Source organism: Arcticibacterium sp. SM2516, assembly GCF_057914865.1.
In genome coordinates this window covers 2,883,575-3,114,260 of record NZ_CP195290.1, presented here as the reverse complement: position 1 = coordinate 3,114,260, position 230,686 = coordinate 2,883,575, and the positions used below count along the sequence as shown (strand labels likewise).

Annotated in this window: 189 protein-coding genes, 1 tRNA gene and 2 pseudogenes (2 of these 192 cut by a window edge); 94 read left to right on the top strand and 98 right to left on the bottom strand. The window is 37.4% G+C overall.

Annotated elements, in window-relative coordinates:
• Positions 1–1,102 carry the 3' portion of a hypothetical protein gene (locus tag ACSBFT_RS12885; RefSeq protein WP_489600941.1) on the top strand. The gene continues 836 nt to the left of window position 1, outside the view, so only the last 1,102 of its 1,938 coding nucleotides appear in the window; its start codon lies off the left edge, out of view; it ends in the stop codon at positions 1,100–1,102.
• 185 nt (positions 1,103–1,287) lie between these two features.
• A complete protein-coding gene (locus tag ACSBFT_RS12880; protein WP_463047254.1) occupies positions 1,288–1,932 on the top strand; it encodes a response regulator in 645 nt (214 codons plus the stop codon).
• Here ACSBFT_RS12880 and ACSBFT_RS12875 read toward each other — a convergent pair.
• Positions 1,921–3,732, bottom strand: a complete 1,812-nt coding sequence (locus tag ACSBFT_RS12875; protein ID WP_489600940.1) for an ATP-binding protein — start codon at positions 3,730–3,732, stop codon at positions 1,921–1,923. The two genes, ACSBFT_RS12880 and ACSBFT_RS12875, sit on opposite strands and share 12 nt — an antisense overlap.
• Before the next feature lie 266 nt (positions 3,733–3,998).
• Here ACSBFT_RS12875 and ACSBFT_RS12870 point away from each other — a divergent pair, with 266 nt between their 5' ends.
• The 7 genes and pseudogenes from ACSBFT_RS12870 to ACSBFT_RS12840 all read left to right on the top strand — a co-directional run bounded on the left by ACSBFT_RS12870 (position 3,999) and on the right by ACSBFT_RS12840 (position 10,045).
• Positions 3,999–4,208 (top strand): 3-coathanger stack domain-containing protein, encoded by a 210-nt coding sequence (locus ACSBFT_RS12870; protein WP_489604839.1) that lies wholly within the window; start codon positions 3,999–4,001, stop codon positions 4,206–4,208.
• Positions 4,209–4,300: 92 nt separating this feature from the next.
• On the top strand, positions 4,301–5,704 hold the full coding sequence (locus ACSBFT_RS12865) for a hypothetical protein (RefSeq protein WP_489600939.1): 1,404 nt from the start codon (positions 4,301–4,303) through the stop codon (positions 5,702–5,704).
• Positions 5,705–5,790: 86 nt separating this feature from the next.
• Positions 5,791–6,141: a LytR/AlgR family response regulator transcription factor gene (locus ACSBFT_RS12860; protein WP_489600938.1), complete on the top strand. Its 351-nt coding sequence runs from the start codon at positions 5,791–5,793 to the stop codon at positions 6,139–6,141.
• Between the two features lie 13 nt (positions 6,142–6,154).
• Complete coding sequence (locus ACSBFT_RS12855) at positions 6,155–7,924, top strand: M43 family zinc metalloprotease (protein WP_489600937.1); 1,770 nt, start codon at positions 6,155–6,157, stop codon at positions 7,922–7,924.
• Positions 7,925–8,005: 81 nt separating this feature from the next.
• Complete coding sequence (locus ACSBFT_RS12850) at positions 8,006–8,983, top strand: hypothetical protein (RefSeq protein ID WP_489600936.1); 978 nt, start codon at positions 8,006–8,008, stop codon at positions 8,981–8,983.
• Between the two features lie 93 nt (positions 8,984–9,076).
• Positions 9,077–9,661 (top strand): annotated as a pseudogene (locus ACSBFT_RS12845) (serine hydrolase domain-containing protein); the annotation flags it as partial.
• Between the two features lie 207 nt (positions 9,662–9,868).
• The gene (locus ACSBFT_RS12840) at positions 9,869–10,045 is read left to right on the top strand and encodes a hypothetical protein (RefSeq protein WP_489600935.1); all 177 of its coding nucleotides are present in this window, start codon (positions 9,869–9,871) and stop codon (positions 10,043–10,045) included.
• Here the strand turns inward: ACSBFT_RS12840 and ACSBFT_RS12835 are convergent.
• Positions 10,023–10,439 carry a hypothetical protein gene (locus tag ACSBFT_RS12835; RefSeq protein ID WP_489600934.1) on the bottom strand — a complete coding sequence of 139 codons (417 nt, stop codon included), beginning with the start codon at positions 10,437–10,439 and terminating at the stop codon, positions 10,023–10,025. The genes ACSBFT_RS12840 and ACSBFT_RS12835 overlap by 23 nt on opposite strands.
• A 311-nt stretch (positions 10,440–10,750) precedes the next feature.
• Between ACSBFT_RS12835 and ACSBFT_RS12830 the strand changes: the two genes are divergently transcribed.
• Positions 10,751–11,497: an acyl-CoA desaturase gene (locus ACSBFT_RS12830; RefSeq protein ID WP_489600933.1), complete on the top strand. Its 747-nt coding sequence runs from the start codon at positions 10,751–10,753 to the stop codon at positions 11,495–11,497.
• Positions 11,498–11,599: 102 nt separating this feature from the next.
• Here the strand turns inward: ACSBFT_RS12830 and ACSBFT_RS12825 are convergent, their stop codons facing one another.
• The 3 genes from ACSBFT_RS12825 to ACSBFT_RS12815 all read right to left on the bottom strand — a co-directional run bounded on the left by ACSBFT_RS12825 (position 11,600) and on the right by ACSBFT_RS12815 (position 14,821).
• Complete coding sequence (locus ACSBFT_RS12825; RefSeq protein ID WP_489600932.1) at positions 11,600–12,232, bottom strand: hypothetical protein; 633 nt, start codon at positions 12,230–12,232, stop codon at positions 11,600–11,602.
• A 10-nt stretch (positions 12,233–12,242) separates the two neighbouring features.
• On the bottom strand, positions 12,243–13,130 hold the full coding sequence (locus ACSBFT_RS12820; RefSeq protein ID WP_489600931.1) for a DUF6588 family protein: 888 nt from the start codon (positions 13,128–13,130) through the stop codon (positions 12,243–12,245).
• Between the two features lie 167 nt (positions 13,131–13,297).
• Positions 13,298–14,821 carry a PQQ-dependent sugar dehydrogenase gene (locus tag ACSBFT_RS12815; RefSeq protein WP_489600930.1) on the bottom strand — a complete coding sequence of 508 codons (1,524 nt, stop codon included), beginning with the start codon at positions 14,819–14,821 and terminating at the stop codon, positions 13,298–13,300.
• 153 nt (positions 14,822–14,974) lie between these two features.
• On the opposite strand from ACSBFT_RS12815, the gene ACSBFT_RS12810 reads away from it, so the two are divergent.
• The 5 genes from ACSBFT_RS12810 to ACSBFT_RS12790 all read left to right on the top strand — a co-directional run bounded on the left by ACSBFT_RS12810 (position 14,975) and on the right by ACSBFT_RS12790 (position 30,937).
• A complete protein-coding gene (locus tag ACSBFT_RS12810) occupies positions 14,975–19,366 on the top strand; it encodes a 3-coathanger stack domain-containing protein (RefSeq protein WP_489600929.1) in 4,392 nt (1,463 codons plus the stop codon).
• Between the two features lie 239 nt (positions 19,367–19,605).
• Complete coding sequence (locus ACSBFT_RS12805) at positions 19,606–23,988, top strand: 3-coathanger stack domain-containing protein (RefSeq protein ID WP_489600928.1); 4,383 nt, start codon at positions 19,606–19,608, stop codon at positions 23,986–23,988.
• 130 nt (positions 23,989–24,118) lie between these two features.
• Positions 24,119–27,673, top strand: coding sequence for a hypothetical protein (locus ACSBFT_RS12800; protein ID WP_489600927.1), 3,555 nt, complete (start codon positions 24,119–24,121; stop codon positions 27,671–27,673).
• A 489-nt stretch (positions 27,674–28,162) separates the two neighbouring features.
• Entirely contained in the window at positions 28,163–30,487 is a 2,325-nt protein-coding gene (locus ACSBFT_RS12795; protein WP_489600926.1) for a hypothetical protein, read from the top strand.
• Between the two features lie 90 nt (positions 30,488–30,577).
• On the top strand, positions 30,578–30,937 hold the full coding sequence (locus ACSBFT_RS12790; protein WP_463047269.1) for a LytTR family transcriptional regulator DNA-binding domain-containing protein: 360 nt from the start codon (positions 30,578–30,580) through the stop codon (positions 30,935–30,937).
• Between the two features lie 760 nt (positions 30,938–31,697).
• Here the strand turns inward: ACSBFT_RS12790 and ACSBFT_RS12785 are convergent.
• Positions 31,698–34,970, bottom strand: a complete 3,273-nt coding sequence (locus ACSBFT_RS12785; protein WP_489600925.1) for a T9SS type A sorting domain-containing protein — start codon at positions 34,968–34,970, stop codon at positions 31,698–31,700.
• A 512-nt stretch (positions 34,971–35,482) separates the two neighbouring features.
• Between ACSBFT_RS12785 and avs4 the strand changes: the two genes are divergently transcribed.
• The gene (avs4, locus tag ACSBFT_RS12780; protein ID WP_489600924.1) at positions 35,483–40,177 is read left to right on the top strand and encodes an AVAST type 4 anti-phage nuclease Avs4; all 4,695 of its coding nucleotides are present in this window, start codon (positions 35,483–35,485) and stop codon (positions 40,175–40,177) included.
• 184 nt (positions 40,178–40,361) lie between these two features.
• Here avs4 and ACSBFT_RS12775 read toward each other — a convergent pair whose 3' ends face one another.
• The 7 genes from ACSBFT_RS12775 to ACSBFT_RS12745 all read right to left on the bottom strand — a co-directional run bounded on the left by ACSBFT_RS12775 (position 40,362) and on the right by ACSBFT_RS12745 (position 51,344).
• Positions 40,362–42,530, bottom strand: a complete 2,169-nt coding sequence (locus ACSBFT_RS12775; RefSeq protein WP_489600923.1) for a B12-binding domain-containing radical SAM protein — start codon at positions 42,528–42,530, stop codon at positions 40,362–40,364.
• A gap of 152 nt (positions 42,531–42,682) precedes the next feature.
• Positions 42,683–44,530 (bottom strand): tetratricopeptide repeat-containing sensor histidine kinase, encoded by a 1,848-nt coding sequence (locus ACSBFT_RS12770; protein ID WP_489600922.1) that lies wholly within the window; start codon positions 44,528–44,530, stop codon positions 42,683–42,685.
• Positions 44,527–45,156 (bottom strand): response regulator, encoded by a 630-nt coding sequence (locus ACSBFT_RS12765; protein ID WP_489600921.1) that lies wholly within the window; start codon positions 45,154–45,156, stop codon positions 44,527–44,529. Before ACSBFT_RS12765 ends, ACSBFT_RS12770 begins: the two co-directional genes overlap by 4 nt.
• A 138-nt stretch (positions 45,157–45,294) precedes the next feature.
• A complete protein-coding gene (locus ACSBFT_RS12760; protein WP_489600920.1) occupies positions 45,295–46,035 on the bottom strand; it encodes a GLPGLI family protein in 741 nt (246 codons plus the stop codon).
• Positions 46,036–46,048: 13 nt separating this feature from the next.
• The gene (locus tag ACSBFT_RS12755; protein WP_489600919.1) at positions 46,049–48,874 is read right to left on the bottom strand and encodes an outer membrane beta-barrel protein; all 2,826 of its coding nucleotides are present in this window, start codon (positions 48,872–48,874) and stop codon (positions 46,049–46,051) included.
• Between the two features lie 191 nt (positions 48,875–49,065).
• A complete protein-coding gene (locus tag ACSBFT_RS12750; RefSeq protein ID WP_489600918.1) occupies positions 49,066–49,707 on the bottom strand; it encodes an NUDIX hydrolase in 642 nt (213 codons plus the stop codon).
• A gap of 47 nt (positions 49,708–49,754) precedes the next feature.
• A complete protein-coding gene (locus ACSBFT_RS12745; protein WP_489600917.1) occupies positions 49,755–51,344 on the bottom strand; it encodes an NAD(P)/FAD-dependent oxidoreductase in 1,590 nt (529 codons plus the stop codon).
• A gap of 185 nt (positions 51,345–51,529) precedes the next feature.
• On the opposite strand from ACSBFT_RS12745, the gene ACSBFT_RS12740 reads away from it, so the two are divergent.
• The 6 genes from ACSBFT_RS12740 to ACSBFT_RS12715 all read left to right on the top strand — a co-directional run bounded on the left by ACSBFT_RS12740 (position 51,530) and on the right by ACSBFT_RS12715 (position 54,498).
• The gene (locus tag ACSBFT_RS12740) at positions 51,530–52,912 is read left to right on the top strand and encodes a 4Fe-4S dicluster domain-containing protein (RefSeq protein ID WP_489600916.1); all 1,383 of its coding nucleotides are present in this window, start codon (positions 51,530–51,532) and stop codon (positions 52,910–52,912) included.
• Positions 52,913–53,449 (top strand): NADH-quinone oxidoreductase subunit J family protein, encoded by a 537-nt coding sequence (locus tag ACSBFT_RS12735; protein ID WP_463047280.1) that lies wholly within the window; start codon positions 52,913–52,915, stop codon positions 53,447–53,449.
• A complete protein-coding gene (gene nuoK, locus ACSBFT_RS12730; RefSeq protein ID WP_463047281.1) occupies positions 53,446–53,751 on the top strand; it encodes an NADH-quinone oxidoreductase subunit NuoK in 306 nt (101 codons plus the stop codon). Before ACSBFT_RS12735 ends, nuoK begins: the two co-directional genes overlap by 4 nt.
• 141 nt (positions 53,752–53,892) lie before the next feature.
• Positions 53,893–54,138: a GIY-YIG nuclease family protein gene (locus ACSBFT_RS12725; protein ID WP_489600915.1), complete on the top strand. Its 246-nt coding sequence runs from the start codon at positions 53,893–53,895 to the stop codon at positions 54,136–54,138.
• A gap of 50 nt (positions 54,139–54,188) precedes the next feature.
• Entirely contained in the window at positions 54,189–54,434 is a 246-nt protein-coding gene (locus tag ACSBFT_RS12720; protein ID WP_489600914.1) for a GIY-YIG nuclease family protein, read from the top strand.
• Positions 54,425–54,498 (top strand) — tRNA-Arg (locus ACSBFT_RS12715). Before ACSBFT_RS12720 ends, ACSBFT_RS12715 begins: the two co-directional genes overlap by 10 nt.
• A 173-nt stretch (positions 54,499–54,671) precedes the next feature.
• Here ACSBFT_RS12715 and ACSBFT_RS12710 read toward each other — a convergent pair.
• Together ACSBFT_RS12710 and ACSBFT_RS12705 are read right to left on the bottom strand one after the other, a co-directional pair.
• Positions 54,672–54,866 carry a transposase gene (locus tag ACSBFT_RS12710; protein WP_489600913.1) on the bottom strand — a complete coding sequence of 65 codons (195 nt, stop codon included), beginning with the start codon at positions 54,864–54,866 and terminating at the stop codon, positions 54,672–54,674.
• A gap of 591 nt (positions 54,867–55,457) precedes the next feature.
• Complete coding sequence (locus tag ACSBFT_RS12705) at positions 55,458–55,637, bottom strand: hypothetical protein (RefSeq protein ID WP_489600912.1); 180 nt, start codon at positions 55,635–55,637, stop codon at positions 55,458–55,460.
• Between ACSBFT_RS12705 and ACSBFT_RS12700 the strand changes: the two genes are divergently transcribed.
• The 4 genes from ACSBFT_RS12700 (at position 55,552) to ACSBFT_RS12685 (ending at position 57,733) form a co-directional block, all read left to right on the top strand.
• Entirely contained in the window at positions 55,552–56,061 is a 510-nt protein-coding gene (locus ACSBFT_RS12700) for a hypothetical protein (protein WP_489604838.1), read from the top strand. The two genes, ACSBFT_RS12705 and ACSBFT_RS12700, sit on opposite strands and share 86 nt — an antisense overlap.
• The gene (locus tag ACSBFT_RS12695) at positions 56,030–56,554 is read left to right on the top strand and encodes a hypothetical protein (RefSeq protein WP_489600911.1); all 525 of its coding nucleotides are present in this window, start codon (positions 56,030–56,032) and stop codon (positions 56,552–56,554) included. Before ACSBFT_RS12700 ends, ACSBFT_RS12695 begins: the two co-directional genes overlap by 32 nt.
• A gap of 530 nt (positions 56,555–57,084) precedes the next feature.
• Positions 57,085–57,264, top strand: a complete 180-nt coding sequence (locus ACSBFT_RS12690; RefSeq protein ID WP_489600910.1) for a hypothetical protein — start codon at positions 57,085–57,087, stop codon at positions 57,262–57,264.
• The gene (locus ACSBFT_RS12685) at positions 57,233–57,733 is read left to right on the top strand and encodes a hypothetical protein (RefSeq protein ID WP_489600909.1); all 501 of its coding nucleotides are present in this window, start codon (positions 57,233–57,235) and stop codon (positions 57,731–57,733) included. Before ACSBFT_RS12690 ends, ACSBFT_RS12685 begins: the two co-directional genes overlap by 32 nt.
• Here the strand turns inward: ACSBFT_RS12685 and ACSBFT_RS12680 are convergent.
• On the bottom strand, positions 57,728–58,027 hold the full coding sequence (locus tag ACSBFT_RS12680; RefSeq protein ID WP_489600908.1) for a hypothetical protein: 300 nt from the start codon (positions 58,025–58,027) through the stop codon (positions 57,728–57,730). The genes ACSBFT_RS12685 and ACSBFT_RS12680 overlap by 6 nt on opposite strands.
• Here ACSBFT_RS12680 and ACSBFT_RS12675 point away from each other — a divergent pair.
• The 4 genes from ACSBFT_RS12675 (at position 57,933) to ACSBFT_RS12660 (ending at position 60,164) form a co-directional block, all read left to right on the top strand.
• Positions 57,933–58,487: a hypothetical protein gene (locus ACSBFT_RS12675; RefSeq protein ID WP_489604837.1), complete on the top strand. Its 555-nt coding sequence runs from the start codon at positions 57,933–57,935 to the stop codon at positions 58,485–58,487. The two genes, ACSBFT_RS12680 and ACSBFT_RS12675, sit on opposite strands and share 95 nt — an antisense overlap.
• A complete protein-coding gene (locus tag ACSBFT_RS12670) occupies positions 58,456–58,938 on the top strand; it encodes a hypothetical protein (protein WP_489600907.1) in 483 nt (160 codons plus the stop codon). The genes ACSBFT_RS12675 and ACSBFT_RS12670 overlap by 32 nt, the downstream gene beginning before the upstream one ends.
• Positions 58,939–59,116: 178 nt before the next feature.
• A complete protein-coding gene (locus tag ACSBFT_RS12665; RefSeq protein ID WP_489600906.1) occupies positions 59,117–59,905 on the top strand; it encodes a hypothetical protein in 789 nt (262 codons plus the stop codon).
• The gene (locus tag ACSBFT_RS12660; protein ID WP_489600905.1) at positions 59,895–60,164 is read left to right on the top strand and encodes a hypothetical protein; all 270 of its coding nucleotides are present in this window, start codon (positions 59,895–59,897) and stop codon (positions 60,162–60,164) included. Before ACSBFT_RS12665 ends, ACSBFT_RS12660 begins: the two co-directional genes overlap by 11 nt.
• 181 nt (positions 60,165–60,345) lie before the next feature.
• Here ACSBFT_RS12660 and ACSBFT_RS12655 read toward each other — a convergent pair whose 3' ends face one another.
• Complete coding sequence (locus tag ACSBFT_RS12655) at positions 60,346–60,459, bottom strand: hypothetical protein (protein WP_489604836.1); 114 nt, start codon at positions 60,457–60,459, stop codon at positions 60,346–60,348.
• Positions 60,460–61,026: 567 nt separating this feature from the next.
• On the opposite strand from ACSBFT_RS12655, the gene ACSBFT_RS12650 reads away from it, so the two are divergent.
• From ACSBFT_RS12650 to ACSBFT_RS12640, 3 genes are read left to right on the top strand one after another with little or no spacing between them, the layout of a single operon-like run.
• On the top strand, positions 61,027–62,127 hold the full coding sequence (locus ACSBFT_RS12650; protein ID WP_489600904.1) for an endo-1,4-beta-xylanase: 1,101 nt from the start codon (positions 61,027–61,029) through the stop codon (positions 62,125–62,127).
• 23 nt (positions 62,128–62,150) lie between these two features.
• Positions 62,151–63,575, top strand: coding sequence for an MFS transporter (locus tag ACSBFT_RS12645; RefSeq protein WP_489600903.1), 1,425 nt, complete (start codon positions 62,151–62,153; stop codon positions 63,573–63,575).
• Positions 63,576–63,592: 17 nt separating this feature from the next.
• Positions 63,593–64,627 (top strand): glycoside hydrolase family 43 protein, encoded by a 1,035-nt coding sequence (locus ACSBFT_RS12640; RefSeq protein ID WP_489600902.1) that lies wholly within the window; start codon positions 63,593–63,595, stop codon positions 64,625–64,627.
• A gap of 1,479 nt (positions 64,628–66,106) precedes the next feature.
• Here ACSBFT_RS12640 and ACSBFT_RS12635 read toward each other — a convergent pair.
• The 30 genes and pseudogenes from ACSBFT_RS12635 to ACSBFT_RS12490 all read right to left on the bottom strand — a co-directional run bounded on the left by ACSBFT_RS12635 (position 66,107) and on the right by ACSBFT_RS12490 (position 99,518).
• Positions 66,107–66,496: a DUF302 domain-containing protein gene (locus ACSBFT_RS12635; protein ID WP_463045325.1), complete on the bottom strand. Its 390-nt coding sequence runs from the start codon at positions 66,494–66,496 to the stop codon at positions 66,107–66,109.
• A gap of 332 nt (positions 66,497–66,828) precedes the next feature.
• Positions 66,829–67,263, bottom strand: coding sequence for a hypothetical protein (locus ACSBFT_RS12630; protein ID WP_463045326.1), 435 nt, complete (start codon positions 67,261–67,263; stop codon positions 66,829–66,831).
• 11 nt (positions 67,264–67,274) lie between these two features.
• Positions 67,275–67,631, bottom strand: a complete 357-nt coding sequence (locus ACSBFT_RS12625; protein ID WP_489600901.1) for a heavy-metal-associated domain-containing protein — start codon at positions 67,629–67,631, stop codon at positions 67,275–67,277.
• Positions 67,632–67,965: 334 nt separating this feature from the next.
• The gene (locus tag ACSBFT_RS12620) at positions 67,966–69,348 is read right to left on the bottom strand and encodes an NAD-dependent succinate-semialdehyde dehydrogenase (RefSeq protein WP_489600900.1); all 1,383 of its coding nucleotides are present in this window, start codon (positions 69,346–69,348) and stop codon (positions 67,966–67,968) included.
• A gap of 616 nt (positions 69,349–69,964) precedes the next feature.
• On the bottom strand, positions 69,965–70,327 hold the full coding sequence (locus ACSBFT_RS12615; protein WP_489600899.1) for a DUF427 domain-containing protein: 363 nt from the start codon (positions 70,325–70,327) through the stop codon (positions 69,965–69,967).
• Positions 70,328–70,502: 175 nt separating this feature from the next.
• Complete coding sequence (locus tag ACSBFT_RS12610; protein WP_489600898.1) at positions 70,503–71,711, bottom strand: Pycsar system effector family protein; 1,209 nt, start codon at positions 71,709–71,711, stop codon at positions 70,503–70,505.
• Positions 71,712–72,226: 515 nt separating this feature from the next.
• Positions 72,227–75,943: a BamA/TamA family outer membrane protein gene (locus ACSBFT_RS12605; protein WP_489600897.1), complete on the bottom strand. Its 3,717-nt coding sequence runs from the start codon at positions 75,941–75,943 to the stop codon at positions 72,227–72,229.
• Between the two features lie 343 nt (positions 75,944–76,286).
• Positions 76,287–76,544, bottom strand: coding sequence for a hypothetical protein (locus tag ACSBFT_RS12600; protein ID WP_489600896.1), 258 nt, complete (start codon positions 76,542–76,544; stop codon positions 76,287–76,289).
• A 24-nt stretch (positions 76,545–76,568) separates the two neighbouring features.
• On the bottom strand, positions 76,569–76,784 hold the full coding sequence (locus ACSBFT_RS12595; RefSeq protein WP_489600895.1) for a hypothetical protein: 216 nt from the start codon (positions 76,782–76,784) through the stop codon (positions 76,569–76,571).
• 86 nt (positions 76,785–76,870) lie between these two features.
• Entirely contained in the window at positions 76,871–77,329 is a 459-nt protein-coding gene (locus ACSBFT_RS12590; RefSeq protein WP_489600894.1) for a universal stress protein, read from the bottom strand.
• Positions 77,330–77,595: 266 nt separating this feature from the next.
• Complete coding sequence (locus ACSBFT_RS12585) at positions 77,596–78,147, bottom strand: ferritin (protein ID WP_489600893.1); 552 nt, start codon at positions 78,145–78,147, stop codon at positions 77,596–77,598.
• A gap of 11 nt (positions 78,148–78,158) precedes the next feature.
• On the bottom strand, positions 78,159–78,833 hold the full coding sequence (locus tag ACSBFT_RS12580; protein WP_489600892.1) for a ferredoxin reductase domain-containing protein: 675 nt from the start codon (positions 78,831–78,833) through the stop codon (positions 78,159–78,161).
• Positions 78,834–79,350: 517 nt separating this feature from the next.
• Positions 79,351–79,953, bottom strand: a complete 603-nt coding sequence (locus ACSBFT_RS12575) for a DUF6134 family protein (protein ID WP_489600891.1) — start codon at positions 79,951–79,953, stop codon at positions 79,351–79,353.
• 364 nt (positions 79,954–80,317) lie between these two features.
• Positions 80,318–83,056, bottom strand: coding sequence for a TrlF family AAA-like ATPase (locus ACSBFT_RS12570; RefSeq protein ID WP_489600890.1), 2,739 nt, complete (start codon positions 83,054–83,056; stop codon positions 80,318–80,320).
• Positions 83,057–83,267: 211 nt separating this feature from the next.
• On the bottom strand, positions 83,268–84,272 hold the full coding sequence (locus ACSBFT_RS12565) for a type II TA system antitoxin MqsA family protein (RefSeq protein WP_489600889.1): 1,005 nt from the start codon (positions 84,270–84,272) through the stop codon (positions 83,268–83,270).
• A gap of 71 nt (positions 84,273–84,343) precedes the next feature.
• A complete protein-coding gene (locus ACSBFT_RS12560) occupies positions 84,344–84,574 on the bottom strand; it encodes a hypothetical protein (RefSeq protein WP_489600888.1) in 231 nt (76 codons plus the stop codon).
• Between the two features lie 264 nt (positions 84,575–84,838).
• Complete coding sequence (locus ACSBFT_RS12555; protein ID WP_489600887.1) at positions 84,839–86,497, bottom strand: FAD-dependent oxidoreductase; 1,659 nt, start codon at positions 86,495–86,497, stop codon at positions 84,839–84,841.
• Positions 86,498–86,667: 170 nt separating this feature from the next.
• Positions 86,668–87,996 carry a Na+/H+ antiporter NhaA gene (gene nhaA / locus ACSBFT_RS12550; RefSeq protein WP_489600886.1) on the bottom strand — a complete coding sequence of 443 codons (1,329 nt, stop codon included), beginning with the start codon at positions 87,994–87,996 and terminating at the stop codon, positions 86,668–86,670.
• A gap of 67 nt (positions 87,997–88,063) precedes the next feature.
• Positions 88,064–89,365: an APC family permease gene (locus ACSBFT_RS12545; RefSeq protein ID WP_489600885.1), complete on the bottom strand. Its 1,302-nt coding sequence runs from the start codon at positions 89,363–89,365 to the stop codon at positions 88,064–88,066.
• 252 nt (positions 89,366–89,617) lie between these two features.
• Entirely contained in the window at positions 89,618–91,090 is a 1,473-nt protein-coding gene (locus ACSBFT_RS12540; protein ID WP_489600884.1) for an FMN-binding glutamate synthase family protein, read from the bottom strand.
• Between the two features lie 269 nt (positions 91,091–91,359).
• Positions 91,360–91,554: pseudogene (locus ACSBFT_RS12535) on the bottom strand (hypothetical protein); the annotation flags it as partial.
• 72 nt (positions 91,555–91,626) lie between these two features.
• Complete coding sequence (locus ACSBFT_RS12530) at positions 91,627–91,953, bottom strand: hypothetical protein (RefSeq protein ID WP_489604835.1); 327 nt, start codon at positions 91,951–91,953, stop codon at positions 91,627–91,629.
• 277 nt (positions 91,954–92,230) lie between these two features.
• Complete coding sequence (locus tag ACSBFT_RS12525) at positions 92,231–93,229, bottom strand: NADP-dependent oxidoreductase (protein WP_489600883.1); 999 nt, start codon at positions 93,227–93,229, stop codon at positions 92,231–92,233.
• Between the two features lie 56 nt (positions 93,230–93,285).
• Positions 93,286–93,600 carry an HPF/RaiA family ribosome-associated protein gene (locus ACSBFT_RS12520; protein ID WP_463045341.1) on the bottom strand — a complete coding sequence of 105 codons (315 nt, stop codon included), beginning with the start codon at positions 93,598–93,600 and terminating at the stop codon, positions 93,286–93,288.
• 51 nt (positions 93,601–93,651) lie between these two features.
• The gene (locus ACSBFT_RS12515) at positions 93,652–94,800 is read right to left on the bottom strand and encodes a baeRF3 domain-containing protein (protein WP_489600882.1); all 1,149 of its coding nucleotides are present in this window, start codon (positions 94,798–94,800) and stop codon (positions 93,652–93,654) included.
• A gap of 22 nt (positions 94,801–94,822) precedes the next feature.
• Positions 94,823–96,328 (bottom strand): trypsin-like peptidase domain-containing protein, encoded by a 1,506-nt coding sequence (locus ACSBFT_RS12510; protein ID WP_489600881.1) that lies wholly within the window; start codon positions 96,326–96,328, stop codon positions 94,823–94,825.
• 64 nt (positions 96,329–96,392) lie between these two features.
• Positions 96,393–97,163: a PRC-barrel domain-containing protein gene (locus tag ACSBFT_RS12505; RefSeq protein WP_489600880.1), complete on the bottom strand. Its 771-nt coding sequence runs from the start codon at positions 97,161–97,163 to the stop codon at positions 96,393–96,395.
• 89 nt (positions 97,164–97,252) lie between these two features.
• Complete coding sequence (locus ACSBFT_RS12500) at positions 97,253–97,765, bottom strand: PRC-barrel domain-containing protein (RefSeq protein WP_489600879.1); 513 nt, start codon at positions 97,763–97,765, stop codon at positions 97,253–97,255.
• Between the two features lie 23 nt (positions 97,766–97,788).
• On the bottom strand, positions 97,789–98,388 hold the full coding sequence (locus ACSBFT_RS12495; protein WP_489600878.1) for a hypothetical protein: 600 nt from the start codon (positions 98,386–98,388) through the stop codon (positions 97,789–97,791).
• A gap of 815 nt (positions 98,389–99,203) precedes the next feature.
• Positions 99,204–99,518 (bottom strand): YbjQ family protein, encoded by a 315-nt coding sequence (locus ACSBFT_RS12490; RefSeq protein ID WP_463046251.1) that lies wholly within the window; start codon positions 99,516–99,518, stop codon positions 99,204–99,206.
• Between the two features lie 237 nt (positions 99,519–99,755).
• Between ACSBFT_RS12490 and ACSBFT_RS12485 the strand changes: the two genes are divergently transcribed.
• Positions 99,756–102,215 (top strand): TonB-dependent receptor, encoded by a 2,460-nt coding sequence (locus tag ACSBFT_RS12485; RefSeq protein ID WP_489600877.1) that lies wholly within the window; start codon positions 99,756–99,758, stop codon positions 102,213–102,215.
• A 22-nt stretch (positions 102,216–102,237) separates the two neighbouring features.
• Here the strand turns inward: ACSBFT_RS12485 and ACSBFT_RS12480 are convergent, their stop codons facing one another.
• Positions 102,238–102,621 carry a hypothetical protein gene (locus ACSBFT_RS12480; protein WP_489600876.1) on the bottom strand — a complete coding sequence of 128 codons (384 nt, stop codon included), beginning with the start codon at positions 102,619–102,621 and terminating at the stop codon, positions 102,238–102,240.
• 91 nt (positions 102,622–102,712) lie between these two features.
• On the opposite strand from ACSBFT_RS12480, the gene ACSBFT_RS12475 reads away from it, so the two are divergent.
• The 31 genes from ACSBFT_RS12475 (at position 102,713) to ACSBFT_RS12325 (ending at position 130,925) form a co-directional block, all read left to right on the top strand.
• Positions 102,713–103,579 carry an AraC family transcriptional regulator gene (locus ACSBFT_RS12475; protein ID WP_489600875.1) on the top strand — a complete coding sequence of 289 codons (867 nt, stop codon included), beginning with the start codon at positions 102,713–102,715 and terminating at the stop codon, positions 103,577–103,579.
• Between the two features lie 275 nt (positions 103,580–103,854).
• Positions 103,855–105,915, top strand: coding sequence for a c-type cytochrome (locus ACSBFT_RS12470; RefSeq protein WP_489600874.1), 2,061 nt, complete (start codon positions 103,855–103,857; stop codon positions 105,913–105,915).
• A 407-nt stretch (positions 105,916–106,322) separates the two neighbouring features.
• On the top strand, positions 106,323–106,541 hold the full coding sequence (locus tag ACSBFT_RS12465) for a hypothetical protein (protein WP_489600873.1): 219 nt from the start codon (positions 106,323–106,325) through the stop codon (positions 106,539–106,541).
• A 64-nt stretch (positions 106,542–106,605) separates the two neighbouring features.
• Entirely contained in the window at positions 106,606–107,070 is a 465-nt protein-coding gene (locus ACSBFT_RS12460; protein WP_463046245.1) for a hypothetical protein, read from the top strand.
• Positions 107,071–107,176: 106 nt separating this feature from the next.
• Positions 107,177–108,466, top strand: coding sequence for a GAF domain-containing sensor histidine kinase (locus ACSBFT_RS12455; protein WP_489600872.1), 1,290 nt, complete (start codon positions 107,177–107,179; stop codon positions 108,464–108,466).
• 503 nt (positions 108,467–108,969) lie between these two features.
• Positions 108,970–109,446 carry a Dps family protein gene (locus tag ACSBFT_RS12450; RefSeq protein ID WP_463048107.1) on the top strand — a complete coding sequence of 159 codons (477 nt, stop codon included), beginning with the start codon at positions 108,970–108,972 and terminating at the stop codon, positions 109,444–109,446.
• Between the two features lie 52 nt (positions 109,447–109,498).
• Positions 109,499–110,116 (top strand): class I SAM-dependent methyltransferase, encoded by a 618-nt coding sequence (locus ACSBFT_RS12445; RefSeq protein ID WP_489600871.1) that lies wholly within the window; start codon positions 109,499–109,501, stop codon positions 110,114–110,116.
• Between the two features lie 48 nt (positions 110,117–110,164).
• Positions 110,165–111,070 carry a mechanosensitive ion channel family protein gene (locus ACSBFT_RS12440; protein WP_489600870.1) on the top strand — a complete coding sequence of 302 codons (906 nt, stop codon included), beginning with the start codon at positions 110,165–110,167 and terminating at the stop codon, positions 111,068–111,070.
• 124 nt (positions 111,071–111,194) lie between these two features.
• The gene (locus ACSBFT_RS12435; protein WP_463048104.1) at positions 111,195–111,794 is read left to right on the top strand and encodes a Crp/Fnr family transcriptional regulator; all 600 of its coding nucleotides are present in this window, start codon (positions 111,195–111,197) and stop codon (positions 111,792–111,794) included.
• A gap of 53 nt (positions 111,795–111,847) precedes the next feature.
• The gene (locus ACSBFT_RS12430) at positions 111,848–112,297 is read left to right on the top strand and encodes a DMT family transporter (protein ID WP_489600869.1); all 450 of its coding nucleotides are present in this window, start codon (positions 111,848–111,850) and stop codon (positions 112,295–112,297) included.
• A complete protein-coding gene (locus tag ACSBFT_RS12425; protein ID WP_489600868.1) occupies positions 112,294–113,031 on the top strand; it encodes a GNAT family N-acetyltransferase in 738 nt (245 codons plus the stop codon). The genes ACSBFT_RS12430 and ACSBFT_RS12425 overlap by 4 nt, the downstream gene beginning before the upstream one ends.
• Positions 113,032–113,320: 289 nt before the next feature.
• The gene (locus tag ACSBFT_RS12420; protein WP_489600867.1) at positions 113,321–114,169 is read left to right on the top strand and encodes a phytanoyl-CoA dioxygenase family protein; all 849 of its coding nucleotides are present in this window, start codon (positions 113,321–113,323) and stop codon (positions 114,167–114,169) included.
• Positions 114,170–114,697: 528 nt separating this feature from the next.
• Positions 114,698–114,961 carry an IS3 family transposase gene (locus ACSBFT_RS12415; RefSeq protein ID WP_489600866.1) on the top strand — a complete coding sequence of 88 codons (264 nt, stop codon included), beginning with the start codon at positions 114,698–114,700 and terminating at the stop codon, positions 114,959–114,961.
• Positions 114,954–115,205: a DDE-type integrase/transposase/recombinase gene (locus tag ACSBFT_RS12410; RefSeq protein WP_489600865.1), complete on the top strand. Its 252-nt coding sequence runs from the start codon at positions 114,954–114,956 to the stop codon at positions 115,203–115,205. The genes ACSBFT_RS12415 and ACSBFT_RS12410 overlap by 8 nt, the downstream gene beginning before the upstream one ends.
• On the top strand, positions 115,168–115,482 hold the full coding sequence (locus ACSBFT_RS12405; protein ID WP_489600864.1) for an integrase core domain-containing protein: 315 nt from the start codon (positions 115,168–115,170) through the stop codon (positions 115,480–115,482). The genes ACSBFT_RS12410 and ACSBFT_RS12405 overlap by 38 nt, the downstream gene beginning before the upstream one ends.
• A gap of 262 nt (positions 115,483–115,744) precedes the next feature.
• Complete coding sequence (locus ACSBFT_RS12400; protein ID WP_489600863.1) at positions 115,745–116,755, top strand: hypothetical protein; 1,011 nt, start codon at positions 115,745–115,747, stop codon at positions 116,753–116,755.
• A 39-nt stretch (positions 116,756–116,794) separates the two neighbouring features.
• Positions 116,795–117,397, top strand: a complete 603-nt coding sequence (locus ACSBFT_RS12395) for a YbhB/YbcL family Raf kinase inhibitor-like protein (RefSeq protein WP_489600862.1) — start codon at positions 116,795–116,797, stop codon at positions 117,395–117,397.
• The gene (locus ACSBFT_RS12390) at positions 117,397–118,701 is read left to right on the top strand and encodes a YHYH protein (protein ID WP_489600861.1); all 1,305 of its coding nucleotides are present in this window, start codon (positions 117,397–117,399) and stop codon (positions 118,699–118,701) included. The genes ACSBFT_RS12395 and ACSBFT_RS12390 overlap by 1 nt, the downstream gene beginning before the upstream one ends.
• A 257-nt stretch (positions 118,702–118,958) precedes the next feature.
• Positions 118,959–119,642, top strand: coding sequence for a molybdopterin-dependent oxidoreductase (locus tag ACSBFT_RS12385; RefSeq protein WP_489600860.1), 684 nt, complete (start codon positions 118,959–118,961; stop codon positions 119,640–119,642).
• 80 nt (positions 119,643–119,722) lie between these two features.
• Positions 119,723–121,303, top strand: coding sequence for a serine hydrolase domain-containing protein (locus tag ACSBFT_RS12380; RefSeq protein WP_489600859.1), 1,581 nt, complete (start codon positions 119,723–119,725; stop codon positions 121,301–121,303).
• A gap of 224 nt (positions 121,304–121,527) precedes the next feature.
• Positions 121,528–121,971 (top strand): hypothetical protein, encoded by a 444-nt coding sequence (locus tag ACSBFT_RS12375; protein WP_489600858.1) that lies wholly within the window; start codon positions 121,528–121,530, stop codon positions 121,969–121,971.
• 196 nt (positions 121,972–122,167) lie between these two features.
• Positions 122,168–122,869 carry a class I SAM-dependent methyltransferase gene (locus tag ACSBFT_RS12370; RefSeq protein WP_489600857.1) on the top strand — a complete coding sequence of 234 codons (702 nt, stop codon included), beginning with the start codon at positions 122,168–122,170 and terminating at the stop codon, positions 122,867–122,869.
• Positions 122,870–123,052: 183 nt separating this feature from the next.
• Complete coding sequence (locus ACSBFT_RS12365) at positions 123,053–123,637, top strand: Crp/Fnr family transcriptional regulator (RefSeq protein ID WP_489600856.1); 585 nt, start codon at positions 123,053–123,055, stop codon at positions 123,635–123,637.
• A gap of 100 nt (positions 123,638–123,737) precedes the next feature.
• Positions 123,738–124,469, top strand: a complete 732-nt coding sequence (locus tag ACSBFT_RS12360; protein ID WP_489600855.1) for a hypothetical protein — start codon at positions 123,738–123,740, stop codon at positions 124,467–124,469.
• A gap of 280 nt (positions 124,470–124,749) precedes the next feature.
• A complete protein-coding gene (locus tag ACSBFT_RS12355; RefSeq protein ID WP_489600854.1) occupies positions 124,750–124,968 on the top strand; it encodes a hypothetical protein in 219 nt (72 codons plus the stop codon).
• 634 nt (positions 124,969–125,602) lie between these two features.
• Complete coding sequence (locus ACSBFT_RS12350; RefSeq protein ID WP_489600853.1) at positions 125,603–126,457, top strand: DUF547 domain-containing protein; 855 nt, start codon at positions 125,603–125,605, stop codon at positions 126,455–126,457.
• Between the two features lie 174 nt (positions 126,458–126,631).
• A complete protein-coding gene (locus ACSBFT_RS12345) occupies positions 126,632–127,423 on the top strand; it encodes an MlaE family ABC transporter permease (protein ID WP_489600852.1) in 792 nt (263 codons plus the stop codon).
• The gene (locus tag ACSBFT_RS12340; RefSeq protein WP_463048086.1) at positions 127,420–128,184 is read left to right on the top strand and encodes an ABC transporter ATP-binding protein; all 765 of its coding nucleotides are present in this window, start codon (positions 127,420–127,422) and stop codon (positions 128,182–128,184) included. Before ACSBFT_RS12345 ends, ACSBFT_RS12340 begins: the two co-directional genes overlap by 4 nt.
• Positions 128,185–128,195: 11 nt before the next feature.
• Positions 128,196–129,227 carry an MlaD family protein gene (locus tag ACSBFT_RS12335; protein ID WP_463048085.1) on the top strand — a complete coding sequence of 344 codons (1,032 nt, stop codon included), beginning with the start codon at positions 128,196–128,198 and terminating at the stop codon, positions 129,225–129,227.
• Between the two features lie 26 nt (positions 129,228–129,253).
• On the top strand, positions 129,254–130,042 hold the full coding sequence (locus ACSBFT_RS12330; RefSeq protein WP_489600851.1) for a glucose 1-dehydrogenase: 789 nt from the start codon (positions 129,254–129,256) through the stop codon (positions 130,040–130,042).
• Between the two features lie 301 nt (positions 130,043–130,343).
• Positions 130,344–130,925 carry a hypothetical protein gene (locus ACSBFT_RS12325; protein WP_489600850.1) on the top strand — a complete coding sequence of 194 codons (582 nt, stop codon included), beginning with the start codon at positions 130,344–130,346 and terminating at the stop codon, positions 130,923–130,925.
• A 72-nt stretch (positions 130,926–130,997) separates the two neighbouring features.
• Here the strand turns inward: ACSBFT_RS12325 and ACSBFT_RS12320 are convergent, their stop codons facing one another.
• The 5 genes from ACSBFT_RS12320 to ACSBFT_RS12300 form a co-directional block, all read right to left on the bottom strand.
• The gene (locus tag ACSBFT_RS12320) at positions 130,998–132,113 is read right to left on the bottom strand and encodes an endo-1,4-beta-xylanase (protein ID WP_489600849.1); all 1,116 of its coding nucleotides are present in this window, start codon (positions 132,111–132,113) and stop codon (positions 130,998–131,000) included.
• A gap of 247 nt (positions 132,114–132,360) precedes the next feature.
• The gene (locus ACSBFT_RS12315; RefSeq protein WP_489600848.1) at positions 132,361–135,945 is read right to left on the bottom strand and encodes a hypothetical protein; all 3,585 of its coding nucleotides are present in this window, start codon (positions 135,943–135,945) and stop codon (positions 132,361–132,363) included.
• A 208-nt stretch (positions 135,946–136,153) separates the two neighbouring features.
• A complete protein-coding gene (locus ACSBFT_RS12310) occupies positions 136,154–136,444 on the bottom strand; it encodes a LytR/AlgR family response regulator transcription factor (RefSeq protein WP_489600847.1) in 291 nt (96 codons plus the stop codon).
• 6 nt (positions 136,445–136,450) lie between these two features.
• Entirely contained in the window at positions 136,451–137,446 is a 996-nt protein-coding gene (locus ACSBFT_RS12305; protein WP_489600846.1) for a hypothetical protein, read from the bottom strand.
• A 10-nt stretch (positions 137,447–137,456) separates the two neighbouring features.
• Positions 137,457–138,479 carry a right-handed parallel beta-helix repeat-containing protein gene (locus ACSBFT_RS12300; protein WP_489600845.1) on the bottom strand — a complete coding sequence of 341 codons (1,023 nt, stop codon included), beginning with the start codon at positions 138,477–138,479 and terminating at the stop codon, positions 137,457–137,459.
• 219 nt (positions 138,480–138,698) lie between these two features.
• Here ACSBFT_RS12300 and ACSBFT_RS12295 point away from each other — a divergent pair, with 219 nt between their 5' ends.
• Together ACSBFT_RS12295 and ACSBFT_RS12290 are read left to right on the top strand one after the other, a co-directional pair.
• Positions 138,699–140,351, top strand: coding sequence for a sensor histidine kinase (locus tag ACSBFT_RS12295; RefSeq protein ID WP_489600844.1), 1,653 nt, complete (start codon positions 138,699–138,701; stop codon positions 140,349–140,351).
• Positions 140,351–141,085: a response regulator transcription factor gene (locus ACSBFT_RS12290; protein ID WP_489600843.1), complete on the top strand. Its 735-nt coding sequence runs from the start codon at positions 140,351–140,353 to the stop codon at positions 141,083–141,085. The genes ACSBFT_RS12295 and ACSBFT_RS12290 overlap by 1 nt, the downstream gene beginning before the upstream one ends.
• 56 nt (positions 141,086–141,141) lie before the next feature.
• On the opposite strand, the gene ACSBFT_RS12285 is transcribed toward ACSBFT_RS12290, so the two are convergent.
• The 6 genes from ACSBFT_RS12285 to ACSBFT_RS12260 all read right to left on the bottom strand — a co-directional run bounded on the left by ACSBFT_RS12285 (position 141,142) and on the right by ACSBFT_RS12260 (position 144,853).
• Positions 141,142–141,507 (bottom strand): YMGG-like glycine zipper-containing protein, encoded by a 366-nt coding sequence (locus ACSBFT_RS12285; RefSeq protein WP_489600842.1) that lies wholly within the window; start codon positions 141,505–141,507, stop codon positions 141,142–141,144.
• A 135-nt stretch (positions 141,508–141,642) separates the two neighbouring features.
• The gene (locus tag ACSBFT_RS12280) at positions 141,643–142,587 is read right to left on the bottom strand and encodes a prolyl oligopeptidase family serine peptidase (RefSeq protein WP_489600841.1); all 945 of its coding nucleotides are present in this window, start codon (positions 142,585–142,587) and stop codon (positions 141,643–141,645) included.
• Between the two features lie 171 nt (positions 142,588–142,758).
• Positions 142,759–142,941, bottom strand: coding sequence for a DUF1328 domain-containing protein (locus ACSBFT_RS12275; protein ID WP_489600840.1), 183 nt, complete (start codon positions 142,939–142,941; stop codon positions 142,759–142,761).
• Between the two features lie 46 nt (positions 142,942–142,987).
• A complete protein-coding gene (locus ACSBFT_RS12270; protein ID WP_489600839.1) occupies positions 142,988–143,464 on the bottom strand; it encodes a Dps family protein in 477 nt (158 codons plus the stop codon).
• Positions 143,465–143,504: 40 nt separating this feature from the next.
• Entirely contained in the window at positions 143,505–144,125 is a 621-nt protein-coding gene (locus ACSBFT_RS12265; RefSeq protein ID WP_489600838.1) for a porin family protein, read from the bottom strand.
• Between the two features lie 29 nt (positions 144,126–144,154).
• On the bottom strand, positions 144,155–144,853 hold the full coding sequence (locus ACSBFT_RS12260; protein WP_489600837.1) for a YiaD family glycine zipper/OmpA-like lipoprotein: 699 nt from the start codon (positions 144,851–144,853) through the stop codon (positions 144,155–144,157).
• A 316-nt stretch (positions 144,854–145,169) separates the two neighbouring features.
• Here ACSBFT_RS12260 and ACSBFT_RS12255 point away from each other — a divergent pair, with 316 nt between their 5' ends.
• The 4 genes from ACSBFT_RS12255 to ACSBFT_RS12240 all read left to right on the top strand — a co-directional run bounded on the left by ACSBFT_RS12255 (position 145,170) and on the right by ACSBFT_RS12240 (position 146,752).
• A complete protein-coding gene (locus ACSBFT_RS12255; protein WP_489600836.1) occupies positions 145,170–145,355 on the top strand; it encodes a hypothetical protein in 186 nt (61 codons plus the stop codon).
• A 158-nt stretch (positions 145,356–145,513) separates the two neighbouring features.
• On the top strand, positions 145,514–145,810 hold the full coding sequence (locus ACSBFT_RS12250) for a YtxH domain-containing protein (protein WP_489600835.1): 297 nt from the start codon (positions 145,514–145,516) through the stop codon (positions 145,808–145,810).
• Positions 145,811–145,898: 88 nt separating this feature from the next.
• On the top strand, positions 145,899–146,249 hold the full coding sequence (locus ACSBFT_RS12245; protein WP_489600834.1) for a hypothetical protein: 351 nt from the start codon (positions 145,899–145,901) through the stop codon (positions 146,247–146,249).
• Complete coding sequence (locus ACSBFT_RS12240) at positions 146,246–146,752, top strand: hypothetical protein (RefSeq protein ID WP_489600833.1); 507 nt, start codon at positions 146,246–146,248, stop codon at positions 146,750–146,752. The genes ACSBFT_RS12245 and ACSBFT_RS12240 overlap by 4 nt, the downstream gene beginning before the upstream one ends.
• Here the strand turns inward: ACSBFT_RS12240 and ACSBFT_RS12235 are convergent.
• Positions 146,749–148,164, bottom strand: a complete 1,416-nt coding sequence (locus tag ACSBFT_RS12235; protein ID WP_489600832.1) for a CHASE3 domain-containing protein — start codon at positions 148,162–148,164, stop codon at positions 146,749–146,751. The two genes, ACSBFT_RS12240 and ACSBFT_RS12235, sit on opposite strands and share 4 nt — an antisense overlap.
• Before the next feature lie 183 nt (positions 148,165–148,347).
• Here ACSBFT_RS12235 and rpoN point away from each other — a divergent pair, with 183 nt between their 5' ends.
• The 6 genes from rpoN (at position 148,348) to ACSBFT_RS12205 (ending at position 156,640) form a co-directional block, all read left to right on the top strand.
• Positions 148,348–149,802 (top strand): RNA polymerase factor sigma-54, encoded by a 1,455-nt coding sequence (gene rpoN, locus ACSBFT_RS12230; protein ID WP_489600831.1) that lies wholly within the window; start codon positions 148,348–148,350, stop codon positions 149,800–149,802.
• A gap of 66 nt (positions 149,803–149,868) precedes the next feature.
• A complete protein-coding gene (locus tag ACSBFT_RS12225) occupies positions 149,869–151,356 on the top strand; it encodes a sigma-54-dependent transcriptional regulator (RefSeq protein ID WP_489600830.1) in 1,488 nt (495 codons plus the stop codon).
• Positions 151,353–152,834, top strand: a complete 1,482-nt coding sequence (locus tag ACSBFT_RS12220) for a PAS domain-containing sensor histidine kinase (protein WP_489600829.1) — start codon at positions 151,353–151,355, stop codon at positions 152,832–152,834. Before ACSBFT_RS12225 ends, ACSBFT_RS12220 begins: the two co-directional genes overlap by 4 nt.
• Before the next feature lie 7 nt (positions 152,835–152,841).
• Complete coding sequence (locus ACSBFT_RS12215; protein WP_489600828.1) at positions 152,842–154,257, top strand: ATP-binding response regulator; 1,416 nt, start codon at positions 152,842–152,844, stop codon at positions 154,255–154,257.
• Between the two features lie 117 nt (positions 154,258–154,374).
• Positions 154,375–155,322, top strand: coding sequence for a YihY/virulence factor BrkB family protein (locus ACSBFT_RS12210; protein ID WP_489600827.1), 948 nt, complete (start codon positions 154,375–154,377; stop codon positions 155,320–155,322).
• Positions 155,323–155,635: 313 nt separating this feature from the next.
• Positions 155,636–156,640, top strand: a complete 1,005-nt coding sequence (locus tag ACSBFT_RS12205) for a helix-turn-helix domain-containing protein (protein ID WP_489600826.1) — start codon at positions 155,636–155,638, stop codon at positions 156,638–156,640.
• Between the two features lie 199 nt (positions 156,641–156,839).
• On the opposite strand, the gene ACSBFT_RS12200 is transcribed toward ACSBFT_RS12205, so the two are convergent.
• Positions 156,840–157,307, bottom strand: coding sequence for a hypothetical protein (locus ACSBFT_RS12200; RefSeq protein ID WP_489600825.1), 468 nt, complete (start codon positions 157,305–157,307; stop codon positions 156,840–156,842).
• Between the two features lie 252 nt (positions 157,308–157,559).
• Positions 157,560–157,931 carry a response regulator gene (locus tag ACSBFT_RS12195; RefSeq protein WP_489600824.1) on the bottom strand — a complete coding sequence of 124 codons (372 nt, stop codon included), beginning with the start codon at positions 157,929–157,931 and terminating at the stop codon, positions 157,560–157,562.
• 382 nt (positions 157,932–158,313) lie between these two features.
• On the opposite strand from ACSBFT_RS12195, the gene ACSBFT_RS12190 reads away from it, so the two are divergent.
• Both ACSBFT_RS12190 and ACSBFT_RS12185 read left to right on the top strand, forming a co-directional pair.
• On the top strand, positions 158,314–158,502 hold the full coding sequence (locus tag ACSBFT_RS12190) for a hypothetical protein (RefSeq protein ID WP_489600823.1): 189 nt from the start codon (positions 158,314–158,316) through the stop codon (positions 158,500–158,502).
• 79 nt (positions 158,503–158,581) lie between these two features.
• On the top strand, positions 158,582–159,457 hold the full coding sequence (locus ACSBFT_RS12185) for a hypothetical protein (protein WP_489600822.1): 876 nt from the start codon (positions 158,582–158,584) through the stop codon (positions 159,455–159,457).
• An 18-nt stretch (positions 159,458–159,475) separates the two neighbouring features.
• Here the strand turns inward: ACSBFT_RS12185 and ACSBFT_RS12180 are convergent, their stop codons facing one another.
• Genes ACSBFT_RS12180 through ACSBFT_RS12170 form a run of 3 tightly spaced genes read right to left on the bottom strand, consistent with a single transcriptional unit; the run spans position 159,476 to position 161,867 of the window.
• A complete protein-coding gene (locus ACSBFT_RS12180) occupies positions 159,476–160,351 on the bottom strand; it encodes a mechanosensitive ion channel family protein (RefSeq protein WP_489600821.1) in 876 nt (291 codons plus the stop codon).
• Positions 160,352–160,394: 43 nt separating this feature from the next.
• Entirely contained in the window at positions 160,395–161,486 is a 1,092-nt protein-coding gene (locus ACSBFT_RS12175; protein WP_489600820.1) for an AI-2E family transporter, read from the bottom strand.
• A 36-nt stretch (positions 161,487–161,522) separates the two neighbouring features.
• Positions 161,523–161,867, bottom strand: coding sequence for a response regulator (locus ACSBFT_RS12170; RefSeq protein ID WP_489600819.1), 345 nt, complete (start codon positions 161,865–161,867; stop codon positions 161,523–161,525).
• A 391-nt stretch (positions 161,868–162,258) separates the two neighbouring features.
• Between ACSBFT_RS12170 and ACSBFT_RS12165 the strand changes: the two genes are divergently transcribed.
• The 9 genes from ACSBFT_RS12165 (at position 162,259) to ACSBFT_RS12125 (ending at position 172,089) form a co-directional block, all read left to right on the top strand.
• Complete coding sequence (locus ACSBFT_RS12165; protein WP_489600818.1) at positions 162,259–162,807, top strand: RNA polymerase sigma factor; 549 nt, start codon at positions 162,259–162,261, stop codon at positions 162,805–162,807.
• Positions 162,808–163,285: 478 nt separating this feature from the next.
• The gene (locus tag ACSBFT_RS12160) at positions 163,286–163,753 is read left to right on the top strand and encodes a PA2169 family four-helix-bundle protein (RefSeq protein WP_489600817.1); all 468 of its coding nucleotides are present in this window, start codon (positions 163,286–163,288) and stop codon (positions 163,751–163,753) included.
• 4 nt (positions 163,754–163,757) lie between these two features.
• Positions 163,758–164,159: a hypothetical protein gene (locus ACSBFT_RS12155; protein WP_489600816.1), complete on the top strand. Its 402-nt coding sequence runs from the start codon at positions 163,758–163,760 to the stop codon at positions 164,157–164,159.
• Between the two features lie 125 nt (positions 164,160–164,284).
• Positions 164,285–164,623, top strand: a complete 339-nt coding sequence (locus ACSBFT_RS12150; RefSeq protein WP_489600815.1) for a response regulator — start codon at positions 164,285–164,287, stop codon at positions 164,621–164,623.
• A gap of 298 nt (positions 164,624–164,921) precedes the next feature.
• On the top strand, positions 164,922–165,836 hold the full coding sequence (locus tag ACSBFT_RS12145; RefSeq protein WP_489600814.1) for a helix-turn-helix domain-containing protein: 915 nt from the start codon (positions 164,922–164,924) through the stop codon (positions 165,834–165,836).
• 165 nt (positions 165,837–166,001) lie between these two features.
• A complete protein-coding gene (locus tag ACSBFT_RS12140; RefSeq protein WP_489600813.1) occupies positions 166,002–167,153 on the top strand; it encodes an efflux RND transporter periplasmic adaptor subunit in 1,152 nt (383 codons plus the stop codon).
• 44 nt (positions 167,154–167,197) lie between these two features.
• On the top strand, positions 167,198–170,311 hold the full coding sequence (locus ACSBFT_RS12135; RefSeq protein ID WP_489600812.1) for an efflux RND transporter permease subunit: 3,114 nt from the start codon (positions 167,198–167,200) through the stop codon (positions 170,309–170,311).
• Between the two features lie 12 nt (positions 170,312–170,323).
• Complete coding sequence (locus ACSBFT_RS12130) at positions 170,324–171,721, top strand: efflux transporter outer membrane subunit (protein ID WP_489600811.1); 1,398 nt, start codon at positions 170,324–170,326, stop codon at positions 171,719–171,721.
• 176 nt (positions 171,722–171,897) lie between these two features.
• Positions 171,898–172,089 carry a CsbD family protein gene (locus tag ACSBFT_RS12125; RefSeq protein WP_463047164.1) on the top strand — a complete coding sequence of 64 codons (192 nt, stop codon included), beginning with the start codon at positions 171,898–171,900 and terminating at the stop codon, positions 172,087–172,089.
• A gap of 49 nt (positions 172,090–172,138) precedes the next feature.
• Here the strand turns inward: ACSBFT_RS12125 and selD are convergent, their stop codons facing one another.
• Entirely contained in the window at positions 172,139–173,182 is a 1,044-nt protein-coding gene (gene selD, locus ACSBFT_RS12120; protein WP_463047163.1) for a selenide, water dikinase SelD, read from the bottom strand.
• Complete coding sequence (mnmH, locus tag ACSBFT_RS12115; RefSeq protein WP_463047162.1) at positions 173,167–174,189, bottom strand: tRNA 2-selenouridine(34) synthase MnmH; 1,023 nt, start codon at positions 174,187–174,189, stop codon at positions 173,167–173,169. The genes selD and mnmH overlap by 16 nt, the downstream gene beginning before the upstream one ends.
• A 114-nt stretch (positions 174,190–174,303) precedes the next feature.
• Here mnmH and ACSBFT_RS12110 point away from each other — a divergent pair, with 114 nt between their 5' ends.
• Positions 174,304–174,603: a DUF3817 domain-containing protein gene (locus ACSBFT_RS12110; RefSeq protein WP_463047161.1), complete on the top strand. Its 300-nt coding sequence runs from the start codon at positions 174,304–174,306 to the stop codon at positions 174,601–174,603.
• A 76-nt stretch (positions 174,604–174,679) separates the two neighbouring features.
• Here ACSBFT_RS12110 and ACSBFT_RS12105 read toward each other — a convergent pair whose 3' ends face one another.
• Together ACSBFT_RS12105 and ACSBFT_RS12100 are read right to left on the bottom strand one after the other, a co-directional pair.
• A complete protein-coding gene (locus ACSBFT_RS12105) occupies positions 174,680–176,122 on the bottom strand; it encodes a S41 family peptidase (RefSeq protein ID WP_463047160.1) in 1,443 nt (480 codons plus the stop codon).
• A gap of 237 nt (positions 176,123–176,359) precedes the next feature.
• Positions 176,360–177,559, bottom strand: coding sequence for an alkaline phosphatase family protein (locus tag ACSBFT_RS12100; RefSeq protein ID WP_489604825.1), 1,200 nt, complete (start codon positions 177,557–177,559; stop codon positions 176,360–176,362).
• 201 nt (positions 177,560–177,760) lie between these two features.
• On the opposite strand from ACSBFT_RS12100, the gene ACSBFT_RS12095 reads away from it, so the two are divergent.
• Positions 177,761–178,264 (top strand): gluconate 2-dehydrogenase subunit 3 family protein, encoded by a 504-nt coding sequence (locus ACSBFT_RS12095; RefSeq protein WP_489604824.1) that lies wholly within the window; start codon positions 177,761–177,763, stop codon positions 178,262–178,264.
• A gap of 53 nt (positions 178,265–178,317) precedes the next feature.
• Positions 178,318–180,036 carry a GMC oxidoreductase gene (locus ACSBFT_RS12090; RefSeq protein WP_489604823.1) on the top strand — a complete coding sequence of 573 codons (1,719 nt, stop codon included), beginning with the start codon at positions 178,318–178,320 and terminating at the stop codon, positions 180,034–180,036.
• 69 nt (positions 180,037–180,105) lie between these two features.
• Here the strand turns inward: ACSBFT_RS12090 and ACSBFT_RS12085 are convergent, their stop codons facing one another.
• The 5 genes from ACSBFT_RS12085 to ACSBFT_RS12065 all read right to left on the bottom strand — a co-directional run bounded on the left by ACSBFT_RS12085 (position 180,106) and on the right by ACSBFT_RS12065 (position 184,095).
• Positions 180,106–180,513, bottom strand: a complete 408-nt coding sequence (locus ACSBFT_RS12085; protein ID WP_489604822.1) for a hypothetical protein — start codon at positions 180,511–180,513, stop codon at positions 180,106–180,108.
• 176 nt (positions 180,514–180,689) lie between these two features.
• Positions 180,690–181,322 carry a nitroreductase family protein gene (locus ACSBFT_RS12080; RefSeq protein ID WP_463047199.1) on the bottom strand — a complete coding sequence of 211 codons (633 nt, stop codon included), beginning with the start codon at positions 181,320–181,322 and terminating at the stop codon, positions 180,690–180,692.
• A 42-nt stretch (positions 181,323–181,364) separates the two neighbouring features.
• Entirely contained in the window at positions 181,365–181,934 is a 570-nt protein-coding gene (locus ACSBFT_RS12075) for a TetR/AcrR family transcriptional regulator (protein WP_463047198.1), read from the bottom strand.
• 230 nt (positions 181,935–182,164) lie between these two features.
• Entirely contained in the window at positions 182,165–183,505 is a 1,341-nt protein-coding gene (locus ACSBFT_RS12070) for a Gfo/Idh/MocA family protein (RefSeq protein ID WP_489604821.1), read from the bottom strand.
• A gap of 59 nt (positions 183,506–183,564) precedes the next feature.
• Positions 183,565–184,095: a hypothetical protein gene (locus ACSBFT_RS12065; RefSeq protein ID WP_489604820.1), complete on the bottom strand. Its 531-nt coding sequence runs from the start codon at positions 184,093–184,095 to the stop codon at positions 183,565–183,567.
• 320 nt (positions 184,096–184,415) lie between these two features.
• Between ACSBFT_RS12065 and ACSBFT_RS12060 the strand changes: the two genes are divergently transcribed.
• Together ACSBFT_RS12060 and ACSBFT_RS12055 are read left to right on the top strand one after the other, a co-directional pair.
• Positions 184,416–185,168, top strand: coding sequence for an HAD family hydrolase (locus ACSBFT_RS12060; RefSeq protein ID WP_463047195.1), 753 nt, complete (start codon positions 184,416–184,418; stop codon positions 185,166–185,168).
• Between the two features lie 11 nt (positions 185,169–185,179).
• Positions 185,180–186,325 carry a TIGR03364 family FAD-dependent oxidoreductase gene (locus tag ACSBFT_RS12055; protein ID WP_489604819.1) on the top strand — a complete coding sequence of 382 codons (1,146 nt, stop codon included), beginning with the start codon at positions 185,180–185,182 and terminating at the stop codon, positions 186,323–186,325.
• On the opposite strand, the gene ACSBFT_RS12050 is transcribed toward ACSBFT_RS12055, so the two are convergent.
• On the bottom strand, positions 186,299–187,594 hold the full coding sequence (locus ACSBFT_RS12050) for a DUF5690 family protein (protein ID WP_489604818.1): 1,296 nt from the start codon (positions 187,592–187,594) through the stop codon (positions 186,299–186,301). The genes ACSBFT_RS12055 and ACSBFT_RS12050 overlap by 27 nt on opposite strands.
• A 95-nt stretch (positions 187,595–187,689) precedes the next feature.
• On the bottom strand, positions 187,690–188,067 hold the full coding sequence (locus ACSBFT_RS12045; protein ID WP_463047192.1) for a PH domain-containing protein: 378 nt from the start codon (positions 188,065–188,067) through the stop codon (positions 187,690–187,692).
• Positions 188,068–188,395: 328 nt separating this feature from the next.
• Here ACSBFT_RS12045 and ACSBFT_RS12040 point away from each other — a divergent pair, with 328 nt between their 5' ends.
• Positions 188,396–189,220, top strand: coding sequence for a metallophosphoesterase family protein (locus tag ACSBFT_RS12040; RefSeq protein ID WP_489604817.1), 825 nt, complete (start codon positions 188,396–188,398; stop codon positions 189,218–189,220).
• Between the two features lie 364 nt (positions 189,221–189,584).
• Here ACSBFT_RS12040 and ACSBFT_RS12035 read toward each other — a convergent pair whose 3' ends face one another.
• The 22 genes from ACSBFT_RS12035 to ACSBFT_RS11930 all read right to left on the bottom strand — a co-directional run.
• Positions 189,585–190,169: an HD domain-containing protein gene (locus ACSBFT_RS12035; protein ID WP_463047190.1), complete on the bottom strand. Its 585-nt coding sequence runs from the start codon at positions 190,167–190,169 to the stop codon at positions 189,585–189,587.
• A gap of 170 nt (positions 190,170–190,339) precedes the next feature.
• Complete coding sequence (locus ACSBFT_RS12030; protein ID WP_489604816.1) at positions 190,340–190,726, bottom strand: DUF4136 domain-containing protein; 387 nt, start codon at positions 190,724–190,726, stop codon at positions 190,340–190,342.
• A gap of 186 nt (positions 190,727–190,912) precedes the next feature.
• The gene (locus ACSBFT_RS12025; protein ID WP_489604815.1) at positions 190,913–191,215 is read right to left on the bottom strand and encodes an EthD family reductase; all 303 of its coding nucleotides are present in this window, start codon (positions 191,213–191,215) and stop codon (positions 190,913–190,915) included.
• A gap of 497 nt (positions 191,216–191,712) precedes the next feature.
• Positions 191,713–191,904, bottom strand: a complete 192-nt coding sequence (locus tag ACSBFT_RS12020; protein ID WP_489604814.1) for a hypothetical protein — start codon at positions 191,902–191,904, stop codon at positions 191,713–191,715.
• Positions 191,905–192,082: 178 nt separating this feature from the next.
• On the bottom strand, positions 192,083–193,021 hold the full coding sequence (locus tag ACSBFT_RS12015; RefSeq protein ID WP_489604812.1) for a nuclear transport factor 2-like protein: 939 nt from the start codon (positions 193,019–193,021) through the stop codon (positions 192,083–192,085).
• Positions 193,022–193,121: 100 nt separating this feature from the next.
• On the bottom strand, positions 193,122–193,634 hold the full coding sequence (locus ACSBFT_RS12010) for a YybH family protein (protein ID WP_463047184.1): 513 nt from the start codon (positions 193,632–193,634) through the stop codon (positions 193,122–193,124).
• An 85-nt stretch (positions 193,635–193,719) separates the two neighbouring features.
• On the bottom strand, positions 193,720–194,613 hold the full coding sequence (locus ACSBFT_RS12005; RefSeq protein ID WP_463047183.1) for a dioxygenase family protein: 894 nt from the start codon (positions 194,611–194,613) through the stop codon (positions 193,720–193,722).
• Between the two features lie 123 nt (positions 194,614–194,736).
• A complete protein-coding gene (locus ACSBFT_RS12000) occupies positions 194,737–195,216 on the bottom strand; it encodes a YybH family protein (protein ID WP_489604811.1) in 480 nt (159 codons plus the stop codon).
• An 89-nt stretch (positions 195,217–195,305) separates the two neighbouring features.
• Complete coding sequence (locus ACSBFT_RS11995; protein WP_489604810.1) at positions 195,306–196,235, bottom strand: 3-keto-disaccharide hydrolase; 930 nt, start codon at positions 196,233–196,235, stop codon at positions 195,306–195,308.
• Between the two features lie 3 nt (positions 196,236–196,238).
• Positions 196,239–198,215, bottom strand: coding sequence for a M1 family metallopeptidase (locus ACSBFT_RS11990; RefSeq protein ID WP_489604809.1), 1,977 nt, complete (start codon positions 198,213–198,215; stop codon positions 196,239–196,241).
• A 72-nt stretch (positions 198,216–198,287) separates the two neighbouring features.
• Complete coding sequence (locus ACSBFT_RS11985; RefSeq protein ID WP_489604808.1) at positions 198,288–198,686, bottom strand: nuclear transport factor 2 family protein; 399 nt, start codon at positions 198,684–198,686, stop codon at positions 198,288–198,290.
• 22 nt (positions 198,687–198,708) lie between these two features.
• On the bottom strand, positions 198,709–199,647 hold the full coding sequence (locus ACSBFT_RS11980; RefSeq protein ID WP_489604807.1) for an NAD-dependent epimerase/dehydratase family protein: 939 nt from the start codon (positions 199,645–199,647) through the stop codon (positions 198,709–198,711).
• A gap of 66 nt (positions 199,648–199,713) precedes the next feature.
• The gene (locus ACSBFT_RS11975) at positions 199,714–200,655 is read right to left on the bottom strand and encodes a nuclear transport factor 2-like protein (protein ID WP_489604806.1); all 942 of its coding nucleotides are present in this window, start codon (positions 200,653–200,655) and stop codon (positions 199,714–199,716) included.
• Positions 200,656–200,881: 226 nt separating this feature from the next.
• Positions 200,882–201,607, bottom strand: a complete 726-nt coding sequence (locus tag ACSBFT_RS11970) for a hypothetical protein (RefSeq protein WP_489604805.1) — start codon at positions 201,605–201,607, stop codon at positions 200,882–200,884.
• A gap of 121 nt (positions 201,608–201,728) precedes the next feature.
• A complete protein-coding gene (locus ACSBFT_RS11965) occupies positions 201,729–202,256 on the bottom strand; it encodes an ester cyclase (protein WP_489604804.1) in 528 nt (175 codons plus the stop codon).
• Positions 202,257–202,378: 122 nt separating this feature from the next.
• Entirely contained in the window at positions 202,379–202,708 is a 330-nt protein-coding gene (locus tag ACSBFT_RS11960) for a LytTR family DNA-binding domain-containing protein (protein WP_463047174.1), read from the bottom strand.
• A gap of 153 nt (positions 202,709–202,861) precedes the next feature.
• The gene (locus tag ACSBFT_RS11955; protein ID WP_489604803.1) at positions 202,862–203,626 is read right to left on the bottom strand and encodes a LytTR family transcriptional regulator DNA-binding domain-containing protein; all 765 of its coding nucleotides are present in this window, start codon (positions 203,624–203,626) and stop codon (positions 202,862–202,864) included.
• Complete coding sequence (locus ACSBFT_RS11950) at positions 203,623–205,572, bottom strand: sensor histidine kinase (protein ID WP_489604802.1); 1,950 nt, start codon at positions 205,570–205,572, stop codon at positions 203,623–203,625. The genes ACSBFT_RS11955 and ACSBFT_RS11950 overlap by 4 nt, the downstream gene beginning before the upstream one ends.
• 331 nt (positions 205,573–205,903) lie before the next feature.
• A complete protein-coding gene (locus ACSBFT_RS11945; RefSeq protein ID WP_489604801.1) occupies positions 205,904–207,940 on the bottom strand; it encodes a tetratricopeptide repeat-containing sensor histidine kinase in 2,037 nt (678 codons plus the stop codon).
• A 264-nt stretch (positions 207,941–208,204) separates the two neighbouring features.
• Positions 208,205–209,791, bottom strand: a complete 1,587-nt coding sequence (locus ACSBFT_RS11940; protein WP_489604800.1) for a SusD/RagB family nutrient-binding outer membrane lipoprotein — start codon at positions 209,789–209,791, stop codon at positions 208,205–208,207.
• Between the two features lie 27 nt (positions 209,792–209,818).
• Positions 209,819–213,040 (bottom strand): SusC/RagA family TonB-linked outer membrane protein, encoded by a 3,222-nt coding sequence (locus ACSBFT_RS11935; RefSeq protein WP_489604799.1) that lies wholly within the window; start codon positions 213,038–213,040, stop codon positions 209,819–209,821.
• A gap of 444 nt (positions 213,041–213,484) precedes the next feature.
• Positions 213,485–230,686 carry the 3' portion of an Ig-like domain-containing protein gene (locus ACSBFT_RS11930; RefSeq protein WP_489604798.1) on the bottom strand. The gene runs 3,036 nt beyond the window's last position, so only the last 17,202 of its 20,238 coding nucleotides appear in the window; its start codon lies off the right edge, out of view — the gene reads right to left on this strand; the stop codon is at positions 213,485–213,487.

The following is a 230,686-nucleotide window of genomic DNA, read 5'->3' as shown; positions in this document are numbered from 1 at the left end:
ACTAAGTGGTAATGCCGAACTTATAAATCATGAAAATGGGGTCATACAGAATGTAGATTCTACAGCCACGGCTCTTGAAGGAGTCTACGCCATTTCTCTTTTAGCTGCCGCAACGAGCCTAAGCAATGATGGTCTGATAAACCTAGACTTGAATAATGCCAGAGAAGGTATTAAATTGGTGGATGGAGGGAACTTGTCAAATGCAGGAACAATAAACATTCAGAACTACTATAAAACGGGGCTTTCTTCCATGGCTATCAGTTCAAATACGACCACAATAGAGAACATAAAATCTGCCAAATTAAATATTGGAACGGGTAGCACAGTCGCTTCAAAGGCCTTGATACTAGGGGATAAAAACACCTTGTTTAATGATGAATGTTCGGATTTTGTGATGTTAGATTCTTTGGAGTTAAGTGGAGCATCTGGTACTTTAATTCATAATATAGGATATATGCAGATAGAGGGTATTGATAAACAAGCTGCCACAGATTTTTATAATACAGGGGCTCTTTATCTTTCTTCTCCCTTACTCGAGAATGGTTTGCCTTCTGGTTATTTAAACCAATTTGACAATGAAGGTTTAATCTTCAGCAAGAACCCCAATGAAATAGTAGATGGGCAAGCGGTAAGTCCTTTATTCGTAGGGTTTGACCCTAGTGCTGCTCCTTATCTCTTAAATATTGAGGTTAAAGAAAATGGGGTTTTGGTGTCAGGGGGAGATTTAGATACCGATAATAACTTTTGGAAACCTAATGCTGCTGCTGTTAGGGAAGACACCGTATTTGTCACTTACCAACTGGGAGAGTGTTCAGCCAGACTACTCACTTTACCATTTTATAAAAACCCGATTTGGAACTGTGCTTCGGCACCTTCGGCAACCGTTAGCTTTATGGGCTCCATAAATTCAGACTGGCATACCCCAGAAAACTGGTCAAATAACGAAGTGCCAAGAGCCTGTGATAAAGTCATAATCCCGAATGGCGAAAGATGTGAAATAGCTCCAACAACTACAGCAGAAGCCAAAAGTATTTTGGTAGAAACTGGTGCATACTTTTTAGCTCCACCAGGGGTGGTAGGTTTGTTTTCCCCTACCAATTAAGACCAAATTGTATTATTTGAACAGGGAGAGTCGAGACTTTTTTAAATAACGAAAGAGACTTGAATACACGATTATTCATTTGAAAGTAAGATACTTAATGAGTGTTATTTAAAAGAATCATACATTGGTTACTGAAAAGTCTGTCAAAAAATCTTTATTTTCAACTTCAGTAACTTGCTGTATCCATGACAATTGCCCTTCTTGATGATCATCAACTAATTCTTGAAAGTCTTTCACTTCTTTTAAGAGGATTGGAAGGGGTGACGAGTGTTTCTTGTTTTGATAATCCAGAGAAGGCACTAGACGCTTGTACTGTTGAAGATTTTGACCTCATTATTACGGATTATAATATGCCCGAAATGACGGGTAGCTCCTTTACCTTAAAACTAAGAAAGGCAAAACCTAAGTCCAAAATCTTGATGCTTACGGTAGCGGAAGATTATGATACCATCAAAGAAGGTTTTCAGGCTGGTATTTTGGGATATGTTATGAAAAAGGCTTCTAAATCAGAACTCAAAGAGGCTATTTCAACTGTGGCATCAGGTAAAAGGTATGTCAGCGAATCTGTACTGACGGAGTTACTAAATCCTTCTGGTGTTGGTCAGCAAAACTTTCTGGACGAACATCATGAAACAAAAGCCCTAACCAGTCGTGAAATAGATGTAGTGGAGCTTATAGGAAAGGAAATGTCTACCAAGGAAATAGCAGAAGCGTTATTTGTGAGTGTAGCAACGGTAGAAAAGCACCGTCATAATGTGTTGAAAAAACTAGGCGTAAAAAACTCAATTGGCATATTGAAGTATGCTATGCAGCATAAATTAATTGGCTAAAGGAAGGGTTATAATGACCTGGAATCCTTCCTCTTTCTTAATCGATACCTGCCCTCCGTATTTGTGTACTTTGGATTCCATGCTTTTGAGCCCGATTCCAGCTTTAGACGTTTCCGAGTACTTACCATTACCGTTATCTTTAAAGTTAAGATGAACACCTTTATCCACAGATAAATCTAAATTTACTTCAGAGGCATTGGAATGTTTTTTTGTATTAATACAAAGCTCTAAGACTATTTGGAAAATGTGATATTGGAGGGGCTTATCTATCTGATTGATTTCATCTGCAACCCAACATTTGAAACTCATTTTAGACTGTTTGTTGAGGTTTTCAAATAGGTTTTCAATAGCTTTTTTCAAACCCAAGTCAAGAAACTCCAAAGGTCTGAGGTTATGGGCAATGAACCTTACTTCTTCATAAAGTTTTTCAAGGTCTTTAACTACAGACTGATATACTTGGGCATTAATGTCCTGCTCATTGGCTTCAACTTTCCATTTTAGAGCTGTTATTTTAGTAGCCACACCGTCATGAAGTTCTCTTGACATTCTTTTTTGTTCCAGTATCTTTCCAGTGTCTAGAGCCTCTTCTATATCTTTATTTCTCTTTGAAAGTAAATGATTAAGCGAGCGGAGTCTTCTTGAATTACGAAGAAGATATAAACCAATTAAACCACCAATAATAAGAGCTGCTCCCAAAGTCCAGAGTAAGTATTGAAGTTGTTTGTTCTCTAACTCTTGAATCCTGTTCTGTTGTTTTTCAAATGCATATTGAGCCTCTAGTTCCGCATACTTTTCGTTTACTTCTTGCCGCATGAGGCTGTCTTCAAGGATATTATAATATTCTAAAGTTTCTAAAGCCTTTGAGTCGTTTCCTGCGGCTTTATAAACGCCATATAAGTTGTGATATCCTCTATTTATAAACTCAAGATATCCTAAGTCCTCTGCCGCAGCTATACTTTTTAATTGATATTGAATAGCTTGGTTAAATGCCTTCTTTTTTAATGCATTTTCTGCGTAGTCGGTATAGATATTAAACTGTACAAAGTAGTTCGGGATTCGCTTTGCTTGAAATAATGCTTTCGCCAGATATTCTTCAGATTTTTTCTCATTGCCTAACAAATGATAAACCTTGGCTTGACCCTGTAAATTATTGGGTATTTGATTTTCAATTAAGCTTTTTGGCAATAAAGCTTCCGCTCTTTTGTAGTATTCAAGTGCAGCGAGATATCCCTTTTCTTCTTTGGCGTTAAACAGGGTATTGTCTGCGTAAAAGTCTAATATCCAAATGGCATGGCTGCTATTTTTAAGTTTGAGTGCTGCGGGTTCTGCTTCTTTAAAAAGCTTGATACATTCGTTTTTATTACCGCTATTGAGCATTACAAAACCAAGCAGAATTTTGGTGTAAACGATGTGCTCTTGACTGGAGTTATTTTTCTCCATGATTTGCAAAGCATCTAGGTAGTATCCTATGGCTTTTTGATAGTCACCAAGCTTATCTTGTTTTTTGCCAAGGGCTCTTAAATACAATGCTTTAGCAATAGGCCATTTGCTTTTGCTTTGAGCCACTCTAAATTGTTGCAAACGGACATCTGCTAAGGAATCACCACTAAAAATACTTTTTTCACAAAGGTCGTTATAGTAAAACATCAACAAGGTATCTCTGTTAATAGAAGCAGGCTGCTTTTCTAGGTAACTGATGGCTGTAACGAGAGAATCTCTGCTCAGACCAGTTTCCGATTTGGCCGAGATAGGGGCTAATAAAATAATGAGCCCTAGTAGTATTTTATGTTGAAGAGGCATTTCTAAATGGAAGATGGAAATTCTCTTTTCAAAATCAAAGTCATGCCTCGAGCAATATGCTTATAGAGCATTAAAATTCATGGTTTTATGTAGTTCAATTCAATGTTTCCATGTATTTCTTCATTGGGGATTTTCAGAGAAATTTGAATAATCTAGCACACGAAGCATATGACAATGAAGAAATCATTTTTAGTATTTCTATTATTTTCGTCTACAAAAGTTTATGCCCAGAATATAAGATATGTAATAACCACAGGAAGTAGCCTATTGATGGAACTTCATGGAGCAATGCCAGTAATGATCTTCAGGCTATAAGCCAGCTGGCCAATATTTCCATTGAAACTTCGGGTGTCCATACCATAGAATCGTTCGCCAATGTAAGTTATCAAGCCGGTAATTACATTCAGCTAAATCCAGGTTTTATCACTGGATTGAATGCTGTTTTTAGGGCCAAACTCTTGGGCGGCTGTCAGTAGTCTACCAGTTTTTAGGTAGACTATTTCAATGTTTTTGACTATTTGATTAAGAAGATAAGGAATTGACTTTTGTGTATACAAAAATACCCGCAATGAAAAATTTCAACTTTATAGTCATATTCCTAATTGTTTATGGAGCAGAAGCTCAATCTGTGCTCATGAATTCAGATTCTTTGAGTATCATCAATTCAAAAAACATGGGCATAGCAGGAAAATTCACCAATCTTAATCCTGCCAATAATTCGCCAGCCCTAAAAGGAATTAGTTATGGATCTGGAGCAGCCGTAGATGGTCTCCAATATGGAACCACCGGGAAAGCTGCCGGCTTTTGGATACATAATGCGATTAATAATTCAGAGTCGTTAACTGCAGGCACCAGAGGTGCTGGAATGGCTGCTAAATTTGGTATATATAATACAGGTAATACAGCCTCAGCTTTAGAATCTGAGACGGATGGAAGTGGACATTCATTTCAATCTTATAATAAAGGAATAGGGCCTGGAGGGAATTTTACGATAACCAAAGCTTCAAATAATAGCATCGCCCTATATGGGTACACCAACGGAACAGGAAATGCGGTGGCTGCTTATGTCAACAACGCTTCCAGTGCGGCACCAGCCTCTTGGAATGGTACCATGGGTTCTGGTCCTGCGGTTTTTGGAACGAGCAGCGGGACGGGAAGAGCAGCCTATTTTCAGATTACAAATGCTTCAAATACTGAACCAGCTGTTTTGGCAACTACAGTGGGAGCTGGGGCTGCCATTACCGGAGTAACTAGTGTTACGGGTCAGGGTATTTTTGGTTTTGGAGATGCCAGTAGCACTGGAATAGGGGTGCAGGGTTATCATACAGGTCTTGGAATTGCAGGGTATTTTCAAATAAATAGAAACTCGGCCTTAAGTCCACAAAATATACAGCCCGCCTTGGTGGTAGAAAGTAATGGTTATGGTGCAAATACTATGGTAGTGAACTATTCAGGAGCTGGCACTTCCGTTAATTTAGCCCTTTGGCAAAAATCAGGGGTTAATAAAATTCGGTTTAGTGATACAGGGAATGGCTATTTCGCGGGAACCGTAAACCCAGGAGGTGCCGATCTGGCGGAATTCTTTGAGTTTGAAGGTATAAGTAAGCAATATGAAGAGGGCGATGTTTTAATGATTTCCGAAAAGTTTGATAGAAAGGTTACTAAATCAAATTCACCTTACTCCTCCTTAGTCGCAGGAGTTTATGCCACTAAGCCTGGTATTTTATTATCAGAACATTTGATTGACGATAGTTCTGGACTTCCCATGGGAGTAATAGGTGTTATCCCGACGAAAGTTTGTAATGAAAATGGCCAGATAAAAAGAGGCGATATGTTGGTTAGTTCCTCAAAATTAGGCTATGCCATGAAGGCAACTCCGAAGAAAGTAAAGGCAGGGCAAGTCATCGGGAAGGCTCTTCAAAATATGTATTCTGAAACAGGGCTCATAGAGGTTCTGGTAAGCATTAGATAGTGTAACCTATATTGTTCCTAAGCAGGTAATTTTTGTTTTTAATCGGCGACTTAAATCTGATTTATTGAAACCATTTACAAAAGAAAATGACGAATAAAACAATACACGTGGGAGGACGTCTTAATCTAGTCCCAAATGAAATAGTAATGTTTGAAGGGGACACTAATTATACCCATATCCACACTAAATCTGATGGCGTTTATATAGTTGCCACCACTTTGAAAATTCTAGAGAAAAGGGTGAATAGTTCTTTCTATCGCTCCCATAAGAAGTTTATCGTAAACCTAAGAGAGATAGAGGCTATGAGTGAAAGTAAACTTTGCCTTAGTAACCAAAAGGAGGTTTTGCTGGCCAGAAGAAGGAAGTCAGGTCTTTTAGAAAAGTTGAAAAAGGCAGATTATAAAAGAATTCGCGAGCGTAAATCTAATGGTCTATAAATGGTTAGGAATAATGAAAAATTTACAAATTCTTATTTTACTCTTTATCTCTCATTTTTCTTTTGCTCAGACAGACTTCTGTGGCACCACTCCACTTTCTAAAGAAGAAGTGAAGAAGATAGAACAATTAGCTAACACGTTTCAGGACATATCAAGTTCTGGTAATACTTATGTGCCTGTAAAGCTTCACTTGACCAAAAGAAATGGTGTTTCAAACTATTACGACTTCCCCCAGTTTATTTATGAGTTTGCAAGGTTAAATGAGAAATTCTATTCACTTGTATTTCCATTTTATTTGGCAGATTATATTATCTATATAGACAATTATATACTCGATGAATTAGACGGAGGCTATAATTATAATGATTCATTGGCTCTTTTGGCCTATAATAAAAACGATGCTATTAACCTTTACTATGTCAATTATTCCAACGTAGGAGGCAGGTCAAATTTTCCATCAGGCGATAAATTTTATAACTGGTTGTCAGTTAGAAATGGAAACTTTCAATTGGGAGAAACCCTTATTTATGAAATGGGGCATTACTTTAATCTTTATCACACATTTGAAACATTTTCTGGAGTTGAGCTGGTAATCGGGAGCAATTGTTCTACAGCAGGAGATTACGTTTGCGACACTCCGGCAGATACTTATCCAAACGTTTATGACAAGATTTCTTGTACTTACATATGGACAGCTAAAGATGCAAATGGTCATTCATACAGTCCTAATAGGATAAACTATATGTCCTATTATTCGGGTGGCTGTAGTACGGAATTTACGGTTGGCCAAAGTACACGGGCAGTACATGCCGTCAGATTAAATTTAATAGTATCTGCAGGTCATCAGTATAGTTTTACCTATCCTAGCAACGACTCCCTCACTATTTCGAATGTAAGAGCATTTGAGCTTAACTCGCAGCTCAAAGTACGTTGGTTTGCAAGCTCCAGTGCTATCGGTTTTTTAATGGAAAGAAGCACTTCGCCGTCCTCTGGTTTTGTAAGCATTGGTGGAGTAGGGGGTTATACTAGAGCGTTTTCTGATCCTAATTACATGGCTGGCCAAACGCCCTATTACAGAATTAAAGCAGCCAACTCTAAAACAAATTATAGTATTGTAGCAACCTCTATTCCTGCCAAAAACGGCTATTCCATCGGGTCTGCTTATTCAGGCGGTTCTTTTAAACTTAGGAGAATGAAAATGCATGATGCTATCAATGTTACCAGATTGTATATCACAACAAATACATATACAGACGAAATTAAAGACTATGCCAACAACCTTAGAGCTATGGATGCAGAACAGAAATATAGATTTAAATGGGAAGCTTGGGGTAATTGTACAGACTCTTTTAAAGTTTGGATTTTTTTAAATAAAAACAAAGTGTTTGAAAATACTGAAATGGTGGCTTTGGGACATGGTAGTTATGCGTCAGATAGTTTGTTTTTAGCTTCAAGTATTAAAACTAGAGCGAATTGGAAGCGTTTTAGATCCAACTGGTCTAATTATTCGTTTGGAGCATATGATAGACAGTTATATAGCAATACGTACGATTGCCTACTTTTTATAAGAGGGGCATGTGAAGGAGCTTTAGAAATGACGGATTATTTATATGGTAATGTGGTCAGCGGAGAGTCCATGAGCACTGTGGATTATACATTGACATTTCAAGATCCTTTTGAGGTGCCGCCCTCCACTCAGTCAGCTCCTAATGTTACACTAAATCCAGGTTTTATAGCGGATGGATTTAACACATTTATAGCCGATACTAATGGCTGTGCTTAGAAATAGAACACCTTATTTATAAGTGATTAATAAAAGGGATAAGATTTTAAACAGTTTGAATCAACCTTAAATAATTTTGAAATGAAAGTTAACAGTATTCTACTAGCGGCCTTGATTATAGGTAGCGTAATAATGAGCCAAGCTCAAGACATGGAAGTATCTGGCACCATGAAAGTGAAGCAAATGCCAGTGGATAATTCAGAAGAAAACTTGGTAGTAAAAAAAGCGGATGGCACACTGGCTTCAAGGACCCTCGCCTCACTTGTAGGCAATAGCTCATCCTCAGACTCTACCAGAAGCCTACAAACAGATTTGGAGATTGTTAAGTTGGCGTGTAGTTGCAGCGGTTCTCTTCCGCCGTTTGCTATTCAACGCTTATTGAGTGCAGGATACTCAAAAAGTGATTTAGTGAAATCGGGGATTTCAGCTATTGATATTGAAATGCTTGAACCTGTATTAGATGGCGATGGGAATGAATATGATTGGGCTAGAATAGCCCAATATGTGGTCTTAATAAAAAATCTAAAAAGTACGAAATATATGGATGGAACACCAATTCCTTATGCAGCTACAGCTGGGGAATGGGCTGCTGCCGCTGCTAATCATACTCCTGCGTATTGTTGGCCTGATGGCAATATGGCCAATGGTGAGGAATATGGTGCTCTATACAATTATTATGCATTGAACTATAATTTTAATGGGGGAAAAAGTGTATGCCCATATGGTTATAATATGGAAGGAGGGTTCCCTGTAGCTTCTTATGGTAAATCTTTAGGTATCGAATTTTGGAATTCTCCAAATTATATCAATGATGGAGCGATAAATAACATTCTTCAAATTACAGGTTCGGGAACAAGAGATGAGGCGGGTGTATTCAGTGGCTTCAGAGATATTGGAGCTTATCACCACTCCGTTACTCCAATTTCTATATCCGAATATCCTAATGTTTATTTATTTACAAGTTCGACCGCATCTGGCGTCTTAAAAAATGCTTATTCAGAAACACCACCATCGAGAGGTGAAGGATATAGTCTAAGATGTAGGAGAAAAGCAGAATAGTTTTATAGCATTATGAAACAGACTTAAGGGGTAGTTTATATCAACTTTAATGTGGCTATTTTTTAAAGTTAACCTTGCAATTTCAAAAATGAGAAAATTGTAAATCTGAAAGGCTATGGCGTGGCTGACAAAGCAAAGGGTACACCTGTTACGGCAGATCATATTTTTAGAATAGCCTCCTGTAGTAAACCTTACACAGGAATGGCTATCATGAAATTGGTAGAAGGAGGGAAGCTTAAACTGATAGATAAGGTGTTTTGCTCGGGTGCTTTGCTGTATAAGAAATATTTTACTAAGGAATATTCTTGGAGCTTGAAGGAAATAACATTTGCTCAATTATTACTGAATACATTGGGTTCTTTTGTAGATGCCCAAAAGAGAGATTTGGTCAATACCCGGGAAGAATTGAGTCATAAAACGCATTTATCATGAATGCTTGATAATGCTATTCAGGAGTTCACTCCAGGTTCTGCATATCATTATGTGAACGTCAATTACTTTGTGGCTGCTATGATTGTGGAGGAGGTTTTGGGCAAGCCATTTTATGATTTTCTAAAAGAAAACGTTCTCTCACCCTTGGGGGATGGGGTTACAAAATTGGGAACAAGTCAGACAGATCTTAGAAATGAGGTCAAGTACATGGACAGGGAAATCTTGTCAATAATATTTATAATTTAACTCTCGAGCGTTAAAAAAGCTAAGAAAATGTAGTCACCAATGCCAAATCTCGTTTGAAATTGGCCACGGCTTTGGACGGCCAAACAACACGTAAAGATTTAATTAATTCCTGTCTAATGGCACCGTATACCACAGTATCGCCTCATAGCCCTAACTGGGGACACGGTTTAGGGTCAGCGACTTTATATGTATAGTAGCCATCCTTGTATGCAATCTGGTTGGATGATCGATAAACAAACAGGGCTGGCGGCAGCCATCATCTCAGATTCTAACGCAGATTACACCAAGGCAAGCCTAGAACAAGAAATGGCCTTGGCTCAACAGGAAGTGCTTATAAACTTCGTCATTACTCAAAAAAGCTTTATGGCAATTGATCCGTTTTGATTTTTGATGAAGTAAACCAAACAGAGCCAAAAATATAAAGCATGAGCACTGGTAATAACATCATTCCCCATACGAAAGATTTGCCCGTACGGGCGTAGGTTCCACCACTGAACTTAAAAACTACTTGGGCCAGAATAAATAGAGCGAGTGCAGTAAAACCTATTAAGACCATTTTTGCCCATTGCTGATGCCTGTTTTTTTCTAAGAAAAAGGCAATTCCATAACAAAGTCCTAAGGTGATAAAAACCGTCAATAGGGCATTCGGGAAATTTTTAATCATGCCATATTTGAAAACGAAGACACCAAGTTTTCCTAACAAATTTGGGTGACTTATAAGGAAGGCATCTGTGATTCCCAGAATAATAAGAGCAAGTATACTTTTAAGATGAGACATTCTAAATTTAATTGATTTTGGTGCCAGAAATGGTAAAACGACAAGTCTAAACGCTGCTGTGATTTTATTATTAGCACTTACGATAAAATAATTTTCAGGATTACGCTACCGATACTTTTTATCTATAATACCTGTTTCAACTTGAGCAGTGAAATGTTTTCATGTATGACATTAAATAGTTGACTATAAATGAGTTGTGTCTATTTTGTACTTTCGGAAGAATTTTACTTAAGCTATCCTGACCAAAGTCATTTTTTCAGAGTATCGGGGCACCTAAATTTGTGATTCAATCATTTCACTTAATTATTCTAATGATAATTATCGCTTTCTTTTTAGCCCACTGGTATCTGTCGCTTTTTGCACAGACCTTCTTTTTGCACAGATACGCGGCTCACAAAATGTTTACGATGAGTCCTTTTATGGAGAAGTTCTTTTATGTTTTGACATTCATTTTTCAAGGCTCATCTTTTTTAAGTCCATACGCTTATGGCGTCATGCACAGGTTGCATCATGCCCATGCTGATACGGCTCAGGATCCACATTCTCCGTCATTTTCAAAGAACCTTTTGGATATGATGTGGAAGACCAAAGATTATTATAACACCATATTACACAAAGAGGACAGCATAGAGCCTAAGTTTAAAAAGAATGTACCTAATTGGCCATTTATGGAGAAACTTGGAGATTCATGGCTTGTTCGTTTAGCTTGGGGTGTATTTTATGTTTGGTTTTATATTCAATTTGCAGATCATTGGGCTTATTTTCTTTTACTCCCTATTCATTTTTTGATGGGACCTGTGCATGGTGTCATTATTAACTGGTATGCACATAAATATGGATACAGAAATTTTGATGTGAATGACACCGCCAGAAATCTTCTTCCTGTTGATATTTTAATGATGGGAGAAAGCTACCATAATAACCATCACAAGTTTGGTGGACGTGCAAATTTTGGAATAAAATGGCACGAGTTTGACCCCACCTATCCTATTATAAAAATTTTAAACGCAGTAAATCTCATCAAGCTAAAACCGAATAATGACTTGAATTATATGTAAGTTAATTAGTAAACTTCAGTTAAGTGAACGCCTATTGCTTTTAGCGATAGGTGTTTTTTATAAACTATTTCATGAATTTTGGGGAATATCCAATCTAAATCGTCAATCTACGCAAGACGCACCAGCCACTCCTATCATGACCTCTTCACATGTTACATATTCAATGTCAATCACCAGATTTACTAGAAGTACAGCTTTAAACCGCTCGCCATTTGGTATTGTTCCTTCAGCTTTCATAACGATTCCCTCAGTGCTAGAAGGCAGTTGTAAAGCCTTTTCAACTATTTCCCTTACAGCATCAACACCCACAGCATTGAGGTATCTGCTAATCTTTATTTGTGAAGCAATTTGAGATTCCCAATTTTCGCCAGGAAGATCTACTCCAGTTTCAAATAAATTTGCAAAAACAACCTCTTTAAGCCCTTCTCTATCGGTTAATACTAGATGAAAATTGTCAAGCTTTGTAGCCGTGTTACCATTAGAATAGATAAAGTCTAACTCCGCATCCCGAATATTCACTTTTGTGACTCTATAATCTTCGACAGAGCTTAAATTAAGATCCAAAATGTTTTTTGCAATTTCGTCTGAGCTTTTTTCTTCAATACTAGAAAATGAACCAGTGGTATCTAGGTCAAACCTTATGGTTTCATTTAGTGTACCCACAAAAGTGAGTTTACTAAAATCGCAAGAAGAGAAAAGGAATGGGATTATGAACAGAGCTAAATATTTTTTCATGACTATTATTTTAAATTGAAAGGCCAATAGAAAGACTTAAAACGGTTGGTTGTAAAAAGGTGAATTCTGTGTTTATTGACAGTACACTAAGTTTGACTCCAGCTCCTAAACCTCCAACGAGCTTATTGTTGTTTGGAAGCGTTAATGCAAAGTTTTCCATGTCTCCATCGCTGTTTTCAAAATCGAAATCAACCTTTAAATTACCTGACTGATAGCCAAGAAATGAATTGACGTAAACCTTATCCCATTGCTTACCATAGTTCACGGTGACTCTTTGCGTGTTTAAATCGAAGTAATTTGAAATATTTATATTTTGATATGCTAGATGGGCAACTAAGAAGGCGTTTTCATCTTTCATAAAATACCTGCCAATGTTATGATTTAAACCAACTCCGAACCAACCAAATTTTTCACCTTCTGATTTTAGATTATAGGGCAAATAACGGAAGCTTATACTCGTGCCAAAAAAGTTACCAATGTTTAACTGGGGTGCTAGTAAGGGAATGTATCTGCTACCAGTTCCAGGGAGATAAGTAGTTGCCGTTCCGTTTTCATTTTCCACTATTACTGCATTGTTGTCTCCAATTACTGTCGGTACCGAAAACGAAAGTGCTTCACCGTTCTCATTTACAGGCGTAAAAGTCTTTAGTTTATTTCCAGGGAAAATGGAGGCACTACCCACCACCTTTAATCCAATGTGAAACTTATCTTCAATTGGCATTCTATCCGTAAAACCATTGTTCAATTGAGAAGTTAAAACATCTGAAATAGGTTGAAAATAATTTATTTTATTTTGACCATGGTAATAGTTTAAAAAGTACTCGGTGCTTTGGGCATTTACATTATTCGAAAAACTGAAAACTATTCCGAGAAGAACAATTTTGGAGATTAATTTCATGGCTATTGATGTATTAACTATTGAAAAATACTTAATTAATTAAGCATAAGTTAGTTAAAATTACATTTACCAGCAAAAAAGCAATCTTGTTAAATTAATCATTAACTGCTTTCAGTTAAGTCTTCTTGTGTTCAAAGTGTAACATAGAAGTATTAGTCAATTCGTGACTAGTTGGGAGAAATTTCGATGATGGCTCCAGAGTTGCTGTCAATGCAAATAAAAACTCTGCCGTCTGGCGAGTTACAAATGTCTCTTAATCTTCCAAACTGACTCACATAATAATCTCTCATTTCGGTGATATAGCTTCCCGTTGGGTCAAGTTTCATTTGCTTTAGATGCTGGTTTTTTAGTACGGCTAGTAGTAATGAATTTTGCCACTGTGGAATAGCGGAGCTATTATAATAATCAAGCCCACCCGTGGCAATGGTGGGAGTCCAAGCGGCTATTGGTTCGGTGATTTGGTTGTTCTCACAGTAAGTTTGCTCACCACCGAGTGTATTGTCTAAGCAGTAGCCATGAACATAAGGCCAACCATAGTTTTTAGATTTTTCAATGATGTTAATTTCGTCATTTGTGCTTGGGCCATGTTCTGAAGAGTATAGTTTTCCATAAGCAAAAACCAAACCTTGGGCATTTCTGTGCCCTTTACTCCAAAGGAAATTGCCAGAAATAGGGTTATCAGGAGGAACAGTTCCATCCGGGTTTATTCTAAGCACTTTTCCATTCAAAATATTGTCATCTTGGGCAGATGGTTGCACTTGTGCATCGCCGGTGGTCATGTATAGTTTTCCGTCAGGGCCAAAAGCTAGTCGAGAGCCGTTATGGGTGTTCCAGCCTTTAATGTCTTGAATTATTATAAATGGACTTGTCAATGTGTTATTGACGCCATCATAAGTATATCGCACTAATTTTTCTCGGTAGTTTGGGTTGGTTTGTGCTTGACCTTCTAAAAAGTAACAATACACCACGTATAAATAATTATTGCTACTAAAGGCAGGGTCTAGTGCCATGCCTAAAAGGCCACCTTCGCTAAACTGACTACAATCTGCAATGGTGAAATCTAAGGACCTTACGCCAGTGACAGGATTTACTCTACCTACTTTTCCTATTCTCTCGGTAAACCAAATGTGGTCATCTTCGCCCCAAAGTATTTCCCAAGGTCTATTTAATCCTGTAATTACGGTTGCGGTATTTAGCTCTTTGCAGCCAGTAAGTTCAGTTTGAAAAACTGCACCTTCTTTTGTTTCAAAACCTTCTTGAAGATTTATCCTTTGAGTAGCATCAAATAGCACGTTTGTGGAATCTTCTATGGAAGAGCTGCCATTGATTTCTACGGATGCTTGAGTTTTCTGAAATGTTTTGTCAAGTAATGAGTTTACATTTTCTGTTTCATTACAGTCGGAATAGCTATAATTAATCCCAATTCCAGCAATTTCGGAGTTTGGGCTAGTGCAGCCCCCATTTGTGCAAGTGGCGTAAACACTTGTAGGCTTATTAACAGCGGAGCTTATCGTGCTACCAGTCATGCCATTCGACCAATTTATTATTCCACCAGTACAGCCAATAGTGTTTAAGGTAACGTCCTCTCCATAGTTTACCAAAGTGGCTCTAGGGCTTATTTGCGGAATGTCACATTGGCCTATGACCTGACCAATTACCAAAACGAAGAAGGTAAAAGTGACGAATTTCATATTTGGAGAATTGGGTTATGGTTTACGTACGTTTGGAACTATCTAAAAGATGATTTTCTATTTTAAGGTTAGTAAATCCCCATTTACACGATGGCGTGCCGTCTCACAAATGATGAACTTTGAAGATAGTTTCTAAATCAAATTTCGAAGGATATGAATAAGGTTCTATTAGTAATTTCTCTATTTGTTAGTACAAGCCTTTCAGCTCAAATTTATCCTGAATGGTCCAAGTCTATAGGAAGCCTTGAGGGTTATGAATTCATAAACTCATCTACGAAGGATGAAAACGGAAATACGTATATATTTGGAAGTTATCGAAATACTGTTTTCAACGGGGAAAAATTATACTCAGAAAATGGTTCAGTTGACGTTTATATTGCCAAATATGACAAAGATTTAGCACTGGTTTGGATTTATCCAATCAAAGGAAGTGGGGGAGAAGATGCCAAAAATATAGCCTATTATGATGGCCATATTTACATAGCATTTACAGGTTCTAATTCTATTACCTTTAATTCGGCTTCTGGACCATCTACAGAAGATTTAGGGGCTCCTTATGTGTACGTTATTGCCAAATACAGCGTAAATGGCGAGTTCGTTTTTGCTGAAAAGCTTAGCGAAAGAACTTATATATCTTTAAATGACCTGGAAGTCAATGCTAACGGAATTTATGCGGCGGGCTCGTTTTCTAATACTGCCACTTTCGGAAATAAATCTGGTAGTCCTGTTACGTATACCAGTGCGGGTAATATTGATGGTTTTATCGCAAATTATGAATTGGACGGTTCCCTCAAATGGGTAACTAGATTTGCAAATCCTGCAAAGCATTATGTAAATGCCATTAGCCTAAATCAAAATGATGTGTTTTTCAATTTTGGATTTGAGTATTATTTTGATGTAAATACACAATCAACTTCAAATTTTGACCAACTATTCAATGGAACGGTTGGATTTGAGATAGGAATTGGAAAACTAGACAGCAATGGCGAACTGAAATGGGTAAAAAGAATAGGGGCTAATGTAGATTTACCTAAGTCTGTAAAAATGGACAATGACGGCTCAGAGTTATTCATAATAGGAGTATTTAACGGAACGGTTAACTTTAATTCGCCAAGTGCGGCAGGTTCTAATGAAATTTCAAGTGCCGGTCTTCAGGATATTTTTATTGCTAGATATGATACCAGTGGCGTTTTTTCTTGGGTAAGTAGATTAGGAGGCACCTCTGCAGAGCAGATAGGCTCTATTAAAATTCTGGAGGATCAGCTTTTAGTAGGATTAGTAAGCAGTAGTACTAAAATGAATTTTAGTAACCCTTATGTAGCGGGAGCTAAGGAAATTAATTCAGGTGGTATGACTGACATATTCTTAGCGTTGTACTCAAAAAGCGGGCGATTCATCAAGGGTCATAGAATGGGAGGCATTGGGATTGATTTCTTAACAGATATGAGCTATTCAAATAATGAACTTACTGCTGTAGGTTATTATGCAGATTCCATAAATTTCAATACTCCTTCTTCTTTCATTTCAAATTCGTTTAAGCCTTTTGGTGGTACACAACACGTTTTTTTGGGGAATTATAAGTACGATTTATTGCCTAGTTTTCAAAAGGGCGGTGGAGCATTTAATGGCGGTGGTGGGCATGAGTCGCATGCTATAGTGGCTGATGCAGAAGGCAATATGTACGTTACGGGCTATTTTACGGGTAGTGCTGTATTTGGTGATGTTACTTTACAAGGTCAGGGTGGAAAAGATGTTTTTGTTATAAAATATGATGCGGATGGGGAAAAAGTCTGGGCCAAACGAGCTGGTGGAACTGGCGACGACGAAGGAAATGCATTGGTATTGGCGGACGGATACCTATATGTGACCGGTAGTTTTGAAAGTACGGCAAACTTTAATACACCCTATGTTCCTCTGGGCTTAGAAATGACTTCAGCCGGGAATAAAGATATATTTTTAGCAAAGTATGCTATTTCGGATGGTAGTGCTCTTCTGATTAGAAGAGCGGGGGGAGCTGGAGAAGATGAAGGCAAAGGGATATGTTCTGATGCTACAGATTTATACCTAACCGGAAAGTTTAATGGCACCGCTAATTTTAATACACCATCTTCTTCAGGTAGTAACGAGCTCGTTTCTGCGGGTCTAGGAGATGCTTTTGTTGGAAAATACAGTACGCTAGGAAATGTAATCTGGTTGAAACGTGGTGGAGGTACTGGTGAAGATATTGGAAGAAGTATTGACGTTTCTTTATTTTCACTTTATGTAGGCGGCAGCTACGAAGGCATTAGCAATTTCAATTCACCAAGTAATCAACTGGTTTCAGCTGGCGAAAAAGACGGATTTCTGTGGAAATTGTCAAAACAAGGAATCATACTCTGGGCAAAAAGAATGGGTGGCCCAAAAACAGATGAGCTTTATGGTTTAGATGTGGTTGGGAATGACTGTTATGTAACTGGTTTTTTTACAGATTCTACTAATTTTCAAAACTCTGGAAGCCCTTTAAATCTTCTTCACAGTGCTGGTCAGCGAGATGTTTTTCTTGCCAAATTTGACCAAGCAGGCACTTTAATATGGAATAAGCGGGCAGGTGGAACACTTAATGATATAGGGACTGCAATAAAGGTGAGTAATGATATTATTTATACGTGTGGGGTGTTCCGTAACTCCATAGATTTCAATACTCCGTCTGCTACTTCTGCTAATGATTTAATATCAGATGGGCTCAGAGATTTTTATACAGCCCAGTATACCACAGACGGTGATTTTATTAAAGTAAAACGAGGCGGAGGTACAGACGACGACCTCTGTTTTGGTATTGATGTTGAAGACGGAATTGTATATTCTGCAGGTACTTTCAGCGGCACTATAAATTTTAATACACCTTCTAATAATTCCTCTAATGTCTTGAATTCGGTTACAGTACCTTTTCTCTTTTTTGCAAGGTCTCAGCCAGACCTAGTTTTCGATATTGCCAAAACGGAGGGTACAAGAAGCGGGGGGGTAAGTGCTCCAAAGGTTATTGGTAAAGATGCAGATGGTAATTTATATCTGGCAGGAACCCTAGAATATTGGACAGATTTTAAAGTAGATACGCTTGAAAATGGTCTTTTTAATACCGGGTATATTCTAAAGATGAATAAGAACGGGACCAATAAATGGGTGAAACCTATAAGCACTGAGGATGACATTCGATTCGAAGATATTTGCGTTCTAAACAACAAAGTTATGGTAGTGGGTTCTTTTTTTGAGAATATGAGTTATTCAGCTGATTTTTCAGAAAATGTGGTGTATTCCTCAGGCGACTATGACGGGTTCGTGCTTTCAATAGATACCTCTGGAGTCTTTCTAGGGCTAAATAGGTTTGGGGGCTCGGGATATGATGAGGCTGTTTCTGTTAAAAATAATGGCTCTTCCTTTTTTGTTGGAGGAAGCATTTCTGATTCCGCTAGCTTTACCTCTCATACAAGTGTAACCGTAGACTCCATTTATGGATATGGTTCTAAAGATGTCATTATAGCAAAATATGAAACTAATGGCAGTTTAAGTTGGGTGAAAAATGCTGGAAGTTCAGGAGATGATAATACAGGCGAAATTGATATTTACAACAACCAGATCTTTGCAATTGGGGCTTTTGGAGGTCAAATGCATTTTCATAACTCATCACAATTTATAGAAAAATCCAGCACCACTTATATTGATATGTTTATAGCTTGTTTTGATATCAATGGCAACTATGTGTGGGCAAAAAGAGCGGGGTCTGATGATACTTTTTATACTAAAGGTGTCAAGTTGGCGGTGAATAGTAATGGAGTTTTTTTGACAGGTGTTACGCTATCAGATACTCTAAATTTTGCCCCAGTGGGCACTTCTACTTTAAATAGGGTCATCTATCCTGATATACTAGATTTTAAGGGGTTTGTTGCAAAGTTTTTATTAGATGGAAGTTTTTCTTGGGCCAATGGAATAAGTAGCTATACGGAAGTTTTAAATATATATCCTTCAGATTTTCTTTTCCATGAAGGGAAATTACTTTTAGCCTTATATTTTGAAGGTGATATTAACTTTAATAACCTCAATCCACCAGCTTCAGGTCAGTTGTTTAGCAGTAATGTGATTGGTGCTTCAGTTTATGCCGTATACGACTATGCTGGGAATTTTAAATATGCTCAGCTACACAGCAGTGAAGTTCAAACCATTACTTATCAATTCTTGAGTGCTAATAACGCGATTTATGCTGTAGGAAGTTTTCCCGTTGGGAGTAGTTTTGCTTATGGTCAAAGTCATAAATTACTACCTTATCAGCAGCCAGGGATTGTCAAATTTGTATCCTGTGCTAATTCTAGAGTACTAACTAAGCCAGTAGACAATTACTCTGAAGGTTTGGTAAGCATTTTTGCAAATGAGCTTAGTGGCAGTATCACAGCCAGTAATTTGATTTTTCCTGATGCCAAAGCAGAATATCAGGGGAAAAGTGTATTACTTAATCCTGGTTTTGAGGCTCGAGCCGGAACCGTTTTTATGGCAAACACGGGAGGTTGTAATTAATGGAGATTTAAAGTATAGGTTTTGAAAACCAGTTTGGAATGAGCCTGAATTAAATTTTACGGTCAAAATATCCCTATTTACACGATGGTATAAGTGGACTGATTTAGTGAACTTTGATGGTAGCTTAGCCTGAATTGTAAGCTTATCAAAGAGTCATGAGGTGTTTATTCACTATGTAGTTTTTCAGAGCTTTAATACTTAATTTAGAACGGACTTCAAATCACCCTTAAGGGATAGATATGATACATACAAGAGTAAAACCCCTTTCTTACATCCTATCTTTATTCACTCTACTGTTTATTTCTGATCTGAATGCTCAATTACTACCTGAATGGGGTATTAGTCTAAAAGACAAAGCAGAAAATCTTATAATAAAAGACGTGGTAGACGACGGAGCCGGAAATTACTATGCAATAGGTTCATATAGTAATACAGAACTGGATGGCTTAACTTTTGAAAGTCAAGGCTCGAGTAACGATGCTGTTCTATTTAGATTGGATGCTAATGGAGATACGCTATGGAAAAAACGTATTGGCGGAGATAACGCCGACTTTGGACAGGCTATTAGTTTTTATGATGGTAAAGTATATATAACTGCCTTAGTTAGGAATGGTTTTAACTTCAATACGCCTTATAAAAGAGGCATTAGCGATCAGTTTTTACCTGAAGGTGTTTTTACTACGCTTTTAGCATCATATAATTCAGAAGGAGAACTATTGTGGTCAAAATTACTGGATGCTACAGCCGAAGTCTATCCTAAATCATTAAAGGCTAATGACAAGGGCTTGTTCCTTACTGGTTTTTTTATTGGGAGTACAGACTTTCAGCCTACAAGTGTGTCTGGTGGTACCACATTTAGTACAATTAGCTATTTTGACAAAGGTTTCATAGTTAGGTATGATCTTAATGGTAATCTGATTTGGGCTAATGTTTTAAACAGTGCTGATGAGGTATTTGTGCAGCAACTAGCCATTTATGAAGATGGACTTTATGTAACTGGTTTTTACACCGGACAGCTTAATACAGAAGGTGAAGCAGGCAGTATAGCCAACATATCAAACTCTGGAATTGCCGTAGATAATTTCCTAATTAAATATGATATCAACGGAACATTTAAATGGGTAAGGAGATTTGGAAATAAGGACTACTTTGATGGCATGAGTGTCTTGGCTTTAGAGAATCAAATTTTTGTTTCTGCTACGTACGATGGCCACATTAACTTTAATACCCCTTCTTTATTTAATGGAGCTAATGAGTTGATTAGTGATAATTTAGAAGCTTTTATTGTTAAATATGACAGTCTGGGTACCTTAGGTTGGATCAGACGCTTTGGCTCAATTGATATAGGTGAAAAGGTTCAATTGAAAAGTTATAATAGCCGTTTATTTATTCATGGTACCTCTAAAGACACACTTAACTTTTCTACGCCTTATGATCCTATAAAGTTTTCTTATCCTTTGAGTGCTGGAGCTAGAAATGGATTTATAGCGGAGTATATGTTGAATGGTACTTTCCTATCTTGCCGTACTTTTAATTCGTCAAAACGTAGTACTTCACATGCCTTTCATCCTACCTCACAAGGCCTTGTTTACTTTGGTACCATTGAAAATGATTTGGTAATCAAAGATATAAATAAAAAAAAGGATGATTCTCTTTACAGTAAATCTTCTCGCGTTTTGCAAACCCATTTTGTGCCTGACTTACTTCCTAATTGGCAAAAAAGCTATGGAGATCCTCAAACCACAGGCGGTTACGAATCCATTGCGGTGGCCACAGATGGTTTAGGTAATACCTATACCGCTGGGTACTTTCATGTCGGAGTCAAATTTGGAACACTTCCCATAATGTATTCCAATGGCGGTAAAGATATTTTTATTGTAAAAAAAGATGGAGAGGGCAAGCCAATTTGGTCAAAAAGAGCAGGTGGTTCAGGTGATGACGAACCCATGGATATTACTTTCAGTGATGGCTATGTTTATATGACAGGCTCTTTTATGGATACGGCTAATTTTAACAGTCCGTCTTCTGGTTCCAATGAGATTATCTCTGCAGGAGGCAAAGATATTTTTGTGTGGAAAGGTAGGCAACTAGATGGCGTGCAGTTCATACTAAAAAGAGCCGGTGGTGTATTAGACGACGAAGGCGAAGGAATATCGGTTCTCAATTCAGAAATCTATGTGGCTGGAAAATTTGGGTTAACGGCAAATTTTAATACCCCATCAGCCACAGGTTCTAATCAAATAAGCTCTGCAGGAGGAACCGATGCTTTTTTGGTAAAGTACACTGCCACTGGAAACATAGACTGGATAAAACGTGCAGGTGGAACTGGTGACGACGCAGGCAATAGTGTTGGCTTAAGCAATACCGTAGTTTATATGGGGGGCTATTATGAAGGCACTGCCAATTTTAATACCCCTTCAGCTCTTGGTACAAACGAGCTGGTTTCTGACGGTGAAAAAGATGTTTTTTTAGCCAAGTATAGTAGTTCAGGCTCCTTAAATTTTATTAGAACAGCGGGAGGTAGTTTTGATGACCAGCTATTCGATCTGGCTACTTATGGAACCGATGTTTATATCACTGGCTTTTTTACTGATCAGGCGTATTTTCCTGGCCCTGTCGTTCAGGGCTCACCTTTGGTAGGTCATGGTCAAAGAGAGGCATTTCTGGTGAAGTATTCCTCCACGGGTGTGCCGCAATGGCGGCGACGTATGGGTGGAACAATGAATGACGCCGGTACCACAATGGCTATTGAGAATGGAATAATAAATCTGGGAGGCTATTTTAGAAATACCGTAAATTTTGACAATAACAGTGTTGTGTGGTCTGAGAGCTATGTTTCGGATGGGCTAAGAGATGGTTTTTTAGCCAGATTTGAAACCAACGGTATATTACTTACGACCAAAAGAATAGGTGGAGTAGGAGATGATTTACTTAGAGGATTGGCTTTTGATGGGCACAATACTTTTATCTGCGGTTCTGCGGACGAGCAAATGAATTTTAACACACCTTCTAATAATTCGACAAATAGTTTATATCCACTGGGCGATCCGTTCGCTTTTATGGCCGCTTTTTTATGGACTGATAAATACGATTTCAGCAAAATTCAAGGGAGAGAAACAAATGCACCCATTTATACAGATGACATGGTGGTAGACGAACTAGGTAATCAGTATGTGGTAGGGCGTTATACAGATAATATCGACATAGGAGATATGGAATTGCAAAATTCTGAGGGAGATAAAGAATCTTTTTTTCTGTTAAAACTAGACGCTAGTGCTAAGCCTTTATGGATAAAAGAAGTAGCTAAAGCTATTTCCGCAGATGATGCGAAACTGGCATATTATGAAGGTCAACTTTTTATGCATGTCGATGTCGATCAAGACTCGCTTTTTATAAATTCTGGTGTCAGCAGCTTAAGTTTAGTAGGAAATCATTTGCTGTGGTTTGATACTACGGGTACCTATCAGTTTAGTAGGAGAGTTTATGCAGAGATAAATGATATGGCCGGAGCAGCTGGTAATATCTATTTATACGGCGACTTTTCGAAGAAATTGTATTTTGAAAATTCAGCAGTGAAAGACAGTATAGAGATTTCAGGTAATGCCACTGATGCTTTTCTTCTTAATTATAACCGGAATGGTTCGCTTAATTGGGCAAAGAGGTTTGGGGGAGAATTGTATGATTACTCCACTAAAGTAGAGGCATTTTCAAATAGGATTTATATCTCAGGTTTATTTAAGGATTCTATAAACTTTAAGACCCCTTCTTTATATGATGCGAATACGCTTTATGAACCGGCCTATGAAGGGTGTTTCTTAGCTGCATTAGATTTTTCAGGGAATGTAGTTTGGGCTAGAAGACAGGAAGAATCCTTTAACTCGAATTTATATAAAAGCAGTTTGGTTCCTCATGCCAACGGATTATATGCTATCAACCAAGCAGACAATGCTATCGTAAACCTAAGTAGCCCTTATCAGGCTGGTGTCAATGAGTATGACGCATTAGCCGAAGGTAGAATCATGGTGCAATCTTATGACCCAACAGGGCTGATTAACTGGGTTAAAATAATAGGTGATACCTCTGAGTATTCGAATTATGATGAGCTTTATGGAGCATTTCTTGGAGGTGCGTTGGTATTTGGCGGTAAGAATGAAAAAAAAATAAATTTCAGTGAGCCTTATGCTCATGGTACAATGGATCTTGTGGGCGGAAATTCCTATTTATGTTCCTTTAATACTTCTGGTGATTTGCTATGGTATCAAGCTCAAGGTGGAATAGGAACTGATAAAATAAACAAATTGGTTGCTCAAGGCTCTTCACTCTACGCAATAACAGACATCTCCGAATTTCTTGAATCTTCAAACAATACTTTTAAACCAGATAATAACGAAAACCTATCCGTCATTAAGTTTTCGCCATGCGGCACCATAAGCAATTTACAGAGTACGGCAGGAGATATTAATTTAGGCTATCATTTTGTTTTAGGAAACACCTTAACTGCCAGTAACGATATTACGGCAAAAGCGGAGGTTGAATACAAAGCGGACGCCATCATTTTGGAGCCAGGTTTTTCAGCCCTATCTGGAACAGTTTTTATGGCACATACCGGCGGTTGTAATTGATTGAGATGGACATTATAGTTTTTGAAAAGTATTTGTTCCATAGTCTAGAATTGGCCTGAATCCCATTTTAAGGTCTATAAATCCCTATTTACACGATACCATGAGCAAGTCATATTTGGTAACTTTAAATATGAGAAAGCCCATACTTTTTTGCCTAATTTGTTTCCCTTTTTTACTCCATGCCCAAACCTTTGAATGGAATGGAGGTGGAGATGGCACCTCTTGGGAAGATAGCCTTAACTGGGTGGGAGGAACGCCTCCAGGAGGTAATATTTTTCATGATGTTATTATTGAAGGGGCCTTTAATGTTCAAGTTTCTTCTACTTTCCCAATCGGAAGAATCAGAATTAAGAATAGCCGTTTGACTATCAGTAACGGATATAAAATGACCGTTAGCCAATCTAATACCGCTCCTGGAGATACCCTCAAAGCGGTTGAAATGATAGATTCAGAAGTTGATATTAAAGGGCAATTTTTTATTGGAAGTACCGATAGGGATTTTGCACTAAGTCTTAGAAATACCAAGTTTATAATTTATGATGGTGCAGAAACTAAAATCTTAAACAGCGTATATGGGCTTGAGGTTTTAAAGAATAGCACTTTAACCTTAAAGTTGGGTGGTCTTTTGGATATACAGGCGGATTCTTTGGGTGTTAAAAACAATCAAAAAATAATAGGTCAAGGCAGAATAGAACTTGATGTGGATATCAATGGTATTCTTAATAATGGGGTTTTCAGCACCAGTGATACCCTGATGATAGAGGGTTATGGAATCACTATTTTAACGGCTATTGAGAATAATGGCAGTTTTGTAAATGATGGCTATTTAGATATTAATCATGTTAACCTTTGTGGGCTAAGAAATACGGGCTCTTTCACTAATACCCTCGGAGCTTATATGAAGGTTTATGACATTACGCTTTCAGGTTTGGTTGGTAGTTCGGCAGTTTATTCTAGCGGGTCATTTGTAAATGATGGTGAAATATACGCTTTAGTTAGAGCTGAGTTTGGCTTTTATAATGAGCAAAATACGGCGGGTTTTGTGAACAATGGCATCGCTTTATTTACAGGGGCAGACTCACTCACTTTTGTCAACTTAGGTTCTGTTTCAGACAGCAGTTTGTTAGTTAATAATGGAACTTTGAATTTGAGTGTGGGGGCTGATGTGCTCTTAAATAACCCTTATGGAAAAGTGCTGTGGTCTGGTACAGGTATTTTAGAAGGAAAAGATGGGCTACTTAACTCCGGGAGGTTTGAACTTAATAGCGATTCACTAACTTTTGATGTGGCTGAAACCGCCATTATAAACGATGGATACATGCATAGCATGGGTCATATTCATGTGGAGGCTAGTAAAAATGGTATTGATAATTTAGGGGAATTTTATAACCAAAGCGAGGGAGAATTATTACTAACTTCTGCTTCAGGGAGTACCGCTAGTTTTGGGATTAGAAACAAACTTACACTTGAAAATCAGGGTATTATTAATCTGAACAATGCCATTTTTGGCGTAAAAAATGAGGCCTCGTTTGTAAACGATGGCGAAATAACAATTAATCAAAGTACAACAGCTTTCATAGAAAATTATAGTCTAGATGCCGATAGTAGCTATTTTCAGAATAACGGCAGCCTATTTTTGATGCAAAGCATTTCACCATCAGGATATAATAATGTGGGTATCTGGAATCATAGTAAAGGAAGCTTTAAGTCTGAAGGTCCTATTTCAATGAATACCATGTGGCAAAACACTGAAAATGTAAGAAATGAGAGTTATTTATACTTTAATGATTCCTTAAATATCAAAGAAACTAGAGAGGTAAATATTATTAATTCTGGGACTTTAGAAAGTGGCGTTGATGCATTATTAAACTTAGATTTTTCGGAGAACTTTGGTGATTATGTCATAGATAATGACGGAACTGTTATCCTGAATGGTCACACTTCATTGGTATACTATGATACCTACCAAAGGAATATTCCGCTTCTTAATAATGAATCTGTATTTATTAATAAAGGTCATTTATGGGTTGAAGGTTCTGACGAAGTAGAAGGGATTAAAAACACTGGAACCTTTACAAACGAAGACACATTAGTTTTAAAAAGAGTTAGAAATATAGCAGTAGATAATTCAGGTACTTTTGTTAATCAATTGGGGGCATTGTTTCAAATTGATAGTTTGGTTAATTCCATTAAAACGGGTCTATTGTTTCAGAATGATGGAAAAATGCCTTTAAACGCTGAGACTAATATTGAAGTTGCAGATAATAATGTATTCTCCAACAGTGGTTTAATTAGCATGAAGAATGGGATTTCGGAGGCCATAAGGCTTTTTGGAACCAATCCAACCTTTACGAATTTAGCCGGTGGAGAAATCGCAATAGACAGTACGGAAATAGCTTCTATTTTGGATGAAGATGGCATAAAAATAGAGGCGGGCCAATTGATAAATTTTGGTTTGATAAATTTGATTGGAACCTCTGATGCAGGAATTAGAATTTTGGGAGGCACCTTAACCAATCATGACTCCATTCTTGTGGAAAGCACCAAAGGCATGCATAATTTTTGGGTAGAAAATGGCAGTTTGATAAACAATGGTTTTTTGAGTTTAAACGGAGCTGGCGAAAGTAGCGTATCGCTAATGAATGTGCTTGGCAGCGGTAGTTTAGAAAACAATGGCGAAATTTTAGTTCAAGATGCCTATAATAGAGGCATTTATAACCTTGGGTTGTTTTCTTCTACCATGGGCTCTAATATTCACTTTGAAAACAATACAAGAAATACCTCTTCCTTATTATACCATTCCAATGCCAGTAACCCCACCACGTATAATGGGAATATGACAAGTGTCAATTCTAAATCATGCGTGTCTTTCAGTGGAGCAGCCATTAATAATGGTCTAATAGATTTGAGAGGCTGTGGCGACCATGCCTTATACATCATATCTGGAACCAATAGTACTACTGGTCAGATGCTATTTGACTACGGCTCCTATGTAGGAACCAATGAAGGTATTTTAGAATACTTTTCTGATTCCGTATCATCTATTTTAGGTGTAAATCTTATGACCAATTTAGGCGTAATAGTGGACCACGGGAATCATTTTAGAAACACTAAATTTAATGACGGAGATGCCCTTGGTTTTCCTATTTGGAACAAAGGGCTTTTTATAAGTCCGTTTTATGGGACGCTCTCTGATGGCATAAAAGAGACTGTAAACCTAAATTATACCGAAGCGGATACCTTACCTATTAACACAGACTGGTACACCGATAGAGCTAAAACCACTGTGGCAGGCACTTGGCATCAAACAGAGCATTATTTTACCCCAAATGCTCTTGCAAATACTGCTGATAGCCTCTTTTTGGAAGTAGACTTTACCGGAAGTAATCCTGTAGTTCTTAGTATTCCGCATTTGCAAATATCGGTTTGCCCGCAGCCTATAAATACTAAAATTCTCAGAACAAAACCTGACCATAACTGGAACGACCACACCAGTTGGAGAGGTAACCGTGCTCCAGATTACTGTGATAAAGTTAGTCTAACGGGGCATGAGTACATTTATGTTCCTGCCTCATTTAAGGCCAAAGTTAATACGCTTGAGTTTACTCCTCAGATAGGGCCAAGTCGCTATATAGATTTTGAGTACGGTTCCGTAATGGAGGTGAATGTGCTACCTTATGAATGAGTTTCTATTTTACGGTTCTTAAATCCCTATTTACACGATGTTTTTCTTAGAGGCTTTTTAGGAACTTTGGAGAATGAATATCAAGTGTTTAAAAATTCTAATTACCACGTTTATTATTTTCGTAAATTCTATCTCTTATCTAGCAGATGTAATTTAGACCAGAAGAAGAGATGGATATAGCGGGCATCATGCCGCCAACTGGGATTCGGAAGTATTTCATCAAGAAACCTCAACATGCAAACTTTTGCCTTTTTGAACATGACAACAAAGGTAAAACAAGAAGAAAAGGAGATATTGTTTTTCGTGACATTTAGTTGTTCTAAGTGGTGCATCTTTTTTAGATAAAAACGGCTTTGAAAATATCCTAACTATAATTTTAAATGCGTCTGCCGTGGTATTTTCATAGAGTTTAAGGTGTAAATGTTCCATCAACTAAAAATAGAGCTTTTAAAAATAGATGTGTTATCTTAATCATTATTTAAATAAATTATGTCAAAACTCCTGTTGTTGGTAAGTCTCTTTATTTCAATATCCTCAATGGGTCAAACTATCAGCTGGACGGGCAATGGCGATGGTCTTAATTGGGATGATCCTTTAAACTGGGACAGTGGGAATGTGCCTATAAGTACAGATGATGTTGAAATCAGTTCAAAAGACATTACAAAGGACAGTGTGATTTGTTCAACGCATATAGAAATAAAAAGTCTGGTTATTGGAGGTAATAATACTTTAAGGATATTAAACAATGTGACCTTTAAAATAGATTCTGCTTCAGGCTCAGGATGTGAAGTAAACGGAACAATAAGAAACCGGGGGATATTGACGATTGAAGACAACGCAGAAATAGCATTGCATATATCAAGTATTGGAAGGTATATGGGTTTTGGTAGTAGTCAATTGATAATTAATAGATCAGATACAACTGGAATACTAAATGAAGGTCAGATATTATTGGATTCAAATACTTTAGCGGACCTAAATACATGTAAGTCATTCTTTGTATATAATACTGGATATATAGAAAGTAGAGGGGAAATAGAGACTTCTTTTCAATTAGAATCCACCGCGTTTGTGAATTATGGAGACTGGGTAAACACAGGAAGCTTTAGTCATGTAGGTAGCATTCCGGCCATTATAGTAAAAGATACAGGTTTTGTACAAAATTTGGGTGAAATAACAATTAACTCCGGTATCGCAACTTCTATTGAGGTTAATGGCTCATCCGCTGAATTCCTGAACGATAGTACAGGTATTATAAATTCGGGTCAAATTAAAGTTAAAAGTCACAGCCAATTTGTGAATAAGAACTTTATGGATCTAACTTCCTTTAATAATTTGCTTATAAGTGGCCCATTTTCAAGTTTTATTAATGAAGACACACTACTGTGCACAAGCACTACGGCTAGTGCCGTGGTTTTAGAATTAGGAGCCACCTTGGAAAACAAGGGCTATACTTTTGTTGATAACCGAGACCTGGTTCAAAGCCACCTGGTAATCGTGGATAGTAGTTTATTTAGTAATACCGGGTATTTTGAGCTGGATGCAGATCACAAAAATAAGGCTGTTTCAATAGAGCGAAGCGGAAGTATCGTAAATTCAGATTCAATGTTCTACAAAAATGTTTCAACTGGTGATTTTGCTGGTATAATTTATAAATATAGTTTCCATATAGTATCTGGCAGTCTTATCAATGAACCCTCTGGAGTTTTTCAAATAGATAGCTCTTCAAGTGCAGATCAATATTATTTTGTAATCAGAAACGAAGACAGCCTTATCAATAGAGGAAATATGAGCTTAAAAAAATTGGGATACGTGATTTCGAATGAAGGTTATGTTGAGAATAGTGGTCTGTTAAAATTTAAAAGTTTGCATGAACGTGCTTATGTTGATCAAGCTGGAGGTGTATTCAAAAATTTGGCTGATGCTGAAGTACGCTATGAAGACAGTCATGTAGCTTTTTTGCATTTCAACGATATTAAAGCCAAGTATTCGAATTTCGGTACTATTTCTTTTGCAGATTGTTCATCAGACAGTCGGCTTTTTTGGGGACATGGAGATTTTACTAACGATGGACTTTTTATTGCAGATAGTACAAATTCTGGCTCTATATCTTTTACCGACGGTCAGTTTGTGAATGACTCATGCGGTGTTATGAGTGTCAGTGTACCATTATTTATTTCTGCCAGCACGGCTAAGAACTACGGTAAATTGGAATATTTATACTCTTCTATTGGCTATAATCATGAATATCCTGAAAACTTCGGTTTGATATTAAATGCAAAGGGTAAACAAATTTTTACTCTTACCAATCACGGGTATATTACCAGAGAACTAAGTGGTTACTTTTCTGATGGAATAGCAGAGAAGCCTATATTTTTTCAAGGCGACTCACCCTATCCTCTAGTTTCATTGGTATTCTTAGACGAGACCAGTACCAGCTCCATTGGTACATTTACAGATAATGCACTGCTAGCAGAAAAAGATACTTCTGGTAATTTTATCTTGTATTTTGAATTAGCTCATAAGCCATCATGTCCTTTAAATAAATTTCAGGTGGCTTTTGAAGAACCCGATTGCCAAACAACTGAAACCAATACTTTCATTGCTGGAAGCACTATGTCAGACTGGTTTGACGATGATAACTGGAGTTTGGGATATGTACCTGACCATTGCTCAAATACATTCATTCCTGCTGGGAAAAAAGTTTCAATTGATGCTCCTTACAGAGCAAAGTCCAACAAGTTGGAAATAGAAACATCCGCTGTTTTCGATTTAGAATCAGGTGCTGTCATAGATGTTTGGAACGGTTTCTAGAATTCCATTTTACGGTTTATTTACCCCTATTTACACGATGTTTTTGCATCGAATAATTCTTGATCTTTGGTTATCAAATGTTTAAGACTTGTGAAAACAATACCAAAAATCAGAATCGGCGGACACCTTTTTGCAGATCCGCAGGAGTTGTTAAAACTAGAAGCCAGAGAAAACTATACACAGATTTTCTTCAGAAGTGGTAAAGTAGTTTTAGTGGCCACCACCATTGGTTTGTTGGAAGAACGGCTTTCTTCTCATGGTTTTTATAGAACGGATAGAGGAGCGGTGGTAAACCTAGATTGTGTTAAATCGCTATATAGAAACGGGCGTAGAATGCGAGCAAAACTGAGCAATAACGAAGTCATGAAAGTCTCTAAAAGAAGAATTAACGACATGGTTAATCTGTCGCTTACACGAGACATAAAACTGATAGAGGTTTCTTTGAAATGAGGTCAAAGAGCTAATAACCCATTGTCATGAGCAACGTCTAGCTTGTTGACTCTGCATCATTCCATTCTCGAAATAATTATTTTTCTTAAATAGCCACGAATAAACCTCCAATGCTTATTTTATCCCGGATTATGCGTTGGAGAATCGTTATGAGTTTTAAAGTGCAATAAATCAGATAATTAAAGGAAATTAGCATAGCGTTTACCCTGAGCTAATAGCGAAGGGCTCTGGTGATTGAGTTTGAATGGGTGTAGCCTGTGCTGAGCTTGACGAAGTAAACTGATTAGAAGCAATTTAGATACGGTCCCGATAAAATCGGGAGATTGCCTAATGCATAAAGCGGGTTTATGAAGCTAAATCCACATTTTGAAAAAAGAACCAACCCTTAACTCTTTGGGAGAAAAAGTTCAACAAGATAATTGGCAAAACCAGATTCAACACTTTTGGTGAAGTTTACAGATGATTTTCTGGAGGAATAGCAAGATGTCGAGGCATTGAAAAAATGGATACCCAGAATTTTATGGAAGCTCTGTGTTATAATTTATATCGAAGTTCAAGGATAATTATGTCCAATTGTAACAATTAAGAGAAAATAAGCATCAAGAGGGTCTCATTTGGCTAAAGACAAAACTGAAAGCAAAATGTTTTCTACTGCTCTTATTACCATACACTAAAGCAAGAGCACCAGCACTGTTGAAACGTTCAGCCTGATTCTCCCATCAGCACTACTAAAACCCTATTCAAATATTGAATCCGAGACCTAATTATTAAGCAGAACATTTACAGTTATTCTCTTAGTGTTTAGATTAAAAAGAACTTTGTATAAGCCATTTTGCTGGCCTGATAAATCGATGCTTGACTGCTCATAGTTCATTGGGGCATAAACCCTTTCTCCTAGCGTATTATAAACTTCTATTGACAAGACTTGCTCCTTTTCTCGATTGAACATGAAGTGGAATATACCATTACTATTGGATGGGTTTGGGTAAACAACCAAGGCTGAATTTCCATTTTTAAAATCCGAAACGGCAACAATATTAGAGTATTCAAACTTTCCGTCAAGATCAATTTGTTTTAAGCGATAATAAGAAGCTCCATTAATTGGTTCTGTGTCCATAAAAACGTAGTTGAGTAGGATAGATGAATTCATTGCTCCATCAACCGTCCCTATATTTCTCCAGTTTAGGGCGTCATCGCTACGCTCAACGACAAAATAATCGTTATTTACTTCTGATGCAGTTTCCCAAAACAAACAAACGGAATTTTCACATATATTAGCTTTAAATGAGATCAACTTTATGGGCATGGGATTATTACTGGAAACTGAACCGAGTGTAAAGGGACTAAAGTTGGAGACAGGTGATGGAACCGTACATGCAGTTCCTGAGACCAAAGTTCCTGATGCTGAGGTACCACTGGCTCCTCCATTTCCTTCTGACGTCCATTGAACCCCATCCCACCGTGAAACCTGCAAGTCACACAGGTTATCAACACCACACGAATTTGAAGCCCATGATAAGGTAACCGCTACGTTTGAACTGCCACCGGTTCGGTTTAGTATCCAATATTCACAAGCACTAACATGATCTAAATTAGCATTGAGTGAAGTTCCACTATATAATGGGTCTGGGTCATTTTCAATGTAATTGGCCGTAAAGTGATCCGTAACAACACCTGGAGCAGATATAGCTATGGTTCTCAAAATAGAATTATCGCCAGTAGGGAAAACAAATGCCTGATTGCCCGTTTTTCGTACAGGACCCGAAACAAAACTATTGTTGCTTGCTCCAGTAGCAGTAGCAGCATTATTTATCAGCAAAAGATAAGAAGTGGAAGATAAAATATTTCCGGTAACAAAATTCAGATTTTTCGAAATGGATACTGGAGCATTCAATATCAAATCCCCTCCGGCCTTATTGACTTCTAAATTGTAGAAAGTTTCGATATCCGAAGATGGTACTGTGGTAATCGTTTGTGTGTTCCCACCATCATAAACAACTTTCCCACTTCGCTCATTGAAAGAGGTGGCCGTCGTAGAATTGTTATTGACCCAGTTTCCAGCTATATTAATTTGATAATTATTAGCGGCATTAACATCCAGCTGATTACCTGTTCCGCTTCTAATAGTAAAATCCCCATTAATATCCATCTTTCCACCCAGTGTGATAAGGCCTGAAATGAAAACATTATTAAAGGCCATCGTGCTCGATGTTCCTTGTCCATCTACCGTAGCGGATTTGTAAAAATCAATTGTTGAAGCTTTAGTGCTAGCATCTATGGTTCCTGCTAAATAAGTCCAATCATTATCCATAGAAATAATATTGTTTGAAAGCGTTAAGATGCCTCCCGTTTTATTGATTTTCACCTGCGGTAATCGTCCAGCATTAGCAATTCCTGAACCTGTAAGCAACTGATTAGAGGTGCCATCAAACAGTAAGATGGCATTGCCTCCACCGTTCAATGAGCTATTTGTATTGGTTACCAATACATCCCCTTTGGCATTTAGTGTACCTGTATTGAGCTTGAACCAACTTGCTCCACCGGCAATGGTTATCAAATGTGTAGAAGTCCAAGTAAGGCCAGAACTAATGGTTGTGGTGGAATTATTTCCAGAGACAACAATATCATAAAGACTTAAATTTTGACCAGAAAGTGTAGTGGTTTTTAAAAGATTAACTACGGAAGTCCCTGCGTTTACCAATAATGCACCAGCAATTGTATTCCATGAGCTTCCGCTAAAATTTATAATCCCAATGAGGTTCAAAGCCCCTGCAGATTTATTGATTTCTACACGTGGTAATGCACACACATTGCTTAGGCTTGAAACAGATGAATTAATATTTTGGATCCCGGTCCCACTGAACAGAAACGTTCCTGATCCTCCATTAACTGTTGTTGAACTAGTATTGACAAGTGTAAGATCACCCAAAATTTGCAAAATGCCTGTCTCCACCCGATAATGATTATTCCCATTAATGGTTACATTATGAGTAGAAGTCAGGATATAAGAGGCTGGACTTAAAGTGATTATTTGGGAATTTGCATTTATATGAATATTATATAATGATAAGTCTTGTCCTGAAAATGTAACCTCATTATTAATATTAACCGTTGAAGTACCTGCATTCACCAGAGAAGCCCCAGCAGTTGTTTTCCATGATGATCCGTCGAGATTGATTAGCCCGATTAAATTAAGACTTCCTGAAGTTTTATTAATTTCAACACTAGGCAACGCAGACGCTCTCTCGTTGACACCCACATTAATTGTAGAAATAGCTGCGGTAATATTTTGAACGCCGCTCCCATTAAATAAAAAGGTGGCCGTTCCTCCATTTGCTGAATTGTTTTGAGTGGCATCGAGCGTGAGATTTCCTTTTATTTCTACTATTCCAGTATTTATAGTATAAGCATGGCTACCACTAATAGTTACGTTGTTTGTTGAGCTTAAAGTGGTACCGCTTGCAATAGTATAAATGCCACCATTAGCAATAAATATAATGTTATACAGGGAAGTGTTTCCAGAAATTGTTTGAGTCAGTGAAAATGTAACTGTTCCATTGTTATGGTTAAATGTTCCTCCAGAATATGTATAACCGCCAGTAATTTGAAGAATTCCAGTTGTAGCGTTAAATACCCCGCCTGTCAAAAGGAAGGTGCCGTCAATAGAAATATTTGCATTGCTGCCCGTAAATGTACCTGCAGCTTGGGAAAAACCAGAAGCTCCTATAGTAGTAGTTATTCCAGGATTTACGTTTATTGTTCCATTATATGTTCCTGTCATTTTGAATCCGTTCACATTCAAATTGGCATTTATCACGCAATTGTTAGTACCACCACCATCAAAGATGGCCACATCACTTGACCCAGGAATTGAAAATCCAGATGTACCACCAGAAACATCTGACCAGTTTGCAGTATTATTCCATATTCCACTACCAGTACCTACCCAAAAACGATTTGCTGAGAAAGACTGGTTGTAGACGAAAATTAGAACAAATACAATTAGTGGACGAATGGAATAATTAGTGTTCATAATTATAAAATTACAAGCCCCCATCCATCCAATTATTACACAATAATTAAGATATGTTACACATTTCACACATCCCTTATTTCCTGCAATCCCAACCTTTCAAACTATTGGACTATAGAAAATTAGGAAAAATTTCAACACTTACCTCTCACTAAACTGTTCCACGACAGGTAGTCGGAGACTCGTAATTGTAAACCTTGAAATCCTTCTAAATTTCTCTTAGAAGAGTCTAGCTTGCTGACTCTGCTGCATTCTAAAATCTATAATTTATAAACTTTTCCACAGCATTAGCTCTCTTCGCTAAAAGCTCTTAATTTTAAAGTTAAAACCACACAATAGCTTCATTTTACTTTTATCCCTTTGTTTGGCTTGGTGTTGTTTAATGTGAAATCCTCAAAGAGGCAAACGAATTAGGAAACTCCGTTTCCAAAACGGGATTCACTTTTGATTGTTTAGTTTAGAAATAGTAACAGACGCCTAGAAGGGGAAATTGAATTAAAGCAAGCTTCTATATGAATTGGAAGATTTTTGATCTAAAATATGACAAACGAGAGACGTGGGCATTTGAACAAATATCTTATTTGCTTTTTTGTGCAGAGTTCAACAATCGCATTGGACTATTTCGCTACAAAAACCAAACAGGAATTGAGACAGAGCCAACTGAAAAAGACGGAAAATATTACGGTTTTCAATCCAAATACTACACGACTTCAATCGCAGACAACAAAAACGATATTATTGATTCAATCAATAAAGCTAAATCTAAAAACAAACAATTAGACGAATTATTTCTCTATATCAACCAAGAACTTTCAGAAAGCACAACTAAAAGTAAAAAGAAACCGCAATATCAGTTAGACATTGAGAAAGCCGCAAAGACAGCAGGAATAATTATTCAATGGCGAGTTCCAAGTAATTTTGAATTACAATTGTCTTTGCCTGACAACAAATACATCAATGACATTTTTTTTAGCCTTGACCCGAACGAAGGAGATTTACTTGATGAGATTTCTAAACACAACGAGAATATTTTACAAGCAATTCAGACAGAAATAACATTCGGAGACAAAGAAATTAAAATTGACCGAAGTTCTGTTGTTGAATCAATTGCTATTGCTTCTCAAAATAAAAACAACATAATCATTTCGGGCGAAGGTGGATGCGGTAAAACCGCGATTTTCAAAGAGTTTTATAACTCATACTTTATGAAAATACCCATTTGTGTTTTTAAAGCAAATGAACTTAATGTAAAGCACATTAACGACATATTCCACATAGACCATAAATTTACATTTGCACAGTTTCTCAATACCTATAAGGACGAACCACTTAAAATTTTTGTAATTGATTCCGCAGAAAAACTTGCAGAAATTTCTAACAACGATATTCTTACCACTTTAATACAAAAGCTGAAAGATAATGATTGGAATATCATTTTTACAACACGCTACGCTTATCTTAACGATTTAACTTTTCACATTAAGGAGAATTATCAGTTGCCTTTTGAGGTGAATGACGTTTCTTTGATTGGTGCTGATGAATTAAAGTCACTAGCAGATGAATTCAAATTCTCACTTCCAGACAATCAAAAATTCTTAGAACGACTTAGAAACTTGTTTTATCTAAGAGAGTATGTTCAACAATATTCAAACATTGACAAACAAGGAAATTACAAGGGATTTATTGACTTGCTTTGGAAAAAGCGAATACAAAATAATGCTGTTCAAAAGGACAACCTGCATCTTGAACGAGAAAAATGTATCATCAGTATTTCTAAAAAAAGATGTGAAACAGGACGATTTTATATTAGTTCAGACGATTTGCCACAATCAGCACTGTTTCAATTAAAGCATGACGAAATACTTGGCTATAATGATACTCATAGCGGATATTTTATTACTCATGACATCTATGAAGAATGGGCCTTGGATAAAATTGTTTCCAGAAGTTTTTCAAATACTTCAACTCTAAAAGAGTTTTTGGATGATTTAGGGAATTCATTACCCATACGCAGAGCATTTAGGCTTTGGTTATCTGACCATTTATCTGAAAATAGTAAAGAAATAGAAACATTTATTCAAAGTGCTTTTACAAGCACTGATGTTAATCAATTTTGGAAAGACGAAATTTTAATTTCCGTTTTGCTTTCAGATTATTCAGAAATATTCTTTCAGTTTTTTGAGCAAGAAATCATTGCAGATGATTTTGAAATATTAAAGCGAATTTTGTTCCTATTAAGAATAGCTTGTACAGACGTTTCATCAGTTCAAAGTATAGAAATTATAAAGCCAAAAGGGAGAGGTTGGGAAGAAGTTATTACTCTTATTTACAAACACAAATCTGACTTTTTCGACAATAACCTAAAACCTGTTTTACCTGTTTTAACTGATTGGTGCGAATTCAACAAAGAAGGTAATACTACACGGTATTCAGGTTTGTTGGCTTTAAGTATAATCCAAAAGACTGAAACTGTAGAAAACTTCTTTATTCAAGATGGAGCTGAAGAAAACATTTTAAAAGTAATTTTTAATGCAGCCAACGAACTAAGAGAAGAACTAAAAGAAATTTTTGAAAAAGTCATTGCTAATAAATGGGCTGGTCACAGAGACCCGTACGAAGGACTTTGCTCAAAAATTCTAGAGAAGCCATATATAGCAATTGAATTAATAAAAACGCTTCCATCAAACGTAATTCAATTGTGTGATTTGTTTTGGCAAAAGCAACCGGAAAAAGATGACCTATTTGGATATGATAGGGATTCAATGGAAAGCCGATATGGTTTGACAGACAAACACAAACTCAATTATTTCCCTGCCAGTGCCAATCAGACACCAATAAAATGGCTACTACAAATAGCTTTCCATGAAACACTTGATTTTATCATTGATTTCACAAATAGGGCTGTTGAAACTTATAGCCATTCTGATTATGGAAAGGAAGATATTGTAAAAATTAAATTACACATAAATAACAAGGAAGTAACTCAGTATTTGAGTGGTGCAATTTGGTGTATATATCGAGGTTCTGGAAGCCCTGTGGTTCCAGGACTATTACAATCAATACATATGGCATTTGAGAAAATTCTTTTGAAATTTTCTCAAATGCTAAAGGCTGATATACTTCAGAGTATACTTCTAAGAATTCTTACTCAATCAAAATCTGCTTCTCTTACTTCTGTTGTTTGTAGCGTTGTGCTTTCAAATCCTGATAAGTTCAATGGTGTTGCAATTATTTTATTCGAAACAATAGAATTTTTTCATCTGGATACTTTCAGATGTACAAATGAATTCCAAGCAAAATCCCTGTATTCAATAGGATATGGCACGGATAAATTTAAGGACATTTTATACACAGATGAAAGACTAAAGTCATGTGAAGACAAACATAGAAGTTCAAATTTAGAATCATTGTTTTTGAATTATCAGTTTCGCGGTGTAAAAGGATTTACAGAAGAACAAAATTCTGAATTCATCGAGAAATTGTATAAAATAATTGACCAACACAAATCTAATGCTTCAATAAGTAAATCTTACGGAATTTTGTTGGCAAGAATGGACAGTCGAAATCTGATACCAAAAGTATCACAGCATGACGATAATAATTTACTGATAGAATTTAGTCCCAAAGAACTTTCTGATGAGCTAAGAATGGAAAGTGAACAAGTACATCGCGAATACCTAGATATTTATAAATATACTTCTTTAGGATTATGGGCAAATTTTCTTCGGGTTGAAAGTGGTCAAAGCAAATCTGCAAAACATGAAGAATATGATAAGAATCCCCTTTTAGCCTTATTAGAAACGAAAGAACTTGTTGAAGAATTACAATCTGGACGAAATGCAATGATCACTATGGATTATCGGATACCAGGTTTTTCTTGTTCGAAATTACTGATTGAATGCAAAGGTAAACTATCAAAAGAAGATAAAGAGTATTGTAAGCAAATGGTTCTTTCTTATTTATCAAACCTTCTTTCCGATGATTATAACTATGAAATAAGTGATGGAGTTGAAGCCTCCGTTCATGCGATTCCAGCATTAATAAATGAATATCCTGAAGAAGCTGAAGAATATGCTTCAAAATTGGTTTTGGTTCTCTTGGATAAAACACCCCTTGGTGCGTATAAAAGGATTTGTGATTATGCTATTGAATCAATCCACAAATCAAAATTGTGGGGACAAAATCCAAAAATTGTTCAATCAATTTTATTTGGCTACATAAAAATAAAGCCTATCTATAAAAGTATTATTGCCAAAAAAAGGAAAGAAATAGGTTGGGGTCGAATTTCTAAAAGTTGGATTTTGGAAGAATTGGAGAGGCAAAATCCAGATTTCACTTTTAAAAATATATCATTTGATATAAGTGATATTACTTCGCTGGACATACATGATTTAGAAATTGTTCTTCAAATAATACCGTCTGACACAAAAAATGAAATTCACTTAGATATTTACAGAAAATATTTACCACCATTAGCTTCGCAATTATTTGAGTATGGGAGAAGTTACAACGAAACATCAGGAAACGGTTCTGATATTAATCTGTTACGCCGACAAATTTTCAAAAGAATTGCTTATTTTATTCTACAAAGAGAAGAAAGGGAAATTGGTGTGTTCCTGAAGCCACTTATTGATTCGTTTTCTTTATCAAAAGAAACTGCTTCATTTATTGAAGAATTAATAAGTGCGGAAGATTATTTAAACGAACATGCAAAGTTTTGGCATGTTTGGGACATCTTATATCCGAAAATAAAAGAACTATGTGCGTACCCTGGTGACTTTCATTTAAAAGAAATTATAACAAATTATTTATTAGCCTGGCGTTGGTGGCGTGAAGATATAGAGGCTTGGCGTAGCTTAAAAAGTAAAAATCTGTCTCTTTATACTAGAGCCTCTAAGGAATTAGGAAGTATTCCTGCTGTACTGTACTCTATAGTCAAAGTTTTAAATTCTATTGGAAGTAACTTTAATGATGAAGGCATTGACTGGATTCATGCAATTGTATCAAACAACACCTCTTTAAATGTTAAAGGTCTAGAGTTAAATACCTTATATTACTTAGAAAAGTTTTTAAGGAAATTTACTTTTATTAATAGACAAAAAATCAAGGAAGAAATAAAGTTAAAAAACAAAATTATTCCAATTCTTGATTTTATGATTGAACGAGGTTCAATACACGGATATTTATTAAGAGAAAGTATTTTATAAAAGAATAATGAACAACTGCTGTCATGAATTATTAAATCTGTAGTGTAATTATGTATTCAAAATGAATGAACTGTTAGAATCCTCTCTAACACACACACACCTTGCAAAGATTATTTTACGAAGCTAAATCAGTTTTCACACAATTAAGATGCTCATCGCTCTTTTTTAAGCTATAATCCTGTTATCACAAAGCCAACAACCCATTCTCCCTCATCACCTGAATAGGTTTAGAATACCAGAAAAGTTCAAAGTTTTCGTATTCCCGTTCGTAGTCCTCTTTAAGGTTTTGTAGGGTTAGGAGTTTTCCGTTTTCGGGTTTTAGGTCATTCAGTTTGTCTAATAACCAATTACCGTTTTCTGTCCCTAAATCTATTTCAAAAGCATCAGACTTAGTATGAAAAAGAACCCTTAGTTTCTTGGCGTTTTTCTTAAAAACCGAAGGTTCGGAACCCAGCCAAACTATTTTGGCATTCGGTTTTAAAAGGAAGGCATCTTGCTCATCTAGGGCATCCATTATCAGGTTTTTGGGAACGGAGGTTTTAGGTATTTTGAAGTCAAACCACTCTTGAAGCGGGTATTCAAAACAGATGCCATGCATATAATTAAAGAGCGATTTTTTCAGCCCAAAACTAAATTTATCATGATCTATGCCCGTGCTGTCGGTAAACTGGATGTCGTTATTGGCAAAGCTTATATCTTGATAGTCGGCCACTATACCAAAGGCCTCAGGCTTAAGCCCAATAGGGCTATGTGCGGTCAAGGCAAACTGATGCCAAAAGCCAGATTGGAGCACGCCTAATTCAAACATTTGACGCACCATTTCCAGGCTATCTACCGTTTCTTGAATGGTTTGGGTAGGATAACCATACATCAGGTAGGAGTGAACCATAATGCCAGATTCTGTGAGGTTTCTAGTCACTTGAGCCACTTGTTTTACCGTAACACCTTTGTCTATTAAAGCTAAAAGTCGGTCAGATGCCACTTCTAAACCACCCGAAATAGCAATGCAGCCAGAAGCTTTTAGAAGTTTGCAGAGGTCTGCCGTAAAGTTCTTTTCAAATCTTATGTTAGTCCACCAAGTTACTACCAGTTTACGTTTCAGTATTTCCAAAGCCAATGAACGCATCAATGCTGGCGGAGCAGCTTCATCCACAAAGTGAAATCCTTTTTCGCCAGTTTGTGCTATCAGCTCTTCCATTCTGTCTACCAGAATTTTGGCGGCTATAGGTTCATATAGTTTTATATAGTCTAGTGAAATGTCGCAGAAAGTGCATTTTCCCCAGTAGCAGCCATGAGCCATGGTGAGCTTATTCCAGCGGCCATCACTCCACAGGCTGTGCATGGGGTTGGCTATTTCTATCACCGAGATGTAGCTGTCAAGCCATAAGTCACTATAATCTGGCGTTCCTACTTGTGCTTGTTTGTAATCTGCTTTCGGACTATTGTTGGTATAAGTTACTTCATTCTCTACTAAATGAAACGTCCTTTTCAGTTCTAGTTTTTCCTGTTGTCCTAAAACATGTTGACTTAAAAGCTCTAGTGGCAATTCGCCATCATCTAAACTGATGAAATCAAAAAAATCAAAGACCCTTTTATCTTTTACACTTCTTAATTCTGTGTTTGGGAAGCCACCACCCATGGCGGTCTTAATATGCGGATAGTTTTCTTTGATGTACTGAGCACATCTAAAGGCACTATATAAATTGCCAGGAAATGGCACCGAAAAGCAAATAAGTTTAGGTGCTATTTCCTGAATTCTTTGTTCCAAAATTTCCAAAGAAACTTCGTCTATCAGCGTTAGTTCGCCTTGCAGGTAATCGTAAAGCTCGTCAAAGGCATTCGCACTCCGTCCTAGTCTTTCGGCATATCTGCTAAAACCGAAATTCTCATCCACACATTCTTTAATAAAATCAGAAAGGTCTTCTAAGTATAAGGTGGCTAAGTATTTGGCTTTATCTTGGTCGCCCATACTACCAAAAGCCCATTCTAAATCATTGATTTGCTCAAAACGACTCGCTTGCGGAAGAAAGTTTTCGGTACAAATTTGTTTGGCAAATGTTTGGCTATGCCCTTGCAAAAAATGAATAACCTCTTCTATGGTTTTTAGATATTCCTCTCTGAGGCAATAAATACGCTCCGCGTTTTCCGTAGAAATGGTGTCGTTTTCATAAGCCATTTCAAAGATGCTAGCCAAGTTTTCCTTAGAAAAGAGGGCTAAAATAACCTCAATGCCCAAATCCATTTGAAAGGCAGAAATGCCCTTTGTTTTTAAAAAACCTTTAATGTAAGGCGTGGCAGGGTAGGGTGTATTTAACTGTGTAAAAGGGGGCGTTATGAGTAAAAGTTCTTTCAAATCTTGATGTAAGTAAATTGCGGAGCAAAGTACGGGGTTTTATTTCTGTTATTATTAGAAACCTGAGACGAACTAATAAATGGCGTAATAGCTCCAGAGGAGCGAAATGTGAATAGCAAAAGCTCAAATAAAAAACGTTTCACCTTTGGAGATTAGCATTTTAAAGAAAAAACAAACTCCGAACCTTTACCTAGTTTCGATTCAAAGGAAATTGTTCCGCCTAACTCTTCGGCTATTCTTTTTACAATGCTTAAGCCGAGCCCAGAAGTGGTTTCGCCAGAAGTAGGAGATGCAGAGGTTTGACCATATTTAGTAAAAAGTTGGCTTTGTTCTGCTATAGGAATACCAACACCGTAGTCTTTGATTTTGAAAAGAACATTTTCATTTTCCTTTGCTAAAAGTACATCCACTTTAGATTTAGGATGAGAGAATTTTAAGGCATTTGAAATAAGGTTTTCCAAAGCTCTTCTAAGTAAGGAAGCGTCGGTTACTATTCTTTGGCTCTCCTCTAATTCAGATAGAAAGTTAATTTTAATGCCTTTTCCAGATGCCGCAGGGGCAAAATCTTCTATCAATTCAGTAGTGAGCATAGTGGGGTCAGTTTCTGATAATCTCAGCTGATGCGTATTGATTTCTATTTTTTCAATATCCAGAATGTTATTAATCATCTGCTGCCCATAGTGGGCTGTTTTGGCTATCATTTCTGTGGCTTCTGCCACTTTTAAAGGAGATGTTCCGATGCTTTCTTGTAATATTTTATTCCATAAGGCTATGGTGTTAAATGGGCTGCGGAGGTCATGGGAAACTATGCTTATGAGGGTATTTTTTTCCTCATTAAGTTCGGTGAGTTTATCCTTTTGTTGGTTTATTAAACTGTTTTGATGGGCCAACTTACGATTTTTGATTCTGTTTTTACGCAGCGAAAACGCAATAACACCAGTGAGTAAAGCGGCCATTATTAGACCTAGTATGAGCAGATTTTGCTGGGTCTTTTTAGCGGTTAATTCAGCGTTGAGGAGTTTGTTTTCACGCTCTCTTTCTTCTACGTTGAAAGTTTCCTGGAGTTCGCTAATCTTATCATTGGTCTGTTGGTTTAAGATTTTCTCAGAGACCGCCTTGGTTGCTTGCTCCATGGCTAGGGCTTTTTTGAATAGTCCTTGTTCTTCATAATTCAAGGCTAAGGCTTGATAGCTATCTTTTCTGAAAGGGTCGCTGTCGAGGGTCTCGGCCAGTTCCAGAGCATTAAGCAAGTGCTTTTCGGCCTCTTTAAACCGCCTTTGCTTGTTTCTTAGCGACCCATAGTTGATGTAATTATGCCATAGGTCTCCTTTTTTGTCAATTTTCTTACACAGATCAATGTTTTCCAGAATCATTTTTTCTGCCTCTGAGAACTTACCTTCGGCTATTAAAAATGTAGATAGGTTGGTCTTTAAATTCACCATGCCTAGACTGTCACCCGTTTCTTCTTTGAGTTTTAAGGACTGTGTAAACATCAATAAGGCCGAGTCTTTTTTGCCTATCTGATTGTACGTAGAACCCAAGTTATTATAAAAGGTTGATAGGCGTCTTGGCTGTTCTTCTCTGAATATTTTGTCTTGAATAGCTCGGAGATAGATTTTTTTAGCCTCATCATGCCTACCCATAAAAGAATAAAGCCCTCCCAGATCACCGTAAGCCATTATTATTTCATCCTTGAAGCCTTCTTTTTGGGCAACGGATAAAAACTTAAGCATAAATTCAATGGCTTTATCATAATCGCCTTTATAGTCATAAGCCCAACCCTTAAATCTATAGCCATAGATGGCTCCTAGTTTGTAGTCTATGCTAAAACCTTTTTTCTCAATTTCGTCTGACATCAAGATCAGGGAATCGGACTTTGACTCGTCCATGCCTAAATACTGCGTATAATAGATGAGACTATCTACATAGGCGATGTCAATTTTCTGAGCCGACGAAAATAGTGGAGTAACTAATGCAAAAAGGAATAGGAGTTTTCTCATATCAATCCATTATTGACCGCAATTTTAATTAAACCCACAATGTTGTCAACCCCGAGTTTCAACATGATGTTTTTCCTGTGACTGTCTATGGTGCTTACACTTACAAATAGACGTTGAGCAATTTCAGCACTTGACAGCTCTTGTGTAACTAATTTGAGTACATCAATCTCTCTTAAGCTTAATAGGTTTAAAATTTGACCATCAGGAATAGTTGTCGTATTGATGCTTGTATCTTTGCCATATCTTTTTCCGAAATATTCTCCACCATGGGCTACTTTTCCAATGGCTTCATGAAGTATTTCTAACGGGCTATCTTTAAGTATATATCCTTGAAAACCTATTTTACTTAGTTTGTTAAAGTACTTGTTTCCTCTAATTAAAGTGAGATAGATAATCTTAAGTTCTGGTTGTATCTGTCTAATCTTAGCAAGTAAAACTTCTGGTTTCTGATCAGGTAGCTGGAGGTCTAAAAGGAGCACATCAGTATCGTTTAAAGGCAGATTTTCCAAAAGAGCACAACCGGAAGAAAAGGTGTTTGAAATAGAAAAGTCTTTATGAGCAGCCAGAAGCCCTTGAAGGCCCTTTAAGAAGATTTCGTGATCGTCTACTAATGATAGGCGGGTCATTTATAATTGGTCTGTTTTACAATTGAAGATAGACAAAAAAAGAAGATGAAATCAAATTGGGTAACTGATTTCATCTTCTCGAACGATAAAATGGAAATTTTATCTTAATGGTATGTGGTGTGGAGTGCCTATTTTGCTCTAATACCTCAAATTTCCCCAATATGGATTACGGCGAGAGGCAATACTGTTTTTTAAATGTTCAACTATGAGCGTATTAAAAGAGCTGAGGGTAATTTCTTTGCCCTTCATTTTTTTAGGAAGAGTGATTGTTACCGGTTCATCTTTCAATTCCAGTTTTTCCGCTTCTATGAGTACTAAGCCATTATTGATTTCCATTCCTAGGATTAAACCAGGTAAGCCATAATAAGTCTCAGGCCCCGCTGAAACGGGAATATCGGCAGCAAACCATGCAACCACCTCATAGTTTTTTATGGTATCCTGGGTTACGGCTTTCATACATAAATGACCTTGGATTTCTTTTAATTCATTCATGACCCGCCATTTGGTAGTTTGAAGTTCATCTTTGATGAGGTAGGTTTTACCCAATGTTCCATAATATTCTAATAGTGTTTTCTCTTTGAAATTTCTATAAACCAAAAAGTCATTTATACGAGCATACTGGCCTGCCACATCTTCAGAATTATCATACTCATAAAGGCTTTCGTCACCATTAAAAGCTAGTTTCATTTTATTAGAGTATCCTTCCAGGTTTCCCCATGTTAGTGTTTCTCTGTCCTTTTCTTCTTGACTCAAATAAGGCAGGTTGGCATATATCTCTGCCCAAAATGCGGTGTATTTATATTGTACATTTCCTGAGCGTTTCTGGGCTAAAGAGGGCAGAGAGATTAAGAAAACTAGAGCAATTAATATTTTCTTCATGGTATAATTGATTTTAGTAACGTTGAGTGATTTTATCAGATACGCCTCTCATGTTATAAGTAAAACTCAGCATAAAGTATCTTGAAAGGGTTTGTGTTTGTCTTGTAGAAACAAAGTTTTGGCTCGCAAATTGGCTTATTCCTAAGTTCTTTTTGAAAATATCATAGGCAGAAATTCTAACCTCAGCTTTTTTCTTTTCTCCAATCAATTTATAAGCAGAAAGATTCAAAATTGGGATTTTCTGGTCGAAACCGAAATTCTCATTTTTATAAATGCGATAGTTTAAGTTAGAGGAAAAAAAGAAACTCTTTGGCATTTTAATATTCATCTCCGTATTATAGTTACTGCTAGTGATGGTTTGGTTTTGTTGGGAGTTTATAGAATATGCTGTTTTACCAATACTCCAATAAGCATTTGCATAAAACGTAAACCAATCTATCGGAGTTAAACTTAATCTTGAACCAAAATTGTAATTGTCAGAATTGGTCTCATTTAAAACATCATTTATTTTGCTGAGATATTTACTATATCTAATATTGGCGTTAAGGTTCATCGTAGCCTTTGTTTTCTTTAAAGGAAAGCCAAAGTAAACACCAGAAGAGAAGTTTTCTCCACCAGATATATTTACGGGTTTAGTGGTAGTTATGAATAATTCAGGGTCAATATTCTGGTTATAAATAATCTGGTTTACATTATAAGAATAATCAGCGTTAAGGAAAAGATTAATGAATTTTACAGGGTTATAGATATTAAACCTACCTCCAATTCTGTGGGTTACTGCAGGTAATAAATCTGGATTTCCTTCTCTTATATATAGTGGGTTACTATTGTCTACAATAGGCTGTAGGTCATTTGTAGAAGGGGCATCTACCCCCATATTATAATCAAAATAGAAAGACTTATTGTTTTTCATTCTAATGGAAGCGGCGGCATATGGCGTCCATGTGTCATAGCTTTTACTAAAACTAATATCCCGAAATCCTGTCCATGATCCTTGTAAGTTTCCGTCAATTTGATAGAAAACCTTAGCAAGTCCAGAAGTGATATTAAGGCCTTTATTACTGTATCTTATACTAGAGCCTATTCTGTTATATAAGATATCATTGGTGTAAAATCTGGTTAAAGATAGATTGGTTTCATCAGGTTTGTTTTCAAAACGGTCCGTTACATTTCGGTCTACTTCGGAATTTGCTATGCTGAAATTATAGAAGGTTTCCCATGAGAATTTCTTAGCAAAGGGCTCAATGAAAAGTATGCTAGATTTTAATTCATTGGATTTGCTATCAGAATTATTTAATTGATTTATACTTTTGATAAAGTCATTGTTTTCAGTGCTAGCATAGAATTCGTTGACAGATTCTTGATAGTTTTCGGAGTCATTATTGCTCAAATTGTAGGCACCGCTCCAAGAAAAATTTCTACCTTTTTTCTTGAATTTATGTCTATATAGCAATGTAGAAGAAACCGCGTATGAAAGTACCTCAGAGCTATTGTCAATATTGGTGATGTTAGATTTAAAACCATCGGTCTTGTATATTTCTTGGAAACTTTGGTATGCTAAATCTCTATTTCCCAATCTTCCGTTTCCGATAAAAGTGATGGTATTGAGTGAGTCTAGTTCTTTATTTGCCCTCACACTTGCTCTATGATTACCACTAAAATTAATTTGACTGCTTTGGTCGGTAGCTCTGTTACTGAGTGTGTTGGAGAAAAAGTTCTCTCTGTTTTGGAATGCATCCAACGTTTGGTTTCTCTGATTATAAAAGTAATTGGCACTTACTTCATCTTTTTTGTGCGTGTAATTATAATTTATTCCGCCTGCCGCATTGGTAGAAAAGCCATCTCCGTTTGAGCCTCCTACAGGTATAGAGAAGCTGTCGTCGTCATTATTAAAGTAGAAATATCTGTTATTGCTACCATTAAATCCAAAATCGCCGTCGTCTCCCCATTGGAAGGAATTAGAACCTTTGAAATCTTGATAATCGTCCCACGACATACCCGTTTGGTTGGTGTTGTTCCCAAATCCTATCAAAGAAAATTGATTTTTGGTATCAAATTTATTGTAGTTTCCACTGGCAGAAGCTCTGGAATCGGTACCAACACCTGCGGTTACTTTTCCAAATCCACCTTTTTTGGCATCATCCTTTAATTCTAGATTGACGGTTTTTTCTGTTTTTCCATCGTCTATCCCCGTTAGTTTTGATTGTTCAGATTTATCATCGAAAATTTGTACTTTTTTTATGATATCTGCCCCTAAATTTTTGGTGGCCATTTTGGTATCGCCACCAAAGAACCTCTTGCCATCTACAGTCACTTTCTGAACGTCTTGTCCTTGGGCTCTTACACTTCCATCTTGTAGAACTTCAACGCCTGGCAGCTTACGAAGCAAATCTTCTACTGTAGAGCCTGGTGGTACTTTAAACTTACTGGCGTCATATTCTATGGTATCACCTTTGATACTGATGGGAGCACGTGCTGTTTTTACCACCACTTCGTAAAGTTCCTTAGAGATAATTTTAAGTTGGATTTGCCCTAAATGTATGGCATCTGATTCGTCTGGTGAAATAAGCTGCTGATGGGGTAGGTAACTAACGTAAGTCGCCTTTATTAGATAGTTTTTTTTTGGAATGTTTTTGAACGAAAAATGACCTTCGTCGTCGGTTAGTGTGTAAGTAACGAGTGCGGAATCTGCGGGTAAAAGAAGTAGTACTGATGCAAAACCCAAGGGGGCTTTTGAGGTGTCTACTACGGAGCCGTCGATGTCAAATTTGTTGGACTGGCTAAAGCTAAATTTGGAAATAAGCAAAAGGGCTCCTAGAAGGAGTAAAGTTTTATTCATGGTTACGGGCTGGAAAAGTGGATAAAAATTAATACTAAAGGAGGAGTTTGGGTCTTTAAGTTGGAGGTTTATGTTAATTAATACTTTTTCTACAAACGTAACTAAAATGTTAGTTATTGAGTAGTATTTTCAATAATTTTTTAATGCTATTGTTACGTATATTGTTAGTATTGAAGTAATTGATGGTTTACTTACTTATTCAAAACCTTCATGAGCTCTGCAATCATTAGGGCTGTGGCACCCCAAATCCATTGGCCTTGAATTTCAAAACCTGAAGTATACATGGGCTGGCCACGGACAATGATATTTCTTCTTTGAAGTGTTTCTGGTAGAGAAAATTCGGACCAAGGAATTTCATGAATGGCGGCTACTTCTCTTTTGTCTGGAAAGAATGTGGGACGGTAATCTAGTGTGCCTATAATGGGTTTTACCCAATAGTTAGAAGGGGCAATATAAACTTCTGTTAGGCCACCAATAATGTTTACATCTAAAGCTTTTAGTCCTACTTCTTCTTCGGCTTCTCTGAGTGCTGTTCTTTCGTATGATTCATCTATTTCTTCCATTCTACCACCTGGAAATGCCATTTGACCACCATGGGTGCCGTCATAAGGAGGTCTTAAAATTAATGGAAGAAAGATGTCGTCTTGATGGGGGTAAAAAGCGATAAGGACGGCACTTTTTTTAATTCTTTTAAAATTAGGCTTTGGTCTTTTGTTTAAATCATATCCATTTCTTACTAAGAACTCTTCGTGCCCAGGAAGGGGTTCTTTCAGTTGATTTTCTAAAAAGCTTATAAAGGAGTTATAATTCAATTTTTGGGCTTTACCATTCATCTAATACTAACAAAAATCGTTAATTATCTGAGCAGTAGAAAGTCCAATTACTTATAAATTTTCACTAAGGCCTCTGCACAGCGTTCTCCATCCATGGCAGCACTTATAATTCCGCCGGCATATCCTGCTCCTTCTCCGCAAGGAAAAAGCCTTTTGGTGCTGATATGTTCTAGGGTTTCTTTATCACGTGGAATTCTTACTGGAGAGGAGGTTCTACTCTCTACACCTATCAATTGTCCCGCTATACTGTTATATCCTTGCATCTTTTTGCCAAAGGCAATTATCCCTTCTTTTAAAGGCTCAGCTATGTTTGGGGGCAAAACGGCATTCATATCTACCGCAATCAAGCCGGGCTGATATGAGGTTTCATTTAGAGATTTGGAAACTCTTCCGCTTAGGAAATCGGGAATGAGCTGAGCGGGTGCCAGCTGCGAGTCGATTTTCTTAAAGTCAGCATTATGGTCTTTTATGGTGCTTTCCCAAGCTTTTCTTTCTACACTTTTCTGAAATTCTAAAGCGGCCAGTGGGCCAAATTCACTAAAATCTTTCCAGTCAGGCTCGTTTACAGCAACTACAACGCCAGAATTGGCAAATACAGAATCTCTTCTGGAAGGGGACATGCCATTCACCACTATTTCACCCGGTGCGGTGCTGGCAGGTACAATAAAACCACCTGGACACATACAAAAGCTAAAGACACCTCTTTTAACACCCTTATAATTTGTTTGCGATACCAAAGAATAAGAAGCCGCAGGCAAAATTCCTCTTTCATTTTGGTGGTACTGACAGCTATCTACAAAGCTTTGTGGATGTTCTATCCTTACACCCATGGCGTAAGATTTGTTTTCAAGAACTATTTTTCTGTCGTGAAGCAAATGATAAATGTCTCTGGCAGAGTGTCCTGTGGCCAAGATGACACCAATGCCTTCAAAAGTTTTACCCGATGCGGTAACCACGCCCTTCATTTCGTCTTTCTCTAAAATGAAGTCGGTAACCTTGGTCTCGAAAAGTATTTCACCGCCAGCCTTTAGGATACTCTCTCTTAATTCGGAAACGACCTTAGGAAGTTTATTGGTACCGATATGTGGGTGAGCGTCGACCAGAATCTGTTCTGTGGCACCATGAGCCACTAAAATTTCTAAACTTCTATTGATATCACCTCTTTTTTTGGAACGGGTATAAAGCTTCCCATCAGAGTAGGTACCCGCTCCCCCTTCACCAAAACAATAGTTGGAATCGGGGTTTACAATGTGTTCTTTATTAATGGCTGCCAAGTCTCTTCTTCTGGCTTGAACATCTTTCCCTCTTTCTAAAACGATTGGCTTTACGCCCAATTCAATAAGCCTTAAAGCGGCAAAAAGTCCTGCCGGACCGGCACCTATCACTATGGCTTGTTCAGCGGAACTTACATCTTTATAGTTTTTTTGAAACTCAATATTTAGAGGAAGGGGAGAAGAAGAAACTTCTACCTGAAGATTTATTTTAACTTGTTTTTTTCTCGCATCCACAGACTGCCTTCTAACGCGATGATAAAAATCTGAATGACTTAGTTTAAGCTCTTTTTGTAAAAAAACTTTTAAATTCTGCTCGTCTAAAGCTACTTCTGGGTCTAAAACAAGTGTTAATTCTTTATACATATAGAAAGGTGTTTATCCTTTAATTTTTCACAAAGGTAGATTTTACCGCCGGATCAACGAATGGAATTGTTTGATTTTTAGTTGATAAGTCAACTTTGAAGTTTTATAAGTTTTGGAATCTCATTCGAACGCCAATAGTTGTTGAAAAATAATCAAGGAACTTAGTCTATCAATTTGGTAGATTAATGAAATTTAAATTATCTTTGTCCTATCTTTGTGATATGTCCTATTTCGGAAACATTAAGAAAGGTTTAAAGACGACTGCCAAAGGCATGAGTCTTACCTTAAAACATTTGGTAGACGCACGTTTTTCTCGAGCAGAAAAACAAATAACCGATGTGGATTTCTTTGAGTTGGATAAAGGCCATGTCACGATTCAGTATCCTCATCAAAAAATAGATATTCCAGATCATGGTAGGAATCAGTTGGATTGTGAAATCGATGATTGCATCGTTTGTGACAAATGTGCGAAGATTTGTCCCGTAGATTGTATTGAAATAGAGGCTATCAAGTCTCCAGAATTCATCAGAAATACTTCTGATGGTTCACCGGTGCGTCTCCATGCTGCCAAGTTTGATATTGACATGGCTAAGTGCTGTTTTTGTGGTTTGTGCACAACGGTGTGCCCTACAGAATGCCTTACGATGAACTCAGAGTATGATTATTCTGTGGTAGACGTTACTGATCTGAATTTTGCTTTTGCCAATCTTTCAGAAGAAGACGCCCAGGGAAAAAGAGACCTTTACAACCAGTTTGTAGCAGAAAAAGAGGCTCTGAAAGCAGAAAAACAACAAATTATAGCTAAAACGGACGCTGCTGATAAACCAGTGGGAAGACCAGTCTTTAGTCCGACTCAGAAAGCAAGCCCTCTATTTAAGCCCACTCCTAAGCCATCTGGAGATGCCGAGCCTAAAAGACCAGTGCTTAAACCGTCTGCAAAACCTGCAGCTTTAGGAAATTCTGAAGCTCAAGATAAGCCCAGACCCGTTTTTAAGCCAACGAAGAAGCCAGATACGGAAGAGCATAGTTCTGAAGCTATAAAACCAGCAGGCTTTGTGCCAAAAGCCAAGCCCGCTTTCAAGCCTTCTATAAAACCTAAGACGGAATCTACGGATGCTGAAACTAAAGCACCAGCGGCTAAGTTTGCTCCAAATAAACCATCTTTCAAGCCAACGCTAAAGCCAAAGGCGGATGCAGAAGCCGCTACACCTGAGGAAGTACCGGCAGCTAAGTTTGTACCCAAGAAGCCTGGTTTTAAGCCAACGTTAAAGCCTGAGGCGGATGAAGAAGCCGAAGTGTCAGATGCTAATTCAGAGGAGACAACGGCAGTTAAGTTTGTACCTAAGAAGCCTGGTTTTAAGCCAACGCTAAAGCCCAAGGTGGATGAAGAAGCCGAAGTGTCAGATGCTAATTCAGAGAAGACACCTGCAGTTAAGTTTGTACCTAAGAAGCCTGGCTTTAAACCAACGTTAAAACCTAAGTCGGAAAACCCTACAGATGCCGAGGCAAAACCGACACCCTCGGCTAAGCCGGCTTTTAAACCCAGTATGAAACCTAAAAAAGATTAAATGGAGGCATTAAACGCTTTATTGGAAGCGGAATGGTTGGCGAAAATACTTTTTGGTATATTTTCGATCATAAGTATTGGAGGAGCTGCTTATCTATTTTTCTCTAAAAATATTTTATATGGTGCTTATGGACTTTTGACTTCTCTTTTAGGAGTGGCCGGTTTATTTTTAATGGCTGGAGCCGAATTTATAGGTGTTTCTCAAGTGATGATTTATGTTGGAGGTGTGTTAGTCCTTATTATTTTTGGGATTATGCTTTCTGCCAACGGCAAGAATAAGGGCGAAGCCTTAGCCGTAGATAATGTCAATAATCTTCTTTCTCTTTTAATTGCTGCAGCTGTTGCCACAGGTTTGGTATTGATGGTTTCAAGACTTAAAATAGCACAAAGTGCATTGAGTTATGGGGAAGTAAATCATATCAATAAACTGGGTATGCATCTAATGACCTCGCATGTTTCATTATTAGAGATGATTGGCGTATTACTCTTGGTGGTACTCATTGGTGCATCTTACATTGCTAAAAAAGAGAAAATATGATAGAGAGTTCTTATTTCATATATGTGTCGGCTGTGATTTTTGCTTTGGGTTTTGCGACGCTTATTACCAAAAAGAATTTAATTATGATGCTTATGGGTGTGGAGCTCATGCTGAACGCTGTGAATATTAATTTTGTTGCATTTGCAAGAAATTCTGAAGACCCATTTGAAGGTCAAATTTTCAGTTTATTCATCATGATTATAGCAGCGGCAGAGGTAGCAGTAGCTCTCGCTATTATCCTGAAACTTAGGCAACATTATAAAACGATTAATCCAGATTTACTGGACGAGCTAAAAAATTAAGATTTTTTTTGCTTAAAAATAGAAATTCTGCTACTTTTGCAGTCCGAAATAAAGGAAATAATTTTTATTTATTTCAGGAATGGCTTCGTAGCTCAACTGAATACCTGCCTGTCGGCAGACAGGGAGTACTTGATTTAAGGAATGAAATATTATGTTTACATTCTAGTTTCATTAAAATCAGGAATTCGTTATGTGGGGATGACAGAGGATGTTGAAAGGAGATTGAAGCAACATAATAATGGAAAAAGTAGGTTTACAAAAGGTCATATTCCTTGGGAATTGAAATACTTTGAAGAACTTGCAACCCGAATAGAAGCTAGAGAAAGAGAGAAATTTCTTAAATCTGGCATTGGAAGAGAATTTTTAGATAGGATTTTGGCTTCGTAGCTCAACTGAATACCTGCCTGTCGGCAGACAGGGAGTACTTGATTTAAGGAATGAAATATTATGTTTGCATTCTAGTTTCGCTAAAATCAGGAATTCGTTATGTGGGGATGACAGAGGATGTTGAAAGGAGATTGAAGCAACATAATAATGGAAAAAGTAGGTTTACAAAAGGTCATTTTCCTTGGGAATTGAAATACTTTGAAGAACTTGCAACCCGAATAGAAGCTAGAGAAAGAGAGAAATTTCTTAAATCTGGCATTGGAAGAGAATTTTTAGATAGGATTTTGGCTTCGTAGCTCAACTGAATAGAGTACTTGATTACGGCTCAAGAGGTTCCAGGTTTGAATCCTGGCGAGGTCACATAGTTGTTTTATAATAACCTGCTAATAAATATTTTAGCAGGTTATTTTTTTGAGTGTAACTGGGGTCAAATGCAAAATTTGGGGGATGAGTTCTTTAAGCATAAATTTGACATAGTCTAAAAAGGAAGAATTCAATACTTCTAACACCACTAAGTCTGCTTCTAAAAGCTTTTATCTTGGCACGGTGCGACGTCTCGCATTGAAAGATTCTGCTGAAGCATTGGTACTTCTGTTATCAAAATAATTAAGAATAGTTCTGTAATGATGCTCAAATGTTCGAGCGATAGAATTAAAGGATTTAAAGCCTGCCTGCCTTACCTCTTCATGCCAATTGGCTAGTCGTGCTAAACCATATACTTGATCCACTTTATGAACGAATTTTTTAAAACAACTTAAAGGAAAATTTACCATCATAAGTACATGTAGCCATAACCTCACCAGCAGATCCTGACCTTTTTAACCGGAATCAGAAGAATTATTCCACCCCAGGAAATCAAAAGAACCTAAACTATTGGGAAATATCAGCATGTAGCTTTACACAAGCTTACACAGATCCAAGTCTTTCAACGGCGGAAAAAGAGGAGCTGACTGCCTCTTTAACGGATCTAATTGAAATGAACATGACATAGCTAATGAGATGTTTCAAACGTTTAACAATCTTAAACAGTTAGTGAGCCCATGCTCACAAGGTGAAGAAGACCGCAATTGCGATGCAGGAGGAAATTGAGCTTTAACGGTACTAGACGCACTAATAGGTGAAGGACTAGACCCAAATGAAGAACTGATGACTTTAAACAATCAAATTTATATGGCAGAAAGCCCTCGCTGTGCAAGGTCTTCCGACCTTGTACGTGTGGCAGGCGGTCTTCCAGACCGATATTAAGGAATTTCTTATATTACAATCATGATTCAAAGTCAAACGAAAGGAGGATATCAAATTAAGGTGGTATTCATTTTCTAACATTTACTGTTGTAGATTGGGGTAGACGATTTTAGTGCACCATTTGGATATTGACCAGTGGTAGAATTTATCATATAGGTCATAAGACCTATCAACACCAATACGAGGTCAGGAAGACCTCGCACAGCGGATAAACTAGCTTCTGTAAATCCTGCTTTTACTATTGGTGAAAACATATATATCAATAGAAACGGCGGAATTAATGAAAGTCTTTCTCAAAAATTTAATTTGTTAAGTACCTTGTTATATGAGAACCAGCACAGACAAAATAATATTGATAAGGTTCCGAAAAGCTTTTTGACGCACGCATTAGTTTATATGAAGGAGGTTGAAAACCCCAATTTTGTTAATTGCACTGATGCAAAACAGATGTCAACGATTGTTGGTGTCGGTCAACGATTACTTCATCATTACAACGAACAAGGGAGAACCAACACCGCCGAGGCTGTTCTTATTTATAATATGGGCTTAGTCAGCACCAAAACGAGTGACAGAATCAGGTTAACTTACACATATCCAGCGGGTAGCAGGGAAACCATTAAAGATTATGGATTAGAAATTAGATTTAATGGAACATGGATTTCAAACGAAGATTATTGAAAATATGACACGAGTATCAAAAATTACGGGGATTAGTATAATCCTAAGTATCGTTATTATTATGGTAAGTCCTAACCTTAATGCTATTCAGGCATATTTTCAGCTACAAAGTGGTTACTGGCAAGTATTTAGTTATGACTTTACCAAGGGTGAATATACTAAACCATTCAAGGCTAATAAAATGACTTTAAATGGTGAAGTTACTAGTTTCCATTTTAGAAATGATACGCTTTTTTCTCCTAATGATGATTATTTGAGAATTTCATGGGGCAATAGGTTAAAAACTCCTTGGGGTAGTTTCAAGATAATTGATGTAAAAAAGGATACTATTGTCTATGCAATTTTCAGCAGGCCATATATAATTAAAGATACGATTGACAGAGAGATAAAAACCGACGTTCCAAATGCATGGGAAGTTCTTTATATGACGAAAATGAAAAACCCTATCTTGCATGAATTACCATCTGAAATTGAAACTTATATTGGTTATTAGGAGAATTTAGGTTGATTATATTCCCCTCAGCAGTGTCTCCTAAAAGGGACACTGCGGTATTTATTATTACAGAATATAATGATTAAGTGACCTTGTAATTATCAAAACTCACGCTTCAAAAATCGTAAGTCGTTCTCAATAAAATATTCAAATAGTTTTAATTTCACAAAACTCGCTGTGCAAGGTCTTCCGACCTTGTACGTGTGACAGGCGGTCTTCAGACCGATATTAAGGAATTCCTTATATTACAATCATGATTCAAAGTCAAACGAAAGGAGGATATCAAATTAAGGTGATATTCATTTTCTAACATTTACTGTTGTAGATTGGGGTAGACGTTTTTAGTGTACCATTTGGATATTGACCAGTGGTAGAATTCATCATATAGGTCATAAGACCTATCAACACCAATACGAGGTCAGGAAGACCTCGCACAGCGGAATTCCAATTTTCAGAATTGTCAGGACGATTATAAGTTAAGTACCGTAACTGGTTTTGCGAAAAGGTTAATCCGAGAATACAATACTGGAATGCTTGATTTTGAGGATGGTTTGAAGGCAGAGATCTTAAAGGTCAACCAATTGAATATAGGTTTTGTTTTGACATTTGTGCCTAATTATTATTTAGATCATGCAACGATTAGAATAGACTTTAATAATAAGCATTATGAGATAAAAAATGATAAAAATATTTCAAGATATGGAGACTAGGAAGTTCATTGTTTTTCTTTTTTTAATATTGATTCTATTGTTTGGATCATTCCGAGTTTTAGTTTGGTATCACCTAAGTAATTTATCGTCTAAACTTTGGGAAGTTAAAAGTTATAATTCTAAACAGCGAAATTATGAAACAATTGGTTTTTTAAAATTCGATGGCGATTTGACTTATGAACATCCCCGTTATAAAGAGGATACATTTTTCGTAAGTAAAAAATTACCTTACAATGTTTTTGGTTGGCAAAATTTAGAAATGCAAGAAAGTATCAAAATGGTTTATCATTCTAAAGATTCGGTAGTTTTCATAACTGATTTGTGGAAGGATGATTGTCAATGTGATAAATCAAAAGCTCCAATAAAAACAAAGAGTTTTCGTAAACAGCTTATTTTTTTAAAACCTGTATTGGATCCTCTTATTATTTATGAAAAGATTGAAGTCTCTCCTCAGGATTTTTCTTTATAACAGGGGACTTTCTTCCTGCTTCCGTGTCTCCTGAAAATGGCATGGTGGCATTTCCCCCTCCGCAGTAAGCCTAAACGGCACACTGTGGTATTTTCTTTGCACAAATTCCATTACCCGAAACAGCCTAACATTAGATTTGCATAAATTGCAGCTGAGCCATTTTGGATATTGACCAGTGGTAGAATTCATCATATAGGTCATAAGACCTATCAACACCAATACGAGGTCAGGAAGACCTCGCACAGCGGATAAACTAGCTTCTGTAAATCCTGCTTTTACTATTGGTGAAAACATATATATCAATAGAAACGGCGGAATTAATGAAAGTCTTTCTCAAAAATTTAATTTGTTAAGTACCTTGTTATATGAGAACCAGCACAGACAAAATAATATTGATAAGGTTCCGAAAAGCTTTTTGACGCACGCATTAGTTTATATGAAGGAGGTTGAAAACCCCAATTTTGTTAATTGCACTGATGCAAAACAGATGTCAACGATTGTTGGTGTCGGTCAACGATTACTTCATCATTACAACGAACAAGGGAGAACCAACACCGCCGAGGCTGTTCTTATTCATAATATGGGCTTAGTCAGCACCAAAACGAGTGACAGAATCAGGTTAACTTACACATATCCAGCGGGTAGCAGGGAAACCATTAAAGATTATGGATTAGAAATTAGATTTAATGAAACATGGATTTCAAACGAAGATTATTTAAAGTATGACACGAGTATCAAAAATTACGGGGATTAGTTTCATTTTTCTATTGATATTGATTCTTCCAAACTCCAATAGCCTATTAGCATACTTAAAATTGCAAAATGGGTATTGGAAAGTTTATAGCTATGACTATTCCAAAGGTGATTTTACCAAGGCACATGCGGCATATGAATTAACTCTTTACGGCAGGTTAGCAAGTTTTCATTTTCGAAATGACACTTTGTATTCGCCATTCAACGACTATTTAAGAGTTGGTTGGGGTAATAAGTTAATAACGTCTTGGGGAAGTTATAAAATTATTGAGGTAAAAAAAGATACGATAGTGTATACAATTTTCAGTAGACCTTATATTGTAAAAGATACAATAAATAAAGAAGTAAAGATAGATGTACCTAGCACTTGGGGGGTTGTATATTTAAGTAAAATGAAAAACCCAATCCTTTCTGAATTACCATCGGAAATTGAAACATATATTGGTTATTAGGAGAATTTAGGTTGATTATATTCCCCTCAGCAGTGTCTGCTAAAAGGGACACTGCGGTATTTATTATTACAGAATATATAATGATTAAGTGACCTTGTAATTGTCAAAACTCATGCTGCAAAAATCGTAAGTCGTTCTTAATAAAATATTCAAATAGCTTTAAATTTACAAAACCTCCATGCAACTTAAATTCTTGGCTATTCTAGCCTTAGCTGCCATATCTTGTTCTAAAAATGAAGAGGTAGCACCTGCTAAGAATTACTTAGAAAAGTGTGTTATTCAGCAGGAGACAAAATTGAATTATGGCTCTATAAATACCGATGAAATTTATGAGTTTGATGAGTTTTTAAATAAAACCAATTACACTTATATAAATTCTGCTGGTACAGCATATATCTACACTTATCAGAATACTTATGAGGGTATTCAAATAAAGGAATCTATTATCTCTTATCAAGGCACAGAAAGTGGCAAAATAGTGTATGAATATCACAGAACAGGAGAGCTTTTCAGAACTACGGAGACCAAATTTAATGACCCTGATTTTCTACTAATTCAAGAATTTGATGTAGAAAACAGATTAACAAAAGAAGTAGAACAGGATGCGGCTAGCCATTCGGAGCAAATTCATACCTATGAAGGAGAAAATGAAATACTTTACCATTTTTTATATAATGGGGAGTCCGCTTTTAAATATGAGACATTCTTTAGACCAGATGGTCAAATAAGTCATGTTATTTATACTTCTGATAATTTAGGAGAAAGCCAAACCATGTACATTTATGATGATTCTGGCCTTTTGGCAGAAATAAAAAGAGGTGGAGAATCTGACGTCTTTATTTATGACAGTAATAATATTTTGCAGAAAAAAGTAAATGTGCTAAGGCTCTATACCACCACTTTTAACACCTATACCAAATACGAGTATAACCCTAAAGGTGAAGTAATAAAAGAGTATGAAAGATGAGAGCTCATACCGCCTAAAAGAAGGCTATGAATACCATGAAAGCGGTACGGTCAGCAGGCATGACTATTACAGTCAAACGGGAGACTTGTATTTAATGAAGAGTTCTTTTTGGAATGAAAACAATAAATATATGGGCGTCAAGTACTGGGATGAAGATGGCACTTTACGCTATGAAAGGGCAATGAAATATCTTTGTGCAGGTCTACTCCCAATAAGCATATTCTTCTTCTCTTTTTGCGGTCCATTGACCACCTACTAGCTCAGAAATAGTTCGGAGGGTTGGTTTGTTCTCTTCATCAGATTCAACATCTATTTTAGAAACTTTGTTTTGGAAATTAGACTTCACGGCCACTAAATTATTCTTAGAAAGAAACAAAACATCAAAAGTGAAAAGGGGGAACTCTGTTTCTATAAATTGATTAAAGTAATTGTCTTTTTCGTCATACTGAAATTCGAACTCCTCGTATTTCGCGATTTCTTGTTACGCTCATTCCTGTTTCCAAATCCTTCCATTTACGACGTTTTAAGTGAAGGAACACTTTGTAATTACGAATAGGAAAGTCTTGGATGGTTATTTCATCATAGAAGCCTTTTGAATGAAGTTTGGTTCTGATAATTCCTCTGAGGTCTCCAACTTCTCGCCTTAATAAATTCGCAGAATTTCAGTCCTTGTCGACCTTTATCGGATTGGAATTATCCACTAACAATTCAGGTCATAATAGCTTTGCTAATTCTGCCAAATCTTGACTTTTTAAGTTTTCTCAAAATTCAGAATTTCATAGCTACCCCCAACTTTTGTTCTTGATCCGTTAATTGCTACAAGATAGACACCATCTCTTAAAGCTGTTGAAATTCAATGAAACGCTAGGTGTAGATAATAGCTATCAGTATTCTAAAACTATCATTAAATATTGGCATAGTAGTATGAATTTAACAATAAGTGTTATATTGACACTTAAAATAGAAGAGAACTTTCACATTAAATTTTAATTTTGAAATTTTCTTTTCTAACAACATGAAAGGCAGTTGTTTATCAAATATTCAATAAGTAAAACATTGTAATTCATCTAATAAAACCAATCTAAATTATATTTCTAAATAAGCAGTAACTATTCAAACTTATGAAAAACCTTCATTTAAGCACATTATCATGCCTTTGCTTGGTGGCAATGTTCTCATGCTCTCAAGTATTACCCAAAAATTTAAAGGACTCCTACAAAGATGACTTTTTGATGGGTACAGCATTAGGAACTCCGCACATTCTCCAAAAAGACGCCAAAGCTGATGTAATAATCAAAGGACAGTTTAACGCTATCACACCAGAAAATATCATGAAAGCAGAGGTGATTCACCCTGCGATAGACAAATACAATTTTGAACTTTCAGATAAATACGTGAACTATGGTAAGGACAATAAGATGTTTGTGGTAGGTCATACATTGATATGGCATTCGCAGCTTCCTAGTTTTGTAAGTGAAATGACTAACGCAGAGCAGGTAAAAGGTTTTATGGAAGAGCACATCGCTACAGTGGTAGGAAGATATGCAGGTAAAATTGATAGTTGGGATGTAGTAAACGAAGCCCTTAATGAAGACGGTACGCTACGTGAATCGGTCTTTTCGAAAACGCTGGGAGAAGACTTTATTAAAGATGCATTCGTACTGGCTGCAAAAGCCGACCCTAAAGCTGAATTATACTATAATGATTACAATATTGAGCAGGCTGCTAAACGCAAAGGGGCGATAAAATTGATTAAAAAACTCCAAAGTGAGGGTGTCAAAATTGACGGTGTAGGTATACAGGGACACTGGAGCATCAATACTTTAGATTTGGCAGAAATAGAAGATGCCATAAAAGATTATGCAGCCCTAGGTATCAAAATTGCATTTACTGAACTAGATTTGACCGTACTCCCTAACCCTTGGGATTTGCAAGGTGCAGATGTGAACCAAAATTTTGAAGGAAGCGAAAAGATGAATCCTTATACTTCAGGATTGCCAGCGGAAATAGACCAAAAACTAGCAAATAAATACGAAGATTTATTCAAACTGTTTTTGAAATACAAAGATAACATCAGTCGTGTAACCTTTTGGGGCATAAATGACGGGCACTCTTGGTTAAATGGTTTTCCTATCAAAGGTAGAACTAACTATCCATTGCTTTTTGATAGAAATTACGAGCCTAAAAAGGCATATTTTTCAGTTATGAATCTTAAAAATTAGAACCCTTTAACCGTTGAGCTTTTATGAGTAATCAATCTCAAAAACTTTCTGTTTTAGAAAAAGTAGGCTATAGTCTGGGAGATTTGGCTGCTAATCTGGTGTTTCAAACACTAGTGACCTACCTGGCTTATTTCTATACAGATATTTATGGTCTAAAACCTGAAGATGCCACCTTGGTGACTCTTTTTGTGGGTCTTTTTGCCGCTTTTGTGTTTAACCCAGTGATGGGGGCCGTAGCAGACCGCACCAGTACTCGCTGGGGTAAATTTAGGCCTTGGATTTTGTGGACAGCCCTACCGCTCGGTTTAGCAGCATTATTAGCCTTTAGTACTCCTGATTTTTCTTATAAAGGGAAAGTCATTTATGCGGTTATCACCTATAGTTTATTATTGCTTCTTTATGCTGCCAATAACCTTCCTTACTCCGCTTTAAGTGGGGTTATCACTGGTGATATGGCGGAGCGTAATAGCATTTCAGCCTATCGTTTTGTGGCAGTGATGTTCTCGCAGTTTTTTGTGCAAGTGTTTATGTATAACCTCATCCTAAAAGCGGGTGATGGAGATAAAGCCGTGGGAATCGAAAAAGTGATGACCATATTGGCCATTGTTGGTACTGTAATGCTTCTGATTACCTTTTTTACCACCAAAGAAAGAGTTGTGCCTAAACCCGAGCAGAAATCCACTTTGAAAGAAGATTTGGGAGATTTATTTAAAAACATCCCATGGATCATCATGCTGGTAGTTACTACTTTGGTATTCATCACACTGGCACTTAAAGGTGGATCTTATGTGTATTATTTTGAAAACTATGTTAGTCAAGACGCCTTAACTGGCTTTTTGGCTCCATTAAAACCGTATTTGCCGGCCTTTGAAAATGACATTTCTATGGGTCTTGGTGTTTTTAACGGTGGTGGTATTTTAATCGGCCTTATAGGTATCATGCTATCCAAAACATTGGCAGATAAGTATGGAAAAAGAAATGTATTTGGAGCATCGCTCCTTGTCTCTACGCTATTCATTATAGTATTTTACTTCTTTCCGCCGCAGTCAGTAGGTCTCATATTTGGTTCTCAGATTTTACATATGTTTTTCTATGGCATCAGCACCCCTATCCTATGGACCATGATAGCTGACGTAGCGGATTATTCAGAATGGCTAAATAATCGCAGAGCCACGGCCATTATTTTCTCTGCCATGATGGTAGGTCTGAAAGGTGGCTTAAGCATTGGTAGCTCCTTGCTAACGCTAATTTTAGGAATCTTTAACTACGTACCTCAGTCGAGTAGCGAGCAATCTGCCGAAACCATAAACGGCATCAAAATGCTGGTGAGTATTTTTCCAGCGGTTCCATTTTTGATGGCTGTAGGGCTTTTATTTTTCTATAAAATAAACAAAGCCATGGAGTTGAAACTAGAATCAGAATTAAAAATCAGAAGACAAGAAAATTAAAATTACCTATTATCGAAATGCCAGAAAATAGCATAGAACATATTGATTTTAAAGAGTTAAATGAAAAAGCGATTTCCCAGCCATTAATCAAAAACATTTATACGGCAGACCCCTCTGCACATGTATTTAATGGCAAAATCTACATTTACCCATCACATGATGTCGATGCTGGAGAGGCCTTTGATGATTTGGGAAGTCACTTTGCTATGGAAGACTACCATGTTATTTCCATGGATAAGGTGGACGGTGAAGCTTTAGACAATGGTGTGGCCTTGCATGTAAATGAGGTACCTTGGGCAGATAAGCAGATGTGGGCACCAGATGCCAATGAAAAAGACGGCAAATACTATTTGTTTTTTCCGGCCAAAGGTTATGATGGAATCTTTAAAATAGGTGTAGCGGTAAGCGATTCGCCAATTGGGCCTTTTACACCACAGCCTGAAGCTATCAAAGATAGTTTTTCCATTGATCCTGCCGTTTTTAAAGATGACGATGGCGAATACTACATGTATTTCGGTGGAATCTGGGGAGGGCAATTGCAGCGTTGGAGAGAAGGCAAATTCAATGCATCGCAAGCTGAAAGCCCTTTTGCTCACCTACCGGCAGACAATGAACCAGCTCTTTGCCCTAAAGTAGCGAAAATGACTGACGACCTTCTAGAATTTGCACATGAGGCTAAAGACCTAGTAATTTTAGATGAAAAAGGCGTTCCATTACTTCAGGGAGATATCGATAGAAGGTTTTTTGAAGCCGCATGGATGCATAAATACAATGGGAAATACTATTTCTCATATTCCACAGGTGATAGTCATTTTATCTGCTATGCTGTAGGTGATAATCCCTATGGTCCATTTATCTACGCTGGTAAAGTATTGGAGCCTGTGGTGGGCTGGACCTCGCATCATTCTATCTGTGAGGTAGAAGGCAAATGGTATTTATTCTACCATGATTCTAGCTTATCTGAGGGTGTTACGCACCTAAGAAGTGTAAAAGTGGCTCAAATACATTATAACGAGGACGGCACTATTCAAACCTTAGTGCCTTATAGCTAACCCAAAAAAGGAAATCTTGACGGTTTCCTTTTAGATATCCTTACGCTTCGACAACGATAGGTCTAATTCTTTCATTTTTTTATTGCATTTGCTCAGGAGAAAGTACCGTCGGTCATTTCTGATCACATGGTATTGCAGCAAGACGAGACAGAGATTTTTTTTGGCTTGGCTTTTCCTAAAAAGAAAATTTCCATATCCTTGAAAGGGCAAAAACCACGGCCGATACCAAGGGGAACTGGGAATTTAAGACCCTTTCCCAAAAACAAGACAACTGAATATCAATAGTAGAGAATCCAAGCTTATTTATTTTTCAGAAAGTATTGGCTCCATTTGTCCGGAGATTTATTAACGAATTCACTGCCTTTATCAACTTTAATCGCGATTCATCGTTTCAAACACAAATTGTTCGTTTTAAATCAAAACTAGTTTGCTTTATTTTTAATCTATCCGATTTATTTGGAAGACCTTAATAATGTCTAAAAAATATCTCACGCCTGCTTTATAAACCAATGCGATACTACTCTCTATATTACTTATACCTTTCGAGATTATTCAATCTGTTTTTAAATAATTGCACTATTTTGGCCGGTACACGAAATAGGTTGAGCCTATTACGACTTCGTTTTACGGTAAAATTATCTCTCTTTGTGAGATAGTAATTTTGAAGTCCAAGTTTATTGTCAGGTCTTTCTTCATTACCTAGATTATTGAAATGGAGTAATGAATAAATGAAAAATATAATTAGTCCTATACTTCCGATAATTAATTCCATTACATATAAATTTAAGGTTTAAGCTTGTGTCTAAATGTGAAACCCAAAAGCAAAACGAGGTCTAACAAAACCGGTAGGAAACCATCCAGGTTATTGATACGACTAGCACCTTTGTTAGTCGTAATTTTAAATGCTATAATGGGAGTAAAACCAATCATGCCATTTTTTGTTTTTGGGAAATATGAATTCTTTCTGAATGTTATCACAAAAAATCATTCCTTATGTAAAGGCGATAATTTTTGAAATGCCGAGTTTCAAATGGATTTCAATATCAACCCTGTAATTCCCCCTTTGCGGACAGCAACTTTTGAAAATCTCCTACTTATAAGAACTTTATGGTTCGTTCATGACGATATCTGCAAAAAATGAATGTACTATTTCTGCTACTTTTTCAAATGCATGGAGGTATTTTAAACCCGCTTTATTCATTAGAAAATCTCCCGATTTTATCGGGGTCGTAGCTAAATTGCTTCAAATCAGTATACTTCGTCTAGCTCAGCACAGGCTACACCCATTTAAACTCAATCACCAGATCCCTTCGACATTGGCTCAGGGTAAACGCTATGCTAACATTCTTTAATTGTCTGATTTATTCCACGTTAAAACTCATTACGTTTCTCCAATGCATAAACCGGGTAAATGTGGGTGAGGAATCGATCATGATTCTATTTATTAAAAGTTTCTATTCAATGTAAGTGAATTAAATTCTACAACTCCTCAATGACCTTTTGCAACCGTGCTCTTATTTCCGTGGCTATGTCAACTAGTTCTTCATTTTCTACTGCCTGCATTGAGGCTGCAGGGTCAACGGCAGAAACCTCTATCTGTCCTGCTAATTTTTCCTGAACTATAACATTACAGGGCAGCATGGTTCCAATTTTATCTTCTGCGAGTAAGGCTTTGTAGGCAAATGGTGGATTGCAAGCCCCAAGGATTTTATAATTATAAAAATCCACATCAAGCTTTTTCTTTAGTGTGGCTTTGATATCAATTTCTGTAAGAATGCCAAAGCCTTCTGTTTTCAGAGCCTCTGTAATTTTTTCTATGGCTTCATCGAAGGTTATATCTACAAGTAATTTTGAATGATAGTAATTCATACTGGATGGTTTTTATTATGGTGTTTTTTGTTATAACAATTAAAATAGTAATGCTGAATTATAGCAAAATTCCTTAGATGACTCCTTCTAGTTATGAAATTGAAGAATAAAACAACTTTTTTAATGGTATAACGAACTGCTATATTAAGTTGGGTTTGCTATTGTTCAGTAGCTATAAATCTATTTATGGTGATAATGGCTCACTACGGATTCAGATGGACTTCCCCATCTATAACAGCAGGCACCTGCATCAATGCCCTTTTTGTATTCCTCGCACAGCTACCACAACTCATTCCAAGTAACTCATATTCCATTTTCATATTATTAGTTTTTTAATTAGACAATCCCTTTATCGGAATAGGAAATATAAAATCTGCCAGTATATTATGATGGGCCCGCAACACGTGTTCTTTAAATGAGTTCATACTGCTATGAATTGCAGACACATACTCCTCTTCCAGTTTCAATACTAAGTTTTCGAGAATAAATAATTCTTTGTTTATAGCGGCTTCTCTTGCTAATTTTTCTGAAGGCAAGTCCTTATCTAAGTGCATTATATTATTTTCAAAATATATATCGGCTTCTTTGTAAAAACTAAAAAGTAAAGGATTGCAGGAATAAGTTTTGATGTGCGAAAACTTGATAATTGCTTGCATTTCTTTGGCATCCAATTTATTGTCATTATTAGCCGCTAGAAGCGATATAAAACAAGGAAGTTTTAGTAATTCTTTATTTTGAGATTCTGTGAGTTCTTTAAATGGTTTCATTTTCTGATTGATTAATCTGACGTATAATCTGTAACAGGGCCTGAATTCAAGAAACCATCGTCGCCGCCATCTACATCTCCAGAGGCATTGTGTTTTTGTTTTGCACTATCTACAGCACTGCGATATGGCGAAGCCGTCTTAGTATATGGCTTAAATTCTGAAATGTAATAGTCTGTATCAACAGTTGCTTTCTGCAAAGTTTCAACATCTAAAACCTCTTTTGATGTGATTTGAAGCTGCTTTTTTTCTGAGTCAATTTTTACTGAAATTACACCTTCAATATCAGTAAGTATGTTTTGTAAAATTGTGGCACAGTCTCCTGTTTTCATGCCAATAACGGTGTAAGTAGTTGAAATTAAATTTTCCATAGTTTTTTTTATGTCAATATGAATAATAATTATTTTTTTTCGAGAAGCTTTCTTGTCTCATGATATTCCTCATTTGACCAATAGCTATTCTCTTTTGTAAAATGTGGAGCGGTGAATCTTTTTCTTTCGCTGGCCAGGTAAACCGCAGGGCATAGCGAAAATCCAAAAGATAACAGTAACCCAAACGATCCATCAAATACGCTGCATTCCTCTAATGTGATATCCTTTGTGCATCATATTTTATATATTATAAACGAGTTCTTTTAATAAATTTTAGCAGCGTGTTTACCGCTAATTACTTTATTTGTTACTTTCTTTATATACTATAATTCTTTTAAAATGGATCATTCAGTTCGCTTACTCGAATGAGTTTTTTGTTAACAAACTCCTGAATTCCTAACGCTGATAGTTCACGACCAAAGCCTGAACGCTTCGTTCCACCAAAAGGAAGATCGGCTTGTGTCCATGTAGGATGATTGATGAAAACCATTCCGGTATCGATTTGGTCAGCTACTCTTTTTCCACGTTTGATATCTTGTGTAAAAACAGAAGCACCCAGACCAAAGACAGAATCATTGGCTAGAACAATGGCAGCCTTTTCGTCTTTTACGACATAGAAGGAGGCCACCGGACCAAATAATTCTTCATGGTAAGCAGCAATGCCAGGCTTCAAATCGGTGAGTATGGTAGGTTCCATAAAGGCACCTTCACGGTCTGCCCGTTTACCACCCAGTAAAACTTTTGCTCCTTCATCAACGGAACGTTTCACCTGATCAGCTAAATGAACAGCCGCTGCTTCACTACTTAAAGGGCCTAACTCTGTAACGGGATCCATCGGATCACCCACTTTCATTTTTGATAACTTGTCCTTGAACTTTTGAATGAACTCTTCTGCTATAGCTTCCACAGCGATAAACCGCTTTGAGGCCACACAGCACTGACCGTTGTTATTCATTCTGCCAACCACGGCCCATTCCACTGTTTTTTCCATATCGGCATCTTCCAGTATAATGAACACATCGTTACCACCGAGTTCGAGCACCACTTTTTTCAAATGTTTTCCGGCTTCCATGGCAATACTTGCACCTGCTTCTTCACTTCCCGTTAAGGAAACCCCTTTTATTCTTTTATCTGAAACCAATGCGGATGCACGTTTGCCAGTGATGAATAAATTGGTATACAGTCCTTCAGGAGCTTCAGCTTCTTTGAAAAGCTCTTCAATGGCAGCTGCACATTGTGGAACGATGGAGGCATGCTTAAGCAAAATGGTATTGCCCACCATAATATTAGGAGCTGCAAACCGAGCTACCTGATAGAAAGGAAAATTCCACGGCATCACACCTAACAATACCCCAATGGGACTACTTCGAATAATAGCGGTTCCATATTCTGGGTTAAGTACTTTATCGGCAAGAAAGGCTTCCCCATGTTCTGCATAATAATCAATGATATCGGCACTCAAGTCAATTTCTGCCTCAGCCTGAGCCAAGAGTTTACCCATCTCTAAAGTGATGGTTTTGGCAAGTACTGCTTTCTTAGCACGCATGAGCTTAGCTACTTTATGTAATAAAACAGCTCGTTGTTGGTAGCTGGTTTCTTTCCAATCCGTGAAAGTGGCCTGTGCTTTGGTAACCTTTCCGTCAACGGCCTTTTCCGTCATTTCTTCAAAGGACTTTCCTTTCTTATTTGTATTGGGATTAACTGTTTGAATTGACATCTTCTAATCGTTTTTTAATTGTAATCTCATAGCGGATATTCCACTTTTAGTTTAGCCAAAGCCAAAGAATAACCTTCCAATTCTTCGGAATGTCTTGACCAAATTTGTAGAATGCTTTTAACTAGACTTTCTAAAGGTGAGGTCTTCTTTAGTAAATTGTTTTACACAAATAATGACGATGCTTATATAATTCACACATTAGAAAATGTGTGACAAATAGATACAGTATGGGCTGACTTTTTCATTTTCCAAATCAATTGATCACATGCAGCAATACAATTTCTGCGTGCATCGCTTTAGCTATATTAAAACCAGTTTCAGCAACTTTTTAGGAGGTAGGAGCATAGTCTAGCGTTATAAGTACTTTTTTCATAATTTGTGTTTTCTATTAAAGTTTCAAGTTAATCACCTGTAACCCGATATATGTTATACGATTTTTTGGAATATTTACATGATTCACACATTACTGAGGATTCAATAAGCTTATCGTGAGACTATTGAGTTATGTTTGCTGATTGTAAAAACAGCAAAACACATCTTTCTCTATAAAGCTTTAAATAACTTTGCTACTCAATGGTTTTCCTATTGCTTACTATTCTAGTGGAGATTAAGTCTTTTAAATTGGTTCAGATATAAGTGTAATATATTCCATATTGAAAGCGACATGTCCTTGAATCTTTTTAGTGCGAGGCAATGCTTCTTCATAACTCCAAGCAAAATAGTTGTCAGTAAACTTCCCTTCAATATTCCAATAGGTAGCATCACCTTTAATTGGACAATGGCTTTGGCGATTTGGCTCTAGGACTAGTTTAATTCGAATATCTTCCTTAGGAATGTACAATACAGGATCGTAGACACTTTTCCCAACTTCTTTTAAAATTAAGGCACTCGTACTTTCTACGATTATCTCATCCAAATATTTTAAAGTCAATTTTCTATCAAAATTGTCTATTACTGCGTAATGCCTTTTTTCTTCCATGTCTTTAGATTAATTGTTATTTTTTTTTAAAATGGATCATTCAGTTCGCTTACTCGAATGAGTTTTTTATTAACAAACTCTTGAATCCCTAGGACTGATAGTTCACGACCATAATCTGAACGCTTTGACCACCAAAATGAAGATCAGCTTGTGTCCAAGTGAACATTCGTAATAATTACCACATAGCCTGTAAGAAAATGAAAATGAATATTACAACACTAAGAATTATCCCGAACATGAAACAGTTATAAGACCATTTCAATAAATCAAATTTCTTCTTTAGAATTTTTCCCAAAAAATACATATCAATCGACATGCTATCATATAAATCTTGCTCGCTTACTTTTAACTGAGAAAGGTGGTTTACATAATCTTCGAGAGGTATTTGAATGAAATTACCAAAGAATAGTAGGCTTGATTTGCCTTTATCAGCTTTCTCAATATTGACTTTTTCCTCCGTCACCTTTGGTCTTGCAGAAAGAATAGCGAAAATGGCTGAAATCAAGGCCGCTATAAGCAGAATCGCAATAGGAATGGTGAAGCGTAAATATTCGGTAACAAAAACATCATTTAAAGTAAATCTAGCTCCTGTCAACGTCACTATAACCGACAAGATTATTGTATTGATACTTATCATCATATTCGCTTTTCCATCGGCAATAGCACTTAACTTAATATGATTGCTGTAACTGGTACGATATAGTGTATCCACCCCTCTACCGAATTCCTTTCCCGTCTTTTTTCTCGTAGTTGTTTTTCGAGCTTTGCTGATTTCAGTTCTTTGCTCACTAATGTTTTTAATTTTTCTTTTCTGATACTTAACTTTCGCAGCATCTGTAAAAAATGTGCATTTAATGAGCAGGGCATATACAATTTTTGACCAAGCATGATCTGTATATACTTTATTAAATAAATTTTCACGTTCTATTCGTAGCAATTCCTGTTTCCTGAAAAATCTTTTCTTCCCTTTATAAGAGATCAGTGCATCATGAAATATTTGAGAGTTTAAAGAGTTCGTACTTGAAAAGGGTTTCTCTAGCAAGTCAAGTACTTCTGAAATCTTTTTTTCCGGATATTTCTTTTCTGTCAAAAAAGTTTTACAAATATTTACGCTTTCTTGCTCAAATTTCTTCGGGTTGATTTTGAATCCGGCCATATAAAACCAAATCGCTAGCAGTAAAATTTCAGTTTCTGTTTCACTTTGCTTATACTCCTTTGCCAAATCAATAGCTACCTCTGCCGATTCCTTGATATATTGTAAACTATGGAACATCGGAAATTTCTCCTTTTCGCTAAATAAAACTTGAACATATTCAACGGACTCATTCAATATTGATGAATCAACGGAATATTTAATTGGTAATCTTGCTTTATTCATTTCCATTATATAAAATTTTAACTAAGCCTAACGTGGATAAACTTGAGCAAGGCTACAAAAACAAGACCTCCGATGTCGTTTCTTTGAAAGACATTAGCGTTTCTTGTGTTAGAATTAACTGTTTGTATGGACGTTATTATTTAGTTTTTAATTAGATAATTGGATGAAATATCCTTTGAGCAAAGTAGGACATAGATCGAATAGTTGTGTTGCACAATTAATAATAATGCTTGCATAATTCTCACATATGAAAAATGTTCGGGGAGGTAAAAACTTAAAATAACGGAAGGTTACCTGTGAAAATAGTTTACGGTTTTTTCGATTAAAGCAGTCTTTTTGTTATTGTGGCGTTGAGGTGATGTGCCCTACACTTAGGACTCAGTACAGGCGTTAACCCATTTAAACTCAATACCAGAACCCTTCGACACTATCTCAGGGAAAACCGCTATGCTAATCTCGTTTAAATGTCTGATTTATTCCACTTTAAAACTCATTACGATTCTCCAATGCATAAACCGGGTTTAAAAATCAAAACCAAATTTCAAACTAAACCTTCGACCTTCATCTGAGAAAAATACACCGGAAGAAATAACAAAGTACCCTAAAGGGCTAATCCACGCTTGCCCTCCATAGCTGGTATGCCATTGATCGGAGTCGTCATTTTCGATCCACACCCTGCCATAGTCAAAGCCACCTGTTACTCCTATCGTGACGGGTAACTTTCCGATAAAAGTATTGAATAAACTCATTCGCAAATCTGTACTGTGGTAAAAAGAAGTTTGGCCGGTAAAGCGTTGATTTGGAAACCCCCTGAGGTTATTTTCACCGCCAATTCGATTAGCATAATAAAAATTAAAATCACCGATTAGATGATCAAAACCTAATTTACTTGCCAGGATGACATTGGTCTTCCTACCAATTGGTTGATAAAAACCTGTTTCAGTACTTAATCTAACATATTGCTTTGCATCTTGTTTGAGATGGCTATTAAATTTTGTGCTTGCATCTAAAAACAAACCTCTGCGAGGGAAAGTGATTCGATCAATATTCGCATAATTGAAATTTAGCTTTAAGCCTCCGTAATTCTGTTTCTCAAATACTTCGGGTTCTACTTCGGATAAATTCTCCGCTAAAAACTTATCATCAATTTGCTGAATTTTTATCTGTTCATAAGTAGGAGCCAGCGATACAAAACTTTTTTTATATTTAGTAAAGTACCTTCTAATCCCTGGGGAGAAATAAATACTCTCTTCTGCCACTCTAAAGTATTGTGAAGATTTGAAATAATTTAGCGTTGAATTTCCCAGGCCATAAAAATTAAAAACAAATTTTGGCCGGCGTACATGTGCATCGATCGTCATCGCTGTCTGGCCCAAAGTATTATGATAAACGCCTTGATATCCAATTTCAAAACCTTGATTTCCAAAAGCAAAGGAAGCATTTAAGGAGTGATCTTGCTGCTTTCGAAAGGTATAGGTTTTTGCAATATATGAGCCTTTCAATTTAAAACCTTCATCACTGTTGAATCCGAACAAAGGCACAAAAAAACCGTAATTATATTGATGCTTCTTATAACGGTAATTATTTAATCTATAGCGACCGCTAAGGTGTTTTGCGGTTTCTCCCGATTTATTAATCTTCGACCCTTTATTTTTTTGGTCATAAATGATCGTTTTTTTAGAAAAGTCATTGACTTTACTATTATCCTGGTAGCTATCATTTCCATTACCCCCGATCAATCGGATTTTAATGCCCTTTGATACTTCGCCGTCCACTATAAAAACATCATCACCGTCCAAGCCAAAACAATGAATATCTTCGGTAGTCTCATGGCTGATCATACGCTCGTAAATCAAATCTTTTTCTGCTTTATCGTTTTTATATTCATAGACCGATACTTTAGTATTTTGATTATCAAGCCGTTCTATGTGGAATAGATTGTCTTTGTGTGTGCCGGGAATTTCTATCTTTTTATTTAAAAAAGAAAAATAAATCTTTGCGGTATTCATCAAATCATCTCGCCTCAGTTTTAATTTCCTGGCTATTTCATTATCCAGCGGCGAAGCTTTGACTTCTTTAGGAAACCTACTAACCGCAGCATAAATAATACTGTCAGTCAATTGTGCTTGCATAAAACTCACCTGTGCTTGCCAGGTATTCCAATCTAATTGATTTAAATATAAGCGGTCAAAATTTCGGGATTGCTGATTGATCCATTTTACATTTTTATCTTTTATCTCTGCTTCGAATTTTTGAAGGGAATGCAAAAACGGCAAGGTTGTCCTTAGATAATTAGGAATCAGTCCTCCATACATCGCATAGACCTGATCCCGGTCTCTAGGCACAGGATCATACTTCATCACTCCATCTTCTTCGAAAGTTGCCCAACGCCATTGGTCATCATGCCGGTCCCAATCGCCAATAAGCATATCAAATAGGCGGCACCTCAAAACCATCTCCTGATTTACTTCTGATTTATCATTATCCAATAAATCTTCCCGCATATTAAAATGGCTGATGATGTTTTTTGAGTTGCCATAACTATCTAGCGTACTCCAGTCTTCATCGGGTCTTTCTTCCAGAAGATAGACTTCATTGCCCATGTCATTGTATTCCTTAAGTCCAGGTTGTTTGGGGACAAACACCAATTGAGGATTGCTATGATAAATATTAATGGCATCTTCCATTGGTGACAAAGTGATGGCTCCAAATGGGTTCCCTGCGGTCATTTGTTTTGCGGCAAGATCAGTTGCAAATGTTTTATTAAAAGGAAAAGGAAGGAGTTTCTGTGGATTCTTTTTTAGCGATCGGATCTGGTAGAGTCGACCATCTTTATCCATTAGCCTGACGGAGTTGGTTTGATTGCTTCCTCCTCTTCTAAATGGATTAAGCCCACCTCTTGCAGTATCCAGATTTAGTACAGGTAGTTTGACTGGTAAGTAATATAAATCGGTATTCAATTTCCCCCAAAGGCTTTCTGAATATTTTCGGACCTTTGGGTTTTTGCTAATGGTCACGACTACAGAATCTTTGAGTTGCTCGTAAAGTGGATAACTATCGGGGGTAAGTTCATCGAGTGTTGGCAGAGCTTCCTTGATCATGCTTCGAAAGATGACTTCTGGGGCATTGTTTTCTCCAGGCTTTATAAACTCCAGTTCCACCGAACCATCTTCAAAAATATTTAATCGGGAAACACCCAGACCTCCGTAAGTAAAGCGGGCATTATCTGCCAAGGATACTGCTGCTGAATTGCTAAGTGCTCCGCTGATTACATAATGTTGCTCTTTGACTTTGTGGTATTGAAGGTTGAATTCATGCCCAGACACAATAATTAATCCAGGAAAATTTCTTGTGTAACTTTTGATTGCGGTGGTCATTTCTTTATAAACAGGATGCTCAATATCCAGGCGAGCAGGTATTTTTTTGCCTATAAAAGTAGCTATAGAGCCGATGATAGGTAGGGGTAGAGGGAAATGCCTATCCATATTAGAAAACGGAAAAAAATGATCCTTAACGCTGGAAAACCCACCTCGTCTTCCGGTACTGATAACCGGATGATGCATGGCGAGGATGACATTATGGGTGAGGTAGTATTTTTTAATTTCGTTGGTCAATGCGAGCAAGAGATCGCTTCGGTATCTTATATCGCAGGATTCGTTGTGCCGTTCGTTATTATTCCAGTCCTCAATAAACCACCGGGAGTCAAAAGCTATGATGACCAGTTGTTCATTTATTTCTTTCACATCAGGGCCGGGGCAACCATCGTCAGGAATAAAATTATCCTTTTTGAGCAATTTATCCTGCACCCAACTTTCAACAATATTGACACCTTCCTGGTCATTTTTCAACCATTCTGTATCCCCAGGCAAAAAATAGGTTTTGCCTTTGAATGGTTTAATCATCTTCATCAAAGCAAGGTTAGCTTTGGTGTTCAATTTTTTTGGGTACTCTTTTCCTTCAATTGATTTGATATTGTCACCGAGCATTAGAAGGGTCGCATTAGCACCGGCCTCGTCAAATAGCTTTTGCATCATAACGGATAGCTTTGGCGACAATCCTTTTTTATCGTGTGCAGCATCACCCCCAAGGATAACCTGATGCACCAACGCCTTTTTTGATTCAGGAGAAAATCGTTCAATATTCCCAGATATTTGCACACCCTTTTTTGCACAACCCAAAGTCATGGTAAGGATAAGAAATAGACCCAAAATACATTTTGAGCTTTGTCCGTTTTTCATTTTCTAAGTTTAATATTTGGATCCGCTTTATTCATTAGAAAACCTCCCGATAGCTATCGGGACCGTAACTAAATTGCTTCAAATCAGTTCGTAAACTCATTTAAACTCAATCACCAGAACCCTTCGGCTTTAGCTCAGGGTAAACCGCTATGCTAATCTCATTTGAATGCCTGATTTATTCCACTTTAAAACTCATTACGATTCTCCAATGCATAAACTGGGTTGAAGGAGCTTGGCTAGATTAAGATTTCAAGTGGAGAATCTTTTTTTGACCTGGTATATTATGCGGAATCGCGAAAATCTAAAAGCGGATATGAATGAATCTATCACAGCATAAAGATATTTACAGCAAATGCAGAAATGCCAAAAATGATCTCTTTGAGAACGTCACATTATTTTTAGCTGAATTGGCAAGTTCAATTTTTATCTTTTCAAGTAGTGCCTGTATAGTAACGACCTCTACCGCTTCATTTAAGCCAACAGATAAATCCATTCCCAAATCCTTTAAATTGAGATTTGTTGTCATCCCAAGCATGCATGCGTAGGTTCCAGAATTACCGAGGAGATGTAAGTTCCTCAGGTACAGTAAGTTGTTTTCCATCGGGAACTACCCTCATATAGCGACTTAAACCCTAGCTGGGGGTGTCAATGCAATGCCTCGAACACGATTCTCATCTATTTGAGTTAAAACCTCAAGAGCAATTTCATTATTTTTTCCCGTGCGTAGTAAAGAATAAATGGCTGGCAGATTATTTAACCATACATCTACAACACGCCCTCTTATAGAAATGATTTTACCAAAACTTATAAGATTATTTTTGCTTTGAGTCTTTATAGCCATGTTTAAGCGGCTTGTTATTCTATGTTGATTAGCATAATAAGTTTGCTTCAGCTTCTTTTGAAGAAAGCTGATTGCAAAAGGTCATTTTACTTTTTGCCTATAGTTTCCTTTACCGTTTTTTTAGTAGGGACAATAAATAGCGGTATGGTAGCGTCTTTTAAAACTTTTTCAGCAACACTTCCCATGAGTATATTTTCCAACCATTTACGACTATGGGTACCCAAAACAACAATGTCTGCTTTCGTGTTTTTTGCTGATTCCAATATTTTCTCAGCAGTATCACCTTCTGCAATAAGCGTTTGAATAGCTTCTTGCCCAAGATTTAGTTTTGTTTTATCAAGGAAATTTTGAGCTGCTATTTTTAAATCATCCAAAAGCTCTAATTGTTGATACATTCCAGAATATTGAGAATAGTAGAATACCGGATTTGAGATGACATGTAATAATATAATTTCGGCATTCATGGCATTAGCTAAATTAACACCAGTTTTAGCAACTTTCTGGGAGGTATCATCATAGTCTAGCGTTATAAGTACTTTTTTCATAATAGGTGTTTTTTGTTAAATTTTCAATGATCGTATGTTAATCACCAGTACCCCTATATATATTATGCGATTTTTTGAAATGCTTGTATGATTCACACATTTGGAAGAGTTTAATTGATTGACAATAAGACTATTGATTTGTAATAGTTGATTGAAAAAACAGCAGGCACATCGTTCTCCGTTAAGATTTAAAGCATATTTACTACTACAACAATGGTTTTCTTATTGGTTATTGCCTTAATGATAGAACCAGTTTTTTAATAAATTCAGGGGCTCACAGTGGTTACATCTTGTGCCGGTCTAACTTCATCAGGTGTTTTTTCCATATCTCTGTCGAATGTGTATAAAGCATTACTGCTCATTTTCTCACCTCCTGCTATTTTCATTTTATCTAATAGATTCATAGCAAGCGTTTCCTCTTCTACTTGTTCATTAACAAACCATTGCATAAAGTTCCAGGTTGCCCAGTCCTCTTCTTTATGGCTTATTTTCGCTACTACATAAACGGCTTTTGTGTTATCTACTTCGTGCTGGAATATTTTTTCAAAACAGTTGAATAAACTCACGGGGTTTTCTGGGGGAGCAGGAATTGCGGACACCTCTACTTCAGCACCTCTTTTTAGAATATATTCCAATATTTTCATCATGTGATTTCGTTCTTCATGTGCATGCCTGAAAAGGAAATTGGCAACACCTCCGAAGCCTTCTTTAGCAGCCCATGCCGCATACGCCAAATATATTTGTGAAGCATGTGCTTCTTTTGTCATTTGCACATTCAACACTGTCACAATAGTTTTTGAAAGTCTGTTCGTATTCATATGTTTTTTATTTAAAATGCTTCTTTGATGATTGATTTTTTGTCAACCTTTAAATCGGCTAATTGCTTTTCTATGGCTTCCATCATGGGCGGTGGTCCGCAGAGGTAAAACAGTTTATTTATTCCGCCACTGTTTGCTTTTATAAAATCTTCGCTTATCATTCCGTTTGCATATCCCTCCACTTTTTCATCCGATAAAATGTTGATGAAATTGTCACCTAATAATTTTTTAAATTCATTTTCAAGTATAATATCCTCCCTTTTTTTGTTGGCAAAGATTAGTTTGTTATTCCCTATTTCCTTTTTCGACTGAAGAGCTCTGAAAATGGAGATAAAAGGGGTAATCCCTGCACCCCCAGCTATAAACGTACCTTCTCCTTCATAGTCGATAGCACCAAATACCTCATTTAAAATCAGTTCGTCATGTGCTTTTAGAGTCAGCAATTCGTTTGTCACACCATTGTGCTTCGGATAAGTTTTAATAGTAAATTCTAGGTACTTATCCTCAGGCAAACTAGTAAAAGTGAAAGGTTTTTTCTTATCCTCCCAACCGTTTTTGTCTATGGAAATATCTGTGGCTTGTCCCGGCTTGAAGGTGTAATTCTTTGGTTTTTCAGTAACGATTTTCAACACATCATGGGTGACTTTGTTAATTGACTGAATCTTTACTATATGTTGATTTTCCATGTTTTTTCGTTAATTCACAATACCCAAAATGAGTCAACAAATAATGCAGATGCCCAAGATTGGGCTGGGCCATGAAATACGCTTTCTTTGATTCTAAGCTGCTCATTTTTAAGATATTCAAAGTTGACTTAGTTAGGGCAGTATAGTGTTATACAACTTTAGATATTAGTTGTATTATTCACACATTGCTAGAATAGCAAGCGGTTTATAATCAAGAGACAATCCTGATGGATGGCTGAGGAGAGGATGTCTGTTAAATTTGGAAATAGAATGCTGCTCGTACTGGATTTACCAAAAACAGAACTTTAACCCACTTTATGCATTTGGAAATCTCCCGGTTTTATCGGGACCGTAGCTAAATTGCTTTTAATCAGTTCGTAAACCCATTTAAACTTAATCACCAGAACCCTTTGATATTCGCTCAGGGTAAACCACTATGCTAATCTCGTTTAAATGTCTAGTTTATTGCACTTTAAAACTCATTACGATTCTCCAACACATAAAGCGGGTTTCACTTTCAGATGCGTTTGGATACTATTTTACCAACAAGGGTATTGGCTTCTATGCTAACTAATTTCCCATTAGCGTAAGTATAAGTAGAATGATTATTGTCTGGTGTAATCAATTGATATTTTCCTGTATCTATTCGCTTCAATTGTAGCATTTCTACGTACATGTTTGAAAAAACCTGAGTAACCTTTAAAGGTTCTTTAAAGTAAAGATCGACTACACAAAACCGAATGGGTTTACTTTTCATTTTATCCTTCACGCCATTTCGTTCTCGTTCATAAAGGCGGAATCCAATCTTTCTAATGGTGGCATTCACATCACTAGATTTACGACTTGCGTTTCGGTAAGCAGTTCCTTCTATGAGAATGCCTTTTTTTTGAGTTGTTCTTATTTCTGATTCCATGTAGATAGGAATTAAGAGAAAAGTGCTCTTCGTGTCGACGGTCAATTCTTTGTATGATTTCGAATCTGACTTAGTCTCCTGTGCATGCAGCGTACCAATTTTCTTACCCTTAAAGATGACCTCAAAAACAGTTTCTTGTTTTTGAGCAAATGCCAAGGTGCATGTGAACAGGAAACAAATAAATAGTCTGAAATTTAGTTTTGTCATGATTTTAATGTTTCCAAAGTAATAATGTTTGCCGTATTTATGGAGACCACTAAAGATAGTGATTGGTTTGCTATCATTTGCTGATTAAGGTCATCATACTTCCGAGTATGTGTCTCTTAGTTGTTTTGTGAATTTGATTTTCATAAAGGCCGACTTTAAAAACTAGGAGGAGCTAGGAATAGAATTAAGCGAGGGGAAATATTATATAGGTTCTGGTTCTGTGATACTGGTTTTGGGGAGGAGGACTACTTAGAATGCAACTGAAAGATTTACTTATAAGTGATTAAATGAGAACGCATTTCATCCTACCAACTAACTGAGTTCGCTTTGGCGAGACTCCGAAGTGGGAAAAAGATTCCTGTTATCATTGTTTCAGTGCCTTTGAAATACGATAATATCTTTTATTAAGTGCATCTCTGCCACCTTCCATAACTTCACAAACTGCATTACGAATTTGTTTGTCTTGTAAAGCATTGTTTCCAGAAACGACTAATTGTCCAGAATGAAATTCCATGTGGACTACATTGTCTGAGTTTGCATTAACAGCAATATTTGGATTGTGTGTTACAATGAGCAATTGTTTTTTCTTTTTAAGCTTTTTAAACCCGTCAACTACAAAACTTGAAATGAGTTTTGTATCCAAATCATCTTCTGGTTGGTCAATTACTAAAGGAATATCATTAAGTGCCAGAAGCAAGCCTAACATTCCAGCTGTTCTTTCCCCAGCTGAACCTGTTTGAATATCTTCTACCACACCTTGCTTTCTGAACTTCAAAACAAGTTTGTCCTCCGGCACCCAAACTATTAAGCGGTCAATATCTTCGGGAGTGTTTTGTTTGAGATAGTCAAGATGCCTTGCTAATCTTAAATCAAGCGTTTTTTTATCTGCCTCTGTTGCTGAAAGAAATGTCTCAACTTCACTAAGTCGTTTAGCCCAACGGGTTGCTTCGGCTTCATTGATAATTCTTCCAATTAGTCCCGAACTGTTTCCATCATCTTCATTGTAATTATAAATATCGCTTGCAAATTCCCCTCCTGATTTTCTAATAAGTTCTCTGAAAGTAGCATTGGCGTTTTCCGAATCTGCCATTGGCTGCAATTCAATTATGAGAAACGGATTGTTTGTATCATCAATTGCTCTCCATCTTCCAACAATTTCATTTCGTTTTATTCTTAATTCCTTTTCCTTGCCAATGATAGAAGAGTATAGGATTTCAAGATTTGCATTTAAGGTTGCAAGTTCTATTTTTTGATTTTCAATTAAAGCAAGTTTATCATTCAGCGTTGCCCTTCTTTGTATTAGTGCTTCATACGATTCAGTTCCTAAATCCTGAATGCTTCCTGCAATTGCATCATACGCTTGTTTGGCTGCTTCAAATTGTGCAAACCAAGGAAGTGTGTTGAATTGTTCGGGAAGATTTTCTATGTATGGTGTAATAAGTGCAATAGCTTCTGTAAGTTTTGCTTTTGCTGCTGTCAATGCAGCGTTCATTGTTTGAATGAACTGCAACGAATCATCAACTAATACAACATTTATTGTTTCGGGAATTTCAATGTTGGGAACTGCTTGTTCCAATTCCTCTAATTGAGAAATAAACTGCGAAACATTTTCACTGGTATCAGTGAAAAATTTATTTGTCGCTGTGAGTTTGTTGAAGTTGTTTAATGTGTCTCTGTAATCCGAACTTTCAAACAATCCAATTTTATTGTTCGCTGAACCAAGTTGTGCTCTGATGTTTGATTCTTCTGAAATAGCAAAATCAAGTTGCCTTCCTGCTGCTCTGTCAGCAAGCCACTTGTTTACTAACCTGTCTTTTGCCTCTGTCCATGTGGGTTTGTCAAATTGCGAATCAATCAACTCAATAAGTTTTGAAGGATTGCCCGTTAAAGCGTAAAGTTCCTTCTGACTGAAAACTTGAATCGGAAAAAGGTCTTTGATATTTGAAACGGTTGTTGCAGCATTCCAAACTCCTGTTGTTCCATTCCAATCCTGTAATGTATGAGTAGAATTATTCCATGTTATCAAATGAAGTTTCCCGTCCTTGAAAATTTCAACTTCAATTGATGTTGCGTTTCGCAACATCCCTGTTCCGTCTTTCCTTCCTATTGCATTGAACTTATTAAACTCTGTTTGAACTTCATCAGGCATTTCATCAATTCTTGCCAAAGCAATCCGCAAATAATTTACGATGGTTGATTTGCCCGAACCTCTGCCACCGATAACAGAAGTCAGCCAAGGGCTGAATTCTGTTTTTAATGGTGTTCCGTTTCCTGCTTTGAAACCGTTTGTAACGGTAAGTGATTTTATGAAGTAACGATTTGAAATACTGTTTGGGTTAACAGTTATTTCTTCTTTTCTAATTATTCCATCTTCTCCATCATGCAATGCAAGTTTCAAAGCATCAAAAGATGGTTCACCCATTTTTACCCAAGTGTAATTTGTTCCTACTTGTGCTGCAATGTGGCTGTCTGTGCCAATTACTTCTGCTAATTGTAGTTTAGATTGTTTGTATAGTTCGGGCTTGTCTGCGGCTTTGTCTATTATTTCAATAGCAAGAAGTCCTTCGGTTTTGATTGCTTGTGTGAGTGTAAAACCAGTGAGTAAAAAAAGTCCGCTTGGCGTGTCCACATGTGCAGGGATTGCAACTGCACCTGCTACATGAATTGCATTGATTACATCTTCAACGCTGTCGGGTGAAACAGCATCGGTTGTTCCGATGTGTGCTGCTGGAAATCTTACAGCACCTAAAAGTGTTTGAACTTCTGCTGTTCCTGCACTTGGGTCAAACAATGCTAAAATATGAATGTTGCCTGATGCAGAAATTTCTACTCCGGGAAACAGAAATAGTTTTCTGTAACCAGTCGGCTTCGGGTCTGAAATTTCCATTGCCGCCAATGCCGCTTTTAAAGTGTCAATCCATTCTCCTGAATTGTGGTCGGTTATTGCAACACAGTCAATACCTGCTGTCATATACATAAGCAACCACGCCTCGGGTGTGATTGCCATGTGGATGGCATCACCCTTTCCAAAGTCGTTTGACTTTGGTGTGTGATTGTGGAAATCAAATTTCCACCATTTTGCTCCATGTATTAAATTTTTCATTTCTAATTTCTCAGTATTACGTGATGTAATCTTTTAATCTTGCGGGTAACAAAGTTATATAGTATCCCCTCTTTTGTCAGAATTGTACTATTTCATTTTTACACGCTGTAATTTAAGAAATCAAAGAATTCCTCTTTCAAAAAGCCCTAGAGAAAAGCATTTTATTTATTATTCGGTATACGTTGGTTATTAGATAAGTAGCCGGTATTTATTAAATCTGATTTAATTCAAATGCGTAGGTATAACTAATGATGCTTTTGTCTTTTGCGTTTTCTTTCCAAGCTTCTCCCAAATGCGTTTGTTCTATCATGTCTTTTGTGTTAGTGGATTTAAAAGCCATGGATACTTTCTCTAAAACTTCTAATTCTGATTCAGAAAATAAATCGGAATTAAATGCTCTGTCGGGTCTTGCTTTAAATTGTTCGCCTGTATATCCTTGAAGGAATTCTTTGGTGTCAATTTCTATTATTTTATTATTGGCTAAATATTCAAAAATACTTTGAAAATTGGTGGGAACGGGGGCCATTTCTATGGCTTTGTACCTTACGCCACTAATTGAAAAACAGCTTTGTTTGAACATTAAAAAATCCGCATAAAATAAGAGCTTGTTCATTTTGGTTTTATAAGGCTGCACTTTATCTGCAAAATAAACCACCATTTCGGCTAATTTATCAAAGTTTGGATTTCTATAGCCAGAGTAAATATCGGCTAGATGGTGGCCCAATAAATATTCTTTAAAATTGAGATTGAAAATATTTCGTTTTCTTTCTTCTACCAATAATTGTGCTTTCTGAATATACTTTTCTTTTAGTTTTTCTTCCAATGTACCCGACAGTTCCACCATGTCGATAAACCTTTTAGGGTCTTCAGCCATCTGAATCAATTTGGCATTGGCGGTGCTTGGTATTTCACCAGCTTCGTATTGCCTATAAGTGTTTACGCCAAACCCTAAAATTTCGGACATCTTGGCGGCGGCTAATCCGTACTTTTCTCTTATGCTTACTATTTCGTTAGGAAAAGGAATGTTGAATTTGGCTCGGTATTGGTTATATAACTGAATTATATTCACTTCATCTGTGGACGTATTGGTAAATTGTTCACCACTTTCTTCACATTTGAAATAATGAAAAACAATTTCAAATGTTTCCTTTCTAAATTCCATTGACCGTTGTTCTTTGGTCAGTGTCATTTCCTTTCCCGTAATTGGACTTTTCATATCGTATTATTTTAGAGGATATTTCATTTTATGCTCTGCCAGATGAAAAGAGATGCAGATAACAGCACTGCTTACGATACCATAGTGATTTTGATATACACTTCTTTTTTCTTGACAGCTTTACCAAACACCCACATATCAGCACTTCCGTAAAGTTTTTCTTCAAGCGGCCCTTCGATATAATCTTTGGCCTTTAGTGATTCTAAAACTTTCTTTCGGTCAATAGGTCGGATTTCTAAGTCTGCCAAAGCTTGTGCATTTTTACCTCTATCGTCGCGAAAGAGTACATCCCTAAACTTCAACTTTTCTTTGAAGTCCTTTAAGAATTAATCAACCACTTCTTCTTTGCTCATAATTAGGTTTGATACTGCAAAGGTGCATATTTGTTTTTGAAATCAACTATAAAGTTGTAAAAGATGGTATTTGGACGAAAATATAAACCTTATAGTGATATTAATAAACTTGAAATATTTTGGAAATATTTACAATTAACCTCTAATTAAAGTCCCCATTGAAATTAGAAAACTTATTATTCGGTAAATGGCTAATTAGAAATTGGAAGATTTTTATTTCAACACCTGTTTTTTATCTAAGAGCCTACTTTTAATCTTACCATAGGTCAAATCTTGCACCGCTTTGTTTTCTTCTATGGCCAGTGAGGCTATAATGGCGGCACTTTGTCCCAGCACCATAAATACAGGCTCCATACGTATAGACCCAAAGGCTATGTGGGTTGCACTCAAGCAAACAGGCACCAGCAGATTAGAAGCTTCTTCTTTTTTAGGGACTATGGAGCGATAACTTATAGGAAAAGGGGCTTTCACATGAGCTTCCACATTCCCTTCGTTTGAGGCATTGCCTTTGGCATTTATATAACGCTGTATATGATGGGAGTCCATGCCATATGCAGCCATACCCACTGCATCTTGCACCTTTTCTATGCCCTCACAGTGTTTTTGGTTCATCACCACATCTGCTATCATTCTTCTGGCTTCTCTAATGTAAAGCTGTTGCTGCCAGCCATCTTCACTTTCAAACTCATCTTTTGAAGTGCCCCATCTGCTTACTTCCTTTCTAATGTCTTCTGGTATTCTTGGGTGATTTGCCAAACTCCACATAAGGCCCTGCTGATAGTCGCGGTGTTTTGTCACTATGATTTCTCGTTCTGCGTAACTGGCTTCTGGGTAAGCATAATTCTGCCCTATAAAATCAGTGGAAAAACCATCTCTGTTATTTGAGTCTGTTTTTCTGTTGGGCATTTGGCTGTTTATCCAGGGTATTCGAGCATATCCTGCTTCATAATTTCTAAAGAGCAATTCATAATCTTGCTCATTATAATTGGCAGGTTTTTTAAAAGGAATTCTGTTCTCAGGATGGTCTGTGAGGCACATGCGGAAGCAGTAGGATTGTATCTTATTATCTCCACTTCCATCTTCATTTTTAATGATGTTAATTCCTGCAAGAAGTCCAGAAGATGGGTCTCCGGCTCTGGTGTAAGGGTCCACACCCGCCACAAAATTATGATTTATCCCATTTCTAGATAAAACGCCAGTGAGTGTTCTGCTGGTGTCATTGGCCTGGATGCCGTTTAACGATTCTCCGTATTGTGCATTGGCTTCTCTTCCTATGGTGTATGTTACGCCTGCAGCTGCTAAGAGGTCGCCCTCATAGGTGGCATCAATAAACATTTTACCACAATATTTTTCTCCAGATTCCATCGTAATGCACTCAATGGCGGCACCGTTTTTTTGTACGTCTAAGTTTCTGTCGAGTCTTTGTTTGTATATAATTTTAATGTCGAGGTCGTGTGTCATGTCATGAAAAATTTTCAATGCAACTGAAGGCTCAAAAGTCCACATGGCATCCTCATGGCTTGCGGTGGTGGTTTGGCCTCCATCTTTATATTCAGACTTGTTTTGCCAAACCCAATTGGTAGAAACTTGGTAATGTTCTCTGATGTTTTGATAAAACTCACGGGCTATGCCCCCAATTACCTGTTTATTGCCAATGTCTGTTTGACCCAATCCTCCTGTGGTTAGTCCTCCCAGACGATTCGTTGGTTCTATTAATATCACAGATTTCCCAAGTCGTGCCGTTTCAATGGCGGCAGATACACCTGCCGAAGTTCCACCATAAATAACCACGTCGGTCATGTTTGGTTTTTTTGTGGCACATGAGAAGAGGATTCCCGTGAAGAGGATTACCGATATAAGGTTTGTTTTCATGTAATGTTTTTTGGCTATTGAAAAAAAAGTATGATTAGTCATATGACAATGGCTACCCAAATTTACAGTATTTTTTCTTCTAGCTTCCATTTGGTAAACCGATCGGATTTCGGTGTTGTACTTTCAGGCTAAAGCATCACGTACCAATTACTTTCAGAATTATTTTTACCCTAAATAGGCCGTTTCCTAAAATTGATTTTCAGGATAACAAAACCTATGGTTCCTGCTACAATGGAACCCGCTACTATGCCTATTTTAGAAGCGTTTATTACACCCGCATCTGTGTACGCTAAATTTGTTATAAATAAAGACATGGTAAATCCTATACCTGCCAAAAAACCGACACCTATTACCTGTGTCCAATTAACACCGGCAGGTAATTTTGCCCATCCATAACGAACACTAAGCCAGGAAAACAAACTGACGCCCAAAACCTTTCCTACTAATAAACCGAGCCCTGCAGCCAAGGTTACTTTGTCCAATAGATTAAATTCATTTCCAGCAATGACTATGGATGCATTGGCCAATGCAAATATGGGCATCACTAGATTGGCAGTGAAATCACTCAGAGAGTTTTCTAAACTTTGGACGGGCGACTGTACTTTTTTAACACTTTTTGCGATGTGGTCAACCGCTGAAATCTGTTTTTCCCCCAGCACAACATAAGAATCTGGCCATTCAGCATTTTCGAATTGTGTTAAGCTAGTTTTAGTTTCCTCGATAAAATCATCCATTCTTATTTTTCGCTTAGCTGGAATGGTTAGAGCAATGAGCACACCAGCTACTGTGGGATGTACCCCAGATTTTAGAAAGCAAAACCACGCAAAGAAACCTATGAAGATATACAGTGTTAACATGCGGAGATCAAAATAATTAAAGACAAGTAACATCACAAACAAACCAGCAGCTGCCTGAAGATACACCCATTGGATATCGTTGCTATAAAAAAATGCGATAATGAGTATAGCTCCAATATCATCCACAATAGCGAGGGCGGTAAGAAATACTTTTAGCCCAATGGGCACTTTAGGGCCTAAAAGACTTAGTATTCCCAAGCTAAAGGCGATATCGGTGGCCATGGGAATGCCCCAACCTTTGGCCATTTCAGTATTTCCGACCACTAATAAAAAGATGATGGCAGGCACCAGCATACCTCCAATGGCCGCACTTAAGGGCAAAACCACATCCTTTATAGAGGACAATTCCCCAGCCAAAACTTCACGTTTGATTTCCAAGCCAACCACAAAAAAGAATATGGCCATTAGTCCATCATTGACCCAATGAAGCAAAGATTCTGACACTCGAAAAGACCCAATACCTAAAGCTAACTCGTAATCCCAAATATCGAAATACACATCTGCATAAGATGAATTGCTCCATATTATGGCAATTATGGCCGCTACCAACAATAATATTCCAGCCGACGATTGTTTTTCCAAGAATCGCTCGAATGGACTTAAAACTATGTTTGCTATTTCTTTGGTCTTTTTTCTCGTCATTTTCTAAATCTAATCCTTCTCATAAGAAAGGTTTTACGTTATTGTGATGTTCTGTTTCTAGTTTTAATTAATCGCCTTCTTTCCAATGTAAAAACCATTTTTCGCCAGCAAAAACCAGAAGAACTCCGATGGCTGAAACAATAACCACAAAAATGTCAGAACTAGCTTTGACCCATAAAAAAGCACTTAATACAATGAAGTCAAGTACTAATGCTGATATCAATATGATGCCATTGGCATTTACATCTTTTCTCAAATGTTTAAATACACCCCAATGAACAATCATGTCCATCACCAAGTAAAATATTGCTCCAATGGAAGCAATTCGTGATAGGTCAAAGAAAATGGTTAAGGTAATGGCAATAACCACAACATAGATTAACATGTGTTTTTGTACACTTCCAGACATTCCGAAATGGCTGTGCGGTATAAGCTTCATTTCAGTTAACATGGCGGTCATACGCGAAACCGCAAAAATGCTGGCAATTACGCCCGAAATGGTTGCTATAATGGCTATTCCTACTGTAAAATAAAGCCCAAAATTTCCAAAAGCAGGCCTTGCTGCTTCTGCTAAAGAGTAATCTTTTGCCTTGACTATTTCAGTGATTGAAAGACTCGCATTTACAGAAATGGCAACCAAAAAATAGACTACCGTGCAAATGAGTAAGGAAATTATAATTGACCTTCCTACATTTTTGTGCGGCTTGGTGATTTCGCCTCCGCTATTTGTAATCGTGGTAAATCCTTTATAGGCCAAGATGGAAAGTGCAATAGCCCCTATAAAACTTGCAGCCGAATAATTTTGGGTATCGTTAGAAGAAGGCAGCATATCGCCTAAAGAGAAATGGGCTGCCCAAAGTCCGCCAATAGCAAACACAATAATGCCTACGATTTTAATAAATGCCATAAACTGGGAAGTTTTTCCAATAACCCTATTTCCCGAGACATTTATAATATAGGCAAATATCAATAAAGCAACACCTAATGCCGGCACCCAAAGGGAATTCATCTCCATATCAAAAAGCTGCAAAGTATAAGTCCCAAAGGTTCTTGCCACTAAGCTTTCATTTATAATCATGGAAAGTGCCATCAACACAGAAGCGGCTGCGGTTAGTGTTGTTTTGCCATAAGCTTTCATTAAAATCATGGCAATGCCTCCAGCTGATGGGTAAGCATTAGACACCTTAATATAAGCGTAAGAGCTGAAACCAGAAATGATGGCTCCGATGATAAAGATATAGGGAAACCAAGTTCCGGATAATTCGGCTACCTGACCTAATAATGCAAAAATTCCAGCTCCAATCATCACACCGGTGCCAAGAGCCACGGCACCTTTTAGTGTTAAACTATCTTTTTTGTAATTGTCCATTTTTTTTTGGATTTTAATCTTCATGTATGCAGCAAGGGAATAGCTTTTCCATTTTTTAATTATGATTGATCTATCCGCTTGGTAAGTTAGCTCTTATGCATTTACTTCCTTACAAAGTCTTCATTGTAAAATCATTAGTGGTCAAACCTTTAGTATTTAAAAACGTGGAGGTTTTATTCCGCGACTTCTGATTTTTTCAGTTAGAATAAGACATCGCTGCTTTGACTCGTACCGCAATTATAGCGAGCATTTTCATGCATAAGAAAGCCATTCTTTGTCCACCATTTTAAAAATTAAACTTCTGTTCATTTCTTCAAGTGAATGACAGCCCGATGCAGCCAATAATTCCAAAAAATCTTCCAATATGTTTTTTTGGTAATTTCTGACTCTTTTCCATTTTTCAGAAACCACCAAACCTCTCACAAATTTTGGATTATTTGTGGCTACTCCAGTAGGACATTCATTAGTGTTGCATTTAAGAGCCTGGATACAGCCTAAAGCTAGCATCATACCTCGGGCAGAATTACAGACATCAGCCCCGATACAAAGGGCTTTGAAAATGTCAAAAGCCGTAAATATCTTGGTAGCAGTAATAACTTTTATTTCTTTTTTGAGATTGTATGCTTTAAGGGTATCGACAACGAAAATCAGTGCATCTTCCCAAGGCATACCTACGTAGTTTGAGAAATCTATTGGAGCAGCACCCGTGCCACCTTCCGCACCATCCACGGTTATAAAATCTGGTTGTATACCTGTTTCAACCATTTTTTGACATATTTCTATAAACTCCTGTTTACTTCCTATGGCAAGCTTAAATCCAACAGGTTTACCGCTAGATAATTCTCTCAATTGCTGAACAAACTTCAATAGGCCTACAGCATCACTAAAAGTAGAATGCCCGGGAGGTGAGAGCACGGCTATATGTGGTGTTATGCCTCTTATTTTAGCAATTTCCTCATTATTTTTAGTAGCGGGAAGTACTCCTCCATGTCCTGGTTTTGCACCTTGAGATATTTTGATTTCAATCATTTTAACCTGCTCCCAATTTGCCTTTTCTTTGAATTTTTCTGCATCAAAATTTCCATTAGAATTTCGACAACCAAAGTAACCTGTACCGATTTCCCACACTAAATCTCCACCTTGTAAATGGTATATTGATATTCCCCCTTCGCCTGTATCGTGAAAAAAATTGCCCGCTTTTGCACCTTTGTTTAATGCTTCAATGGCATTATTACTCAAAGCTCCAAAACTCATGGCTGAAATATTGAAAAGACTAGCACTGTAAGGTTGTTGGCAATCTTTCCCACCTATGACTACCCGAGGTGGTGTATCCATTTTCTTTGCGGGATAGTTGCTGTGTTGCATCCATTTATAATCATCAGCATATACATTAAGCTCAGTGCCAAAAGGGTGTGTTTGGGTTTGCTCTTTGGCTCGTTCATAAATGTAAGTGCGGTGATTCTTATCAATGGGTTTGCCATCTGTATTGGATTCTACAAAATATTGATGAATCTCAGGACCAATCATTTCTAATAAGTATCGCACATGACCAATTATTGGAAAGTTTCTGAGTATCGTATGTTTTTTCTGAAATAAATCATAGAATCCCAGTATCACCAGCAATACTACAAAAACAAGAAAACCAGGTAATGGCCACAAAATAATACCGATGAGAACGGCAAAAATAAACATGGAGATAAATGTGAACTTAATAGCTTTCTTCATAATGATTTATAATAATTCCCGCAAATAGTTTACATCGCTCTCCGTCGTATCTACTATTTCTGTGAATTTTCCATTCACAATCAATTTTGCCATGGATGGAGCAAAACCCGTCATTTGTTCAACCCGCTCTATTCATTAGAAAATCTCCCGATTTTATCGGGACCGTAGCTAAATTGCTTCAAATCAGTTTGAACTCAATCACCAGATTAGCTCAGGGTAAACCGCTATGCTAATCTCGTTTAAATGTCTGATTTATCCCACTTTAAAACTCATTGCGATTCTCCAATGCATAAACCGGGTTCAAAATTCAGCGTAGGTGGCATGGCCAGAGCATTAGCGTCCGTTAAAATGTTAATTATGCCAGGTTCCTTATGTTTGAATCCGTTTAAGAGAGCTGATTCCACATCTTCAGGCTTTTTAGCCTCCCATTCGGTAATGTTCATCGCTTCTGCCAGTTTTGCGAAATCAGGATTAACTTTAACTGCTCCAACAAGTGTTTATACTATATGGTCAGAAACGTTTTTTGACATAACTCTTTATTGATTAAAATTAAATCTACTACAACGTATGACAGCCTCTAAATTGGTTTGATGAATAACGCTTTGTTGGAATGGGATTTCAATCCCTTCTTTATCAAAAACGATTTTAATCCTTTTTCTAAGCTCTCCGGTTACTTCCCATTGTTTAAGTGGTTGAGTTTCTCCAAGAATCTTTAGTACAATGGAAGAATCTGCAAAGTCATCCACCCGCAAAAACTGAGGAGGTTTAATTATAAGTTCTTTCCATTGAGGGTCTTGGGACAATTCATCACCTACCTTGTCAACTATTTTTATTACGTGCTCTAAATTAGAGTTATAGCCTATTTTCCAGTATCCCTTATCTTACCAGCGGTTAAAAGCCAATTTCGAAATCCTTAAAATGTAAATCTTTATTCAGGAAATAATGGAGTTCAACTTTTGAGTTTTTGGGACCCCAATAGCAGCATCAGCTTGTATTTCAAAGTGTCTCGATGGCTATTTCTTTGTAGTAGGCTTCATACATTTGCGGTCTCTCTTGTTTGCATTAGATTTTCACATTTATATGAAGCCTTTTACACCTAAAAAGCTTAATAACTCAATTAAACCGGACTCAAATAGTCTACTAAGCCTCCACAATCATCTTTCCAGTATTATCTCCTTTAAATAGGCCCAGAAGTGCTTCTGGCAGTTTTTCAAACCCATGCTCTATGGTTTCAGAAAATTTCAACTTGCCTTCTTTTACCCATTTTGCCAACTCCTTATGACCTTGCGGAAAATCAGATTGAAAGTTGCTTACTATAAATCCCTGCATTAATACACTTCGAGTTAATAGCATAGGTTGCAATCTTGGTCCCATTGGGATTTCTGTGCTGTTGTATAAGGCTATTTGCCCACAGAGTGGAATCCTCGCATGAAAGTTAATATTGCTAATAACTGCATCGGAAATTTCTCCGCCTACATTGTCAAAATAAATATCTACTCCTTTTGGACAAGCCGCTGCGATGGCTTTTTTAATGTCAGGATTTGTTTTGTAATTAATGGCATCATCAAAACCAAACTCTTCTTTTAGTGATTTAACTTTTTCGTCAGTGCCAGCTATACCCACTACATGGCAGCCATTTATCTTAGCAATTTGGCCTACTACTAAGCCCACTGCACCAGCAGCACCCGACACTACAACAGTTTCGCCTGCTTTGGGTTTGCCTATATTCATCAATCCAAAATAAGCAGTAAGCCCCGTCATGCCTAATATGCTGAGATAGTAACTTGCCGGTGCAATATTTGTATCTATCCTCTGAATATCCTTTTCCGCTGCAATTACGTTGGTTCGCCAAGGCAGGTTTCCGCTTACTACGTCTCCTATTTTAAAATTGCTCGATTTACTTTCTATTACTTTTGCCACTACGCCACCACTTAGTGGTTTTCCAATTTCAAATGGAGGTACATAAGATTTAGCATCATTCATGCGGCCTCTCATGTAAGGATCTACAGAATAATACATTCCTTCTAATAGTATTTCATCTTTAAGGATACTCGGTAATTCAACATTTTCCAATTTGAAATTTTCTAGCGTAGGGAAGCCCACTGGCCTGGATGCTAATGTAATTTGTTTTGTGGTCATTTTTTTTAATTTAAAATTTGAAAATTGTGCGAATTTTTCACTCTAATAAATGTGTCTTAATAGTTCTTTTCCTTACCTGCGATAGTTTTAAGGGAAGCTGTTAATTTATCAACTGCATCTGATACTGCCTCTTCTGCAGTATCAGCTTGGCTAGTGACAGCAATGGGTTGCTTTCCTTCTTGCCGGGCTTCAATCATACAGTGTATGTCGTTCTGTCCTGTTTTATTTCCATTTTCGTCAGAAAGATGTACTTCTATTCTTGATATGTGAGAACTAAACCTGCTTAGCTCATTATTTATCTGAGCTATAAATGGAGCGGTGTCTTCTTCCTTACCACTTATGGTTTTGTCGGTATTAAATTGAACTGTCATAATTGTTTTTTGATTTGTAAATCTGAAATAGGATCTCTACCGATTTAATTCTTAATATCGAAATATTGCTGCCAACCCCGTTTTAGAAGGCATATCTTGCTTTGGGATAATTAAAACGTCGGATCCATTCTTTTTTGCCATATCGGCTATGTCATCCAACTGGTCGTCTGTTTCGAGCTTATTAATAACTCCATTTTCAATAGAAGCTGAATTGCTATTTATAGCTTTACCCGGTATAATCCGACCGGCCTCAATAAGAATTGTAGCTACCTTACCTTCTGCCATTGCTTTGAAAGCTGTTTCCATATCATCGGTACCCTTATTATTCGCTTTGGCCTGAGCAAATTCTTCTGAAAGGGTTATCACTTTTAGTAAGTACACAGGTTCCATCACTTCCCAAGCCATTTTCACTAGGTTATCAATGGATAAACTTTCCGGATTTTTAAGGATGCCTTCTTTTAAAAGAAAGGGATTATTGCTAACCTCATGGAAAAGGTTATGATGCTCGGGCAAGGCCGCCAATATAAGAGGTAGCTCGGTAGGCTTAGAAAAAGTTTCAAATATTTCTTCACTTATAAAACGGAAAAACTTCTCTGTATCATTATCTATCTGATCTTTTACTCCTCCATCACCATGGTGCATGCTTCCATTACCCACACCGCCATAGGATGCAACGGTAGTATGTTTTTCAGTCACTTCCTTGCCCAGTACTTCTGTAAGGTTTTTTGGCATATCATCAGGTAATGAAATTTCTACCAATGAGTGCCTGTTACCTTCAAAAAGCTGAATCCTGTCGAGGCTTAGGCCTAACACTTGATAGCGGTCTGTGGTTTGTAAATATTGACGGAGTGGTTTTGTATAAAAGCTATTAGCAACAATCGCTAGTTCTTTAAAACTATTTTGTAAACCTACTACCTTGAATACGCCAGGTGCACTAAATATAGCGATTCCAGGTGTGGTATGGTTCCAGAAAGCTTCGTCCTTTATGAGTAATTCTAATGGTTGTAAATGTTGTTTGACCTCATTTTCAGAATATTGTTGCAATAATGATTCCTCCAGTTCCTTAAGTAAATGTTTATAAACTATTGGATCCTGTTGGTTTTCAGGATGACTTTGATGCGTAGGCATGTAAAGTGAAAGGCAAGTTTCATTGTTTACCGTCAGAAGTTCTTGCAACATTTTTTTACTAAGTATTTTCATAATTTGTTTTTCATATTGTTGTTTATGTTCCTAAAGAAAAATTGAATATCACTTTGGAACCATCAGGAGCGATAGCTAGCATTTGAATAATGCCATTTTGTGCAGAAAGGAGAGCCTTATCAATATCTTTTGGTGTTTCAACTGGCTTTCCATTTATATATACAATTATAGTATACTTAGGGATACCTATTTGGTCGAAAAAACCGCCCCTTTTAACTTCCGTAACGACAACACCTGAATTGATATTTAACTGTTGTTTCTGCTCTCTTGAAAGAGACGCAAAACCAGCTCCGAGTTTGTTATATATATTTTCAATTGATTCGTTTAGGTTAGTTGAGGTTTTTGTAGCTTCATCACTTTTTAAAGTAGCCGAAGTAGCATAGACTGTGCCTTTACGTAAATAGCTCAGTTTAATTGTATCCTCAGGTTTATGCCTCGCTATCCTTTCCGAAAATTCTGCTGATGAAGTTATTTTAATGCCATCAACACTTTGAATTATATCGCCCTCTTTTAGCCCTGCCGCTGAGGCGGCACTATTATTTAACACACTTGTTATATAAACACCTTTTACCGTAGATGGGTTGAGCCCCTGTTGCTTAAAAAATTGATCCTCAGCAGAAGGTGAAGGGAACGACACACCCAATATTCCCCTTTTTACCTCACCATATTTTTTTAAATCGTCCAATATTTTTTTAGCAAGATTAACAGGAATGGCAAATGCATAGCCAGCGTAACTGCCAGTTTGTGAAGCAATTGCACTATTGATACCAATAAGTTCACCATTTAGATTTACCAATGCCCCACCACTATTTCCTGGATTTATAGCTGCGTCTGTTTGAATAAAGGATTCAACTGCCGAATTCAGGATTTGCGAATTATCATTTGTGTTATGGCTTTCTTGACGGTTAATAATTCCGATGCTTCGTGCTTTTGCACTTACTATGCCGGCTGTAACCGTTGTATTAAGTGAGAAAGGGTAACCAACAGCCAATACCCATTCGCCTACTTCTACGATATCCGAGTTCCCAAATTTTACGGTTGTCAGCCCAGCAGCATTGACTTTTAATAGTGCTAAATCTGTATTTGCGTCTTGTCCAACCAGTTTAGCGGTAAATACACGTTTATCTGGAAGTATAACTTCAATTTTGGAGGCATTTTCTATTACGTGATTATTGGTGGCTATATAACCATCTGCATCAATAATTATCCCAGAACCGGAACCCATAGCTAAGCTGTTTTTACCTGATAATTCATTATAATTGCCGGTAGCGTTTCCTGAAGCTGGGTATATTGTTTTTATATGCACTACAGAAGGAGTTACAGCTTTTGAGGCTGTAACAAAATCTCCCATTTCATCTTGTGATTTATGGGTAGTTTCTATAGCTGAATGAGCAATGGTATCACTAAAGAAACCCTTTTCTGAGCTGGCTTCATTGTAACAGCTAACTAAACTTGTTTCTATACCAATTAGTATTATTACCAAAATCAATAATGAACTATTTTTCATATCATTTTTATTTACTTCCAAGCATAGTTGGTTTTCTAATGGGTCTACCACCAATTAAAAGGTTTTAATTATTGGCAACAAAAGACTAATTAGCAGTATCATATCTTTCATAATAGTTCTGTAGGCTATTTTCATAATGGTTGCTAATCTCTTGACGGTAAATATATTCTGGACTATTTTTTACTTGTTGTTCAGATAAAACAACAATCACCGAAGCCGTTTCCCAGTTTATTTCCTTGATCCATTTTGGGGATATCAAAACCTTTTTTCCGGGAAACCAATTACCGGTATCAACTACTAAGAAATTGATTTCCCAAGTTTGGTCATCTATGATAAAATCTTCTACATCACCTATTTCACCGTCAGAAGCTTTAATGTTATAGCCGGTTACCTTTTCAGTACTTCTTAAATGCTGATCTATCTCATTTTCCTTACCCTCTGCTTGTATTTTATTTTGAATAGCATGATTGAGCGGCAATGAGGAGGAACTCACCATTCCAGAGTTATCTATTCCACTAGCCCATATTCCGCTTTCCCAATAGTTTGTCCATGAATAGTATCCATATAGCTCGGTTTCCTGATGTCTTGATACGGGCATATCAGTATCAATGTTAGGGCTGCCTTTAATCTGCTCCAAGGTAAGCTTCACTGGGAAAATCTTATTCTCCCAATCGGGTGTAAGTAAAGCCTCTGACGACACCAATATTTTTTTGCCCAAGAGCCAGTTTCCAGTTTCTACTATTAAATATCGAATAGTCCAAGTTTTATCATCAAAGTAAAACTCTTTTACTTCACCTACAATTCCGTCTGTTGCACCTATTGTAAAACCAGTGAGACTTTTTATTTTCCGTTTCATAATTTTGCTTTTTAGATTTATCATTTTGCTCAAAACAGCCTCTCCATTTCTTTCCTGAATGAGAATCTATTTAATAGCTCTGTTAAATCTTACATAAAATAATCATTCCTAAAATCTTCACGTTCGTAAAAGCTCGCAAAGGTACCCGAACCCGGAATAGATTGATCTCGCTTGTAATGGCGAAGCAAGATTAATTCGTTCTCAAAATCTATAGCGTCTCCTTTCTTGAATCGTTTAGTTTTAGCAAAAGTCGAGCAGTCAATTTGATCGGTATTTACCAATTTGTTTTTCTCATCAATAATTACCATTCCAATAGGAATAATCAAGTGATTCTCTCCTTCTTTATTTAGAAACTCATGGACGCCCTCGCTAACAGAATTTTGATAAGTTTTGAATCCCTCTTCAATCAATGTTTCATCAACTTCGACATCGAGATAAACCACACGTTCTGCAGTCTTATTTACTAGCAAATGATCTACTTTCCCAATGATGCGGTTATTTGAGTCTTTGACCTCCCAGCCACGTACATCTTTATAATTTTCGGCCACTTGATAATCCGACAATTCGTCAAGATTAAAAAGGTTTTTATTTGTTACTGACATTTTTTATTTCTTTAAAAGATAAACTAGTTCATTTTTTGAAGCAGATCTGAAGCCTTTGAAAAGTAATTTTTAACTGCATCTTTTTGGTCAAGAGTAAGTATTCCTGGCTTTATTGATGCTGTTGCACTTCGTAATTCTTCAACCTCAGCTCCTAAGCTTGGGTAATTCGCTTTTTGGATGTTTTGTAATACATCGGTTAAAATCTCACCTGCCTTTTTAATATTATCTGCGTGGGTTGTTTCAAACGGGTCTTTAACAATCATTTTTGCAAATTTTTCTACTTTTCCTAAACTCTCCTTTACATCAAAGCCGACCTCGTTGGCCATGGCACTTGTAGCCAAGGTGAGTTTAAGTAGAGCATCATTTGTATATGCGTGGCTTAGACTCATCTCATCCTTACTATGATCTATAAAGTTTACATAAGACACCACAACGGCATTTTTTTCTTTTACAACTATTAGATCATTTTCATTAGTATGATTAATGGATTGGGCTTCATTTGCCGAATCTTGATTGTTATTGTCATTATTTAATAGGAAATAAAACAGTAATGACACAACCAGAAGGCTAAAAAGTAACCAAGGCCAAAGCTTTCTCTTCTGTTCAATCTTAATTTCTGCCATGATAATTTATATTTGAATGTCCAGTTTATTTTTTGCAAATATTTAAAATTTAAAGTTCGGCAGGTTTCTTGGAATAGGATTTACACAATTTTTGTAGATGCTTACATCATTGACAGATCAGGACTTTAAGTTTACAAAAGCTCCGCTGCTATCTCCGTCTAAAAGGCTCCTAGCATTTTATTATGCATCAAATTTTCATTTTTAGGGAAGGCTATATGGCGTGGTAACAAAAAAGGTGTAAACCTAAAAATCCCGCTTAAACAGCGGGGTTTTGTGTTTTTAACCATTAATAAATTTCCAACGAATCTCGTCTCAATAGCCAATTAGAAATAGTTAGGCACAAGCGAATTCCAAATCTTAGCAAGACCTTAAATTTGACTTCTGCTGAGGACTTTGAATGGACTGAATAAATGCAGTTCAAGTAAATTTAACCCGCTTTATTCATTAGAAAATCTCCCAATAGATATCGGGACCGTAGCTAAATTGCTTTCCATCAGCAAGATCTGGGTAATACAAATTAGTTAGTAAACCCATTTAAACTCAATCACCAGAACCCTTCGAGATTAGCTCAGGGTAAACCGCTATGGTAATCTCGTTTAAATGTCTGATTTATTCCACTTTAAAACTCATAACGATTCTCCAATGCATAAACCGGGTTTAAATGAAAAGAGACCAATCTAAGTAGATGGTCTCTTGGGATTAATTGTCACGATTTTCAAAATTCTCTTGATCTTTTATTTTTACTCTTCTTACCACCAGGTAGATAAAGAGGCCAAGAGCTATGGTGATAAATATAGATTCCATGTCATTCATATTTATTTAAATTTTACAGCCGTACCATAGGCTAATATTTCTGAGGCTCCTTGCATCACCATGGATGTGGCCAGTCGTATATTGACAATCGCATCTGCACCCAATCGTTGGGCATCCTGCTCCATTCTTTGTAAAGCTTGTTCACGGGCTTGGGCTTGAAGTTTGGTGTATTCTTCTATTTCTCCACCTATAATGTTTTTAAGACCCGCAAAAATATCTCTACCGATGTTTCTGGCTCTTACGGTGCTGCCTCTGGCGACGCCTAAAATCTGGGCTATTTCTTGGTTAGGTACTGTTTCTGTAGTTGTTAGTATCATGTCTTTTTGTTTAATTATGAATACAATTTACTTAGAAAATAACTTACTATCTATCAGAATCGGACAAGTGATTTGCTGAATATTTTAAATGGCATTGAGGGCGTTTAATGGGTAAAATATCATTTGACCTTTTTTTTAATTAGCATGTATCAGCAAAGAGTAGACGTATCTTAACAATTAGCATATACCTAGGATTGTTAAGGATTGAAATTGAAATACTTTTGTGGAAATTATCATATGATGTATAGAAGTCTACCTGTAATCGTTCTTCTTTTAGCCCTATTTCCTTTTTCAGCCGATGCCCAAAAGTTTCAAACACTTACTGGTACGGTAATAGATTCTGTTACTAACGAACCCTTATCTTTTGCTTCTGTAAAGCTTGAAAAAGGAGGTAAATTAATTACAGGTGTTCAAAGTACAGATGATGGCGGCTTCAGAATAGAGACATCTACAAACGAGGTTTATATTATCAAAATTGAATATGTGGGCTACGCCTCAAAATCAATTGAAGTTAATATGATTGAAAATAATGCTAACTTTAATTTAGGTGCTTTGGGCTTGGCTCCACTCAGCCAATTATTAGAAACTCTGATAGTGACAGGTATAAAACCCAATATGGTGACCACACTGGAAAAGCAGATTTTTGATTCCGAACAATTTGAGGTAGCCAAAGGCGGAACAGCAGCCGACTTGATAAAAAACATACCTTCTGTCACGGTTAACGTGGAAGGTGAAATTTCTGTAAGAGGTTCAAAGGGCTTTGTAATTATGGTAAACGGAAAGCCTAGTGCTTTAGACCAAACCACCATTTTGTCGCAAATCCCGGCAAATACCATCCAAAAGGTCGAAATTATCTCAGTACCTTCTGCCAGATATGAGGCAGACGGTAAGGCAGGAATTATTAATATCGTTACCAAGAAAGGAGCCATGGATGGGCTAAGTGTTTTTGCAAACCTGCAATACGGTTTACCTAGGATAAAAGCTTATTTTAATGAGAAAGAGCCGCAAAGACAGGGTGTAGATGCTACTTTGAGTTATAGGAAAGAGAAGTTAGCGTTGAATGTAGGACTTAATTACCTCCAGAATGATATAGCAGGCAGAAGAGTAGGGGACGCTTTTACGATTATAAATGACGTGAAAACCATTTTTCCAAGCGAAGGTGAAAGAAGCTTTATAAGGGAAAGTTATGGGGTAAGAGCAAATGCTACTTACAATTTAAATACAAAAAATGAACTGACGGCTGGAGTATATTTAGGAAGTCGTGAGCAGTACAGAACCGCCAATATTGTCTATCATAATACCAAAGTTAATGCGGCTTCTGGCGAGCCAATAAGTGCTTATTCATATTATAATGGAAACCAAGTGTTAAAGGCTGGAGACTTTCAGGTTTATAATTTAGATTATTTACACAAGTTTGAAGACCAATCTTCTATCAGTGTTTCGGGCTTAGTAGAAAATGCTCAGCTGGATGGTAATACTAAAAACAGAAACTTAAATCAGTTTGATTATTCTGACACACTTCAATATACCTTTAATACCGGTGAAAACCCTCTAAACGCCTTACGCTTAAAAGTGGATTATGAGAAGCCCATAAAGGTGGGTGTGCTATCCTTTGGGTATCAATACAGACTTCAAAATCAGGATGGTGTTTTTAGATACTTGGAGAAAAGTGGGAGTAATCTTCCATTTGTACAGAACGACGTCTTTAGTGCGGATATCAGGGTGGAAAACAGAATACATGGCCTTTATGGGATGTATAGTGTTAAATTCGACAAACTGGAATTTAGCTCTGGACTGCGATATGAGAAATCTGACAGGGTTTTTAAAGACGGAAAATCAGACGATTTTCATCTAGACCTATCCAACTTGTTTCCTTCTGCCAATATCATGTATAGTTTAGGGCATGACTGGAGGCTGAAAGCAGGATACAGCAGAAGGGTGCAGCGTTCTACCAATAACGAGCTGAACCCATATCCTGAAAGAGAACATTCAGAAACCTTGGAGCAGGGCGACCCGCGTATCAGACCTGAGTTTATTGGAATTACAGAAGTGGGAATTAGCAAAGACGCTCAGAAACTTTCTGTTTACATGACGCTCTATCATCAGCATATTACGGATATAGTGAACAGGGTAAATAGCGTTTATAACGACACCATCTTGAATCGTATTTTTACCAACGCCGGAGTAGCAAATCTGGTAGGTTCTGAATTGGGACTCACTTGGGCGGCTTCCAAAAAAGTAAAATGGTTTATGGGAGGGAATGTTTACAGACTGAATATTAACGGAGCACTTTTTGAAAACGCAGTAAGTGTTGACAGCAGAGGCTGGGTTTACTCCTTGAACTCCAATCTTTCGTATAAAATAACACCGACTTTAAGTTCTCAATTTAATTTTTCTTACATGTCGGCAAGAAATACCGCACAAGGCGAAGATTCTCGTTTTTATCAGCCGAACCTTTCCATAAAGAAGAGTTTTATGAATAATAAAATGACGGTTGGGGCTCAATGGCAGAATATGGCTTTTGGAAATATGGGCGTAAATCAGCAAAGAATTACCACTTTTGGCTCTGACTTTTTTACCACCACGAATTATATTCAGGAGACTAATATTGTGCTGTTAAACTTAAGTTTCAATTTCAATCAGCGTGACGGTAAGGTCAAATTGCCTTCAAGTGAGTTTGGAGAGAAGGAGTTTTGATTTCTCTTTGCATAAAAATTTGTTAAGACTTTGCTAGGCTAGCTTTCTCGTTTTTCTTCACGAAGAGTTGAATCCAAATGATTCTTGAAAGTCGATAGTTGAAAAAGCTTAGGAGAATGAGAACTGCCATGATGAAACCTAATATTCTAAGGTCAAAAGTTTCTTCAAAGAAACGACTGGCGACAAAATAGGTTAGGAATATTTCCATAATGGAAAGACCATAGCTGGCATACATGGCTCCCATGAAAAAACCGGGCTCTTTTTCAAATTTAATATGACAAGCTTTGCAGGTCGTATTCATTTCAGAAAAACCAAAGCTGAAGAATATGTTTTTGGCTTTAAACACTTTTCCTTTGCCACAATTAGGACAATCGTTACTTAAAAGGCTTATTAGTTTTGAAATCATGAGTTTGTCTTTATTTTTATACAAAAGTAAGGGACTCTAGGGCACTTTAATCCTATGAAAATCGCTTCTTTTGGTAAAATAAGGACATTTTATGAAGGCTTATCCGGTTTATGATATTCAAAACTTTGAAACAGAAGGGCATCATCATGATTTATATATCAACACCTTTAAAAACCACCTAATAAAGCACAGCTTCATAGAGCAGTCGCATAGGCATAATTTCTATTTGATGGTGCTCTTTACTTCGGGCAGTGGTAGTCATAAAATTGATTTGGATACATTTGATATAGGCAGAGGAAGTCTGTTTTTAATGAAACCTGGTCAGGTGCACAGCTGGACGCTATCAGAAGATATTGAGGGCTATATCATGTTTTATTCGCAGGAGGTTTTTAACCTGTACTTTGGTCAAAAGAAAATAGAAGATTATAGCTTTTTGGGAACGTCAAGTCATATCTCAGAAATAAAGCTGCGGGAGTCGGAGCTGACTGACATGGAGGTGTATTTCAAGCTTTTGGTAAAAGAAAACCAGTTGAATAACTCCCGAAAAGAAGAGAAACTCCTGAACCTATTAGACATCATCCTTATTGAGATTTCTAGGATGCATCTGTCTGAAAACAACTTTGCGTGGCATTCATATTCCGAAAAGGTAAATCAATTTATGGCATTGCTAGAAATGCATGTTAAAACCGAGAAATCGCCATCTTTTTATGCTTCCCAAATGAGCATAACTTTAAAGCATCTTAATAGAATCTGTAAAGAGGTTTTAAACCAGACTGTTACCGAGCTGATATCTCAAAAAGTGGTTTTGGAAAGCAAACGTCTTTTAACGTTTAGCGATGCGTCTGTAGGGCAAGTGGCTGAAGAACTCGGTTTTGTCAACTTATCTTATTTTACAAAAATATTTAAGAAGCACGGAGGTCTTTCTCCGAGCCAGTTTAAGGCCAGTTTGAAAGTTTAGGACTTGCGTACGCTTTAATGAGCCTTTGGGAAATATCAAGGGCTCATTAAAAAAGAGCTCTGAAAAAACCTCAATGCCGTTCTCTTAACCACTCCCTAAAAATATGGTTGGTTTTAAACCTACCATAGTGTTAGGATGCGGTTTATATCTAAATTTAGATTTTAGATGATAAAATGGAAACTATAAAAAATGGAAAGTTTTAAAAGACTTTTCGACCGCGTTGGGTTTCATGGCTAGTACCGTTTAGTTATGAGGCTCAGACAAATAAATGTAAAATGAGAACAAATAACACCGCTTCTATTTCAAAGCATTTTAAAGCTTTTAGATTTGTTTATTTTGTGTTATTCATAACTTTCTCCTCTTGCAGTACCAAAAACACGGAAGAACCCTATCTCCTTGGTTTGGGTTACGGAATCAATAGCACTACTTTGTTTGTCAACGATATAGAAGCCACCCGAGGCTACTTTAAGGACACACTAGGATTTAAAATATCTGATGAAAATGAAAAAGGGAGCATTGACGGTTCGTTGGTTGCTTCTATTTCTTTTGCAGATATGTCATCTTTAGAACTTCTTTCTCTGAATGATTCGTTAGCTGACGAATCAAAACCCTCTTTTATAAGCTCTTTTTTAAAGAAAACGGAAGGAGTACGTTTATATGCATTATCTAGCTCATCTGTAGATTCCACTTCTACATGGCTTAGTTCTAGAGAATTTAAAATGGATTCCATCCAGGCCTATCGTTCCTCTGAAGATTCACCAAAAGGTTGGTCTTGGGATTCTGGTGGTCCTGAGAAACAAAGTCTGGATTTTGAAGCATCAAACCCACCTGCTCATCTGCCTCGATTTGTTGAGCATGCAGATATGAATTATCAAGCTGTCCAAGAGGAATGGAGGACCTACTACAGTTACGGACGTAGATACCTGGAACACCCTAATGGAGTGGTGGGAACTGCCGCCATCCGAATAGCAGTGGAAGATATAGAAGCATCTAGTAAAGAGTTTCTGAAAATGGGTCTTGTTCAATTGGAGTTAAACGACTCCATTGCTCGCTTTAAACTTATTCGGAATCAAGAGTTGCATTTAATTGCCTCTAAAACCGCTGGGGATGAATTGTCCGATTTCTTAAAGACACGGGGTTCAGGGGTGTTTGCCTTACGCTATGAAGTTATCAATCTAGATTCAACTTATAGTTTTTTAAAAGGCCGCCTGCCTGCAAAAGCACTGGTGATGGAAGCGTTTCCTAAGCGACTAACGGTACTAAAAGAATTTGCACATGGTGTTCAACTGGAATTTGTGGAAGAGTCTGAAGAGCAAGGAGCTGAAGCTAGACAGTTAAGGCCAGATGATGAGCTAGACAGCACTTCCATGGTTTATGCTGCAGGATTGTACGAGAAATACTGTGCCCTTTGTCATGGGAAGGATCGTGAAGGATACGCCGCTGATCATGCACCTTCCTTAAGTTCTCATTCGCTGTTAGGCACGAGCCAAACTTCCAACTTTATGCGATATACCATACAATTTGGGAGGTCAGAGACGGCCATGGCGGGTTATATGAAGAGTAGGGGAGGTCCATTAGAATACATTGACATTGAAATACTCTTACAATGGTTGTATCAAAAGAGTGGTGTAAAAGAACCTATCGAGATATCAAGAGAAACCGTAGTGGGAGATATAAAACTAGGAGCTAAAATATACGCTAAGAACTGTACGACATGCCACGGTAAAAAAGGAGAAGGTATTTCAGCACCTGCTTTAGGAAATCCTATGTTGTTAGCCACAGCTACGGACCACTTTTTACGCTACGCTATCTTAGAAGGAAGAGATGGTACTCCAATGCCAGCATTCAAAGACAGCTTGAGCAATAAAGAAATAGATGCCGTTACCGCTTTTCTTAGAAGTAGAGCATCAGGTTGGAATATTCCAAAACAGGATACGGTTTCGATTCCACTTCCAGAAAACTATGTGTTAAATCCTAAAAATAAGGCATCAAAATTTAATCTTCGCGAAGGTCTTTATGTATCTGCCGAGCAGCTTTTTAAGGCCATGAAAGATAGTTTGCGTATTGTCTTACTGGACGCCCGTTCTGAAGTAGCTTGGCGTCAAACCCACATCCCAGGTGCTATACCAGTTCCTTATTATGAAAAACCTGAAAACTTTGTGAAGAATATTCCAAAAGACAGCACGCAGATAGTGGTCTATTGTGCTTGTCCACATGCGGCATCACAAAAAGTAATCAATAATTTAACTCGATATGGGTTTAAGAATACCGCCATTCTCGATGAAGGTGTTCTGGTTTGGGCCCAACTAGGGTATCCCGTTCAAAATGGGAATTAAACAAAAGCATTTTGTTCATTGGTCAAAAAAGTTTCTTGGGGGGGCAGGAAAGCCCTTTACAACTTATTTTGGGATATTAATAAATTGAATTGCTAACAAAAAGCCGAATCAATCAATGGTTCATAAATGGGTTAAGATGCAATATTGGGTAATTAGCCCCATACCGTATACGCTAGAAAATACCCACATTTTCCGCTATAATTCCACAATTCCACAGCTTTGAATGTAGGAATGAGCTTTTAAGAATAAGTTTCGAACTTAAATAATACTTCAATGCTCATCTTAATTATTACATCCATCATATTGTATTTAAGAAACAAAAGGCAAACAGTCATGGATGACTAGAATCATAGGTATGCCTGAAGGGTATTATTATAATTAATATTAGTCACTTAAATTTTATAAAAATGAATTCGAAAAAGATAATAGGAATTCTCCTGATCGTCGGGAGCTTGGCCTTGGGTTATTTAGGTTTTAACAAAGTACAAAAGAGTGGTGCTTCTGTGGAGGTGCTAGGTTTAGAAATAGACGCCTCTAATGAGTCTGGTAAAGAACAAGGCTATATTTTAATGGGACTTAGTGTAGTGGTATTTGTAGGAGGTATGTATACTGCTAGCAAAAGATAATTTAGGATTGAACAGGTAATAGCCAACCTGGCACAATTAGTATAACAAAACGATATAAACCATTATGAAAAAGCAAATTACAATTTTAGCAATTATTTTAGTTACGGCTGTAGCTGCTCAGGCTCAGTATAAAGGAGCCGTGGGTGTAAGGTTTACCGATGGTCCAGCCTTAACAGGAAAATTTAGTATGGGTGGCAACTCGGCTGGTGAGATACTTTTGGGAGGCTTTGGACATGGTTTGAAAGGGACATTTCTTTACGAACTGCATAATCCGGCCTTTAACACCTCAACTTGGAGATGGTATTATGGTTTTGGTGGGCACGCGGGGTCTTCGCCTGTAAAAAGGAAAAACTATGAGCCAAATATTGAGGTGTTTCATTTAGGTGTAGATGGGATTTTAGGTTTAGAACATACCTTTAAAGAAATACCATTAAATTTAAGTGCCGACTGGAAACCTGAGTTCAATTTTGTGAATTATACAGGTCTTGTTCTTCCGATATTCGGGTTTTCTGCAAGGTTTGCCTTTTAAGTATATAGATAGTTTTGGGTAAGTAATAGGGGATAAATCTGATTTATCCCTTTATTTGTATTGAAATTCTCCTGAAAATGGGAGTTTGAATTAAGCAAATATTATTATGCAGATTGCCAATTTGCCAGCAAATGAAAGCGAAAGGTTACTGGCATTGAGTAGGTTAGAAATTATTGATTCCGAAGAAGAAAAAGAATTTGACGATTTAGCCGAATTGGCTTGTTACGTATGTGGAACGCCGGTAGCTCTTATTAGTTTTATTGAAAAGGAAAGACAATGGTTTAAATCTGCAGTTGGTACAAATTTAAGGGAAACTCCTAGAGATATTGCTTTTTGTTCTCACGCCATTTTGGATGAGCACGGTCTCATGGTAGTTCCTGATAGCACACAAGACTACCGCTTCCTGGACAACCCGCTCGTCACTGGCGACACCAACATACAGTTTTACGCTGGCGTGCCCTTAAACGTGGATAACAGCTTTCCGGTAGGAACGCTCTGTGTGCTGGATACCAAGCCCAACATCCTCACAGAAGAGCAGAAAGAAGCCTTAAGGAAAATATCTAGACAGGTGATTAAACTTTTGGAGCTGAGAAAGAAGAATTTGGACATTAGAGACACTGCCAACGCCAACGAGAAACTTTTAAAAGAAGAGATAGAACGTCATACAGAAATCCTGAAACACAAAAATATAAAGCTAAGCCAGCTTAATGCAGAAATGGAGCAAATGGTTTATATAGCTAGCCATGATTTAAAGGAACCCATAAGAAAACTGAAAATTTATGCCGACATTTTAGGAGAAGACACTACCGATAAGGAGAAGCTGAAGAAGTTCTTGCCCAAGATTCATAATAGTGCAGATAGGGCCTATAATCTAGTGAACGACATCCTAGATTTTGCCAAAATAAATTCCTTTGAACTGGTAAAGAAACCCTTGGATTTTAACGAAATCATGGAACAGGTTTATGAGGTCAATAGCGAGATTATCAATGAAAGCAATGCCGTTATTTCTCATGAAGGTTTGCCGGTTATTATGGCGGATGAGAGTCAAATGATTCAGCTGTTTGGTAATTTGATTCAAAATGCCATTAAATACTGCGAAGGCGTTCCGCGTATAACTATTTCGTCCACCATCTCAAAAGAAGCGGCACCTAGTGAGGAAAGAGAGATGAAGAGCTTTTATAAAATACAAATGACTGATAATGGCATTGGTTTTGATATCAGTCATAAAGAAAAAATCTTTGATTTCTTTCAAAGACTTCATAGCAAAGAAGAGTTTAGTGGTACTGGAATAGGATTGGCTATTGTGAAAAAAATAACCCAAAATCACGGTGGGCTGGTGAAAGCTGAAAGTTTAACGGGTGAAGGGTCGATTTTTAGTATTTATTTACCGGTTTAGCTTCAGTTTATTACGAATGAAATTTACATTTCTTCAGGTAGAATTTGTTTTTGAAACGATGTACTTGGGTTTCAAGTTAATCTCACAAATAATTAAACCCGGAATATGCGTTGGGGAATCGTTATGAGTTTTAAAGTGCAATAAATCAGATAATTAAAGGAAATTGGCATAGCCATTCGACATTAGCTCAGGGTAAACGTTATGGTGATTGAGTTTAAAAGGTTTACGTACTGATTTGAAGCAATTTAGGTACGGTCCCGATAAAATCGGGAGATTGCCTAATGCGGGTTAAATTTACCTGCTAGTGATACAAAGTCAACGGTGCTTTGACGTTGCTTAATCGCCAAATAACGGATCGTTTAAAATCGGTTTTTTTTAATTCTCGAACTTATAAGGCTAGGAGGCTTGAAGTAATCGGGTATGTAATCTTTGTTACAAATATCGCTAAACTTAAAACTTACCTTTGATAAAGAAATAATTAATTTCATCAATTAAAGTATTAAATGAGTATTAAAAATGCAATCGGATTGGATCAAGAAAAGGCGAAACATTTGGCAGAAAAGCTCAATGAGCTTCTAGCAAATTATTCTGTTTTTTATCAAAATACAAGAGGCTATCATTGGAATATAAAAGGCGACAAGTTCTTTGAACTTCACATTAAGTTTGAAGAATTGTATAATGATTTGATTTTGAAGATAGATGAGGTGGCAGAAAGGATTTTAACCCTGGGTCATACGCCTAAACATAATTACTCTGATTATAGGTCTATTTCCCAAATAAAGGAAAGTGTTCAAGTAAGTGACGGAATGGTGGCGGTTGAAGATATTTTAGGCTCGTTCCAGACCATAATAATACTTCAAAGAGAATTGCTTTTAATAGCTGCCGACGCCGAGGACGAAGGTACAAATGCCTTAATGAGTGACTATATTAGGGTGCAAGAGAAATTGGTTTGGATGTATTCATCGTTCCTCAATATATAAGTTAAGAAACGTGTTAAATGCTCTAGCTTTAGAGGAAAATTAAAAAACGAAAATGTCAGAACAGCAAAATTACTGGGACAGCATTTATGCTACAAAACTTTCTAACGAAGTAAGTTGGACACAGGACGTTCCAAAGACTTCGCTCGACTTTGTTCATTACGCAAACTTGGACAAAACTGCCAATATTATTGATATCGGTGGGGGCGATAGCAAACTCGTTGACTTCTTGTTGGAAGAAGGCTATGAGAATATTACGGTGCTTGACATTTCAGAACAAGCTTTAACAAAAGCAAAGTTACGTCTTGGCGGGAAAGCGGATAAAGTAAATTGGATTGTTAGTGATATCATCGACTATCAGCCTACCACATCGTTTGACTTTTGGCATGACAGAGCTGCTTTTCATTTTTTAACAACTGAGGAGAAGGTGGTGAAATATATTTCAACGGCCAGACAAGCAGTAAAAGAAAATGGCTTTGTAACAATAGGAACATTCAGTAAGGATGGACCAAAAAAATGCAGCGGATTAGACATCAATCAATATGATGAAAATACTTTAACGTCAGAGCTTCAAAAAGGTTTTAAGAAAATTAAATGCGTAACCGAAGACCATAGGACCCCCTTTAACACAACTCAAAACTTTTTGTTCTGCTCCTTCAAACGTCATGATTAAACCGTAATTTGCAATACTAGACTAGTCGGATGTATCATGTAAAATACCATGGAGATATTTGAAAATATAAGTCGATGGATGCTTGCCCATCCGGTTTCTACCGGCATTGCTAAATACCTGGTTTGGGCTGTTTTTATATTACTAGCCATTGCCTTTTTAAGACAGTTTTTAAGAAAAAAGCTACCCGATACGGCCGTTCGTTATAAATCTCAAAAAGCGATAGAGATTTTCGGTTACCTAATTCTTGTTATCATCACCATATCATTTTTTACTGGAAACATTAAAGACTTTGGATTAGCCATTGGCTTTCTTACCGCAGGAATTACCATAACCTTACAAGAATTAATTTTAAGTATAGCGGGCTCCTTTTATATTTTCTTTGTTGGTGTTTACAAGCCTGGAGACCGGATAGAAATTAATAATATTAAAGGAGATGTGATTGACATTGATAGTATTTATACTACTATGATGGAAATTGGAGAATGGGTCTCTAGCGATAATTACAGCGGAAGAATCGTAAAACTGAGCAATGCATTTGTGTTTAAAGGCCCGGTCTATAACTATTCCAAGGATTTTCCATTCGTTTGGGATGAATTTAATCTGCCGATAAGATATGGCTCAGATATAGAATTGGCAAAGACTATTGTGATTCAAATTGCCTCAGAAACGCTATCTGAATATGTTTCACAATCCATTTCGGAATGGAGCCAAGTGGTTAATAAATATTATATTGAAAATGCTGTAGTAGATCCTACCTTAGCCATTACCATGACCGATAACTGGGTTCAGTTCAACCTTCGATATATTGTAGACTATAAAAAAAGGAGATACACTAAGAACATACTAAATGAATTGATTGGCAAAGCCATTCAAAAAACAGAAGGCAAAGTACAGCTGGCCTCTGCCACTTTTGAGATTGTTAGCGTTCCGGTTATTAATGTTAAAAAGGAATAATACCCATCCTGAAATTAGGCTTAATTTGGATAACGTTAGTTCAAGGGTTTGAAGCTTTTTTGGCAGAAGCTCATTACTTTTAAATACACAACGGGTCAGCGTTCGGGTTTTACATCGAAATAACATGGAAATTGAAAAAGAAAAATACCTTTTAGAGCTAAAAGCAGCCTTTAATAAGTTATCCAAAATATCTGAAAAATCATGGTCGCTTATAGCCTCAATTGTACACTTTCAATGCGTGAAAAAAGGAGAACTTGTATTGAGAGCTGGGCAAACAGCGAAACAAGTACATTTTGTATGTAAAGGTGTTTTCCGAACCTTCTATACCGACGACCAAGGGAATGTTTACACCAAAAACATTTTCCTCGAAAATAGCTTTCCTGCTTCCAAAGTTTCCCTTCTTCTTTGTGCCCCTTCGTACTTTTCTATCGAAGCTTTAGAAGATGCCATCATTATAAATTTCAATTTTGAAGCCTACAAGAAGTTAATTGAGGAAAATGAAGATTTAAAAGACTTTTACATTTCCTATATCGAGCGAAATTGGATCATAGAAAAGGAGCAAAAGGAAATTTCGTTGGTGATGGAAAACGCCAGCGAGAGGTACTTAAAACTACTGAAAAAGCATCCTGATTTAGAGAAACGCATTGCTCAGCACCATATAGCGTCCCATCTTGGCATTACACCCACCCAGTTAAGCAGGGTTAGAAAAGCTTTAAAAAAATAACTAAATCAACATATGTAAATGCACAGGAGGAATCAACGCACCAACTTTGCGTGATGAATCAATTCACATTATCCGCGTTAGCTCTTCTTGGTGGTGTTTTTTTAGCTATCCAAGGTGGTTTAAATGCACATCTAGGCGTCGTGCTTAAAAATCCATTTTTGGCATCTGTAGTTGCCTTTTTTAGTAGCAGTATTTTTGCTATGCTAATGGTTGCGTTTAGCGTTAAAACGTTTCCGCCCATCGGGCAATTAAAAGAGATTCCGTTTTATTTATGGTTTACGGGAGGCTTTTTTAGCGTACTGGGCATTAGCATTTACTACTACACTATTCCCAAATTAGGGGTGTCTACTATGATTTCTTTTGGCTTGTGCGGACAGCTCGTGTTTGCGGTTATTGCAGGGCATTATGGATGGTTTCATTTGCCGATAGAGCCTATTACCTACAAAAGAATGGCAGGTATAATGGCCATGATATTCGGAATATTTTTAATCAATTGGAAATGAAAATATATCAAAATATTAAAAATTTGACTTCTTTATGGGAAAAAGCCAGTAGGTACAATAATAGCCTGACATCCTCTGCCGCGTTTAACTATGCTACCATGGAAAACAGGAAATGGCCCAATAGGTTATGGTTTCATGCCGATTTAGATGAGGACGCTGTCTTGAAGGCCAAAATCCAGGTGATTTCTTCTTATCCAAACCTTGTCATACCTTATTGGGATATTTATGGAAACAATTCAAGTCGGTTTTTAGAACAAAATGGATTTGTAAAACACTTTGAGCAAATAGGGATGTGTCTTGAAATGTATAAACCATTTGAAATACAAGGGAATATCGACATCAAATTGATTGTTACTGAAGATGACGCCATACTTTGGAGCAAGTTATTCACGGCATCTTTTGGTTACGAAATTCATCCTGATATTCTCATCAATACGCATGAAAATATCAACTATTATGTGGTTTATTATCAAGGCGGTGCCATTGGCACGGCCATCACCTATCAGACGGGAAATATTACAGGCTTTCATTCGATCGGGATTATTCCAGAAGGAAGACGTAAGGGACTTGCCGATGAACTCATGAAAGTGCTATTAAATATATCGATAGAAAAGAAAAGTGAATATGCGACACTTCAAGCCTCTGCCATGGGAAGAGATTTGTATATTAAATTAGGATTTGAAGAACAATTTTTGATAAAGAATTACGCCTTAGATTCCAATTATTTAGGGTAGAAATTAGACCTGATAGCCATCATAAGGTTTTCTAATATATAGTTCGGGTTAAAAAGCTAAGATTAGCATGATATGAAATAAGGACCCATTCAATAGGGAGTTAATCTGGTCGTTATAGCATAAGATTTAATTTTTTTGGTCAAGGATCAATTTCTTGATTATAGTGGTTCTTATGAGTTAAAAGCGGTTATTTGCATATGCACAGATTTTGAAGTCAACCCATTATTCGGATTAAATCAGTACATCAACAGAAAATAATAAAAGTATTAGCTTTAATAATTAACAAACCATGGACAACTATACCATTTTTAAAATTGACGGTGTTGAAAAGAGTTTCTCTATTGAGAATGCACCAGAATTCAATTTCGGTCAAAACGAAGTGCTTTCAACAGAAACCATGGACGTTGCCTTTAACCAAAAATGGTATAAGGAAGGTTTTTCAGAAGTGAATTTTCTTAATGAAAAGGAGTTTGAATCACTAAAAGAAGGACTCATAAAAAGCATCGGCAGTATAATAAGTCAAGAATGTTCTGTGAACTTAGATGGCTTTAACTTAGAAAACTACCACCACTATGTTAAAACCGATGCGGAACATTTTAAGGTAGTTACTAGAACAAGAGATTTGTTTTCTGCCGATTTTAATTTTCCGGTGGAAGAGATATTACCACGTTTAGTTAAAATACTGAACTTCAACTTAACAGATATAGACCCTAAGACCGGGGATAAATTACATATCATAGTACGTATAAATAGACCAATGTCTAAAGACTATAACCCACCGCATAAAGACATTTACGAGGGTGTGGATAATAGCAACTATATACCTCAATTTATTAATTTTTGGATCCCGATTGCCGGTGTGACAGAAAAATCAAATTTACCTTTAGCACCCCAAAGCCATCTTATCAATGAGAATCTGGTTGAAAGAACTTTTGAGGGCGGTAAAATAGAGGGAAATAAGTATAGGGTACGTATGATAAAGACTTGGAATGGCGACAATGCTCTGGCTAGGTCTAAAGTGAAATATGGTGAAGTTTTAATTTTCTCTTCTCATTTAATTCATGGCTTAGCAGTTAATGATGAAATGGATAAAACTAGAGTGGCCCTAGAATTTAGACTTTTCAAGTCGGAAGAGTAAGGACGTTTTGGTAGGATATAAATAAAGAGACGAATCCATACGGTTTTGGCTGTGGGCAAATTTCAAGAAAACATTCGCTCAATTTCAAACCTCATGGTTGGGGTGATTTTGGCATTGATGATCCCCCCCAATTCAAATTAAAGGTCGTGATGGAAGCTCTTAAGGAGCGTCAGACGTTGGCCGAATTGGCTCAGAGGTTTGAACTGAGCCCACAGTAAATTAGCACATGGAAACGAGAGTTTCTTGACAACGCTGAAACCGTTTTCGAATCCTCCAAGAAGGATAAAAGAAGTAAGTCAGAAATTGAAAAAGAAAATCTGCTTAAAACGATAGGTGAGTTGAAAGTGGCCAATGATTTTTTAACGAAAGCCTTGCGTTAAAAAGCGTTGCTGAGCGTAGAAGTTTGATAAGCAGGCATCACCCTAAGCTCAGTATACAAAAACAGACTACCTTACTGAAAGTGTCCAGATCGGGGTTTTATTATAAACCCAAAGGCGAATCAACGTTGAATTTAGAGTTGATGGGATAATGGATGAACATTACCTGAGTCACCCTTATAAAGGTGCTCCAATGATGCATGCCTGGCTTAGAGGCTTAGGATATAAAGTGAATATCAAGCGAATAGAGAGGCTCTTTTACGAAATTATGGGTCTGAGAGCTGTTGCCCCTGGTAAGCACACCACAAAACGTAATCCTGAGCATAAGCCCTATCCATATTTGCTTCGTAACCTAAAGATAGAGCGAGTTAAACAGGTATGGGCAACCCGATATCACTTACATCCCTATGGCTAAAGGTTTCATGTATTTAACAGCCATAATAGACTTGTACAGCAGATATGTGGTGAATTGGAGTGTGAACAATACCATGCACGCTGAATGGTGTGTAGATGTTCTACAAGAAGCAATTACCTTGCAGGGAAAGTCAGAAATCATCAATACAGATCAGGGTAGCCAATATACTTCTAAACAATTTACAGAATGTATTAGGCCAAAAGCTAATGTTGAGCATGGATGGCAAAGGAAGAGCCATAAATAACGCATTCATAGAAAGACTATGGAGGAGCACAAAATATGAAAAGGTGTATCTTAATCCGCCTAAAGATGGTGTTGATTTAAGCCTACAGATGTTGGACTATTTTCGATATTATAATAATAAAAGGCATCAGTCAAACCTTGCTTATAAAACTCCGATTGAATTCTACTTAAACAATATGGAGTATATTGACAACAAGGCACTTATGAATATACAATCAAACTTATTAGCAAAAAAGAAAAATAAGGACTCTAAAACAACAACAATAGTTTTATCTTAATTATATTAGTTTACTGTCCTAAAGATTGGGTGATGATCATACAATGGTTTCAATCAAGATTTAATTATTGAAATATAAAACCCATTCGCACTTACACGAATCTACATATAGTTATCACTTATATGTTAATAAAACTTAACTCAAAAGCTTATCCGTTACTATCGGAAGGCTTATTCTTATCTTCGAAAAATTAACCTTGGTAGCCCGCACTTTGCGTAGTTTCAAATTGTTGGTCGGCATATAAAAACAAGACATACAGATAATGAAAAACATACTTAAGTTGCTAATAATGACACTGTTAATAGTTGGATGTGCCAAAAATAAATCGAAATCACAAGAACTTACAACTGGTTCTGAAACCATAGAATATAATGGAACAGCAAGTGTTACCCAAGGGATAGCTACCACGAAAACGGAAGATATTTATTCTTGTGAGCGTGGTAGAAAGACTGATGTTGGAGCGATCACTTCTACCGATGGTAAAAAATGGACTGTGCCTGCTCAAACAAATTATACAAACAATGGCTTTCCATTTTCAGGAGATTTATTTAATTCCTGTGAAGGGAAGAATTATAGAACAGCAAAAGAGGCCCTATCCAATTTTGTTGATTCAAAAATTATAGAAATTGACGAAGAAGGCGAGATTTTTACAGCCTTTATTTTTGCCGATAACTACTTTGAAATGTATGTGAACGGCGTTCCAGTTGGAAAAGATAAAGTTCCATTTACGGAGTTTAATTCTAGCATAGTAAAATTTAAAGCCAAAAAACCATTTGCCATAGCCATGAAGTTGGTGGATTGGGAAGAGCACCTTGGTGTGGGTTGTGAAGCCAATAGAGGTAAAGCTTTTCACGCAGGAGATGGCGGAATGGTGGCTGTTATTAAAGATGAGCAAAACAATATTATCGCAACAACTAATGAAAACTGGAAAGCACAGACTTTTTACACAGCACCCATTAAGGACTTAAATTGTGTATCTGAAGATGGTAATTATAGATATTCAAAAAATTGCGATATCAATGGAGGTCAAGATGGAACTTCGTTCTATGCTTTGCATTGGGAAACTCCCACTGATTGGATGAAGACTGATTTTGATGATTCTAATTGGCCAAATGCAAGCACCTTTACAAACCAAACCATCGGTGTTGATAATAAGCCTTCGTACACCAACTTCACTTCTATTTTTGACGATTCTAAAAATGATGCTGAATTTATATGGTCTACCAATGTGGTCTTAGATAATGAAGTTTTAGTACGCTATACCGTTAAATAATGATTCATTTATCTAGCAACATAAATTAGCAACCACGAAATGAGAAAAAGTCTAGTATTTATTATCGCAATGATGACTTTGTTTTTAGGGAATTCTTGTACCTATAACAAAGAAGTTTCTTCTTATAAATATGATGATTTTAAAACCATCCATCCTGATTTTAAATTGAATAGTAAGGCTGTAGCTGATGGGAAATTATTAAAAGCTTTTAAGTGTGAAGAAAAAGTAGCTGGTGTAGAAAATTCTATCCCACTATCTTGGTCTAATGTACCTGAAGGCACAAAATCTTTAGCTATTGTGATGTATCACTACCCAAAAAAGGATGATAAATCAGAAATAAATTCATATTTGATTCTATGGGGTATCAACCCTTCTGTGTCTGAAATTCCCTATAAAATGGCTAACAACCCTAGCTGGTATATGGGATCTAATAAAGATGGAACAGCCATTTCTTATACCTCACCTTGTTCTCGCGGACACGGGGAACATAAGTATACTATTGCTCTATTTGCATTGTCAGAAACACCAGAATCCCTTCCTGAATCTAATTCTCTTGCTGTTGACTTAAACACATTTATGAAAGGCATTTCTGATGATAACATAATTGACATAACAACTTTAACTTTTATAGATTCTAATTAATGAAAAAGATAGTATTCCTATTAACAGTTCTGTTTTTATCCTTTCAAGCTTCTGCTCACGAAGGCGGGCACGGTTCACCAACGAAAGTTTGGCATTTTACAAATAGTGAAATGAATTTAAAAGCTGAATTCATTGAAAAAATTGACGAAAGCGTGTATCTAATGAATGATAAGCACAAAGTTGTCATCTTCAATATTTCAGACTTTACAAGTAAAGAGCAACAGTATATTTTAAATAAGGCAAATTGGATTAGTAACAAAAACACTTCACAAACAAAGCCTCAATTATTTTCAATAAACTATGCTAAAATTCTAATTTATTTTGGTATTGCCTTGATAATGTTTTCATTCTTCAAGTTTAGGAAAAAGAACGACTCTGAAATTTTTGCTTTAAGTTTAATCGGATTTGCTTTTGTTATTATGGGTTGTAAAACCAATCCTTCATCAAAAGGTATCCCAATGGCAAAAAATGACGTTTCATATTTAAAATCTATTTTTGGCGTTTTTGACAAAGTTACTACACGCTTCGATAATAAATATTTCTACATAGAATCAAACGGAATACCTGAACACGAAATGATGACAGGCATAACCAATTGGCAACAACAAGTTCCTATTAATCACGATTATTCAGGTAATAATGCTTGGGCAATTCCTTTGCAACCTGAATTAGCTGTAAACCCGCTATCGACAAAAGATAATTTTATGAAAGGAGCCATTGCTATTTCTGCGAATGGAATACCAATTTTTAACCCTTTAAACAATCGTGGCGAAGATGCAAACGCCATTGGAGAATTAGACAAATGGGGCGGACATTGTGGAAGAGCTGATGATTATCATTATCATTTACCTCCTACGCACTTACAGTCTAAAGTAGGTAATGACAAACCGATAGCGTATGCTTTAGATGGTTTTCCTGTTTACGGAGAAACTAAAGAGCCATTAGACGAAAATCTTGGACGTTTTACTACAGACAGTTCATATCAATATCACGCAGTTAAAGAATATCCCTATCTCATAGCAGCTATGAAAGGGAAAGTTGAATTCAATCCAAGAACTAAAGCACCAGAAAATGAAATTATGCCACAAGCAAAAACTAGAGGAGTTCGACCTGATTTAAGACCGCTACGTGGTGCTAAAATTATTGATTTTAAGAATCCGAAACCTAAAGAATACAGCTTGAAATATGAGGTTGAATCGACTATTTATACGATAAATTATGGTTGGGATAACAAAGGAAATTATAATTTCGAATTTATAAACCCAGACGGAACAACGACAAATTCGACATATAAGAGGGAATAAAAACTACCTCCCAATAAGGCACATGAAAAATAGCGTTTTAGTGCTTAATTCAAATATAGTCAGCTAGTAAGAATCTGGTCGTAATCCATAAAATTAGTGTGAAAACTCCGCGACTTTTAAAATGAAGCCGTTAACTTCGAGTAAGAAAAAATGACAGACACCACTCTAAGGGGCATATGGACTGGCGGAAGTATACTTGATTTTTTTTTGGATATATTGAAAGAATATTTAGATTAATTGTAAGAACAATTTCACTTATGAAAACCTTACCACCAGGCCAGAGAGCATCAGATATCTTCCCGAGATTCGGACTTCCAACATATGCCAATCGTTTCCCTAAAGAAGTAGATAAAATAAGGTTTTCGATTGGAGGCGATTTGGAGGAATTTGAGATATCTGAAGAATTGATTTTGCTCCCAAGAACAAATCAGGTTTCAGATTTTCATTGTGTAACAACTTGGAGTAAGTTGAATCTCAACTGGAGTGGGTATAGGTTCAATGATTTTTACGCAGCATTTATCTTACCTAAAGTGTCAAAAGAAATAACTTTCGTGGTGCTTAAGGCTCAAGATGGATATAAAACTAGTTTGCCACTAAGGGATTTGATGCAACAAAATGTCTTGCTTGCTGATAAACTTGATGATCAACCACTCAGTTTGGAGCATGGAGCACCAATCAGGATTGTTGCTCCAGACCATTATGGCTACAAAAATCTAAAACACATAAAACGCATAGAATTTTATGCTGAAAAGCAAACTGTGAAACAGGGTATCCTAAGCTTTATGGATCACCCGAGAGGAAGGGTTGCTAATGAAGAAAGAGCGAGCAAAGGACTTGGGATTATTTTCCGATGGCTATATAAGTTTAGAGTAAAAGGTACAATTAGAGACTTTGAAAAGTCAACTGCCGAATATAGAGCCACATTGAAAAATAAAAACTAACAATATGTAAATCATCCACGTGTTGGAGGTTATAGATACTGGGTTTAAAGAATCGTGATATACTAATTAAAATACTATTAATGAAGAATTTATATGCCTGTTTTTGTTTAGCAACAATCCTTTTCTCTTGCAATGCAAAACTAACAAACAATAAAAAACCAAATAGTTCGTCTCACGCTTATTTATCATCCTATAAAGCACCAGTTTTTACGCAAGATGATCGAATAGAAAAGATTAAGCAGCTTGCTCCTGAGTTAAATAAGTTAATAGAAGAACATGCCAAGGCAAATAATATACCTGGTATTGCTTACGGTATTGTTGTTGACAACGAGTTAGTATTTTCATCTGCCACAGGGTTTATAAACCTGGAGAAAAAAACTCTTGCTACGCCATTATCAGCTTTTCGAATTGCATCTATGACTAAAAGTTTTACAGCCATGGCTATTATGAAACTTAGAGATGAGGGGAAATTGGATTTGAGTAATCCTGCCAGCCAATATATTCCTGAAATGGCTAAGCTCAAATACCTAACTAAAGATGCCCCTATTATTACCATTGGAAACCTCTTAACAATGACTGCTGGATTTCCAGAAGACAATCCATGGGGTGATCGTCAATTAAATGAATCAGATAAAATGTTGATTGATCTTATGGAAGAAGGCGTATCCTTTTCTAATTCTTCCTCTTATAAATATGAGTATAGTAACACAGGATACGCCCTCTTAGGTAGTATTGTGTCAAGGGTTTCAGGTGTTCCATTCCAAGAATATATTAAGACCAATATCTTAGAGCCATTAGGCATGGAGCACACTTATTGGGAATATGATAGTGTGGATAAAGAGCAATTGGTAATGGGATACCGCTGGGAAGAGAAACAATGGAAGTTAGAACCAATGCTTCATGATGGAGCCTATGGTGCCATGGGTGGATTGATAACTTCAATAGATGATTTTAGAAAATATATAAGTTTTCATCTTTCTGCCTGGCCTCCAAGAAATGATAAAGAAACCGGACCGGTTAAAAGGAGTACTCTTCGGGAAATGCAAACACCACAATATGCGGAGCTGAATGCGAAAGATACTGACTTTAGTGGCGAACCTTGTGCCGTAATTTCCGGATATGGCTTTGGACTAGGCATTACCACTTTTTGTAATGGTTTAAAACAGGTGGGTCACGGTGGAGCACTTCCTGGCTTTGGTAGCGATTATCGATTTTATCCTGAATATGGGATTGGTATTATGGCTTTCTGTAATCTTACTTATACCACTGCTTATCCTAGAAAAAAAATTGGAGAATTGTTGTTTGAAAAAATTGGATTAATGCCCAGACAGCTGCCTGTATCCGATATTTTAATAGAAAGGCAAGAGCAGATCATAGAATTGATCCAGAATTGGAATCCGGAACTTGAAACGAATCTTTTAGCCGAAAACTTTTATATGGATAAATCACGTGCGTTTCGTATTTCTGAAACACAAGAGATATTTAATAAGGCTGGAGCTATTCAAACCACAAACGAGGTAGAACCCAATAATCAACTAAGAGGGCGTTTCAAGGTGCAAGCAGAAAATGGAGTTATAAATATCTTCTTTACACTTACACCAGAAATATACCCAAAAGTGCAGCAATTGGATATTTCATTTCAGGCGAGTGAAACAAAATGATTCTTTGGAGCATATGATGAGTTGTTAAGTATAGCGTTTGGCGGTATTTGACCACCTATTAGAGGGTTTTACATCTGTATTTTAAGCACGCTCTATGTTACTCGTCTGACCGAATAATCAATTTATAGCTGTAATCGTTTTTATCTCTTAAAAAAGGTTATTTGCATAACAGCGTTAACTATATCCAATGGTTAGCTCCACGATAGTAAACAAATTGAATTAATATGCTCGAACTATTATCAGGACTAAGTGCTTTTGCCGGAGTATTTGCATTGATATCCCCAAAGACACCGATAGCAAAGAAATTGTTTAATAGAATAGGAATTGACAATGAAATTCTAATAAAGCAGAATAGTACTTATAATAAAGTCTTACTGTTCCTTACAACTTCTATGATTCTGTTAACAATTCTCTCTATTCTCCTTTATTTAGATTATTCCAAGTTTGTCTTAATCGTTTTATACATCATCATGTTTTCTGGATTTTTTACTATTCTATCTATTTGTAGTAGGATTGTAGATAAAGTTCAAAAGAAAACTGACATTAAAAAAAGAAGGTTCTTTACTTCTATTGGGAATAAACCAATAATGATACTTTTATCAACGATGTTAATTTCATTATTATTACTAAATACCGCACCAACAATCTATAACAGTAATGAGCTGTAAAAAAATGATGGCAAGAGAAGAATTTAACGCCTTAAACGACTTGAGTAAAAAGCCTACAAACAAGAAGTGGATTTAATGATATTTGAAGCACTTGAAAAATACACAGGTAAAAAATGTATAAAAAAATAGCCGAAACGTAGTAAATTCAAGGGTTGTAGCCAGATTCAACTTTTGTGTAACTTAACAGGAAAGTGCCATGCAATTAGCTACTACTCTTATAATCAACAATACCTGCAAACCAAAAATAATGAATGACACTAAACAAAAGCAGGGAAAAGCGATAAGATATTATGACAGAATTGCAAAAATATACGATTTGATTTCTTCCAAATCTTATTACAGCAAACCGAGAGACTTAGCTATAAAAGAACTGAATTTGGACAAGAATCAAAATGTCTTGAATATTCCGTGTGGAACTGGACAAAACTTCGAGTATTACCAACATTATCTTTCAAATACGGGAACAATTATTGGAATAGATTTATCTGAAGGTATGCTTGAAAGAGCACAGAATAAAATCGACAAAAACGAATGGGAAAACATTCAGCTTTTTACCGCGGATGCTACTAAAATTAATACAGAATGGATTAGTGTAAATATCAAACAAGATTTAAAATTTGATTCTATTCTATGTGATTTAGGACTTTCCGGATTTCCTGAATGGGAAAAGGTAATTGTTAACCTTATTTCATTGCTAAAACCAAATGGGAAAATAGTAATAATGGACTGGTATATTGACAAACCTAGTCTGAGAGGCAGTTTTATTAAGTGGATTGGGAAAGGAGAAATCAATCGACCTTTGTATCAATATTTGGAGAATAAAGTAATAAATTTCAAACTCAACAATACTTTTAAAAAAGGAGATGTGTTTGTTGCTTCAGGAACTAAAAAAGAATAAAACCAGCGGGTAACCGTTTATCTGAGAAATAGGTGTAATAGTCATAAATCGATGCACTTTACTCGTATCAAACTTTGTGCTTATTCGAAAATTTAGTGCTTCGAAAACGCCTACTTTTCCTATACTAAGCATTAGCAGTCATTGTAATAGACAACCCTAAGCAGTAAATTATATCTTAACAAAATGTTCAACAAACTAAAAATATATTGTAACACTTTTGTACCTCTGACTGACAATGAACTAAGTCTTATAGACAAGTATTTCGAACTCAATATGCTTAGGAAAAAAGACTTTTTACTTCAGTACGGAAAGGTTTGCAATTTCATTGGTTTTATAGCCAGAGGCACTATCAGACATTTTCATATTAAAGAAGGAATCGAAAAGACCTGTGATATCTCTTTTGAAAATTCTTGGGTAACTGATTTTCAGAGCTTTACACAGCATACTTCTTGCATAATGAACTTGCAGGCTATGGAAGACACAACAGTTTTTATGATACGAAAAGAAAACCTTCACAAACTTTACCATGAATGCACTAGATATGAGACCTTTGGCCGGCTGATGGCAGAACAAGTCGCCCAGAGAGCAACAGAAATTGCAATGTCATTATCATCTGAAAAACCAGAAGAAAGGTTTAAAAATTTATTACTGAAGCAGCCAGACCTGTTTCAAAGAGTTCCACAAAAATATATAGCTAACTTTTTGGGTGTGAGTCAAGAGAGTTTAAGTAGAATTCAAAAGAGAATATATAGCAAACAAAAATCTTAACTTAAGTCATCGTCTGTAGAAGCCTTGTCATAGCACTTTTGTATCTCATCTGAACAGGTTAAAAATGAAATGCAAATTATTCACTTTAATTATTACAGCAATGATAATCACAAATGACTTAAAAGCACAGCAATTGGACTTTTCAAAAGTGCAAACCCTTGAACATCAATTAGACGATGTTATGGAAATTATTGACACGGTGGCATTGAAAGTAAAACTCAAAGAGGTTAAAGAACAATTTCAAAAAGAACCAACAGAAATAAACAAAGTTCGTCTTGGGATTATCTACCACGAAACTGCTCTAAATCTTGGGTTCTTGGCGAAAACGAGTTTCAAGGGATACTCAAAAAAAAGTTATGATATTTTGAGTGATTTGTACCTTGACCCAAATGTAACAATTGAGTTATTGCCATTTATTACATCTTATAGAGCATCAGCACTTTCTTTGCTTGGTGGAGAAACGATGAAGTTGGGTTTATTGGGCCGTGCTTTTAAACTTTTTGATGAGAGTATTCAAAAGTATGGTGATGTGAGTTATTCCCCAGAATTTTTAAGAGGAAGCGTTGCAGAAAATTTACCTTGGTTTTTCTTTTCAAAAAGGAAATTTGCCAAAATTGATATGCAATCTATTATTGACAAACAGCTTGTAAACAGTGAGTTTGCCAATTGTAAAATTATGAGTTTTGTGTTTTGGGCTTGGGCAAATCAATGGCAAAGTGGTAAAAATAAAGCCCAATCATTGATTTATCTTGACAAAGCAATAGCATTAGACCCACATTATAAAGCAGGGCGACAAAGAGCAGAAGACTTAAAAGCTAAAATGATGACATGAAAACATAAACAAGGAATCTTATAGTATTGGGCTTCTGCAAAAAAATATAAGCATTTCAAAACAGCAGGAATTGTAATTGTTTTAACCTTGACTTATCATTATACCGTCTTACAAGTGATTGATGAAGAATTGTTTATCATTGTTATTCTGTCTTCTTGAATCAATGCCGACCAGAACCTTTTATAGTTAATCCGATTGAAGAAGCAGGATATGAAATAAAAGCACTTCTTTCTGAAAAAAATCCTGATGAAGAATTGAAGTAAAAACGATATGAAATACTATGACTTTAAAAAGTATGCAATCCACCAAAAACTTAATTAATGGGTATAAGTCTTTAAAACTTGACGTTTTTCGAGCAGACGCTTACGAAGGATTTAAGCTGTTTGACAATGAAGGGGGCAATAAACCTTTGGAAGAGTTTAAACATCAAGTGAATGACTCAACAGAAATAAGAATTACGGAATTTGGTGAATACTTTTATGAGAGCAGCGAAAAATAAAAAGGCATGCTGCTAACAATTAGGCTCTAATGCAGCGAAGTTGGCAGTCTTTGGCAAAGCCAGTCAAACTTCGGCACTTTGCAAAGCTCAGCATAAATTCTTTGGAGCAGGTGACGAGTCTCCTAGGTTGAGCTGTAGCTAGATAAGACTTTTGGCCTTCTTTGACCGCCCTTTGAACATTCCAGTATGATATCCATCAAAGGACAATCATTCAACCCGTTTTATTCATTAGAAAATCTCCTTATAGTTTTATCGGGACTGAAGCTAAAATACTTCTAATCAGTTTACTTCGTCAAGCTCAGCATAGGCTACACCCATTTAAACTCCATCACCAGAACCCTTCGATAAAAAACTCAGGGTAAACCGCTATGATAATATCGTTTAAATGTCTGATTTATTCCACTTTAAAACTCATTACGATTCTCCAATGCCTAAACCGGGTTAAACAATTACTCCGTAGAAACCATGCTTAATGGCGTTTTTGTAAGACGTTTCAAATCAGTTAGTTCTGTTTTTAGATATGTGTTTCACTGCTGAATCATGAGAAATCGTGGAGGCTTTTCCACAGGAATAAGAATTTAAGCTTGTAGAATGAATGCTACAGTGCATTTTAAATCTATATCAAAGCTAAGAAATGAAAAAGTTACTTATAACCTTATTAATTGCAGCAGGTGCAGTGTCATGCCAAAGTACCAACAAAGCGGAAGAGACCAATACAGTAGAGGCCGCAGCTACTTCTGAGGCTGCTGGAACAGAGGAATCTAAAAATGTAAACAGAAAAGAAAAAGAAGACGGTAAAGTCTCCGACAGCTCTGCATGGGATAAGCTGTTGAAAGATCATGTAAGCAAAAGCGGCGAGGTAGACTATAAAGGCATGATGAAAGACAAAGAAAAACTAGACGGGTATTTGGCTGATATTTCGGCAAACGCTCCCGCAAAAAACTGGTCGGACGACGAAAAAATGGCTTATTGGATAAATGCATATAACGCTTTCACCGTAAAATTGATTTTGGATAATGCCGATAAAGGCATTACCAGTATTAAAGATATTGGACCCAAAAATCAGGTGCCCTTTATAAATACACCTTGGGATATCAAATTTATTGAGATAGAAGGAGACAAATATGATCTAAATAACATTGAACACGGTATATTAAGAAAGGACTTTAAAAAAGATCCACGATATCATTTTGCACTGGTTTGTGCTGCAGAATCTTGTCCTAGACTTAGAAATGAGGCTTATACTGCCAAGAAATTGGATAAGCAACTAGATGAGGAAGCGACATATTTCTTTAATAATGAGGCCAAAAATAAAATTAACGCTAATGAGGTAACCATAAGTCCTTTGTTTAAGTGGTATAAAAAAGATTTCGAAAGAGAGATGTCCATTACGGAATGGATTAATAAGTATTCTGATGATAAGATAGATAAGAAAATGAAAGACTTTAAGTATGCCGACTACAGCTGGAAATTGAACGGAAAAATCTAGATTAACTTTTTCGCGTTTTAGTTTAAGCAAGCCGTCTATGGAATTTCCATAGGCGGCTTTTTTAGTAACTTCCTCGTATCTTTGCATGTAGATTTATCTCTACACTTTATGGCACGGTACGAACTTTTAATTATCCTTGTATGTGTATATGTATTCTAAGACGCAAAAACAATAATGAGCAAATCTAAACCGCAGAAAGAAACCTTCTTAACGGAGAAACTAGACAAACGACTTTCAGAATTTAAAAGCGGGTTGGATTTCGTTTTTAGATTTTTTAAAGAGCTGGGTTCTGGTAATTTGGTTTGGTCGGAATTTATGAACCAATGCTATCAGGTGGGCTTAAAATCTTTACCATTGATTAGCTTAACGGGTTTTGTGACGGGCTTGGTTTTTACCCAGCAGTCTAGACCCTCGCTTCAGGAGTTTGGTGCTACATCTTGGCTGCCTAGTTTGGTAGCCATTGCTATTGTAAGAGCATTGGCTCCCTTGGTTACTTCCATCATTGCCGCTGGTAAGGTGGGTTCTAATATTGGAGCAGAGCTTGGTAGTATGAAAGTGACAGAGCAAATAGACGCCATGGAGGTTTCCGCCGTAAATCCATTTAGTTTTTTGGTGGTTACTCGGGTTTTAGCTACCACCATCACCATTCCTATTTTGTCGTTTTATACCGCTGCTGTGGCTCTTTTGGGTTCCTTTATCAATGTGAATATGAATGAGCAGACTAACTTTACAGCCTATTTGTTAGCGGCTTTTGATAGTATCGTTTTCTTGGATATTACCTCTGCTTTAATTAAAGCCATCCTTTTTGGTTTTACCATAGGTATGGTGAGTTGTTACAGTGGTTTTAATGCTGAAAAAGGCACATTAGGGGTAGGGAAAGCGGCCAATACCGCGGTAGTTAGGTCTATTTTCTTGATTTTTATTATAGAAATATTTGTAGTTCAAGTAACAAACTCGATAAGATGAAAAACGAAGTAATATCGATAAGCGGGTTATATAAGGCATTCGGGAGTTTGAAGGTGCTAGAAAATGCTGACCTATCTCTGGTCAATGGGGAGAATTTGGTGGTATTGGGTAAATCTGGTTCTGGTAAATCTGTATTGATTAAAATTATTGCGGGTTTAATAAAACCCGATGCCGGAAAAGTGAATGTATTGGGTTATGACATGACCAGAATTACAAAAGAAGAGCTTCTGGAACTGCGATTGAAAATTGGTTTCTGTTTTCAAAGTTCCGCTTTGTATGACAGTATGAGCATCAAAGAAAATATTGAGTTTCCATTGAAATATGCCCTGAAAAGAATAACTCAGGCCGAAATCAATAAAAGGGTAGATAGGGTACTGGAGGCGGTAGGTTTGGAGCAAACCAAAGATCAAATGCCAGCGGAGCTTTCTGGAGGTCAAAAGAAGAGAATTGGCATAGCCAGAACCATTGTGATGAACCCTGAGGTCATTCTTTATGATGAACCTACGGCGGGACTAGACCCCATTACTTGTGTAGAAATTAACGACCTTATGAATCAGGTCAAAAGAGAATATAAATCGAGCTCTATCATTATTACCCATGATCTTACCTGTGCCAAACAGACGGCAGATACGGTAGCGGTATTATTGGATGGTAGATTTGATCGAACTGGAAATTTTGAAGATATTTTTAATACAAACGCAGAAGAAGAAATTAAACAATTTTACGATTACAATTTCATCAGGAACGAAGTAATCCTATAAAAAAAAGAAAAATGGAGACGACTAAGAGAAATGCTAAAGTGGGCCTTTTTATGCTGATAGGCTTGATAATTTTTGCTGGAGTAGTATTGCTGATAAGTAATATGAGAAAGATTTTTGTCCAGACAATACCTGCGGTAGCGGTCTTTGAAGACGTGGCCGGACTAAACAAAGGAAACAATGTGTGGTTTTCTGGTGTAAAAGTAGGGACTGTGGCAGACCTAGAGTTTATTCCTGGAAAAGGAGTGGAGGTTACTTTTGAGATTGAAGAGAAATCTCAAAAGTATATTTATAAAGACGCCGACGTTAAAATTAGCACAGACGGTTTAATTGGAAATCCTATTTTGGTGATTAGTGCAGGAGATGTTAAATCTGGGATGATAGAAAGTGGACATAGGTTTAAAGTGAGCAAGGAAGATTCGCAGCAAGACATGATTAAAACCCTTCAAGAAAACAATAAGAATATTCTTGCCATCACAGAAGATTTAAAAGGAATTATGAGTGGTATTTCTGAGGGGCAGGGCTCCATAGGAAAGCTCTTAAAAGATGACCAGCTTTATAATAGTGTAAACCAAACGGTGGCTAAACTGCAGGCCATGGCTACAGACGCCCAGGGTTTTGCTAAAAACCTTAATAAATTTTCAGGAGATTTAAGCAATCCTAATGCATTACCATATCAGCTGACACATAATACCACCATAATGCCAGCATTGGAGAAGTCTACCGATAATCTTATGACAGGTACTGATGCCCTGAAGTCTACGCTTTCTGAGGCTAATTTATTAGTGACAGACGTTAGAAAGGACGTTAATCAAATCACCAATAATATTACGAACAATAAGAACAGTACTTTAGGTGTGCTTTTAAATGATAAAGCTTCGGGCGACAACTTAAAAACTACGCTGGATAATGTGGCATCGGGTTCAGAAAAATTAGACGAAAACTTAGAAGCTTTAAAGCATAGCATATTCTTTAGAAGGTATTTTAGAAAGCAAGCCAAAGCAAAAGAGGAGGCTCAAGAGGCCAAATTGGAAGTTCAGAAATAATTTCTTGATTTTTAAATCGTAATAAGATGACACTCAAAAACAAAACGGCCATTGTTACCGGTAGTAGCAGTGGAATTGGAAAGGCGATTGCATTAGAAATGGCAAGGAAAGGTGCCAATGTCATCGTAAATTATCGTTCTTCTGAAGAAGAGGCATTGGAGGTTTTGGCAGAAATTAAGCTGCTCACAGACGGGTTGGCCATCAAGGCAGATGTGTCTGATGAAGAACAGATGAAAGTACTTTTTGAGCAGACAGTGCAGAAATTTGGCAGAGTGGATATTGTAGTAGCCAATGCTGGTTTACAAGTAGATGCTCCTTTCTTAAAAATGGACTTGAAACAATGGCAAAAAGTAATAGATGTCAATCTTACGGGTCAGTTTATTGTCATGAATTTGGCTGCCAAACAGTTTATGAAACAAGAACATAAATTGGGTGAGGCTCGCGGAAATATTATCTGTATGAGCTCCGTTCATGATGTGATACCATGGGCAGGTCATGTCAATTATGCGGCTTCTAAAGGTGGCGTATCTATGCTCATGAAATCTGTGGCCCAAGAATTAGCACCTGAAGGCATTAGGGTAAACGCCATTTCGCCGGGTGCCATCAAAACCAGTATTAATCAGGCGGCGTGGTCTTCTCCAGCCAATCTGAAAGAATTAAATAAACTGATACCTTATAAAAGAATAGGACAGCCTATAGATGTGGCTAAAGCGGCAGTATGGCTAGCCAGTGTAGAAAGTGACTATGTGGTAGGGGAGACCCTGTATGTAGATGGCGGCATGACACTTTACCCAGAGTTTAGCGACAACGGATAACGTAAAAACGTGCATGCCAATAGGCCTGCACGTTTTTTTTGATTCGCTCACTTTAAGATTTAAATAAAGCAGTATCCAGTGAGCACTTCTGCTTCGCTACTATTTTTCTTTATATCTTTTTTTCTACTCTTTGTCTTAAGTGCTGCTATGGTAAATCCTAGAAAGCCTAGGGTCATTAAATATTTCATGGCTATCAAGCTTATGTGATACGCTTTATTTCTAAAAAACCATTCCACCCTTTTTGAATGTCAATCTTCTACGGAATGAGAATTTTACCATTAATTGTAAAAACGATACAATTATGGAAAATATAAAAAAAACAATCGGACTTTTCTGCTTAATGGCTTTAGTGCCCTTTTATGGCTTGTGGGCTATGAGTTTTGAAGCAGATACCTCTTCAAATGTGCCTGTAAAGGACAATTATGTAACAGTGAATAATGCTTATGAAGTCATTGATATTGATAAAGTTACGATGGATATGGCTATGCTGAAGCAAAAAAAAGAGGAATTAAATACCTTTTTAGATGGGGTGGGGAGTGTACATTTGGGGAAAAAGGGTCTCATTGTATCTTTTGCTTACCCAGAGCTTTTAGGTTTAAATGATACGAAAGCCAAAGAAGGTTCTTCAGAATACAAGAAACTGGTGAAGGCCTTAGATACTTTTGAAAACGGTACGGTTATTATAGCCGGTAAGCCATCGGGTGTTGTGCAGAACAAAACTGTTGCACATCAAAGAGCGGTGGAAATAGCCGATGTTATAAGTAAGAAGAATATTCTAAAAGGCAGGATTTTGATTGACCCTATGGGTGTGAGCTTTATCTCGGACGAAAGAAGAAAATCAAACAATGTGGAGTTTCTATTAGTACCACCTACGGTCAAATAATATTTTGTATCAGTTTTGGTTTCGTGCGGCCGTAAACAATTATTGTTTGCGGCTTTTTTATGGTACACATCTTTATTTCAGAGCCATGATGGCATCAAAAGCTTTTTTCGGTAGGTTGTTTCTATCGAAAAGTAGGGGGTAGTTGGTTCTTCCTTTCACTGGGAAGTTGTTTTTCCAAGAATTGCCATCGTTTACACCCCAAAAAGTCACTCGGTCTATTTTATCTTTATGTTTTAAGAAAAGAGCGAAGATTTCTGCATAGCGTCGGGCTTGCTTTTCTGCAATATTATTGGGAAGGCCGTTTACGTATGGGTTGTATTTGTCTTGTAATTCCGCACTTTGGCTAATATCTGCCCCACTTATGCCAGAAGGGTTTGGTAATACATCAATATCCAATTCAGTAATGGCCACTTTTAAACCCAAGGCGGCGTACGCTACAATACTTGTTTCTATATCTTGAATACTCGGATAATCTAAACTCCAATGTCCCTGCATACCGATACCGTCTATTTTGGCTCCGCTGGCTTGAATCTTCTTTACCATTTTTATCACTCCAGCTCTTTTCTGAGCTCCAGTCATGCTGTAATCATTGTAATACAAATCTGCGTCAGGGTCTACAGCCGCCGCGGTTTTAAAAGCAAAACTGAGATAGTCTTCGCCCATGGTGTTTAAAAAAACAGATTTTCGCAATGAACCATCATCTTCTACGGCCTCGTTTACCACATCCCAGCTGTAAACTTTCCCTTTATACCTACCCGCCACCGCCGCTATATGCTCGCTAAGAGCAGTGGACATTTCAGTGGCGTCTGTTATGTTTGCAATAAAAAAAGAAAGCTGGCTGTGCCATACTAATGTATGCCCGTGAAAGGCCATTTGGTACTTTTCTGCCAATGCCGCCAATTTATCAGGAACATCAAAATTATAAACGTCTTTAGAAGGATGTATTTGGCTCGACTTCATCACGTTTTCAGCAGTAACACTGCTAAATTGTGAGGCAATTAATGAAGCCTGACTGGCATCCTCTTCTAAAATTTGTCTAGTGTTTAAGGCTACACCGATATAGAAATCGTCTTTGTAGGCGTCTCGTAGTGATGTGCTATCGGCAATATTGGGTACTAATTCGGGCTCATTAGGGGAACTACAGGCGAGAAGAAATACAGCGGTCGGTATTAATAGTTTCAATTTCATTTAGGGAGATTTTTTACCACTCCCTGTTTTTATAAATTATTGCTTTGAAGATGCTATCAATTATTCAAATTAGTAGACTAAGGCTAAACTATTTTGCAGACTTACTTATCTTAGCAGAAGAAGAGATTTTTAAATTTTACTTTACAATATCCCAAACTTTGTTTTTTTTTTCAAAAGTCTGAATTGGGTATCTTCGAATTTCTTATGTTTGGAACTAATTTGAATTATCATTACAATATTGATAAGTCTATTTCAAAAATGATTTCGAAGTTGGAAGTATTTCAGCCACCGCACCCTTCTTTATGGTGATACTTTTAAAACTCGCATCAATAATATTATCAATTCTATGTCCACTATTTATTGTTACATTTTTGGTAGCGTTGGGTACGCAGTTACAGTCCCATGTTGAGGGTGAATGCCAATTCCCTGAATTAATACTTTGAACTAAATTATTTCCAGAATTATATTGAAAAGGATATTTCAAAAGGTATTTTCCATTTTCTACGGAAACAATTAGTTCCTTGTTCGTAATGCAATAATTTGAATTCCTTTTATTCGATTGGCCAAAAAAAGGCAAATACGAAGATGCGAACTCTTCGACTACCAATTCGTCGAGTACTGTATTGTAAATGACTACCCTTACCGTGTAAGAATTATAGCCAGTACTTAAACTTTCAAAGTAGTATATTTTATCACCTAAAGGATAGAAGTCTAAGTAATACCCATAATGCGTCTCATAAATACGCTTGTCCAAGCCATTTTGTACTTTGAGATTCTTTTCCTTAAAATTATGATCAGGGAATCTCAAATAATACAAAAGTGAATCAGTCGCTGTTACTTGAAGTTTTAAGTTGCTACTGAAGGCAATATGGTCTTCACTATTATTAAATACATCAATTTTTAAAGGAATGAATTGATTATTGTCTAGATTGAAAATGCGAAAAAAGGCATTTGGAAGTGCCGTGCTACTTTGAAACAATGACTGATTCCCTGAACTTAAAAACAAATACTTGTCATTCACTTTGAAGTATAAGGTGCTAGTATTTGAATAAAAATCTTGTAGAATACCATTTCTCCCTTCAACAATTACGTGTTGTTCGGAAATGCCATTTACATTCATAATTTGTTTATAAATAAAACGGTCATTGAAAAACTCAATCTCGTTTAAGTCAAATAAATTACCTGTACCTATATTAAAGTAATCTATTAGTGTTTGGCTGTAAGAATTAACTATTATCGCATTATAAAAGCTTCCATTTTTTGAATAACCACCATAAATCCATTGTATTGAATCATTTTTAAAAAATACCTTTGCTGGATAATACGAATCAAAATTTATTGATATGTTGAAGGCTGACTTAATCTCTTTGGTGTTAGAATTAATGTTTACAAAGTCGGATTCATTTTCGGAATAATCGTAAATACTTGGTCCTCTAAGTAAGAGGTCATTTCCAATCATTTTTAATTCTTGCGAAAGGATATTCTTTTTTCGTTGAATGATTTCATCTTCCGATATGTCATAAACTAAAGTTGAGTCTCCATAAGTAAATATTAGCTTATTCTGATGAATCGAATTATCAGAAAATTGGCCGACCATTTTTGAAGGTGAATCCTGATATAAAAAATTTCCATTTTTAATATGCACTGCTGATCTTCGTCCTTGATTATTCATTTTGTACAGATAATAATCATCGTAGAGAAGTCTATCTGTAGAGTTATTCTGAAAATTTATCTTTTTCCAATTTGCAGTTGCATTATTAATATTGGGTACTGAGCATATCCATTTGCCTGTTTTGTATACATAATTGCTATTTTGAATAACATAATTGACAATAAAAATACAATCGTTGCCTACGATATGGAAATCAAGAAAATTATAGCTTTCTGAAACAAAAGAAGGGAATTCATCGCTAATAGTTTTCACTAGATTTAATGATTGAGCAGTATTATTTATTAAATCTATAATTACTATTCCTGGATTATTGCTAGGAGTACTTGAAGATAATGTAGCATTTAGAAAATATAGTTTTTGTTGATGCTTATAAATAAATGTGGGTTGGGAGTAAAATCCAGTATACACATTCTGAATTTGAAAATTATATAAGTTAAGTGCAACAACTGTATTTTCAAAATTTTCACCATTGGCATTAAAATATAATATGGAGTCCACTATATTTAGTGCATAAAATGATGAAAAAAATGAGCCATTAAAGCTTAAACTTTCTAAATCGAAAGTTCTATCAATAGTCCCATCATTTAGAATATGATAATATTCACTTGTATTGTTATAAGTAGCAGTATCACAATCTATGGGTGTTCCATTAAAACGGGCAATCCAACCTCCATTCCCATCGCTGAATAAATTCTTCCCATCTAAAATGAACCCTTTGGGGAAATTAATATTAGAGACGAGATTGTCTTGATAGTTATATTTGTACAAAGAACCTGTTTGCCTTCCCATAAAAGGAACGCCTCTTTCTCCGAAGCCCGCCAAGCTATTGTTTGAAATTAAAACAGTAGATGAACCATTTGATGCAACAATTGTTTTTTTGTTTCCAAAATTATAGTCGTACAAAATTTCCGAAAAATTGAGAAGTTGTTTTAATGAATCTTTTAAGTATTGTGGTTCCGTTCTTTCATAGATACTAATTGATCCCGATCTATTCAAAGGATTTCCTTCATTTTGGTCATAACTGTCAAATGAATTCCCTAGAACTAGTTTATTGTTTGAATAAGAAATACTTGATGATTTTGTCCTCAAGGATTCTTCCATAGAGAGTTGCGGACTCCTTTTAATTAGCATTAATTGAGCAAAGGAATTAGATACCGATTGAATAGCGATATAGTTATCGAATAATAAACCATTTTCATATTTATAATTTAAGCCCGTGTCATTTATATTAGGTATGCCATTAACTTCATTTGGCAGTTCACTTATTTTCTCTTTAAATATCCAATTGATAGAGGGATCTTTTTCAAAATATAAAAAATCACCATCATTATTTGTAAATCCTTCAACTTGGCGAAGTGCTGTTTTGACCAGTAATGACGAATTTTGAGCTGATAATTTTTCTCCAAATCTTAAATTTTCAAATCTATTTGGAGCCACAATCTTTTTCATAAAGGAAAAAACGCCAGCATTTAATTTAAAAAGGAAGACTGCTCCGCTTGAATTTATATAGTTTTGATCAATTTCATCATAGCTATCTGATGGGTCTGTTACAAAAAGGTTGTCTCCATCTAAGTCGAAAACCGTTCCGAATTCATTCTCATTTGTAAACGTGTTAGGTTTTAAAATTGATTGGTTAAATACATAATAGCCTGTATTGTCGATTACATAAGCATTAAGTTTGTTTAAATCTGAGACTCCTGTGTATTGTAAGTTTTCGTTGAAAATAAGCATTGACCCTGTGGATTCAAGCATATTTACCGTAGACCTGAAATGTATAAAGTCTTCAGGCAATATTATCTCTTGAAACAAACTCCAGAAGACATTATTGGTAGAGTTATAAATATAAATTTTACTCTCAGCAGCAATAAATATTTTGCTGCCATTTATTGCCAAAGCTTTGCCAAATGAATTCTCGTTACCATTTGTAATTTCTTGTTTAAGAGTATAGCTATTATCATTATTTAGTTGATATATAGAAACCTTCTGGGTTACTTGGTTTCCTGTTACTAATAAATTCCCTTGATGAACTGTCACTTCTCCAAAATAGATATTTTGAGTTCTTGGATTCTCTAGAATTTTATTCCCAAGTTTCCAAACTTGGGAATATGTAGAAGTGGCTATTGATACTATAAGAACTAAAATAAAAATATTTGTCTTCATTTTTCTATGATATAAATGAATTTGGTTTACTTAATATTCAAGCCAAAAAATGTGTCATCCTGAAATAAGGAAAAATTCCTTATTTCTATTTTGCCTGTTTGGTTATTTCGAAAACCTCCTTTTTTTTTGCGAAATATTTATTTTACTAGCGAAATAAAGCTGATTAAGGTTTTACCGGGCACAAAAAAATAATTCAAATAGACTTCTTCTAAATGTTTATCAATTTCATTTTCCTTCGAGAGCCAAGTAGCTTTTTGCTACTTTTTAATTGAACTCCTTCGTTAGTCACTATCTTAACATAATCCCAGTTAACTAGTGTGCTGCGGTGAATACGTTTAAAGCCAAAAGGCTTTAATTTTTCCTCGAAAGATTTCAAAGTAGTACTAGAGTGGACTATTTTACCGCTGAGAAGGAAAAATTGGGTATAGTTAATGTCGGCTTTTAAATAAACTATTTCATTGGGAGACATTTCCGAGCCTGAGACTTTGATAGATTTCATATTCTTCTATTTAACATTCAAAACACTCCCACTTTTAACATCTAGCACAGCCCCTAAATCATTATTTATATCGTTTGCAAATCCGGTTTCTGAGGGATTGAGAGTTATTTTATGAGGTGATTTAATATATACATCATCGGTAATTGTAGGCACTCTTCCACAAGCCCATGTTCCATTATTAGTCCAATTCCCAGACTGAGCAGTGAATAGTTTTACTCCATTATCACAACTAATATTAAAACTGGTTGATTTTGGAGATGACCATTGATTATTTACATCCTTGGCTCTTACATATAAAATATGATCGCCAAGTGATAAGCTTGTTAAGTCTATCTGGGGGCTAATCTGAACTAAACTTGAAGGGTTAGGGCTAAAAGGTACGTTAACTCCAAAACCATTACCTGGGTCAAAATCAATGAAATACTCAATTGCAGAAATCAAATTATTATTGGGGTTTACAGTACTAGACCACACAATAAAAGGAACTGAGGTACTTACCGACCACTGCCCTTGTTTTGTTCTTACTCTATAAGCCAACATGTAAAAGCCAGGAGTAAGTGATGAAGGAATAGTGAGATTAAGTAGCATATTCCCGTTGATATCTGGATTTACCGTTACGATTGTTCCATTCCCCAAACCGGGATCTACTCCAAAATAGTACTCAAGCTTATTAATACCAGCCGCATTACTCGTTCCAGCAGAAGGATTGAAAATAATCATGGGAGTTGAGTTACAAACCGACCATCTATTCGCTTGGGCACTGCCTCCAGTTCCTGTTTTAGCTCTAATACTAAGGGTATGAAATCCGGGGTTAATACTAACTGGTGCAAGGAGATTTGTACTCAAAGTTACATTTGTACTTTGTGAAAATCCAGTTATTTGAGTTGCTAAACCATAACCAGGGTCATTGGTAAAAAAGTACTCCATTTGCACAATGTTTTGTGCGTTTGAAATATTCAAAACTGCCCCTAAAAGAGCTATGAATAAAACTAAAGTTTTCATGGCCATAGTTTTAGTTTTGAGTCTTAGCCTGAATTTGTACCGAGATTGTTTGCCCAGCCGCAGCTCCAGTAGGTGCCGTAACTGATATTACATGGGGTCCAATCGGTATACCTTGTAAAACATAGGGCTCGCTACCGCCAAAGGCACCAGCATCTGTATTACCAATCCCTATATTTTTTGCCAGCGAAGTGCTTAGAAGTTGATATCTTCCATCTATTGTAGACCCATTATTATTTGGATAGCCTACGAATACATTATTGAAGTTTGCTACTTTAATGTTAGAAGCATCATTGGTTGCAAATTGTGTTGTTTGAATTAAATTATTTGAAAATGTGCTGTTTGTTGAGAACCTACCATTTGGGTAAGTGCTAAGGTTACAGGTAGATGCTACAATATTATTTGTAAAAGACATGGACCAACTACTTGAATATTCTTGATTACATCCATTATAGCAAAGAATTGTATTGTTAGTTGCCCAACCAGAATTACCATTTCTATCATAATCAATAAAGCCGAGAATGATGTTATTCTGGATCAAAGTATTGAAAGCGAAAACGGTTCCGTATATACTGTAAATGAGCTGAACTTTGTTATTTATATAATTTTGTTTAATTGTTGTACCTCCTACGTCAAAATAACCAGAACCTGAGACAGAGCCAATAATTGCACTACCACCTATATGGCATCGTAAAATTGATATTCCACTAGCTCCCACTTCAACATTTTCGCCAATCTCAAATCCAGTTATAATTGAATTTTCCGATCCTGGAATAAATCTCACTCTATTTAATCCAGAACCTGAATTTGAGGCCAAAAAATAACCCGTACCTATTAAAGCAACGCGTTTATTAATAGTTACTGAACCATAGCTCCCAGATTCCACTAAAAAGGTAGTCCCAGCTACAGAATTATCTATTTCTGTTTGAAGATTCATACCTGCGGTAATCCGAATAACCGCTTGAGCAAAAGTTGTGGTAGAAGTAAGCAATAAAATTGCACAAGCGAGAAGGCTAAAGTTGTTTTTTTGTTTCATTTATTAAGTGTGTTTTTTGACGGCTTGTTGAATGGTTAAAATGGAATTGTAATGAGAGCAACTATTCTTGGTCAAACCTCATTAAATACTTTTCAATCCGCAATGTCGGGTTAACGAATGGTATGTTATGATTAACAAATGGTTCGATCTGGTCAACGATTATTATTCTTTAATAAAATCGGTGATTTGTAAGTATTTTTGAAGGCTTAATTATGCCCCATGCCATTGATTAATCTTAGTCCAGTTTTTGGTTTAAATGTTTTGAGTTTACTGATAACCGTATCAGTAAGTTTTACCTATGCTCAAGAGCCAAAAGACGACGTATTGAAAAATGACTATCCCCTACAATTAAATGATAAAAAGGATTCACTAAGACTGGCCGAAACTTATTATCAAAATGGAAAGAAAATAGAGCCAACTGATATAATAGAGGCGGCCAAATGGTATCATAAGGCTTTGAGTTTAGTTGAAAAGAATGGCCCTTCATATGAGTTGGGGCGTCTATACGTAAGATTGGGAGGGATTTCATTTAGTCTAAATTTGAATGAAGAGGGTATGGCATATTTTGATAGAGCTCGGCAGGCAATATTGGAGTCTAAATCAGAGAAGGGTTATAGGCAGTTTAGAAACCTGTTTGAAGACCCTAAAGTATATAATCGAAAGACGGCTAAAAAAAAAGAGCTAGATTATGCCGATGCTCATGATTTATTGATAGGGGCGGAGGGGTTTGAGAAAAGTGATAATATAGAAGAATCAAGGCTTTATATATCAAGAGCTATAAACTATTTTAGGAATCCTAAGTATTCAGCTGATACAGAATATTTACTTGCCATATCGCTTTTCACAAGTGCCGGAATTGAAACTAAAGGTCTTGATTTTGTAAAAGCAGAAGAGTTAATTACAGAAGCAGAGGAGATTTATTTCAGAAGATTTAAAGAGAACCATAATTTAACCTATCACTACTATGGGACTAAGATAAAATTTTATAAGGCGACTGGTGACTTGGAAAAAGGATTTATGTTCCTTGAAAACTTGAAAAAACTTGAAATTGATAATCTAACGGCTGACCGAAATGCCGCAATAAGTAAATTGCAAATAGAGTTTGAAACTAAAAAAAAGGAAGAGCAGCTGAGGAGTCAGCAAGATGAATTGGTAATTAAAGAATCGAACTTGAAACTACAGAAAAGTCTTCTGTTTGGCAGCCTGCTCACAATAGTTTTTGTAATATCAGGAGCATTTTATTTATTTAAATTACTTAAGGCAAATCAAAAAATAAGCAAGAAAAATGTCTTATTAGTTGTGGAACAGAATCATCGTGTAAAAAACAATCTCCAGTTTATTTCTAGTATGCTTAATGTCCAGAAAGATGTATTAAGTGATAGCAGAAGCATATCTGAAATTGAAGGAATTCAATTACGCATTGAGGGTATGGCAATTTTACAGCGTACGCTTTATAGCAACAATCAACCCACACAAATCAATTTGGCTAGTTTTGTAGATGAAATTATAAGTAACGTACTTAATGGTTGTAATGCTGATGAAACAGAAGTAATAATAGATTTGAATGATATTTATCTTTCCCAGGAGGCGTCGTTAAGCTTTGGACTTATTCTTACGGAGTTGGTCATGAATTCTTGTAAATATGCCTTTGGGGAAACAATACAAATCGATTCCAAAACTTGGAATGGCAACTTTGAAGTAAACTACACAGATAATGGCTCTGGTGTTTCATCAGATGTATTAGGTTCTGAAGAGAGCAGGGGTTTTGGGTATGAAATGATTCTTATGCTAGTTCAACAATTAAATGGTACTGTGAAGTTTGAAAGTTCTAATAAAATATGCTTTAACTTTTCGATGAAAAATTTATTATAATGAAGGCTTTAAGAATTCTGATTTTGGAAGATAGTGTATTGACCGGAAGGGATTTAAAAACCACGCTAACCAAAGCTGGACATTTGCCACCTAGAGTCTGTAGGAACGTAGGAGAGGCTATAACTGCGATTGATTATGAAACTTTTGATATTGCACTTATAGATATTGAATTGGGAGAAAAGAAAACGGGAATTGATTTTGCATATTATATTAATGAAAATCAGAAAATCCCCTTTATCTTTTTAACTTCTCATGATGATGATATTAACTTTTTTTTAGCCAAAGAAACCAACCCAGCGGCTTATTTAATAAAACCATTTAAAGTCAGAGAGCTAGATTTGCAGTTAAGATTGGCTTATGAAAATAAGCATGAAAGTGCCACAAATGAATTACACTTTAATCCATTCATTTTTTTGCCAATTCAGGGCGGAATAAAAAAAATAGATAAAGATGATGTGGTTTATATACATGCAATTCAATCCTATACGCTCATTTACCTTAAGGCTTGCGAGAAGCCAGAAAAATTTTCGGTTAATTTGGGGTATTTATCTCAATTTTTTACTGAATCTAAGTTTGCTAAAATTTCTAGATCGGCAGTAATTAACTTGAAATATTTGGATGAGGTTTATGAAGGGCGGGTTGTTCTCAATGGTTTAGGAAAAAAAACGGAATTAAAGGTAAGTGCAAATTCTGAACTGTTACGGTCAATAAAGTTAATTAGACGACCAAAATGACAAAAAAAAGAAGGAAATCAATCCTTCTTTCTTAAAAGTGTAAATGCGAATGTAGATTATTCCTTCTTAGCTTTATTGTTCTCTATAACGTCTCCGGCTACGGCACCACCTGCGGCACCTATTACGCCACCTATAATAGCACCCTTTCCTGGTTTTTTAGATACTACCGCACCAGTTGCTGCTCCTGCTCCAGCTCCAATTAAGGCTCCTTTTAATGCACCAGACATTTTCTTTTTCTCATTCACAGTAGCAGGCTGATCAACATAAACCTCTTTTTCGACGATGACTGTTTGGGGTTCTGCAGCTGCTGCTTCTACCGCTTTTAGTTTCTCTAGTTCAGCTTTGTCGCTTGTTTTCATATTACAAGACAGTGCCAAGGTTGAAAGGAGAGCGATTGCGGTTATTTTGATTTGCTTTTTCATAATTCGTGTTACTTTAATAATATGCTTTAAATAATAGAACCTTACGTTTTTGGCCAGAGAACTGTGGATATTTTGACACACTTTCCTGCTATTGGGGTGCTTTTTTGTGGAAATCGCCCATGGGATACTTATCATTTAAAACTGTTTTACAAATGCCACTGTGGTATTCACAATACCGCCCATTTGTCCTTTCATTTCGTGCGTAGCATCTGGCAAAATGTGGAAATTTGCTTTTACATTATACTCTATAAGCTTGTTGTATAGACGTCTTCCTTGTTCTTCGTCATCCACCAGGTTGTCTTTCCCTCCGTAAAAAAGTACTGTATTGGCAGATTGACTGCTAACTTGAAAAATTGGACTGGCACTTTCATAAGCTTTAGGGTTATTCTGATAAGTGGTTCCCATTAAGATCTCGGTCAGGTTTTTATCATTTTCAAATATGATTCCTTTGTGAATGCTCTCTTTGGTAAGGTCTGTAGGTGCCACTACCGCCGCAATTGCCTTAATGTATGGTTTTGGATATTTATAGCTATATGTAAGAGCTAGGTGTCCTCCAGAACTATAGCCCCAAAGTATCACATCATCGCTTAGATTTAATGAGGTTTTAAGAGACTGCTGGTGAGCAAAAAACAGATCAAAGTCTTCCATGATACTTGGAAAATTAACATTATCAGAAAGAGGTAATCTGTGATTGATATTAAATATGGTCAAGTTCAAGTTTTGCTTTTTAAAAAGCTCCACCACATCGTCTAAGAAAGACTTATCTAAAAGGCTCCATCCCCCGCCATGAACCATCACAAGAGATACTGATTTTTTGCCGTTATCGGCAGCACTCAGAATAGGTGTATAAAGATCATAAACTTGAGTGGATACACTTCCATAAGATTGGTTCTTAGAAACATTGTATCCAGTAGGCACGGCCGCAGTAAGTTTATCGGCTAATGGGTTTACTTTTTCTGGAGTGACTTTTTTGGAAGTATTGCTTCGTTGTAAGGTTTCGGGGTTGATGGCTCCGTTGTCTTCACAACTCATAAATGCCATAGAAAAAATAATTGTAGAGAGGTATATATAAGCTTTCATAATTGTAATTCTTTGGTTCTTGTTTATGAAAGTTAAAACCTTATTCCGTATTGATTATTAGGGTTTTATGTGTATTGATGGGGCGATATTTCCACATTATTTGTCGAGTTTTACAACAAAAAAATGACGGATATTATCCGCCATTTTTAGTAAAATTTAATCAGTAAAACTCTAATCTAAGAGGTCTCGTTTCCTTCCTCCAAATCCACCTGTTATCAATGATATTACAAATAGAATTAGGAAGATAACAAAAAGTACTTTGGCTATGCCAGCAGCTCCAGCTGCTATTCCACCAAAACCAAACACTGCTGCAATTATTGCAATTATTAAAAATGATATTGACCAACGTAACATAATATTATATATTTAAATGATTAAAAATGGGTTTACCAGTCCCTGATTATTTTTTTGACAAGTAGGCTCTAAGCATCCAGGCGGCTTCTTCATAATTTCTTATTAAGCCTACCATGAAATCTTCTGTGCCATAGTCACGGTTATCTCCAGCCAATTCTACATGGTCTCTCGTCCATCTAATTATGACTTCGTAATCATCCAGCAGCGTACTTAGTATTTTAGTTGACTCGTGATACGGCTGCTTAGTTTCTTTAAGGTTTGTGAATTCTAAGAACTCACTGCAAGAACCCATTGGGTTTTTACCGATTTTTCTGATTCTCTCTGCGGTCTCATCAATGTCTTGCTCTAATCCTTTGTAAAGGCCTTCTAGAAATTTATGTAACTCTAGAAATGAATTGCCTTCAATATTCCAATGATAGTTTCTCAGTTTTACGTAGAGAATATGCTGGTCTGCGAGAAGTATATTCAATGCGTTCGAGATTTCTGTTTTCGGTTTTTTATCAATGCCTATTTCAGCTTCCATAATTATATTGTTTATGTGTTAAAAAATCTTTTTTGTCTTCTTAAAAGGCGTACCCAAGAGTGAAGAACCATAGGTTACCCTTTCCGGCAAACTGGTTTTCTGTTTGCTTGTTGTCATAATCAATGTTGAAAACATCGTTTACGTTTCCTTCATATCTCATGTCTAGTCTTATTCTGTTAATATCAAATCCAATACCTAATTGGTACCCCAGAATGGCCTTTCTGAATTCGTCGTCATTGTTTTGAATCCCTAGGTTTTCAAAGAAACTATCATCCTTATTGACCAGGAAAGTAGCCACAGGTCCAGCTTGAATTCTTACGACGTCTGCTACTCTAACACCTGCTAAAATTGGGATATCGAAGTAAGTCTGCTTGAAACTTCTTTCTGCACCTAATATTCCGCCGTTAGTTGTTCCACCTTTCTGGGATATAATGAACTCGGGCTGTAAGAAAATTTTATTTCCAAATCGGGTATAAATACCACCCGTGAATCCTGTAGTTCTAGTTTCATCAGAGTTCCAGAATCCACCATCACTTCCACTTCCATCTCCTCGTACTTGTGATAAGTTTACCCCAGCTCTAGCCCCAATTTCAAACCCTTGTGCCATACTTATAGATGTGAAGGCAACCATCGTAATTACTACTGCTATTAACTTTTTCATTATATTTATTCGTTTTAGTTTAACTGGTTTTATTTATTCATAGCCATGTCATTGGCTTCTTTTTTTGCTTGCTTCTTTAGACTGTTGTCTGCTACTATGGCTAGCTCTACTCTTCTGTTTTTCATTTGACCAGCTTCTGTAGTGTTGTCATATTCTGGATTGGTTTCGCCAAATCCCATCACTATAAATCTGTTCTTTTTTACTCCGTTCTGAGTTAAGTAATTCGCTACCGATCTGGCTCTTTTTTCTGAGAGAACCTCGTTGTAACTATCCGTTCCTACATTGTCTGTATGTCCGGCCACCATTATTTCCGTGGACTCATATTGGTCTAGCGTTTTAGATAATTTGGTCAGATTAGCTTTAGCGGTTTCTGACAATTGGTAGGAGTCAAAACCAAACAGGATTCCTGAACCCATGGTTATTTTGATTCCTTCTTCTATTCTTTCTACCTGGGCGTCTTTCCCTAAATCTTTTTCAATTTCTTTAGCTTGCTTGTCCATGTACTTCCCAACTACCGCACCAGCTACTCCACCGATGGCAGAACCTACTATAGCATATACTGCAGGGTTTTTAGATTTGGAGCCAATGGCCGCCCCAGCAGCCGCACCGCCTAGCACACCTACGGCGGCACCTTTTTGAGATTTTGTTAATCTCTTGAATGAATTACAGCTGGTAGTCATGATACCGAACGCTAACATTACGGCTATATAAGATTTTAAATTTTGCATTTTCACATTTGTTTTTGTTTATGCTTTACTTCATAAAAAATACAACCACATATTTTGGTGTGTGATTTAATTTACTTATAATTAACATATTATGATGGTTCGTTGTTTTTTTTGTAACATCATACTGATGAAGAAGTTCCACAGTTTCCCACCTTAATTCAACACTATTTAGTGTAAAGCTTTGGGGCGTGTATCAAATAGAAGTTGCAATCTAATTGCCTTGGCCATATACTATAATATGAATGCCGTTTTGTAACCTCTGTCAATGGAATAATGATTTAAGCCTTATTATTATATTATTATAAACTATAGAATTATGAGCACGAGAAATAACACTTTGTATTTATTAGCTGGAATAACGGGCTTTGTTTTGGGCGTAATGTATGCCCCAGACAAAGGCTCAATAAATAGACTGAAAGCTAAAAGAGCTGCAAATGATGCCGCCAATAAAGTTTTAAATGAAATAGAAAGGCTACAGAGCGAGCTTGAAGAAGAGGTATAGTTTTAATTAAATCTCGGGTATGGATTTAGACCTGGGAACTGTATATGTAAGTACACAGGTGAGTATCTAAGTCTACAATTTCTAACAAATAATGAGCGGTATGACGCTGGAATTAAGTTTTAAGTATTTTCAATATAAACTAAAACATCAATAAAATTATGAGTAAGGCAGTAAAAACAATATTAGGCATAGTAGGAGCAGCGGCAGTAGGAGCAGCAGTAGGCGTAGCTTATGCACCAGATAAAGGTTCAAAGACCAGAAAGAAAATGCAAAGGAAGATGACGGATGCATCAGAAGAATTTCAAACATTTGCAGGAAATGCGAAAGATAAAACTTTAACTACGGCCTCTGAGGTATTAGGGAATGGAAAAGAGAAAGTGAGTAAAATTGTGGACTCGGTGTCTTCCACAGTCTCAAAGATTTCTTCTAAAAAGAATGATCTTGAGAAGGCTTAATTTTAGGCCGGATGCACACCAATTTTAAGAAGGTCATCTGTTATAAGGATGGCCTTCTTTATTTAAAGATTTTAAACCAGACAAAGAGATGAGTACAGGTAGCAGCAAAAGTTTAAAGGAAAATGTAGAAGAATACATTGATCTACAAAAGGAGCGAATGCTATTAAAAGCAGCAGATAAAGCTTCCCATGTTTTTACAGAGCTAGCCATTAAAATTAGTTATATGGTTTGTGCTGTTTTTGCCATGGTTTTTCTCAGTATATCCTTAGCACTCTTTTTAAATGGTTTACTACATAGTGCGTATTTTGGCTTTCTTATCATTTCCTTATTGTATGCGGCGGGTTCGTTCTTTTTGTTTAAAAAAGGAAAATCTTGGATGGGCAACTACATCGCTTGCGAGCTATTGAATATTTTCTACAATAATGACGAAGACAAATGAAAAAGTTTAAAAAATATACAGACTTTACCATAAAGAAGACCGAAATAGAGAATAGGATTTTGGAAGTGGAAGCAGAAATTTCGGATACTAAATCCGACATACTGGGAAATATTCTTCCTTTAAAATTGATTCGGAGTATTGGTAAAAACATTAAACCCATGCCGGTGAAACTGGGAACGCAACTTTTAGCTACTAAGTTGGTATCAAATAGCAACCCTATAGTAAGGGTGGTTACGCCGTTTGTAACAAACAGTGTTATAAATTATGTCTCTGAGGTAGAAAATAGGAGAATGATATTGGCCGAAGCCCATAGGTTTTTCTCATGGATCTCTCAAAAAACAAAGCTGAGCCTGAGCGAAGAGCGGCAGCTCTCAGAATGGGAAACCTTGGAGATAACGGATCAGGTAGAGAAAGTGCTTAAGCCAAGACCTTATTTGGAACTCGATGAGTCTGGTGTTTATTATGACACCAAAGTAGATGTCGAGAAACTTGACCTCTATTAACTTTCCGCAGGGAAAAGACAGGTAAAAGTGGCTCCATTGTCTGGGCTACTGTTGGCAGTAATATATCCGTAATGGTTTTCCATTATTTTCTTACATGCATTTAAGCCTACACTCTTTTTTGAAGACTTTTCGGTAAGTCTAAGATCATTAAACAATCCAAAAATCTTTTCTGAGAACTCCGTTTTGAAACCCATTCCATCATCTTTTACCCTTATTCTGTGATAAGAAATGGCACCTTCTTTATATAAATCATATTCTAGTGAAACTACCACCTTCTTGGAATCGTCCTTTTTGAATTTAATGGAGTTCTGAAGAAGGTTTCGGAATAATGTCCCTATTTGGTTAGGATAAACATGAAGCTCTGGTGTTTTATCTATTTTGGACTTTAACTCTATGTCGGGTTCATTAGCTTCTTTTAATTCCTGGACAATTTTTCTGAAAATATCAGAAGGTGCTGCCATCATAAGTTCATCTTCTTCTTTGTTTAACTGAGCATGATCCATGAGCCTTTTGGCCAATTCTATGGCGTTGGCAGAAGAGTTGTCTATTTTTTCAATATACTTTATAATCTGGTCGGGTTGATTGTCTTCATAGGCTTTTTTTGTTAAATCTGTAAACATCCTAATCTTTCTCAAGGGTTCTTGCAAATCATGAGACGCCACATAAGCATAATGCTCTAACTCCTCATTAGACTTAGAAAGTTTTTTTAGCAACCTTCTTTTATTTATTAATAACAAAACCTTTTCTTGTAAAGCATTTTTTATTTTAAAATAAGCGAATGCTATGGTAGCAATGGACAGGATACCTAGAAAGGCAAAGAGAAAGGGGATTTTTTCCTCTCCTTCAATTTGATGATTGATTCTTTCAGACATTAGTTTGTCCTCTAATTTCTTCATGCCCTGAATCTCTTGAATGAAGCTTTCGGTATCATAAGTAGAACTTATGATATGTTTTCTAATCAGTTGAATTGGGAAAATTGCTTTTTCTCTTAGTACCAATTCTTCATTAAGCGTTAAAAGTCTTCTCTCAAAATTACTGCTGAGGGTATCCAGATTCTTGACTTGAACAGGATTGTCAATAATTAATAGTCTTAGCTTTTCTAGTGATTTTTTGACAGAGACTTTTCCTTGATTATACTTATATAAATAATCTCTGTCTTCTGTTAAAAGGAAAGAACGCTGGTTAGAAACCATGTTTCTGAATTCACTTTCTGCTTCTAATATTTGTTTTTGAACCGTAAAAGTATGGTCTACAAGCTCATTTGACTTGCCCACTCTATTATAGAAGCGGTAACCCATTATCAGACAAAGTCCCAGAAAAACGAAGGCACTGAGGAAAAGGAAATCTAAGGATTTTGCTTTCATGAGAGGTGTAGAATAAGACTGTCCAGTTGTAGAAAAAGGTATACACATTTCTACAGGTTCAGTTTTTTACGTTGAGACAGAATCGTTAAGGCTATTTTTTGTTTGGTTTTTAAAGTTCTGATTATCAGTACGGATGAGATCTATTATCCGATCTGATATGCTAATGTACACTTTCTGGATTGTAAATTGAATAAGTCTAATAGACAATTAACCAATTTAAAACCAATTCTGATGAAAGGAAACGTTCAGATACAAACTGCCAAGCAGAGCCAAAGAGTCAATACGCAACAGATTCAGTTTTTGAATTTTCTCTTCCTCAATCAACAGGAATTGGATACATACGTCAATCAAGAAATGCTGGAAAATCCATTTTTGGAGTCTCATGAAGATAATGATGCTGGAGAAAATGAATCTGAAAGAAGAGAAATAGAGGACGAGATTTCTGGCGAAATGAGAATGGACGAAATCTATAGTACGGAGGCTTTAGAAAATGATGAACCATTTTATAAAATGAACAACCCAAGTTCTCAGGAAGGTTCAGAATGGAAAGATTTGCAGATGGAACGTCAGACGGAGCAAGAAGATATTACTGACCTCATTGTGGATCAGTTGAAATATAGGAATTTGTCAGAAATCGACTTTGCGATAGCTCACTTTTTGGTTTACTCTGCCAATGAAAAGGGATTTTTGGAAGGTGACATTTCTTCATTAACAGATACCATCGGTTTTGCTACAGGCCAGTTTCACGAAGAAGGAGAGATAGAAAGAGTGAAAAGAGTGGTAAATAGCTGTGAACCTAAGGGTTTTGCATGTTTTGATCTACAAGATTATCTCCATACTGTAGTGAGAGAGAATAAAGAAATAGATGATGAGCTGAGAGACGCTACATTTAAATTATTGGAGAACGGTTTTGAGGAATTGAGTAAATTAAGAGCAGGGACTCTTGAAGATACTCATGGGATAGAAGAGGAGGTTTTAAACGAAGTGCTGGATCTGATTACGACAATAAAGCCCTATCCAACAAAGGGTTTTGGCGATTGGCAGTCTGAAAATTCAAATATTATTCCTGATTACCAGATTAGCCTAGTAGACGATAAGCTTAAAGGAGAGATCATTAGCAGTAGTAACTATCAATTTAACGTAAACGAATCTTATGCGGCCAGTATTAAGAACACCTCTAGAGACGGCACAAATAGCTATATTAGTAGCAAATTGAAGTCGGCGTATTGGCTTATTGATGCCATTCAGCAACGTGAAGAAACAATGACGAAGGTTATTGAAGCGATTGTTTATCTTCAAGGAAATTATCTTACCACGGGAGATAATAAACAGCTTAGACCTATGATTCTTAAAGACGTGGCAGAATATATTAATATGACCATTTCTACGGTAAGTAGAGTCACCAGTAATAAATACGCCAGAACGCCTATTGGTCTTATAAACCTAAAAGATTTATTTACCGAAGCTATTGAATTAGACAATGGCGAAAGGAAAAGTAATAGGGAAGTACAAGATATGGTTGTAAGACTGGTAGAAGAAGAAGATAAGACTAATCCAATGAGTGATTTTGATTTAAGAAACGCTCTGAAGATGGAAGGCATAAGTTTAACCAGAAGAACCATTACCAAGTATAGAATGGCGGCAAATATTCCGTCTTCTAAAGAAAGAAAAGTGGTGATGGCGTAAACCGTTTTCAATTAAATAACGAAGATTGTAATAGCTAAGACCCTAAACTGATATAGAAAAACGAATATGAAGAAAATACTGGTAATAGACGATGATAAGGATGTTCGGCTTTTGTTGGAGAGGTTTCTAAAAAGACAGGATTATGATGTTCAGACAGCCTCTTCAGGAAATGAAGGTTTGGAATTATTGTCGAAAGAGGTGCCAGATCTTATTCTTACAGATTTTAAGCTTGGAGATATAAATGGAGGCGATTTACTTAAAAAAGTCAAAGAAAAACACGCCAACCTTCCCGTAATTATCATTACGGGTTATTCTGATATAAAGGTGGCCATCAATGTGATGAAGAACGGTGCCTTTGACTATGTCACCAAACCATTGTTTCCCGAAGAGATCCTAAATACGATAAAGAAGGCTCTTGGTTCTGTCGGTATCGAAACGGATGGTCAGACGAATGAACAAACCAAGGTAGCGTCAACTGGGGATATAGCTGCTAAGCCTGCGGCAAAAAAGAAAAGCAAAAAAACGGGTAATCTTTTTGGAATAAGCCAAGCCAGTAAGAACCTATTGAATCAAATTAACTTGGTGGCACCTACAGATTTCTCTGTAATAATTTATGGTGAAAGTGGTGCGGGTAAAGAGGCTGTGGCTCGGGAAATTCATACCCGAAGCACCAGGGCAGGGCAGGCATTTGTGGCCATGGACTGTGGAGCAATAAGTACAGAATTGGCAGGGAGTGAGCTTTTTGGTCATGAAAAAGGATCTTTTACTGGAGCAATAAACCAAAAGATAGGACATTTTGAATTGGCTAATGGTGGCACGTTATTCTTAGACGAGGTGGCTAATCTATCTTACGATGTGCAGGTTTCCTTATTAAGAGTGGTACAAGAAAGGAAACTGAAAAGAATAGGAGGGAATAAGGAAATTGATATTGATGTAAGAATTATTGTTGCCAGTAATGAGCGATTATTGGCAGCAGCGAAAAAAGGAAAGTTTAGAGAGGATCTATACTATAGATTTAACGAATTTGAGATTAGTGTTCCGGCCTTAAGACATCGAGATAAGGACATCATGATGTTTGCCGAATACATGTTAGACGGGGTAAATGAAGAACTCAATAAAAACATTGTTGGGTTTAGCTCTGAAGTGGTTGAGGTATTTAAAACATACCCTTGGCATGGAAATATCCGTGAATTAAAAAATGTGGTGAGAAGGGCGGCATTGCTCTGTCAGATAGACGAAATAAAGGTGGCTAATCTGCCTTATGAGTTGGTTAATCATAATCATATCCACTTCGCGGAATCTGAAAATGAGCAAGAAGAATCCTCGTCTAGTTTTATTAATAGCAGCAGCACAGCGGAGATTATGGCGGATTTAATAAAGCCTACACATCATTCCAGGATACCTCAAGACTTAAAAGAAGCAGCCAAGGAAGCTGAAGCTGAATTAATTATCAGAACACTTAAAGAGGTTAATTTTAACAAAAGTAAAGCCGCCAGGGTGTTGAAAATCGACAGGAAAACGCTTTATAATAAAATCAAATACTACAATCTGTGAGCAGCGTTATCTACATGCACCTTAAAGATGGTACGTCTTTAATACCAAATCAAGAAGTTTATGAACTGCTTAGGGAGCATATTTTGGTGCTCTCCGAAGAAAAGGTGCTGTATGTAAATAAGGCCTTAAGAAGCTTTTTAGGTACTATAACTACGAAAGACCAAGAGGAGCTGGTAGAGAAATTGTTCAATTTCAGAGATGGAGAAATAGGTGAATTTAAAGTCTTGGACGGCTTGCCTTTTGAAGAATTGAAATCAGATGCTTTAACGCTTACAGATGGTTCAAAAGCCCAACTTTTTATTTTTAACAGCTCTAAGCAAATAACCATTGACGCGGAGCATTTTCATTATAAACTTTTACTTACTGCAGAAGAAGAATTAGGTTTTGGTTGCTGGAATATCAATGTTAAAGAAGATATTATCTTTTGGTCAAATGGAATGGCTAGGATATTTGGCTATAGGAATGCGGGCGAAGTAAGAGGGGAAAGTAATTGGGAAGGGTTTTTAGAGCATTTACCTAAAGATTATAGACTTTTAATTAATAAGAAGATTAAGGATAAGCTAGCCAATGGCCTTAACGAAAGTAATAATAAGACAGAGTTAAGAATTCTAAATATAGATGGTACTACAAAATTTGCAGCTTTTAAAACCCATTATATTGAAAGGGACAAAGGTGGCGAGGTGTTGAGTATATACGGTACCATAAGAGATGTTACCGATACTAGGAATAATGAAAAAATTATAAGGCAGCAACTTGCCGACCTGAATAAGTCAAATGATGCTTTAACGGAATTTGCCTATACGGCTTCACACGATTTGCAAGAGCCTTTACGTAAAATAGAAGCTTATGGCAGCAGACTAAAAAGTAGTTTGGGAGAAGAAATGCCAGAAAACTCTGAAAGATATTTAGATAAACTAATGTCATCCACGGTAAGGATGAGTAACCTTATTGAGGATATTCTTACGCTTTCCAGACTCAGTTCTGTTAATATTGGAAGCGAACCCGTGGATCTTAATGGGGTAATGGAGGGTGTAGTGGCAGATTATGAAGAGTCTATAAAAAAAACGGATGCGATTATACATTATGATTTGCCTACTATCCCAGGGATAAAAACACAGTTTCATCAGCTTTTTCAAAACATGCTCGGAAATGCCATAAAGTTCAAACATCCCGATAGAGTGCCGGAAGTAGGAATGAGCTTTATGAGGGTTAAAAAGAAAGAAAAACTAGCCTATAATCTGGATATAGAGAAGAAGTATTATGTGATAAAAATTCAAGATAATGGGATTGGGTTTGATCAGCAATTTGAAGACAGTATTTATAAACCTTTTAAAAGATTGGTGGGTCGCACTGAGTTTCCTGGGACGGGGATTGGCCTTGCCATTTGTAAGAAAGTAGTGGATAATCATGATGGTTTTATAAGATCAGAATCAGAAGAAAACCGAGGCACCACTTTCTATCTTTACTTCCCTTTTTAATAATGCCATGAAAGAAATAAAGCTGCTATTAATAGAAGACGATGAAGATGATTTTGAGCTTTTTGAGGAAAGTCTTCAAGAAATATCTACTTACAAATTCAATATCACGTGGGCCTCTACCTACAAAAAGGGCATTGAATTGATAAAGAAAGGTTCTTTTGATTTATTCGTAGTGGATTATCTATTAGGTGCTTATTCTGGTCTAGATCTGTGCCAAGAAATTAAAAAGGATGGTAATCATTTACCAGTTATATTATTAACAGGTAAAGGAGACACCGAGATAGACAGAAGAGCGTCGGATTTAGGAGTGAATGATTTCTTAGTAAAGAGCACAATGACCGCTACGGAGTTGGAGCGTAGTATTAGATATTCCTTAAAACAATTTGAGATTCTGTCGGCTTTAAGAGTGAGTGAGTCTAAATATAAAGCAGTGCTGAGGCAGTCTGAAGATATTCTTTATATCGCTGAGAAATCTGGTAAGATTCTGGGCATTAGCGACTCCCTTTTAGATATAACGGGTTATAAGTCGGAGGAGCTTGGCGAGTGTGGGATATTTAAATTAATAGAGGACCAAGAAGTTCAAAAGGATTTCCTAGATAAGATAGCCTCTAAACAAAGCATTCTAAGGCAGAACATAAATATTTTATGCAAGAATGGAGAAATCAAGTCTACCATTTTTACATGTAACTTTCAGGAGGGCTTTACAGAACAAGATTTCGTCCATGGCGTAATTATAGATAAAACAGCAGAGCTTAAAGCTCAAAAAACAGCTTTAGTTTACGAAAAGCTAGAATCAACGGCGAGGTTTATGCGTACACTGGCTCATGAAGTCAGGAATCCCCTTTCTAATATTTCTTTAGCCATAGAGGGTATGGAAGCAGAAGAAGAGGAGGAGGTTTCACCATATTTGTCCATTATCAAGCGAAACTCTGGTAGAATAGACAGTATTATTACCAAAGTGCTTAACAGTGCTCAGATTGAAGAAAAAGAATTTGAGCTTTTGAACATTGTTGAGGTGATAGGAAATGTCATCGAAACCATTCAGGATAAAGCTAAACTAAAAGGGATAGAGCTCATGCTTAATTTGCCTAAAGAGACTCTACTTATTCAGTTGAATGAAGAACAGTTTTCATTGGCCGTTTCTAATTTACTGGTCAATGCTGTGGAGGCTATAGATAATAATAAGGATGGTTGGATTAAAATTAATTTGGAGGGTAACCTTCTGATTATTTCTGATAATGGCCCTGGGATTTCTAAAGAAGATCAAAGTTTAATTTTTGAGCCCTATTTTACCAAAAAAAATAATGGAATTGGTTTGGGCTTAGCCAGCAGTTTGAGCATTCTAAAGGCTCACCAAATAGATTTAGAGCTTATTTCTGATATTGGTTCTGGTGCCACTTTTGTACTGAGGTTGCCTGTTTAGGATACTAACAGTTTCTAGACTGCTTCGCTGTATGAGGTTTAAATTCTACAGGTCTACGTAGAAGAACTTCATAGTTTTAAAAATTGAGTTGGAACAATTATCTATTCATTTAAGGGTATGGCAGTAACCAAGAAAATAACAAACATCTTAATCGCTTTCAAGAATAGCGTATTAAACTTCGGTGAATATAAAATTCCAAAAAAAAGTGCCTCTTTGGCGTATTATACCACTTTTGCCCTAGCACCTATTTTTTACTTTATACTCTCAGCAGGTAGTTTAATTTGGTCAGATGAGATTTTGAAGGGTCAAGTATTTACTAAACTACAGGATTTTGTAGGTTTAGAAATAGCAGACACGCTTCAGGGAATTTTAAGCCGTACAACGCTCGAAGGTCAATCTGGTTTAGCCACTGGTATAAGTTTAATAACACTTCTAGTTGCGGCCACGGGGGTCTTTGTAGAGATGCAAGACTCTATTAATGAGATCTGGAATGTGGAGGTGAAAGCTTCTTCCGGTGTAATGTCTTTCTTTAAAGACAGGTTAATGAGCTTCTCCATTATTGTGGCTTTGGGTTTTTTGCTTCTAGTTTTTATGGTCATAAACTCAGCTATTGATGTTCTACACGATAATATAGAGCAAAATGTTAATGCTATTTCTATGGTAATCACTCAGATAGTCAATTATGTTGTCCTTATTGTGCTCATTGGTTTTTTATTCTTTTTGATTTTTAAGATACTACCAGATGTTAAATTTGGTATGCAAGTATCTATCACTGGAGCATTATTAACCACCATCTTATTTTTAGTAGGACGTTATTTTATAGGCCTTTATTTGTCAAACTCAGAGCTTAACTCTGTTTTTGGAGCCGGAGGCACCGTGGTTATTTTATTGACTTGGGTTTACTATACTTCCATGATCCTATATTTTGGGGCGGCTTATACCAAAAACCTCGCTTTACTTTCGAATGAGACCATAAAATCCGAAGGATTTGCCCAATTCGTTGAAAAAAAAACGAAACCCATAAGTGACCAGAAAATGGTCAAAAATAATGCTAAACCACAATGAGGCTTTAGAGATGGATTTCTAGATGAAATGTAGGTCATAATGCCACTTCGTAGCTCATTTTAACCCGGATTATGCGTTTAGGAAGTCGTTTTGAGTTTTAAAGTGCAATAAATCAGATTATTAAATAAAATTAGCATAGCGTTTACCCTGAGCTAATGTCGAATGGCTATGGTGATTGAGTTTAAATGGGTGTTGGCTGTGCTGAGCTTGACGGAATATACTGATTTGAAGCAATTTAGCTACGGTCCCGATAAAATCGGGAGATTGCCTAATACATAAAGCGTGTTTAAGAATGAGTATAAAAAACAAAGCTATGATAACCTTTAGATTTAAAAATTACCCAGAGCTTGTGCCAGAGAATGGAGAAGCATTTTCTACAGAAATATCAAGTGATTGTGACATTCATAGCTTGGATATAAAAGGGAGCCAATTAGATGGCAATTTTACGTGTTATAAAACAGCCGATAATATGGGTCTTACGGTAATGGAACTTCAAATCCATTCGCCAACAGAGATTGATTTCAGCAGTACGGATGATATAAAAAACGGACTGTTTTTGTTTTATGCTGCTAAAGGAAACTTTGGTTTGAAATGCCAGAATACTGGAAAGAAGAATGAAATTTCATCGGATAATCTTTATATAAGTATTCCAAATGAAGAGGTGAAATACAGTTTGTTTTTTGCTGAAAATCAAAAAGTGAATCTTGTTTTTATACAAACCGACTTTATGGCTCTGGTGGAAGATAATTTTTGCCAAAAGGAAAGTTTGCCTGAAAAGATAAATAACGCTCGTCTTGGGCTTTATGCTGACATGATTCAGAAAAAGTCATTGAATGCTCAAATGCTACTATTGATAAATAAATGTATTACAAATCAGCAATATGGTCTAGAGAGAAAGATGAATATAGAGGCCCATTGCAAGGAATTGACTGCTTTGGCTTTGGGTACCATAGGTCGGTATAAAAGTTCTTATTCTAAATCTCCATCAACCATAAGCAGTGCGGAAAGAGAAGCTATTCATAAGATAGCGGGCATTTTGGATGAGCATTTTGCTAATCCACCGCTACAAAGTGAATTGGCCAGAATGGTCGGTTTGAATATTAATAAACTGACTATCGGTTTTAAACTTATATATGGGCTTACTATTAACAAATATTTGCTCAACCTGAGAATGCTTAAAGCCAAAAGTATGCTTATGACGGTACAAGACATAAGAGTCTATGACGTGGCGGAGGCTGTAGGCTTTAGTAACCCAAGTTATTTTATTAAGAAGTTTAAAGAGGCTTTTGGGGATACCCCAGGATTGTATATGATGTGATTTTATTTACACAAAAAAGTTATGGGTGGTGATGATTGTGCTACGAGATGTACCGCGTTTCGTTAGACTTTTGTAACGCTATCGGAGAGAAGGGGTAGTGTCTTTCTTACTTTAGCGTTATGGAGTCCTATTTAGGTAGGACTCCCATAATACATTGTCCATATTTATATTATAATGAAGAGGGCTTACCTGCTACTTTTTATGCCCCTAGCATTATATTTCTCATGTAAATTTCATTTTGAACACTGGCCTTTATACATTCAAGACAAGACTTCATGTCAAGCTTTATTTTTTGAAGATGGGTAAACTCATTTCTTACGAGCAACTCTTCAAAATTCTTCATAAACCAAGTGTCACCCAACTGTAAAGAAAGACAGACCGTGGTTACCATAGAGGTACTTTTGGCCATAGCGTAGTAGAATCCACACTTTAAAGGAGGCCGTTCTTCCTTAATTAGTTGTTCTATATGTTTGGAAATATCATCAAGTTGTTCGGAAAGCTTATTGATTGAATTTTCCGAATCTTGAATACAACCACTGAAAATGAGCTTATCTTCTTCGGATAAGCTTTGCAGTGTAGAAGCATGCTCATAAGCCTCTTTGCGGAGCTTCATGGTGTAATAGAAATCTGTCAAATTACTAAAAACGATGCTGATGGGATTGTTCATAATTGGGCTGTTTTATATGTGCTAGATACTAAAACTTTGTTCCATTGCTTTCGTAAATTCTTTTCCCCAATAGCCACAGTTTTGGCCCCATTGAGTCATATAAATATAGTTAATTTAGAGCTTATTTAGGCTATAAAAGGGCAACTCTATTCGGTAAAGTATTAAAAGTGTGTATTTTAGATGAATCCATGGTGACGTAGCTTTATTTCTGAATTATAGAAACAAGAGCGTAATAGCACAGTAGCGTCTAGGCTACTTTAATATGCTGCGGATGGAATCTACTAATACCTTAAAATTAACTGGCTTAATAAGGTAATTGTGAGCTCCTAGGGCCATAGTCTCTTTAATGTCCTTTTCGTTTGAGCTAGTAGAATATATAATAACTTTGCTCATACAGGTGACACTGTATTCTACAAACATCTTTAGACATTCCAGACCATTAATCTTAGGCATATTAAGATCTAAGAAAATATAGTCGGGCTTATCCGTTGAGGTTTTAAGGTGATTTAAAACAGTCGCAGCATCGCTGAAACATTGAAGTCTGGCTTTAACTTCAGTCTCATATAAAGCCATGTCAAAAATTTCTTGGTCTTCTTGATCGTCGTCCACCAGATATATCAGCATTACACCAAAGGTTTAATAAAAATGAAATGATAAGATATAAAACTGCAATCGTTAGGAGTAGTGTAATACAAATGTAAATAAAAACATCTTAGTTTACCATTCTACAGTTTTTTGCACAATATCAATTTCCATATTCAGCTTTGAACGTTGATTAGTACTTTATTATTGAAGTAGAAACTTCCATTTTTAGCGAAAAGCATAAAAGATAGCCTTCTAACACAAGGATGAAGGGAGGGTTTTATTCAAAAAATGTGGAATTTCGTGTTCTACAGTCTGTCATTGCTGGTATTGGTTACTTATTTCTACACTTTTCTACAAAAAGGCATCGAAATTTCATTGGAATTTAATTTTAGTACTTCCTGATATAAAAATTGAAAATATCATGGAAGCTTTAATCGCAATTTTATGTATCGGTGTTTTAGTTTTAACGGCTATCTTTTTGATAAAGAGCTCGTTTTCAAAAAATGATTATAATGGAAACTCTCGCCGAAATGGTAGTATGAGTTCTAATGAAGATATTAAAAGTAAGTTTCGCCAACTTAATAGGATGGCAACTCAAATAAGAATTTAAAGTGGTTTAGGGTAATAGTAAAAAATGGGGGAGTTTTCTCCCATTTTTTTTTAATGAGGATTTTAAAACATATCATCAAATGAAAAAAGGTTACATCATTTTAGTTTTATTTCTTCTGCTCTTGGGTGGCATATGGAGCCTATATCATTTTAGTAGCATATTTTATCCCAAAATTTCCCTTTCCATTCTTCAAATAAATAGGATCGGAGGCGATGAAGCCTCATTAAAAATTCAAGTTGACCTTAAAAATAGATCCCCGCTTTCTTTAAGCTTTAAAGATTTTAACTTTAGCGTTAAAGCAGAAGATAAGGTGCTCATGGAAACCGCCAGCGAAGTGCCCGTGTCGCTAAAGGCTTTTAGACAAAGCTCCTTTACGGTGCCCATAAAAGTTAAACTAGCAGAAATTAAAGCCCTTAATCTTAAAAAAACTTTGGCTAAGGAAGATAGCTGTCTCTATAAATATAGGCTAGAAATAATTAACGAGCGTAATTTCTTTTTACCTGATACGGTATTGATAGAGGGAGAGGAGTTATTGCCACTTTACCAGCTTCCTGAGGTGATGTTGACCAAACTAGAACCCCTAGAACTTTTACCAAAAGAAGGTCCAAAATTTAACCTCAGTTTAGCTATCGTTAATAAAAATGTAGCTCCTTTAATTATTAGAAATCCTGGATATGCAGTGACATTCGAAGGAGAAGATGTGCTTCTAGAGGGTCGTTATCCTGAAGATTTAGTTATTGAAGGAAAAACGACCAAGACTTTGGTGTTGCCCGTTCAAATGGACAGGCAAACCATTTTAAAACACGCTCCTAAGCTACTTTTTGATAAGGAGGATTTAGATGTCAAACTGATATTTAATGGAAATGTTCAGACCAATAGTAAGATAATTTCTGGATGCAAACTGGTGGTAGAAGTTAAAGGGAACTTTAAAGAGTTAACCACAAAGAAAAACTGATTTGCTTTAATCGTTTTTTTAACTAGCAGTTTTTTTTTCTAAAGAAATGCCTGCGGTGTAGTTTTTAATTTCAATCACATCTCCAGGTAAATTTACTCCACTTGAGGTTAGTGCTTCATACACCTTTATAATCGCTTGAGATTTTACTTCTAATCCCGAATATGCAGTATCAAAAGTGTCAAGCCAGTACTGCACAGAAATGTTGATGGTACTGGCACCAAGGTCTATGATCATATTTATCGGTGGTTTTCCTTCTTGAATAACGCCAGGTATGGTTTCCATGGTGTTCTGAATAATGTTTCTTGCATTTTGAATATTGGTACCATAATCTATGCCTATGTTAAATTCATCTCTTAAGAAGCCATCGATGGTAAAATTATAGAAGGGATTTTTCAATATTTGTCCGTTTGGTATAAATACATCTTTGCCATCGAACGTCTTTATTTGTGTATCTCTAATATTCATTTCTTGGATAGTCCCTTGAACTCCAGTAACTTCTATGATGTCGCCTACTCTAAAGGGTCTTTTAAATGCCATTACTATTCCGGCTAAAAAATTTTCGCCAATATCCTTAAATGCAAAACCTATGACAAAAGTAGAAATGCCTGCTGCGGCCAAAATGCTTCCGGCCAAACCCTCTAAGCCTATGGCGTAAAGGAAAAATAGTATTAAAAGAATAATGTTAATAGATTTTAAGACTTCGTCAAAAAATGAGGCAATAAGCAGATCATTTGCTCTTTTTAGAAAAATTTTGGCTATTCGCTGCCTTACAAAACGTAAGAAAAATGCAACAATGGTGGTCAAAAGGAGAGCAATTCCTAATTTAGGAATGACTTGTATCATGATTTCGTAGTAAGAAAATACCTGTGTCTTTAATTGATTGATTTCTTCCATTTTTCATACTAAGGATTTCAGAGGAGATATAAAAATTTTAAGTCTAAGTCAGGGATTCTTTGGTATCTGAGATAGTAACGTTTTGTTTTCTTTTTATACTAGGAAATGATTCCATAAGATAACAAATGGGTTTCATATTTGGTAGTTGTTTGCATACTTCTTTAAAGATAGCCGCAATAGGAATAGCAACAATCAATCCTGCTAATCCCCAGATTTTGCTGGATATCAGAAGGAAGACTAAAACTATAAAAGGATTGATTTTAATTTGATTGCCTACCACATTCGGGGTTATGAAGTTACCCTCTAGAAATTGAACGAAGCTCATCCAAGATATGACTCCAATGGCGTACCAAGCACTGTCTTTAGTCACCAATGCCATTAAGGCAGGAAGTAGCGAGCCAATAAACACACCAACGTAAGGAACTATGTTTAAGAAGGCCGCCAAAACCCCGTAAAAAATAGCGTCCTCTACCCCTAACATTAATAAACCTACAGAATTTAAAACAGCCAAAATGCCCACCACTTTTATAAAACCCGTAAAGTAAGCCTGAAGTACTTCTTTAGAATTTTTGATAACCCTTCTAAACGCTGTACTCCTAAGTGGGGCAATGATTTTGGAAATGGCAGTCAGGAAAAAATCAGAATAACAGAGGAAGAAAAACATATAAATAGGTACCAAGGAAATGCTAATCAAGAGATCCACAGATGCATTTAATGAATTGGAACTGTTGTTGAAAAAAGATTTAATATACTCCTCAGTAGTTACTTCTTTTCTATACACACTTACCAGTCGCTCACCCAGTTTGCTTTGGCTTAGCTCGGAAATCAGAAGCCTATTATAGTGACTCATTTTTTCCATTATTTGTTCTTGATTGTCCGAGATATTACCTAGTTGGCTCATAAATGAATAGGTCAATAAGCTAAAAACACCTACCACGACTAAAATGCCTATAAAGCTTGAGAGTCCCTTGTTTACACCTTTGCGATAAAAAAAAGCAACAATGGGTAACACAGCCACCGATAAAAGTATAGCTATAACTATGGGTACCAACACTGATTTTAAATAAATCAGTAATATCACCACCAAAGTACAGATAATGAGTACTGATGGTAAATCTCTCAGTTTGACTTTCATTTCTTATGGCGATTAGTTTTCATTTTGGGTTACTATTTAATTCAAATTCAAAATTTGATTGATTAGACTTAGTTTGAACGGTTTTTGAACAAAGTGGTCGGCTCCTCTTTTAATGGCCATTTGCTGTATAGAGGTCATGGCTGAAATCATGATAAGCTTCATGTCAGGAAAAGCGGATTTAAGATTTTGTATTTTATTCACCCCTTGACCGTCTGGTAGATTATTGTCTAACAGCAAAGCATCGGGTGTGTGGCTCTTAATAGCGTTTATTCCATCTTTTAAATTACAAGAATACTCCACCGAAAAATTGTTTTTCTGCAGGTAAGCTTGTAGTAATAAGCATATATCTAATTCATCATCAATGATCAATATATTTTTCATTTTCAGTTCTTTTTTTTTATTGATGCTTCTACTTTTTCGCTAAGTGAGCATCTGGTTGCATGGAGCCTATAAAAAGGGGTAATCCCTGAAAGTCCATGTATGCATCTATAGTAAGGTTGTTTAAAGAATCATTCCAAATTAAACATTAACGTAAGTGTCTGTCTATAAGGCACTAATGCTAATTGGGTAATGCTGTGGTGGGTATTGCTTGAAATCAGAGGGTGTAGAAATTGTAGAATTATATCCACTATCGTTCGGTTTTTATGGACTAAATTCGGTGGAATCGCATTTTAACTCTTAAGATCATTGAAGCAAACGACATGTCTTAAAAAACTTAAATAAAGGTCTTGTGCTCAAGTTGTCCAAGGTGAAACATTAAAAAAATGCGAAGATGAATTATTCAGAATCAGAAAAAGAACTTGTGAGCGGTCTTAGAGCCAATAGTCCTAAAGCCTACTCTTATTTATACACGAATTACTCGAATTCCTTAGAAATTATTCTAAGTAAGATCGTTAAGGATTCGGAACATGTTTCTGATTTACTTCAAGACGTGTTTCTGAAAATTTTCTCAAAGATTGAAAACTATAAGGCAGTCAAAGGCTCTTTATATACATGGATGGCTCAGATAGCTAGAAATACTGCAATAGATTTCTACAGGAAGCATTCTAAAACGGCATTTTTCACCTTAGAAACGGAGCGTCACACCAGAGAGTCCAACATGTGGGTTTATCAGAATCACGATTCTACAGACATTAATGCTCATATAGACGGGCTGCACCCGGAAAGGAAGTTGATGATAGAAAAGGTTTATCTAGAAGGCTTTACTTACAAAGAGGTCGCTAAAGAAATGGAAATTCCTATTGGTACGGCCAAATCTAGGGCTAGAAGGGGGCTTAAGTCTCTAAAAAATATTTATGAATTTCAGGCTAAGGTGGCATAAGTAAGGGTATAAAAAATGCTAAAAAATTCGGCTACATAGATAAGTGAGTTATTTCACTAAAAATCCTCAATAGACAATGTCTTTGGGGATTTTTATTTGTCAGATTTAACCCGGTTAATGCATTGGAGAATCGTAATGAGTTTTAAAGAGCAATAAATCAGACATTTAAACGAGATTAGCATAGCGGTTTACCCTGAGCTTTTTGTCGAAGGGTTCTGGTGATTGAGTTTAAATGGGTGTAGCCTGTGCTGAGCTTGACGAAGTAAACTGATTTGAAGTAATTTAGCTACGGTCCCGATAAAATCGGGAGATTTTCTAATGGATAAAGCGGGTTAATACATCACTGAGGAATGTTAGGGTGAGCATTTGTGGATTTTATACCACGTTTTTTGAGCTGATGTTGTGATGTTCTACACATTAGAGCTTTAATACCTATGGAATAGCGTTTTAACATTAATCATCAAACATCACAATGATTATGGAAAAACAAGATAAAATAAAAGCAATTCAGACCTTGATTGATTTACATATTGACAGAGAGTCTGGTTATGAAAAAGTGTCGAAAGAGGCAACTGTTGAGGATTTCGACTTAAAAATTATGTTTCAAAACATGGCAACCAGCAGTAGGAGAGCCACTGTATTTCTGAATGCGTTTTTAGCAGAATTCGGAGAAGACAAGGTAAAGCATGAAAACTCTTTTCTTTCTAAGATTCATCAAACTTGGATTGAAGTGAAGAAGGCTATTTCATTAAAAGACAGAAAGGCATTGTTGGCAAGTTGTGAGTTTGGAGAAAATGTTATCATTGGAGCTTATGAGACGATATTGGATGATGAACAACTGGTAGATGTGGAGATGAGAATGCTCTTAAATTCACAGTTAGGTGAGATTAGAAAGTCACTGCAGGTTATTCAGCAATCTTTAAAACTAGAAGAAGTAGAAGAATAAAAATATGAAAGGTATAGGCATCGTATTGGTATCGATATTATTTCTGTTCTCCATCAAAGGGATGGACTCCAAGGAATCAATCGAGGAGGAAGGAGCTAAGAGCTTAGACTCTCTTTCCAATTCGATTGATTCTGCCTTTGTGTCTATGGAGGCAGAACGAATAGGACTCAAAATAAAATTGGAGCAGTCATTAAAGGAGACAGATAAGAATTTAAAAGCGGTAGAGGCTTTACTTGTGGTGTACAATGAAAACGTGGATAGCACCACCATCCTAAAAGAAAGGCAAGTGCAGCTGCTAAAGAAGAAGGAAAAGTTTTACAACGCCCTTCAGCAGCTTTCTGAAAAGGAGATTAGCGAATGGCAAAAACGTAAAACAGAGCTGGAAGAGTCTATTGAAAACGACTAGTATGTATTTTTTACACGCAATTACAAACCGTTCTTCATTTGGTTTTGAGTTTGGAGCGTATTTTGTCTGTTTTGGTGTTATAAGAAATGCGGGGAATGGGCGATTTGGTAGAACACTATTTTAATATGAAGAAACGAGTACTGATTATTGATGATGAGATAGACATATGCATAATGCTTCAGGCTTACCTGAAACGTCAATCTTTTGATGCACACTACGAGCAAAACCTTAAAGATGGTTTAGAGACGCTCACCTCTTTTGATCCCGAAGTGCTTATTTTAGACAATAATCTTCCAGATGGTTTAGGGATAGAGCACATTCCAGAAATTAAGGCAAAGTTTCCAAAAATGAAACTTTTGATTATATCTGCATACAGTTCCTTAAAAAACAAGGCCTTAGCTCATGGTGCAGATGCATTTATATCTAAGCCATTTAATTATGCATCTATTATGGCTTTCATGTAGATTCATAACGTATTTCTTCTTTTCAGATCACACCTTTAGATATCATTATCTTGAGGTGTTTTTAGTTTGAGGGCTAATGACAAACCTAAATTTTCCTGCCGATAGCTCTTGGTTTTTGCTTTTCTAGAAAGCATTTTTTCACTTATAGGTTTATTTGTTGGCTTTTGCTAGGAACGTGCTTTGATGAGGTATGTTTTTTCTTTAAAAAGTGATGTTAGTGATGAAATAGTACAACTTTGAACCTCATTATGATTTTTGCTGTTGAAAGTAAATATGTTTGAATACAATAATTTTTTTCATGGCAGATAAATTTACATTAAAAGACTTTTACGCCAAACACTTGCCAGAAGGTACTTGTTATGAGAATTCTCAGTGGTCTCATATGAGTCACTTCAATGTCTTCAAAAGGGGTGTTTTTCAGTGTGTTAGAAATACACAGCTGCATAGGACAGACTTTTATAAAGTCTCTTTAATAATAGGTGACGGGAAATATTATTACGATGACAAGGTAGCGGAGGTTAAGGGGCAAGCCTTGATATTCTCCAACCCTAATGTGCCTGCTACATGGGTGCCCAGCTCAATTAAGCAAGAAGGTTATTTTTGTTTATTCAACGATAAGTTTATTGCTCCATCTTTAAATAATGAGGTTTTTAGAAACTCAGCCTTATTGGATGCTACAGTTAAACCAGTATATGATCTTTCAAGATTAGAGGCCAATTTTTTTATGCACTTCTTTATCAGAATGAATGACCAGTTAGATACTGATTATGAGCATAAGTATGAGGTTATTTTACACTACTTAAATATTCTCATTCATGAATCCACTAGAACAAGGCTGGAAAGAGCAAAGGCAGCTAAAGGTCATAATGCTTCACTTTTTATAACGACTAAGTTTATGGAAATCTTGGAGCGTCAGTTTCCGATTGATTCTTCAGAACAGTCTATAAACATTAAAAAGCCTAGCGATTTTGCGGAGCAACTCTCTATTCATGTCAATCATTTGAACCGAGCAGTTAACGAAACCACTGGGAAAAGTACCACGGAAATAATCTCATCAAGAGTAGCTGGCGAAGCAAAAGCACTTCTAAAACATACCAATAATTCAGTTTCGGAAATTGCTTATGCCTTGGGCTTCGAGCATCCTTCCAATTTTAATATGTTTTTTAAAAAACATGTGGAGCTGACGCCTAAGGCTTTTAGAAATTTAAACTAATGTTTGAAATGTTTGATTTTAATAAGAAATAGAATGAATTGAATACTTTTTAAATCTTAATAAACTGCAATTTTGCAACATCAAATAAGCAAACTGTTTCTTATAACCATTTTAATACAATTCGGCTCGGATTTATTCTAAGCTTAGAAACTATCTCAATCTATCATGTTTTTAAAATTAAAAGCTATTTTACTTATTACTTGTATCGGTTTCTTAACATCCTGCAAGACAGAAACTTCACAAGAGGCTGGCTCAAAGCCGCCCGTTAAAAGTTATCCAGTATTGGCACTTCAAAAAATGTCCACTACGGTAAGTTTGGAGTTCCCAGCTACACTAGAAGGAATAGAGAATGTTAACATACATTCCAAAATTGACGGTTTTGTAGAAAAGATATTTGTTGACGAAGGGGCCTTTGTAAAAAAGGGACAATTGCTGTTTACCATTACTGCTCCACAATACGAGCAACTGGTAAGAACCTCTAAAGCGGCTATAAAATCAGCCGAGGCTGGTGTAGAATCCGCTAAATTGAAAATTGAGAAAGTTAAGTCTTTAGTAGATAAGAAAATTGTGAGTTCTTACGAACTTCAAGAAGCTGAGCTAAATCTTAAAAGCAGTGAAGCTCTTCTGGCTCAGAAGGAGGCTGAACTTATCAATGCACAAGTAAATTTAGCCTATACACGTATTACTAGTCCAGTGAGTGGTGTTATTGGCGGTTTGTCTTTTAAAGCTGGTAGTTTAGTCAGTGGAAGTACACCTCAACCACTTACTACGGTTTCTAACATTTCTAGTATTGTAGCCTATTTCTCAGTAACAGAAAAAGCTCTTCTGGGATTCTTAAGAGAGCGAGAGGGCTCGTCTGTAAAAGAACAATTAAAAAGCTTGCCAGATGTAAAACTTATGCTATCTGACGGTCATGAATACCCAGCTAAAGGTAGAATAGAATCTATTTTTGGTTTGATTGACGCTCAAACAGGTACAGTAAGAATAAGAGCGAAGTTTCCTAATAAAGAGTCTCTATTAAGAAGTGGTGGCAGTGCCAATCTGGTTCTTCCACAAACGCTGGAAAACGTGTTCTTGATACCACAAAAAGCGGTTACCGACTTACAAGGTAAAAAGTTTATCTATGTGGAAAATGAAGGCATCTTGAGAAGCGTATTTATTGAAGTACAAGAGGCATCTTCAGGACAGTTTTACATTGTAGAAAATGGTCTTTCAGAAGGAGATAAGGTTGTTCTAGATGGTGTCCAGTTCTTAAAGGACGACATGGAAATTAAGCCAGAGCTAGCAAACGCCTCAGAAATATACAAAGATTTATAATCAGCCTTTTAGGCTAGATTCATTTACCTATAAAACATTAAAACATGTTTAAACAATTTATTGAGAAACCCGTACTCTCTACGGTTATTTCCATAATTATAGTCATTCTGGGTTTGCTAGGGATTTATGCTATTCCTGTATCTCAATATCCAGAAATTGCCCCGCCTACCGTAGTGGTTTCTACTTCTTATCAAGGTGCCAATGCAGATGTGGTACTTAATAATGTAATAATTCCATTAGAAGAACAAATAAATGGAGTGGAAGATATGACCTACATTACTTCTTCTGCAGGTAATGATGGTTCTGCTACTATTACGGTTTATTTTAAATTGGGTACTAATCCTGATTTAGCAGCAGTAAACGTTCAAAATAGAGTTTCTAGGGCCACCAGCTTGTTGCCTCAAGAAGTTGTTAAAGCAGGAGTTCAAACCACAAAAAGACAATCGAGTAACTTAGTGATTTTTGCTATTTATAGTGATAGTTCCACTTTTGACCAGACTTTCTTACAGAACTATGCCAATATTAACCTTATTCCCAAGATAAAAAGGGTTGCCGGAGTGGGAGATGCATCGCCTTTCGGTTTGATGGACTACTCCATGAGAATTTGGCTTAAGCCAACTATTATGGCAAGTTATGGTTTAGTGCCGTCTGATATTAATGCGGCTTTGGCAGAGCAAAACCTAGAAGCGGCTCCTGGACAATTGGGTGAAGAAGGCGATCAGAGTTTTCAATATACTTTGAAGTATAAAGGGAGGTTAAAAAATGAAGAGGAGTTTAGTAATATTATTATTAGAACAGGTGATGATGGACAGCTACTAAGATTAAAAGATGTGGCCAGAATAGAATTGGGAGCATTAAGTTATACCAGTTCTGTGAGAATGAATGGTAAATACGCCTTGGGTGTGGCCGTTAGTCAAACTGCTGGTTCTAATGCTCAGGAAGTAATAGAAGGAGCTTTGGGTGAATTGGAGAAGGCATCGAAGTCTTTCCCTAAAGGAATGAGTTATATCACCATTCTTAATGCCAATGACTTCTTAGAGGCTTCTATTGAAAATGTTTTTCATACGCTTTTAGAGGCTTTTGTATTGGTGTTTTTAGTTGTTTTTATTTTCCTTCAAGATTTTAGGTCAACGCTTATTCCGGCTATTAGTGTGCCAGTGGCAATTATTGGTACATTCTTCTTTTTAAATCTGTTTGGTTTTAGTATCAATCTTCTAACCCTTTTTGCCTTAGTATTGGCCATTGGTATTGTGGTAGATGATGCCATTGTGGTGGTGGAAGCGGTCCACGCCAAACTGGATAGTGGTTACACGTCTGCCCGAAAAGCCAGTATAGACGCGATGGACGAAATATCTGGAGCCATTATTTCCATTACTTTGGTAATGGCGGCGGTATTTATTCCGGTTAGTTTTATTCAAGGTTCATCGGGTGTGTTTTATAAGCAGTTTGGTTTAACGCTCGCCATTGCCATTTTACTTTCTGCTATAAACGCATTGACTTTAAGTCCTGCCTTATGTGCCATTTTGCTTAAACCGCATGATAAAAACAAAAAAACGACTTTTTTAACGCGTTTTAGTTTAGCCTTCAATACCTCATTTAATAGAATGACGTCTCGCTATAAAAGCATGATCTCCTTTATGGCTAAAGCCAAATGGATTGCGGGAGCTATTATCGCTGTTTTTGTCGCCATTTTAGTATGGGGAATGGAAACCACACCTAAAGGTTTTGTACCTAACGAAGATTTAGGAACCATATTCTCAGATGTTTCTTTGCCAGTAGGGGCCTCAAAAGAAAGAACAGAGGAAGTTTTGGCGGAGATTGATAGTATTGTGCATACTATTCCCGAGGTAGACTTTACACTGAAAATAGGCGGGCGTTCTATCATTAGTGGTACGGGTAGCTCTTATGGGATGGTTATTTCTAGACTAAAACTTTGGGATGACCGAGATAGAACGGTGCAAGAAGTTATCACTGAACTTTTCCAGAAAACATCGAGCATTAAAAATGCAAAGATCTTGTTTTTTGCTCCCCCAACCATTCAAGGTTTCGGAACTACATCAGGTTTTGAATTTCAGCTCCAAGACTTGTCAGGGGGAAATTTGATAGATTTTAATACGGTTAGTGAGCAGTTTTTAGAGGGGTTAAATGCAAGGCCTGAGATTCTGTTTGCCAGAACGTCATTTAATCCAAACTTCCCACAGTATCAAATAGATTTGAACGTAGCTAAAATTAAGCAATCTAAACTCTCCGTGTCTGATGTGCTTAGTGTGCTCCAAGGGTATTATGGCGGGGTTTATGCCTCCAATTTTAATAAATTCGGAAAACAATACCGTGTGCTTTATCAGGCAGAAGCCATGGACAGGGCAGACCTTAAAAGTTTGAATGCTATTTATGTAAGAAACTCGGCAGGGGAAATGTCGCCTGTATCTGAGTTTATCACACTTGAGAAAGTTTACGGACCGCAGGCTATTTCCAGATTCAACCTCTTTACGTCTATAGGTATTACAGGTACACCAAATCCAGGCTTTAGTTCTGGAGATGCTTTAGTGGCTATTCAGGAGGAGGCTGCTAAATCTTTGCCAGATGGTTATAGTTTTGAATTTTCGGGTCTTTCTAAAGAAGAAAGTTCAGGAGGAAACCAAACTATATATATATTCCTTCTGTGTATCGTATTTGTTTATTTCTTGCTTTGCGGGCAGTATGAGAGTTATATATTACCGTTGGCGGTGTTGTTTTCTTTACCAATCGGTCTTGCGGGTGTTTTTATATTTGACAAAATATTTAGCATTGACAATAATATTTATACGCAGATTACGGTCATTATGCTTATTGGTCTATTGGCCAAAAACGCTATTCTGATCGTGGAATATGCGGCAGAAAGAAGAAGAAAAGGCTTTAGTATTGTAGATGCGGCTGTCAGTGCTGCCGAAGCTAGACTGAGACCTATCTTAATGACTTCCTTCGCTTTTATATTTGGCCTATTGCCATTGATGCTATCAAGTGGAGTAGGTGCTGCAGGTAATAACTCTATTGGTACGGGAGCGGTAGGTGGAATGCTTATCGGAACCATTTTTGGAGTTTTGGTTATCCCAATATTGTTTATCGTTTTCCAAACCTTACAAGAGAAGGTGTCTTCAAAACCACATCCGGAAAACTAAAAATCATTAAAAATGAAATTGAAATTAAGTATATCGATATTGACATTTGGCGTATTTCTGTTAAGTGCTTGTGTAAAACCAAGTATTTATCAGCAGCCTCATGTAAATACAGAAGACCTTTATAGAGGCGTTGCAACTACAGATACCACCAGCATGGCTGTCTTAAAGTGGGAGCAGCTTTTTGTTGACCCCATCTTACAAGATTTGATAGTTACTGGTTTAGCAGAAAACCTGAATTTAAAAATTGCGGTAGAAAGAATCGCTGCCGTTCAGGCTACTTTTAGAGAAAGTGAATTGGCGTTTTTTCCAAGCGTAAGTGCGGGTTTAAATAGAACTGAAAATAAGCTTTCTTCTCGGGCGGTTAACTTTCCTGCAGGGTCAATCAGATTGGCAACACATACCAACACCCTTCAATTAAACACAAGTTGGGAAGCAGATATTTGGGGTAAGCTAAAGAGTGCTAAGAAAGCTGCTTATGCTAATTTGATGAAAGAAGATGCCACTAAACGAGCGATTCAAACAGAATTGATTGCAAATATCGCCAATGCATATTATGGTTTATTGGCTTTAGATAAGCAGCTAACGGTGACCGAGCGAACCGTGCAAAACAGAACGGAGAGTGTGGAATCTATGAAAGCCTTAAAGGAATCTAGTTATGTGACGGAAGCAGAGGTTATGCAGGCGGAAGCCAACCTTTATTCGGCAGAGGTTTTAATTCCAAATATCAAAAAAGGGATAAGAGAAACAGAAAATACACTAAGTTTTTTAATGGGTATGCCTTCCGGGTCAATAAACAGGTCAAGTTTAGACATTCAGGAAGCTTATAAGGAGCTTGAAACTGGAGTGCCGGCTGAGCTGCTTCAGAACAGACCAGATGTACAGCAGGCAGAATATGCTTTAATGGCGTCTTTTGAAAATATAAATGTGGCTAAAACTTATTTTTACCCTTCTTTAACCATTACTGCCAGCGGTGGTTTCAATAGTTTTGAGTTGAAAGATTTTTTCAGTAAATCAATCTTTTACAGCATCGTGGGTGGTTTGACGCAACCTATTATTAGTAAAGGAAGAAACGAAGCCAGATTGGCTATTGCGGAAGCAGACCAAAATGTGGCCATGTATGGTTTCCAGCAATCGCTTCTTGGAGCAGGACAAGAGGTTTCTAATGCTTTATTTGCCTACCAGACCGCGGTGGAAAGAGAACAAATAAGAAGTAAAGAGATAGTGTCTTTAACCAAGGCTGTAGAATATACCAAAGAGCTGTTAGTTTATAGTTCTAATACCAACTATACAGATGTACTAAATTCTGAGCAGGCACTGATAGCTTCTCAGTTAAACGGCGTCAACGATAAATTGGAACAGCTACAGTCCATAGTGAATCTTTACAGAGCATTAGGTGGAGGTTGGGAATAACTTATACAGGATATGGATTATTGACCCTGTAATTCTACAGTTTTCTTTAAAGACAACGCTACGGTTTAGGTTTAATTGCCTGTTTATTAGTGGTTTATGTTATTTGTGTTTTTTGAGGAATCTGGTTTTAAATATTGCTTGTGACAGGTTTATTTTAAAAACAAAACACAAACAAAATGGATAGCTTTAAAAATAAGGTCAGAGGAAACTGGAACGTAGTTAAAGGTAAGTTGAAACAACAGTACGGCGAACTCACAGACGACGACTTAACTTACGAAGAAGGAAAAGAAGATGAACTTTTAGGTAGACTAGAAGTGAAACTTGGAAAAACGAAAGACGAGATAAATGAGGAAGTTGCCAAATGGTAATCCCTTCTAGTCTTGAAGTAAAAAAAGCGGCTTAGGCCGCTTTTTTTGTTTAGATAATTTCTATGATAATGTCTCCTTGTTCCTTCAAATATCCGATAGACTCCGTAAACTTCTCTAGTCCATTGGCTTTTAGAACTTTTTGAAAATCGGCTACAGATTCTTTATTAACGGCCACCAAGAGTCCACCGCTGGTTTGTGGGTCTGCCAAGATGGCTTTTTGTAGTGGGCTAATAGGTCCTATTTTGGAGCCATAACTATCCCAATTTCTATTGGTACCGCCAGGTACTGCACCTTCGTTAATATAGTCTATGATTTCTGGAGTTATGAGCGGCACTTTGTCAAATGTCACCACAGCACTTAATCCGCTACCCTCTGCCATTTCTGTAAGATGCCCTAGAAGACCGAAACCAGTGACATCGGTAATGGCGGAAACGGAATCCATTTGGCCTAAAACTTCGCCTATTTTATTCAGCTGCATCATTTGATTGGCCGCCAAACTCTTATGCTCTGGTTTCAGAATTGCTTTTTTCTCTGCTGTAGTTAATATACCAACACCAATAGGTTTGGTTAAAAAAAGCAAATCACCAGCTTGTGCTTTGTTGTTCTGTTTGATATTTTTAACTTCTACAATGCCGTTTACTGCCAGTCCGAAAATAGGCTCTGGAGAATCTATACTATGACCACCTCCAAGAGAAATACCTGCTTCTTTACAGATACTTCTGCTGCCGTCTATCACTCTTTGAGCCACTTCTGGTGAAAGCTTATTGATGGGCCAGCCCAAAATAGCAATGGCCAAAACCGGTTTGCCACCCATGGCATAAACGTCGGATATGGCGTTGGCAGAAGCTATTCGGCCGAAATTATAGGGGTCATCCACTATCGGCATGAAAAAATCTGTGGTGGAGATAAGGGCAGTGCCGTTACCTAAATCTAGAACGGCTGCATCGTCTCGGCTATGGTTTCCTACTAATAGTTTATCATTATCTGGCATGGAGATATTGCCCTTTAAAATAACATCTAGCACTGCAGGAGATATTTTACAGCCGCATCCGGCACCATGAGAGTATTGTGTGAGTTTTATTTCTTCTTCCATATTTCTTGGATCAGTAGGTTTTGATTCGTTTTAATGTTGATATTTTCGGCTTCAATTTCAATAATAGATTTCTTGTTTTTGGAGCCCTTTAAATACCATCTGTCATAATACTTCAGGAGTATTCTAAAGCATTCTTTTATGTTATTATTATCGAGATATTCAATGGCATTTTTTGTTTCTAACCCGCCTAGTCTTTTTTGAATCCTGAGAATAGCTTCTTTAAGCTCATCTTTAGGAAGTTGACCATATTCTGGGGTTAGATAATTGAGCCTTTCTTCAAAAGGAACCTTTAAGAAATAGACGGTACTCCCTTTCATTTGGTTCCAGAGTGGCAGTGGTAAATGAATGTTTCCTATCCGCTGACTTTCGTCTTCAATAAAAATCATTTCAGCACCAGTTAATTTAGAAAGTACCATTCCAAGTTTGTTTTCGAACATTTCTTGGCTAGGTTGTGGCGTTTGTCCTATACCCCCTAGTGAAGAACCTCTATGGTTTGCTAAGCCTTCTAGGTCTACCACGCCATGATCATCTTCTTTTAAATGATGAAGTAAGAGGGTTTTGGCACTACCCGTGTAGCCACCTATAATTTTGAAAGGATAAGTTTTTTCGAAATGGTTAATAATCCAATTTCTATAGGCTTTATAACCTCCTTCTAAACTGTAAACCTTAAATCCATATAAGTCTAGGAGCCACGCCACAGCTCCGCTTCGCATGCCTCCACGCCAGCAATGCAAAAGGACTTCTTTTTGGTCAAGTGCTTCTACATCCTCTACCATGGTTCGCATTTGTGGTCCAAAATAATCGAGACCAATTTTTATGGCTTTTTCTCTACTTTCTTGCTTATAGGCTGTGCCCACTATTTTCCGCTGTTCGTCCGAAAAAAGCGGCAAACTAAGTGCTCCGGGAATATGAGCGTGAGTATATTCCGAAGGGCTTCTCACATCCAAAATAGGGCGTGTTTTGGCCTTTTCTAAAAACGTTTCAATATCTATTTTTTGAACTGCCATGCCATCATAGTCAAAATTATTTCGGGTCTACTAGGATTGACAAAGCTACTAAATTCAAGTGCCATTGAACCTTTTAACTGAAATTTATGATTCTATATCTAGAAATAAAAACGTATGATGGCATTGACAAATTCGGCTCTGGGCTGGCTGAGAATTATTGGATTTATGGAAGGGTGTTCCTATCTTCTTTTTGGCATCACTATGCCTTTGAAATATGTTTATCATTTGCCCAAACCCAATTACTTTATCGGTATGGCTCATGGTTTATTATTCATGCTTTATGTGGCGTTGGTGCTGTGGGTAGCTTATACTAAAAAATGGAATCTGAAAATTACTTTTTGGGCTTTATTGGCTTCTTTGATACCTTTTGGTACTTTTTATGCAGATAAAAAGATTTTTAGTAGGGAAAGCTAAGTCCTAAAAAAAGGAGGTCCTGACTTCAGTGTGAAGGCAAGACCGTTATAGGTAGAGAAAATAAATACTTGTTTGATTAGTTAGGCAGGTTTTTTATCATTTTGCCCATAGGCAATTCCGTCGCTTCTTTCATTACGAAATTGCTCTTTCTTTGTATTGTGGTTTTGTTTTTTACTCTTGCACTTGCCACAGTGGTGTTTTCGCCCAATACATTTAGAACCTGGCTAAAAAGGGTTTCGTTGAAATCACCAAAAGGTAAGTATGGAATGACCTCGTCTTTTGCTAAATACGTGGGTGCAATGCCATCTACGGTACCGTAGTCAGATTGTCCTAATGCGTTGGCAGTTTCGCCCAACATAACATAAATTCCATAATTGCTGTTGTTTACGTCATCATTCACTAAAGTGCCAAAAAGGTTTTTTCCATAAGTGTTTTCTCCTACAGTAATAACCTCCATGTAAGGTTTTAATCCGTTAATTACGAGTTCACTAGCAGAGGCGGTGCTGTTTGAGGTTAAAACGAAAACTCTAGAAATCTGATTGCCAATATTGTTGGCTTCACTCAGGAAATTGTGGTCAAAATAGCTTGTGCCATATCTTGCACTCAAATAGTTTTCGTAGGAAGCATTCCATTTTTCCTTATAAAATACATTTGTACTATTTGTGTTTTTCCCAATCAAAGAGGATAACACTTCTGCGGAGCTAATGTATCCTCCTCCATTAAACCTTAAATCTAGTACCAACTCGCTGACTTGATTGGTTTTAAAGTTTGCAAAAATAGACCTCAATTCATTGTCATAGGCATCAGAAGTACCAGGTATAAACTGTGTGTAAACTAAGTATCCTAGTTTCTTGCCTGATACGGGTAGTTCAATGATTTTTGAGAGTGCCACAGGGTTTTCTTCTGTTACAATACGGGTTACACTTATAGATTTGGTTGTTGTCCACGTACTATTTTCAAGCTTACCCAGTCCAAAACTATGGGTGTCGCTAGAATTGAATAAGGAAGAGAAATTTGCTTCTGTGATGGCTTGATTGTCAATGGATATAATAACATCACCTCTCAGCATGCCAGCACTTTCTGCAGCACTACCCTTAGAAATTTGACTCAGAAAAAGTCCTAGGGAGGTTTGTGTATTATCTAAATAGGCCAGAGAATATCTTATCCCAAAAATTTTGCTAACTCCATTGAAATCATTTTGAAGGGCTTCATAATCGTCTGTAAGTGAAGAAAACCTATCATTTACCGCTCTATTATATATTAAAGTCTCAAAGAAATCAAAGGGTGAACTGGTCAGATCCAGTTTTGACAAAACAGGTAATTCTGCTGTCCAATAGTAGGCATCTTGCATCACTGAATAAATCCAGTTATTGGTTAGATTATTAACGTTCGTAGTACCAGTGTTTGTGACGTCTGTTACGCTCACAACTGTACTTGGAGTTACTAATTCATTGTCCTTACAAGACCATGCACTAAATAGTAAACTTACTAATAGCGTGGTTATAATAAACTTTCTCATTGGTTATTTAATAGTTAATTGAGTCGAAGTTTAGGCCATAGCGAATAATTTGATTTATTGTAAGTATATACTCGTATTTACGGGGGAATGTTGCCTGATGGATCTTTATTCCAGCGTGCACGTTAGACTTTCCTATAGTAGGAGTGTTTAATTATATTCTGTTAAATTTCTCTTTAGTAGAGGGTTGAGTCTTATTTTTTTAAGTTAAAGTTTTTCTTTAGATAGAAGTGGCGATTGTTATTTTTTATAGAAATCTTTTATTTTTCTATACTTACCATCAATCGATGGATTTTTGAATCCTAGTATTTTAGTGACCAAGGGATAAATGTGGATATTACTAATTGGGCCGGTTTTAAGTCCAACTTGAATATTTGGCCCTTGGGCGTAAAGAATTCCCTGCATTTCTGGGGTAGTGTAAGGGTCGTAACCATGTTCTCCAGTTACTTTTCTCGGAACTTCTTGGGTTCTAAAAGCAAATCCAGGATTAGCGACTAAAACAATATCTCCAATACGGCTATTTTTATTGTAATGCCACTTCCTCGGCATTTTACCTTTTTTATAGACTCTGAAATTATTTTGAAGACCTTTTAGTAGATCATAGGTAAGGTCAAGGTCTTTTTTTTGCAAGAAAACCATGGAGATAATTTTATCGGAAACCACGGTCGCATCAGGTGGTAATCTATCTACTATTTGATTGAAATCAATACTATTATTGGTATTCACCTCTTTCATGCCATGGTCAGACACTATGATAATGTTTACTGGAATTTTAACATTTTTCATTTCCTGCATGAGGTAACCTAAAATTTTGTCAGCATCTAGCACGCTCTGTTCTAATTCTTCAGAGTTTGGTCCTGTGGTATGGCCTTGACTGTCTACTAGAGAAAAATAGAGTGAAGTAAATCTGGGTCTATCTTTTTCTGGAAGTTGAAACCATTTTACCACTTGGTCTACTCGGGCTTCATTACTCACACTTCCATCATAGATGTAGTAATAATCAGGGAAACTTCCTTGAATAGGACTTTCTGAGCCCACCCAAAAAAAAGAAGCTGCTTTAAATCCGTTTTTCTGGGTCAATTGCCAAAGTGGCGTTCCGCCGTAATAGTAAGGGTCTTCTACCAGCTTTCTATTTGAAATTTTATATAGTTCCTGCCTTGTGGGGTCATAAAAAGTGTTGGCCACCAAGCCATGATTTCCAGGATATAAACCCGTGATAATACTATAGTGGTTTGGAAAGGTTTTGCTCGGGAAACTCGGAGTGAGGCTTTCGGCTGCTGCCCCTTTGGATATAAACGCTTTGAAGTTTTTTGCGTCAAAACGCTCTACATAATCATGTCTAAAGCCATCAAATGAAACTAAAAGGACAGCTGGTTTTTCTTGAGCAAAACCGCAGTGGTGGATAAAAAATAAGAGTATATAGAGACTTTTGATTTTCATTTCATGCTTTTAGTATAGAATGGCAAAAATACCTTTTTAGGTAATTTATTGATTGTTTTTTCGTGTTACTGTTATATTAAAATAGATAAAGAATAGGGTTTCGCCTTTTAATACAACCTTATAGCGGCTTTACAGCAATGGCGAACTTGAATTTTATAATTTATTCAATAATTTTGAGAAGGCTAATAAAAAATATTAATTATGGAACGTAGAAAGGCTATTCAGAAGCTCGGTATGGGCTTAGGAGCTATGGTGGCTCTTCCGTCTTGGGCATTCGCCTGGAAAAAGGAAGATTTTCGTTCATTGGCTTGTGATAACGAAGTGCTTCTTTCTTCGTTGGTGGAGTGTATTATTCCTGAGTCTGCTACACCCGGAGCCAAGGAAATTGGTGCCAACTTATATATTGAAAGAATGGTGAATGACTGTTATGTGCCAGAGGTTAAAAAGATGTTTACCGCAGGTTTAGAAAAACTTAATAAGAAGGCTGAACAGAAGTTCGGTAAAGTGTTTTCGGAGCTTGATTTGTCACAAAGGACTGACGTGTTTGGAGGTTTAGAAAATAGCTCAGAAACCGCTGACAAAAGGTTTTTCGCTTTTGTTAAAAAATTAACCGTGAAGTCTTATACTACATCGGAGTACTATTTAAAAAACTATAGAGATTACGAAATGGCTCCAGCTTTTTTTCATGGCTGTGTACCTGTTTGATTTTCTTAAAAAGCATTAGCTTTTAGCTATTGCTTAAAACTTGAATTTTTAAAATGACTTATATAAATAATAAAGCCATTAAGAAGAATACTTTTGATGTCATCGTGATTGGCTCGGGTATTAGTGGCGGTTGGGCAGCCAAGGAATTTTGTGATCATGGTCTTAAAACTTTGGTTTTAGAGCGAGGAAAAGATGTTAAACATATTGTGGACTACCCTACGACCATGATGGAACCGTGGGAGTTTGACCATCTGGGGCAAATTTCTAAGAAACTGAAAGATGAAAATCCAATAGCTAGCAAGTGCTATATATTTAATGAAGATGCGGCTCATTTTGTTGTAAAAGATAAAGAGCATCCATATATACAAGAGAAGCCTTTTGACTGGATAAGAGGGTATCAAGTAGGAGGGAAGTCTTTACTTTGGGCTCGAGGAACACAGCGGTGGAGTAAATATGATTTTAAAGGACCAGAAAGAGATGGTTTTGATGTGCACTGGCCTATTGGATACGACGATATAGCTCCTTGGTATAGCCATGTGGAGATATTTGCGGGAATTAGTGGGAATAAAGATGGTTTGGAATCTCTGCCAGACGGAGAGTTTTTAAAGCCGCATGAACAGACCTGCGTAGAAAAGCATTTTACGCAAAAAATGAAAGAGCATTATCAGGGTAAAAGACCGGTAATTATTGGAAGGTGTGCACATTTAACTGACCCGCAGCCTATTCATTATGAGCAAGGACGTGCCCAGTGTCAGCATAGAGATTTATGCCAACGTGGCTGTCCATATGGAGGGTATTTTAGTAGTAATGCTTCTACGCTTCCTTGGGCTGCTAAGTCAGGAAACCTTACCATGAGACCAGATTCTGTGGTGCATTCTATTATATATGATGAGAAAACAGGGAAAGCATCTGGTGTAAATGTGATAGATACCAATACGAAAAAAGAGAAGAAGTTTTATGCCAAAGTGATATTTGTGAATGCTTCTACCATTAACACGAACCTTATCCTGTTGAATTCTAAATCTAATCGTTTCCCTAATGGTCTTGGAAATGATAATGAGCAGATGGGTAAATACATTCATTTCCATAGTTTTATTACGGGGATGTCTGCGGAGTATGACGGAATGCTGGATAGTAAAACGGCGGGTATTAGACCTAATGGAAGCTATATTCCAAGGTTTAGGAATGTAAAGGAGCAGGAAACTAACTTCTTGCGTGGCTATGCGGCTGGTTTTTCTGCTAATAGATCTCCTTTGACAGATAGCACGGGAATAGGTATGGATTTAAAGCATAACCTGACTAAAAAGGAATACGGAAACTGGAGGATTGGCTCTCATTTTATGGGTGAGACTATACCGAAAATTACCAATTTTATGAGATTGGACGAGAGCCAGACGGATGCTTGGGGCGTGCCTTTGGTAAGGTTAAATGTAACCATGGATGATAACGATAGAAAGATGGCCCAAGATTATGAAGAGCAAATGACAGAAATGATGACTGTAGCCGGCTTTCAAAATATAAAGGCTCATAGGAAAAGTACTTGGAATCCTGGCCTAGATATTCATGAAATGGGTGGTGTAGTGATGGGTAATGACCCGAAAAATTCCTTACTCAATAAATGGAACCAACTGCATCACTGCAAAAACGTATTTGTAACGGACGGAGCTTGTATGACGTCAAATTCTACACAGAATCCATCATTGACCTATATGGCTCTTACGGCACGTGCGGCTAACTATGCTGTGAATCAGCTAAAAAAAGGAGAATTATAAAAGAACGATGTAACCATAAAAAGTAAAAGACCTCAAATCTATGATTTGGGGTTCTTTTTTTACGCCTTCTCACCAGTTTTGGCAGTCTATTTTAGGGATGATTGTTTCAAGACCTAGGTTTGGTTCTCCGCCAGAAATTATGGCTTTATTGTCTTTAAGGCTTATTGTGAGGTCAACCACACTTTCTAGACCTTCTTGAATATAGGCATATCTTCCTTTAATAGTGGTACTTTTCTTACGACCCATAATACTTCCTTTCCTTTGGTCTTTTTCTGCTGGTAGCCAATTAAATTCACCCGTTATTTGGCCTTGAGCATTTTCTGTAAAACGGAGTTCTTGCACATCCTTCTTCTCTGGATTATCAGGAAATGGGTATTCTTGTCTGTAACAGTATTCTCTTGTAGTGCTTTTGGACTTTTCAGCGTTTTGGCATGCCGATACTATAATAGAAAATAAAATAACGATGGAAATTTTCATGTTACTATTGTGCTTATTGATATGCTAACGCTAGAAATAACACTTAATTATTTTTCTTTAAAAAAGTGTTTAAAAAAGAAACCAGCGTTCGTGAAACGAACGCTGGTCCAATTTAAAAAAGGGGTTTGTTGATTTTTTGTATTGAAGTGTAAAGTCAATTCAAATGAAGAAGTGACTTATGCGACTACAGTCACTAGCTCGTCCATGCTTTTTCTAACCTTTGGCAAATTAACCAACCAGTCTTTCTCTGCATCTCTTATACCTAATGGTAATACGACACAACTTCTTAGACCTTTTTCTTTTAGGCCTAAAATTTCGTCAAGAGCAGCGGAGTCGAAACCTTCCATTGGAGTACTGTCTACACCTTCAAATGCCGCTGCAGCAATAGCCTGAGAAAAAGCAATGTATGCTTGTCTGGCCGCATGCTGGAAGTTTACTTCCGCATCTTTTTGAGGATAGGACCCAAGCAGCATTTGTCTATAGTTTTCCCACCCCTCATTTGTGAATCCTCTTACATCGTTGGTATGATCAAAAACTTTATTGATACGATCTGCAGTATAGGTGTCCCAAGCTGCGAAAACCAATAAGTGTGAACAGTCGGTAATGACAGACTGATTCCATGCGATGGGTTTGATTTTTTCCTTTATCTCCTGGTTTGTCACTACGATAACCTCAAAAGGTTGTAAGCCGCTAGAGGTAGGGGCTAAAGATATAGCTTTTAAAATCTTGTCAATTTTTTCTTGAGCTACCTTTTCTCCGTTCATAGCTTTAGTGGCATAACGCCAGTTCAATTTCTCTAACAATTCCATAATTAATGAATGTTCATTCTTTTTTTAATGAAAAAAATATTTCTAAAGTTTAATGGCGTCCCAAGAAGCACTAAAAGCTTCCTCTAGTATTTGAGGTTCAGGTCTAGGATTTTCTCTTGTAAAAATAAAAGACATGGGATAAATGGTGTAGGCATAAAGTAGGTAAGGAGAAATCTCCTTTATAATACCCTCTTTCTGTCCTCTTTCCCATAAATCTATCAAAGGTTTAAGATGATGAAGTTCTTTTTTGCATCTGTTTTCATTCACTATTGGTGTATTATCACATTGGGCTAGAAATGAGGCCTCTTCATAGAATTTCATTCTAAATTCAGCAATATTATGCCAAATAAGCTCGAAACTCTTCTTTACAGGCTGATTTTCATCAAAACCTTTAAATGCATTTTTACTGAAGAAGTCTCTTGTTTCCAGATATAACTGGTTAACAAGGTCTTGCTTGTTTTCAAAATACAGATAAATAGTAGCAGGTGAAACGTTTGCAAGTTTGGCCACTTTAGACATGCACGCTTCTTGCACTCCGCCATCATTTATAAGTCCAAGTGTGGACTTTAATAGGGCGGTGCGTTTGTCAATGCTTTTCTGAAGCTTGGCCATTTTAATCTTTTGCTTTTGTCTTTTTATTTTAAGAATAAATCAGATGCTAAAACTCTTCTAGAGACGTCATCTTTCTAATAAACCCACAAAAGTGAATGTTCGTTCACTTTTGTGAAATAATTTTATGGAAGCTTGTTAAATGGGCTTATAAGCAGTTACCAGTTCATGGAAGTTTAAAGCATAAGAAAACCAGTCACCCACGTAAGTGACTGGTTCATTGCGACATAAACTTATCCTTCCCACAGCTGCCATGGGCTTCTATAAGTTGGTTTTAAGTACTTATTGGCTGCTGTTTCATTTCTGATCATACTCTTGTCGTCATTCCATTCAAGCTTTTTGCCTGTTCTGTAAGCTATATTACCCAGATGAGCTACCAAAGCGGCATTTCTCCCCATTTCTATGGTACAGTTCGGGTCTTTTCTAGATTTAATACATTCCAGAAAGTTTTTGGTGTGTGCATCTAATCCATTACTACGGCTTTTCTGTGGGGGTATGGCCTCCGTCATATACTTACCATTCTCTTCTAGCGGTATAACTTTCCAAGTATCTCTATTGATAGCTAAAATTCCATTCTCTCCAATAAACGCCACACCGGGTTTTCCCATGTCTTCTAAATACGGAGATATTCCCATAGCCATAAATTGCTCCCAAATAAAACTGAAGTTTCCAAAGTCATAGACCGTGGTGAGTGTATCTGGCGTTTCAGAGGCGTCGTTAGGGAAAGCTAATTTTCCGCCTATGGCCATCACAGATTTTGGAGCGGTGGCATTCATACCCGCCAAAACCATGTCAAGCATATGTACTCCCCAATCTGTCATTAAGCCTCCGGCATAATCCCAGAAATAGCGAAAAGAGCCATGAAAACGATTTTTATTAAAAGGTCTTTTTGGTGCAGGGCCTAGCCATCTATCGTAGTCTACGCCTTCTGGAGCAGTACTATCGGGCACTACATCAAAACCTCTTCCGTAGCTCACATCTGCCCATGCTTTAACTTGTCTTATTTTTCCTAAAGCTCCTGTCTCAAGGTAGGCAAATGCCGAGTGCCAGTGTGGGTCGCTTCGCTGCCACTGACCAACTTGTACCACACGTTTATATTTCCTAGCTGCTTTTACCATGAGGTCAGCTTCGTGAATGCTGTTGGCAATGGGTTTTTCTACGTAAACATCTTTGCCTGCGGCACAGGCGTCGGTCATCATGATGTGATGCCAATGGTCTGGCGTACCTATAATTACGGCTTCTAGACCTGAGGCTTTAAGAAACGCTCTATGGTCATTATAAGTTTGAGGCCTTAAACCCGTTTGAGCTTCTAATTCGTCGGCTCTTCTTTTCAGGAGTACCGCATCTACATCGCACAAAGCAATGCAAGCGGTATCAGCATTTTTTAAAAATGATTTAAGATCAGCCCAGCCCATACTGTTTACGCCTATAAGGCCGACTTTTACACTATTTTCTAAGTCTGGTTCGCTTGTTTTGGCGGAAACGGTACTTAATGGAATGGCCGCAGTTAGGGAAGCCGCACCTAAGTTTTTAATAAAATTTCGTCTATTGTTCATTTCAATGAGTTTAAGCATTGAAATTAATATTTTTTAAGGAATAATTTGAGCTTGAACGGCTTTCTCATTTTAGCTCCTTATAGAAAGGAAGAATTTAACCTTATGATTTTAGAGATGCTTATACCCATAAAACAATCATCTGCACAGTTGTTTGGTACATAGCCAGACAAGGAGATAAGACCTTCTTCATTGACCTCAAAGTATGTTTTGGCATCTTTCCTTTTTAATAACCAATCTTGCTCCGCTTTTTCGTACACTTTATCCAGTGTGATGGCGGCAGCCGCACCAGAGTTTTCATGACTGTTTAAGTTGCCTTGGTCTTCAGTCCATTCTTTTACAGCCTCTTCTGAGTCAGGAGCTGGCGTGTATTTATAATACCTTTCAATTACTATTCCATTTTTAACGGTCAGTTTCGTCTCTAAACCGAAACCTACCCAAGAGCCTCCTACTACTGTGTATTGATAAGAATTATTAGAGGTGTTTTTGAAGCTTGTCCATGCTTTTTGGCTTTTCTGAAAGTCACTTTCAAATTTGATGTCACTCTTCTCACACGAAGAGAGTATACTCAGCGTATAAACAGTTGCTAGAAGATTTAGGATAATTTTCATTGTGATATTTTTTAATATTGTTTGATGAAGGCTAAACTGTTGCTGAGCTTTTTTGGTTGTATGAGCCATCCATTTATTTTTAGCTTCTAATAGATCTTCCTTATAAAAAAAACGGAAGATTATTCCTCCGTTTTTAAAGATTACACTTCGTTAAACTATAAGTAAAAATACGATTTCGGCAGCAAATGTCGAACTTTTACATAAAGTCAATGTTAAGGTCGAATGAAGTTTAAATTAAATTAAAACCTAACAATTAGTTAACCTTCAAAGTCCTTTTAGTCTCGTTATTCTTGGATAATATTGTTGAAACAATAAAGCTCATGATAGACATAGACTTGGTAGTGTTTGATATGGCGGGAACCACCGTTAGAGATAAAAGGGAGGTAGAAACATGTTTTGCAGAAGCCTGTGAAATTACTGGGTTAAACGTAAATTCTTCAAGAATTTTGGAGCTACAAGGCTACGCCAAAAGAGAGGTTTTTCAGCTACTGTGGTCTGAGACTTTGACAGACCCATCAGATTTACAAGACTATGTTGATTTGTCGTATAGCACCTTTTGCGAGATTTTGGAAAACCACTACATGGAATCTGAAATTTTACCTACAGAACATTGTTTAGAGGTTTTTGACCTTCTAAAAAAGAATAATATCAAAATAGCTTTAACCACTGGTTTCTACAGAAAAGTAACCAATATCATTCTGGAAAAATTGGGCTGGTTAAATGGGCTTGATGAAGATTTTGTGAAAGTGGGTGGCTTAACACCTATTGATATTTCCATTACGCCTTCAGAGGTGGAGGGTGGCAGGCCGCAGCCGTTTATGATAGAGCGTGCCATACAATTACTAAATATTTCCGATGCTTCCAAAGTGGTGAAAGTGGGAGATACACCGGTAGATCTAGAAGAAGGCTATAATGCCAAAGTTTGGAAAAGCCTAGCGGTAACCAATGGCTCCCATGATTATAAACAGCTGGTTGCTTATAAAAACGACGGACTATTAAACAACTTGGCCGATTTACCTAAGATTTTGAATCTGGATATTCAAAAAGAAAGAAGGTATTTTATTACTTTTTAATAAGAAATTATATGAAATACGACTTGATAATTATTGGTGCTGGAGTGCTGGGGACTTTTCATGCCTATCACGCTTCCAAGCTTGGTAAAAATGTTCTTTTACTTGATAAGGATGCTAAGCAGGAGGGCTCCAGTACCCAAAACTTTGGTCAAGTAGTACCCTCTGGTTTATCGTCTGAATGGCATGCTTATGGGCGTCGAAGTTTAGCTCAGTTTATGACATTGCAGGAAAAAGCTGACTTTACCGTGAGACAAAATGGAAGTGTTTATATAGCTTCTGATGCCACAGAACAGGAACTTCTGGAAGAGCTCAGAGAGCTACACATGGATAGGGGATATGAGTGTATCATGTTTTCTAAGAAAGGTATGATGGAGCGTTTTCCAGATATCAAAAAGGATTATATCAAATGTGGTTTGTTTTACCCTCAAGAGCTCAGTGTAGATCCACGGCAGATGGTGAATAGATTGAGCGATTATCTGAATGAGGCGGGCATGGTGCACGTAAGGTTTAATCAGCTGGCGGTGGAATGTACAGAAAGACTAAACGGCTGTGAGGTGGTGACAGAAGGTGGTCAAAGTTATGAGTCGGAGCAGGTCATAATATGTTGTGGGTATTCTTTTGAAACGCTTTATCCTGGGGTTTTTGCGGAAAGTAGTATTCAAGTAAGTAAGCTTCAGATGCTTAAAACTAAACCATTAAATCATGTTAATTTAAAGGCTAACATTTTAACGGGCTTGACCATTAGAAGGTATGAATCATTCACAGAATGTGCTGCTTTTGATAAATTAGAAACGCCAGAGAAGTACATCGCTTTAAAAGAACAAGGGATACATATTCTTTTTAAACAGTCAGACGATGGCTCCATTATTATAGGCGACTCTCACGAATATGCTGGAATCAATGGAATAGAGGAATTGGGTTTAGAAAGTAAAGCAGAAATAGATGCTTTAATTATGGCCGAAGCTCACAGGATTATTGACCTGCCAGAAGACTGTATTGCAGAAAGATGGGCTGGTTTTTATGGTCAGCACGAAGATGATATTTTTGTGCATGATGTAGACAGGCACATCAGAATAATTACAGGAATAGGGGGAAAGGGAATGACTTCATCCGCTGGTTATGCAGAGGCATCAATTAGGAACCTGTACCAACGTTGATATTTTCTGGCGACTATTTATGAAATAGGTAAAGAATAGAAATTGCCCGGCTATCAAAACCAAACCAACCGTGGCTGTACCTTCACTGAAGTTGGTTAGCATTTCAGCATAGTTGATCTTAGATGCGTAAAACTCTTTGTAGAACAAGAGTAATACGCTTCCTAGATAACCTATGGAGTCGCAGAGGTAAACAAAATATCCAGCATTCGATTTGATTTTCAATACAGGGATAAGTCTTTCAAAAAACGCTATTTGGACTAAAAGGTAAGGTAAATAAAAGCTGATTCCTTGGATGATAAGCCATGTAAAGGCAGATATGCGTTCTTGCCTATAAAGCAGGGTAGAAATAAGTAATGCCGTCATAGAAAGTATCATAGACCAGTTGATGGCTTTGTAAGCCAATTTGTTACTTTTTATAAGTACTAAAAGTGCAATTAAGGCCATGACAATAACGCCAATAATGGATTCCGTAGTGGCAAAAACGCTAGTATTGGCATTTGGGTCAATGGTTTTCCAGATTTCTACCGCAAAATTATCTCTAAAATCTCTTAAAGTTGTGAAGAGAGCATAGCTCAAAATGATCATCATAAGCCCTGGAGCTAAGTTCTGCCAAATGGCCCGTTTTTCCACTTTGGTCATGGCTTTTCTATGCATCTTTTGATGCTTTTCTTGCTCGCTGGGTGCCGGGAGCTTAGAAAGCATCCACACCGAAAGCAGAAAGAAAGGAAAGAAAACGCAACCCATTATGATGGGCATTTGAAAGTCTGAAAAGTGATAGTGTCCTTGGAGTTGCAAGTAAACCGTCTTTAATATTCCAGAGGTGATAATCATGTTGATGCTAAGAGCCATTCCTAATAACTCGGTAAACCTTCGACCTTCTAAAAAGCTGAATATTACGCCCCAAACCATGCCTAATGGTAGACCGTTCATGAACATGAAAATAATATTATATGGAGCTTTTACGGTGGCAAACAATACCAATGACAGCATGGCTATGCCAATAAGAGCTAGGATAAGCAAAATTCTGTTTTTGGGATTAAGCTCAGATATGATTTTAATGCCGATAAATTTAGAGAGCATATAGCCAATGACTTGGGCTGTGATAATGACCGTCTTATAACTTATCTGACCTATGAAAATGCCCTCAAAAGTCCCTGTGGTATAGGGCTTTCTGAAGGCATAAGTACAGAAGTAAGCTCCAAATGTGGCCAAAGTGGCCCACAGTAAAAACATACCTTTATTTTTACTTAAATGCTCCGTTATATTCATGGAGCAATTAAGAAATCAAAGATAAATCTGCTGTTAGGGCATTGTTATCAAATGATGAATTTGAAGGAGGTTTTAGTTGAATTAAAAAAAGGATACTACATCACTTTGCCCGCAAGGTATTTTTGGACTTCGTAAACATCAATGTTTTTGTTAAATCGCTTGCTCACCGAAGGTGTGCTTTCACTCGAAATCCAAATTTTAAGTTCGGCATCTAAATCAAATGTACCTGGAGTTTCGATAGAAAACCTAGTGATACTTTTGTAAGGTAATGATCTGTATTCTGCTTTACTTCCAGTGAGGCCTTGAATTTCTATAATGATAAGGCGTTTGTTGGTAAACATGAAGGTGTCTCGAAGGAGCTTGAAGCCAAGTTCTATAACTTCTGTTTCTGCCAATAATTTGCCATACTTCTCATTTAGTTTTTCTGAGGAGGTTTCGCTGGCATTACCCATTAATTTATTTAGAAGTCCCATGTTTTTTTGCTTGTTTTTTTATGCTAAAATTGGATGCAATATTAAGGTTTAAAATTGATACTATATGGTGTTATTTTTAGCGTTGGAGTAATAAAAACCTCAGTTATGATAGATGAATTTTTTCGCTCTCTTCCAATCAGAAAATCTTGATTTGAATCGGGTATAAAGTCCATATGGTAAGTTTCCGAATGATATTTTAAAAGATTGAATTTCAAAATTAGTTTTCCCCTTATGGAGGTTCTTTAAAAACTGCAAATTCTTAACATCTTTTTGCACCGAAATATGGAATGATTTGAATATTTTTGTTAAGATTCAATCTACAACACACATGAAAACATCTAGAAGAGATTTTTTAATGAATGCATCTATGGCCACTGTCTTCTTAGGAGCAGGTGGTTTGAAATCTTTATCTGCACAAGAGCTCATCAAAAGCTCAGAGGCTAAAGTAAAAATACGGTTTATTGTAGCTTCCGATGCTCATTACGGACAGCCAAACACAAAGTTTGAGCAGATGACAGAAACTTTCTTAGAGAAGGCCAATCTGTTTCATTCTCAAATGCCTTGCAATTTTTGTGTTTTAAATGGCGACCTTATTCATGACGAGTCGCATTTAATGCCTCAGGTTAAAAGTAAACTTGATGGTCTAGAGATGCCGTATTATGTCACCAAAGGAAATCATGATAAAGTTTCAGATGAAGATTGGCAAATGGTTTGGGATATGCCTGTTAATTTGGCTTTTGAACAAGATAAGAGTGCATTTATTCTAGCCACTACCTCAGACATTGATGGTACCTATCTTTCGCCAGATTTGGACTGGTTGAGACAGCAGTTTGAGGCATTTAAAAAGAGCAAAAGTGTATTTGTTTTTATCCATATTCCACAAGCTAAATGGACGGAAAATGGCATTGAAAACCCTGGTTTTTTTGTCCTTTTAAGAGAGTATCCAAACGTAAGAGCAGTATTTCATGGACATGATCATAAACTGGATGATGTGAAAATGCATAACGACCTACCTTTCATCTTCGACTCGCACATTGGTGGTAGTTGGGGTACCGCTTATCATGGTTTCAGAGTGGTAGAGATTCTAAAAGATGGAGCAGTGTTGACCTATATGATGAACCCAACAGAGGCCATGGAAAAACAAAGCATTTAATCGCTTTGCTATTTTCTAATACATATGCCAAGGAAACAATAAACAAAGCCAAACTAGCTTATGCTAATTCGGCTTTTTTTCCTTCGAAATTTGCGTATTGTTTACTATTAGTTTAATAGGTTTACCAATTTCATGCCGATTTTTATATACCTCTCCTAAAAATTTTGGTATCGTTGAAGCTCTCTCGTTTTGATGCCCAAAATCTATTTCACCATTTGCAGGCGTATCGGGGCAATGACCGCCATGCAGTTAGAGCAACAGCATTTACTTTATTGCCATGGCTAAGGGATTTGAGCTTGCTTTTTTATCAGGCTAGCCCGTCCGTATTTTGTTATAGCCGGGGTATGAAAAGCAATGTTTGTGGCTAAGAAGAAGTGCTAGAAGAAGTAACTTCCCTTTCATTTTGTAAGAATAATTGGTCTATTTGAATGTAAATATCTTCCGGGTTAATATGTTCTATGGCTGTTTCTTTGGCTTGTTCGTCCCATACTCGTACCAATATGATGTCGTCAAAAAAAGGATTCATTTCAAACATCTCCGCTTCTTTTTTTTTCATGGCTCCACCCTGTAAAATCAAGGTGGCTTTGCTGGCTTCAGACAGCTTATTATAATAAGAAGGATACTTGTAACAAAGATATCTTTTGGCGTTTACGTGCTCACTCACCACGGCTAGTATTCTTGGAGGAAATCCATGTTTTTCTAACCAAACAGAGCCTTCTGTTTCATGACTTATTCCGCCTAGTTCTTCATGGTCTTCAGATATAAGATGGCCGATATCATGCAAAAACGCCCCTATGCATAGTTCAAGGTCGGCATTTTTTCCTTTTGCAAGTTGGTAGGACTGTATGGCGTGTTCTAGCTGAGTGATCTCTTCCCCAAAATATACCCCGTGGGCATGTTGTTCGTAAATATCTCTGATTAAAGCAGAGATAGTTGCTTCTTTTTCCATAATTATAAGAGAAAGGTGGAACCAATGCTTATGGCTTGCAAGCAAATTTAGGGTAATATTTGCCCCGATTTTCTGGAAGCAGATTATGGAAATATTATGTTTATGTTGCCTGATATTAACATAAGCCTGAGCATTTTAAGCTTTCATAAATTTATTTGACAATGAGCGTCTTATTTACCAAAAGCAGTGTAGACTATACGATCCATTTGAAAGTCCTGAGTGCTAAGTGGGAGTGCTATTACTTTACCTTGCCAAATACATCTTAAACCATTGGCTTCTAAGATGCTCAAATGTACACTTTCGTAACGGTGGTCGTAGGATATATTTACATAGAGATCTGGGTTTTCGTTATCATAAATCCACTTGGACTTTATGAGATGCTTTCTTATCGAGGTAGTTAATTTATCTTCCGTTTTATTACTTTCCTGCCTTTCTATTATGCTGAAAGACTTGCTGTATTGTGGAAAGTCGATGCTTGCTGTTTTTTCGAGTTTGTAGGAGCTTTTTTGACAGGCAAATAGGGAGCTTAAAAGAAGTATGATGATAAACTTGTTCATGATATAGGGGATTTGGAATCATATACAAGTTACATTTATTAATGATAAATTAATCATTCCGTAATATGGAATAAGAAAACTTAATATTGGTGTTACTTTAATGACCGTTTGGATAAGATTTAGGTCAAAAAAAGACCCTTCTTAGGTTTCAAGACGGGTCATTGACGGATTCAAGAATCCAGTTATCTATGCTATAGTTCCTGTTAAAAGAGTTGCACCACCTGAAGCAAAATTAGCAAGATCGCCCGCTGTGGCTTGTCCGGCTGCTGAGCCCATGCCTGCCTGTAATGACGCTATGTCGGCAAACCATAATTCTGCCATACGATAGTAGGCTGGTTTGCTACCATCAGCTTCATCTAGAAACTTGGTTGTTTCTGCTTTTTCAATTTCTTTTATCTTACCGACTAATGGCATATGCGTAGTAGCATAATACTTTTCAAATGCAGCAGGGTCTGTTGGATGTCCATAAAGTACAGTTAATTTAATCATGGTATTTAATGTTTAATTTATTCGTCTAAAATGGTTTTCCTTCCTGTTTTTCTTTTATACTATATACGGTTAAAGCCTTTGCCTACTTAAACCCGCTTTATGCATTATAAAATCGCCCGATTTTATCGGGACTGTAGCTAAATGGCTTCAAATCAGTTTACTTCGTCAAGATCAGCACAGGCTACACCCATTTAAACTCAATCACCAGAACCCTTCTACATTAGCTCAGGGTAAACACTATGCTAATCTCGTTTAAATGTCTGATTTATTCCATTTTAAAACTCATTACGATTCTCCAATGCATAAACCAAGTTAAACTTAACACCAAGTTCTTGTATAGCCTAATCGTAATTATAATTTAGCATAAGCTTTCTGGAAGCTTCAAGGCTATTTAGCATTAGGTTTGAAATTATTCAAATGGCAGATTTGAATTGAAAATGTCTCTAAATAATTTCTATTTCCTGTCTTCTTTTTTCCAAAAGCTTATGAACTTTTCCTCACCAGTCTCTTACAAAAAGACTCAATTCGCCATCTTCGCCTATTAAATCTTCCGTACCATACACTTTTTCGAGTCTTAAATTAACTTTTGTGATTGCTGAATTAACTATTCCTGCCTTGGCAGATTGGATATTTACTCTTCCTACTACAGAAAGAGCTCCGCCATGAACTACCACTTCACAACCTTGCAAGAAACTCGAAAGTCGGCTATGTTTTCTACGTCTAATGGTACGATTTTTAAGTTTTTGGCTTTATCTAAACTTTGTAAATGTTCGTATTTGCATTTGTTTGACATAACCACGGAGTTTAGCAAAGAGAAATAAATTCTGTCTTGCTCTTTAAAAACTCCGTGGTAATTTTAGTTAAGTATTATTTCAATAATGCCGCACTGTAATAAGATATCATGTGTACTATTTTTCCCTCTTTATTTACATTATGCTGATAATGCATTGGTAAGCTAAACTTCTTTTTGTCCGACTTTCTTGTAAGGTGAAAAACCCACCAAGAATAAAGTACACCAGAATCGCCCATTTCATAGTGCATGTAATCTGGATAGCCTGTTTGCTCAACACCGTCAATGTCATACATCTCTAAAATTGCTTTGTCAGCAGCTTTTTCTTCTTCTAAATTTGTCGACTTAGTATCTGCACTATTGATATCTCTAAAAGTAGCTTTTTCGTCGAAAAAGCTGTAATATTTATCCCAATCGCCATTTTCCACTGCAGCTATCATTAACCGTAGGGTATTAATACTTGGATGTTGGTTATAAATAGTGCCGTTTTTTCTTACAGAAAACGCCTGACCAATTTCATTACCGACCTCAGGATTTACATAACTCATAGCTCTCCTGATTTTATTAGCCTTAGTTAGTGTAAATGAACGATGCAGTAACATATCTGCTTTTACGCCTGTCATTTTATGCACCCCCTTTAGTATGTCCCAAGACTCTACCGTGACGGCGTTATTGTCACTTGGGTCTTTAGAGTACTCAAAGGCATCTGGATAGGCACCTTCCATTGTTTTGATGGAATAATAGTCTAGCTGATCATGCCAAGCCTTAGCGTTCCTAAGAAATTGTGATTTAGTCATTCCTTTATCAAATTGAGTTGAAGTGACTGGGTTGTAGGCTACGAAATCATCCGTCATAAGTTTTGACATCGCAGTTGTGTCTCCTTTAACCATTGCCTTGGTAAAGGCATCCACCACATTGATAGCTGGGTGTTCAATATAGATTTTACCGTTTTCTTTTTTTTGGCCAAAGCCGATGAAAGGTAACATCATCAATAAGCATAGGGTAATTTTTCTCATGGTCGTTTTATCATTTTTATAGTGCTGACGCCGCACTTTTTAGGTTAAAAGTTTTATCTATAATTCTTTATGATTACTGTTTTAAAGTTCAAACAGTCAACTATTTCTTAGGAGCATCGTTATTGTAGATGTCTCTAATGCATATATAATCACCATCGCGTTTTTCCCAAATCGCCATGTATTTACCAGTACGAAGTACCTTCCCATTAGCATCTTTTACCGTAGTAATTCCAATCTCAGTCACTTGGTTTTCAGAACCAAATACCTCTGCAACATCAAATGTGGTTACACTGTTTTCTGTGTTTTTGGCAACGCTAGCCTCCACATCTTTTCGCATAGCTTCTTCCCCGCTGATAGAAGGCTGGTCATTTCCCATTGTTATGGCATCATCAGCATAGAAAGCTAAAATGGCATCCACATCACCTGCTGTTTGAGCTTCTGCAAAAGCGGTTTCTTTCGCTTGAATTTCAGCTTTGATAGCCATCATATCAGGCTCCATAACAGCAGCTACTTGGTCTGGAAGTTCTTCAGAGCCCTCTTTTACCTCAGTACATCCAAAATTGATTAGAACTAAAAATGTTAATCCTGCTAAGTAAGAATATTGTTTTTTCATTGCTATTATTTTTATTTTTTGCCTACTCTAAAATGGTTTTTGCCGGGCCGACGCTTCGGCAACCCCAATGTTTTAAGCCCTTTGGCTAATCTTTTAAATACACCATACTTGGGCTATCCAAGGCACCCCAGTTAGCCTTAGTGGTCAATTCTATTTCTCCTGAAAGTTTTAAATCAAATACTAATGAAGCATAACTACCATCAGGCTCACCAGGATATTCAAAAGTATTGTTTCCGATGTATCTATATCCCTCGCCAAAAACCTCATTTTTTAGCCACAAATCATTATCCCTTTTGAAAAGCTCTATTTGGTTTTTTGTGTCTTTCACATTTGTGTAAGAGCCTATTAATTTGTCAATAGCCACCGCTTCAACGCCCAAAGTGAGGGCCATGCTTACGTCATACGCTATCCTTTTTCGACCATCTTTTAAATTTTGCACAGGCAATATCCTCCTCTTTGCTTTGTCTGAAGCGGCTGCTGGGTCTTTGCTAATGTATTTGTCATCAGCTAAATACAATTGAGTTACCAAAGGCTGATAACCTTCAGCCGTAATCATCATATGAAAATGGGCCGGTCGCATTAAGCCACCACCTGCGTCATAAGGCACTGGTACAATGGTTTGAAAAGCATAATTGCCATTTTCGTCTGAAAAAGTGGTTCCTCTAAACTTGAAGGCATCAGTTTCATTGTCATAAACGCCGTCTGCATCACAATGCCATAATTCAATTTTTGCATTTTTATAAGGACTGACACAATCTAGATGTTTGATTTTTCCGCTTAATTCTACCAATGTCCCTTTCTCGCCTTTGCTCTTTAGGTTAGTTCGGACAGGGCTATTGGGACGATAAAAAGGACCTAAAATATCTGAGGTAGTTTCACAATCCCCTACAAAATGTTTCCCATCAAATTTGATAAAACTGGATGCCGAAACGGCAACGGCACAAAGGCCAGTGTTAATAATAAAATTTCTTCTTTTCATATCTTAATAGTTTATATATGAATAATTTAACTTGCTATAAATCAAATAGTTTACTAAGAATAGCATAAAATATTTTACAATTCGAGGTCGTACTAATGTCAAATAAAATTTGAAAATATAGTATTATTCCACTGGCAAATTCGAATTGAAAATATCTCTAAAGAGCTTCCATTTACCGTCTTCTTTTTTCCATAAAACAATGTACTTTTCTTCTCCAATGACTTTATCACCTGCATACAAGGTGAGCTCACCTTCTTCGGCTATTAGGTCTTCGGTGCCGTACACATTTTCGAGCCTTAAATCAATACCAGTTAGACCAGATTCAAACATTTCTCTTATTGCACTCTGAATATTAGCCTTTCCTATAACTGATGGTGCTCCGCCGCTCATCAATTTGGCATCAGCCGTATATGAATTGGCTAAACCAACGGAATCTCCAGCGGCAACGAAAGCCATAAATTCTTTATTTGCCTGTTCTATTTCAGCTTTGGCAATTGTCAAATCAAAGGTTGATTTTGAGGTTGTTTCTTCTGCTTTTTGCGTACAACTCATTACTACCGAAGTAGCGATTATTAAAGTGAGTCCAAAGATTGTGTTTTTCATGATTGTTATTGTTTTAAATGATAAAATGTGTTTTTTGCTTACTAAATCAGTTTCGGCTTTCCTGTTATTTTATTTCTTGAATTCAGGATTTATATCTTTGACATCTTATTAATCCGCTTTATCCTGATGTCCTTATAGAATACTTCAGCTCCTTCCGACTGAAGCCCTATCTTGCCCGATCTAACGGGGCTTTTATCGCTCGTTTTTTTTGAGTTAAATAATCTCATAACAACAGTACCATTGACCATGTGTATACTTGAATCTCCAAAGCAGATTAAGCCAATTTCATTCCACGTTCCACGCTTATTTTCTTTCTCAGGATACTTCGTCACATTCATTTTTGCCAAACTATCCATTAGGCCTTTTTTTACATATTGTGTTTGTTGATCATCCTGAAATAATTGAGCACCATAGTAGGTTCGAAGTTTTGAATTTTCATCATACTGATAGAATTTACTATCTAAAGTTTTGCTTGGAGCATCGACTTTTATGTCTCCTATTGCCACGTAATCTCCCGTGTATCCTTCCTGAATTTGAAATTCATGCGAATTCATCCAAGCATAAGAAGATCCAGGTTCACCAAATCCATGATACATCAAACCACTATCCATGGGGTCATTTTCTTTCGGTACGTGTTTGTCATTACCCCATTTAAACTTCAGTTTGAGGTGATAGTTTCCATAGTCCTGCTCGGTAGACATCATCCCAAAAGCTGTACCTGAGATGCTTATGACATTTTCATCCTCCAATTGGACTACTTTAATTACATTTTGCTTAGGATTATTCAAGCCCAAATAACCCTCCTGAGTTTTGTCAAAACCAGAAAAAGGACTATTGAAATATGTATTCCAGCCAGTTAAGTCTTTACCGTTCCAAATTGAAACCCATTCATCTTCGGCATCAGCCAATTCAGTTTTTTCGGTTGAAGAGTCATCAGAACTTTTACACCCGATAAATAACAGTAAAGTGAAAAGTATGGAGGTCATCAATGTTGTAATTTTGAGAATGGTGTTTTTCATTTTCTAATATTTATTTTTCATGTTCTTAAAACCAGCTACATAAAAATTAGCATCTATAATCAATTCTTTTTTGGTGTCCTTGGTGTACTCATGTGTCCAATTGGTTGTTGGTTTAATCCATTGCTCTTTGTCATCAAGCTTTACTTTTAAAGGCATATCAAATCCTGATACGGCATTTGTCCAGCGGTAGGCAAATTTGTTATCTTCAAAATAGTATTCTAAAGTGGGAATTTGGATAGTTCTTAAGTACTGATCAAAAAAGGTCTTTAGGTTCAAGCCTGACTGTTGTGAAATGTAAGTTTCAACCTCTGCTGATGTGACAGTTTTATGGTAAAACCCTGTATTTAAGCCGGTTAGGATAGCTCTCCACTTTTCATCATCATTGATCACTTGCCTTAATGTATGCAAAAGGGTAGCACCTTTCTGATAAATATCTTGGGTGTAATCTTTGTCATTAACATCGTAATCTCCAATAATTGGAATTTTATTTTCGATGATGTGAGAAATACCTTTAATATATTCTTCTCCAGCTTTTTTCCCATAATGATACTCTACATATAATGCTTCAGAATAGGTAGTGAATGCTTCATGCACCCACATATCTGCCATGTCTTTGTAGGTAATGTTATTTGCAAACCATTCGTGACCAGATTCATGAATAAGCATATAATCGAATTTTAATCCCCAACCAGATCCTGACATATCTCTACCTTGATACCCATTAGTATATCCAGCGTATCCAACAGAACTTTGATGCTCCATGGCAACACCTTCTACAAGCTTATAGCTGTCTTCATAAAATGGATAAGGACCAAACCAATATTCAAAAGCTTCTAACATTAAATGTGCCTGTTTAAACTGAACTTTGGCTTTTTCAAGGTTTTCGGGCAACACATAATAATCACATGCTAATGTTCCTTTCATTCCGTTGTATGGGTCTGAAAAATGGACGTAATCTGCTACGTTAAGAGCTACTCCGTAATTATTAATTGGGTTTACTACTGTCCATTGATAGGTTGTTGTGCCATTTTTATTTTTTTTGGTTGCTGTTAGCTTACCATTGGCAACAGCCATAAGCTCTTGAGGAACGGTCACGCTTATTGTCATCCCATTATCTGGCTCATCGTACATGTGATCCTTGTTTGGCCACCACAAACTAGCACCTTCACCTTGACATGACGTGAAGATAAACGGTTTGCCATTCGCATCTTTCTCCCATGAAAATCCACCATCCCAAGGGGCTCTTGGTGCTTCCTTTGGATTTCCTTCATAGAAAACCTCAATTTCTTTTGAGGATCCTTTTATTTGATTTTCTTTCAAATGAATGAAATACGCATTTCCTTCTTGTGTAAACGTCAACGCTTTACCTGCTTGAATAACTTTCGTGATTTTCAATGGAGGTTGCAAGTCTATTTGCATGTCGTTCTTTGATTCTAATACGGTATATGTGATGGTATTAGAGCCTTTAATGAACTTGTTTTTGATATCTAATTCAAAATCTAAATCGTAATGCGTTAAATTCCACCATGCCCTTTCATCAGTTATTTTCCCTCTTAAAGTGTCTTGTCTTGTATATGTTTTTTCGACTATGGGGGCAATGGTCATATCACGTGCAATCGGATTGCGACTCAAAGTAACGGGCCTTAATTGGCGTGATCCGAGAAAAAAAAAGCCTTTGTAAATTTCTGTACTATCCTCTTTTTTTAATTTGAAATTTAAAAGAAAATTTGAATAGTTTATTGCGATTAAAAGAGAATCATTCTTTAAGATTACACTTTCAATAGGTGTATTAATTATACTAGGTCTATCTCTCCCTTCCCAATTATAAATTCCGGAATAGGTATTGTTGATCATGTCGATGTTTATTACTAAATCAGCATTTGGATCTTGAATTTCGTACCATTTACCAGTTATGTTTTGCCCAAATAAGCTATACATAGATAGCTGGAGGCTTATTAGAAGGAGTATCGTCCTTTTCATTGTTTTTATTTATTTATGACGAATAATCTTTTAGGGAAGTTAATTTGCTGATAAATCGATTGGACGAAAATTTTATTTACTCATCGCATCAGCCAATTTTTTGGTATCGACATATTGTTGAAATGCGGTAATTTTTCCGTCTTTTAATGTCCAAAGATGGGCCACTTGTGCATCATATTCTACCCCACTTTTTTTCACTTTTGCATGGTAGCGAAGTGTAGCAAATACTTGGTCATTTTCCATGGAATGCAGCTTGACGTCCGTAAGGTTGAAATATTCGTGATCTGCCATGATGCGGCCAAAAACACCATTTAAAATTGCGTCAGGCCCAATGTACGGATTGCCATCTGCATACATGTTCCCTTCGGCTTCGTTCCAAACTATTTTTTCGTCCATACCACCTAATACATTCGGAACATCGCCGATGGCAAAAGACTTGTACAGATTATCGATTATTGTTTTGTTTTCCATTTTTGTTTTAATATTGAAAATCTCAACTATTATAAGCGTCCAAAGAAGCCTGTGCTGGCTTGAACTCCATACCCAAATCTTTAATCGCCAAATTGCAGTTATAAACGATTACTGGTTTTTCTACCGGTTCTTTGCCATTGAGCATCAACGTGATATCAGAGATGTGGTAGTTTTCGCTGGATAGCAAGTAATTTTTCCCGTTTGTATTCTTAGTGACTACTATTTTGTAAATGGCGGCTGCCACGTCTTCTACATCTACCAATGCCCATGAGATGTCCATGTCATAAAGCATTTGGATAAATGGATTGGGGGCGATTTTATTTTTGAATAAATATTGAATACCCGTAGAGGTGGAGTCTTCCCGATTGGAAAGCGACTTTCCCATTACACCCACCGGGGAAACCGAAGTGATTTCAAAGCTTAAGTCTGGATTTGCTGTCATGAAATCATTCACAACTTGATTGGCCATAAACTTTGCTTGTGCATAAGGGTGACTTTCTGGGTTAGAATGAGGAGCATCTGCTTCTGTGATTTGGTCGCCTTCATTTTTGCCTTTGGGTAGCATTGGGAAATCCGAATTATAGGCAGCCACAGAAGCAATAAAGACTACTTGCTCTATGCCGGGTGTTTCTTTGGCCAATTCCAAGAAGTTTTTAGTACCCTCAATGGTGGGGTCAAAAAGCTCCTTCTTTGGGTTTTTTACGTCTAATTGGAAAGGCGTACCACCGTGAACTACGATGTTACAGCCTTTCAGAAAGTCACTAAGAGAAGCCTTATCCTCTACATTCATTTGTACCAGTTTCAGGTTTTCTGCATTAGGCAAAGCTGACAAATGAGCGTATTTGTCTTTGTTGGAGAGATCAGTGGCTGATACTTTTACATGGTAGCCATTCTCCAAAAACTTTTTGGTGTTATAACTTCCAATGAAGCCCGCACCACCAATGATTCCTACTGTTTTCATTTTGATTGATTTTTTTGAATTTATTTAGCCCTAACTATTTTTACTTTTCCCTAAAAAAAATATTATTTATTTCAACAAATCGTCATTGTAATAAATAACTTCATTCACTATTTTACCTTCAGCGTTTACCGTATGCGAATAATGAACAAACAGCTTTATTTCTTTTTTGTCCGATTTACGTATAAGGTTAGTATTCCACCAGGAGTAAAGCGTACCTGATTTGCCACCTCTATTACCCATTTCGTATTGCATAAAATCAGGGTATCCAAATTGTTCTATGGACTTAATGTCAAAAGCCCCCATAAATGCTTTGTCTTGTGCCTTGTTCTCCTCTAAAGTAATAGCTTTCATTTCAGGGTTGTTGATGCTGATGAAAGTAGCTTTAGGGTCGAAAAAGCTATAGTACTTGGCTAAATCACCATTTTCTAATGCTCCCATCATGATTCGTAACGAGTTGATATTCTCATGTTGGTTGTAAATTGTACCGTTTTTCCGATCAGAGTTACTAGCACTGATTTCATTGAACATTTCTGGATTACTGTACATTATAACTCCCTTAATCTTGTTGTCTTTGTTGATTATAAAAGTACGTTGCATAGCCAAATTTGCCTTGACTCCCGTTTTCTTATGAATTCCTTTAGCATCATCCCAGCGAACCACCGTTATGTCTCCCTTATCGCCAGCATATTCAAAAGCATCTGGGTAAGAACCTGCAGAGGGAGTAATGGTCAAGTAATCAAAGGATTGACTCCAGAAAATTGACCTTCCCAATAAAGCTTTTTTGTCTGATGAATTAGTTGCAGAATTAGGAGATAAGCCATCAATTGCTTTAAAGTCTTCTGCTAACAAGCTCGCCAATTTAGCTGTATCCCCTTTTACAAATGCTTTGGTAAAAGTTTCTGCAACATTAATGGCTGGATGCTCAATGTAGATTTTACCATTTTCCTTTATTTGGCCGAAACCCATGAAGGGTAACATTATTAATAAACCTATTTTAAGTTTTTTCATTTTTTGTTTAAATTATTGCCTACTCTTCCCAGTTTTATGAGGACGGTTTTCAGCTTATCCCGTTATTTAGATGTACTACTTTTAGCACCTCCCAAAAAAATCACTGACAATACACGTTTGTCTGTTGGTCTTTTAATTTAAGCTCCTCATACGTTCTATTTGGTAAGCCTAAATCTTAATAAAAATCCGAATGTTCTTTTCATTTAATGAAATGGTTTAAAATGGATTAAGTGAGCGGTAAAAGAGCAAACCACTTGGCAAATGCATCCCAGGCTGGAAAGCTTATTTTAAATAAATACAGCCAATGAAAAAGTATATATAGCACTGTCAAAAGCGGGAATATCCATCGCCCTTTATTCTGCTTCCTTTCTAAGAAAATCAAAGCCATAAGCAGGGTATAAACAAGCACAATGGTGACTATAAAGCCTGTAATAAAGTCGGTGGGATAGAAGACATTAATGATTAGCCTACCCAAAGAGGGCTCAATGAATACAATTCCTGTAGCAATCATGGCTCTGGCATGTATTTGAATGTTCTTTTTGTACGAAATAGCAATACCGTACATGACACCAATAATCACCAGATCTTTAAGTTGCAGCCACAAACTTGCTCCAAGATTCGAGCTAACCTCACCACCTATACGATGGTGTTTAAGTAGAATGACAGACACAAAGAATAAGGGCAATAAGACATAAGTCAGTTTCCCTATCTTTCTATGTAAGGCAACTTTCTTCCTTTTGATAAGCATGGGCTGCAGCACCAAGAGTGTTACCCAAGCGGCTGCCATAGCGGCATGAAAGTGAAAGTAGAAACTGAAATCGGCTGTCCCATCCAGGAATTTAGCAAAGTAGGTAGGCCAAAATCCAAGTAAGACCAGAACAACTAAAACCAGGAAATAAAATGTTGATTTATTCCATTGAATTGGCAAGACTCGGTTTTGTATTGTTTTCATTTATTCTGCTTATAAAGCGTTAGCTAATTTACTATTTAACATGCTGAGTACCAACTATTTTTAGGGAGTGGTCGTTTTAGTGAAATCGCTCAAACGAAATCTGGTTTCAGCCAATACACCTTTATCTTTCCACCAATCCTAGCTGCTGCATAAACTCCAGGTTATCCAGAAAATCTTGCTCCTGAGCTATCTTACCATCTTTCATTTTAACTAAGGTTACTCCGTCTATATCTACCGTTTTCCCAGTAGCTGGAATCCCGAAAAAGTCTCCCGTATGTGTTCCCTTGAAATTCCAGTGTTTTACAATTTTATTTCCCTGCCCAAAAGCATCCACTATGGTAAAACTGACATTAGAAAAACCCGTGAGGTAATTATTATAATAAGCTTTAAAGGCTTCAATGCCCACAATATTCTCAGGTGTACTGATAAGTGTAATACTCTTATCAAAACTGGTTTCATTTATGCCATTAATGTTTGAATTATTGACTATGTCGTCCCAGACAGACTCATACATCCCTAAGTCTTTGGACAACCTCATGCTGGCTGTTTTTAATTCCAAATATTCCACGGAGGGTTCTGTACGGCAGCTCAGAATAGTTAAAAGAAAGATTATACTTAAACCTGGAATACACTTTTTTATAGTTTTCATAGTTGAACTTTTATCGATTATTAATTAACACAACCTCCTATCCTTGCCAAAAAGTTACTCCCGCTTTTAGCCGTAGTAAGGTTTTGAAATTGGAGAATTCTAGGTCTCTGTTATAGTTTTCTTTATGACTCCATACAAGCTTCAAAAGCCGCCAGACGGCGACGTGAAAGAGAAACTTGTATTGAAGTATTTCTTTTTGAATGATGAAGACTCCGGCTACCATAATAAATGGTGAAGAAATTGAGGTAGTCAAGATTCACTAGCGTAGCTCTGTTTACTCGAAAAAAATTAAACTCCGATAGGCGTTTTTCAATCACCCCGAGCGTGGTAGACGACAATAAGTCGCTTCCATCTGCAAAACGTATAAAAGTATAATTATCTCTAGCTTCTAGATTTAGAATCTGATCTGGATGTGCAAACCTTCGTGAACCTAAGTGTACTGTGTTTTTCATGGCTATAAAGTGAGAATGCTCTGATAATACAGATTGAAATAGCCTTAAAAATATCTTATAATCAAGCACTTATTTCCCAACAGCCAAGCTAGGTTTCCGAAAGCATGGATTTAGTTTCCGGCGATAATATAGATTAGTACTAAAACATTAATCCTAAACTTTATGAAGCCTCTTCATTAGGTCTTCTTTGGAGCTTTGCCCTATAGGAATAGCCTGCTCATTTATAAAAACGTAGTTTTCTGCCACCTCGTCAATTTCTAATATGTTTATCAGATAAGAGCGATGGATTCTCATGAAGTGACTTATGGGTAGTTTCTCAGCCACATTTTTTAGAGGGACAGAAAGTATATATTGACTGCTTTTAGTAAATATTTGACAATACGCCCGTTCGGCACTTATGTATAAGATATCTGCAATAAACAGTTTTACCATTTTATCCTTATGCTTCACAAAAATGCGGTCGCTCAGATAGTCTGGTTCGTTTTCTGGAAGGAATATATTGTTTGAAGTGGTTTTAGGTTCTTGGTGATTAAAGGCACTTTCGTTTAACCTTTCTACAGTAAGTTCTATTGATCTTTGAAGATCCAAAATATTAAAAGGCTTAGACATAAAGGCATGCGGACGAGTCAATTTAGCCCTTCCAAAAGTACCGGCATCGGTATTGGCGGTTAGATAAATAACCGCCACATTATAATTTTTTTGAACAATATCCGCGGTTTCTATACCATCAAGCTCTCCTTTAAGATTGATATCCATTATAATGATATCGGGATTGTTCTGCTCTACATGTAGTAAAACCTCCTCTCCTCTAGACAAAATACCAGTAACCTCATAACCCAATTTGCTGAGCTGCATAGAGATTTTGGCGGCTATAATCATTTCATCTTCAACGACCAGTATTTTAATAAGATTACTCATATTTTAAGCTTCTTTTTTTCAAAAATCAAAGAAATACGTGTCCCTTCATTTATCTGATAATCAATAGTTCCTTCTAGCTGCTTGGTCAAAAGCTGGATAAGGGTACCGCCAAATCCTGTGCCTTTAGAAGGGATATCTTCTTTTATGCCGTTTCCATTGTCTGCGACTATCAACTCTAATTGCTCTTCGGTATACGCTCTTAAGCTAATCTTTATCAGGCCTTTTTCTTTTCCCTCAAAAGCATATTTAAAAGCATTGGTTAATAACTCATTGACTATCAATCCTACAGGAATAGCAGTATCTATATCCAATAACATTGGAGGCATATCGCACTCAATACTTATTCGGTTCTGAAAATTAAAGGAATTAATCATATTCTGACCCAAATTCACAAAATAATCTCTCATCTCTATTGATGCTAAATGCTCTCCTTGATACAGCTTTTGGTGAATTATTCCCATAGAGCGAACTCTGTTTTGACTTAAAAGCATAGCCTCCTGAATAGAAGGGTCGTCTATTTGTGAGGACTGAAGTTCTAAAAGACTAGAGACAATTTCTAGGTTGTTTTTTACTCTATGGTGTATTTCCTTTAAAAGCAGTTCATTATCTTGGTTCTTTTTACCCAAAGCTTCTTGAGTAAATTCCAAATTTTGAATAGACAAATTCAGGTCTATGGTTCGTTTTCCAACCTCCTTTTCCATAGAATTATAAAGACTACCAAACTGATTGGTGATATAGATATAAATCCCGAGCGGAAAACTTATATAAAGCAATATCAGATCCAGATAAATTAATGAATTCGAGAGTAAGATAATTTCGGCACTTTGGAGTCTATTCACTAGTAAAAAAGTGGCTGTGCCAATAGCACCAAAGGTGGCATAATGTACACCCCCTTGTTTTTTGTGCGTGGCTTTAAACATCACTATCAACATGAGGGTGATAACCAGAAAAATGCTGACAGCATCAAAAACAATAAAAGGCATAAAAGGGACAAAATAATTTGCGGTGCGTATCGGTAAGAGCCAAATGAGATGCTTGACCCAGTCGTACTTCTTAATGCCAAATAATAGAGTTAGCGTATAGGGCAGCAAAGAGAATCCCGCCCCAAAAGCAACAGAATTTATGATATTACCAATTACGGCGTCCCAAAAGCTATTTAGGCTAAGAAAAAGCAGGATATGTGCAGAAATAGCGGCTATCAGAAACAACACAGTGATGAGCGAAATTATCAAACTGGCTCTGCCACCTTTAAATTTCAAGTACAGTAAAAGGTGTAAGACCAACAAAATAATAAGTACCACCGCTATTACCGAAAGAGTGGCCATGCTATTGGCAAGACGACTATCAGAATTAGCACCTCTGACTTCCGTGGCCATACCAACATAAAAACCCAGATTTGAAGAAAACTTTCTGAGTAGCCTTTGATTCCTTTTAGCCTGATGATTGGAAAATCGGATAGCTAAAACATGAACACCATCTCCAATGATCTTCATATTTTTATCCGCCACATAATTAGGAATATGCGATACTTCTAATGCTGCGTTTCTTGAAAAATTACCATAAGAATGCAATAGCTCACCATCTAAAAATACGTCAGCAGCTCCCCAAGTTGAAAAATACAGCCTTCGAATTTGATTCCTAATTTGAGTGTCTGTGGTAAACTTAAACCTCCACCAGCCATAACCCGACCAAATGCTATCTGGCATAGCTTCGGCTTTTAGACCTATAGGGTAAATCAGATGCCAGTCAGAATCATCTATATCCAACGCCGACCAGCCTAGATCGTCTCCTGGGTGATATAACCAAGCATTTCGATAATTTAATGCTAAAAGACCTTCTTTCGTCAGCGACGATTCTAAATAAGGGACTTCGGCTTTATTGGCAAATGATTTGCTATTTACCGCTTGAAATAGGGTTAAAAGAAAAGCAACAAAGCTGACAAGCATTGTCTTTTTAAAGAACATCTTTAAGTATTGTCTAGTTACTTTTATATTCATCTGATGCTTGCCTCCATCGTTCTTTTTACACGTTTTTTTATTTAATTGGCTCGGTTTTTTTAGGGGCTGTGTGCATCCTTGATTCTAGGATTAAGGCTTAAGATGTTAATTTATAGATAATTTAGTTAAGAATAGGAAAGTTAGAGAGCTTCGCTTCTAATTGCTCTAGACGGATTACCTCAGCAAATTCTTAGGGTAAAACTGGCGTGCTAGCGGTTAAGAAATTAGTGTACACAATCTTCGCCAGAGAGAAGCATGCTGATATAAGCCATCGGGTTTATCAGGCATGGTTTCTGGTTTTGTTGAAAATCAATGAAACCTTAGTTCCATTTTTAATTTCATAGGAGATGGTGCCATTTAATTGTTTGGTGAGGAGGTCTATCAGCATGGTGCCAAAGCCCGTACCTTTTGTAGGACTGTCAGTAGTTTTTCCAATACCGTCATCCGTTATATTTAATTCTAGGTTGTCGTCATTAGGGCCATTAGATTTCATGGTAATTTCAATTTTGCCATTATCTTTTCCTACAAAAGCGTACTTAAGGGCATTTGTGAGCAATTCGTTGGCAATAAGCCCAACGGAAATGGCGGTATCCACATCCAGCACTAGTTCGGGCATGTCACATTCTATTTTTACTTTACCATCCGTACTAAAAGAGTTCATGATATTCTCCCCCAAATTCACGAAATAATCACGCATTTCTATGGAGGTGAGGTGTTCACTTTGATAAAGTTTTTGATGAATTATTCCCATAGAATGCACCCTGTTTTGACTAGAAAGCATGGCGGCTTGCACAGAAGGGTCGTCTATTTGAGATGATTGCAATTCTAAAAGGCTCGATACTATTTCAAGGTTGTTTTTTACTCGGTGGTGAATCTCCTTTAATAAGAGCTCGTTTTCTTTGTGACGTTTATCTAATTGAATATTAGTGACTTTTAAGTTTTCATTTAGCTCTTCAAGTTGGAGGTTCTTCTTCTTGTTTTTATGATAAGCAAAAAATAAACCGCTCAAAAGTAAAATCATCATGCCCCCAACGATATAGCTTAACAATTGGTTTTTTTGCTGCTGCTTAATTAATTCAGACTGTGACGAAATGGTCTCATTTTTTTGTTCTATTTCGTATTTTACTCTTAGTTCGGTTTTTAGGGCCTCGGTTTCTTGTTGCAAAGCATTGATGGAGATGTCTTTGCCTGCAGCCAAATATTTGAAAGCTAAATCTGACTTATTGAGTGCCCTATATGATTCTGCCAACCAGATGTAGTGGTCTTTCAATTCTTCAGAATTATAGACTTTCTTATCCTTAAAGTGCTCCACATAGTCTTTTAAATAGGGGATAGCTTCAGCATATTTCCTTTGCAAATAATAGACACTCCCTATACCACCTTTCCAACCATTTGCAGCTTCTGGACCATACAATTCTTGCATCCCTTTCCAGGAGTATTTAAAGTCTATCAAGGCCTCGTCAAATTGCTTCAAAGCACGGTAGGCTTGTGCACGCCATGCTCTAACATTTAAGGTTTCTGAGTTTTGATATTCTTCTGGTAATTGAGTAACTAGTGCTAAGGCTTTATTGACAGCTTTTAGTGCTTTTTCTGGCTGTCCAATTTTAATATAAATGTTACTGGAGCCAAGCAGTGCCCTAATCAGCGGATGCGTGTTTTCCTCTTTTTCATAGGCGGCCACCACCATTTCACTGTATTTTAGGGCAGATTCAAAATCTTTGGTGTTGGCGTATAGATTACTTAAAGATGCATGAATAGAATTTATACCTTTTTGGTAACTAATCGACTGAGCCACTTCTAAGCCTTTGAAAAATTGAACTTCAGCTTCGGCGTATTTCTGCATAAAGTCCAAATCAAAACCTACTGTTTTATAAGCTTTGCTAATCAGTTCTTTATCGTCTGTTTGTAAAAAGAATTTTAGTGCCTGATTGTCATAATAATAGATAGAGTCCTTGTTCTCAGAAGTAATGCTGAGGTAATGCCAATTGGCCAGTTCTTTATAGGTTTTGGCAATCAATAGAGGCTTTTTAGCAGCTTTTGCTCGTTTTAAAGTAAGCCACAAGTCTTCTTTTATTTTGATATCAGTTTTACCTTTCATCTGATTAATGGCCTCGCCTAATTTTACCAATGCGGTATCTATCGGGAGGGATGCAAGATTGGGTATTTGATAAATATCTTCGGTTTTTTGCTGGGCGTTTAAGCCGAATGAAAAGAGGTTAAATAAGAGGAAAAGTATAGGCACTTTTCTCATTTCTTTAAATTGATTCTTCATAGAAAACATGGCTAGTCTCAAGGTATTGAAAACAAGGTACGCCATTTTAATGAAGTCCAAAAAATGTTTTTGCTGACAAATTTTCTTTCTGCAGATAATCAGAAAAGGATGGTTCTGTAATGGTTATAGAAAATAGCTTTGGGTATAAACCAAAGTTTTAAATTTTGGAGGGGAGGGTAGCTGCTTATGCTCCATGATTTAAGCCGTTATTCTTAGAATTAGACATACTTAACATGGGTTCAAAAGAAAAACCTGTCCCTTTGGGACAGGCCTTTACACTTCACCATTTTCTTTATAAAAATGCTTTGTTTATTTCATCAACCAGATTGCTTCGTTGATGTCATCTTTTCCAGAAAACTGGCTATCAATAGCCGTTTTATAGTTGGATGTGTTGGTTGTTCTTTCAGAGTATGGATACTGCCATCTTACTGCTATTCTTCCAGAGTTTCCTGTACCTACACCTGTTAAAAAAGTAGGAAAACCCGTTCTACGCCAGTTGAAATACCCTTCCATACCAGAATTCATGAAAAATGCCAAGTATTTCTGTGTAATGATTTGTTCCAATCCTTTGGCATCCGCTGTGTATTTTACGTTTGGCTGAGTCAGGTAGTCTTGTAATTCAAAATCATAGTCGTATTTGGCAAAGTCCGATGAGTTTCTACCACCATTTAAAGAATACGTGAAAGTGTTTGTGCCAGAGCTAATGCCATAAAACTGAAAAGAAGCTTCTACACCTTTTTTGTACCAAGAATCTGCTGAGCCGGTGGAGGTCCAAGCTCTATGAATACCTTCGGCAATATTAAAGCACATTTCAGGATAGCCTACTATAAAAGTGGCCTCACCCACATAGTTTGTGTAGTATCTGTTTCTGTTTTGGAAAGAGTATGAACCTGGAGCAAAACCCTCATTATCTATACCTGCCTTAAAAGACATATCTGCAAGGTCTTCACCAGAGTTGGCCCCTAAATAAGCAGAGAAATCGTTTGGCTGCTTACCCGCTTTTATTTGTGAACCTGCTGGCTCAGTGGTCACAAAAAGACGTGGATCTTTACGCACTTTTAGGCCTTCCACATATGTAGCAGCCATGTTTTGGCGTGTAGCGTCAAAACCAAAGTTATCTGGATTTGACGGGTATTTGTTAAACTGATTGCTTGTAAACTGAAGATTATCACTCATCCCGTTTAGTAAAGGATACTTTGTAGGGTTAGAGAGAATGGCTGCAAATCTCGCTTTGATGTTTAAATCGGCATCAGTTTCTTTCTTGCTTAGTGTAGTCAAAACTCTTAATTGAAAAGCGTTAACTACTTTTTGCCATTGTCTTAAGTCTCCGTCAAAATAGATGTCGCCGGTTAACTCATTATCACCCTCGGCTATGAGCGAAGCCATTTCTGTGTTTGCTTCGTCTAACCATTTTAAAATTTGTAGGTAAATGTCTTTCTGAGAATCATAGGAAGGCTCAAAGTTTTCTCCACCTTGAAGAGCACCTGTCAATGGCAAATCACCCACACGTTTGGTCATTTGGTCATAGTAAAATGCCTTTAAAAATTTAGCTGTCGCCGAGTATGGATTAACGGCTTTAGCTCCTGCGTTAAGTGCTTCTTCTTCCATTTTGGTTACGTTTTTAAGCGAATAAAAATGGTTTGGCATTTCTGTCCAAGTATACTCGTTGGTAGCGTAATAGTTATAGTTGGAACAGAAGAACTGGTTCCAACGCATTTCTGCACTAAACGGACGCCCCGTGGAATTGTACATCTGATATTGTACCTCTTTCAGCACTAAGGCTGCCGGTACGTTTACGGGTCTGTTTGGGTCTTTTTCTAGTTCTGCAAAATCACTTTCGCAGCTAGTGAACATAAAAAAGCTCAGAAACAGGATGCTTAATTGTATATATTTCATGATGTTATATCTTTTAAAATCAGTCAATTAGAAAGTGAAGTTTACGTTTACACCATATCTTCTTGTAGAGGGTGTTTGAACATCAGAAGAGCCACCACCTATGTATTGGTTTAGGTCAATGTCTTTCTTTTCTGCAAAGTAAAGTAGGTTTCTACCTACCAATGAGATACTTACATTTTGTACTTTTTTTCCAAGCCATTCTTGTGGTAAAGAATAGCCTATAACAGCCTCACGAAGCATTCCGAAAGAACGGCTCATCAAGTTTCCTTCATCCGTATTATAATAGCGGCTTACCCAGTCTTGCAAATACTGCTCTGTGGTATTTGGCGTATAGCTTAATTCTGAATAGTTGGTTACTTTCCCGTCTGCATCAAAATTGATTTCGGCACCGTTTGCCACCTGAACACCTTCACCTACGTAAGATTTAACGCCTAAGTAATCTTGGTAACGAGCTTCGCCCATTTCACCTTCCACCGTAGCAATATGACGACCACCACGGAACGTTTGTTTTTGAGCGTAGTTGGTAATTACACCTCCTATTCTACCATCAAACTGGAAGCTTAAGCTGATGTTTTTGTAGTTGAATCTGTTATTAATACCAAAAACAAAATCAGGATTTGTATTTCCTAAATATTGTGACACTGGAGCGTAAATGGGTCTACCACTGGCATCATTAATGATTTCTCCTTCTGGTGTACGTACAAAAGCACGGCCGTAAAATTTATCCATTCTGTCGCCTACTTTTAAGAAAGTGTTTAAGCTTTCTACACCTGGGTAAATCTCTGTCAAAGTCTCTTTATAAGTCGACCAGTTAGCCAAAATATCCCAAGTAAAGCCATTTAGTTTTTTGATAGGTGTCCCTGTCAATGAGAATTCTAAACCTTTTTTCTGGGTTTTGATACCATTAACTAATGCCGTAGAATAGCCAGAAGTACTAGATACTGGAAGGTTGAAGATTTTTGGCCCCTCATTAGAAATGAAGTATGTGGCATCAAAAGCTAATCTGTTACCCAAGAATTTCAAGTCTAAACCAATCTCTGTTTGAGAAGTAGAACTTGGCTGAAGTTCTGGGTTGTTTAAGGAGTTGGTAAATGCTGCGGACGGCTGATTATTGAATGTGGTCAAGATAGCGTAAACTGCCGAGTTTTGATATGTAGGGCCATCATAAGGAGCGAAGTATTGGTCTCCATATCCAAGTGGATTGCTGTCGCTTACAGATGGAATAGCTCCAATAGATGATTTAGTCAAACCGTCTTTTACGTTGGCATAAGAACCTCTCAATTTGGCATAGCTAATAAAACTAGGCAATGGCAGATAATCTGTTAATGAAGTAGCCAATGCCACAGAAGGGTAGAAGAACGTGTTGTTTCCTTGAGGAAGCGTAGAAAGCTGATCTACACGACCTGTGGTTGATAATGTTACATAATTCTTCAAAGAAAAATCAGCGGAGTAGTAGCCTGAATTTACTTTCATGGCCGAGTTAAAATTGAATGCTTTTACTGGGTTTGAAGAGTTAGCGAAGTTATATAAACCGGGTACGTTGAGGTAATCTGTAGAAGCATAATCAGAGCTGTAAGAGAAGGTTCTGATGTTTCCTCCAGCCCAAATTTTAGCATTGATTGCGGGTGTAATGTCTTTGTCAAACTTGATTAATAAGTCGGTGTTGTTTTCGAAAAGGTTTCTTCTGTCTTCTCTGTAATCTCCACGTCGTTCTTCACGACCGTAAGAACCCGCTGAGTAAGGCATTTTTTCTGTACGTAATAAGTCCCAGGTGGTGACTTGCGTACGCAGCATTACATCCAGATTAGGCGTAAGCTCATAAGTCATAGATGCCTGTCCCATGATATCAGTTTTATGGTGACTTCTGAGCCACTCATAACTCATGAAATATGGGTTGTTATAACGTTGATACTCCGCATAGACTTGCTGAATTCCCTCTTTACCTTCTTGCCAGTAATTTCTCATGTCGTCTACATCCCAGTCTGCCGCACCCCAAAAAATCATGTTATAGATAATAGAGTTTGGTCCATAATTAATGTCCGGGAAGTTTGGGCTGTTTTGACGGTTAAACTGTAAGCCAGAAGAAAATTTCAATTTTTCTGAGAAAGTGTAATCCGTGGTCATGTTGAAATTGACAATGTCCAATTTCGTGTTTGGCAACAATCCTTTTTGGAAAGTATTAGAACCTGACAAGCGGATGTTGTGTTTTTCGCCGCTAGAGGAAACAGAAAGGTTGTTTGTGCTTAAAATACCTGCTTCCAAGAAACGCTTCAAGTTATCTTTACCACGAGCGATATATGGGGTTGGGATTCTGTCTCCTGTGACGGGATCAATTGGGGAGTCGTATTGTGAAATAGGCTGACCGTCAAATTTTGGTCCCCAGCCACCGTCATAGTCGCCGTCGTTTAGTCCGCCCCCTTTTCCGTCTACAAAAGCGTAGTTTCCGTGGTCACCTGGTCCGTACATATCTTGTACTTTTGGAATAGCTATAAAGCCTTTGTCAATCATGGTAGAGCTGTTGAAGTCTACCTGGAAGCCTCTTTTGTCTGAAGAGCCACGTTTGGTTGTAATTAAAATCGCTCCGTTTTTTCCTCTAAAACCATAAAGTGCCGCGGCAGAAGCCCCTTTTAGTACAGAGTACGTTTCTATGTCGTCTGGGTTTACATTCCATGTATCAGAATTTACAGGTACACCGTCTACCACAAAAAGAACATCGGCGTTTCCTCTTAATGAGATGTTCGGTTTTCTTAATAATTCGGTTTGAGCACCAATGGTCAAACCGGCTACTTTACCTGCTAATGCATTAATGGCATTTGGCTCACGGGCTTTAACCGTAGAGGCTCCGTCTACCGTTTGGATAGCCACGCCAATTCTCCTAGCGTCTTTTTTGATACCCAATGCCGTTACCACCACTTCGTTTAACGACTTGGTGTCGGCAGTTAAATTTACATTTAAGATAGATTGGTTTCCTACGATAACTTCTTGCGGCATAAAACCAATAGAAGAAAACACCACGATAGACTTGGAAGTAGGAACGCTGATTTTATAGGCACCTTCCATATCTGTGGTTGTTCCGATTAACGAACCTTTAATAATGACGCTGACGCCAGGTAGGCTTTCTCCTGTGGCATCTTTTACCACACCGCTAAGGTTTAGCTGTGCCATGGCTCCGAGGCTCAGGCACATCAAACCGATGATTGGCATTAAAGCACTGCCAAATAAAGCTTTGAGTAGAGATTTTCTTCTCATATTAAAAACATTTTAGGTGTTAAGAATTATTTTGAAATTCTCCGCAAAGGTGATTTTCTACTTTAACCTAGATGTTAATTGGGTATCTGAGAAGTGTTAATATTAAGTCAATTTTTCAATGATATGGTCTCAAATGTTTGAGATTTGATAATGTTGAGTTTTGGATTTGGTGATTTTGAGATGCTAATATCATGATGAGTACACGATGCTTATATATGGATTAATATAAGTTGGTATCCAACCTGTCTTTATCAAGTATGGTTTTAAATGTTATGAAGGGATGTTTTGTTACACCTTCTGTTAACAATTTACAAGACTAGGGTATCTTGAAAAAAGCACCTCCTAACACACTTCTGTATGCTAAATATATTGATGGCGTGCGATGAGGCGAATCCTTAAAAAGGGAAACCTTCTTTCGTTGGTCTCCCTTTTAATAATAATGAGCTATTTTGTTTTCTTAAAGGTAAATGGAATACATATTTCCTCTGCAGGACATTTACAGGTTTCTGTAATGATAATTGGGCAACATCCGTTGAATCCGCAACCATTCAGAACGTTAACATCAACTTTATAAGAACCTCCATCACTTGCCGTATAAGTTGATAAAGTAGCACCTTGAATAGGCACATCATTTTTATACCACTGATAACTCGCATAACCGGTTGGAGCTTTTAATTCAATAGTTTCACCAGCGTCTTTGCAGAGTTCAATTGGAATGCTGACACAAGCTTTAGCGATGTCATCTTCTTCCAAACTCATGTTTTCTGGCGATGAGTCTATGTCTGCTTTATCCATATAACTTACCCAAGCCGTATTACATGCAAATCCTCCATCTGAACTAATCACTTTTGCCTGAATGGTCAATACTGCGAATTCACCTTTCCCTAACACTATACCCGTCCATTCATGGGTAATACTATCGTATGTACCGATGGTAGGGGTAGCCATAATTAATTCCAAGTTAGAAGTAAGACTATCTTGAACGGTTAAATACACAATTTGACTTTGAGCATCTTTTCTTTTGACAGTGACTTCGTAAGTGACTATACTTCCAATGGCTTGCTGACAATTAGCATCCGTAGTATTGGTTAATTCAACATCTACAGGCGGCACATTAATGATATAGAAGGTCGTATCTCTATTTCCTTCGGCATCCACTCCAATGACACAGAGCTTGTCTACGCCATTTCCAGAAAGGTTAGCGGTATAAACCAGACAGCCATTCACATCTGCAGTATAAGTTCCTTGAACCGGAGCACCTGCACATTCCTCAATCACGACGGATGTTACTGCACCAATCTGGTCTGCAGTAGGGCATAAGCTAAGACTGGTATCTCCAGGAGCCACAGAAATGGTAATGGTATCCGGCACAATGACCGGAGTGATGATGATGTAAGTGGTATCACAAACCCCATTAGTACAAGCCACAATACAAGTTCTTATGGTATCCGAATTCATTCCGTTCGGTGTAAAGACCATACAGTTATTAGCATCTAAGACAGCCGTTCCTTGATTAGAAGGAATGACGCTACACATGCTATATGTGGTCGTACTATCCACTACAATATCATCAGCAGTCGCACAAATTGGCGGCGGCGGACAAGTAGTACATGGTGGCGTGATGATGACCGTATCAGGGTACGTCGGCTTAGATGGTACATTAATGATATAGAAGGTCGTATCTCTATTTCCTTCGGCATCCACGCCAATGACACAGAGCTTGTCTACCCCATTTCCAGAAAGGTTAGCGGTATAAACCAGACAGCCATTCACATCTGTAGTATAAGTTCCTTGAGCCGGAGCACCTGCACATTCCTCAATGGCCACAGAAGTTACTGCACCAATCTGGTCTGCAGTAGGACATAAGCTAAGACTGGTGTCTCCAGGAGCCACCGAAATGGTAATGGTATCCGGCACAATGACCGGAGTGATGATGATGTACGTGGTATCACAAACCCCATTGGTACAAGCCACAATACAAGTTCTTATGGTATCCGAATTCATTCCGTTAGGTGTAAAGACCATACAGTTATTAGAATCTAAGACAGCAGTTCCTTGATTAGCAGGAATGACACTACACATGCTATAAGTCGTTGTACTATCCACTACAATATCATCAGCTGTCGCACAAATTGGCGGCGGCGGACAAGTAGTACATGGCGGTGTAATGATGACCGTATCAGGGTACGTTGGCTTAGATGGTACATTAATGATATAGAAGGTCGTATCTCTATTTCCTTCGGCATCCACTCCTATGACACAGAGCTTGTCTACCCCATTCCCCGAAAGGTTAGCGGTATAAACCAGACAGCCATTCACGTCTGCAGTATAAGTTCCTTGAGTAACAGGTCCATCACAATCATTTATCACGACTGAAGTTACTGCACCAATTTGGTCTGCAGTAGGGCATAAGCTAAGACTGGTATCTCCAGGAGCCACTGAAATGGTAATGGTATCCGGCACAATGACCGGAGTGATGATGATGTAAGTGGTATCACAAACCCCATTGGTACAAGCCACAATACAAGTTCTTACCGTATCGGTATTCATTCCGTTAGGTGTAAACACCATACAGTTATTAGCATCTAAGACAGCCGTTCCTTGATTAGCAGGAATGACGCTACACGTGCTATATGTGGTCGTACTATCCACTACAATATCATCAGCAGTCGCACAAATTGGCGGCGGCGGACAAGTAGTACATGGCGGCGTAATGATGACCGTATCAGGGTACGTAGGCTTAGATGGTACATTAATGATATAGAAGGTCGTATCTCTATTTCCTTCGGCATCAATACCAATGACACAAAGCTTGTCTACCCCATTCCCCGAAAGGTTAGCGGTATAAACCAGACAACCATTCACATCTGCAGTATAAGTTCCTTGAGTCGGAGCACCCGTACATTCCTCAATCACGACGGATGTTACTGCACCAATTTGGTCTGCAGTAGGGCATAAGCTAAGACTGGTGTCTCCAGGAGCCACCGAAATGGTAATGGTATCCGGCACAATGACCGGAGTGATGATGATGTAAGTGGTATCACAAACCCCATTAGTACAAGCCACAATACAAGTTCTTATGGTATCCGAATTCATTCCGTTCGGTGTAAAGACCATACAGTTATTAGCATCTAAGACAGCCGTTCCTTGATTAGAAGGAATGACGCTACACATGCTATATGTGGTCGTACTATCCACTACAATATCATCAGCAGTCGCACAAATTGGCGGCGGCGGACAAGTAGTACATGGTGGCGTGATGATGACCGTATCAGGGTACGTCGGCTTAGATGGTACATTAATGATATAGAAGGTCGTATCTCTATTTCCTTCGGCATCCACGCCAATGACACAGAGCTTGTCTACCCCATTTCCAGAAAGGTTAGCGGTATAAACCAGACAGCCATTCACATCTGTAGTATAAGTTCCTTGAGCCGGAGCACCTGCACATTCCTCAATGGCCACAGAAGTTACTGCACCAATCTGGTCTGCAGTAGGACATAAGCTAAGACTGGTGTCTCCAGGAGCCACCGAAATGGTAATGGTATCCGGCACAATGACCGGAGTGATGATGATGTACGTGGTATCACAAACCCCATTGGTACAAGCCACAATACAAGTTCTTATGGTATCCGAATTCATTCCGTTAGGTGTAAAGACCATACAGTTATTAGAATCTAAGACAGCAGTTCCTTGATTAGCAGGAATGACACTACACATGCTATAAGTCGTTGTACTATCCACTACAATATCATCAGCTGTCGCACAAATTGGCGGCGGCGGACAAGTAGTACATGGCGGTGTAATGATGACCGTATCAGGGTACGTTGGCTTAGATGGTACATTAATGATATAGAAGGTCGTATCTCTATTTCCTTCGGCATCCACTCCTATGACACAGAGCTTGTCTACCCCATTCCCCGAAAGGTTAGCGGTATAAACCAGACAGCCATTCACGTCTGCAGTATAAGTTCCTTGAGTAACAGGTCCATCACAATCATTTATCACGACTGAAGTTACTGCACCAATTTGGTCTGCAGTAGGGCATAAGCTAAGACTGGTATCTCCAGGAGCCACCGAAATGGTAATGGTATCCGGCACAATGACCGGAGTGATGATGATGTACGTGGTATCACAAACCCCATTAGTACAAGCCACAATACAAGTTCTTATGGTATCCGAATTCATTCCGTTAGGTGTAAAGACCATACAGTTATTGGGATCTCGAGATACAGATCCTTGAGTTACCGGAGTTGGGCTACAGAAGCTGTAAGTTGTTGTGCCATCTACTACAATATCGTCTGCCGTCGCACAAATTGGAGGTGTCGGACAGGTGGTACACGGAGGCGTGATAATCAATGTATCAGGCGTTGCGGTTACTGTAATCGTATCATTCATCAACGCACAATTTGGTGTTGGTGAAGACGTATCACATAGTTTGTAGGTGACAGGGTATACTCCTGCAAAAGTTCCAGAAGCAATATTTATATCGCCAGAAGTTGGATCCAAAGTTATTCCAGCTGGCCATGTGCCTTCAATTGCAACTGTTCCATTTCCGCCTATTCCTAAAGTGGCTTTAAAACCGTTGATACTATCATTAGCTGCAATATTTGTCAATATGCCACCTAAAGCTGAAGTTACAGTTATACTTTCCGTATAAGGAACTATCACAGAAGTTACCGTTACGGTATCCATCATGTTGGCACAGTTGACCGGTGATAAGGTATCACATAAAGTATATTCAATCTGATAAAGACCCGGCTTAGTACCGATAGCAATGGCTACATCCCCCGTAGTAGGGTTCAATGTAATGCCCGCTGGCCAAGTACCACTCACGGCTACGGTAGCATTACCGCCAGCACCCAAGGTCGCTTGAAGTCCATTGACTTTATCGTTAGAAGCGATGTTGCTCATGGTACCACCTGTAGAAGAAGGCACCGTTATCTTTTCAGTCACAGGCTGTATCACAGAAGTTACCGTTACGGTATCCATCATGTTGGCACAGTTGACCGGTGATAAGGTATCACATAAAGTATATTCAATCTGATAAAGACCCGGCTTAGTACCGATAGCAATGGCTACATCCCCCGTAGTAGGGTTCAATGTTATGCCCGCAGGCCAAGTACCACTCGTAGCTACGGTAGCATTACCGCCAGCCCCCAAGGTCGCTTGAAGTCCATTGACTTTATCGTTAGAAGCGATATTGCTCATGGTACCACCCGTAGAAGAAGGCACCGTTATTTTTTCGGTCACAGGCTGTATCACAGACGTTACCGTTACGGTATCCATCATGTTGGCACAGTTGACCGGTGATAAAGTATCACATAAAGTATATTCAATCTGATAAAGACCCGGCTTAGTACCGATAGCAATGGCCACATCCCCCGTAGTAGGGTTCAATGTTATGCCTGCAGGCCAAGTACCACTCACGGCTACGGTAGCATTGCCACCCGCACCCAAGGTCGCTTGAAGTCCATTGACTTTATCGTTAGAAGCGATATTGCTCATGGTACCACCCGTAGAAGAAGGCACCGTTATTTTTTCGGTCACAGGCTGTATCACAGAAGTTACCGTTACGGTATCCATCATGTTGGCACAGTTGACCGGTGATAAAGTATCACATAAAGTATATTCAATCTGATAAAGACCCGGCTTAGTACCGATAGCAATGGCCACATCCCCCGTAGTAGGGTTCAATGTAATGCCCGCTGGCCAAGTACCACTCGTAGCTACGGTAGCATTACCGCCCGCACCCAAGGTCGCTTGAAGTCCATTGACTTTATCGTTAGAAGCGATGTTAGTCATGGTACCACCCGTAGAAGAAGGCACCGTTATTTTTTCGGTCACAGGCTGTATCACAGAAGTTACCGTTACGGTATCCATCATGTTGGCACAGTTGACCGGTGATAAAGTATCACATAAAGTATATTCAATCTGATAAAGACCCGGCTTAGTACCGATAGCAATGGCCACATCCCCCGTAGTAGGGTTCAATGTAATGCCCGCTGGCCAAGTACCACTCGTAGCTACGGTAGCATTACCGCCCGCACCCAAGGTCGCTTGAAGTCCATTGACTTTATCGTTAGAAGCGATGTTAGTCATGGTACCACCTGTAGAAGAAGGCACCGTTATTTTCTCAGTCACAGGCTGTATGACAGACGTTACCGTTACGGTATCCATCATGTTGGCACAGTTGACCGGTGATAAAGTATCACATAAAGTATATTCAATCTGATAAAGACCCGGCTTAGTACCGATAGCAATGGCCACATCCCCCGTAGTAGGGTTCAATGTTATGCCTGCTGGCCAAGTACCACTAGTAGCTACAGTAGCATTACCACCCGCACCCAAGGTTGCTTGAAGTCCATTGACTTTATCGTTAGAAGCGATGTTGCTCATGGTACCACCTGTAGAAGAAGGCACCGTTATTTTCTCAGTCACAGGCTGTATCACAGAAGTTACCGTTACGGTATCCATCATGTTGGCACAGTTGACCGGTGATAAAGTATCACATAAAGTATATTCAATCTGATAAAGACCCGGCTTGGTACCGATAGCAATGGCCACATCCCCCGTAGTAGGGTTCAGGGTAATGCCCGCAGGCCAAGTTCCACTCGTAGCTACGGTAGCATTACCGCCCGCACCCAAGGTCGCTTGAAGTCCATTGACTTTATCGTTAGAAGCGATGTTAGTCATGGTTCCCCCTGTAGAAGAAGGCACCGTTATCTTTTCAGTCACAGGCTGAATGACAGACGTTACCGTTACGGTATCCATCATGTTAGCACAGTTGACAGGTGATAAAGTATCACATAAAGTATATTCAATCTGATAAAGACCAGGCTTAGTACCGATAGCAATGGCCACATCCCCCGTAGTAGGGTTCAATGTAATGCCCGCAGGCCAAGTACCACTCACGGCTACGGTAGCATTACCGCCCACACCCAAGGTCGCTTGAAGTCCATTGACTTTATCGTTCGATGCGATGTTGTTCATGGTTCCCCCTGTAGAAGAAGGCACCGTTATCTTTTCGGTCACCGGCTGTATCACAGAAGTTACCGTTACGGTATCCATCATATTGGCACAGTTGACCGGTGATAAAGTATCACATAAAGTATATTCAATCTGATAAAGACCCGGCTTGGTACCGATAGCAATGGCCACATCCCCCGTAGTAGGGTTCAGGGTAATTCCCGCTGGCCAAGTTCCACTCACGGCTACGGTAGCATTACCGCCCGCACCCAAGGTCGCTTGAAGTCCGTTGACTTTATCGTTAGAAGCGATGTTGCTCATGGTTCCCCCCGTAGAAGAAGGCACCGTTATTTTCTCAGTCACCGGCTGTATGACAGAAGTTACCGTTACGGTATCCATCATGTTAGCACAGTTGACAGGTGATAAGGTATCACATAAAGTATATTCAATCTGATAAAGACCCGGCTTAGTACCGATAGCAATGGCCACATCCCCCGTAGTAGGGTTCAATGTTATGCCTGCAGGCCAAGTACCACTCACGGCTACGGTAGCATTGCCACCCGCACCCAAGGTCGCTTGAAGTCCATTGACTTTATCGTTAGAAGCGATATTGCTCATGGTACCACCCGTAGAAGAAGGCACCGTTATTTTTTCGGTCACAGGCTGTATCACAGAAGTTACCGTTACGGTATCCATCATGTTGGCACAGTTGACCGGTGATAAAGTATCACATAAAGTATATTCAATCTGATAAAGACCCGGCTTAGTACCGATAGCAATGGCCACATCCCCCGTAGTAGGGTTCAATGTAATGCCCGCTGGCCAAGTACCACTCGTAGCTACGGTAGCATTACCGCCCGCACCCAAGGTCGCTTGAAGTCCATTGACTTTATCGTTAGAAGCGATGTTAGTCATGGTACCACCCGTAGAAGAAGGCACCGTTATTTTTTCGGTCACAGGCTGTATCACAGAAGTTACCGTTACGGTATCCATCATGTTGGCACAGTTGACCGGTGATAAAGTATCACATAAAGTATATTCAATCTGATAAAGACCCGGCTTAGTACCGATAGCAATGGCCACATCCCCCGTAGTAGGGTTCAATGTAATGCCCGCTGGCCAAGTACCACTCGTAGCTACGGTAGCATTACCGCCCGCACCCAAGGTCGCTTGAAGTCCATTGACTTTATCGTTAGAAGCGATGTTAGTCATGGTACCACCTGTAGAAGAAGGCACCGTTATTTTCTCAGTCACAGGCTGTATGACAGACGTTACCGTTACGGTATCCATCATGTTGGCACAGTTGACCGGTGATAAAGTATCACATAAAGTATATTCAATCTGATAAAGACCCGGCTTAGTACCGATAGCAATGGCCACATCCCCCGTAGTAGGGTTCAATGTTATGCCTGCTGGCCAAGTACCACTAGTAGCTACAGTAGCATTACCACCCGCACCCAAGGTTGCTTGAAGTCCATTGACTTTATCGTTAGAAGCGATGTTGCTCATGGTACCACCTGTAGAAGAAGGCACCGTTATTTTCTCAGTCACAGGCTGTATCACAGAAGTTACCGTTACGGTATCCATCATGTTGGCACAGTTGACCGGTGATAAAGTATCACATAAAGTATATTCAATCTGATAAAGACCCGGCTTGGTACCGATAGCAATGGCCACATCCCCCGTAGTAGGGTTCAGGGTAATGCCCGCAGGCCAAGTTCCACTCGTAGCTACGGTAGCATTACCGCCCGCACCCAAGGTCGCTTGAAGTCCATTGACTTTATCGTTAGAAGCGATGTTAGTCATGGTTCCCCCTGTAGAAGAAGGCACCGTTATCTTTTCAGTCACAGGCTGAATGACAGACGTTACCGTTACGGTATCCATCATGTTAGCACAGTTGACAGGTGATAAAGTATCACATAAAGTATATTCAATCTGATAAAGACCAGGCTTAGTACCGATAGCAATGGCCACATCCCCCGTAGTAGGGTTCAATGTAATGCCCGCAGGCCAAGTACCACTCACGGCTACGGTAGCATTACCGCCCACACCCAAGGTCGCTTGAAGTCCATTGACTTTATCGTTCGATGCGATGTTGTTCATGGTTCCCCCTGTAGAAGAAGGCACCGTTATCTTTTCGGTCACCGGCTGTATCACAGAAGTTACCGTTACGGTATCCATCATATTGGCACAGTTGACTGGTGATAAGGTATCACATAAAGTATATTCAATCTGATAAAGACCAGGCTTAGTACCAATGGCAATGGCCACATCACCCGTAGTAGGGTTTAGTGTTATGCCTGCAGGCCAAGTTCCACTCGTAGCTACAGTAGCATTACCACCCGCACCCAAGGTTGCTTGAAGTCCATTGACTTTATCGTTAGACGCGATGTTGCTCATGGTTCCACCTGTAGAAGAAGGCACCGTTATTTTCTCAGTCACAGGCTGTATGACAGACGTTACCGTTACGGTATCCATCATGTTGGCACAGTTGACAGGCGACAAGGTATCACATAAAGTATATTCAATCTGATAAAGACCCGGCTTAGTACCGATAGCAATGGCCACATCCCCCGTAGTAGGGTTCAATGTAATGCCCGCAGGCCAAGTACCACTCGTAGCTACGGTAGCATTACCACCCGCACCCAAGGTCGCTTGAAGTCCATTGACTTTATCGTTAGAAGCAATGTTTGACATATTACCACCTGTAGCAGACGAAACTGTAATGCTTTCCGTGACTGGACAAGGAGGAATAGGATTGACAGTTAGGATTGTTTCATTTGAAGTACAACCTGTTGTTGTATTCGTTGTGGTTACACTATAAATTCCTGATGTTAAGCCAGCGAAAGTAGTTGTTGGTTGCGTAACGCCTGTAACAACTGGACTTATTCCCGTCACGGTATAAGTCACATTGGCTGCTGGAGTTGGTATAGCTACTTCTATTGTTCCAGTTTGTGTTGAACAAGTTGGCTGAGACGTTACACTTGCTGTTGGGGCAGAAGGAGGGCTTAGAGCACTTGGTGGAGATACGTGTACACCACTAGTCCCTGAGGTCATACTAAATTTGGTGGCAGTAGTATACCATCCTCCTACGAAAACCGCGTTACTTAAAGATGAACTCTCACCATTTGATGGGTTACCGGTAGTTAGCCAATAACCTGTGAAGTAACCGCCCCCACTAAAGTCACTGGCATTAACAATTAATGGCCCAGTACCATCATTTAATCTAGGTCCCTGTGGATATGGAGCTGCTGGCGTACTGCCACCACCACTAGCATTAATATCCCCTGCTACGTTAATAAAGTTAGTTGCTTTAAGAGCACCTTGAGGAACAATTCCACCTCCGCTTTGAAACTTAGTTTGACCTTGATATCCATTGTTAGGATACCCATCTGAATCCCAGCGAAGGATGAAAATATCATCTTCATCACCAGTAATATTGATTTTGCTAGATACGTCAAGGTCCGATGTGATATTAATGACGAACAATTCTTGTATTGAATTCTGTGTGTTTAATCCATTTAGGGAAGTAGAAGAAACGCTTGAAAACCCAGGAGTAGGATATAGGGCATTAATTTGTATAAAAGCATTATTCAGATCAGATTCAAGACTTGAAATGCGAGATATTTCATTAGTTTGGCCAAAAGCTTGTGCTGGAACAACTTCAGTAGGATTATTCTCATTTATTATATCTGACCAAGCGTCTAACGTATTATCATTCGTATAAATAGTCCCTGCATAAGCAAAGCTGCCAGCGGTTCTTTCATCAGCTTGGAGGCCGTCAACCGCAACATCACCAACAAAGCCTTTAGAGGCCGCTTGCCAGTTTGCATCTGAATTTCCGTCCGCAAAAAAAAGAAGGTAGTTAGTCAAATCACCCAAATCTAGAAAGCACGAATTGATTTCATCTCCGACGAAAACTAAGTCATTTTGTGTAGTACAGTTCTGAGGGCTAAGTTTATCACACAATTGGTATGTAATTATATAGACCCCTGGCACAGTTCCAATTGCAATTGAGACATCGCCATTTGTTTGATTCAAAGTAATCCCTGATGGCCAAGTACCTACTACCGCAACTGTAGCATTACCACTAGCACCCAATGTAGCTAGCACACCATTGACGGTATCATTAGCAGCAATATTGCTCATTGTTCCACCCGTAGATGAAAGCACAGAAATACTCTCCGTCACAGGCTGAATCACAGAAGTTACCGTTACGGTATCCATCATGTTGGCACAGTTGACTGGTGACAAGGTATCACATAAAGTATATTCAATCTGATAAAGACCCGGCTTGGTTCCGATAGCAATGGCCACATCCCCCGTAGTAGGGTTCAGGCTTATGCCCGCTGGCCAAGTACCACTCGTAGCTACGGTAGCATTACCGCCAGCCCCCAAGGTCGCTTGAAGTCCATTGACTTTATCGTTAGAAGCGATATTGCTCATGGTTCCCCCTGTAGAAGAAGGCACCGTTATTTTCTCAGTTACAGGCTGTATCACAGAAGTTACCGTTACGGTATCCATCATGTTCGCACAATTGACTGGTGATAAGGTGTCACATAAAGTATATTCAATCTGATAAAGACCCGGCTTGGTTCCGATAGCAATGGCCACATCCCCCGTAGTAGGGTTCAGGCTTATGCCTGCAGGCCAAGTTCCACTCGTAGCTACGGTAGCATTACCGCTAGCACCCAAGGTCGCTTGAAGTCCATTGACTTTATCGTTAGAAGCGATGTTGGTCATGGTTCCCCCTGTAGAAGAAGGCACCGTTATCTTTTCGGTTACAGGCTGTATGACAGAAGTTACCGTTACGGTATCCATCATGTTGGCACAGTTGACAGGCGACAAGGTATCACATAAAGTATATTCAATCTGATAAAGACCCGGCTTGGTACCTATGGCAATGGCTACATCACCCGTAGTAGGGTTCAGGCTTATGCCTGCAGGCCAAGTACCACTCGTAGCTACGGTAGCATTACCGCCCGCACCCAAGGTCGCTTGAAGTCCATTGACTTTATCGTTAGAAGCGATATTGCTCATGGTTCCCCCTGTAGAAGAAGGCACCGTTATTTTTTCAGTTACAGGCTGAATGACAGAAGTTACCGTTACGGTATCCATCATGTTGGCACAGTTGACTGGTGATAAGGTGTCACATAAAGTATATTCAATCTGATAAAGACCCGGCTTGGTACCGATAGCAATGGCCACATCCCCCGTAGTAGGGTTCAGGCTTATGCCTGCAGGCCAAGTTCCACTCGTAGCTACGGTAGCATTACCGCTAGCACCCAAGGTCGCTTGAAGTCCATTGACTTTATCGTTAGAAGCGATGTTAGTCATGGTTCCACCTGTAGAAGAAGGCACCGTTATTTTTTCAGTTACAGGCTGAATGACAGAAGTTACCGTTACGGTATCCATCATGTTGGCACAGTTGACTGGTGATAAGGTGTCACATAAAGTATATTCAATCTGATAAAGACCCGGCTTGGTACCGATGGCAATGGCCACATCCCCCGTAGCAGGGTTTAGTGTAATGCCCGCTGGCCAAGTACCACTCGTAGCTACGGTAGCATTACCGCCCGCACCTAAGGTCGCTTGAAGTCCATTGACTTTATCGTTAGAAGCGATGTTAGTCATGGTTCCACCTGTAGAAGAAGGCACCGTTATTTTTTCGGTCACAGGCTGTATCACAGAAGTTACCGTTACGGTATCCATCATGTTAGCACAGTTGACAGGTGATAAGGTATCACATAAAGTATATTCAATCTGATAAAGACCCGGCTTAGTACCAATTGCAATGGCCACATCCCCCGTAGTAGGGTTCAGTGTAATGCCCGCTGGCCAAGTTCCACTCACGGTTACGGTAGCATTACCGCCAGCACCCAAGGTCGCTTGAAGTCCATTGACTTTATCGTTAGACGCGATGTTGCTCATGGTACCACCTGTAGAAGAAGGCACCGTTATTTTTTCAGTCACAGGCTGAATGACAGAAGTTACCGTTACGGTATCCATCATGTTGGCACAGTTGACTGGTGATAAGGTGTCACATAAAGTATATTCAATCTGATAAAGACCCGGCTTAGTACCGATAGCAATGGCTACATCCCCCGTAGTAGGGTTTAGTGTAATGCCTGCTGGCCAAGTTCCACTCACGGCTACGGTAGCATTACCACCCGCACCCAAGGTCGCTTGAAGTCCGTTGACTTTATCGTTAGAAGCGATATTGGTCATGGTTCCACCTGTAGAAGAAGGCACCGTTATTTTCTCAGTCACAGGCTGTATGACAGAAGTTACCGTTACGGTATCCATCATATTGGCACAGTTGACTGGTGACAAGGTATCACATAAAGTATATTCAATCTGATAAAGACCAGGCTTAGTACCAATGGCAATGGCTACATCCCCCGTAGTAGGGTTCAGGGTAATTCCCGCTGGCCAAGTTCCACTCGTAGCTACGGTAGCATTACCGCCAGCACCCAAGGTCGCTTGAAGTCCATTGACTTTATCGTTAGAAGCGATATTGCTCATGGTACCACCTGTAGAAGAAGGCACCGTTATTTTTTCAGTCACAGGACAAGGAGGTATTGGATCCACCGTTAAGCTAGTTCCAGAAGAAACACAACCTGTCGTGGTATTTGTTGTGGTTACACTATAAGTTCCTGGTGCAAGACCTGCGAAAGTCGTTGTTGCTTGGGTTACACCAGCGACAACAGGACTTGTTCCTGTCACCGTATATGTGACATTTGCTGCTGGTGTTGGTGCTGTAATTACGATGGTACCAGATGGCGTGGTACAAGTTGGTTGAACGGTAACACTGGCTGTTGGAGCAGCTGGGTTAGCAGGTACTGGGTCCACCGTTAAGTTAGTTCCAGAAGAAACACAACCTGTTGTTGTATTTGTTGTAGTTACGCTATAAGTTCCAGGTGCAAGTCCTGCGAAAGTTGTTGTTGCTTGGGTTACGCCAGCGACAACAGGACTTGTTCCTGTTACGGTATAAGTGATATTGGCTGCTGGTGCTGGTGCACTTACTACTATAGTACCTGTTGGTGTGGTACAGGTTGGTTGAGCAGTTACACTGGCTGTTGGAGCAGCAGGATTAGCAGGTACTGGATCCACCGTTAAGCTAGTTCCAGAAGAAACACAACCTGTTGTTGTATTTGTTGTAGTTACGCTATAAGTTCCAGGTGCAAGTCCTGCGAAAGTTGTTGTTGCTTGGGTTACGCCAGCGACAACAGGACTTGTTCCTGTTACGGTATAAGTGACATTGGCTGCTGGTGCTGGTGCACTTACTACTATAGTACCTGTTGGTGTGGTACAGGTTGGTTGAGCAGTAACACTTGCCGTAGGAGCAGCAGGATTATTATTTATCGTTATTAAAAATGAATTCTGGTCTGCGGGACAAACAGCCGTAGCTGCTGCATAAACATATAATGTTTGGGTTGTGGTAATAACTGTATTTGCTGCCACTGGCGTACCAGTTCCTCCAGAACCAGTCCAGTAGGCATTCCCTGCACTTAAGGCTGGTAAGGTATAACTTTGACATTCTGTTACATTATCTGGACTATCCGCTACTGGTGGAGCTTGCTCTGTTACTATTACTTCAGCATTTTCAACATGACAAACGCCAGTTGCGGCATGCGTATAGATATAATTTCCTGCACCCGCTAATGTTGGTGACCAAACGCCACCTGGATCAGGGCTTCCTCCTAGACTGCTGAACAGCATGGATGCGGTTACCGTTTCACCTTGACAAATTTGTAAAGTTCCTTTTGTTCCTGCTTTTAATGCTTTCTGAATGGTAAGGGTTACAGTGGCTAAATTACTTTCGACAAATCCATCATTAATTCTATAGGTAAATGAATCACTTCCGCCTGTATTAAAGTTTCCATTAGGGTCATAAGTCATATTGCCAGCAGCGGTCACAGTAAGTAGGGCTCCTGAAGGTAAAGTGATCTGGCTTCCTACATTTCCGGTAGAACCATTTATTTTGGTAAGCGTAAAAGAATCACCATCTGGATCAGAATCTACGCCATTACCATTGTTAGCAAACAAATTCCCATCAATGTGCATATTGGAACAAACGCTAAATGCATCATTTTTACTAACAGGAGGATAATTCAAATTTAAACCAAAATCATTCATACAATCTGCTTGACCAGTTGCAGTAAAGTTTGAGGTTTGAACATTCCCAGTTGTAAAAGTGGCACCCAGAGGAAGTCCTGAGGTCACTCGCATAATATATTTTCCTATACCAGAGGTGACTGTACGGGTATAAGTGCCATTGACTGTAGTGGTAGCTGTGCCATCAAAGACATCTGTTCCCGCTTCATAAGTCCCTATTACGCCATTGTCCTTATAAACAGACACCACTGCTCCTTGAAACAGTACATCACCTGCATCATAGACGGCATTGCCATTTACGTCTTCATAAACGGTACCTTTTACTTTATTTTCTGTAGTCCAAACAGGAACACAAGCCACATTGATATAGACCGTAGCTATATCACATATAGTGGTATTAATTACCCCACATATACTGTACTCTAAGGTGTCAATTCCAACAAAGTTTGGATTGGGTGTATAGGTGATGGTACCACTTGGGTTTAAAACTGCTGTACCATGCTTAGGTTGCAATAGTCCTGTAGTACTTACAGATGTAGGATCTGGTGTGGCTAAGAAACCTCCATCATTGTTTGCTACATTTATAGTTACAGGTGTATTTATTTCAATAGATCTATAATCATCATTGGCCAAAATTAATCTGGATAGACATTTAGGCATTAAGGTATATCCTACATCTTGCGAAACGGCAGATCCTCCAGATGGAATGGTTCCACTTCCAGAATAGTCTTTAGCATCTTGTCCCCAAGCTGCCGCAAACACTGCTCCGTTCTCTGTAAATAGAGCGGTACCTGTCTGGTTATTATCCGTGTTATCCAGAATGCGGTATCCCTGAAGGGCGGTTAAAGAAACCGTAGCATCATAAGGAAGACCATTTATAGGACTGAAGGGACCTGTCGTAGAAGTAAGGTTTCCATCATATTTTATGTATAATGTTGTTGGGGCGTTTGGGGTCACCCAGATAGGATTGTAGTTTTTGGTCAGGTTTTCTGAGCCAGGAGCCCAAGCAATCGTAGCGAAATTGGTTAAACGTTCGATAGGTAACAAATTGAAGGCCCAGTCATAGCCTGTTCCAGGATCATCCGCATCAATAATAGATATGGCAGAAAAGGAATCTCCGCTTGTACTTTCATATTTATAACCAGAGACTACTCCAGCAGGCAGGTTATGGTAGTTGGTTCCTTTAGCAGGTACTACGATGGAGCCACTAGATACAGCAGAGGTCCAGTTTACGGTGATTGGGGTATTCAATGTATTCGTAAAAAATACATATACAGGAACATTCGAGGAAGCAGAAGTATATACAGGGGTAATGTAGGAATTACTATAATAAGCTCCAGGTAGCAGGGCAAAATTTCGCGTACCATAATTGCTGATGTCACCAAACACCATATCTACGCCTACATCATAATTAGCGGTGAGGATAGCACCTGCTTTAATATCATTTGAATTATTGATATCACTGGAAGTACCAATCGTTGATGCTGTGCCGTCATAAAGCCATACTTCTCCTTCATTTAGGCTCTTGGTTACATCTATAGTTCCATTGCCATCATAATCAAGTTTTACAATGGTACCGTTTGTGGCTGCCCTTACGAAGATTCCTGTATATTTAAAGGCAGGAGTACCTCCTAAGGTAATATTTTCACCAAATGGAGTTACAAAGAGTTTACCAAAACTAGAGACATCCAAAACGTTTGTCTTGAAACTTTGTACGTTTATTTCTCCTGCATCACCTACATATTTGGACACTGAAATATCATTGGAGGAATACAATTTATCTTTCCCGTCATAAACGATAGTTGCTGAATTTCTTGGATTGTAGGTAAATGTGTTATCTAGAATAACATAACCACCAGGAGGAATGATATCTGTAGGATGACCAGGGGCTACACCATTACTGGTATTCCCATCTCCCCAAATTACCGTACTGGATTGAACAGGAAAGTGTAAATCCGTTTCGTAGCCATCTTCCCAGTGGTCATAGGTAATAATGGTACTACCATAAGGAACTGTAAAACTAGTCACTGATTGTACACTATTTCCATGGCTAGATGTATTTCCGGCACTTTTTAAGGCCTTTCGTACTTGAGTTTCGTTTTCTGGAAATGGCAGATAAAATGTTTGAGCTTTATTGGCTACATAGCATGGATCAAGTATACTACCCGCTATAGTCAGAGCAACACCTGCATCAACGCAGATTGCAGGATATAGATTGCTACAAACACGATAAGTAAACTGGTCTGTGCCGATATAACTACCGTTTGGTAAATAGGTGATTGAACCATTTGTGCCAATCTGCAATGAACCATGAATCGGTTGGGATACAATAGAAATAGAGGATGCATTTACATCACATTCGTCATTGTCCAGCACATTGATCATTAAAGGCTCACCTCTTACGCCCGTGGCAGCATCGTTTACGGCTTTAATGATGGTGGTTGTGATGGTATGAGTCGCCGTTTTAGGGCCATTGCAACCTGCTGCCGATGCTGTGATGGTAGAAGTGTTGGTCCAATTGGAAACAAAAGTCACTGCACCTGTGGAAGGATTGATAGT

Coding starts and splice junctions, on each gene's coding strand:
- ACSBFT_RS12260 (WP_489600837.1), bottom strand. CDS start 144,853: ATGCAAAATTTAAAATCTTATATAGCCGTAATGTTAGCGTTCGGTATC.
- ACSBFT_RS12040 (WP_489604817.1), top strand. CDS start 188,396: ATGAAAACATCTAGAAGAGATTTTTTAATGAATGCATCTATGGCCACT.
- ACSBFT_RS11990 (WP_489604809.1), bottom strand. CDS start 198,215: ATGAAAAGGACGATACTCCTTCTAATAAGCCTCCAGCTATCTATGTAT.
- ACSBFT_RS12185 (WP_489600822.1), top strand. CDS start 158,582: ATGAAAAAAGGTTACATCATTTTAGTTTTATTTCTTCTGCTCTTGGGT.
- ACSBFT_RS12820 (WP_489600931.1), bottom strand. CDS start 13,130: ATGAAATTAATCTCCAAAATTGTTCTTCTCGGAATAGTTTTCAGTTTT.
- ACSBFT_RS12685 (WP_489600909.1), top strand. CDS start 57,233: ATGATAAAAATATTTCAAGATATGGAGACTAGGAAGTTCATTGTTTTT.
- ACSBFT_RS12450 (WP_463048107.1), top strand. CDS start 108,970: ATGAGTATTAAAAATGCAATCGGATTGGATCAAGAAAAGGCGAAACAT.
- ACSBFT_RS12815 (WP_489600930.1), bottom strand. CDS start 14,821: ATGAAATTCGTCACTTTTACCTTCTTCGTTTTGGTAATTGGTCAGGTC.
- ACSBFT_RS12750 (WP_489600918.1), bottom strand. CDS start 49,707: ATGAATGGTAAAGCCCAAAAATTGAATTATAACTCCTTTATAAGCTTT.
- ACSBFT_RS12405 (WP_489600864.1), top strand. CDS start 115,168: ATGTTGAGCATGGATGGCAAAGGAAGAGCCATAAATAACGCATTCATA.
- ACSBFT_RS12165 (WP_489600818.1), top strand. CDS start 162,259: ATGAATTATTCAGAATCAGAAAAAGAACTTGTGAGCGGTCTTAGAGCC.
- ACSBFT_RS11970 (WP_489604805.1), bottom strand. CDS start 201,607: ATGAAAACAATACAAAACCGAGTCTTGCCAATTCAATGGAATAAATCA.
- ACSBFT_RS12215 (WP_489600828.1), top strand. CDS start 152,842: ATGAAAGAAATAAAGCTGCTATTAATAGAAGACGATGAAGATGATTTT.
- ACSBFT_RS12500 (WP_489600879.1), bottom strand. CDS start 97,765: ATGTCAGTAACAAATAAAAACCTTTTTAATCTTGACGAATTGTCGGAT.
- ACSBFT_RS12350 (WP_489600853.1), top strand. CDS start 125,603: ATGAAAAAGTTACTTATAACCTTATTAATTGCAGCAGGTGCAGTGTCA.
- ACSBFT_RS12295 (WP_489600844.1), top strand. CDS start 138,699: ATGCCATTGATTAATCTTAGTCCAGTTTTTGGTTTAAATGTTTTGAGT.
- ACSBFT_RS12660 (WP_489600905.1), top strand. CDS start 59,895: ATGAAAGATGAGAGCTCATACCGCCTAAAAGAAGGCTATGAATACCAT.
- ACSBFT_RS12860 (WP_489600938.1), top strand. CDS start 5,791: ATGACGAATAAAACAATACACGTGGGAGGACGTCTTAATCTAGTCCCA.
- ACSBFT_RS11980 (WP_489604807.1), bottom strand. CDS start 199,647: ATGAAAACAGTAGGAATCATTGGTGGTGCGGGCTTCATTGGAAGTTAT.
- ACSBFT_RS12835 (WP_489600934.1), bottom strand. CDS start 10,439: ATGTCTCATCTTAAAAGTATACTTGCTCTTATTATTCTGGGAATCACA.
- ACSBFT_RS12355 (WP_489600854.1), top strand. CDS start 124,750: ATGACTTTAAAAAGTATGCAATCCACCAAAAACTTAATTAATGGGTAT.
- ACSBFT_RS12400 (WP_489600863.1), top strand. CDS start 115,745: ATGAAAAACATACTTAAGTTGCTAATAATGACACTGTTAATAGTTGGA.
- ACSBFT_RS12620 (WP_489600900.1), bottom strand. CDS start 69,348: ATGTCAATTCAAACAGTTAATCCCAATACAAATAAGAAAGGAAAGTCC.
- ACSBFT_RS12635 (WP_463045325.1), bottom strand. CDS start 66,496: ATGAATTACTATCATTCAAAATTACTTGTAGATATAACCTTCGATGAA.
- ACSBFT_RS12410 (WP_489600865.1), top strand. CDS start 114,954: ATGGCTAAAGGTTTCATGTATTTAACAGCCATAATAGACTTGTACAGC.
- ACSBFT_RS12785 (WP_489600925.1), bottom strand. CDS start 34,970: ATGAACACTAATTATTCCATTCGTCCACTAATTGTATTTGTTCTAATT.
- ACSBFT_RS12250 (WP_489600835.1), top strand. CDS start 145,514: ATGAGTAAGGCAGTAAAAACAATATTAGGCATAGTAGGAGCAGCGGCA.
- ACSBFT_RS12525 (WP_489600883.1), bottom strand. CDS start 93,229: ATGACCACAAAACAAATTACATTAGCATCCAGGCCAGTGGGCTTCCCT.
- ACSBFT_RS12430 (WP_489600869.1), top strand. CDS start 111,848: ATGAATCAATTCACATTATCCGCGTTAGCTCTTCTTGGTGGTGTTTTT.
- ACSBFT_RS12865 (WP_489600939.1), top strand. CDS start 4,301: ATGAAAAATTTCAACTTTATAGTCATATTCCTAATTGTTTATGGAGCA.
- ACSBFT_RS12725 (WP_489600915.1), top strand. CDS start 53,893: ATGAAATATTATGTTTACATTCTAGTTTCATTAAAATCAGGAATTCGT.
- ACSBFT_RS12225 (WP_489600830.1), top strand. CDS start 149,869: ATGAAGAAAATACTGGTAATAGACGATGATAAGGATGTTCGGCTTTTG.
- ACSBFT_RS12005 (WP_463047183.1), bottom strand. CDS start 194,613: ATGAAAAGAAGAAATTTTATTATTAACACTGGCCTTTGTGCCGTTGCC.
- avs4 (WP_489600924.1), top strand. CDS start 35,483: ATGAATTGGAAGATTTTTGATCTAAAATATGACAAACGAGAGACGTGG.
- ACSBFT_RS12580 (WP_489600892.1), bottom strand. CDS start 78,833: ATGGAAAATCAACATATAGTAAAGATTCAGTCAATTAACAAAGTCACC.
- ACSBFT_RS12520 (WP_463045341.1), bottom strand. CDS start 93,600: ATGACAGTTCAATTTAATACCGACAAAACCATAAGTGGTAAGGAAGAA.
- nhaA (WP_489600886.1), bottom strand. CDS start 87,996: ATGACGAGAAAAAAGACCAAAGAAATAGCAAACATAGTTTTAAGTCCA.
- ACSBFT_RS12465 (WP_489600873.1), top strand. CDS start 106,323: ATGAATTCGAAAAAGATAATAGGAATTCTCCTGATCGTCGGGAGCTTG.
- ACSBFT_RS12395 (WP_489600862.1), top strand. CDS start 116,795: ATGAGAAAAAGTCTAGTATTTATTATCGCAATGATGACTTTGTTTTTA.
- ACSBFT_RS12415 (WP_489600866.1), top strand. CDS start 114,698: ATGGATGAACATTACCTGAGTCACCCTTATAAAGGTGCTCCAATGATG.
- ACSBFT_RS12110 (WP_463047161.1), top strand. CDS start 174,304: ATGATGGCATTGACAAATTCGGCTCTGGGCTGGCTGAGAATTATTGGA.
- ACSBFT_RS12695 (WP_489600911.1), top strand. CDS start 56,030: ATGGAACATGGATTTCAAACGAAGATTATTGAAAATATGACACGAGTA.
- ACSBFT_RS12460 (WP_463046245.1), top strand. CDS start 106,606: ATGAAAAAGCAAATTACAATTTTAGCAATTATTTTAGTTACGGCTGTA.
- ACSBFT_RS12140 (WP_489600813.1), top strand. CDS start 166,002: ATGTTTTTAAAATTAAAAGCTATTTTACTTATTACTTGTATCGGTTTC.
- ACSBFT_RS12565 (WP_489600889.1), bottom strand. CDS start 84,272: ATGAAAAGTCCAATTACGGGAAAGGAAATGACACTGACCAAAGAACAA.
- ACSBFT_RS12320 (WP_489600849.1), bottom strand. CDS start 132,113: ATGAAATTGAAACTATTAATACCGACCGCTGTATTTCTTCTCGCCTGT.
- ACSBFT_RS12850 (WP_489600936.1), top strand. CDS start 8,006: ATGAAAGTTAACAGTATTCTACTAGCGGCCTTGATTATAGGTAGCGTA.
- ACSBFT_RS12445 (WP_489600871.1), top strand. CDS start 109,499: ATGTCAGAACAGCAAAATTACTGGGACAGCATTTATGCTACAAAACTT.
- ACSBFT_RS12025 (WP_489604815.1), bottom strand. CDS start 191,215: ATGATTAAATTAACTGTACTTTATGGACATCCAACAGACCCTGCTGCA.
- ACSBFT_RS12630 (WP_463045326.1), bottom strand. CDS start 67,263: ATGAAACCATTTAAAGAACTCACAGAATCTCAAAATAAAGAATTACTA.
- ACSBFT_RS12645 (WP_489600903.1), top strand. CDS start 62,151: ATGAGTAATCAATCTCAAAAACTTTCTGTTTTAGAAAAAGTAGGCTAT.
- ACSBFT_RS12515 (WP_489600882.1), bottom strand. CDS start 94,800: ATGAAAATACTTAGTAAAAAAATGTTGCAAGAACTTCTGACGGTAAAC.
- ACSBFT_RS12170 (WP_489600819.1), bottom strand. CDS start 161,867: ATGAAAAATATATTGATCATTGATGATGAATTAGATATATGCTTATTA.
- ACSBFT_RS12495 (WP_489600878.1), bottom strand. CDS start 98,388: ATGGCAGAAATTAAGATTGAACAGAAGAGAAAGCTTTGGCCTTGGTTA.
- ACSBFT_RS12080 (WP_463047199.1), bottom strand. CDS start 181,322: ATGGAATTGTTAGAGAAATTGAACTGGCGTTATGCCACTAAAGCTATG.
- ACSBFT_RS12855 (WP_489600937.1), top strand. CDS start 6,155: ATGAAAAATTTACAAATTCTTATTTTACTCTTTATCTCTCATTTTTCT.
- ACSBFT_RS12190 (WP_489600823.1), top strand. CDS start 158,314: ATGGAAGCTTTAATCGCAATTTTATGTATCGGTGTTTTAGTTTTAACG.
- ACSBFT_RS12290 (WP_489600843.1), top strand. CDS start 140,351: ATGAAGGCTTTAAGAATTCTGATTTTGGAAGATAGTGTATTGACCGGA.
- ACSBFT_RS11950 (WP_489604802.1), bottom strand. CDS start 205,572: ATGCTTGTCAGCTTTGTTGCTTTTCTTTTAACCCTATTTCAAGCGGTA.
- ACSBFT_RS12615 (WP_489600899.1), bottom strand. CDS start 70,327: ATGGAAGAAAAAAGGCATTACGCAGTAATAGACAATTTTGATAGAAAA.
- ACSBFT_RS12770 (WP_489600922.1), bottom strand. CDS start 44,530: ATGAGAAAACTCCTATTCCTTTTTGCATTAGTTACTCCACTATTTTCG.
- ACSBFT_RS12425 (WP_489600868.1), top strand. CDS start 112,294: ATGAAAATATATCAAAATATTAAAAATTTGACTTCTTTATGGGAAAAA.
- ACSBFT_RS11960 (WP_463047174.1), bottom strand. CDS start 202,708: ATGAAAAACACAGTACACTTAGGTTCACGAAGGTTTGCACATCCAGAT.
- ACSBFT_RS12135 (WP_489600812.1), top strand. CDS start 167,198: ATGTTTAAACAATTTATTGAGAAACCCGTACTCTCTACGGTTATTTCC.
- rpoN (WP_489600831.1), top strand. CDS start 148,348: ATGAAAGGAAACGTTCAGATACAAACTGCCAAGCAGAGCCAAAGAGTC.
- ACSBFT_RS12705 (WP_489600912.1), bottom strand. CDS start 55,637: ATGTTTTCACCAATAGTAAAAGCAGGATTTACAGAAGCTAGTTTATCC.
- ACSBFT_RS12505 (WP_489600880.1), bottom strand. CDS start 97,163: ATGAAACGGAAAATAAAAAGTCTCACTGGTTTTACAATAGGTGCAACA.
- ACSBFT_RS12805 (WP_489600928.1), top strand. CDS start 19,606: ATGATACATACAAGAGTAAAACCCCTTTCTTACATCCTATCTTTATTC.
- ACSBFT_RS12255 (WP_489600836.1), top strand. CDS start 145,170: ATGAGCACGAGAAATAACACTTTGTATTTATTAGCTGGAATAACGGGC.
- ACSBFT_RS12670 (WP_489600907.1), top strand. CDS start 58,456: ATGACACGAGTATCAAAAATTACGGGGATTAGTTTCATTTTTCTATTG.
- ACSBFT_RS12375 (WP_489600858.1), top strand. CDS start 121,528: ATGCTCGAACTATTATCAGGACTAAGTGCTTTTGCCGGAGTATTTGCA.
- ACSBFT_RS12740 (WP_489600916.1), top strand. CDS start 51,530: ATGAAATTTAAATTATCTTTGTCCTATCTTTGTGATATGTCCTATTTC.
- ACSBFT_RS12340 (WP_463048086.1), top strand. CDS start 127,420: ATGAAAAACGAAGTAATATCGATAAGCGGGTTATATAAGGCATTCGGG.
- ACSBFT_RS12285 (WP_489600842.1), bottom strand. CDS start 141,507: ATGAAAAAGCAAATCAAAATAACCGCAATCGCTCTCCTTTCAACCTTG.
- ACSBFT_RS12330 (WP_489600851.1), top strand. CDS start 129,254: ATGACACTCAAAAACAAAACGGCCATTGTTACCGGTAGTAGCAGTGGA.
- ACSBFT_RS12305 (WP_489600846.1), bottom strand. CDS start 137,446: ATGAAAACTTTAGTTTTATTCATAGCTCTTTTAGGGGCAGTTTTGAAT.
- mnmH (WP_463047162.1), bottom strand. CDS start 174,189: ATGGCAGTTCAAAAAATAGATATTGAAACGTTTTTAGAAAAGGCCAAA.
- ACSBFT_RS12755 (WP_489600919.1), bottom strand. CDS start 48,874: ATGAATAAAACTTTACTCCTTCTAGGAGCCCTTTTGCTTATTTCCAAA.
- ACSBFT_RS12585 (WP_489600893.1), bottom strand. CDS start 78,147: ATGAATACGAACAGACTTTCAAAAACTATTGTGACAGTGTTGAATGTG.
- ACSBFT_RS12145 (WP_489600814.1), top strand. CDS start 164,922: ATGGCAGATAAATTTACATTAAAAGACTTTTACGCCAAACACTTGCCA.
- ACSBFT_RS12825 (WP_489600932.1), bottom strand. CDS start 12,232: ATGAAAAAATATTTAGCTCTGTTCATAATCCCATTCCTTTTCTCTTCT.
- ACSBFT_RS11985 (WP_489604808.1), bottom strand. CDS start 198,686: ATGGAAAACAAAACAATAATCGATAATCTGTACAAGTCTTTTGCCATC.
- ACSBFT_RS12640 (WP_489600902.1), top strand. CDS start 63,593: ATGCCAGAAAATAGCATAGAACATATTGATTTTAAAGAGTTAAATGAA.
- ACSBFT_RS12575 (WP_489600891.1), bottom strand. CDS start 79,953: ATGACAAAACTAAATTTCAGACTATTTATTTGTTTCCTGTTCACATGC.
- ACSBFT_RS12600 (WP_489600896.1), bottom strand. CDS start 76,544: ATGGAAAACAACTTACTGTACCTGAGGAACTTACATCTCCTCGGTAAT.
- ACSBFT_RS12420 (WP_489600867.1), top strand. CDS start 113,321: ATGGACAACTATACCATTTTTAAAATTGACGGTGTTGAAAAGAGTTTC.
- ACSBFT_RS12210 (WP_489600827.1), top strand. CDS start 154,375: ATGGCAGTAACCAAGAAAATAACAAACATCTTAATCGCTTTCAAGAAT.
- ACSBFT_RS12590 (WP_489600894.1), bottom strand. CDS start 77,329: ATGAAAAAAGTACTTATAACGCTAGACTATGATGATACCTCCCAGAAA.
- ACSBFT_RS12880 (WP_463047254.1), top strand. CDS start 1,288: ATGACAATTGCCCTTCTTGATGATCATCAACTAATTCTTGAAAGTCTT.
- ACSBFT_RS12270 (WP_489600839.1), bottom strand. CDS start 143,464: ATGGAAGCTGAAATAGGCATTGATAAAAAACCGAAAACAGAAATCTCG.
- ACSBFT_RS12765 (WP_489600921.1), bottom strand. CDS start 45,156: ATGACCCGCCTATCATTAGTAGACGATCACGAAATCTTCTTAAAGGGC.
- ACSBFT_RS12100 (WP_489604825.1), bottom strand. CDS start 177,559: ATGAAAATCAAAAGTCTCTATATACTCTTATTTTTTATCCACCACTGC.
- ACSBFT_RS12385 (WP_489600860.1), top strand. CDS start 118,959: ATGAAAACCTTACCACCAGGCCAGAGAGCATCAGATATCTTCCCGAGA.
- selD (WP_463047163.1), bottom strand. CDS start 173,182: ATGGAAGAAGAAATAAAACTCACACAATACTCTCATGGTGCCGGATGC.
- ACSBFT_RS12065 (WP_489604820.1), bottom strand. CDS start 184,095: ATGAAAATTATCCTAAATCTTCTAGCAACTGTTTATACGCTGAGTATA.
- ACSBFT_RS12650 (WP_489600904.1), top strand. CDS start 61,027: ATGAAAAACCTTCATTTAAGCACATTATCATGCCTTTGCTTGGTGGCA.
- ACSBFT_RS12310 (WP_489600847.1), bottom strand. CDS start 136,444: ATGAAATCTATCAAAGTCTCAGGCTCGGAAATGTCTCCCAATGAAATA.
- ACSBFT_RS12195 (WP_489600824.1), bottom strand. CDS start 157,931: ATGCTGATATATCTGGTGGACGACGATCAAGAAGACCAAGAAATTTTT.
- ACSBFT_RS12830 (WP_489600933.1), top strand. CDS start 10,751: ATGATAATTATCGCTTTCTTTTTAGCCCACTGGTATCTGTCGCTTTTT.
- ACSBFT_RS12130 (WP_489600811.1), top strand. CDS start 170,324: ATGAAATTGAAATTAAGTATATCGATATTGACATTTGGCGTATTTCTG.
- ACSBFT_RS12235 (WP_489600832.1), bottom strand. CDS start 148,164: ATGTGTATACCTTTTTCTACAACTGGACAGTCTTATTCTACACCTCTC.
- ACSBFT_RS12030 (WP_489604816.1), bottom strand. CDS start 190,726: ATGAACAAGTTTATCATCATACTTCTTTTAAGCTCCCTATTTGCCTGT.
- ACSBFT_RS12570 (WP_489600890.1), bottom strand. CDS start 83,056: ATGAAAAATTTAATACATGGAGCAAAATGGTGGAAATTTGATTTCCAC.
- ACSBFT_RS12155 (WP_489600816.1), top strand. CDS start 163,758: ATGAAAGGTATAGGCATCGTATTGGTATCGATATTATTTCTGTTCTCC.
- ACSBFT_RS11965 (WP_489604804.1), bottom strand. CDS start 202,256: ATGAAAACTATAAAAAAGTGTATTCCAGGTTTAAGTATAATCTTTCTT.
- ACSBFT_RS12280 (WP_489600841.1), bottom strand. CDS start 142,587: ATGAAAGCTTATATATACCTCTCTACAATTATTTTTTCTATGGCATTT.
- ACSBFT_RS12315 (WP_489600848.1), bottom strand. CDS start 135,945: ATGAAGACAAATATTTTTATTTTAGTTCTTATAGTATCAATAGCCACT.
- ACSBFT_RS12035 (WP_463047190.1), bottom strand. CDS start 190,169: ATGGAAAAAGAAGCAACTATCTCTGCTTTAATCAGAGATATTTACGAA.
- ACSBFT_RS12800 (WP_489600927.1), top strand. CDS start 24,119: ATGAGAAAGCCCATACTTTTTTGCCTAATTTGTTTCCCTTTTTTACTC.
- ACSBFT_RS12075 (WP_463047198.1), bottom strand. CDS start 181,934: ATGGCCAAGCTTCAGAAAAGCATTGACAAACGCACCGCCCTATTAAAG.
- ACSBFT_RS12175 (WP_489600820.1), bottom strand. CDS start 161,486: ATGAAAGTCAAACTGAGAGATTTACCATCAGTACTCATTATCTGTACT.
- ACSBFT_RS12015 (WP_489604812.1), bottom strand. CDS start 193,021: ATGAGAAAAATTACCCTATGCTTATTGATGATGTTACCTTTCATCGGC.
- ACSBFT_RS12680 (WP_489600908.1), bottom strand. CDS start 58,027: ATGTTTTCACCAATAGTAAAAGCAGGATTTACAGAAGCTAGTTTATCC.
- ACSBFT_RS12370 (WP_489600857.1), top strand. CDS start 122,168: ATGCAATTAGCTACTACTCTTATAATCAACAATACCTGCAAACCAAAA.
- ACSBFT_RS11975 (WP_489604806.1), bottom strand. CDS start 200,655: ATGAAAAAACTTAAAATAGGTTTATTAATAATGTTACCCTTCATGGGT.
- ACSBFT_RS12240 (WP_489600833.1), top strand. CDS start 146,246: ATGAAAAAGTTTAAAAAATATACAGACTTTACCATAAAGAAGACCGAA.
- ACSBFT_RS12345 (WP_489600852.1), top strand. CDS start 126,632: ATGAGCAAATCTAAACCGCAGAAAGAAACCTTCTTAACGGAGAAACTA.
- ACSBFT_RS12000 (WP_489604811.1), bottom strand. CDS start 195,216: ATGAAAAACACAATCTTTGGACTCACTTTAATAATCGCTACTTCGGTA.
- ACSBFT_RS12335 (WP_463048085.1), top strand. CDS start 128,196: ATGGAGACGACTAAGAGAAATGCTAAAGTGGGCCTTTTTATGCTGATA.
- ACSBFT_RS12205 (WP_489600826.1), top strand. CDS start 155,636: ATGATAACCTTTAGATTTAAAAATTACCCAGAGCTTGTGCCAGAGAAT.
- ACSBFT_RS12745 (WP_489600917.1), bottom strand. CDS start 51,344: ATGTATAAAGAATTAACACTTGTTTTAGACCCAGAAGTAGCTTTAGAC.
- ACSBFT_RS12480 (WP_489600876.1), bottom strand. CDS start 102,621: ATGATTTCAAAACTAATAAGCCTTTTAAGTAACGATTGTCCTAATTGT.
- ACSBFT_RS12840 (WP_489600935.1), top strand. CDS start 9,869: ATGCAATCTGGTTGGATGATCGATAAACAAACAGGGCTGGCGGCAGCC.
- ACSBFT_RS12380 (WP_489600859.1), top strand. CDS start 119,723: ATGAAGAATTTATATGCCTGTTTTTGTTTAGCAACAATCCTTTTCTCT.
- ACSBFT_RS12160 (WP_489600817.1), top strand. CDS start 163,286: ATGGAAAAACAAGATAAAATAAAAGCAATTCAGACCTTGATTGATTTA.
- ACSBFT_RS12595 (WP_489600895.1), bottom strand. CDS start 76,784: ATGGCTATAAAGACTCAAAGCAAAAATAATCTTATAAGTTTTGGTAAA.
- ACSBFT_RS12125 (WP_463047164.1), top strand. CDS start 171,898: ATGGATAGCTTTAAAAATAAGGTCAGAGGAAACTGGAACGTAGTTAAA.
- ACSBFT_RS12875 (WP_489600940.1), bottom strand. CDS start 3,732: ATGCCTCTTCAACATAAAATACTACTAGGGCTCATTATTTTATTAGCC.
- ACSBFT_RS12795 (WP_489600926.1), top strand. CDS start 28,163: ATGTCAAAACTCCTGTTGTTGGTAAGTCTCTTTATTTCAATATCCTCA.
- ACSBFT_RS12435 (WP_463048104.1), top strand. CDS start 111,195: ATGGAAATTGAAAAAGAAAAATACCTTTTAGAGCTAAAAGCAGCCTTT.
- ACSBFT_RS12605 (WP_489600897.1), bottom strand. CDS start 75,943: ATGAAAAACGGACAAAGCTCAAAATGTATTTTGGGTCTATTTCTTATC.
- ACSBFT_RS12720 (WP_489600914.1), top strand. CDS start 54,189: ATGAAATATTATGTTTGCATTCTAGTTTCGCTAAAATCAGGAATTCGT.
- ACSBFT_RS12060 (WP_463047195.1), top strand. CDS start 184,416: ATGATAGACATAGACTTGGTAGTGTTTGATATGGCGGGAACCACCGTT.
- ACSBFT_RS12625 (WP_489600901.1), bottom strand. CDS start 67,631: ATGGAAAATTTAATTTCAACTACTTACACCGTTATTGGCATGAAAACA.
- ACSBFT_RS12105 (WP_463047160.1), bottom strand. CDS start 176,122: ATGAGAAAGTTTATTATAACCACGCTATTAGTAAGTTTACTATTTAGT.
- ACSBFT_RS12055 (WP_489604819.1), top strand. CDS start 185,180: ATGAAATACGACTTGATAATTATTGGTGCTGGAGTGCTGGGGACTTTT.
- ACSBFT_RS11945 (WP_489604801.1), bottom strand. CDS start 207,940: ATGGCGTACCTTGTTTTCAATACCTTGAGACTAGCCATGTTTTCTATG.
- ACSBFT_RS12360 (WP_489600855.1), top strand. CDS start 123,738: ATGATAATCACAAATGACTTAAAAGCACAGCAATTGGACTTTTCAAAA.
- ACSBFT_RS11995 (WP_489604810.1), bottom strand. CDS start 196,235: ATGAAAAACACCATTCTCAAAATTACAACATTGATGACCTCCATACTT.
- ACSBFT_RS12365 (WP_489600856.1), top strand. CDS start 123,053: ATGTTCAACAAACTAAAAATATATTGTAACACTTTTGTACCTCTGACT.
- ACSBFT_RS11955 (WP_489604803.1), bottom strand. CDS start 203,626: ATGAGTAATCTTATTAAAATACTGGTCGTTGAAGATGAAATGATTATA.
- ACSBFT_RS12665 (WP_489600906.1), top strand. CDS start 59,117: ATGCAACTTAAATTCTTGGCTATTCTAGCCTTAGCTGCCATATCTTGT.
- ACSBFT_RS12610 (WP_489600898.1), bottom strand. CDS start 71,711: ATGGAAATGAATAAAGCAAGATTACCAATTAAATATTCCGTTGATTCA.
- ACSBFT_RS12760 (WP_489600920.1), bottom strand. CDS start 46,035: ATGAAGAAAATATTAATTGCTCTAGTTTTCTTAATCTCTCTGCCCTCT.
- ACSBFT_RS12690 (WP_489600910.1), top strand. CDS start 57,085: ATGCTTGATTTTGAGGATGGTTTGAAGGCAGAGATCTTAAAGGTCAAC.
- ACSBFT_RS12085 (WP_489604822.1), bottom strand. CDS start 180,513: ATGAAAATTTCCATCGTTATTTTATTTTCTATTATAGTATCGGCATGC.
- ACSBFT_RS12455 (WP_489600872.1), top strand. CDS start 107,177: ATGCAGATTGCCAATTTGCCAGCAAATGAAAGCGAAAGGTTACTGGCA.
- nuoK (WP_463047281.1), top strand. CDS start 53,446: ATGATAGAGAGTTCTTATTTCATATATGTGTCGGCTGTGATTTTTGCT.
- ACSBFT_RS12050 (WP_489604818.1), bottom strand. CDS start 187,594: ATGAATATAACGGAGCATTTAAGTAAAAATAAAGGTATGTTTTTACTG.
- ACSBFT_RS12390 (WP_489600861.1), top strand. CDS start 117,397: ATGAAAAAGATAGTATTCCTATTAACAGTTCTGTTTTTATCCTTTCAA.
- ACSBFT_RS12200 (WP_489600825.1), bottom strand. CDS start 157,307: ATGAACAATCCCATCAGCATCGTTTTTAGTAATTTGACAGATTTCTAT.
- ACSBFT_RS12300 (WP_489600845.1), bottom strand. CDS start 138,479: ATGAAACAAAAAAACAACTTTAGCCTTCTCGCTTGTGCAATTTTATTG.
- ACSBFT_RS12090 (WP_489604823.1), top strand. CDS start 178,318: ATGACTTATATAAATAATAAAGCCATTAAGAAGAATACTTTTGATGTC.
- ACSBFT_RS11935 (WP_489604799.1), bottom strand. CDS start 213,040: ATGAGAAGAAAATCTCTACTCAAAGCTTTATTTGGCAGTGCTTTAATG.
- ACSBFT_RS11940 (WP_489604800.1), bottom strand. CDS start 209,791: ATGAAATATATACAATTAAGCATCCTGTTTCTGAGCTTTTTTATGTTC.
- ACSBFT_RS12325 (WP_489600850.1), top strand. CDS start 130,344: ATGGAAAATATAAAAAAAACAATCGGACTTTTCTGCTTAATGGCTTTA.
- ACSBFT_RS12245 (WP_489600834.1), top strand. CDS start 145,899: ATGAGTACAGGTAGCAGCAAAAGTTTAAAGGAAAATGTAGAAGAATAC.
- ACSBFT_RS12475 (WP_489600875.1), top strand. CDS start 102,713: ATGAAGGCTTATCCGGTTTATGATATTCAAAACTTTGAAACAGAAGGG.
- ACSBFT_RS12490 (WP_463046251.1), bottom strand. CDS start 99,518: ATGATACTAACAACTACAGAAACAGTACCTAACCAAGAAATAGCCCAG.
- ACSBFT_RS12470 (WP_489600874.1), top strand. CDS start 103,855: ATGAGAACAAATAACACCGCTTCTATTTCAAAGCATTTTAAAGCTTTT.
- ACSBFT_RS12810 (WP_489600929.1), top strand. CDS start 14,975: ATGAATAAGGTTCTATTAGTAATTTCTCTATTTGTTAGTACAAGCCTT.
- ACSBFT_RS12545 (WP_489600885.1), bottom strand. CDS start 89,365: ATGGACAATTACAAAAAAGATAGTTTAACACTAAAAGGTGCCGTGGCT.
- ACSBFT_RS12555 (WP_489600887.1), bottom strand. CDS start 86,497: ATGAAAACAAACCTTATATCGGTAATCCTCTTCACGGGAATCCTCTTC.
- ACSBFT_RS12265 (WP_489600838.1), bottom strand. CDS start 144,125: ATGAAAAAGTTAATAGCAGTAGTAATTACGATGGTTGCCTTCACATCT.
- ACSBFT_RS12150 (WP_489600815.1), top strand. CDS start 164,285: ATGAAGAAACGAGTACTGATTATTGATGATGAGATAGACATATGCATA.
- ACSBFT_RS12275 (WP_489600840.1), bottom strand. CDS start 142,941: ATGTTACGTTGGTCAATATCATTTTTAATAATTGCAATAATTGCAGCA.
- ACSBFT_RS12540 (WP_489600884.1), bottom strand. CDS start 91,090: ATGAAGAAAGCTATTAAGTTCACATTTATCTCCATGTTTATTTTTGCC.
- ACSBFT_RS12095 (WP_489604824.1), top strand. CDS start 177,761: ATGGAACGTAGAAAGGCTATTCAGAAGCTCGGTATGGGCTTAGGAGCT.
- ACSBFT_RS12735 (WP_463047280.1), top strand. CDS start 52,913: ATGGAGGCATTAAACGCTTTATTGGAAGCGGAATGGTTGGCGAAAATA.
- ACSBFT_RS12010 (WP_463047184.1), bottom strand. CDS start 193,634: ATGAAAAAACAATATTCTTACTTAGCAGGATTAACATTTTTAGTTCTA.
- ACSBFT_RS12440 (WP_489600870.1), top strand. CDS start 110,165: ATGGAGATATTTGAAAATATAAGTCGATGGATGCTTGCCCATCCGGTT.
- ACSBFT_RS12485 (WP_489600877.1), top strand. CDS start 99,756: ATGATGTATAGAAGTCTACCTGTAATCGTTCTTCTTTTAGCCCTATTT.
- ACSBFT_RS12180 (WP_489600821.1), bottom strand. CDS start 160,351: ATGGAAGAAATCAATCAATTAAAGACACAGGTATTTTCTTACTACGAA.
- ACSBFT_RS12070 (WP_489604821.1), bottom strand. CDS start 183,505: ATGCTTAAACTCATTGAAATGAACAATAGACGAAATTTTATTAAAAAC.
- ACSBFT_RS12045 (WP_463047192.1), bottom strand. CDS start 188,067: ATGGGACTTCTAAATAAATTAATGGGTAATGCCAGCGAAACCTCCTCA.